The following is a 230,686-nucleotide window of genomic DNA, read 5'->3' as shown; positions in this document are numbered from 1 at the left end:
AGAGCAGCCGGAGTTGTTCGGGCAAGCGGTGAAGACAGGCTATCAGATCAAATACAACACGATTCGTGGGATTCGCAGCTGGATATGGGTAGCTCTGGGCAAAGAAGCGGCTCTGGAGCTTGAGGAAGGTAAGGAAGCCGCTGAGGTGGCTTTAACCTTGGCCGAGAAGGAACGTTTGGCCTCTGTGTTATCCTTCGGTTGGCAGATCGAGAGCGATACGAAGGCAGCGGTTGGAGATACAGCTGTCTACCGGATTGCACCGATTGGACGTTAAGCTGAATAGCTACAGTAAAAAATGATTGTTGCGGGGAAGGACTCCCTGTGCACAATCGTTTTTTTTGTTATATTTCTCGCTTAAATGCTTATCTTTAATATACGCTTACCGCTGGGTAAACTACCTCATAGTGTGTAGCCTCAATCCAGCTTCCTGCCTTAAAATCTCTACCCCGGACAAGCACTTTATCGCTATACACTTCTACATAGAAGCCTTGATGCTCCAGCCAATCAAGCTGTTCAGAAGAAAGATCACAGAATTTGGGCAATCCTTGTTCTGTCTCTAGAAAAATAAAATGATAGCCATTGATCCAGTGATCATCATAGGGTCCGGACATTCCGGTCTGTGACGTATATGCCTGAAGGATCTGGAGAAGCTGGAGCATGCCGTTCAATATTATCATTGGCTGCAGCAGTTCGTGGACGAGCTTGGGGAAGAGAGTTACTTCGCAGATAAGGGAAGGTCTTAGACCGTCTACAATCACATATAGATGTACATAATTGTATATAGATCTCCATTTTTGCGGGGTGTTCCTTAAGCCGGTTCGGCTTGAGGTTCGCCCTCTTTTTTATGATAAAGAAACAAAAATAAGAAGAAAATGTAACCAATAGCAGGTGGAACTTCCATAAAATATATAGTTACATAGGGACAAGAAATGTTGTTAAGGAGATTCTGAGATTGAAAACGAAAAAGTATATGCTGCTTGTTATCATAGTTCTACTGCTAAGCCTTGCTGCTATTTTGAATACACAACGTGAACCTTCAACAATTACTATTAACGTAAATGGTCAAATGATAAAGACGATAGCTTCCAACCCAGCCTCACCTGATGATCTTATGATCCCGAAGGCAGTAGCTGAACAGGCACTAAATACACAAATCGGCTGGCAGAAATCCGGACCTCTTCCAAAAGGCATTTACTACAGAGATCAGGTGGCTGTGCTGATGTATCATCATCTTTCCGAGAAGCCTATGCCACAGTTTCCTTGGGTGTTATCGGTTGATCGGTTTGACGATCAAATGAATCTGCTGAAGCAGGAAGGTTTTCATGTGATCACCATGGCGGAATACCGCGAATTTATGCTGAATAACGGCGCAGTTCCGGACAATGCAGTGCTGCTTACCTTTGATGATGGATATGAAAGTTTTTATGAATTGGCGTTCCCCGTTTTGCAAAAATACGGATATACAGCCGTCAATTTTGTTATCGTATCTACAATTGATCACCCAGATCCGAATAGCGTGCCGAAGCTCACTTGGGAGCAAATGCGGGAAATGAAGCATGCTGGGATGGGATTTTATAGTCATACCTATGATTTGCACCATTATGGGATTGTGGATGCCGAGGGCGGGCAGCGGCCAGCTGCAAGTGCCTTGTTATATGTTGATGATGAGAACAGGAATGAGATGAATGTTGAATACTACAGCAGAGTTACACGTGATCTGGCCAAGGCGGAACAAAGGCTGAAAGAAGAATTGGGCAATACGGATTCGGCAATTGCTTTTCCTTATGGGTCCTACAATGACAGATTGCTGGCTGTTTGTGATTCGCTGGGGATTTCACTGACCTTCAAAATTGAGGATGGGATTAACACCAGAGCGGATCGGAATGCCGCACGAATTAACGGGGGAAGTGAGACACTTACCGCTGCGTTGACGCTTGATCAGATGAAGCATATCGATTTGCCCATGGAATTGACCTTGAACAACCAAAAGGTGAATATGGTAAGGAATTCTCCTGAAATGAGGAAGGGGACCTTGATGGTTCCGTTTCATCAATTATGCAAAGATCTGCATATAGATATGAAATATGATCCGAAACGCCGAATCGTTGAATTGACTCATATGGATGCAGGAGCATGAAAAGTGTCACTTTTATTGAGGATGAGATTACAAAAAGTGAGTAATTTCGTCATTTTAGGCGAATCACTAGTTGCTATAAGTGAATTCCTTACTGTAGACTATAAACAGAGTACTAATTGGTAGGCGAATGGAGAGAACTGATGGAATTGTTTAAGCGTTATTACGCAAATTTAACGGTCCGGCGTTTTTTGATTTTAGGATTGGTTGCTCTGCTGCTATTCAGCATTAGAGATATGCTTAATTTGGTACTGTTGACGTTTTTGATTGCGTATGTAATGAATAGCTTTCAAGTGCTGCTCACGAAGCGCATTAACAAATATGTAGCAGTTAACAGCAAAGTGATTATTGTTATTCTATACCTTGCCTTAATCGCTGTAGTTGTCATAACCCTCGTTAATTATCTGCCTAAGGTTTTTATACAGATTAAACAGTTAACGAATTTTTTGACCAATTTGACCCCTGAGAACATCCCGCAGAATGATATAGTGCAGTATATATTCGCCCAGCTTAAGGATTTGAACTATCAGTCGTACATGAAAGACGGTATTGAATATGTCTTGAAAATAAGCAATTGGGGCACCAGCTTTGTTTTATCAACCATTTTGAGCTTTGTATTTATACTTGAGAAGAACAGGATCGTTAGTTTCACTTCCCGCCTTAAAGAGAGCAAAATCTCTTGGTTCTATGTAGAGCTTGAGTATTTTGGCAGAAAATTCATCTCTTCTTTCGGAAAAGTGATCGAAGCACAAATTCTGATCGCGTTGTTTAATACATGCTTTACGGTGATCGGACTCTGGATTTTAGGTTTTCCTTACCTTTTCGCATTATCCATTATGATCTTCTTGCTTAGTTTAATTCCGGTTGTAGGTTTTGTTATCTCGCTAATCCCACTTTGTATTATTGGTTACAATATTGGTGGCCTAGTCATGACGATATACGTACTGGCAATGATTGCCGTACTGCATTTTGTAGAAGGCTACTTCCTAAATCCTAAACTGATGTCATCCAAAATGAATTTGCCTATGTTCTATACATTTATTGTGTTGTTATTCTCTGAGCATTATCTCGGGGTATGGGGACTGATTCTGGGGATTCCGATCTTTGTATTCTTCCTTGATATTCTGGAGATTAACAGAGAGAACAAGATAGGGACTTAGCGATTCTGTTATAAAATAAGTATTAAATATACAAAAAACGGCTAAATGGAAGATCCATTTAGCCGTTTTTTTTGTGTATGTTACAGCGTCGCTGTATGTATTCCCTTAACCGAAGGAAGTATGGACACTATCTGAAACGATGTCCCTCAGCTCCGCTTTATATGCCGCATACTGCTCGGTTGTTATGCTTCCAGCGGCTAGCCGTGAATCCAATTGATCCGTTAGCTGGGCAACCTGTAGATCGATTACAGCTTCAATATCTTGGCCTTGTTCTGATGCAATATCTTGAAGTGACTTACCGTCATATATGGCCTCGTATAGATCCTCATCCGTTGGCTGGTTAAGTACCTCCAATAATTCGTCTTGATCCGCGACCTCTGCGGTGGACCATTTTACAGGCGAACTTGCATTAGCGGTAAGACTAGTCCAAGCATTTCCGAAAGACATCACTACGACTACGGTTCCGACTATGATCACTCTTTTTATATCCATTAGAGTCCTCTTTTCTTGTTCTGCAATAACTTATCCTGCTTAAGCATCCGTCTAAAGTATCGTTTAAAATGGGTTCTAACTAGTTATATTGTAACCCGCGAAGCTGAACTGAAGCTTAAGCAATATTAAAAATAACCTAAAGATTTAACACGGCTATGATATAGCGATAATACACCGCAGGTATACTTTCCAGATGAGCTTCATTGCATATTTATGCATTGAATCACAATCAAACAAATGGGGAGTGTTCGGAGTTTTGAGAATAACAGCAAAAGCTAAACGTTTATTTTCCAGCATAATTGCCAGCAGTCTGATGTTGGGAATCATGGCTCCAGCAGGATATGCCGAAGAGCAGCAGCTGGAGACGGAGCAGACATCTTCCGAATTAGAGGCGCATTTTGATGAACAGGTTGAGCTCGACACGCTTTTAAGTCAAACGACTGTAATGGCAGATGTGTACGCGGTACCTAATAATCCAGGAGCGCTACTGATTACAGAAGTTGTTCCGGATACTAAAAATGTAAAAGGGACAGATGGAACCTCTGTAGATGGTTACGAGTTTGTTGAGGTCTACAATAATACGGACAAGCCGGTTAATTTTAAGGATTATTATTTCTTTTATAATGACAAAGATACATGGGCACCTAATGGTGATGCTGTAATACCAGCGCATGGAAATATTGTTTTCTGGATTATGAACGGCAATAATCTGAATGTTCCTGCGGAGGATTTCATCAAAAACTTTACTCCTTCTGCAGCTTTGCAGGAAGGAGTGAATCTGTTCCGGATCAACGGTGGCGGGGGGATGGCTAACACTTCTGCGCGTAATTTACAAATTAAAAGCAAAGCAGGAGATACGCTAATTGTTTCTGCTTCCTATGGAAAAGAACAGGTGAAGGAGAATAACGGGATCTTCTATCAATATTTGCAAGCAGATAGCTCCGTTATGAACCTCATGGCGAATTCGGGAATGGTTGTGGCTACGCCTGGAACCGTAGAGGCAGAACAAGTGCCTGAGCTAGTTCCTGGGAACAAGCAGCCAGTGATTGAACATACTGCACAGAGTAGTGTCGATCCAGCCGATCTCCCTATCAGTGCGAAGATTACTAATTTGGAAAGCGGGGCAGATGGATCACTACCCGTAGTGAAGCTACAGTATGGTTCTCCTTCTCAGGCGAAAGATACGGTAATCACTATGACCTCAAAAGGTGGGGATGAATATGCGGCAATGATTCCTGCGGCTGCGCTGGAAGAGCCGGAGCTGCGTTACAGCATCCGCGTTAATAATGTGACAGAGAGTTATTCTGTTCATGTGAACCTGCCGGCGTTCGATTCGAACAATGTGCCGCCGTTGTTAATCACAGAGCTGCTGCCGAATTCGACGAATGTAAAGGGAACAAGCAGCGACGCTTTTGAATTCATCGAGGTCTATAACAATACTGATGCACCAATTAACTTCAAGGACTACAAGGTCTATTATCGTTATCCCGATAAAGGTAACGCTTCTGATGTGAAGTGGCCTTCGACACCAGAGAACTTTCTGATTCCTGCACAGCAGTCCGTGGTGTTCTGGGTTATTAATAGTGCCAATAGTACGTACACTGCTAATGATTTCAATACAGAATTCAACACAAACTTAATTGAAGGCACCAATCTCTTTTTGATCAAAAGCGATGGTATGGCGAACTCTGGCCGCCGGGCAGTCGTAATCAAAAGTAACACGGAAAAGGAAATTTCCTCCGCGTATTATGATGCTGACCTCACCTACGATGGTGGAGCTAAAGGCGATGACACCAAAGAGAATAAAGCCCTTCTATATAAGTATCCAGTGAATGGGCTGAGTAAAATGCTCAAGATCAGTACGGGATCTGCCGTTCCGTCACCAGGCCAGACGGATGTAACACAACTTCCAAACACACCGATCCATGTGGAGCCGGATACAGAGAAACCAACAGTAGAAGATCTGACGGGCGTAACGGAGATTGATCAGTCGCTGGGTCTCGATTTGAAGGCTTTTGCTGATGACAATAAAGCTGTTACTTCTGTGGAAGTTAGAGTGTCTTCGGACAAGCAGCCGGAGGCTGTTAGCCACAATCTATCCCAAGACTTCAACGATAGCTTGTATCACTATAAATTGACCTCTGCGGATTTGATTGGCAGAAATGAAATCCAGTATTACTTTGTCGTTTCTGATGGAACGAATGAAACACAATCTCCAGTAATGAAAGTAAAAGTTACAGGAGGACAGGATCAATCACCCCTTCGTTTGAATGTGAAGGAGGGGCAGTTGATCAATGGCTCCGTGACCGTAAAGGGAACCTCTGCTACTGCTAAGGCTGATGCCTTAGACTTGAGCATTGACAGTAAGTTACTGGGCAATAACGAGGCATATAATGCACTTGAGAATGATGCCTACTTTGTATTTGAAGCTAAAAATGTGGACTATTATTTTAAAAATGCCATCACAATGGGACCGGAAGAACTAGGAGATGCCAGTATTCTGTATACCTTTATGGACCCGATTACTACGTATACTACATTGACTTTTCCTATTTCTTCTGCCGCTTTACAAAAGGGTACGGATAATATGATTTACATTCGGGCGGGCTCTAAATCATCTCCATTTGATCCTCGTCCTGAGGAGAATAAGGATGATTTTGAAGTGAAAAATGTTCGTCTCCTGCTGGCAGATGGGACCGAAATTTGGGATCCGGCTTATGCAGAACGTGATAAGGAAATCAAGATGGGGGACAGCGCAGGTAAGCATGAATCCCTCGGCTTCCAGTTTGATCTAAAAGCGGATTTGTTCCGTTCAAAGGCGTACAACTGGAATACTAAAGAAGCAACTGACGGAGAACATAAAGTAACGCTTACCGAAGGTGGAACGAAAGTATCATCAAACGTAATTGTCGACAACACGCCGCCATCCATCAAAGCATCCATAGAAGAAGGACAAACTTACCGTGGCAATTTTGAAATTACTGCTGAAGTTAAGGATACTTATGCGGGTGTAGATAAGGTCAGCGTGAAGCTGGATGGTAATGTTATTGAACTGCCCTATGCTACTTCATCCGGGAAGTTATCGGCTGGGGATCATACGCTTTCTATCACAGCCTTAGATAAGATCGGCAATCAGGCAGAAAAGGTAATTACATTCCATGTGCCGAATGAGAATCCATTTGCGCCACTGCTTATTTCTCCTACAAACTGGGAGACCGCTGTAGGTACTAATCCGACTTTAAAGGTTAAGGTTGAAGATCCTAATCAGGATAAGATAAACGTTACCTTCTTTAGAGGATTTAAGTACGATGCTAACCATCCGGAGCATGGCTTTGCTGGGTTTATAAATGCATCCGATACAGAACCGCCGAAACAATCCGTACCTGCGGGCGAACAAGCGCTTAGCAGTGATGACTACAGTAAAATAAGTGCGGTGGACGGAAAATATTTAATTAATGATGCTGTCGATCAATTCCCTTATCAGCGTTATGAAATTAAGCTGGATGAGTCGGTTAAGGCATCAGATCGTGTAGATATTGAATGGAAAGGGAATTCGTTGCCGGGACGTAAAGTAAGTCTCTACGCATGGAGTCCAGCTCAACAAAAATGGGTACAGCTGGATCATTTAATCGCTGGAACAGAGGATTTTGAGCTGAAATCCACGGTTACAGCTGGAGAATATGCTAATGGAAATAGCATTGCCGTAATAGTTCAGGACGAAATTGCTTCTGTGGCTAAGACAGCACCAACAGTAACACAAGATACGTATGACTTTTCTTTTGTATGGATGTCTGATACACAATATTATTCACAGAGCTACCCTTACATTTACCGTAAAAATGTAGAATGGATAGCTGACAACAAAGAGAGCTTGAACCTGAAATATGTTATTCATACAGGTGATATCGTCGATAAATCCTATCAGGAGTATGAGTGGAAGGAAGCTGACCGGGACATGAAGGTTCTGGAGGAAGCTAACATTCCTTATGGTGTACTTGCAGGTAATCATGACGTAGGCCATCAAACCGGGGATTACACGAAATTCTGGGAGTATTTTGGAGAGTGGAGATTCAAAAATATGCCGACCTTCGGTGGCTCTTATGACAACAACAGGGGCCATTACGATTTAGTGTCTGCGAACGGAACTGATTTTGTTATTGTATACATGGGCTGGGGATTGGCTGAGGAAGAAATCGAATGGATGAATGAGATTGTTGCCCGTTATCCAGAGCGTAAAGCGATTCTTTGTCTCCATGAATATTTGCTGGTTTCTAATAACCGGGCACCTATTGCGGATAAGATTTTTGAGATGGTTGTGAAACCTAACAAAAACGTAATCGCAGCACTGTCCGGCCATTATCATGATGCTGAGCTTAAGGTAGACGAGCTGGATGATAACGGTGACGGTATTCCAGACCGCAGTGTCTATCAAATGCTGGCAGATTATCAAGGTGCTGAAGAAGGAGGCCTTGGCTATATCCGTCTGCTTCAGTTCGATGTTGCTAATAACAAACTTCGCGTGAAGACTTATTCGCCTTATTTGGATGATTATAACTACTATGATGAAGACGAATATCCAGGCAAAGATGAGTTCGTTCTGGATCTGGATTTACAGCCTGTGACTAAACGTGTGGCTACCGACTATATCGGAGTCAAGGTTTACAGCGATCAGGAAATTGCGGCCAATCCACAAGTAGAGAGTGGTGCGGAGACTCAGGTCTCTTGGAGTAAGCTGAATCCGGATAGCTACTACCAATGGTATACAAAGGTTGAGGATGATCACTCCGGTAGTGTGCTTTCAGATATCTGGGGCTTTTACACTGGAAAAGAGGATGTGACGCCGACGCCAGAGGTGACACCAACACCAACACCGACACCAGAGGTAACGCCGACACCAGAGGTATCGCCATCGCCAGAAGTGACGCCGACACCAGCACCGGAGGTGACAACGGCACCTCCAGTAGTTTCACCAGTGCCAACAGTGACTCCAACGCCTACAGCCACACCTGGAACGGGAAAAGGAAACATTGAACTGGCATTAGGAAGTAATGGGATGTATACAGCTGATCCGTCAGCCTTGAAGAAACTGATAGAGGAAGCTGCTACAGGGGGAAGCCTAAAGATTAGTGCAGGCGGAGCAACCTCGGCTCAAGATCAGATTAGAATTGCTCTTGATGCAGCCGCCGTTCAACAGGCTGTCGATAAGAAGCTGAATTTGAATATTGTTTCATCTAACGTTTCTTTGAGCGTACCATCAACCTCCTTACCGGCCATCCCGGCAGGCAGTGATATGCTGTTACTAAGCATTGATACGAGTATGATATCTATACAGGCCAATGACGCTGGAATGAGTTCATCCAGAGCTAACGTTACGTTGAACCTCACTACATCAGCAGGAGGCAAAGAAACGGCTATCCACCAGCTTAAAGGTGCTGTTACGATTACCTTGACGCTGACTAAGGAACAGCTTGCTAAGCTCGATACAGATTTTGCGGGTGTCTATTATGTAAATGGCAGCACGTTGGAATACTTGGGTGGAGTGTTTAAGGATAATACCGTTACCTTCACAACAAATCACTTTTCCTCCTTTGCGGTGCTGGAATACCATAAGCAATTTAGGGATACTGCTGGTCACTGGGCAGAGTCGTATATTTCCAAGCTGACGGCTAAGCATGTGATTAAAGGGATCGACGATACGCATTATGGACCGCTAGCGAATGTAACCCGTGCAGACTTTGTTACACTGGCCGTTCGTTCTCTCGGATTGGATGAAGCAAATGGGGCTATCGTACAGAGTGCTTTTGCAGATGTATCTAAAGATGCTTATTATGCACAGTCGATAGACAAAGCTGTCCAGCTTGGATTGATCCAAGGCAGTGATGGCAAGTTCCGACCTAAAGATGCGATTACCCGTGAGGAGGCGGCAGTTGTCCTGCAGAAACTGATGCAGTATAAAGCAGGATTGCAAGCTTCCGTTGCTGCTGCTGCAAGCTTTAAGGATATGAATAGTGTATCTGAGTGGGCGAAGCAAGCGGTAATTGATTTGCAAGCTAAGGGAATCCTTGACGGTAAGGGCGACAATAACTTTGACCCTCGTGGCAAAGTGACCCGTGCTGAAATCGCAAAACTGTTATATGGAATAATTAAATTATAAGATAGGTTGGCAAACGCAGGCAGAGGTGACTCTGACCTGCTTTTTGTCTTTTTTACGTGTGGTCTCCTTTTTCTTCTATGTAAAAAGGAAATTTCCACTATTCATATGATTTTTCATATATAATATTTTTGAATTAATTTTTAATTTTCAGAATCTTTCAAAATAAAAAGGTAGAGTGCAAGGAGTGCAAGTGAAACTAGATATCTCCAATCTGCCAATTCAGGAATCGGGTAAAATATATTTACGAGTTAGAGCGTTATTTACCGGCCGTATCATCTTTTATGCAGGTTTATGATGAAGACAGCCATGTGCTTGTGCTGGAAAGTGGTCTATAAGCTTGCAAGTTGGCGGGTACCTTTGAGGGTGCTCTTTTTTTTGAATATATAAAATACTTACTTGACAGGTAGGAATAAAGGGGTATATGATATCACCAATACTTAAACAGTAATTAAATGAACAGTGAAATAATTCAACTGAGCTGATTGGACCACCAAAGGCTCCCGTACTTTTCCCTTGTCAGGGGTAGGTGCTGGGAGTCTTTTTTATGGGCTGATTGGGAGAAAGCAGAGGTAAGTAAGCCATGAACGAACAATATTGGAGACAGCTGGAGGAGACGGATTGGGCATTTCGCAAGGCGGTTCGCAGATTCGTGAAAGAGCGGGATAAGGTCACCGTAGCAGGCATCTCCTTACCAGGCATGCTGATTCTGCACAAAATCATTCGCGATGGTGAACAAAGGCTAGGAGACTTAGCGGATGAACTAGACTTCACCTCAGGTGCGATTACCGCATTGAGCGATAAGCTTGAGGCGGGTGGATATACCGTACGCAGACGTAAAGAAGGTGACCGTAGAACGGTAATGCTGGATATTACGGATAAAGGCCGCAAGCTGGCGGAGCAGAACAGCAACATCGGAGAACGATGTATTTCGCTTTTGTTTGAGGGGTTTACGGAGGAGGAATTGGCGCAGCAAAATGACTTTTATCAGCGGATCATTAGCAATCTGGAAGGATTCTCGGATATCCTGCTGAAGCTCGCCAAGGAGAATGCAGAGACCTCTCCAACCCTTGAACAGAAGCCACGCACAACCACCAAAAAAAGTAATTATCTTAGCTACTAAAAATTGAAAATAGGAGAGATGAACGATGGGACATTCAACCATTTATCCAACTGGAGCAACCGTATATAACCCTAACAAAGCCTGGAGTGGCTATACCGTATTTCAAGCTGGTGAAGAAGGTGTTGTACTGATTGATATGAACGGTAAAGAGGTGCATTTGTGGAAGGGGCTGCTTGGATTTCCGGCTAAAATCTTTCCGGGTGGTTATGTGCTGGGCAGCACAGGAAGAAGAGATCCTAAATTCGGAATACAGGATAATGTAGATCTGGTACAGGTGGACTGGGATGGGAACATCATGTGGAAATATAACAGCTATGAACATATAGAAGATCCGGGTTATGAACCCCTCTGGTATGCCCGCCAGCATCATGACTATCAGCGCGAAGGCAATCCGGTCGGATATTTTGCACCGGGGCTTGAACCCAAGGTAGACAGTGGAAAAACGCTAATTCTTGCTCATAAAAACATCTACAATCCTCAAATCTCCGACAAACAATTGCTTGATGACACGATCCTTGAGGTGGACTGGGAGGGGAATATCGTCTGGGAGTGGGCTCCAAATGAACATTTTGATGAGCTGGGCTTTGATGAAGCGGCCAAAAATGTACTATTTCGTGATCCTAACTCACGCTCTTTCGGAAATCTAGGTGGTGGTGTTGGAGACTGGCTGCATATCAATTCGGCTTCTTATGTAGGACCCAATAAGTTTTACGATGCAGCGGATGAGCGTTTCCATCCGGATAACGTGATCTGGGATGCGCGTGAAGCAAATATTATTGCGATCACGGATAAGCGTACCGGAGCCATCGTTTGGAGAATCGGTCCGGATTACTCGCTGCCAGAAGTGAAGCATATCGACTGGATCATTGGCCAGCATCATGCGCACATCATTCCGAAAGGTTTGCCGGGAGAAGGTAACTTACTTGTATTCGATAACGGGGGCTGGGGCGGTTATGGTCTTCCAAATCCATCTTCTCCTTTTGGGCAAAAAAATGCACTCCGCGACCACTCGCGAATTCTGGAGATTAATCCCGTGACCCTTGAGATTGAGTGGCAATATACAGCGGCAGAAGCAGGTTTCTCTGTCCCAACCGATTCTTATAAATTCTACAGTCCATATATCAGCTCAGCTCAACGGCTTCCGAATGGCAACACCTTAATTACAGAAGGTTCTAACGGCAGACTCTTTGAGGTTACGCCAGAACATGAACTGGTATGGGAATATATTTCGCCATTTACGGACTCCAGAAATACCAACATGGTCTATCGTTCCTACCGTGTGCCTTATGCATGGGTACCACAGCTGGAAACGCCAGTTGAACAAGCGATTGAGCCAATAGACGTAACGCAGTTCAGAGTCCCGGGGTCTGCACCTAAAGGATCGGATTCTGTGGTAAGTGTGGCGACAACCCTGCCATTTGTTGAAGGAGCTGCTTGTGTGGCGACGACGGATGAAGGCAGCAGCCGCAAGGTAAATTAACAAATTTGAGGAGATGTGTCGGTTGAAAAAATCATGGATCAGCTCAAGCTTTCTGCTCTTATCTTTATCAGTGGTTATCCTTTTATCGGGCTGCAGCTCCAAGGGCGACGCGGCTGCCTCTAATGCCGCTAAAGAGGGAGCGGCGAACAGCAAAGATGAGACATTAAAGATAAAAATTGCTGACATCAATACGAATCCCACTTTTCGGGTGGCACTAGATAACGGCATCTTTGCCAAACACGGGATTGACGCTGAACTGGTCAACTTTGGTTCCCCTGCGGAAGGTGTAAATGCCCTTTTTATTAAACAGGTGGATGTGGCTTTCGGGGCAGACTTCCCCTTGCTGAACGCAGTGGCGAAGGGCGATTATGCTATTATCGCCTCGGCGGGATTAGCGACTGATGAAGCGTCTACTGAATGGAAATTGTTCGTACAGGACGATATTCAGAAGGCTGAAGACTTGAAAGGAAAGAAGCTGAGTTTCATACGCGGCACCTTCATTCCGTACCTTTGGGATGAATATTTGAAAGAGCATAATGCTGCTCTCAGTGATGTGGAGTTAATAGGACAGGGTGCATTTGATGAAGCTTATATCGCTTTGAAGCAAGGTGCTGTGGATGGAGCATGGTTTTATGGTTCGGTTCTGAATGATAAGCTCTATGCGCTTAAAGGTGTTCATGAACTGACAGATATGTCTAAAACCACGGTTCGCTTGGGGATGGGGATTGTAACGGGAAATGATTTTGCGACTAAGAATCCGCAAGGTATAGCGAATTTCCTAGCAGCGGTGGATGAAGCCGGAGCCTATGCTCAGGCTCACCCAGATGAGGTTGCTGATCTGATGTATAAGGAAGTGAAGCAGCCTAAGGAATCAACGATAAAGGATCTGCCGAATAATCCGTGGGCACTAGGATTTACTCAAGCAGCGTATGACAGTTTGACCAAGCAAAAGAAATATATGGTCGACAACGGAATCATTGAGAAGGATTTTGATCTGGATAGCAAACTGAATCTCGAGCCGCTGGCGAAGGCATTGCCAGAAGAGGTTACGTACAAGAAATAGGGGGAGTTCAGAATGTCATTACCTGCTAAGCAGCATACCATTCATATTGAGCAGCTCCGTAAAAGCTACAGTGAACCGACTGCTGGGGACGTTCACTACATTATAAAAGATGTAGATCTCGTAATTAAAGGTGGGGAATTCTTCGTTCTGCTCGGGCCGAGTGGTTGCGGGAAATCAACACTGCTGAATATGATCGCCGGGTTTGTCTCCAAATCCGGCGGGCATCTACGGGTGGATAATGTAGAGGTGAATAAGCCCGGCAGAGATCGGGCGGTTGTGTTCCAGCAGGCGGATTCCTCCTTATTCCCTTGGTTAACCGTCCGTCAGAATGTGGAGTTCGGATTGCGGATGAAGAAAATCGCAAAGGCGGAACGGCATACAATATCGGATAGGTTCATCGGGCTTGTTGGGCTGAACGGGCATGAGGAGAAGTTCCCGAAGGAGCTGTCTGGGGGTATGAAGCAGCGTGTTCAGCTGGCTCGGGTGCTGGCAAATGATCCAGCGATTCTGCTGATGGATGAGCCATTTGGCGCACTGGATGCGATGACGCGCCGAACGATGCAGAAGGAACTGGTCAATATTTGGCGCCAGACACATAAGACGGTGATTTTTGTAACTCATGATATTCAGGAGGCGTTATTGCTGGGAGAACGAATTGGCATTATGTCAGTAGGACCGTCCTCTAATATTACGGATATTTATGACAATACACTGCCGTATCCGCGGGACGTAACCTCACCGGAATTCTACTCGTTATACAATCAAATTCAAGGTCATTTCGAAGAATAGGATAGGGTGAGACAGATGAGGAAATGGGTGGAGAAGAAGTGGGTTTCCGTAACCCTTCTATGGATTACCGCGCTCTGCGTCTGGCAGCTTGGAGCTGTAATCTATGGCCCCGATGTGATTCCCGGACCATGGAGTACACTTAAGGGCGGACGGGAGCTGCTGGAAGACGGAACCTTGCTGCAATATATAGGGATTAGCTTTTACCGGGTGCTCATTGGTTGGGTACTCGGCAGTTTACTGGCGATTCCCGTAGGACTAATCATTGGGAAGGTGAACTTGATCCGTATTTTTGCGGAGCCTTTCCTGAACTTTATCCGCTTTATCCCGCCGATTGCATTCATTACTTTGTTCCTAGTATGGTTTGGTATTGGGGAGCAGTCGAAGATTGCGTTAATTATGTACGCCACCTTTTTTATCGTGGTGCTGAATACTTTAACCGGTGTGATGTCCGTGGAAGAGGACAAAATCCGCTCAGCCCGCAGTATGGGCGCCAGTGAGTGGCAAATTCTGATTCATGTGGTTGTTCCGGCGACGATCCCTTATATTTTTACGGGTATCCGGTTAGCGATGGGCACCTCATATATGGCGATTATTGGGGCGGAAATGATTGCTTCGAACGAAGGTGTAGGTTATCTGATCTGGAATTCCCGGTTGTTTTTCCGTACGGATTGGATCTTTGTCGGGTTGTTCTGCCTTGGCTTTATGGGCTTCTTTACAGATCGGCTTTTTGGCTGGTTCGGTAAGAAGGTGCTTTACAGATACGGTGTTGTCAGTGTGGCAGCGCGTAGACGGTAGTTATATTCATACATGTAAAACTGCCTGGAAATGTCGGGCAGTTTTTTACTTGGACTGAAGTTTATACGAATATTTTTTGTCATTGTAATTAAATTGGATGGAATCCGGTGATGAGGGATTAAGAGAATAATCATTTATTTTTTCTTTGTTGCCAGTCAGAAGATTATAAATATAAACTTCGTAACTATAGCTACCATCTGCATTTCCAGGAAGTATGGAAACCGATAGATAAAGTTCTTCTTTTTCATCAACTGCATAACTATAAAATTTACCTCCAGATGAATGGAATTGAGCAATTTCTTTATTAGATGTTGGATCGTCTACTTTCATCACCCAAGCTTGTTCTCGTATCGGCTGAGCGCCATCAGTGAAAATGGAAAAGGTATGATAGAGGATATAATCATCTAATCCAAAAACGCCGCTAACCACCAGAACAGCATCGCCATCATTTAAGGGTAACGTTAATAGCTTCTTGGACTTTTCTACAGCTAGTGATTTTTCATTAGGAGAACTTAAATAGAAAGTGAATGGCTCTGTTGGAAAATAAAATGGATTTTCTTCTGTTCCAGGGGCAATGTTCATTTTTGGGGCTGGCAACCATACGATACCGGCAGAGGTTTTGACAGCGTAGTTGTATTGTTCTGTGTTCTGATCACGTAATGGGAGGGTGTAAAGATCACTATTTATTTGAATGATTTTATTACTTGTATCTGGCGTGTTATTTTTAGGAGGAGTAGCTGCATTGTTGCAAGCTGAGATAAGCAAAGTACATAGAAATAAACCTGTTACCATCTGAATTTTTGTAAACGGCATTTTTCAAGCTCCTCTGAGGGTCATTTCTTATTATGAATAAATACTACTATACATCAGTAAAGTTCTATTTTAGTGTAATTAATGTAATTATTTTCATAAAAAGAATTCTGAGGGAAACGGCGGTCATCTAAAAAAGACGACAGGTCGTTTCTTTTTATTTACAAATATTCCTATTCTCCTTAATGCCGCGAAAATAGTACACGCCTATACTGCAATTGGGTGCCTAACAGTTGGAGCATAAAGAAGCCCGCAAATAAGAAATAGGAGTGAAGGGGAAATCATGAAAAAAGGGATCAAAAATCAATTATCGATGGGTCTAATGTTATCCTTGCTCGTCCTGTTGCTTGCTGCTTGTGGAAATTCGGCTAAGGCTGAAGAAACAACGAATGGAAAGGCTGGCACCAAAGAATTAAGTCTGACTGAGATCGAGAGTAAAGCTAAAGAAGAGGGCAGTATCGTCAGTGTGGGGATGCCGGATTCCTGGGCGAACTGGAAAGATACATGGAGTGATATGAACAGTAAGTATGGTCTTACACATTCGGATACCGATATGTCGAGCGCGGAGGAAATTGCCAAGTTTGATGCGGAAAAAGACAAACCAACGGCCGACATCGGAGATGTGGGGATTGCGTTTGGCTCGGTTGCCGTTGATAAAGGGGTAACCCAGCCTTATAAAACATCCTACTGGGATGAAATCCCCGATTGGGCTAAGGATAAGGACGGGAATTGGATCGTCGGCTATCAAGGCACCATTTCTTTTCTGACTAACACTAAGCTCGTGTCGAATCCGCCGAAGAGCTGGGAAGATCTGAAGAACGGTAACTACAAAATCATCGTTGGTGATGTAACCAAGGCTGCTCAAGCGCAGATGGCTGTATTGGCCGCAGCAATTGCCTTTGGTGGCGACGAGTCGAACATTGAACCGGGGATTGCTTTTTTCGAGGATTTAGCTAAAAAAGGACGTCTCTCCAATGCAGAAGCTTCCCTTGCCAACATCGAAAAAGGGGAAGTAGAAGTTACCCTGCTGTGGGATTTCAACGCTTTGAACTATAGAGACCAGATCAACAAAGATGGCTTCGCGGTAGCTATTCCACAGGAAGGCAGTGTCGTGAGCGGGTATGCCACGATCATCAACAAATATGCGCCGCATCCTAATGCGGCGAAGCTTACACGCCAATATATCCTTAGCGATGAAGGACAGATTAATCTTGCCAAAGGTTACGCTCGTCCGATCCGTGACAGTGTAACGTTGCCGGAAGATGTTGCAGCTAAGCTGCTGCCAAAAGAAGAATATGTCAACGCTAAGCCTGTTGGTGATTACAAGGTATGGGAAGAGACGGCAAAAACCATTCCTCAATTGTGGCAGGAACGTGTGCTTGTACATTTGAATTAGTATTCATTTCTCCCCAAAAAAGAAGCAGGGCGCCTTCGTCATGATGCCGTAAGGCGCCTTTGTTCTATTCCCGCGACAAGGAGCGAGTAAGATGAAACAAAGAAGCCGCGGTGTGATTCTGGCACTTATTCCATTTGCACTAATGGTGTTAGCCTTTCAACTGGTACCTATACTATCCATGCTGACGGGAAGCTTTCGCACAGCGGACGGAACGGGATTTACGTTAGGCAATTATCTGCATGCGTTGCAAAGTGCCTATTACATGCAGGCGATTAAGAACAGTCTGCTAATCTCCATAACCTCAAGTCTGATAGGGATCATTGTCGGACTTTTTTGTGCTTATTGCATTACCCGGTTTACCCCGAGAGTACGCGATAGACTTCTGATGCTGTCGAATATGACCTCTAACTTCGCAGGTGTTCCGCTGGCTTTTGCTTATATCATTTTGCTCGGAAATAATGGGGTGTTTACACTCTTATTTAAACAGTGGGGCTGGAGTGTTTTTGCCGATTTTGATCTATATAGCTGGTCAGGTCTAATCCTGGTGTATGTATACTTTCAGGTTCCGTTAGCCTTACTGCTTTTGTACCCGTCCTTTTACGGAATTCGTGAGCAGTGGAGAGAGGCAGCGTCCTTACTGGGGGCTGGGCCTTGGCAGTTCTGGAAGACGATTGGCCTGCCTATTTTAACTCCAGCGATTTTTGGCACACTTGGAATTCTTTTTGCTAATGCAATGGGGGCTTATGCCACGGCTTACGCATTGGTTGGCGGAAATTACAATCTGTTGGCGGTACGTATCGGTTCACTGGTTGCCGGAGATGTGGTTACACAGCCACAAATGGGGAGTACGCTTGCTGTTCTGCTTGGTCTGACTACGATTTTGGCGGTTTATCTGAACCATTTAATGGTGCGGCGTGCGGAGAGGTTCGGAACGAAAGCAGTCAGTAAACCGGATGTTAAAATCAAAGCTTCCCGGCGTTTATGGACAGCTCGTGAGGAGGTAGGGCAATGAATATACGTAAAGCAGGCTTCGCTCCACGCACCTTCATGCTGCTGCTCATGGTGTATTTGCTGCTTCCTCTTTTGGCAACGGGCATTTATGCTTTTGCACAAGATTGGCAGAATACCTTGCTGCCCCGAGCTTGGACCTTGAATTGGTTTGAGGAAATGTTTGAGGATATTCGCTTTCTGGAGGCGCTTTGGACCTCGCTTTATTTATGCCTGATCAGCGTGATGCTGAGTCTGGTCGTGATGCTGCCAGCTGTTTTTGTTATCACCCTCTATTTTCCGCGCTGGGAGAGCTTTATGAAAGGTATTGTTGTTTTGCCTTATGCGGTGCCTGGTGTTGTGGCTGCGGTAGGTCTTATTCGTACCTATTCCTCTGGTCCTTTTGATATCGCTGGAACAGCGTATTTATTGGTGGGCGCATATTTTGTGGTCATCCTTCCCTATATGTATCAGGGCATTCGCAATAGTCTGTTAACGGTTAATGCCGTAGAACTGCTGCATGCTGCGGAGCTGCTTGGTGCCCGCCGAAGAACGGCCTTTGTGAATGTGATTTTGCCTAATATATGGCCTGGGGTTATCGTCTCTACACTGTTATCATTTTCAGTTCTATTCGGCGAATTTGTCCTTACGAACATGTTAGTTGGCGGACATATTCAGACGATTCAGGTATATCTATATCAAAGGGTTGGTGAAAGTGGACATTTAGCCAGCGCGATTGCGATCTCTTATTTTATGTTTATTCTAATTCTTTCGATGGTACTAATGAAGCTCGGCAAAAAGATGGGAGGGGGCGTTAAGGGATGAATGATTATCTGAAGCTGCAGGGTGTGCTCAAAATGTTCGGTGATACCTGCGTGCTAGACAATGTCGATTTGGAGATCCGTGAAGGTGAGCTTGTGACACTGCTAGGCCCTTCCGGTTGTGGAAAAAGCACATTGCTACGCTGTATAGCTGGTCTTTCAGAGCTGGATGGCGGCAGAATTCTTTTGGAAAATAAAGATCTGGGAAGTTTGCCGCCCCGTAAACGCGAGGTGGGAATGGTGTTTCAGTCTTATGCGCTATTCCCTAATCTGACAGTGAGTCAAAATATCGAGTATGGTATGAAAATGCGGGGGTTATCCAAATCAGCCCGCCATAATCGTTGCGCGGAATTGCTGGCATTGGTCGATCTGGAGGATAAACGGGATGTATATCCGCAGTCCCTCTCCGGTGGACAGCAGCAGCGGGTAGCGCTGGCTCGTTCTTTAGCGGTGCAGCCCAAAGTATTATTACTGGATGAACCTCTAAGCGCACTTGATGCCAAGATACGCAAGAACCTGCGTGCTGAAATTCGTGATATCCAAAAAAGGTTTAACATGACGACACTATTCGTGACGCATGATCAGGAGGAAGCACTGATTCTTTCTGACCGCATCTGTATTATGAACGGTGGCCGGATTGTGCAGGGTGGCACACCTGAGGGGTTGTACTCCGCACCACGAACAGAGTTCGTTGCCCGGTTTATGGGCAGCTACAATGTATTGACCCGATCAGAAGTGATGACGTTGTTCCGGGGGATAGATAGCACGAAGGACCGCTTTGCTATTCGGCCTGAGGCGGTTACGCTGCTGCATGAGAGCGCGGGATTTCATGAGGTTGCTGCCGGAGTGCAACTGGTGAATGGCATCATTAAATCTCTCTCCGTGTTGGGCAATATTATTAGGTGTACGGTAGAGGTGGAAGACATTTGCTTAACGGTTGATCTTTTAAATGACGGACGCTGGCTGAGGCTGGTGGAAGGGGCTAATGTCACCTTGGCTCTGAACCCTTCTGAGCTGCTGCATCTGGAACGAGAGGGAGCGTAATAAGATGACTGAAATGAACAATAAACTTATTGTGGTAGTATTGGACGGACTTCGATATGAGGCCGCACGTGAATACATGGGGTATATGGAGCATCTGGTGGAGCAGGGGAAAATATTATGTCACCGAGTGAAATCGGAACTGCCTAGTCTGTCACGCCCGCTTTATGAAGTGCTCTTGACGGGGACACCTGTGTCCAAAAATGGAATTACGGCTAACCATATTGTGAGACCAAGCCATGAAGAGAGCGTATTCCATCTGGCAGTGGCCGCTAATTTGCGCACAGCTGCTGTCGCCTATCATTGGGTCAGTGAGCTTTATAATTCGGCCCCTTTTGATCCGCTGGCTGATCGCCATCAGCACAATGTGATGAAGCCCATTCAGCAGGGCAGCTTTTATTTCGAGGATCACTATCCCGACAGTCATGTGTTTGCCGACGCGGTGTATTTACGGAGTGCCTATGATCCGCATTTTTTATACATTCACTCCATGAATATAGATGACGCCGGGCATCGTTATGGCGGCGAGAGTAAAGAATATGAGCTTTCAGTGCGTAATGCCGACGGTCTGCTGGCCACTGTTTTGCCTATTTGGATGGAACAGGGCTATAAGATTATGATTACGGCAGATCATGGAATGAACGCAAATGGGTACCACGGCGGGATAACCCCTTCCGAGCGAGATGTGCCATTATATACGTTTGGGGTAGATGTATTATCTTCGGAAAAAGAGGAAGAAGTGCTGCCACAGCTGCGAATGGCTCCTTTAATGTGCCACTGCTTGGGGCTGAACCCTTCGGCAGCAATGAGTAAGGAGGGCTTGCCTCCACTTGTGCAGAAGCAATCCCATGACAAATTGGAAGAACCTTTGCCGTTGGTATGAAATAAAATAATTAGCACGAGAAAAATCATATACGTGAAAGCTGGGTTTTTGTATAATCATTTGTATATTTTACCCAATTAGGAGGTTGTCTATTGAGCGCTTCTAAAGCTATGAAATGGATTACGGGTTCCTGTGAAATTATTTTGGCAATTCCAATCCTGGGTGCTGCTATTGTTATTGGCACGGGGTATTCCGTTCTGGGGTTGATGTTTATTCTACATGTGATTACATTGATTTTATCTTCAAGAGACCGTGAGTCTATCTATGGTTCAGTGCTAGGAATTATAACCTCTTTATTGGCATGGATTCCTTTTGTGGGCTGGTTCTTGCACTTAATTACTGGGATTCTGTTGATGGTGAGTGGAGGACAGAAGTCCCGTTATCCCTCGAACCATATCTATCCACAATGATGTTAAATGACTTCAATACAGCCCAATTCGGACGTTTGTCCGGTTGGGCTGTATTCATGTTATAATGAGGGCACATTTTAGCAGTAAGCACAGAGAGGAGGCGCATCCATATGGAAATAACCGCACAAGAAGTAGCAGAATGGATGGTGAAGGAGATTCGTTTTACGGGTACCTTGCATCAGACGGCGGCGATTGAATATGTAAAAGAGAATTTTGGAGAACAATTTGTATTTGTGAATGAGAACGGCAATGCCTCACTCTCCAAAGAAGTGAAGAAAGCTTTCCGGAAACTCCACGGCGGGAGAATTGCTTGGGATCGAGACGGGTTCTTGTGGGCTTGGACCTAGGTTTGGCGCTTAAAAAACATTTATAAACTGTTCAACTTATATAATTAGATAAAAAACGGACCATGCATGTACTGCAATGGCCCGTCTTTTTGCATTCCTTTTAGTTAGATATATTCTGTCATTCCCTGTTCCTTTAGAAGCTCCACGATATCTTTGACTGACTGCGCTTTGTCCTTGGGACAGATTAATAGTGCATCCCCAGTATCGGCAATGATGAACCCGTCTACACCAATGGTCGTGATCAATCTGCCATTTCCATAGATGATTGAATTATGGGTATCTATCCCTACATGATTTGCTTTTATAATGTTGCCTGCATCATCCGGAGGGAAGATTGAACCCAGTGCATCCCAGCTGCCGATATCATTCCAGCCAAATTGCCCGGAAAGCACGACAACTTCATCAGAGCGTTCTAAAATGCCGTAATCAATCGAAATATTCTGAAGCGTTGGATAGATGGCATTAATAACTTCCTCTTCCTGATCTGTACCCAAACAATCACTGATGGGCAGCATGGTTTTGTAGAGTCGAGGTAGATAACGTTTGAAATTATCAATAATGACAGAGGTCTGCCAAATAAAAATCCCACTATTCCATAGATAATTACCGGATGCCAGATAACTCTGTGCCTTCTGAAAGTTTGGTTTCTCTACAAATTCATCTACATCATATACAGCCACTGGGCTAGTCGCAATCGGCGTCTTATCAAAGGCAATATAGCCGTAGCCAGTAGATGCGAAAGTAGGCTTGATTCCGATGGTTACTATTTTGTCTGACTCCATGGCAACAGTACAGGCTTCGTCTAGTGTAAGACGGAATTGTTCCTCATCGGTTATATAGTGATCGGAGGGAAGGACGACCATTAAAGAATTGCCATGAGATTTCTCTATAGATAATGCTGCAAAAAGAATGCTAGCGGCTGTATTTCGCGCCACAGGTTCAATTAGAATATTAGCTTTTAGAACGCTGCTGTGCATAATACTCTCCAACAATACTGCTTGGGTACGATTAGTAACGATAACTGTATTCTCCTGAGGAATAATCCCTTTGAAGCGTTCAATCGTATCGTTTAGCATAATGTCGTTGCCACTAATGTTCAGCAGCTGCTTTGGGATTTCTTGTCTGGACAGGGGCCAGAACCGTGTTCCGCCCCCGCCGGCTAGGATCGTAGCATATTTATTCATGATGCATCACCAACCGGGCAATTGTGAAGGATATAATGCTCTCCGAGCCTTGGTTCAGGTTGAGCCCCGCGGCATGGATGCCGTCATAACAAGCACCAGTCTGCGGATCGATCAGAGGGATTCCCAAGGAATTATGCCCTAGATACCAGTTGTAGCATAATTCTGCCTGCGCAAGATAGGCGGGGTCCTCAAGAACAACAGCTGCTTCCCGGCAGGCCAGCAGCATCTCGCAGGCTTCAATGGGCTGTTCATCATAGGGTGCAGCCAGCCCATCGCGCAGCAGCCAGCCATGGCTGCCGATCGGTTTATAGTAACCTTTGCTGGAGAAGGTGGTGGAAGCTAGGAAATCCAGGCTTTCCTTGGCGGTCTCCCGCAGGTCTTTATTCCCGGAGATCAGGAAGGCCCGAAGCAGAGCCCAGGGCAGCATGGAATTGCCATAAGTGATGCTGTCCTCGAACCAATTCCAGCCGTGCCCCTTATAGCGGGTATATTGATTGTGCAGCCGAACCGCAATATTTTCGATCAGACTCTCAATGGTTGCCCTTGGCAGAAAGGTGGCTTCTTCGGTCGTGTTTTCAGTATGCGGGTATGGAAAAGCATAACCTAATGAGCCCGGTGCTTCGGTAAGATAACTTAGGCCGATGATGGCATAGGCTCCGGCCCGAGGTGAGCCCAAGGCCTCCAGATGCGGCAGTGCCTGATTGATCAAATACCGGCAGGTATTCATCAGGTTATCGGGCAGGGAAGCAGCATGTGACAAGGCGAACCCGAGTGCCCACAAGGTACGTCCCTGGCAATCTTCAGAACCTTTATCCTCTATAAAGGAGCGGTTATAATCCATGAAATTGCGAAAATTGCCGTCCGCTGTCTGGGAATGATAGATAAAAGAGATATACGTATGAATGAGATCGAGTGCCACGGCATCCCGGGAATTCTCGTACATTAAGACCGCAGCAATCAAGGCGCGGGCGTTATCATCGGTAGTGTAGCCCTTGGAACGGTCCGGAACCCCAAACTTGGTATGCTGAAAGATTCCTGTATCGTCCGTGATTCTGCGCATATAGCCTGGTTTAGACTGTACTGTGGTGAAGGTTTCCATTAAATCACGCTCCGATCAGCTGAAGCCGAGCTCTGGATATGGCTGTGGAACAAGGCGGCATAGATTTTGGCGATTTCGTTCCAGCGCATAGTGAGCCCGAGCTTCAACGTGCGGTCTTCCATCGTTTGCACCAGAGCAGGGCTGTTCAGCAAGCGCAAAATGCAGGCTTCCAAGGAAGCAGAATCATGAAAATCAGCCAGTAGACCGCGGCCTTCTGCCAGCATTTCCTGGGCGTAGCGGTAAGGGGTCGACACGATGACCCGGCCATAACCGACTCCGTAGGCCAGGGTGCCGCTGACGGCCTGATCCTTACCCAGATAAGGAGTCACATAGATATCTGACATGACCAAGGACTCTATTACTTCTTCTTGGGTCAGCAACTTATCGACGAATTGGACATTGTCCTGCAGGTCAAACATTTCTACCAGGTCCGTTAGTTTCTGGCGGTAAACTTCCCCGGATTCCTGCTTGACGACCGGATGGGTCTTGCCCCAGACAATGTAAAGTGCTTCGGGATGGCGCTTGACCACGCCGCGCATGGCTTCGATGCTGTATTCAATCCCTTTGCCGGGACTGAGGAAGCCGAAGGTGGAGAGGATTTTGCGGTCTGGATAACCGTATTGTGCTTTGAGGCTGGAGCGTGAAGCTGTGCTCACTTGAGGGACACCGTGATGGATGAATGTGATTTTGGAAACTGGGATCTCATAAATAGTAGATAAATCGGTAAGGGTTGATTCCGCCATCGTCACGACCTGCACGCTACGCTCGGCCAGACATCGGATGATCTGATGCTGCTTAGGGGAGGGCTTGGTCAACACTGTGTGAAAAACAACAACATACGGAATGTTTAAACGTTCGACAAAGGGCAGCAGGTATTCACCGCTTTCTCCGCCGTAGATGCCAAATTCATGTTGGATGACCAACAAATCGGTATCAGAATTGTTGAGGAAATCGGCCGTATCTATATAATCTGCGTAATTATGCTGGTCGATCTGCCGTATTACCTGCTGATCGTAAGCGTAGGTTTCATTGTTGTTTATGGCAATAATCCGGGGCGGGTTGAAGCCGGGAAGGTGGATAAGTTCATCTAGCAGATCCTGTGTGAACGTGGCGATACCGCACTCTCGCGGCAGACTGGTTCCCAAGAACACGATGTTGTGATTACGGACTGTATTTTTCATTCAAAGAGCCTCCCTAATGGTCTTGCGATTGGTCTGGATACAAAAAAAGAAAATAAAGAAGACTCTATTTTCTGAATAGGGAAAGGTATTTGGTTTTCTGAAATTAGAAATGTTGCAAATTATTTCCTAATCCCACTGTAACATGACCGTTTTATCTTGTCAATTCGATTGACGCCTTGGGGTTAGTGCGGATATATTATTGGAGGAGGTGTAGGAATGCCAGTCATACGCAGTAAACTGAGTGAGGTCATGGAGAGGCATGATCCGAAATTATCGATCCGCAAGCTTGCTAAAGAGATCAATTACCATTTTGATTCGGTACGCCGAATGTATAAGAATGAGATGGTGCAGTATCCAAGGGATCTGTTGCTAAAATTATGTGTATACTTTAATGTCCAGCCCGGCGAGCTGATTGCCATGGATGCTGAAGACAACGATTGGGTGATCGATCGTTCAAATGATTACGAGGAGGACGGCGATGACAAGGAACCCGGCACGGACAGCCACCTGTAAGCAGCTTCTGGATACATATCATGCCGGACGCGGTACAACTACTGTAAATAAACTGACGTTCACCGGTGTTGGGCACCGGGATGTCTATAATATAACCGCCCCGTTTATGTATAACGGGGAAGAGGTACTAATGGGAAGAGTTGAGGAACGGGACAGTGAGTTCTCTCAAGTCTTCTTTTTTACATGCCATGATGGGGTTTGGAGACCTCGTGCGCATACGCATACGTACAATTTACAGGATCCGTGCTGGACCCGGATCAGGGGGGAACTGATCGTAGGCGGGGTGGAAGTGATTACGGCAGCGGATGATCCGCACCGGATTGTCTCCTGGGTGACTCAGTTCTACCGGGGGTATCACATCGATTCTTTGACCCACTTTTCTTCAGGACCCGGCACGATGAAGGATATCCGGCTTATCGAGCTTGATAATGGCAGTGTAGGCGTATTTACCCGGCCACAGGGCGAGCGGGGTGGGCGAGGACAGATTGGGTTCACAGTGATTCCTTCGCTGGACGAACTAAATGAGCAGACCTTCATTGAGGCCGAGGTGCTACAGGATCAATTCGTGCCCGAAGAGTGGGGTGGAGCCAATGAAGCTCATCTGTTGCGGGGTGGAATGGTGGGCGTATTGGGCCATATTGCTTGCTTCGATAGTGCCGGAAACAAACACTATTATGCCATGGCTTTTTCGCTGAATCCTGAGACTTATAAGGCAACTCCGGTCAAAATAATAGCAGTCCGCAGTGATTTTCCGGCGGGCCCGGGCAAGCGCAAGGAACTGGAGGATGTCATCTTCAGTGGTGGCTTGAAGCGTCTTGGAGGAGGCCGGGCGGTATTGTCAGTAGGGGTGAGTGACGCAGAAGCGTATCAGATTGAAATCGCAGACCCATTTGACGAATATGAATCCTAGCATTCTTTCAATTGGTTTGACTAGATTATATGGTCATGTTACACTTAGTGTGACAAGAATTTATGGTCAAAGAGAGCGGGAAACCCAATGAATAAGTTTATTCAATTCAACACACGTAAGACTGACACCAAGTCCAACATCAATCAGGCGCGTAAGCAAGGACGTATTCCGGCTGTATTATATGGTATTGGTAAAGAGACTCTGACGTTGGAAGTGAATGAAAAAGAACTTCTGGACATTCTCAAAAAGAATCCGCGCGCAATTCTGCAAGGTAAGGTATCGGAAGAGCTAGAGGTTCCGGTCGTGGTTCAGAATATTCAGAAGGATACCCTGTCGGGCAAAATTCTGCATATTGATTTTCAACATGTAAATATGAAAAAGAGCATGGACAGCAAGGTGACTATTCATTTTGCAGGTGAAGCCGTAGGTATTAAAGCAGGCGGTACGCTTCAGGTTGAAATTTATGAAGTGGAAGTTCGCTGTATGCCTGAAGATCTTCCTACCTCCATGGAAGTGGATATCAGCGGATTGGATATTGGCGACCAATTGCTTGTCTCTGACCTGATCTTTAAGGACGGGATTGAAGTGTTGACCGAACCGTCAACCGTAATGATCCAGATCAAGACCGTGCATGAAGAAGAGGAAGAAGAAGCGGTAGTAACTCCAGCCTAAACCTATATTTTTATTAAAAAAGCAAGTTTCCAGGGAAGAGGAAACTTGCTTTTTTTGCGTTGAATCATACAGGAACTTCTCGTTGGTCCTTTGCCATAGGGGAACTACATAACGGGCAGGGCTTTGAGGTTAAATGATCCTCAGCTCCGCCCGCTTTCATGCGCGTCCAGCCAGGACAGGTATTGCTGGTACAATTCCATACTGGAACGACATGGGTTCTTGTCGCAGTTGTGCGACTGGTAGGTAAGGATCTTGTTGTCACTGTTCTGCTCACCGTAGTCGTTGCTGTGGAAGAAACGGCAGAGCGGAAGGCTGATAACATGAAGCGGGAGACCTCTGCTTTTTTGCCCCGATGCCTCGCAGGTGAACTGATAAATAGCTCTTCCCGGGCTCTAGTAACAGCTACGTAAGCCAGTCTTCGCTCCTCTTCCAGGGCAGCCAAGCTTGAACTTCCACTATTTGCAGCGGCCAGCTTGCGGTCCTTGAGCCGGTCGCCCTCGAGGGCGGAGCTATGCGGGAGAATTCCTTCAGAGGCTCCAATCAAAAAGACCACAGGAAACTCTAATCCCTTGGATTTGTGAATGGTCATAAGCGCGATCCGATTCCCTTGTTCTTTGGTGCCCGGCTGACGATTATGTTCATTACGTTCCGTAACATTATCTATGAAATCCAGAAAGGCAGGGATACTATCAAATCGCTCTGCAGACGATTCTAGTTCATCTAGCATTTCTTTTAACGTCTCACGATGCAAGGTTGCTTGATGCCGCTCATTTGCTTCGATGAAATAATCATAGAATTGCGTGCGGATCTGGCGAATCGCTTGGACTGGGGTTAACTCGCGCATATTGCGAATTAGATCCAGCCGCTCTCTAAGCTTAGTGCCCTTGAAATCCTCCATGCCGGGCATGGACAACAGATGGATTAGTGGGCCTTGCTTTGGTTGTCTGGCTTCCATTTGCCGGATGTGATTCATACCTTTTTCACGGTTCATATATAGAGTAGGCAGGATGTTCTCCATAGCCGCAAAATTCCGCCGATTCACGGAGAGACGCATATGATCCACGACCGGGGAGATTAGCCAGTGTTCGTACAGTAATTGGCCTTCTCCATAATCAATATAGGGAATATCGCGTAAAAGAAGTAATTCCAGAACGGCCCGGTTGCTGCTGGACGCTCTATATAACATGGCGAAGTCGCTATATTCTCTTTTGCCGCTCGAAACCTCGTTTAAAATATGCTCAACCATCTGCTCAGCTTCCTCGTCTGCTGTCTGCGGACGCATATACCGGGGCTGACTCCCGCTGCCTTTGGCAGCTTGCAGGGTTTTGGAACGCCGGCGCGTATTGTGCCGGATAATACCGTTGCCGAGTCCGACTATAGCTGGACCAGAACGGTAATTAATATCAAGTGTAATAACCCTTGCTCCCGGGTACAGCTTCTCGAATTCCAGAATAAATTCACTGCGTGCCCCGTTGAAGGAATAAATCGTCTGGTCATCGTCGCCAACCACCATCAGATTATGCTGCGGGTGAGCAATCATTTTGACTAACTCGTACTGCAAGGCATTGGTATCCTGAAACTCATCCACCATCACGTATAGATATCTCATCTGCAATTCCTGCAAAAGCGTAGGACGCTCCTTCAGCATCCGATAGGCGATTAAGAGGACATCGTCGAAGTCGATTTTGAAATTGTCTAGTTTCCATTGTTCGTAGATTTCCAGAATGGATTTCATTTCTTTTTCAGCGGTGGTTCCTTCAGGCAAGCCTTCTACGGTACCCATGTTCATCTTACAGGAAGAGAGCAGGGAGAGTAGCGTTTCCGGTGGATAGGCATCCTTAGGTAGCCCGAGCTCACGCATGATTTGTTTTAGCAGGATGTGCTGGCGCCGCGTCTCACTGAAAATCTCTTGCTGCAATCCTTGTCTGCGCAAGAAAAATAAGAAAAAGGAATGAAACGTGCGGGCCTGCAGCCGCGCGACGTCCGCTGGGCCTACTCCCGGTAATAGGGCGATCCGTTCGCGCATTTCAGCCGCAGCTTTACTCGAAAAAGTCAGCAATAGCAGCTGACTTGGCGAGACACCGCGCACGGACAACAAATAACCGGTTCGGCAGATCAGAACCGAGGTTTTGCCGGAGCCTGCGCCGGCCAGTGTTAGAAGCGGCCCTTTATGATGCCGTACCGCGGAAATCTGCGGACGGTTGAGCAGGATGCCGCCTTCTTCCAGCCTGCGAAAATAAGCGGAGTCCTCTTCCTCCCGCTTCACCAGTTCTTGGCTTGTCTGCGCTGAGGCCACAGCCGCTTGCGGGATCCGCTCACCAGTAGCTCCCAGCGGGATATTATGAAATAAAAGCTTATTCAATAGATTCACCTTCATTATTTCTATATAGAGTGATCTCAACAAATCTAGTTCTATGATGTTTGAGTTCATCTTAAAATTTGCCGAAAATTTAGCCAATCTACAATATACCATCCCAGGCTTTTTACTGCACAGGAAAAGTGTTGGATATTGAGCCAGTAAAAATCTGGGGATTGGTGTGGGAGTGGGACACAACGGTGGTATAAATCCCGTAGATAGGCTGGAATGTGGCTGCGTGGGCGGAATGTACGGTAAAAATTCCGTAGATAGGCTGGAATGTGGCTGCGTGGGCGGAATATGAGGCATAAATCCCGTAGATTGGGTGGGATGTGGCTGCGTGGGCGGAATGTGAGGCATAAATCCCGTAGATAGGCTGGAATGTGACTGGGTGGGCGGAATGTGCGGTATAAATCCCGTAAATAGGCTGGAATGTGACTGCGTGGGCGGAATGTGAGGCAAAAATGCCCTAGACAAAGGCAAATCCGCCTCCGTAAGCGAAAAGAGAGACATATATGCCCTAAAAAGAAGCAGAAGAGGAGCAGCGACGTGGAAGAGAGGCAAAAATGCCCTGGAAAAGGGTGAATCCGCCCCCATAAGCGAAAAGAGAAGCATATATGCCCTAGAAATGAGCAGAAGAGGAGCAGCGACGTGGAAGAGAGGCAAAAATGCCCTAAATAAGGGCGAATCCGCCTCCGTAAGCGAAAAGAGAGGCATATATGCCCTAGAAATGAGCAGAAGAGGAGCTGCGACGTAGAAGAGAGGCAAAAATGCCCTGGAAAAGGGTGAATCCGCCCCCATAAGCGAAAAGAGAAGCATATATGCCCTAGAAATGAGCAGAAGAGGAGCTGCGACGTAGAAGAGAGGCAAAAATGCCCTAGACAAAGGCGAATCCGCCTCCATAAGCGAAAAGAGAGGCATATATGCCCTAGAAATGAGCAGAAGAGGAGCTGCGACGTAGAAGAGAGGCAAAAATGCCCTAAATAAGGGCAAATCTGCCTCCGTAAGCGAAAAGAGAGGCATATATGCCCTAGAAATGAGCAGAAGAGGAGATGCGACGTAGAAGAGGGGCAAAAATGCCCTAAATAAGGGCAAATCCGCCTCCATAAGCAAAAAGAGAAGCATATATGCCCTAGAAATGAGCAGAAGAGGAGCTGCGACGTAGAAGAGAGGCAAAAATGCCCTAAATAAGGGCGAATCCGCCTCCGTAAGCGAAAAAAGAGGCATATTTGCCCCAGTAAAGGGCGCTGGGTGCAGGGCTGTTTCTATTTTTATAATATAAAAATTTCTGCCCCGCGCATCGCAGAATTGTCCAGCGCACATTTGCCACTCCCCTGAACAATTCTGTGATGCCCATTCCCTTTTCCTATCATGCTCATATCCTAAAGCAAAAACATGATATGGAGATGACCCTATGCCCTCGCCCAGTAAGGCCCGCATCAGACATGCCGTTACTATAGATGTACTGATACCCGCGATTGAAAAAGATTTACAGACCCTTCCCCATGTGATTGACGCTGTTAGAAAGCAGGTTAAGCATCCCATCGGCCGGATAATAATTGTTGCTCCCAAAAAGAAACGGATGATTGAGTTCTGCCGCACAAAAGGCTGTACCTTTATTGACGAGAATACGGTGTTGCCGATTACGAAAAAAGACATTCATTACCGCTCACGCACCTGGGAACGTTCCGGCTGGCTATTCCAACAGCTGCTGAAGCTGAATGGCGACAAGCTCTGCACAGCGGATTATTTTTTGGTCATTGATGCCGATACCGTTCTGATCACCCCCCACCATTTTCGGGCGAATGGCAAGACACTCTTTTACAGCCGGAACTGGAGCCAACCACAGTATTTTGTAACCTATAGGAAACTCATGGGCCGCAAGGTGACCGCAAAATCATCATTTGTGACCCATTACATGCTGTTTGAACGCAGTCAATTGGCTCAAATGAAAAGAGAGATAGAAGCAAAACACCAAATGCCTTGGTATCGAGCTATTTTACACAGTATGAACCGCTCCAAGCAATTTGCCTTTTCCGAATTCGAAACCTATGCCAATTACCTGTATTCGAAAAATCGCGAGGGAATGAAGATTCAAAAAGCGCGTAATAAAGGTCTCCATATGAATGCAGGACAGCTATCCAAGCAGAAAGTGAATCAGCTGGCTGAGAAGTATAGATCATTGTCTTTTCATAAACGAAAGGGGTATGTGAGAACACCGGGGGCTAAATCTAACGCAGGGGGGCGATAGGGTTGCAGATCGTACTCCTTTCAGGGGGATCGGGGAAGCGGTTGTGGCCGCTATCAAATGAGATCAGGTCAAAAGCTTTTTTAAGGCTGCTTCCAACAGAAGCTGGCGGTGTGGAGTCGATGATCGAGCGGGTATGCAGAGGGCTGGAAGAAGTAGGTTTGTTGGATTCAAGCTGCATTGTGACTCATCGCAGTCAGGTGGAGATTACTCGCAAATCCGTTGGTGCTCAAGTCCCTTTATTAGCAGAGCCGCAGAAACGGGGGACTTTTACTGCAGTAGCTCTGGCGGCGAGTTATCTGCATTCTGTGAAGGGTATGGACTCAAATGAGATCGTAGTGGTCATTCCGGTGGATTCGTATGTGGAGGCTTCTTTTTTTAAGCAGCTTCATCAATTTCCGAGTGTGCTTGCCGAATCACACGCGGACATTGCTTTAATTGGTGTTTTACCTGAATTTCCTTCTACGCAGTTCGGTTATATTCTGCCGGGTGAAGGGTCTGGGGTAGGAGGGACGTCTTTTTTAAATGTTAAACAGTTTGCAGAGAAACCGAACGAATCGACAGCCGCCGAGTTCATTTCTCAGGGAGGACTGTGGAATTGCGGCGTGTTTTCCTGCTCATTAGGGTACTTGCTCTCAAGTATGGTGGAACGGGATCTTCCCGTAGATTACATGGAATTTATGGAGCATTATGATCAATTGCCAGAACGAAGCTTTGACTATGAGGTGCTAGAACACACGCGGCGAGCGGTAGTCATCCCCTATATTGGGGTGTGGGCGGATATTGGCAGCTGGGATGCACTTGTTCCCCATTTGCAAGGAAGAGTAATTGGCAGTGGGAGTATTTCTGAGGATTCAAAAGGTACCCATTTGATCAACGAACTCACTTGTCCTGTGCATATCATTGGCGCTCCTGGTTTAATCGTGGCGTCGGGGCCAGATGGCATTTTGGTTGCTGGGATAGAGCAGGCAAAACGAATTAAGCAGAAGCTGGAGGGCCATGCAGCGAAGCCGATGATTGAAGAAAAACGCTGGGGTACCTCACGCATTTTGGATTTCTCTCGCACGGCAGCCGGTATTGAGGTTACGACCTCAAAAATAACCATTTTGGCAGGTGAGCACACCAGCTACCATTTTCATCGGCATACTAAAGAAGTTTGGTCTTTTCTTTCTGGGAATGGAGAATACCGGATGAATGGCCATCTTCATGCGGTTGCCGCCGGGGACACGGTCACGATTCCTGCTGGTACGAAGCATGGGCTGCGGGCCATTACAGCGCTCGAATTGATTATCATTGAACTGTTGGAATTTCCTGAGGTGGATGACTACGTACGAGTGTCTGCCGAATGGGAGGGGGAGGACAGCTTCCTTGATGATTTGGGATGAATGGAAAGGTAGTTCGCTTTAACCCGGAGGCTGCTATAGATATGGATAGATTGCGTGGCTGAAGTGAAATAGATGTATTCAGTGCAACTATTTCGTGGAGTAGCGAATGTCTTGCGATTTAGATGTAGTTTGTACAGTTAAAAATCGCGAATTTTTGCGTTTTGAATAGATTTGCTGAATATAAGTGTACAGAGTGCAATTAAATCCGAATTAGCGCCTAAAAGAGGGCATTTAACTGTACGAAGTACAACTAATTCTTGAGAGGGACGGGGGATGCAATAGGCAAGCCACAGTAAGCTACAGGAAAGCGATAAGTAAGCTATAGGTAAGCCACAAGTAAGCTATAGGCGTGCCACAACCTAAACCTAAAGTGTGATGGAAGCCCTCTACCTAGCAAAAATAAACCCACAAATAGCACCGTGAGCAGAACTGCCCACGGTGCTATTTGTGCATTCACTGCTTTATACAGAAATTATTCTTTAGAAATTCTATTCAAAAGATGCTCAATTCCTGCCGCGACTCCGTCTTCCTCATTACTGGTGGTGATGAATTCCGCCATTTCCTTAAGAATTGGCGCAGCGTTAGCCATAGCAATCCGGTAGCCGGCCTTCTCGAACATCGGCTGATCGTTATAACTGTCACCCATGACAGCTACATCCGCTAGCGGGATACCATAATGGTCAGCAAGCATGGTTACCCCGGAGCCTTTGTGGGCCTCTTCATGGTTAATCTCGATATTATTTACATGGGAGGCGGTAATAATTAAGCCCGGAATAGCTGCGAAGCGGGTGGAAGCTTCCTTGAGCAGCTCTCGGTTTAGAGAAAAAGCCAATGTTTTATAAATAACATTTTCCTCCTTGCTCCAAACCTCTTCCATACTCTCCACATAGGTTACCGCTGCTTGTTGAAACTGTTGATCGATCATTGCTTTCAGCAGCCAGCTGACTTCTTCAGGAACTTCTTCATCACTTAGTGCAGATAATTTCTCTAACCGTACACGTTTGTTCAGCTCTACATAAACGTTATCCTCAGTGTATACCTCGTAATACAAGTCCGGAATTTCGTTCATCCAGCGTAGAGCAGGAATGATGTCTGCTTTATTCAGCGGCGTGCTTGCCGCGAGGGTGCGATCAGATAATGTGACGACTGCGCCATTTAGACTGACTACAGGACATTCCAGATCCGCCAGCCGAAGCTGACGTTCTGCATCCATAAAGGAGCGCCCTGTAGCAATGATAACAATGTGACCTAGTTTCTGAGCTTTTATAATAGCTTCGCGGTTTTTTGGACTGATGTTTCCTTCTTCGTTCAGTAATGTTCCATCCATATCTAAAGCAATCAGCATATTGTATGAGCTCCTTTTCCAGGTAAAGTAGTACTTTTTAAGGGGATTTGAAACGTTACTTGTATCTTATCATTAATATTCTGAAAACCAAAAACCATTTTCATGCAAATGCACAATAATGAACGTCTAACAAGAGATAAGAGTTTTTACAGTATATTTTTAGAAAATAGTTCAGTCGTGGTACAATAGTTGTCAAACTAACCGACTAGCCGAATCTATCGTCAGCTTATGTTCGAGGAACGTGACCGACGGTATTTTTCCTGCGTAAGGACATCGGCAGCTGCTTATGTAAAGGGGACTATTTATGAGATCCAAAAACTTAGCCACCATGTCACTCGCCTTTATGGCATGTGGGTTTCTGATTACACTGTTTCTACCTGAAAACCTAGCCGTGATTCTACTGAGAGGTGGTTTCGAGGCCGGTTTGGTGGGGGGGATTGCCGACTGGTTCGCGGTAACGGCGCTGTTCCGCCATCCGATGGGGCTGCGTATTCCACATACCTCACTACTGCTCAAGAATCGCGATAAGATCATCCAATCACTAATCACCGCGATGGAGACTGAGCTTCTTAACAAGGAAAGCATTGAGAACAAGCTGCGTAAGTTTGGCTTTATATCAATGGGCTCCAAGCTGCTGACAAAGTTTTTTAGTAAAAAGAAGGCAAGAGTACAAATATTGGAGCAGCTTGGCGAATTCGTGTCTCGTCTTCCGGTAGAGAAGGCCGTACCCTTTCTGCAAAAGGCAGCCTCCGAATATGTTCGTGAAGCTGAGCTTGGCGTTGCGGCTGATAAAATAGTTACTAAGTTAATGAATGACGGTAAAGATGTAGCTGCTCTGGACTATGCGCTGGAAGGGGTATCTAATTGGAGCGGACGTCCTGAAACGAAAGCTATGCTGGGCAAGATCGCCAGCGAGAAATTGGCTGAAGTGAAGCTTGGCGGACTTAAAGGTATGGCTTTTCAGGCTTTTGTCGGGTTTATGGATGCAGATATGCTTGGTGAAATGCTGCAAGGTATGTTGCAGTCCGGTATCCGCGATTTTCGGGAAGAGGATAGCCCATACCGTGAAGAGATTATCCGCGAGATTCGAGTGGCCCTGTTCCAGATTGTTAATGATGAGGCTAGACTGGCTTCATTAAAAGAATGGGCACTGAATGAGCTTGAAGGCGAAGCGGCAACCGCATTTCTGCATACGCAATTGGAGAACATTCGCAGCAAAGCAATTTCTCTATTGGAGGAAGATCGGGCGGCTGGGGGACGCAAGCTGTTCACGTTATATACCCTGCTTGTACGTCGTATTGGCAAGGAACAAGAATGGATCAGTAGCTGGGAAGAGCGGATTCGCGCTTCGCTAATTGCCTTTGTAGAGGCTAACCACTACAGAATAGGTCTTTTGGTAAAAGAGAATCTGGACAGCATGGATGACGCTAGTCTAGTGAATATGCTGGAAGATAAAGTGGGTAAAGATCTGCAATGGATTCGTGTGAACGGAGCTTTATGCGGGTTTGTCGTAGGGCTTGTGCTTACAGTTATTCAATTGATTTGAATGAAACTTACCTATGTAATGTAAAATTCACAAACAAAGCAAGCAGCGATTCTCCCGTGAGGGAGGATCGCTGCTTTTTGCTGTTGCTCATGAACTGTCTGCATCGCGGAGTAATAATCCTCCTCTGAGGCTTACGGACCCATATGACGTTATTTGTTAGTTTTGACCCTTGGAACATGTTTGCGGACTCCACTGACGTTATTCCTATGGATGACGTTCATATGGGGCATTTTTCATGCCAATAGTGGTTATAGGGTCCTTTAGCTTTGCAAATGTGGAATAAAGCTGCGTTTGGAGTCAGCTGTGTCCGATAGCTACCTTGTATGTGCATATGTTACCTAGTTCAGTCGGAGATTGGTGTTTAGCTCAAGCAAGCTCCAAAAGAAAAGGGACCCAGCAGCCAGTTGATGGCTTATGGAAACCCCTACTTGTGGTGAGTCTACAATTGCATTCCACCTGCAAGAGTTCTGTACCCTTGCTGTGGTGTTGCAGAAGCTTGATACAGCTGTTCTAAATGGTTTGCTGTACGCTGCCAATTGAAGGCTTCAAGAGCGTCGGCTCTCCCTTGTGATCCGATGGTAACTGCCAATTGTGGATGGCGGGCTATACGCAGCAAATACCGGGCAAAGGGTAAAGCCTCGCGATATCGTTCTACCAGATAACCGTTATGGCCAGAGGCGACAATCTCTCGGATACCTCCATTATTAGAAGCGATAACAGGTAGACCGGAGGCCATAGCTTCTACATTAACAAGGCCGAAGGATTCATGGTTCTGGGAAGGGCATACAAAGCAGTCTGCCGCCTGATAAAGGGTGTGAATATTCTCATGAGCCACATTTCCTAGAAAAGTAACAGACACTCTCAGCCGCCGTGCAAGAAGCTTCAACTGCCGTATGTACGACGGTTTGCCTTTGCCGGCGATAACCAGATGAGCGGGGAGGTGTTTGTTTAAATGCGACATAGCACGTATTAATATAGGCACTCCTTTGCGGGGTATAACCCGACCAACGAACAAAACTGTGAAGGTCTGCGGGAGTTTGTAGAAACTACGAAGCTGTTGTTTTTCAGATATCGGCACAGGGGTAAACCGGTCAAGATCAGCTCCCAATAAGACAATATGAATCCCTGTGGTCAGTTGAGGGAAGCGGCGATCCAATCTTCGCTGTAAGGAGTGGCTGTTAGCGATGATCAGATCTGCTTTTGCTAAGGCATTTGCCACTTTATCTGTACCCGGTGTGAAGGTAAGAGAGTGCAGGAACAGAAATACCGGGATATGAGGAAGCTGCTTCTTTACAGCAGACATAAGATGGGGGCGATTATCAACCTGAATGATGTCAAAGGATTCTTTCTGAATGTATTCTAATACCGAGGTAAGATAATGGGCTGGGGTGCTTGCAGGCAATCGGATAATTCTCACCTGCTCCAATATAGTGGCAGCAGGTAATCCAGGTACCTTCCGACTTACAATGGTTACCTTATGTCTCTCCGCCAGTCTTCTGGCAATGGCCCAAATGCAGATTTCTACAGAACCGTCTCCCGGAACTGGGAACTGCTCCGGTGCAATGATACAAATGTGCATGGTTCACGCCTCCTTTTATCCGCTAATGGATATCCTCTTCCACCATATGCAACACAGTAAACAGTAGATACATCCGAAAGCGGAGAGGGCGTTTCACTCATGCCATTTGTACATTTGCAGCATAAAATACTAAGGCTTACAAAGGCCGTGATTATTTTTGAGGGACAGGGGAGAGGACAGTTGGGAAAGAAGTTAAAGTCTGCATTGACCAGCAAATGGATTAAAACCAAAGTGCTCATGCGAAGCGCTGAAATTTCACCGTTGATTCCCGAAACGATAAAATTCAGTAAAGTCAATTTGAAAGCTATGCTGCTGAAGTATGGAATGGTTTATGTTAAACCGGAATACGGTACCTATGGCAATGGTGTGATGAAGGTTGAACAGAGTAGAGAGGCTCATGGAACAGAATATAAGTACCAAAGTGGAACAAGACTCAAAACCTTTAGAACCTTTGACGCCTTCCATTTATCTTTAAAGAAAGCGACGCGTGGGCGTAGTTACCTGATTCAAAGAGGAATAGTTTTGCTAAAGCACGGGAAACACCGCTTTGATATCCGTGTGATGGTCCAGCTCAGCCCGCAGGGCAAATGGGAAACTACCGGTCTGATCGGTCGGGTAGCTGAGAAAGGTAAGATTGTTACCAACTATCATAGCGGCGGCAAACTAACTGCTATGGAAAAGCTGCTGTCTCCTTATCTGAACGAAGCTCAGCAAGCGCAAATGCTTAAGATACTGAGAAAGCTAGGCGAAGATACCGGACGTTTCTACCATAAGAAATATCCTGGGTTTAGACAGATTGGTGTCGATGTAGGATTGGATAGATCCATGACGCCTTGGATTATTGAAGTGAATACTAGTCCGGACCCGTATATTTTTAAACACCTTTCTGATAAAAGCATGTACCGCAAAGTAATGGCTTACCGCAGAGCGAATGAGAAGAAAAAGTCCGTTAAATGATCTGTTTCCTCGTATCAGCAATGACAGCAGAAATCTTTTGTTCTAATTCTATGATTTTTTGCTTGTGCGTTGCGATTTGGCGGTACCCGGAGACGAGTGAGGACAGAGACTGAGTGGTTAATGTAAGGTTTTGCTTGCGAATGGCTGCTTTGAAGTCACTCCAATCTGCGGAAATCCGTTTATTCAATGAGGTGACTACGCTTTTGTTAGATTTAATTGAGACCTGTGGGCTATCAATGCCAGACAAGGTTTTGCGGGCATAGGTTATCTTTCGGGTACGTACCTGTTTCGCTGTATTCAACTGATTCTGTCTGTCGCTAATTTCTTTGCGTGCCAACTGAACCAAGACCTTCATAGCATCACCTTGGGCTTGTAATACGGTATTCAAAGTCTTGTTTTTAAGACCCTTGGCGATCTTGATACGCTTATTAAGCGCATTGTACTGGTCGAATAAGGGCTGATAGTGCTGTTTGCAGCTCTTAACGGTAGCCTCCAGCTGAGCTACGGTTGCTAAATCAATCTCTTTAATTTGCTTACGTACTGTAATCAGTGTTTGCTCATTATTATAGTGAAGGGTTCGGATCTGCTCCTCACGGTTATTGTATTGCATCTTTAAAGTAGATAAATCATTGTACAGATTAGTCATCTTTATCCTTGTAGGACCGTCGGCAGTGGCAGCTGTTAGATCAAACTCCGCTTGAATAGAGGGTGTTAATTCAGTCGTTGCTGTAGCAAAAGCTTCCGTTGATGTGCTTAACGATAACAGGATCACCAGTAGTAGTAAGGGGAATGACTTTAGTGCGTTCATTAATTCGCTCCTCCTTTTGTCCGTTTCCCTGAAGACAACAAAAAAGCACCCGTAGCAAAGGCAAAAGCCTTTATTACGGGTGCTTCCATCGTAATAGGTCACGAACGATATATTTATTGTTAAATATAAGTTGTTTATTTGTTTACGTCAATAATTTAAATTTAAATATTTCCAATTTAAAATAATGCGCTAGACATTTCTTTCCCCAGTTCTCTTATCGTATACTGACATAAGAAGGTATGAGAGCTTTAGCACTAGCAACAAAGGAGGTCTGGCTTAAATGGGCAGCTCGGTAGAATTTAACGCAATTCTGGATCATGCATTTATGAGGTCTCCAGAAGGAATGGCCGTACTGTTTTCGAATAACGGCGATTTCAACTGGATAAAAGTCAATCCGGCTTTTTGCAATCTACTTGGCTTTACGGAGGCCGAGTTTCTTGCCGGGGCTCTTTTTACAGAATCGGAAAATAGAGAGGCACATTCAAAAGAGCTCTCCTATAGATTAGTAATGGACGAGCTTCAGAAATCGCCAGCGGGCAGCTGGAAGAAGGAACATTGTTTTTTAAATAAAGAAGGTCAACCCGTGTGCCTGTCTCTCATGTTCTCTGGATTAGGAGCAGAAGAAGGACAAGCCCCTTTGTATATTATAGTATACGCCGAGGATATTACGGAACTAAAGATCGCAGCTCAGGAAACGGTGGATCATCGGGATCAGCAGCAGCAAATGGAAGAACAAATTCGTCAAAGTGAACGCAATTATAGATTGATGTCTGAGAATTCGCTGGATTTAATCTCGCGTCATGCGATCAAAGACAGTGTTTTCTTATATTGTTCTTCGGCTAGCCGTACCCTGCTTGGTTATGAACCTGAAGAGATGGTTGGGACAAGCGCATATAATTATCTTCACCCCGATGATCTAGTTATGATGCAAGGTTTAATGGAGCAGAGCCTCAGCTCTGGCGTTATTCCGGCTGTAGCTTACCGCTACCGCCATAAGAACGGCACCTATGTCTGGTTCGAGTCGAGCAGTCGTTATACCTATGATGATGAGGGAAATATCATGGAGATTATAGCGATTGGACGGGAAATTACGGAGCGTAAGCAGTTCGAGTTCAAGCTTAAGGAGAGCGAGCAACGGTATAAATCATTGTTCGAATACAATCCATCTGCTGTGTACTCTATGAATTTGCATGGAGATTATTTGACCGCCAATGCGAATTTGGAGAAGTTGACCGGGTATTCGCTGGAGGAACTGATCGGAATGTACTTTGGCCCCATTGTGCATGAGAAGGACATAGAGAAGACGTTGTATCATTTTAACTTAGCCGCCCAAGGTTATCCTCAAAGCTATGATCTAACGCTTATTCATAAAGACGGACACTTTGTAGAAATTAATACTACCAATATTCCGATCATTGTAGATGACCAAGTAGTGGGTGTGTATGGGATTTCCCGTGATATTACAGAGCGCATCCGTTATACAGAACAAATTGAGAAGCTTAGCAATGAGTATACCCTTATTTTAAATGCGGTTTCAGAAGGCATCTTTGGACTCGATATGGAGGAGAAGGTGACGTTCATTAACCCTGCTGGTTTGCAAATGCTGGACTATGAACATGATGAAATTATGGGCCATCCTTATTTGGATCATATTCAGCAAATAGCGCTTGATGGGAGCCATTATCGGCCGCAGGAATCTCCACTGATGAAGGCTATTAAGTCAGGTGTATCTTATCAGAGTAATGATGCGGTCTTGTGGCGTAAGGACGGTTCTAGCTTTCTTGCGGAATACCAGGTAACCCCTCTGTTTGATAAGGGGGAGCCGAAAGGTGTTGTTGTAGTGTTCCGGGACATCACGGATGAGAAGGAAATTATTCGTGCGAAGGAATCTGCGGAAAAAGCAGACCAGGCTAAGTCTGAGTTCTTAGCTATTATGAGCCATGAAATCCGTACACCGATGAACGGAATTGTAGGGATGACGGATCTCCTGGCGGAAACGGAGCTTGATGAAGAACAGCTTGGATATACAGACATTATTAAGGAGAGCAGCAGCTCGCTCCTATCTATTTTGAATGAAATACTGGATTACAGCAAAATTGAAGCCGGAAAAATGATGATTGTAAATGAGCCCGTGCAGCTTCAAGCCGTATTGGACAGCGTAATCGATCTATTTACAGCTAAGGCTTTGGAGAAAAATATTCAGTTATCATGCAGCATGGCACCTGGAGTGCCGCCACTGATTATGGGCGATGCCGGGCGGTTGCGTCAGGTATTGGTCAATCTGGTCAGCAATGCAATCAAGTTTACAGATCGGGGCAGCATCAGTATTTACGTAGAGCAGAAGCTGTCCGCAGATCAAAAGAAATTAACTTTGAAATTTAATGTTAGAGATACGGGGATCGGCATTCCTATTGAGAAGCAGCATCGGCTGTTTCAGTCCTTCTATCAGCTGCATTCCTCGTTTAATCGCAAATATGGAGGGACCGGATTGGGGCTGGCGATTTGTAAAAAGCTCGTTGAGCTGATGGGTGGAGCCATCGCTGTAGAGAGCAGTGAAGGAGAGGGCTCTAATTTCTATTTCACGCTGCAGATCCATCCTGATAGTAAAGCTGAGATAGATGTGGAAGATACAGTGCAGACAGAAGAACGGGAGACAACTATGTTAGGGGCAGCAGCTGCAGAAGGAGAATTGGATGCCGGTGCAAATGTAATTCTACTTCCGGAGGCGACTCCACATATTACTCCTAAGTCTAGCCCTTTAAGAGGGGATCTATCCGAATGAAGTATAGACAGCCTCGTATTAGTAAGAAACTGCCTGCGGAGCCATATACACAGTGGGAGGTTGGGGTCAAATCCCCGTCCTCTGCGTGTGGCCCAGCTACGATGGCAGCGTTAACGGAGTATTGGAACACCCATACAGGAGCGGACTTTATTCGGGGGAAAGGTCATTTTCCTTCCAAAGCCGCTCATATTAATTACATATACAGCCATCACGGCGGAAGACCTTGGGGGATGGGTGTGCGCCGTTTTACCAAAGGACTGAAGAACTATATCCATTCAGCGACTTTACCGAAGGATCAGCAAAAGTTACTTATTACTACGTTTAATGATTTTGAAGTATATAAAGCAGAGATTGATGCAGGCCGGCCTGTGGCTGTTAAATTTGATAAGTGGTTTCGTTTGCGGTGGAGAGGCAAGTTTACTTACGATTACCATTGGGTACTAGGTATAGGATATGAGGGATTTGATGATGGAGAGCGTCCTACCCTGATTGTTCACGATAATGGTGTGCGGTACAAGGACGGTAGAGTCACTCTAGGGAAAGAACGGCGTATTCCGTATTTTGCAAATAAAGACATTATTACGATGGTCGGGCTAGATATTGCAGATGCATCGAGGTAGAGGGATTGTCCTGACAAAATAGCTTGAAAAATTTGAGTCCAAACGTTTGCACTACTTAGACGATCATACTATAATCCAGTTAATAACTGGAAAAGGGGATAGGTGCTTTGTCCGTACAAAGGGAAATGAAGGAACCCATTTATTATGGGGATCCTGCGGCTACTAGAGGGGTTTCCGTGTTTGCTCAGGAGTTTGATCAGTTATTCAGCTATGATGGGGACGATCTCGGCCTGACATACTCTCCGGGGAGTTCAGCTTTTTGTTTGTGGGCGCCCACCGCTCAAGAAGCGGAGCTGGTACTCTATAATTCATGGCAGGGAGCAGCAGAGTGTAAGTATTCTATGATCCGTGATGTCCGGGGAACGTGGAGAATTACAGTTGACGGTGATTTAGATGGCAAGTTCTATACCTACCGAGTACGTCTTGGAGAACAGTGGAATGAGGCGGTTGATCCTTATGCACGTGCTGTAGGAGTGAACGGTGATAGGGGAGCTATTTTAGATTTACGCAAAACAGATCCTGAACGGTGGACGGAAGATAAGCCACCCTTGGATGATCCTGTGGATGCCATTATTTATGAGCTTCATTTGCGTGACTTATCCATTCATCCAGCAAGCGGTATGACCCATAAAGGACAATATCTTGCTTTGGCGGAAGAAGGAACCCGCGGACCGGAGGGTATTCTCACTGGACTCGATCATATCGCGAACCTCGGTGTAACCCATGTGCAGCTATTGCCTGTTTATGATTATTCTACAGAGAGTGTAGATGAGACGAGGCTGGATGAACCGCATTATAACTGGGGTTATGATCCGAAGAATTATAATGTGCCAGAAGGCTCCTATGCTACAGATCCTTATGTGCCAGGAGTGCGTATCCGCGAACTAAAAACATTGATTCAAGCACTACATGATCGGGGTCTCCGCGTCATTATGGATGTGGTTTACAACCATGTGTACGATGGCTACCGCGTGAATTTCACCAAGCTGGTTCCCGGCTATTATTTGCGTTACAAGCAAGACGGAAGCCTGTCGGATGGCTCTGGCTGCGGGAATGACGTGGCTTCAGAACGATTGATGATGTCCAGCTTCATCGTGGAATCCGTAGTTTATTGGGCCAAAGAATACCATATCGATGGTTTTCGTTTTGACCTGATGGGCTTGATTGACCTCGACACGATGGAGGAAATCCGGCGTCGTCTGGATGGGATTGACCCGTCTATCATGACGATTGGTGAAGGTTGGATGATGGGGACAGAGTTGCCGATGGAGCGGCTCGCTCATCAGAAGAATGCTGCGCTTCTGCCGGGAATCGGACATTTTAATGATGATTTCCGGGATGCAATTAAAGGGAATATTTTTCTGCAAGATCAACCGGGCTTCATCAGCGGAATGATGGGACTGGAGCTTGCGATAAAGGCAGGGGTCGCGGGAGGCATTGCTTTTGCCCCAGGCATTGGACAATTTGCCGTGGAGCCTCAGCAAACCGTCAATTATGTGGAATGTCATGATAATCATACGTTATGGGATAAGATATTACTGTCCACACAAGGGCAGACGGACAAACAGCGCCAATCTATGCATAGGTTAGCTTCTGCTATAGTATTCATGAGTCAGGGAATCCCCTTTGTCCATGCGGGTCAGGAATTTATGCGCACGAAAAACGGGGTAGAGAACAGCTATAAATCCTCGGTAAAGATCAACCAATTGGATTGGGAGCTGTGCGCCGCGCATCAGGACGATGTGGATTATCTGAAGCAGCTAATTGCCTTGCGTAAAGCGCATCCGGCTTTCCGTATGCGAACGGCAGATGACATTCGGAATCATCTAGTATTTGAAAAAGCACCGGTAAGTTCGGTAGCGTATACATTGCGTGGCCATGCTGGAGGCGATGCGGCGAAGCATATCTATGTGCTTTTTAATGCTAATGTAGAACAGACGGCTTTGGTTCTGCCACAGCTTGGTGCATGGAAAACAGTTTTTGGAGCCGATCTTGTGCAGAATCTGACGGGTAATAAGCTAACTGTAAGCGGGATTGGAATGGTAGTGTTGACGGTGGAGTAGATGTTTTTTTACAGATAATCCTTCAAAAGCATGCAGTGTATTGTGCTCAATGAGTGCAGTACACTGCGTGCTTTTTTGTGTGGAACTTTCTTTTGAATGGATGCTCTTATTTTACATAAAAAGGTGACATTACTCATTTTCGTTAAAGATCTAGGATGCTAATATTAAGGCATTTACTTTGGCGCTTTAGAGTGGCATAACAGCAGAAAGTGACAGAGAGTACTTTTCTTTGGTGAGAGGATGAAAGAGATGGGGAAAGCAACCGGATTTTTAGAGTTTGAACGACAGACACCCTCCCAGTGTGAGGCGTTGGAGCGAATTAAGAATTGGAATGAATTCTCGATACCTATGGATGAAGAAAAGCTGCGCGAGCAAGGGGCGCGTTGTATGGATTGCGGTACGCCATTTTGTCATGTAGGACGTCTGTTGTCTGGTATGGCTTCCGGCTGCCCTTTGCACAACTTGATTCCTGAATGGAACGATATGGTCTATCGTGGAAATTGGGAGATAGCGCTGAAACGTCTGCATAAGACTAACAACTTTCCTGAATTTACAGGCCGTGTCTGTCCCGCTCCTTGTGAAGGCTCTTGTACGGTAGGGATGAATGGCAAACCTGTCACCATTAAATCTATTGAGAAGTCGATTGTAGATAGAGGTTTTGCGGAAGGTTGGATTGTGCCTGAGCCGCCGCTTCATCGCACGGGTAAAAAGGTAGCTGTAGTGGGTTCGGGTCCGGCAGGGCTTGCCTGTGCGGCACAGCTTAATAAGGCTGGACATACGGTGACTGTGTATGAACGGGCGGACCGGATTGGTGGTCTGCTTACCTATGGTATTCCCAACATGAAGCTGGATAAAAAGACTGTGCAGCGCCGGGTGGATCTGCTTGCGGCTGAGGGCATTACCTTCGTAACTCGAACAGAGATTGGCCGAGATCTCCCAGCTTCACAGCTCAAGGCAGAGCACGATGCTGTAGTACTGTGTGGTGGATCTACACAGGCACGTGATCTGCCGATAGAAGGACGCGATCTGCGTGGGATTCATCAAGCTATGGAGTTTTTAACGCTGAATACAAAGAGCCTGCTGGATTCAGGGCTTGCCGATGGGGAATATTTATCAGCAGCAGGTAAGGATGTAGTTGTAATCGGCGGTGGGGATACTGGAACAGACTGTGTAGCCACTTCTATCCGTCACGGCTGCCGCAGTGTGACTCAGCTTGAGATTATGCCACAGGCGCCGCTGACCCGTCAGTCTAACAATCCTTGGCCGGAATGGCCAAAGGTGCTTAAAGTGGACTATGGCCAGCAGGAGGCCGCTTCATTGTATCAAGAAGATCCACGCCGTTATCTGGTTTCGACGAAACGGTTTGTCGGCGATGAGGGCGGGCAAGTGCAGGAGCTGCGTACAGTGCGCATTGAATGGACTCGTAATGAACAGGGACGAATGGTACCGGTCGAAGTGCCGGGCAGTGAGGAGACCCTGCAAGCGCAGCTGGTATTGCTGGCATTGGGATTCACAGGACCCGAAGAAACTGTACTGGGCGAGCTTGGGGTGGAACGCGATGAGCGGGGGAACGCCAAAGCAGAGTTCGGAGCACAAGCAACCAATGTAGAAGGTGTGTTCACAGCAGGCGATATGCGGCGCGGGCAAAGCCTTGTAGTCTGGGCTATTGACGAAGGGCGTCAGACTGCGCGCGAAGTAGACCGCTTTTTGATGGGATCCTCGAATTTGCCTTGAGTGTTAAGATATAGCGGGCAGGGCGTTCCTTTGGGAACGTCCGCTTTGCGTTGTGGTATGTTCAAGGTTAAGATTATTGTCTAAGCGCATATTTACTTAAGTTAAGTTGAAAAGGAGAATACATGATGAAGTTAATGTTTATTTCCGACATTCACGGATCTTTATTTTGGCTGGAACGGGCTTTGGAAAAGGCAGAAGAAGAGCAGCCGGACAGTCTTATTATTCTAGGAGACTTTTTATATCATGGTCCAAGAAATCCGCTGCCGAAGGAATATAACCCACAAGAGGTTGCTAATAAGCTTAATGCATATAACAAAAACAAGCCGATAACCGCAGTACGTGGGAACTGTGACGCCGAGGTAGACCAAATGCTGCTGGAATTCCCGATGATGGGCGATTATGTATTGCTTTTGCACGAAGGCAGACGGATTTACGCTACACATGGTCATGGCTTTAGCATTGAGCATTTGCCGGCGCTTTCCGAGAAGGATATTTTTATTCAGGGACATACCCATATACCAGTTGCCGATGTAAAAGAGGGAGTGTATGTGCTGAATCCCGGCTCCATATCGCTGCCTAAAGAGAATAATCCGAATTCCTATGCTGTTCTAGAGGGTGGGGAATTTATCGTTAAGGATTTTGAAGGCAATGTGGTAAAAAAGATTACCGTATAGTGAGAGGGATCGTTTAAAGAAACTCCTGAAGATTGAGAGATTGAATAAGGGAGACAATGCCAAAGGACAACATTACCAATCCGGACAGTCTGTTGAACATGAGTTGTTTCGAACGTCCTGACATTATGTTGTTTCTGAACAAGGCGGTGCTCCCTGTCAAACCCATCCACCATAATGCGGAACCCAGAAAGACGCCGCTAACTAGAAACGGCATATTGGAGCTGCTATGAGACAGAAGGACGCCAGATGCGCTGAATACGCCAAGGGAAAAAATAATCGTCATGGGATTGGACAGCGTCAGCAACAGCGTTACTATGTATGAATTCAGTGAGCTTTTTGGGGAATTGGGTGCTGTTAGCTTCGTTGTAACGGATGAAACTTAAATTTTTTAACTGTAAAATGGGGGCTACGAAAAAAATTCCTTCCAACATTATTAATGTCCCAGGGAATTGAGCACTAGAACATATTATTGTATGATGAGGAAGGAGTTTTAAGGGTAGGACTGGCTCCAAATATATTAGTAAAGGTAGTTAACACATGAATCCTAAAGATTTGAACTATACAATGCCACCGGAATGGGGCAAGCATGAACGTACTTTTATCTCCTGGCCGGTGCAGGAATCTATGTGTTTCCCGGACAACCACGAGTCAGTGTGCCAAGGTTATGCTGACATTATCACAGCCATCGCCGAGTTTGAGCCGATTACGGTCATTGTGAATCCGGAGGACGTGGAGCGGGTAGAACATTTGGTCGGCGGACCGAATGTAACGCTGCTGCCTATTGCGCATAGCGATGCTTGGCTGCGTGATAACGGACCTACCTTTATTGTTAATAAAGAAGGACAAATGGCAGGTGTGAACTGGAAGTTTAATGCTTGGGGCGGTAAATATTCACCTTGGGATTTGGATGACGAAGTGGCTCCGCAGATTCTGGAGCATGCGCAGATCACCCGTTTTGATGCACCGCTTGTGATGGAGGGTGGCTCGATTCATACGGACGGAGAAGGCACTTTGCTTACTACAGAAGAGTGTCTGCTTAACCTAAACCGCAACCCGGAGCTGAAGCGCGAAGAGATCGAAGAGTACGTGCGGAACTATACAGGTACAGAAGCTATTATCTGGCTGAGACGTGGCCTTAGTGGCGATGAAACCGATGGTCATGTCGATAATATTGCTTGTTTTGCTGCACCAGGCAAAGTTATTATCCAGGTCTGTGAGGACCCGCAGGATGAGAACTATGAGATTACGCAAGAGAATCTGCGTATTCTGGAGAACACTACAGATGCCAAAGGGCGTAAGCTGGAGATTATCAAGATTCAGCAGCCACCACGGGTCGATCATGACGGCAGTCGTCTGACGCTCAGTTATTTGAACTTTTATTTCGTGAACGGCGGAATTATATTGCCTGTGTTTGGCGGCACCGCGACAGAAACGGATACACTTGCTGAGAAAGTGCTGGCTGGTTTGTTCCCGGATCGCAAGATTCGTACAGTTAACGGAATGGCCGTTATCACCGAAGGCGGAAATGTCCACTGTACTACGCAGCAAATGCCTGCACAGCAATAATTTGAAGGAAACCAGACGTCCAAAGGGACATTTATATATAAGGAGGACAGATACTTGAGAAATGTAAAAGTAGCTGCGACACAAATGAGTTGTTCCAGCAATATTGAGGAGAATATCAGCAAAGCCGAGACATTGGTCAGAGAAGCGGCAGCACAGGGTGCACAAATTATTTTGCTGCAGGAGCTGTTTGAGACCCCGTATTTCTGTCAAAAAGAGAAAGCTGATTATTACGCATACGCAACAGAGCTTGAGCATAACAAGGCGATTAATCATTTCAAAGCAGTAGCCAAGGAGCTGCAAGTGGTACTGCCGATTAGTTTTTATGAGAAAAAGAATTACGCACGTTACAACTCACTTGCTGTAATCGATGCTGATGGAACGGTGCTGGGCAAATACCGCAAGAGTCATATTCCAGATGGCCCAGGTTATGAAGAGAAGTTCTACTTTAATCCGGGAGATACTGGCTTTAAGGTATGGAACACTCGTTATGCTAAGATTGGTGTAGGTATCTGTTGGGATCAATGGTATCCAGAAGCGGCTAGAGTAATGAGCCTGATGGGAGCAGAAATTCTGTTCTATCCAACGGCTATTGGGTCTGAACCGCAGGATGGATCGATCGATTCCAAGGATCATTGGCAGACCTGTATGCTTGGACATGCAGCTGCGAATCTTATTCCAGTCGTGGCATCCAACCGTATTGGTGAGGAAATTGATGAGGATTCGAGCATTAATTTCTACGGTTCATCGTTCATTGCAGGTCCTCAGGGCAATAAAATCGTTGAGGCTGGACGTGATGAGCAAACCGTGCTGGTAAGCGAATTCGATCTGGATGCTTTGGAAGTTGGACGGATCGAGTGGGGAATCTTCCGTGACCGCCGGCCGGATTTGTATAAATTGATCGGTTCTTATGATGGAGATATCACACTTTAATAGGTTTAAGGTTAAATCTAAAGGCATTGCTAGGGAGAATACAATCTCTGGCAGTGCCTTTTTGTGTTTGATGGTAATTTTTTGAGAGTGATGTACGCATAAAACTTATAAAATAATAATATTATGTTATATAACCTTACATAAAATAGAAAAGTTAATTGTCATGAATCCTTTAATCTGTTAAAATCTCTTTAAGTTATTTCCAAAAATAGGGGGTATGGAGATATGAAAATGAAAAGTCGCGCTTTAATGTCAGTTTTTATCGCATTGGTGGTGGTTGGATTGGTAGGTTGTGGAGCAAATAATAGTAAAGCTGGTAACGAATCCCCGGCAGAGAAAATTAAGTTTGCCAGTGATGCCAGCTACGCTCCTATGGAGTACATGGACACGGATAAAATCAAAGGATTCGACATCGATTTCATTAAGGCAGTTATGGAAGAAGCGGGAATAGACTATGACGTAACGAACACAGGCTGGGAAACGATGCTTCAAAGTGTGAAGCAGGGAACGGAGTATCAAGCAGGATTGTCTTCAGTATCCATTACGGATGAACGTAAAGAAACCTATGACTATTCCATCCCTTATTTCGAATCTACCAATATGATCATGGTTAAGGAAGGCAGCGACATCAAAAATGCACTTGATCTTAAGGATAAAGTAGTTGCAATACAAGGGGCCACAACTGCAGACGACCTGATGAGCGGAATAATGGGCGTCGACAACCCTAACTTGAAACGTTTTGACAGCAATGCGGTGGCATTGATGGAACTGAATGGCGGCGGAGCCGATGCGGTTGTAGCGGATATTGCCATTGTACGTGAGTACATGAAAAACAATCCTAAGCAGAAGCTGGTGGGGATTGTAGACACGGAGAACTTCGGAGCGGAATATTACGGCATTCTTTACCCTAAGGGCAGTGAGTTAAAAGCGAAACTGGATCCGGCTATTAAGAAGGTACTGGAAAACGGAAAGTACGCGGAAATCTACAAAACTTGGTTCGGCGAAGAACCTAACTTGGATAGCTTATTGAATGCAAAATAAGGAAAAAACCTAATAAGCATGCGTAATGATAGCTATTGCGCATGCTTATTTTTTTAAAGAGAGATGACATAAAGAAGAGAAGGGGAGAGTCCTATGGATTTTAGAATGGACATTATTATTCATTATTTGCCCGTCCTTTTAAAAGGGACACTGCTGACTATCGGTATTTCTGTAGTTTCTATTTTATTTGGCTCTATTTTGGGACTGGGGATCGGATTCGGCAAAATGGCCCCAAAATGGTATTTGCGCTGGCCTTTCCATTCATATATCAATTTTTTTCGAGGAACACCACTGTATGTGCAGATTTTGATTGTTCACTTTGGAGTGATTCCCCCGCTTTACGGCAAAACCAATGCTCTAATTACTGCGTTTGTTGCTCTGTCGCTTAATTCGGCTGCTTATTCGGCTGAGATTTTTCGGGCAGGCATTCAGTCGGTTGATCGTGGGCAACGGGAAGCGGCTATTTCACTGGGGATGACTAGTCGGCAAGCGATGAGATTTATTATTTTACCGCAAGCGATCAAACGGATGGTTCCGGCTTTTGGTAACGAGTTTATTGTGCTTGTGAAAGACTCCTCTCTTCTGGCTTTGGTGGCTGCACCGGAAATAATGTATTGGACCAACACGATGAAAGGGCAATATTTGCGGATATGGGAGCCTTATTTGACAGCGGCACTTATTTATTTCATTCTTACCTACTCTCTTAGCAAGCTGCTGAATTACGTTGAACGGAGGCTGAAATAGGATGGAGCCTATGATTTCAGTGCGTAACTTACATAAATCATTTGGGACAAATACGGTGCTGGCCGACATAAGTATCGATATTATCAGTCAGGAGGTAGTGGTGGTTATCGGGCCGTCCGGATCGGGTAAATCCACCTTTTTGCGTTGCCTTAATTTACTGGAGCAGCCGCAGCGGGGCGAGATTGTAATTGAAGGCACTTCTTTGATGGCGGCGAGTACGAAGATTAACGATATCCGTACAGAGCTTGGGATGGTATTTCAGCAGTTTAATCTATTTCCTCATATGAAGGTTATAGAGAACATTATGCTGGCGCCGGTTCAGGTGCGTAAATGGTCTCCGGATAAAGCACGGCAAAAAGCGCTGGAGCTGCTGCAAAAAGTAGGCCTAAGTGAAAAGGCAGAGATGTATCCAGCCTCATTGTCTGGGGGGCAGGCTCAGCGGGTAGCGATTGCAAGGGCGCTGGCTATGGAGCCCCAAATTATGCTCTTTGACGAGCCAACCTCAGCGCTTGACCCGGAGATGGTAGGGGAAGTGCTGGCGGTGATGAAGGAACTGGCCCGTGAGGGGATGACGATGGTCGTGGTGACGCATGAGATGGGATTTGCGCGTGAGGTGGGGGATCGTGTGCTGTTTATGGAACAAGGTGAGATTGTGGAAGAAGGAAGTCCGGAGCAGCTGTTCGAAAATCCTAAGCAAGAACGGACACGATCCTTTCTATCAAAGGTGCTGTAATTTAGTGGAAAGTAGAATCTTGTTATTTTATCAGGTATATTAGAAGAGTAACGGTTAATTCAGGGATTTATATGCAAAATCTGTCGGAACGTGGAGAGGAGGCTCTGGAGATATCTTTTGTTATCATAATCTTGCAGTGATAGAGGGAGAAATACGATGAGCACATTTAAAAACTGGTTAAACACAACCAAAAACGGACTAACAGATCAAGTGAAAAAATTCAAAAATAAAGACTTCATGAACGCGATAGTTGCAGGCTGCGCTTTGGTTGCTGCGGCTGACGGTAAAATAGAAGATGCAGAGAAAAATAAAATGGTCGGTTATATAAATCTAAGTAATGAATTGAAAGTGTTTGACATGAGAGATGTCATTGCTCAATTCAACCATTATGTTAGTAACTTCGAGTTCTCTCCGGAAATAGGGAAACAAGAGGCTTTGAAAGCCATTGCGAAGTTTAGCAGCAAACCAGAAGCGGGACGTCTTATCGTGGGTGTATGCTCGGCAATTGGTTCGGCTGATGGTGATTTTGATGATTATGAAAAAGCAGTTGTGCGGAATATTTGTGGCGTCTTAGGATTAAACCCTAGCGAATTCAGTTTATAAATTAGGTGAAGTCATAGATAAAAGTTCGTTGAAACGTAATTTATTCTTTATCGTATCACTGATATAACACCTAAAAGCTAGACTAACAGATAATAGTTTTATCGGAAACGGAGGTACGTTGATTTGGCTGGAATTAATCTGGTAAAAGGTCAAAAGATTGATTTGACTAAAGGTAATGCGGGCTTATCCAATGTAATAGTTGGCTTAGGCTGGGATCCGGTAGAGGCTAAAAAGGGATTTTTCGGTGTCAAAAAGCAGGCTAACATTGATTGTGATGCTTCAGCTTTGCTGCTGAATGAGGATGGTAAGCTAACTAAGAAGGGTAACCTGATCTGCTTCCACAACAAGCAAAGTCCTTGCAACTCGGTCATTCATTCCGGAGATAATCTGACGGGTGAAGGCGACGGAGATGACGAGCAAATCATGGTTAATTTGAAAGCTATTCCTGCCGATGTTCATAAGGTTCTGGTTGTCGTTAACATTTACGATGCGGTGAATCGCAAACAGGATTTTGGAATGATCAAATCAGCGTATATTCGGGTAATAAATGCTGCCGGGAATAGTGAGTTGATTAAATTCAACTTGTCAGACAACTACACAGGTTTTACGGCACTTATTTGTGGAGAGCTTTACCGCCAAGGTGGAGAATGGAAGTTCGCTGCAATTGGTGAAGGCAGCCACGCCGCTCATATCAATCAACTTGCAGAACGCTACGTATAATCCAAATATAAGAAAAGAGGTATGTAATCATGGCAATTAATCTATCCAAAGGTCAAAAGATCGATTTAACAAAAGGAAACCCAGGTCTATCCAAAATCACTGTAGGTCTTGGCTGGGATACTAATAAATATGATGGCGGAAAAGATTTCGATTTGGACGTATCCGTCTTTTTGACCAATGCTAGTGGTAAAGTTGATAAAGAAACCAACTTCATTTTCTTCAATAACAAGCAAAATGAGAATGCTTCTGTTGTTCATACCGGAGATAACCGTACAGGTGAAGGCGATGGTGATGATGAGCAGGTTCAAGTGGATCTTCAGAACATCCCTGCTGATGTGGACAAAGTAGCTTTTACTATTACAATTTATGATGCTGAAGCAAGAAGCCAAAACTTTGGACAAGTCTCCCGTTCATACGTACGTATCGTAAACGATCTGAACAATGAAGAATTGATTCGTTTCGACCTCGGCGAGGATTTCTCCATTGAAACTGGCGTAGTTGTTGGTGAATTGTATCGTAACGGTGCAGAATGGAAGTTCAATGCTATCGGCAGTGGCTACAAAGACGGCTTAAGCGGTTTGACTCGCGACTACGGCCTGCAATAAATTTTGTTCTGCATGCTAAAGTTGAATTGAATTAATAAATGAAAGAAGGTTTTGTCAGTGACGATCAGTCTCTCTAAAGGGCAACGGATTGATCTTACCAAGACTAATCCGGGTTTGACGAAGGTAGTGGTAGGATTGGGCTGGGATACTAATAAGTATAGCGGCGGCCAAGATTTTGACCTTGATGCTTCAGCCTTTCTACTGCATGAAGATGGCAAAGCCAAGGGCTCCGATGATTTTGTATTCTATAACAATCCATCGGGTGGCAATGGCTCCCTGACTCATACAGGTGATAACCGTACGGGTGAGGGTGATGGAGATGACGAGCAAATTATTGTGGATTTTAGCAAAATTCCTGCTCATATCCAGCGTATCGGAATTACGGTAACGATCTATGATTATGAAACTCGGGCACAAAACTTTGGACAAGTCTCCAATGCTTTTGTACGTGTAGTAGATGCTTCTAACGATCGTGAAGTGCTCCGCTTTGATCTAGGTGAAGACTTCTCAACTGAAACAGCTGTTGTATTCTGTGAGTTCTACCGCAATGGTGCGGATTGGAAGTTCCAGGCGATTGGTAGTGGCTTTGCCGGCGGTCTAAGCGCTTTATGCAAAAACTATGGACTGGACGCGCAATAACATCCAAGTGGGCGGGGTCATTACCGATCCTGCCCTTTTTCTAAATATTTAGAGCAGTACAGACTCCACTTTGTGGGGTTCTTTTTTACAAAATTATTAGTTGGTTTACTCCATTTATAAAGGTGGCGTAAGAATGAGTGTTAACGTAGTCAAAGGGCAAAAAGCTGATCTGACCAAAGGCAATGCTGGACTTCATTCTATAATCGTAGAGATCGGCTGGAATGCTCCGGCTGCTCTGGAGATTGACAGCTCTGCTTTCCTGCTTGGATCAGAGGGTAAAGTAAGTAAAGACGAGGATCTGATATTTTATAATAATCCAGCCACATCTTATATTAGGTATAAGGATGTGCCAGGATTCAATGACCGCAAGCAATTCGAAGTTCAATTGGATAAGATTCCTTCCGATGTGATGAAGATTGCCTTTACGCTTACCATCTATGATGGGGAGAAAAGGGGTCAAAGTTTTGGGCAAGTTAGTCAGGCCTATTTTCGGATTCTCAATCAAGTGACAGGTGCGGAACTGCTCCGATGTGATCTCGACAATCTTTTCTCCGTGGAAACGGCCATTGTGGTAGGGGAATTATATAGATATAACAGTGAATGGAAGTTCAGTGCCATTGCAGCGGGGTTTGCCGGAGGTTTGAAAGAGATATGCAGCAACTTCGGTATTGAAGCGAACGAGGAGCCTGCTCCTGCTGCTGCTCCACAGCCGGAGGTTAAGCCGCTGATTCCACCACAAATCTTCGCAACGCCGCCTGCGCAGCCAGTGAAACGTGAAGAGAGCTCTCCACCGACACCTCCGCCTTCGCCAATGAATCTCAACTTGAAGAAAATCGAGCTGAAGAAAAAAGGCGATTCCATCAATTTGAAAAAATCAGCTAGTGGTGATCTAGGGGAACTGTTGATTAATCTCAACTGGAACCAGAAGCAGGGCGGACTCTTTAGTCGTAAAAATGGTATAGACCTAGATCTTGCTTGTCTGTATGAACTGAAGAATGGCAGTAAAGGAGTGGTACAAGCGTTAGGTAATGCCTTTGGCTCACTAAATCAACCTCCTTATGTCATGCTTGATGGGGATGACCGGACAGGCTCCGTAACTACTGGTGAGAATTTGCGTATAAATGGTATCAAAATTTCCGAGATTGAACGCATTCTAGTGTTTTCCTTTATTTATAAAGGGGTAACTAACTGGTCAGAGGCCGATGGAGTTGTCACCATCAAACAAGGCGGAGGACCTGATATCATTGTAAATTTGGACGAGCATAACAACCGAAAAGGGATGTGTGCCATTGCGTTATTCCGGAATGTAAGCAATGAAACATTTAGTGTTGAACGGCTGGTGCAATATTACAGTGGTCATCGTGAGATGGATGAAGCCTATGGCTGGGGGCTGCGCTGGGTTGCGGGCAGCAAATAATCGATTTTACCGGAGGCGCAAAGTGTAATGGATTGGTTCGCAGATTTTTTTAGAAATATTAGTGAGAATTACGGGCATTTTTTCTCATGGAGTGATGTAGTAGGCACGCTCTCTGATTCTGTGAGCTGGGGGATTATCGGAAGCTTAATTCTACTAGAAGGTTTGCTCTCAGCAGATAATGCGCTTGTGCTTGCCGTTATGGTTAAGCATCTACCTAAGGAGCAGCAGAAAAAGGCTCTTTTCTACGGTATCTTAGGGGCTTATTTGTTCAGATTCCTGGCCATTGGACTAGGGACATTTCTTATTAAGTTTACTTTGGTTAAGGTTCTTGGTGCACTGTATCTCTTTTATATCGCATATAAAGGTTTATTTAAGGGCAGTGGCGAAGAGCATACGGAGAATAAAGGCACTTCTTTTTGGAAGACGGTTCTCCTTGTTGAATTAATGGATATTGCTTTCAGTATTGACAGTGTTATTGCAGCATTTGGACTTAGCGATCAGGTTTGGGTTCTCTTTATGGGTGGTATCTTAGGGGTTCTGATGATGCGCGGAGTGGCGCAGGTATTCTTGAAGCTTATTGATAAATTCCCTGAATTGGAACAGGCAGCGTTCCTGCTTATCGCCATTATTGCGGGTAAGATGCTAGCGGGTGCTTTTGGTTTTGAATTGCCGCATGTCGTATTCTTTACAATCCTTATAGCGGTATTCGTGGGTACGATCCTCTATAGTGCTAGACGTAAGAAAAAAGATGCCCATAAAAGTGCATGATTAAAAAAGTAATTGCACCATAGAGAAGTCGGAGCCGATCATGCAAGAATAGAAACGCCTGCTTCTTTCAGGTAATCGTATATGTTATAGCGTAGGCCTTCACTTATATTTGAGAGAGCCAAGATGCCATCCCCAAGGGAGAGTATTGCCGGTTCTGACACTCTCTATGAGGAGAGGTCTACGCTTGTTTTGCTTGGCTTCGCAAAACTATAAGGGGGAACCGATTTGAGATACTTCGATTACCTGACGAAAGAACAAGAAATCTCTTTGTTTTACACTCCGCCTATCTCATTTGATCATACCACGAACAAGGAACTGCTAGCCTACGCTGTCGGCGCTGCCCTCTATATGCCGGCTACCCGTGCAAGTGTTGCAGAAGACATCATTAAGCTCAAAAATGCAGGTCTGGTGACGGTTATTATAGATCTGGAGGACGCAATCGGAGATGACCAGGTTGACAATGCAGAGGAGTCTATTATCCAACATCTCATTTATCTAGCTGCTTACGCAGAAAATGAGCTGGATTCATCGAACAGCCTCCCGCTTCTTTTTATACGAGTACGTAACCCGGACCAACTCCGGCAAATGATTTTCCGCTTGGGATCCTTGGTAACGATGTTAACAGGGTTTGTATTTCCTAAGTTCTCTGTAGACAATGGAATTCAATATTTTGAAACGTTAGCTGAGTACAACAATACGCGTGGTTATAATGATCCTGTGCTTTACGGGATGCCAATCTTGGAAACTGCACCTATTATTTATCGGGAAAGTCGAGTGGACAGTCTGCTATCTATCCGTGATTTACTCCGTAATTACCGTGAACTTGTCCTAAACGTCAGAATTGGGGCAACGGATTTCTCCAGTCTGTTCGGACTGCGTCGCAGTCCTGATGTTAGTATTTATGATCTTACCCCTATCCGTGACTGTATCTCGGACATTATCAATGTGTTTGGGCGGGTTGAAGAGGGATATGTGATCTCAGGACCCGTCTGGGAGTATTTTGCGAATAAAGGTCATCGAGTTCTCCGGCCGCAGCTGCGGCAGACGCCATTTGAGGATACTTACGGCAAAAACGGCCGTGATATGCGGAATAGCTATATCTCGAGCAGTGTGGACGGGCTAATTCGTGAGGTTATTTTGGATAAAGAGAATGGAATTGTGGGTAAGACGATTATTCATCCTTCTCACCTTAGACCTGTTCAGGCGATGTATACGGTGATGCATGAGGAATACGTTGACGCTTTAAGCATTGTAGAAAGTAATGATGGCAGTCTGGGCGTGTTTAAGAGTCAATATTTTAATAAAATGAACGAAATTAAGCCCCATCTGAATTGGGCAAGACGAATTTTACTACGATCTCAAATATACGGGGTGTTACATGAACAACAGCATTTTGTCGGATTATTACCCGAAAACGAATTTACGCACGTATAACATAGTCGAGAACCTGCAAGTGAATGTAACCGAAACCTTTAACCCCTTTCATATGCCTCTGGATTCTTTATTTTCTATGGCGGCGCGAATTAATAAAAAACGAACTTTTCTGTTTGTCAGTAAGGTGCTTGGCAAGCATATTCCCGTCGATCCGTATACTTCACTTCTAAGCGGAGCAGCGTTGGCGCTGCTGTTATATCAGGAGATGAACGGCGATTCCGTGGATAGTGATCGTATGACAGAGTTATTGGATATGGCGGTTCATGGGCTGATTCATCCTGAATTTGCTAAGGAAGCCTATCAACAATTGCTAGCGGCCCGACTGGTTTTGCCCAAGCCTGTGGTTTTTATTGGATTCGCAGAAACGGCAACTGCATTGGGTCACAGTGTGTACAACATCTTTGCTGAGCAGGCATCCTATATTCATACTACGCGTGAGCATATTCCTGATTTGGAGTCTGTTGTAAGTTTTGTAGAAGAGCATTCCCATGCAGTTGATCATCTATGTTATGCCTTGGATACGGAACTCTTATCTGGGACAGAGCCCATTATATTGGTAGATGACGAGATTACGACCGGAAAAACCGCGATTAATACGATTCGAGATATTCAATCAAAGTTCCCGCGGGAGGAATATGTGGTAGTCTCTCTTCTGGACTGGAGAAGCGGCAGCAATCTTCAACACTATAGTGAGCTTGAACAGGAGCTGGGGATTCGCATTAAGTCGTTATGTCTGCTGCAAGGGAATATTGAAGTGATAGGTTCACCGGTGTTTAATAAGGATACAGAGCAGCTGGATAGAGAGGCTGCTTTAGAGTGTGAGGTTGTAACCACTTATGCTCAAGATGGAATGGAACGACTGGAGGTATCCTCTATGGATTCTTATGGTGAGATCAACACAGCGCCGTATATGAAATATAGTGGACGCTTCGGAATTGAGTCACGGGATAATCTGGAGCTTGATCAGGGTGTGAAACGAATAGCTGAGCAGCTGCGGCAATTGCGTAGAGGACCGAAAGCCTTGGTAATGGGTGTAGGAGAATTTATGTATCTTCCGATGAGAGTGGCGGCGGAAATAGGGGAAGGGATTGCTTACCAGTCTTCCACAAGAAGTCCAATCCACCCTGAGCGTCGGCCGGATTATGGGGTACATAGTGCTGCTGCGTATCCTTCAGCTGGTGACCCGGAAATCACAAACTTTATTTATAATATAGCTCCTGGTCAATACGATGATATATTTGTGCTGATTGAGCGTGATGTACCGCATGAGCGTATGAAACCTATGCTTGATATACTGAAGAAACTGGCCCGCCATAAAGTGCATCTTATTGTACTGACCTCGGAAAGAAGAAGTGGAGGCCCTACCTATGAAGGGAACAGTAACTGAAGAAATTCTAAATAGAAGTATAGCCGAACCGGTTCCGCTAGGCAGCTATTCTCCGTCAGATGTTATATTTTTGCTTAAGGATCTGAGCGATGTTTCACTGGAGCGGGCGACTGACGAAAGAGAGGCCGCCATTCAATCAGGTGTACACTACTCTGAGATGCTGCCCGTGGAATATCAGCCTACTGAGCAGTATATTGAGTTATTTCACGAGACGCTGGAGCAATCTGCGGAGAAGGTCGCTCTAGCAGTAGCGGTAGTCTCTGAGATGATTGTCGCTCAACGGGGACTTGATACGGTGTTAGTCTCTTTGGCAAGAGCGGGAACCCCAATTGGTGTACTGATTAAGCGATATATCCAAGAGCGATATGGTGCTGATCTGCCGCATTATAGTATCTCTATCATTCGGGGCAAGGGGATTGATGAGAACGCAATCCTCTATATTCTGCAAAAGCACGGGCTTGATGCTGATTTGCAGTTTGTCGACGGATGGACGGGGAAAGGGGCTATTCGCCAGGTATTGATTGAAGCGTGCAACAGCCTGTATGAGAAATATGGCATTCGGTTAAATGATGACCTGGCCGTATTGGCTGATCCTGGGAACTGTTCAGGCACGTTCGGTACTAGAGAGGATTACCTTATTCCTAGTGCATGCCTCAATTCTACGGTGTCAGGACTGATGAGCCGGACAGTGCTGCGCGATGATTTAATTGGTCCGGAAGAATTCCATGGGGCTAAATTTTACAAGGAATGGCTCGATACGGATGTATCCAATGTATTCATTGCGGCGATCTGCCCGTATTTCTCCTCCGTTGCAGAAGAAGCACAAGCGATTGCTGAACAGATGCAGCAATTCCCGCCAGAAATTACATGGCAGGGCCTGCGTGATATTCAGAGTATTCAAGAAGTGTTCGCCATAGATAACATCAATTTGGTCAAGCCCGGAGTCGGAGAAACTACCCGAGTGCTGCTGCGCAGAGTACCGTGGAAGATTCTTGTCGATACTATGGATAATCCAAATCTCCGTCATATTATTCTCTTAGCAGAGGATAGGGGGGTTCCAGTAGAAGTATTCCCTGGACTTACCTACTCCTGTTGCGGGATTATTAAGCCGCTGAGAGGTGAGACGGAATGATCTATGCCAGTGATTTGGACCGAACGTTAATCTATTCCCTAAATGCAATCGGTGTCCCGGAGAATACTCCGGGCTTGGTTCCTGCGGAGGTTGTGGATGGCAAGACGGTTTCATACATTTCCCAAAAAGCATTGGCTGATCTGATGGAGCTTACTTCCCGTATTATCTTTATGCCCGTTACAACACGTACCATAGCGCAGTATAAGCGTATTAATCTGTTTCAAGACACGATTATTCCAGACTACGCGATTACTAGTAATGGCGGGAATATTCTGATTGGTGGCGAAGTAGATAAAAGCTGGAGAGCTTCTGTGGGCAGGCTTGTTCAAAATGAATCGGCTGCGGCAGAAGAAGTTAGAATGCACGTTAGGTCTGTAGTGCACGAGGAATGGATCATTAGTGAGCGGTATTGTGATGATTTATTTTATACTTTTGTAGTAGTGCGTGATTTATTACCTATGGATGAGATCACGAATCTGGCAGAGCGATTATATGATTTGGGCTGGCGGGTATCCTTACAAGGGCGCAAGCTATATGTCGTTCCTGCCGCTGTGAATAAAAGTGATGCGATTGTTCATGTGCGCCGGACGGTTCGGTCAGAACCGATGGTAGCATCGGGAGATTCCTTGTTGGATAAGAGTTTACTAGAAAGTGCGGACTATGCGATTGCTCCTTGTCATGGAGAAATATTTGCAGAGCAGCAGAGTGGTCTTGTAAAATCAAGGTATCCCTTTACGAAGCAAGCGGGTGTTTTTGCTGGTGATGAAATTCTACAGTATGTAAACATGATCTATAATAACTTAACCGTATTGGGAGTTGGGCCACTATGAAAAAGGTAAACATTTATTTCAATCGCTGGTTTTCCGTCGCTTACCATTATATGAATCTCATCCGCAATAATGAGGATGGCGTTCCTGTACAAATCTTCGCCACGCATCCTGATATTCACCATATGTCACTTCAAGGGGCGGATGTTGCTGGGACTGAACCGGCACTGACTGGAATAGAGTATGTTCAATTCTGCGTGGATTTCTGTCGCCGCAATGAGATCGATATCTTCATTCCACGGTTACATATGCTGGATATAGCTTTGCATGCTGCTATGTTTGATGCGATTGGCACAAAGGTTCTGGTCTGTAGAGATTTGGACTTATTGGAGACCATCATGGATAAGGGTAAGTTCTACGAAAGTGTTAAGGAAACCGGGATTATGACAATTCCTGATTATCATGTGGTCAGTACAGCAGAGCAGTTCAAAGAGGCTTATCATGATCTTGTAGCCAAAGGACATCGCGTATGCTTTAAACCCACGGAGACAGAGGGAGGCCTCGGCTTCCGTATCATTGATAACACACGTAGTCCTTTACAGGAGCTGTTTGGTCATGTAACTCCGCTGATATCCTTCGAAGAGGCCTATCGTATTCTGGGAAGTGAACCTACATTCCCTGAACTTATGGTGATGGAACTGCTGGAAGGTTATGAATACAGTATAGATTGTTTGTCAGATGAGAATGGCAGGCTGTTAGCGGCTGTACCCCGTCGTAAAGCTGGCGGTCGTCTGCGGCTGATGGAGCATATTCCGGAGCTGGAGGAGATCGCTTCCCGGGTAGCAGAGGTATATAAAATACCTTTCAATTTCAATATTCAAATGAAGTATAGTGGTGGAATTCCTAAACTGCTGGAGATTAACCCCCGGATGTCTGGAGGTCTTCATATTTCTTGTCTGTCTGGAATTAACTTTCCATACCTGGCTGTCAAAAGTGCACTCGGCGGAGAGGTCCAGCCTGCGGAGTTCGGCGATAATGTGCTTGCCAGCCATGTAGAGCAGCCGCTAATTATGAAAATAAACGGCGAATCCGTAATCCCGGATCCCGTGAATTGAGCGTTCGCAATCTCGCTCACAAGAGGTGAGAAAAATTAAATTTAAATCGAAAGTGTTGCTGTATGCCGGTATTGGCTATGTTGTCGCTGTATTAACGAGTTCTTTTTTGCCTGAGTTACTCTCCTTGCTGTTGCCTGTAGCGGGTGCAGCGGTAGGGGTTCTTGCAACGAGAAGTCCGAGAACCAACCTTCCGGCTGAGGTGCTGCCAGCAGGTCCGGAGACGGTGCCTATTGCTCCAGCTCCCTCTGCAAATGCTCCGCATTTACCGAGTGCGGCCAATAATGCTGCACCAGGTAATCCGGACAATAGTGGTAGAACTGAGGCTGAACCGACGAAGATTGGACCGGAATTTGCTCCGGTAGTTGAGTACCTTAGCATTCTGGAAGATATGATTATCTCCGAGGGGCAGAAGGATACACTGGACAATGAAATTGTCGAGAAATCACTGGCGCTTTTTGCGAGACTTCAACGTGTAATTCCGCTGCTGCAGGAGCTCAATAATGGCGATATTAATCATACGGTCCGCAGATTGATTCTGAAGGATTTGAATGGTGTGATTAATCCATTTTTGCGCCTAAGTGGTGAAGCGAAGACGAAGAATCGGAGAACGCTGCTGAACGGTCTAAGAGATGTTGATTCCAAAATATCGGATATTGCTTCGACGATCGAACATAAAGACCTGATGGAACTTCAGACGAAGGCGGAACTGATTCATCAGCGGTATAGCAGTTCCGAATTATAGGAGGGAAACCCATGTCCACGCAGTTGATCCAATTAAAAAAAGAAGATGAACAAAAGGTAGTCGAAGAAGCCGCGCAATTGATCGAGAAGGTATCCCAGACAGATACAGTCACGCTGGATTCTTTAATGGATGATATTGGAAAGCTTGGGGTGAAGACGCAGGAAAAAGCAGGCCAAACCCTCAAGCTGCTGGATCGTCCGGTAAATGACCTGATGTCCGGTAAGCGTGTTGAAGTGCCTAACATGATTATGAAGCTGCGGAATGAGTGTGAAAATCTGCAACAGAGTAAGAATGTTAGCTTTTTCGGCAAAATGCTGCGGAAGAGTCCGATGAAGAACTATGTGTACAAATATCAGTCTGTCCGCACGAATATTGATGCGATTGTTACCGGACTACGCGACGGCAGAGATACCCTCGAAGAGAGTATTGTAAATATGCGCCAGCTGAAACGTACCTCTATGGAGGAGATCTATAACCTTCAGACCAAAATTGCCTTCGGCAATAAGCTAAAAGAGCTGTTCGAGGTGGAGATTGCAAAGCCTGAGAATGAGTTCCGTAAAGCTTATTTGGAGCGTGGTCTGCGTAAAGTGATGGTTCGTATTCAGTCCATGACAGAGATGATTCTGCTCTACAATCAAGCGATTGCTGCTACAGATATCATCAATGACAATAATGATAAACTGATTGATTCCGTGAATAATGCGATTGATAAAACCTCTAATCTGATCACAGTGTCGGCAATGATTGCGATGTCGCTGGCTGATCAGGAGAATGTTATCAACGCTGTAGAAGCAACAAATAAGACGATTGAAGATCAGTTTAAAGAAAATGCACGCTTGCTGCGTACGACTACAGAAAAAACGACTGAGCTTCTATCCAAACCTTCCATGTCTATGGAAGCCGTGAATCAAGCGATCGGCGATCTGCTTAGCGCATTGGATACTTCAGAACAGTCAAACCGTCGTATTATCGAGAGCTGCCAGGATTATACATCCAAAATGACGACGATCAATACTCAACTGGGCAATCGTCTAGGACTCAATGAAGCGGACAAGCCTGAGGCGCTGAAACAAGGTGAAGCAGAGAGCCAACTGAGCAGCTTCTTGAACTAATTGTTTTAAGAAAAGTCCGTAAAAATATAGCAGAGCAGTGAGCCTTCATTTCTGGAGGTTCGCTGCTCTGCTTTTTTTGGATATGAAGTAGCTTGCTTCAACTGCTGCATAGGCGTAAACGTGATCTAATCAAATGAAGTTTGCTGCAGCCAAACATAAAGCCCTATCCACATACATAAGTTGTCACAAGACTACATGTGGAGGAAGTGGGGATAGGCTATGGTTTTAGGCTGTTTGATACTCGTGCTTATCATCGTCGCCAGCAGTGAAAAAGCAGAAGCCATTGCTAAAATGAATGAAGACAATTAGCGAGAGGTAGCTTCGCTTCCCCGTAATTATTCAGGGATTTTTTGCCGCGAGTTGGTTCAAGTAATTTCCAGCGGGTTATTGGGTATAATAACGCAAGGCTGTCGATTAGCCCATAATCAGCTGGAAATACCAAAATCCCTAAGGAGGTCACATGGAGAACGAGGCACTGCTTCAGGTTGAACAATTAGCACTTAAGAAACAGAAGATATTCCGGCAAAGCGTAATGCGCTATATTGCCAGAGCCATGCTGGCCAGTATGTTTATCGGATTCGGTGTAATTGTAGCATTTAAGACAGGCAACTATTTCTTTATGGAGCAATCCCCCTTTGCTTATCCAATGGCTGCGATTACTTTCGGAGCGGCTATTATTCTAATTTCTTTTGGTGGCGGGGATTTATTCACCGGAGATACTTTTTATTACACATACACGGCACTAAGACGGAAAATGAAATGGTCTGAGGTTGTCCGGATGTGGATCATGAGTTATATCGGTAATATTCTTGGAGCTGCCGTTTTTGCCTTGCTGATTTTTTTGACAGGACTGTTCTATAGCTCAGATGTAAACGGATTTTTGCTATATGTAGTGGAGCATAAGATGGAAGCCCCGGCTGGTCAGCTTTTCTTTCGGGCTATTCTTTGTAACTGGCTCGTTTGTATGGCTTTTTTTATACCGATGAATATGAAAGGCGATGGGGCCAAAATGTTTGCCATGGTCTTATTCGTATTCTGTTTTTTCATCTCCGGCTATGAGCATAGTATTGCCAATATGTGTACCTTTGCGATTGCGCTTGTACTTGATCATCCCGGAACGGTATCGTGGTATGGCGTGGTGCATAACCTTGTCCCCGTTACGATCGGCAATTTAATTGGCGGTGGCGTACTGATGGGGGTAATGTATTATTATGTGAATAAACCTTTTTTGGATGACACTAAGCATTAATAGAAAAACAGAAAATAATAATCCTCCAAAACTTCGCTCTTTTATAGGGGTGGAGTTTTTTTGTGCAGAAAGTTATTTTTTAACATTGGGATTATTTGATTTTTAAGGATTGAAAAGGATTAGAGGGAGAGAGGTAGAATACATAATTATGCAATGCAAAATTGAAGATTCATACAGAATGGGGTAAGGGCTTTGGATGAGACAACAGGGATACTGACGGATGAGACCATTATTAAGGCTTCCAATCAGCATTGTATAGACCAAGGAATTGATCCTGAGCAACCGCCTGTCTTTGCAAAGGGATATTCTACTGATGAATTGGGGGCACAGCTTAGCGCATATAGTGAAGTGATTGAGGTTATCGAATTTTTTGTCAAAAAATTTCTTTCCTCAGTCAAAGGGAACCCGATCCTAGTCACGATTTCGGATGATGCAGGTTATCTATTGGCGTTCCAAGGAGATGCGACGATTATTGATCTCGTAGGACAGGTAGGCATCAAAGAAGGCGTGCAGATGAACAAAGAAGTGGGTACCAATTCAATCGCTTTAGCCCTTGAATATCAGAAGCCATTCCAGCTGACAGGACGAGACCATTTCCATTATATTTTGCATCATTTAGTGTGCTGTACAGCTCCATTTTATAAAGAAAATGGGCAAGAGATTTTAGGTACAATTTCATTTATGGCAGATATAGATGTAGCCCATCCCCATTTGTTGCCTCTGCTCTGTACGATGGCTGACTCGATTGAACGTGAGATTTTGTTGCGAAGAGGGAATTCTCAGCTGCAATTATTAAATCGGATTTTGCTAGAGACCAATTACTTAGGGGTAATCATAACAGATCAATTCGGAACAGTCGTGAATATAAATGAGAACAGTTTAGCCATGCTTCATTTGGGTGGTGAGCATCAAGAGTCTGTTGTTGGAACTAGTGTCTTTGAAATTAGGAATGTGGGCGCATACTTTCAACATGTCATCATACATCATGTCGCATGTGCCGGGTTAGAAGTGATCCAGGAGAAAAACGGGTTGTTCGAGCATTATATGTTAGATGTACTCCCCGTTTACGATGCAAATGGTTACTTAGCGCGTGTGATTGGAAGTCTGCGCAACATCACGGAGATGAAAAGAACAGAAGAAGTGCTGCGCAATACAGAAAAGCTAGTGGTCGCAGGACAACTGGCCATGAGCATTGCACATGAGATCCGCAATCCCCTGACTACGGTGAAAGGGATGCTTCAACTGGCTAATAAAGATTCACGTCTGCTGCATTATGATCTCATTATGTCAGAAGTGGAAAGAATGAATCTCATTGTGAGCGAGTTTCTTATTCTGGGTAAGCCGCAGGCTGCGCATTATATGACTGAACAATGTAGTACGATCCTGCTGGAAGTATTGAATATTTTCGCGATTCAGGTGGAGATGAATAATATAGCGTTAAATACAAAGATTCATTATGATGCTGAGATCGAATGTGACCGCAATCAGATTAAGCAGATTTTCCTGAATATCCTAAGAAATTCAATGGAAGCTTTGCCTTTTGGCGGGAGCATTACAGTGACTCTTGATGTGAAGGATGAATTCCAGGTGATTACCTTCACCGATAATGGAGAGGGGATGAATAAGGAAGTTCTGGATAAATTAGGAGAGCCTTTTCACACGACCAGAGGCGATGGAAATGGACTTGGCTTCATGATTGTCAAAAAAATCGTGACTGCCCACAGAGGATATGTGGCAATAGCTAGTGAAGAGGGAGTGGGCACGGCCGTTACAATTTATCTTCCGATGGCACATTTATACCAAAAATGAAACAGCAATAATTCATAATTAAAAAGACTCTTCCGCCCGTATAGGCGAAAGAGTCTTTTTGTATATCCATTTGCATCTAATGGTGAGGAATTACCACTTAGAGCCACCCGATGAATTTCCACCGGATTTGCCGCCGCCACCCCAAGAAGAGCCGCCGGAGGATTTGCCGCCACTGCCTCCTCCGCCCCAGGAAGAACCGCCGGAGGAACGTCCCCCACCGAATCCACCTGAAGAAGGAGGACCGGAGGACATTCGTTTACGGGCTTGCGCACGCCGCTGTTGCTCTCTCATCATGGCTAGCTGGGCAAGCCGTTCTTCCTCTTCCTTTTGGCGAACGATTCGGTTCGCTTCATTCACAAAGGAAGTGATCTGAGCGTCATAAGCGCGGCCAATCGATTCTAGTTCCTCCAGGTTGTAAGGCCGGGATGACAGCCGTTGCTCCAACTGGCTATATTCCGGCAGTAAGGATAACTCAAAGCGGATTCTGGAAGACAAGCCTCTGCTGTGCAGCATTCGCTGGGTCGTCTCTACCCGGCTTTGTCCTTCGGAGAAGAGACGTTGTACTTTATCCAGTCTTTCATTTAATGCATTTAGACTTTCAGAGACACCGTCATATTGCCGGCCAGCTTCATCCTGCAATGACAGCAAGCGCTCCAGCGCATCGTGGGCCTTGTCATATTCGCCCCGTTCATCACTGGTCCAGTTCTCAATTTGCGCCACTTCACCTGCGCCTTCCCGAAGACGTGTGCTCCACTCCATCAGAATGTTCTCTACGGTAGCTACATGCTGTTCTTCGAAATGTACACGTGCTTCTGTAATTCGGGCCTGCAGCTCGTCTCGCCGCTGCTTCAAATGGCTCCATGTGGTGCGGAATGTCTCTAGATCTCTGCGGTTATTCTGCCGCAGCAGTGCTTGCTGCTCTGTCATAGCAACAGCTTCATCCAGAAGCAGATCTAGACTGGCGCCGATTCTGCGCACCTCATCCATATCTCCTATACGCAGCGGCGCTTCAAGTGTCAACGATTCTACGCGGGCCTGCTCCAGGTGTTCATATGGCTTAACCTTCATATTGTGCAGTGAATTCTGTTCAATGATCCCGGTGATTTTGGCACGTGCCACAGCTAATACCGTAGGAAATTTATTTAGCTTATCATCGTAGAGATCAACATCCTTCAGATCCTGTTCGATTTTTCCCTGACGCTCCTGTGCATCCTCGGTAACCTCTTGTGCAGCAATCGGATCAAAAAGCTCCAATTGGTCTGCCTTAGCAGTTTCCTCCGCAAGCTCCTTAAGTTCCTCTACAATTTCTTGAAGCTCATACCCGGTTTCTTTAACTGCACCTTGCAGCTGTTCTTCAAGCTCTGGCGTATCCTCTTTCAGCTCTGTAATACGCTGTTTGACATTGCGGTCTGCTTCGCTGATGACAGCAATGTGTTTCTCTTCCTCTTCAAGCGCTGCGCGGAAGGAAGCTTCGGACAGCTGTAATTGTTTCACGGCTGTCTTGAGGGCAGCCAAGCGATAAAATGCTGGCTGAACGCCTTGACCTTCGCTTTGTAGTGCGGAGATTTCAACGAGCTTGGCGGACAGCCGCTTGGAAATACCTTCGACTAGCTCTCCCGTCTTCCCTTGAACGATCCCTTGAAAAGGGTTTAGCGATTCCAGTGCCCGATTTGCCTGGACCATTAAATTAGATAACTGTTTCTGTTGCTCGCTAAGCTGCTTGCGTCGACGCAGACCCGTAACCATTACAAAGAGTAGAAGGAGGATTAGAAAGGCTCCGATAAGAATCGCTGCAATCATAAACACGGAGCTGCTGGAGCGGTTTACACCATTCCCGACCCCGGCTGCGCTCCCGCTTCCTGCGGTTCCTCCGGTATTGCCGGCACGATCTCCGATGGAATGGATGGCATTAATCAAAGCCTTTGTCCCGCTAGTGAAGTCCCCTTTTTTGGCATAAGGAATGAAGTAGGTGTCGAGCAGTTTTTGGATGGCTGAACTTCCCGAGGACCCTCCTTGATTCTTAGACCAAGTATTTAACGAGCTTTGAAAGTCTGGATTTAAGAAATTTAGCTCAATGGACTGGTCACCAGCGGAGATCAGCAGTAGAAGATCCCGCGTGGACAGTTTCCACGAGTCATAAACCTTGTCTGCATACTTATCAGCTGGAGTACCGTCTGTGGAATCTACAGTGAGTACATGGATGGTCAGGAGTTCTCCAGTGGCGGTAGCAGAAATAGAAGCGGCTTCTGCGGAACTGAACATTTCAGCGTTATCGGTAACGAATCCCTGCTGGGCAGGAATTCCAGCGGCGTATGCACCAGGTACCCATAACAGGCTGAGCATTAAGAATAAAGCTATATACTTTTTCAAGCTGACACGCTCCGATCTGAAGGACTTTTTATTCTATATATTATGCTGATAATTATACTATATCATTAACCATCAGGTGACCTGGAGATACTCCTATTATTATATAGCTATGTCTGCATACCAACAAAAAAAGCCATGCCCCCAAATAAGGGAACACGGCGTATACTCGGAAGCATTATCTTGTCGGCAGACAGAGAATGTATTGCAATCTGGATTTAATTTCTTTTTGCCATTTCAAATCTCCAACTTTAACGGCAAGATTGAGCAGATCCAGATAATCGTCAACCTGTAATGTTGTTCGGGTAGAGGTAACGTTCATGGGTGATCAGTCTCCTTTTAACTTAAATATCGTAAATTGAAATTATTAACGCTTATAATAATGATAATCATTATCAACATTTATCGTTATTGCTATTATCCACATTTTCTATGTAAAAAGCAATATAAAAATCAAGACTTCGTAACTTTTATCATTTACAAATAAAAGAGTCCATCGAAAGATGGGGATTTGCGTATAATGTGTGGTTTTAGGAAAGAATTAGCAGGAATCTTACCATATTTTGTCGAATACTTTTTAGAATAATGCTTTAAATTCTAAATTTTAGCAAAAAGGGGAATTGGGCAATGAAGCGGTGCACAATGTTGCTTCTGATTATTTTTCTGCTTTTGCTCGTACCTCCTACAGCCGCTCACGCCGAAAGAGAGGATATAAGGTACCAAGTTGAACTGGAATATCCACCTTATAAATATGTAGAAAACGGGTATTTGACCGGGTTTGATATTAATTTGAGCACGATGATTTTTGAGAAGCAGGATTACCTTATTCACTACAGTACTGGGCAATGGGATGAAGTTTACAGTCGGCTGATTCAAGGAGATATTGAGATAGCAGGTCTTATGGCAATTACGGAGTCGCGTAACCAAGAGGTGTTATTTTCAGATCCAGTTATTAAAAACTATATTTCCATCTATGCAAGGCGAGAGCTTGAGGATGAGATCGATTTAAAGGCGTTGGGAAGTTATAAGATTGGGTTAGGGAATGGACAGTATTCTGCAACCGTGCTGAACAGCAAGGTGGGGATTACAAATTACATAGAGTATGCAACGACTCCTGAAGCTTTAAAGGCTCTTGAAAAAGGGGAAATCGACCTTCTATTTGAGAATCAGGAAGTGATCGATTATCTGATTGCTGAACAGAAATTGAAGGGGAGTATTATCAAAAAAATGAGCAATCTCTACCCTAGGGATGTTGCTTTTGCAATAAGTAAATCCGCTCCGGAGCTAGTAACTTATGTTAACGAGAGATTGGATCGCCTGCATCGTTCCGGTGCTTTTGAAGAGCTGTATCAGCACTATTTCTTCGTTCATTCAGATTATTATAAAGTTATGATGCGCAATAGATTTATTGTGGGAGCCATTATTCTGCTTGGTCTTCTAATCATTAGTGCGGTTTTGCTAAAAATGTATATTAATCACTTACGGCGTGCGGTTTATTCGGAACAGCAATTTTTTGAGGATGTAATAGAGCATAGCGGTATGGTGGTTTGGGCTGTGCAGGCGGATAAAAAGGTAGTTCGGTTTAACAATTACGCTGAGCGAATGACGGGCCTATGCGAGAATGAAGTAGTGGGCAAAAACATTGCGGATATGGAGGGTCTGACAGGCAGTACGGCGGCTATTCGGAATCTGCTGGAAAGGGCCGTACAGCTTGACTATGTTGATAATATCGAGCATAAACTTCCGGACAATTCGCCAGCGGCGCGGTATTTTTCATTTCGGACCACCTTGTTAAAAGGATTGGATAAGCAGGCAGCTGATATTTTTGTGCTTGTAGGAGTGGATATCGATGAGCGCAAACAAAATGAGCTAAGGCTTCAGCAAAGTTATGAGGAACTGGAAGCTACTTACGAAGAGCTGTCAGCGACAGAGGTCGAGCTACAGGAGCAATTTGCTAAGCTGCAAGTAGGTGAACGACGGTTCAGTCTCGCGACAGAGGGTTCTGGTGCATACATGTGGGAGCTTGACTGGGAGACTGGACTGTATAATCTATCGGATCGCTGGTACAAGCTTATGGGCTATACGGAGGATGAAATCAATTCATTCGAAAATGGGGTACTTAGTATTATTCATCCCGATGACCAGCCATCATCCCAAAAGGCAAGACATGATCATCTGGCAGGTTTAACCCCTATCTACGAGACAGAATACCGCATGCGGACCAAAGATAATCAGTTCGTCTGGTTTGAGGTAAGTGGTAAAGCTATCGTTGATCCAAAGGATGAAGTTGTGTTATTTATCGGTTCGCTGATTGATATTAGTAAGCGGAAGCAGGTAGAGCTAAAGCTGAGCAACAGTTATCAGGAGCTTGAGGCAACCTATGAACAGCTTACAGCCACACAGCAGGAGCTTGTAGAGCAATACGATATGCTGGTTGAGAATCAAAAACACATGCATCGTCTGGCTTATGTGGATGAGCTTAGTAATTTACCCAACCGTGTATGTCTACTGGAATCTATGGAGAAATATCTGCAATGTTCAGGAGGCAAGGCGGCGCTGTTGTTCGTAGATACCGATAATTTTAAATACATCAATGATACCTTAGGGCATAAATCCGGTGATGTTCTCATTCAAAAGGCTAGCGAAAGACTGCAGTCGGTGGTGCGTGAAGGGGATATGCTCTCTCGGCTCGGCGGGGATGAATTCGTGATTTTTATTAAGGATATAGAAAACCACGAGGATGTGCTAGACCTGGCGGAGCGGATCCTGAGAGCATTCAGGCAGTCCTTTTTAATCGGAGAGAGTTATTTGTACGTTTCCGTAAGCATCGGAATTTCCTTTTATCCGGAAGATGGGGAGACCACCGAGCAAATCTTGAAAAATGCGGACGTCGCTATGTACCGGGCGAAAGAGGATGGTAAAGGGACTTATGTGGTCTATGACAAATCCATGCATACTGCGTTTAATGAACGGATGAATATAGAGAAGCATTTGCGCAGTGCCATGAATAATAATGAGTTTGAGTTATATTATCAACCGCAGGTGGATATCCAGTCTGGATTAATTTCTGGTTTTGAGGCTTTAATTCGCTGGAATAGTCCAACGCTGGGCTTTGTATCTCCACTTTCCTTTATCAAAATCGCCGAGGATTCCAGGCTGATTATTTATATTGGAGAATGGGTGCTTAGGGAATCGTGCATCTTTATGAAAGGCATTCAAGATCGTATGGGCATTCCTTACAAGATATCAGTTAACATTTCCATTATTCAACTATTGCAGGATGATTTCGTCGAGATGGTGCAGGAAAGTCTGACTGAAAGTGGGCTCAAGCCTAGTTGTCTTGAACTGGAAATTACCGAGTCTATTTTTATGGAATCGTTTGAGAGTATCGTGAATAAGCTTCAATTCCTCAAATCCCAAGGCATTCGTATTGCGCTGGATGATTTCGGAACGGGATACTCATCTCTTAGTTATTTGCAGCAATTGCCGATTTCTACGCTTAAAATGGATAAGACCTTTATCGATTCGCTTTCGGAAAAAGCTTACAGCCAGTCTTTTGTGCAGACCATTATACAGCTGGGCCACAATATGGGGCTGGAGGTCGTTGCGGAGGGAGTGGAAGAGATCAGCCAGCTGGATTTCCTCAGAAAATCGGGCTGCGATAAGGTACAGGGATATCTGGTTAGCAGACCTGTTCCGAAGCAGGAAGTGGTAGAGCTTTTGGAACCGCAGAAGCGTTACGGAATTTAGCAGTTGATACACAGCCCTCATCTACAGGTGGGGGTTTTTGGTGTGAAATGCTTCTGAAATTAAGGCTTTGCAAAAAAACAAGCTCCGACAGATAAACAGTGTCTGTGGAGCTTGCCATTAGCTGATAACAATTTTATTCTTCCCGGTGTTTTTAGCTTCGTAAAGTGCATCATCAGCCTGCTGAAAAGTGGTATTTTTGGAGTCTTCGCCTGTGTAATCATGCATCCCGATACTGACGGTTATGCTTTTCCCTTCCATTTCGGCAAAAGGGGTATCGGCGACTTTAGATAGAATTTGTTGCATGATTTCATAGGATTGCTCAAAGGTTTTGGTAGTCAGAATGACAATGAACTCCTCGCCCCCGTACCGTGCGGCGAAATCATCAGGACCGATATACTCGAGTAGGATCGCTGCGACTTTTTGTAATACGATATCTCCAACGGAGTGTCCATAGCAATCATTTACTTTTTTGAAATTATCGATATCCATAACGGCAAGCTGCATGGAGAATGGATTACTCTGCTGATGCTCGATTAGCCAACCCAAATATTCGTGAAAAGTCTTGTGATTATACAGATCAGTCAGGGGATCTATCTTAGATAGACGATCCATGATTATATTCTGAATGCGTAATTCCTGTTCTGACTTGACGGAGTTCTGCAGGGATTGCATCAAATCACGTCCGCGAACGATTACTGCAAAACCTGCCAAAGCAGTACCTGCAAAAATAAGAGCGATAATGATTGTTTGGGTGATCGGGAAGTACTCGTGAATGGATGTCTTGGTGAATAAAATGATCGTGTACAGTAGAGAAATAGCAGAAGTGGCTATCATATAACTGCTCTTCAGATAGATCATCGAGACTAGTAGCGGGAACAGCATAATTAATGATTTAACATGCAACTCATCGCTGAGATTGACGATAATCAAAACCGCAAATAGATGGCTTGCAACCGTAATGGAGAGTTGGGCCCACAGAGGCCTCCATCTATAGATTACTTCTAGAATAATGATCAAACTCACTATGATGGAATCAGAAATCAACGAGTGCTCAATATAACCGTTCCTGGTTGGGGTTTCCGGACGCTGGCTCCATAAGGATAGAGTCACAATGAACTGAATACTTAAATACACAATCAGGATAATCCAGAATGAATTGAGAAGCACACGATTCCAATAGGTCTGACGAGGAGTTTGAGGTGTGGCGCGCATAATGTGATCCTCTTTTCCAGTGGCAATATGCTTATATATTCGACAATAAGCTCAGGTTTCCTCTTGATGGCTTTCTTGGAAGCGGGAGTTCAACAAGCATCTTTATAAGGGGAGATTGCCTGGCCCGGGGAATGATTGATCGAAAAGGAATACTATAGAAAGTATTTCCTTTAATTAACTCTGCTGATATAATGTTAGAATACATAACATCAATCGAGTGGAGTGGGAATAAAGATGCAGATCCGTCGAAACCAGATTTTCGTAGTCGTCCTGTTGCTTCTTGTCAGTGTGTACAGCTTATTGATTGATATGCTCTGGATGCATAAGCTGGTGATTATTCTGCTTATGGGTTCTCTAGGATGGTTCTCGCTGAATACATCCCGCTACGGTTATCGCAAAGAAGCGCTGCTGAAGGAGTCACAGGACAAAGTGGAGCTTCTTGGCAATGAGATTGTAGTTACCTCGGATCGGCTGCATGGTGCACTTGAAGAAATCAGCCGCCATACAGAGCAGCTGCAGCAGACAGCAGATTATTCACACGCGTATGAAACGGATTTAAGGATTCGCAGCAACGAGGCTAAAGCCAATATTGAAGGGGCCTATCAGACGATGGGCGGTGTAGCCTCAGTTACAGCACATATCGAAGAATTGACGGAAAAACTAGGCTCGAATATGCATTATGCTCGGCAAGGAATGACAGCAATGGTAGATTCCCTGAGCATTGCAGATGTGGTGATGAAGGATCTGCAAACACAGAGTGGGGACATGTTAGCTAAGTTTACTACCCTGAGTAATCATATTGCGATGGTAGAGGAGATCAATACATTGATTAACTCCATTGTGAATGAGACCTCATTGCTCGCGCTGAATGCTTCTATTGAAGCGGCCCGGGCCGGTGAACAGGGCCGCGGATTTGCAGTAGTGGCCAGCCGGATTCGGCAGCTGGCTGATCAAAGCAAGAGCTCGGTAGACCGCTCCTCAGGCATCTTGCTTGACATTAATAATGGAGTACAGCAGGTGCTGGAATCCGTTACGAAAGAGCAAGTCTCAGTGGAGCGTGGGGTGAACGAGGTCGGCACGGTGAAGCTTCGACTCGATGATATCGCGTCGAGAGTAGATGAAGTAGGCAGCGCCGTAACGGAAACAATCGATGCTGCCGCGAAGCAGGGCAAGCTGATTGTAGAAGTGACGACGGAGCTGAGCGGTGCTGTAGCGATCGTGAATGAGACGATTGCCAATGTAGACCTTACGCTGGAGCAGGTGACACGGCAGCGGGATCAAATTGGGCAGCTGAACGAAGTCAGCGCCAATCTGTTGGCGGAGTCACAATCGTTGCAGCAATCGGTTACTAGCATTGCGGGCAGAGCGGAAATTGAGATGAGCCAATATGCAGCCCGGCTTCAGGAAATGCAGAGTCTCTTGGAGACGATTTCCGCCAAGGAAGAACTTTACGCTCCAGATACTGAAGTTCATCAAGGTGTTTTGAATGCTTACATTAAGAGAATTCCAGATGTACAAGCCATTTGGTCCAATCGGACGGATGGAACCTTTATCTACTCCGAGCCAGCGGCTGGCCTGTTGAATGCTAAGCGGCGTGATTGGTGGAATGGGGCCATGAATGAAGGTGAATATGTCTCTAAACCTTATGTATCTGCGATTACGAAACGTTCTTGTATTACATTATCTAGAGCAATCCGGAATCGTCAGGGAGATGTAGTAGGCGTGGTTGGTATTGATTTAGCGGTGTGATAAAGCTACAACAGCAAGCCCTTCTGTAGCAGAGGCTTGCTGTTGTTTTATTCTGATGCTAACACAACTTTGCTTTAGGAAGCGCTGACCTGCAATTGCTTCCACGTTGCCTGCCAGTTTTTTTGTGATATTCGTTTTTCATAAATAGGGAGTAAGTTCGGATTATTGTTGAAATGAGGGGTAGCCCGCAACACTACATTAATAACATCCGCAATCCCATGCGGAGCGGTGAGGATAACCTTGCCGTATTCATCTAAGGAAAGCCCAAGCGCTGTAGCTGTTTCCGGAAACTTGGAGATGGCATCTACAGATGACGTATAGGGTGCAAGGTTGTTAATGGTATGCATTCTTGCTTCATTCTTAACAGACCATGGCACATAGGGATTTAATTCCCTCAGTTTTGCCTCCCATTGCTTTTCCACTTCCTCATGAAGATTGCTGCCGTCATAATAAATAACATCAATATCTGGCAAAGGGGTCCGTTCTTCAAAGCCATGTAGGGTGTCCCAGATTTTTGAACGTACAAACCCAGCACAAACCCACCAGTCAGGTAACTGTAGCGATCTGGCATTTTCTAAAATATCCATCATCCAGGGATCATTATGTACAAGCTGAATGATATCTGCCTCGTGTTCTATTTTGTGCAAACTGCCACCTCCGAATATTCATGCTTCCAATCTGTTAATATCATACAACAAGAGTTTCAATAGAGGTATAAAGGGACAGGCTGAATGGACAGAGGCATGAACTATCTTTATAATGAATCGACATCGAGACCTTTGGAGGCGGTGACCGTGCAATATACGTTTACTATATTACTGCAATTGTTGGAAAGAGCTGCGTTATTGCTGATGTGTCTGTTTGTATTGACTCGTCTGCCGCGGTTTAAAGAGGTTTTTCAAAAAGAGAGTTACGCTCCGCAAGAGTTTGCTATTGCGACGATGATCTTCAGCTTATTTGCCATTTTTGGCACTTATAGCGGGATTAATGTGGAAGGTTCGCTTGTGAATGTACGAATTATCGCCATCGTATCTGGCGGGATTTTGTTCGGGCCATGGGTTGGACTTATAACAGGCATCATCTCAGGGGTTCACCGTTTTCTGATTGATATCGGAGGGGTAACCTCTCTTCCTTGTCTGATTACGAGTATCACCGCAGGCATAGTGTCTGGGATAATCTATCGCCGCACCTCTGGTGAGCGTCGCTGGATAGCAGGGATTTTGGCGGGAATGGCCTGTGAGGCACTGACGATGCTGCTTATTCTAGCGATGGCTCAACCGATGGCGCTGGGTGTAGATATCGTGTCCAAGATCGCTTTTCCGATGATTATGAGCCAGATTAGTGTCGGCCTGATTGTTGTGTTAGTGCAGAGCGTGGAAGGTGAGAAGGAACGGATTGCGGCTAAGCAGTCCAAGCTGGCGCTTGATATTGCCAATAAGACCTTGCCGTATTTTCGCAATATTAATCAGGAGTCGCTGCGCACCATCTGCCAGATCATCAAAGAGGATATCGGTGCAGACGCTGTAGCCATTACCGATACTCGGTTTATTCGTGCCTATGTTGGCGTGGGTGAGGAGGATTATGAGACAACTAACGATATTATCAGTGAGGAAACTAAAGTAACGTTGTCCAGTGGTGAAATTACCATCCGTAACGATGATAGTGATTACGTGAATCCGCAGATCAAGTCGCTGATCATCATACCTTTGAAGGAAAAGGGTGAGGTGACGGGAGCACTCAAAATCTATTACACCAAAGCCCACAAGATTACCTACTCGCTCCAAGCTATGGCCGTGGGTCTGTCGCAAATGATCTCTACCTTGATGGAAGTGTCGCGGGTGGAAGGCATTAAGGAAATGGCGAACAAAGCGGAGCTGAAGGCACTGCAGACCAGCATTAACCCGCATTTTTTATTCAATGCACTGAATGCGATTGCGTCCTCGATTCGAATTAACCCGGATAAGGCGCGCGAGCTGATTGTGAATCTGTCCGGTTATATGAGATACAATCTGGAGCTTACCGATGAATTCATTGATATCAAACGAGAGCTACAGCAGGTCCAGCAATACGTAGAGATCGAAAAGGCGCGTTTTGGAAGCCGGCTTAACGTGCTTTATGATATTGATGAGGTTCAGGTTCGGATTCCGAGTCTGATCATTCAGCCGCTTGTAGAAAATGCGATTATACATGGCATACTGAAGGTAAGAGGGACAGGAACAGTAACGATTTCTGTAAAAGACCACGGGGATACCGTACGGGTGGGCATTCGCGATACCGGAGCTGGCATCAGCAAGGAAACGATAGAGAAGGTCTATACTGGCGATATGCCGGAGAATAAAATCGGGCTGTTTAATGTACACCAGCGGGTAAAGCTGATCTATGGGACTGGACTTACCATTCAGAGATTGGATAAAGGGACGAACATTTTTTTTGATGTTAAAAAGGAGGACCAATGAGAGCGATCATCGTAGAAGATGAAGAGCTGGCAAGACAGGAGCTGGCTTATTTAATAGAGACGCACAGCGGGATCGACATAACGGCACAGTTTGAAGATGGGTTGGACGCGCTTAAATTTTTGCAGAGTGATACGATAGATGTGATTTTTCTGGATATTAATATTCCCTCCATCGACGGAGTGCTGTTGGCACAAAATATCAGTAGATTCTCGGTAAAACCCTACATAGTGTTCATCACTGCGTATAAGGAGCATGCCGCTGAGGCGTTTGAGATTGAAGCTTTTGACTATATTCTTAAGCCTTATAGCGAGGTACGCATCAAAGCCATGCTGCACAAGCTGGAAAATGCGTTTGCCAGCCGTGGACGACAGGGGGAAGAAGAACGTAATCCGGTCAGTGACAAGGTCAATCTGTGGAAAAATGAAAAGATTATCGTAGTGAATGCCGACGATATTTATTACGCCTCCGCGCAGGAAAAAAGCACAAGTGTGATGACTAAAGGTGAGGAATACAGCATGGCACTTAGTATCAGCGATTTCTTTCAGCGGCTGCCGCAGGATCGTTTTTTTCGCTGCCATCGTTCCTATATTGTTAACCTGTCCAAGATCAAGGAAATCATCCCGTGGTTCAACAATACGTATTTGCTGCGCCTGCATGATTTAGGTTTTGAAGTGCCGGTAAGTCGTAGTAAGGTAAAGGAATTCAGGCAGATTATGCGCTTATAAATGCAATTCATTCTTCATTTCCGTCATCTCATGCCGGATTTCTCTCAACATCGGCTGGTTTAGCTACAATAAAGAGGCGATAGAAGCTCTTGTAGCAGACAACGAGAGAGAAAGAAGGAAAAGACCATGACTACGACAATGGACAGCAAAAGCACCAAACGGTGGCTAATCGTATTAGGTACAGTAATTATGCAAATGGGTCTAGGTACCATCTATACATGGAGCTTATTTAATGCGCATCTGGTAACAAAATTTGGCTGGGAGCTTAACTCCGTTTCGATTACTTTTTCTATAACGAGCTTTGCACTCGCTTTCGCGACCTTGTTCGCAGGGAAGCTGCAGGATCGTTTCGGGCTTCGCCGTTTGACTGCTACTGCTGGGATTGTGCTCGGACTAGGATTGATTCTTAGCTCGCAGGCCAATTCACTCTTCATGTTCTATTTATTGGTTGGGGTGATCGTTGGTTTTGCGGATGGGACAGCTTATATCACTTCATTATCTAATTTAATTAAATGGTTTCCGAATAATAAAGGTTTAATCTCCGGCGTGTCCGTTGGTGCTTATGGAACAGGGAGTTTGATCTTTAAATATATTAACGGCGGGTTGATTGACTCAGTGGGTGTGTCTAATACATTTATGTATTGGGGTTTGATTGTAATGGGCATGATTGTAATCGGTTCCTTGCTCGTAAGAGAAGCTCCGGTTCAAGCGGCCCCAGCACCAGCGGGTTCAACGACAGCTACAGTAATGAGTTCACCGAAAGACTATACGGTCAAAGAAATGCTGCGGACAAAAGAAGCTTATCTGCTATTTATCATCTTTTTCACCGCTTGTATGTGTGGTCTGTATCTGATCGGTATTGTAAAAGATATCGGCGTGCAGCTGGCTGGACTTGATGTACAGACAGCAGCTAGTGCGGTGGCTATGATTGCGATCTTTAATACAGCGGGACGTTTAATTCTGGGTGCTTTATCTGACAAAATGAGTCGCTTGAAGCTGGTAGGCGCATCACTTGCTGTAACTGCGGCGGCTATGCTGACCCTCAGCTACGCGACCCTGAATTTCGGACTTTTCTTCACTTGTGTAGCAGCCATTGCGTTCTGCTTTGGCGGGAATATTACGGTGTTCCCCGCCATTGTCAGCGACTTCTTCGGACTGAAAAATCACAGTAAGAATTACGGAATTGTCTACCAAGGTTTTGGTATTGGTGCCCTTTCCGGTTCGTTTATCGCCGTCTTCCTAGGCGGGTTCAAACCAACCTTTGTTATCTTTGGCCTCTTGTGTCTGCTGGCCTGTATCATCGCGATTTCTCTGAAACCGCCAGTGGCGAAGTCGAAAGAGAAAAAAGCGCTGCGTCTCAAAGCAACGGAACGTACGGCTTAAGATGTAATTGAAGTTAGAACCAGGCAGCGATTCTCCGGTTAGTGGAGAATCGCTGCCTGGTTTTTTTGATTTGCGGTGGCTTGCTGAGCTGAGACTTGTTTGGGCGGATTATCTTCAATTGGAAGAAGGAGTTTTGCTGGGATCTGAGAAATAACTGCATTCTGTGCAACTATTCCGTATGAAATAGTGAATCTTCGGATTTTAGCTGTATTCTGTACAACTAAAACCTCGAGATGTTGCTTTGAGGCGAAAAAACCAAGGAAATAGTTGCACCAAATACATCTATATCTAATGGTGGTGTGATGCGTGAAAAAATAGTTGTATGAAATACAGTTAAACGTGACTACCCTTGCACCAGCATGGTAAGCAGTGCATCAATAGGACAGTGTGGTCGAAGCAGTGTTGGATGTGATCTGATTCTTGCGGAACTCGGATGGAGAGACCCCGCTAAGCTTATTGAATATGCGGTTGAACTGGGAGAAGCTGTTGAATCCGCATTGCCCGGCGATCTCGGAAATCTTCAGGCGGGTGTAAATCAGCAATTGCTGGGCATTACGGACCCGGGTCATCTGAATATATTCTGTCAGCGTGGAGCCGGTGATTAACTTAAATTGGTGTGATAAATAATAGGAGCTGATAAAGAACTCTTTAGCGAGGAAATCAAGGGACAACTCGCTGTTGTAATGGCTATGGATGTATGCGGTGATCGAGTAGATTTTTTGCATAATGGCATTTCCGATCTCCTCTGGGACATAGCTGTTCTGGTCTCTACGCTGGTATAAAGCACATAGAAACTGTTGGAAAAGGCTGTGAATCAGTACTGGATTTAATGGTGAAGTGCTATGTGATAAGGTGAAGATAGCGTTAAGAGGATCAAACACGGCTTTGCGTAACTCTTTTGGCAAACGGTAGATCGGTATTTCTTCCCGAAATGAGAGGAACATACTTTTGTAAGCGTTCTCTAAACCGGGTATATCCTTGGGCATGGCGAAGTTTATGATCAGCCGCTTAAATGGCGGCCCTTCCGGATATTGTGTCTTATGCATCCGATAAGGACGCAGGAGTACGATGTCATACTGCTGGAGGGCGCAGACATTCCCATCGATAATATGAGTGGCTCGGGAATCCATTAAGATATGAATCTCGTAAAAATCATGAAAATGCTGAACCTCCATATTGATATCATGAGAACGCTGGTCATAATCAAAATAATAAAAAAGGGGATCAACGGGCGTGTTGATACGTACGCTATACCCTTGTTCGTACAGTAAGTCGCTTTCAAGCAAATGCTCTCACCGCCTTATTCTGTAATATGCACTTATTATATGTTCAGAAAAGCAAGATTTGCAATATATGAGGGTTATTACAGCAAATATAAAGTAGTTTTTGTATGGAATGGTTTGATATATTACGGGTGAATGGAACTACCCAACATGAGGGAAGACCCAAAATAGCAGGCGAAGGGGCGGGAAACAGATGAACAACATCCGGATTAGTAAAGTTGAGATCATTGAAAAGCTGAACCGCGTGACGGATAAGCTGCTGAAGCTGGAGCGGCCGGAAAACGAAGCCGAACTGCAAAATTTAGGGGAGGATGCGGGACGACGGGGGTATTTTGCTCGTGATTTTGGCATGGAGGAATGGGATTGGCCGCAGGGAGTGGGGCTTTACGGACTTCAAAAGCTTGAACAGCATTTCAAGGATGAGCGTTATCAAGAATATGCCAAGCTTTGGATGAGCAAGCAGCTGGGCAAGGGACTGCCGAGCCGGAATATCAATACAACAGCGCCGTTGCTGTCATTAATGGAACTGAAGGAAGCGGAGGAATTAAGCCTGGAATGGGTGCAGTGGTTGATGCATGGCTTGCCGCGGACGGAGGAGTCTGGTTATCAGCATGTCACAACAGGAGCGAGCAAGGATGAAGTTACGCTCAATGATAATGAAATCTGGATTGATACGTTATTTATGGCTATTTTGTTCACGGCAAAAATGGGTGTGAAATACGATAATTCCGCATGGCGGCAAGCGTCGCTTTACCAACTGTTGCTGCATATCAAATACCTTTATGATAAAAAGAAGGGGCTTTTTTTTCATGGCTGGCATTTTGGCGGCCGGCATAATTTCAGTGAAGCCTTCTGGTGCCGGGGCAATAGCTGGTTTACACTCGGTCTGCCTGAATACCTGGAGTTGATGGGGCCGTATCTGGACAGTGGAGTGTTTGAATATCTTCAACAGATCCTGAACGCACAGGCAACAGCTTTATTAGCCTGCCAGAGCGGAGACGGATTATGGCATACGCTGCTGGACGACTCTAGCAGTTATACTGAAACGTCAGGCTCAGCAGCTATCGCAGCGGGTATTTTGCATAGCGTACGCAGGGGGGGGTTGCCGGAATCGTATGCAGATCCTGCCCTAAAAGCGATCCGGGCGGTGCTGGACAGAATTGACGATGAAGGCACGGTGCTTGGTGTATCCGGCGGTACTCCGATTGGTGCTGCAAAAGAAGATTATAAGCAAATCATTATTGCCCCTATGGCCTACGGGCAGGCCATGGTTTTAGTCGCACTAGGTGAAGCGTTACATTACTGTTGAGGTTGAGTAAATAGCTAAGGAGAGAGTCAATAAAGCTGGAGAAATATTTGCTTGTAACTTCGCTGGTGCTTGGAGTATACTATTTTCGGGATGGTTAAGCGCTTACCTTGAAGGAGGATAAGCAAACATGGTAAATTCGATCGTAGTTGGCATTATTGGGGCAGGCAGAATTGGCCGGCTTCATGCAGATAATCTGCGTGTGATGCCGTCATTTAAGTTGAAATCCATTGCGGAGGCTGTGGTAAGTGAGGAATTGCTGGTCTGGGCAGAGAGCCGGAATCTTGGCTCTGCATTTGTGAATGGGCAAGACCTTCTGAATGACCCTGAGATCGAGGCTGTGTTTATCTGCACACCTACGGATACCCACGCCTCTTGGATTGAGCTAGCAGCCCGGGCTGGAAAACATATTTTCTGTGAAAAGCCGATCAGCCTGTCGTCAGAGTTTACCCACCAGGCACTGAAGATAGTGGAGGATGAGGGTGTATTGCTACAGGTCGGCTTCAACCGGCGAATGGACCCTAGCTTCCGCAAACTTAAGCAACTGGTTCAGTCAGGAGAACTAGGCAGTCCACATATTGTGAAGATCACATCACGTGATCCGCAGCCTCCGGGTGAGGCTTATGTGCGGTCTTCCGGCGGGATGTTTATGGATATGACGATTCACGATTTTGATATGGCCCGTTATCTGATGGGTGAGGAAGTAACAGAAGTTTATACCCGAGGTGCCAATCTTGTTGATCCGATGTTTGGGCGCTGCGATGATGTGGATACAGCTGTCATCACGCTGACCTTTGCCAGTGGCGCAATCTGCATCATTGATAACAGCCGTAAGGCTGTATATGGTTATGATCAACGCGTGGAGGTGTTCGGTTCCTGCGGCTCAGCCACCGCCGACAACTGCCGTCCAACAACTGTGGAGGTTTCAACTGCTGCTTCGGTCACACGCGATCAGCCGCTTCATTTCTTTCTCGAGCGGTATAACCAGGCTTTCGTGGAAGAGGTTGCCGCATTTGCTCGGGCAATCCGCTTGCAGGAGCCTATCGTTTGCAGCGGGCTTGATGGGCAACAGGCGGAACGGATTGCTGAAGCCGCTAAAGAATCCTATCTTACCGGGTTTCCGGTCAAGTTGTCTTCTTGTGCTGGAGAGGGAATATCGGCGATACAATATTTGTAAGCGAATGCAGATGCTGAAGATGGGGGAGGTCTGTGAAGATGTCCAATCTAATCATTAAAGCCGGAGCACCCGGCAAAGATGGACTTGTAGCGGCAGTGAGCAAGGAGAGCGCTGGATGGGAGTATGTAGGGTTTGAAGTGTACCAGCTGCAAGTTGGGGATACGCTGAGCCGCAGCGCGGAAGGGAATGAAATCTGTCTGGTGCTGCTGGCGGGCAAGGCGGATGTGAGAGCAGGCGCCCAGTTGTTCGCTGGGATCGGTGAACGTATGTCTGTATTTGAGGATTTGCCGCCGTATGCGGTGTATATTCCGGCGGGAGGGCATTATGAAGTTACAGCCTTGACGGAGCTGGAACTTGCGGTTTGCCTTGCACCAGGAACGGGCAAATATGCGCCACGTTTGATCGCTCCGTGCGATACTGTAGCCGAAGCCCGCGGTTCTGGCAGCATGTCACGGCGAGTGGTCAACATTTTGCCTGAGCAGAGTGAAGCCGAGAGCCTGCTGGTCGTGGAAGTGCGTACGGGTGGCGGCAACTGGTCCAGCTATCCTCCGCACAAACATGACTGTGACAATCTACCTGCTGAGTCTTATCTGGAAGAGACATACTACCACCGGGTTAACCCGGCTCATGGTTTTGTAGTGCAGCGGGTGTATAATGATGACCGCAGTCTCGATGAGACGATGGCGGTGTCTGACCGCAGTATTGTATTGGTTCCGGAGGGCTATCATCCTGTATCGGCACCGCCGGGCTATGATTCTTATTATCTCAATGTGATGGCAGGTCCGGTCCGCACATGGGTTTTTCATAATGATCCGGAACATGAATGGCTGTTCGAGATGCAGCAACACCAGAAGGATAAGAAGGAATAGTGTAGCAGCACGCACGAAAAGGGGGCTTCCGCAAGGCGGAGGCTCCTTCTTTGTGTCGATGTATTGACCAAATGATCGCCACAGTAACAGAGTCCCTTGCACCGCTTAATAGACACTGTCAGAAGAGTTCCTTATAATCTAGGTATAGGATTGATTGTACGAACGTAAAGGCGGGCTCACTAACGATGAAACCTACGATATATGATGTGGCACGGGAAGCGGGAGTCTCCATCGCTACGGTGTCCAAGGTGTTGAACAAGAACGGGAGAATTAGCGATAAGACACGGGAGAAGGTTCATCGGATCATGGAGGAGCTGAATTACCAGCCGAGTCTGGTGGCTTCTGCGCTGACGAGTCGCCGAACGGGAACAATCGGGCTGATGATTCCCGATATTTCTAATCCCTTTTTTGCTGAGGCGGCCCGAGGTATTGAGGATTATGCTCAGGAGCAGGGAAGCGACTTAATTGTATGCAGTACAGACCGGGATGATGAGAAGGCGGCCAGGTATATCTCACTGCTCCTGCGCAAACGGGTGGACGGTATAATCATTGCTTCTCATACAGGGAATCCGGATATGGTCCGCCGTCTGCTGGCTGATCACGTGCCGCTTGTGTTATTTTCGGCTGATATCCGGATGATGGAGAGCAACAGCGTCACGGTGGATGACTATAAGGGAGGCTATCAGGCGACAGAATATCTGTTGTCCTTGGGCCATCGCAGGCTCGGCGTTATCTCTGACAATTTACCGGGGAGTATGCTGCGCGTGGAAGGCTTTATGGATGCGCTCAAGGCAGCAGGTGTTGGCTTTGACAATCCGGCTAATCTCACGCATACCTCAGCCACGCTGGAGAATGGCCGCAAAGCGGCTGCCGTGATGCTGGCTCAGGCGCAGGAAGACCGGCCGACCGCCATATTCGCCTGCAACGATCTGCTCGCGATTGGGATATTGAAGGAGGCGCGCAGCGCAGGCTTGTCAATACCCCGTGATCTGTCCGTAGTGGGTTTTGACAATACAATGCTGGCTGAAATTTGCCATCCTACCTTGACCAGCATTGCTCAGCCTCTGCGTGAGATGACGGAACAGGCGATGATTCTGCTGAACGAATCTATCGACAATCCCGATAGTTCTAAGCGCAAGATCATGCTGATGCCGGAACTGATAGTCCGCCATTCCACTGGACCGGCACCGCATTAGGAAGAAACAACCTCTACAAACGGAGTAAGAACGCCGACTCCTATCTGAAGACCTGTACCTCGCTTAGCAGCGAGGTACAGGTCTTTTCTTTGTTTTTTTCTGGTACATGAGTTCAGTTCCCAACTTCGTTTAAGTTCAGGATTGCCAAACTCCAATTTCTAAACTATACTAATGGAAATTAGGTTAAGCGCTTAACCCATCCCCCGATGATTGTTGTATCTCATTAATCCATTTTACTGAAGTTTTCTCAAGGAGGCGTCATAATGAACGGTTTACAGTTCGATCCTGCACGACCGCTGGATTTAATCGCTGTCGGTCGGCTCTGTATTGACTTGAACGCTAATGAAACCGGAAGACCCATGGAAGAGACATTGACGTTTACCAAATATGTCGGCGGTTCTCCCGCTAATATCGTAATTGGAGCAGCGCGGCTAGGGATGCGCACTGGCTTTATCGGTAAGATATCCGATGATCAGATGGGCCGTTTTATCCGAACTTATCTGCAAAGGAATGGCATTGACGATAGCCAGGTGAGCGTTGACCAGACTGGTGCAGTGACTGGGCTTGCTTTTACTGAAATAAAGAGTCCTCAGGAGTGCAGCATTCTGATGTACCGGGATCATGTGGCTGATTTGCTGCTGAGTACGGAGGAGATCTCGGAAGAGTATATTCGGAAGTCCAAGGCACTGCTGATCTCAGGTACTGCACTGGCACAAAGTCCGTCTCGTGAGGCTGTGTTTGTCGCTTTGGAGTTCGCCCGCAAGCATGATGTCACTGTATTTTTTGATCTCGATTATCGCCCCTATACTTGGAAGTCAGCTGCAGAAACAGCGGTCTATTATAATCTGGCAGCTGAGAAATGCGATTGTATCATCGGTACCCGTGAGGAATTTAATATGATGGAGAGCCTGTACAATGTGACAGATGCAGATGACGAAGCAACAGTTAACCGCTGGTTCTCGCACCAAGCTAAGCTGGTCGTTATCAAGCATGGCGGGAGTGGTTCAATCTCTTACACTGCGGATGGGCAGAAGCATCGGAGTGGTATTTTTCCCGCTAAAGTATTGAAGACATTTGGAGCCGGGGATTCCTACGCCTCAGCCTTTATTCACAGTCTAATGCGGGGTGAAAGCGTCGGTGAGGCCATGCGCCGCGGCAGCGCGTCGGCATCCATTGTCATCTCCCGCCACAGCTGTTCGGATGCCATGCCAACCTTGGATGAATTGGAAGCGTTTTTATTGTCTAACGAGGAAATCACTTCAGGTGCAGAGTAAGTAGCCGGAGGTTGGAGAGGACACAACTCAAACAACCCCAGATCGAATAGCTATGCAAGATTAGATTACATTCGCAGGATCGCATTAATGAGATGAAGGAGTGAGTAGAATGGCACAGCAAACCGTGCAAGTGCTAAACAACTATATTGACGGGCAGTGGGTAGAGGCGGCTACGGAGCACTCAGAAACGGTATACAATCCAGCGTCTGGTGAGGAGATGGCAAGGGTTCCGCTGTCCAGCAGAGTCGATGTTGATCGGGCAGTGGCGGCGGCAAAGGCGGCTTTTGCAGGCTGGTCCAAGACACCGGTGCCGCGCAGAGCACGGATCTTGTTCAAATATCAGCAGCTGCTGGTGGAGCATTGGGATGAACTGGCGAAGACGATCACGCTGGAGAATGGAAAAAGCTTCAAAGAGGCCTACGGAGAGGTGCAGCGCGGCATTGAGTGTGTGGAATTTGCGGCAGGTGCGCCGACGCTGATGATGGGCCGGCAGCTGCCCGACATCGCGACAGGCATCGAGTCTGGGATGTATCGCTATCCCATCGGTGTAGTCGCCGGGATCACACCGTTTAATTTTCCGATGATGGTGCCTTGCTGGATGTTCCCGTTGGCTATCGCCTGTGGGAATACCTTTGTGCTGAAGCCCTCCGAACGCACCCCGCTGCTGGCAGCGCGTTTGGTTGAATTGCTAGAGGAAGCCGGGCTTCCGAAAGGTGTGCTCAATCTGGTTAACGGTGCGCATGAGGTGGTAAACAGCCTGCTGGAGCATCCTGATGTGAAGGCGATTTCCTTCGTTGGCTCACAGCCAGTGGCCGAATATGTCTACAAGAAGGGTACGGCGTGTTTGAAGCGGGTTCAGGCGTTGGCAGGGGCGAAAAATCACTCTATTGTGTTGGCCGACGCGAATCTTGAGGCTTCAGCAACACAGATTGTCAACGCAGCCTTCGGCTCGGCGGGAGAGCGCTGTATGGCTTGCTCCGTGGTAACAGTGCAGGAAGAGGTTGCTGATGAGCTGATCTCCATCCTCCTGCGTGAATGTGAGCAGATGAACATCGGCGATGGCTTGGACGACGACACGTTTCTTGGGCCAGTTATCCGCCAAAGTCATAAAGACAAAACGGTCGCTTATATTGAACAAGGCGTGGCTGAGGGTGCTAAGCTGCTAAGAGACGGCCGGGCGGATGCTGCGGTGCAGGGACAGGGTTATTTTATCGGCCCAACGTTGTTTGATGGAGTGACTCGGGAAATGAAAATCTGGCAGGAGGAAATTTTCGCGCCTGTCCTGGCAGTGATCCACGTCAAGGATGTAGAAGAGGCGATTGAAATTGCCAATGCCTCTCGTTTTGCCAACGGGGCTTGTATTTTTACGAATGACGGCGGGAAAGTGCGTTATTTCCGGGAAAATATCGAGTCAGGCATGTTGGGTGTCAATGTCGGAGTGCCAGCACCGATGGCCTTTTTCCCTTTCTCCGGCTGGAAGGATTCCTTCTATGGCGATCTGCATGCGAATGGAAGCGACGGGGTTGAATTTTATACACGCAAAAAAGTCGTCACTGCCCGCTGGCAGTAACAAAAACGGCGAAAGGGAGGCTTCACGTGGATACGATTAGATTAACGACGGCGCAGGCGCTGGTGAAATTTCTGAACCAGCAATATGTGGAATTTGGCAATGGACCGGAGCGTTTTGTACACGGTATATTCACCGTTTTCGGCCATGGCAATGTACTTGGACTGGGGCAGGCACTTCAGGAAGCGCCGGGTGAGATGACGGTCTATCAGGGGAGGAATGAGCAAGGAATGGTGCATGCGGCGACTGCCTTTGCCAAGCAGAGCCGCAGACGGCGAATCATGGCCTGCACCGCTTCGGTAGGGCCGGGTTCAGCCAATATGCTGACAGCCGCTGCCACTGCGACGGCGAATCAGATTCCCGTGCTGCTACTCCCCGGCGATACCTTTGCCACCCGTCAACCGGACCCGGTACTTCAGCAAATGGAGCACACCTACAATCTGTCGATAACGGTCAACGATGCCTTCAAAGCGGTGAGCAAATACTGGGACCGGATTTATCGGCCAGAGCAGCTGATGACAGCATTGCTGAACGCGATGCGTGTGCTGACTGATCAGGCAGACACCGGGGCAGTCACGATTGCGCTGCCGCAGGATGTGCAAGGGGAGGCCTGGGACTATCCACTTGAGTTCTTCCGCAAGCGCATCCATCGGATCGTTTCCCGTACTCCGCATCCGGATGAGCTTGCTGCGGCTGCTGATCTTATTGCCAGCAAACAGCGACCTCTGCTGGTCTGTGGGGGTGGAGTCCGGTATGCAGATGCAGGGATGGAATTACGTGCATTTGCAGAGAAATTCGCCATCCCATTCGGTGAGACGCAAGCCGGAAAAAGTGCCGTGGCAAGCGACTGTGCCTACAATCTCGGTGGCATAGGAGTTACCGGGAATGGCTGTGCTAATACGTTGGCCGCAGAAGCGGATCTGGTGATCGGTGTGGGTACCCGGTTTACGGACTTCACGACAGGTTCGAAGAGTTTGTTCGCCCATCCCGAGGTGGAGTTCCTGACAATTAACGCTTCCCTCTACCATGCCTCCAAGCTGGATGCGCTGGCTGTGGTCTGCGATGCTGCCGAAGGTCTTAGAGCGCTGTCTGCCACGTTGGAGGAGCGTGGTTACCGCACCGCTTATACAGATGAAATTGTAGTGGCAAAAAAGGCATGGCAAGTGGAAAGAAAGCGTCTATCTGACGTGGAGTATACGGTGAATCAGGAGGCAGATCGTTCTTCAGTTTCCTTCGTGCCGGAGGTTGCCGGACATCTTGACGAGAAGCTATCTGAATATGCGGCGAAGTTGAACACTTCGCTGGCGCAAACACAGGTACTCGGGATCCTCAATGAATATCTTCCGAAAGACGCCATTGTGATAGGAGCCGCAGGCAGCTTACCGGGCGACATGCAGCGGATGTGGAATTCCACTGTGCCGGATACTTACCATATGGAATATGGCTTTTCGTGTATGGGGTATGAAATCTCCGGTGCACTCGGTGTGAAATTGGCGGAACCGGACCGGGAGGTATATGCATTGGTGGGCGATGGCAGCTATCAAATGCTGCATTCGGAACTAGTGACGAGCCTTCAGGAGAACAAGAAGATCAACGTTATTTTGCTTGATAACATGGGGTTCGGCTGCATCAACAACCTGCAGATGGAGCAAGGACTGGATAGCATGGCGACTGAATTCCGCTACCGGGGCCCGGAAGGTCAGCTGAGCGGCGAACTGATAGGCATAGATTATGCAGCAAGTGCCGCGGGATATGGAGTGAAGACCTTCCGTGCGTCAACGGCTGAGCAGCTGCGTGATGCTTTGAGGGAGGCTCAGCTGCAGGATCGTTCCACCCTAATTGACATTAAGGTGCTGCCCAAGACAATGACACATGGTTACGGAGCCTGGTGGAATGTTGGTGTTCCAGAAGTGTCCGGCAGTGAAGCCGTTCGGGCTGCCCACAAGCAGAAGCTTGAACAGCTTGGAAAGGCCCGCAGTTATTAGTATTAGTAATACTGTGAAACGGAAGGGGTAGAATCGATGATGTTCAAAGAACATACGGTCAAGCTGGCGATTGCTCCTATCGCCTGGACTAATGATGATATGCCTGAACTGGGAAAAGACAATACCTTTGAACAGTGCATTAGCGAAATGGCGCTTGCAGGGTTTCAGGGAAGCGAGGTGGGCAACAAGTATCCACGCTCTCCGGAACGGCTGCACCGGGCACTGGAGCTTCGTGGACTTGAGATTGCCAGCGCTTGGTTCAGCGCATATCTGACTGTGCGGCCATATGAGGAGACAGCGGAGGCTTTTTGCGCGCATCGTGATTTTTTATATGAGATGGGTGCGAAGGTGATTGTCGTCTCAGAGCAAGGGCGGAGTATTCAGGGACAAATGGATACGCCGCTATTTGCTAATAAACCTGTATTCACAGAAGCGGAGTGGGACGCACTTGCCGATGGACTGGGTGGGCTTGGCCGGCTGGCTGCTGAAAAAGGTATGGCGCTTGTATACCATCATCATATGGGGACAGGGGTGCAGACTGGCGCCGAAATTGCTAAGCTAATGGAGCTCACGGAACCGGAAGAGGTGTCTCTGCTGTTCGATACCGGGCATCTAGCCTTTGCGGGTGAGAATCCCTTAGAGGTGTTGCGCATCCATTTACCTCGGATTAAACATGTCCATTTGAAGGATATACGTCCGGAGGTTGTTCAGCGTGTGCTGCGGGATCAGCTCAGTTTTCTACAGGCTGTAAAAGCGGGCGCATTCACCGTACCTGGCGATGGATGTATATCCTTTGCAGAGATTTTCACCGAATTAGCAGGTTACTCTTATACGGGATGGTTTGTAGTGGAAGCGGAGCAGGATCCGGCACTTGCCGATCCGTTGGAATATGCGATCAAGGCGCGCCGTTATATCAGAGATCTGAGTGGTTTATAGGCCGAGGAGGCTACCACTTGGTGCTTGGCGGCTGCTCGGACAGATTTATATGCGGGGGTTCACGGCTATGGCTGTGCGCACCTCGCCTTTTTAATGAACAGGTGTAAAAAACGAATCGCTTCGTTGGTCGGGTTCATGTTGTATGTGTTATAATGGCAGCAAATTAGGCGGAAGAGTGTCCATTTCCATGATAGTGCAGCCAAATATCTATGAACTACTCGTGCATTAGCGGCTGAACCGTGGCCGGGTATCCTAACGGTTGTACAGAGGGGGTTATCTATTGTTCCGTTCCTGGTATCGCCGATTGCTGCTGTCCTACTTTCCTATTTTTTTGCTTACTGTGACGATACTGATTTTTGCCTCTTTTGTATTTATTAATGATATTTCACGAATGGAAACCAAAAAAGCGGACCGTATCACCGCCAGCTATCTTATGGATAATGTGGACCGAACGATCAAGGAAGCTGAATTGTCAGTGCTGGAGGCTGCTGAACGCAGCGATGCTTATAAACGTTATTTTAACAATCAAGGCCAGATGGATATGGCGACCGTCTACGCTGTTGCCCAGAATCTACGTAACTTGACGCGTGAATCGCCCTATATTCAGTCCATCTATCTTTATGACAAGAGAAATGAAAGCGTTTTAACAGAAACTGGATTAAAGGACCTTTCAGGATTTGTAGACGAGGATTGGATTGGCCGCATCACCTCCGGCTCTTTATCGGAAGGCTGGCAGCCTGTTAGGGAATACAAAGATGAATTTCAGCGTACGTCTATACGTGTGCTTACCATAAATAAAGGTATGCCGCTGCCCTTCGGTTCGGAGGGAGTGCTCGTAATCAATCTGAAAATGAGCGGAATGGAACAGATCGTCGACGGTATGGTCAACGAACAGTTGTCCTTTCTGACTATCTTTGGCGCAGATGGACAGGTGGTCTATCAGGCCCATTCGGACAGTGAAGGTGCCAAGAATGGGAAGCAGTTGAACACTTTATATATGGAAAGGCTTGGCTGGACGTTTTCCAGCGGAATCAAAACGGGCAGTCTATTCAGCTGGGTGTCAGTGATTTCTTACCTTTGGGTAGCTATTGCCTTAGGTACGGTTGTGTGCGCGATTTTTTACCTGATCTATGTTACGCGGCGCAACTATAAGCCAATTCAGGTGATTATGAACCGGATTGAAGGCCATCAAATTCGCAAGCTGGACCAATCCAGCGACAGACCGGACGAAATGATGCTCATTGACGGGGTGCTGGAAGATCTAATCAACCATATGACGGATTATGATAAGAAAAGCAGAGAGAATTTGCTGTTACAGCGCAGCAAGCTTTTCAACGATCTCTTGCAAAGCGAGCGGTTGGACAATGTCGTCCAGCGGATGGAAGAGCTGTCGCCGCTCTCCGGAGCTCATTCCACATCCCGCTTTATGGTTGTGCTAAGCGAAATCAACCGCTACGACAAGGTTTTTCAAGATCGGTATACAAGGGGCGATCAGAACACGCTTAAATTTGCCCTGATGAATGTCTTTCAAGAATTGGCGCGGAGTGCGGAATTGCAAGCTTGGGCGGAGTGGATTGGGACTGACCGGGCGGCAATTCTCTTCCTGACCACAGGAAGTGATGAAGAGATGGCAGAGAAAATCCGTGTATTCGCTGAGGACTGCCGCATCTGGGTGGAGCAGAATTTGCGCCTCTCCCTAAGCTTCGCTATTGGGCCAGTGGCGGCTGGGCCAGGGGAGATCCGGGATTCCTATGCGGCAGCGGAGAATGTGATGCAGCACAAGCTTTTAATGCACGAAGACATCGCTTTAACGGAATTTGGAGAAACGCGCCAGCCGCTTCTTGAGACATTCAAGTATTTACAAATGATTGCCGAGTTTGTTAAGCAGTTCAGGATGTCGAGCGGCCAATGGCGGGAACTGCTGGAAGGTGTTTTTGATGGTTTTAAACAGGATTATTTACAAGATGATGATATTCGCTCTCTAATTCAGGCCATGCTACAGATGCTGAGCCGGGAAGTGGCTGTCATGTCTGAGCAGCTGCAGGATGAGTTGTCAGCAGAAAATGCGGAGAAGCAGCTGAAGCGGCTGGAAGAGGCAGAATCCATAGATGAAATGAAGGGGATTTTGTTTGAGTATTTGACTGATTTATTCCGCACTTATGTTTCTGTCAGTGAAACTAAAAGCTACCGGGCGATGGTAACCGAGATGAAGAATTATATTGAAGAGAATTTTACAAATCCTGATCTTTCCCTAAAGCATTTGAGCGACCGGTTTCAGGTATCCGGCAAATATGCCAGCTATCTATTTAAAACAGAATTTAAAATGAAATTTGTTGATTTTTTAACAGAGCTACGCATGAAGGAAGCCGAAAAGCTTTTAGTAGAAACGGAATGTTCGCTGCAGGATATCGCACTCCAGGTGGGATATGCGAATGCAATTACATTCGGCAGGGTATTCAAACGAGTATTAGGAATCACACCGGGTGATTACCGTTCTATAAAGCGCGGGCGCGGGACCTCCAGATTATAGGCTGCCGACTTTGTTAATCCAATAGCACGTGAACAATAGTTTTTATAACCGCATCTGTGCACGCCAACCTCTATAATGAGGGCGCGAACACCGATGCGGTCTTTATTTTCACACTTTTGAAAGCGGTTTATTCTACGAAAATAGTTGTATGGATAAACCGGAAGTCCGAATTTGCTGGGATAAGAGCATCCGAAAGAGGTTTATTGTCAGACTGCCGAAATTCATGAAATACTGTGGGCATCCAGAACAACAAGCGACCCAGTAGCACGGCAGTAAAAAAGCATCACGTGATATGGATTCCGCTGGGGATGGATAGAGTTAAGGCTAGGGGATCATAAATACACCATTAAAGCCTGCAAGGGCGAAGGGGATGGAAAGATGACAGTGAACGTACATCAAGGAGTTCTGAAGAAAGCAATCGGGATCGGATTAACCGCAATAATGGGCGTTTCTCTGCTAGCAGGCTGTTCCAATGATTCTAAAAACAACACAGCATCCGAGGGTGCCGCAGCCGGCGAAAGTGCTAAGCGGGTTACATTAAAGGTGGAAGTGTTTGACCGCGGCAACAGCCCAGCCCCACATACCATTACCAATAACTACTTAACTAAACTAGTGCAGGAAAAGTTCGGAGATCCGAATAACATTGATGTGGAATTTGTACCTATCCAGCGTTCTGAGGAAGTTACCAAGCTGAATGTTTTGATGGCGAGCAATACGGATGTGCCCGATATCGTATTTACGTATGATTCCAGTGTGTTTTATCGGTATGCCCAGCAAGGTGGCTTGACTGATGTCGGAGAAATTCTCGATGAATATGGCCCGAATCTGAAAAAGTTTATTGGCGAGGATACGCTGGCGTTCGGCCAGCTTGAAGGCCAGCAGTATGCGATCCCTGGCAAACGGGCGATCACAGGCCGTTATAGCTCCTACATCCGTCAGGATTGGTTAGATAAATTAGGATTGCCTGTGCCAACGACGACCGATGAGCTGTACACTACTTTGAAAGCGTTTAAAGAAAAGGATCCGGGCAATCTCGGCAGCAAAAACATTCCGATGGGCATGGCACTGGCACCAGCCCAATTCGAGACGTTGATTTTCTCTTTCATGAAGCCGATCAGCGGCGATCTGACCTACAGCCAACGTTATGAGCTGCCGCTGCATGAGGGCTTTAAGGATGCCCTGCAATTTCTCAATAAGCTCTACAATGAAGGGATGATCAGTAAGGACTTCAGTCTGGACGAGGATAAAACACAGTTGGCCAAGGATATCCAGAACGGCAATGTAGGCTACTGGTCGGAGGATGTGGATGTCTTGTTCTATGCCGATGGTACCCTGGATAATCTCTACAAAAATGTAGAGGGAAGCAAGGTGTTGCCGGTAGACGTCTTAACCAACGCCAACGTTGATAACAAGCACATTAAATCCCGCTATGCCTCCAACGGCATGTACATCATGATTCCGAAGAGTAGTAAACGCGCCGTGGAAGCCGTTAAGTATCTCGATTGGATGGCTTCGGATAATAATCTGATTGATATCCAAAATGGCGTTGAAGGTGAAAACTACGACCTGGTAGACGGTATTCCAGTGGCCAAAACAGATGTTTCCCAGGAGTTCGCCGATCGTCTGTTTAATGCTGGCGACATGGCCATTATCTCCAACGGCAAAAACATCGGTGATCAGGCCACTAATGAAAAAGCATGGGCGCTGGGCTTCCCGGAACGTAACCGGGAGATGCTGACTCAATCTATCGCAATCGCTAACGCTGACACGGTGGGTCCGCTCGTCTTCGGCAAGCCGATAGAAGCGGAATCGCAATATGGCACAACGCTCAAAGATAAGCTCAACGTAATTATTGTAAAGACGGCAATGGCCAAACCAGAGCAGTTTGAAGCAGTTTACGAGCAGGAAATGAAAGATTATATGACTTTGGGCGGAACCAAACTGAAAGAGGAACTGGAGAAGTCGTTTAAGGAACTTTCGGCTCAATAAACAAATATATAGTGAAAACCGGGGGGAGATGGTGCTGCGCTCCACCCGGTTTTTCTCCTTAGGAGGAAAACGACTTGAGCAAAGCGACATACTTTAGACGGTATTGGCAATTGTACGCGCTGCTTTCGCTGCCTATTATTTATTTTCTGATCTTCCGCTATGGTCCGATGTATGGTGTGCAGATTGCTTTTAAGGATTTCAATTTGTTTCAAGGGATTGGAGGCAGCGAGTGGATCGGCTTTGATGCGTTCCGCGAGGTTTTTGGAATGAGAGAGTTCTACAGCACCTTGCGCAATACCTTTATGCTGAATTTTCTGGATTTGCTGGTCTCTTTTCCGGCTCCGATTATCCTGGCGATTATGCTGTTCGAAATTCGTTCGGTGTGGTTCAAGAAAATATCGCAGACGATTTTGTATATCCCCCACTTTATTTCCTGGGTGATCATCGGGGGGATCGTATATCAATTGTTCGGCAACCAGTCCGGTATGGTGAACGGTGTGCTGGAGAGCTTAGGCCTTACTCCCATCCCGTTTCTGACTGAAAAAAATCCGTGGCTGATCACTTATTTATTCACAGGCGTCTGGCAAAGTGCCGGTTGGGGGACTATCCTTTATCTGGCGGCGTTAACCGGTGTCAACCGAGAGCTGTTTGAAGCTGCTGAAGTGGATGGAGCGACAAGGCTGAAGAAAATCCGCTACATTACGCTTCCTAGCATAAAACCAACCATCGTGACGCTGCTTATCCTCAATCTGGGAAAGATGGTCAGCATCGGCTTTGACCGTCCTTACATTATCGGTAACACTGCTGTGCGTGAGTATTCTGATGTGCTCAGTACCTTTGTGTACCGGGTGGGTCTGGAATCCGGACAATATACGTTGGCTACTGTAGTCGGATTGTTCCAGGCCGTGGTGGGACTGGTGTTTATTTTTGGCTCTAACTATATTTCGAAAAAAGTGACCGGAGACGGTATTTTATGATAAAGAAAGAAGGAGGCGGAGTGCTATGAGTGAACGTACCTCAAACCGGATATTCGATATCGTCAATATAACGTTTGTTGCCTTGTTCGTTTTGTTCTGCTTGGCTCCGTTTTTGCATGTGATTGCCGTGTCGCTTAGTTCCAACCGGGCAATTACTTCTGGAGAAGTAACGATTTTCCCCATTGAATTGAACTGGAATGCATACATTAACGTTTTTTCCAATAATGCGATGATCCGCTCTCTTGTCTTTACGGTTATTCTGACGTTTGCCACAACGGTGCTGTGTATGCTTTTCACTGTCGCAGCAGCCTATCCGCTGACCAAAAGAAAATTGAAGGGCCGTAAATTTTTTATGTATCTGATCGTTATCACCATGTTTTTCAGCGGCGGTATTATTCCTGAATATTTGTTGATCCGTGATTTGCATTTGATTAATTCGGTCTGGTCGCTTATTCTGCCAGGTCTGGTCAGCCCCTTTAACCTGATTATCCTGATCTCCTTTTTCAATAACATTCCTGCCAGCCTGGAGGAATCCGCCGAGATCGATGGCAGTTCCCATCTTCGTACACTGATGAGTATTATATTGCCGCTATCCATGCCGGTTATGGCCACGTTGGCTCTTTTCTACGCAGTGGGAAGGTGGAACGGCTTTCAGGATTCTCTGATGTATATCAATAATCCGGATTTGTATCCGCTCCAGCTTAAGCTATTCCAGATGGTGCAGAACAACATGGTATCCGAACTGACACAAATGGAAGGTGCCAACCGGACCCCACTGACACCTGAGAGCCTAAAAGCGGCCACCGTTATCTTTGCAACAGTACCGATCCTTGCCGTATATCCATGGCTGCAGAAATATTTTGTCAGCGGTGTAATGCTTGGTGCCGTAAAAGGTTGAACCGTAAGCTGTAACAAGGGAGGAAAACATAATTATGGGGAACAAAGGCATATTTTCGTTCTCAACTTGCTGGAACATTAAACGCCACACTGCCGGTGACGCTATGCTGCGGGAAATCCGCGATCTCGGCTTTCAGCGGGTGGAGCTGAACTATAATGTAACTAAGGAAATGCTGGAAACGATCGAGCCGATGCTTGAGCGGGGGGAGATGGGGATCTCCAGTGTCCACAACACATTTCCCCACGTCTCAGACCCTGATTATGGCACAGATTCCGTGCTGCTAGGTTTTGAGGATGAGGAGAAGCGGCAGCGGGCGATTGAGCTGCTGATTGGCTCGGCTAAGTACGCTCAGCGTTACGGAGGAGAAGCCGTTGTTGTGCATCCCGGTGAGGTACCCTTTCCAAATGATATCAGCAAAGAGCTGGAGCAGATTTATAACGGTGAGGGTAGAGATTCTAACGCTTATCGCAGCAAATGGGCGGAACTGATGGAGCGGCGGGAAGCTTATAGCGCCGGCTATGTGCAGAAAATTATTGAAAGCCTAGATGAAGTATGTAACCGGGCAGTTTCTGAGGGGCTAAACGTCCGCTTTGGTATCGAAACACGTTCCAAACCGCAGCAGATTCCGACGCTTGCGGAAGCCAAAACGATTATTAAGGCGCTAAAGGGAGCGCCTGTGGGCATATGGTATGACACCGGGCATGCCATTATGATGGACCGTTTGGGTTTGTACGACAGTGTGGGGGAAATGGAAGGTCTGATGGATGATATTGTAGGTGTTCACATTCATGAGACCATCGGTCTGTCTGACCACTGGTGCCCTTATGTAAATAGCGGGAATATGAAATTCTATGATGCTTATCTGCCGATGATTGAACGGGCGCCGGTCAAGGTGTATGAGCTGAAAGCAGCTTGCCAGCCGGAAGAAATTGATGAAAGTCATCGGCTGCTTATGGCCAAGTTGGCGCGTAGAGGGCAGGTCTGATGTTGAACGATGAAGACCGTAGGTTAGCTATGAAGTATGCTCCGCGCTTATTATTCGATCAGAACGAGCCATTTTTTCCGGTACGTCTCGGTATAACAGTGATGCGGCAGGAGGAGGAGTCTCCTTCCTTCCGGCGCCGTCTAGCTGTGAACCATCCGGATGTGCTGGCCGTTGTGGAATACGCGATTTATTACGATTATGATATTCAGCATTTATATGATCTGGAGCATGTGTGGGTTTACATCGGTAGAGACGGGGAAGTGGTGGATGCCGAAGCGAGCTTTCACGGGAAATTCCTTAAAGCGCTGCTGCGCGGGGGCAGCAATCTAAGCGGGACATGGGTGGACCTCTATGTCCAACCCGGCAAGCATGCCCTCGCCCCGTTCCCTGAAGTCTTTGAGCTGTTACCAGGATTCGCATCCAGTACACAGGATGGGGCAGGTGCGGAGGGTCTGATTTATGGCGACTTTTTTCGCGGCATTCTGGCGTCCGATGGAGAAACTGACCGTCTTGTCCACCGTTATCTGCAAACCTGCCGGTTCACGCCTTCCCTGTCCTATTCGTGCTGGGAATATGCGGACCGGGAGGAATTGTTCGTTTCTTGGAATCAACTGTTCACGGAAATTCCTGAACGTATCCGACAAGAGCTGGCGCGGCTTCAGCTCCTGTTACCACCCAGACATTGAGCAGTTTATTAACATGGAGGGAAGTATAATGTACAAGCAACTGGTAGCCAGTAATGATAGAGCGTCAGTGGAAGGATTATCCCGGCAGGTGCTTGATCCGACGAGCCGCTATTACGGAGGGACAATAGATCCGGGTACTGGCGTTGCCTGGGTGAATCATACGACCGGCACACCAACCGATATGTGTTATTGGGGAGCGGCTCTGGTTAACCCGGATTCCGCATTCTACCGTGATGAGCTGCTGCTGGCCCGCCTGCTGCTGGCGACGGAATTCGTGCTGCGTGCACAACATGAGGATGGCTCGATCTCTCCGGGCTGGACGAACTATCATTCTCCCCCGGATACAGCCTTTGTCATCGTCGGCTACGCTCAGCTATACCATCTGTTGGCATCGCAGGATTGGGCGCCGCTGCAACAGGTGCTTGATAATATGCTCCTGTTTCTTAAGCGAACTATTCCCGTCATGCTTACAGGGGGTTGTCACACGCCGAATCATCGTTGGGTATTGTGTGCAGCACTGGGATTTTTGTATGAACTGTTCGGACTGGAGGAGGCTGTCCAGCGGGCAGATCAGTGGTTGGCGGAAGGGATGGATATTACACCTGATGGAGAATGGACCGAGCGCAGCAACGGTATTTATAGTGCGGTCAGCGACATCATGCTGATTCATGCCGCTCGTCTGCTGGATCGGCCGCAGTTGCTGGAGCCAGTTCGTCTGAATTTACACATGATGGTCTATTTGGTGCATCCTAAGGGGGAAGTTGTGACCGATTACTCTGGGCGCCAGGATCTGGGGAGCTTTCACGACCTGTCTCCATATTATTTACCGTACGCTATTCTGGCCCGTTTCGATAAGGAGCCATTGTTTGCGGGGATGGCCGAATGGGCAGGCAGTGCACTGGAAAATCCGGGGGGCTGCTCTGTCAACGTACTCGTACGTATGCTGCTGGAGCCGGAGCTTCAACAACCTTTTGAGGATTCGGCAGCCCTACCTGTGAAATATGAGAAAATACTGAACGGCGATTTTCCGCGACACGGCTATCTGCAGGATATGGAGAAGTCCGGCCATCAAGGGCGAATTTACCACAGCCGGCTGCATACTGATTTCGGAGCACCGGTTGCGCGCTATAGGGACGGAAACACTAGCGTGACCTTAATCACGGAGACACCGTCTTTTTTTGCACTCCGTCACGGTGCCGTCAGGCTGCTTGCAGTACAGCTGGCTTCTTACTTTTATCCGGGATATGTACCGATGCAGAAAATGATCAAATTGCCTGAAGGATACCACCTGTCAGGAGAACAAAAGAAGGGGTATTACGGTCCTGTCCAAGACGAACTGCTTCCGCAAACATCTGCGGAGCCGGTAAGCCCTTGGTATCTGCTCCCGCACCAGAGCCGCGCACTTACGCATGAACAGACATTCCGTGTGGAGACGGAGGTTCAGCGTACGGACAGAGGGTGGACCCTCCGGTTGCATGCTGAGGAACCTAGAGAGGTTATGACACAGTTGTCTTTCGTTTTTGGACGGGAAGGATGTTTCACTTCGGGCGAATTGCAGGCTGTCGGAGAGGACTATTATCTCTGGAACGGCGGTAACCTCCGCTATAGTTGTGAAGAGGACTGGATTGAACTGACAGGGGGCGAGCTAGGCCATCTGGCGGCTACGGTACGTGAGGCGAAGCTGCAGGATAACTGCAAGGTGGTATTGGTTAATTTTATGACCCCGTTCGATAAGATGATTACGATCACTCTATCTCCTTCCATGATAAGAGAGTGACCTTTGCAACAATTTATAATCTAGTAGACGTTGAACTTACACCTCAGTTTTATAATAATGAAGCCTTATTAAAAAACCTTCCATTAGAAGCAAACCTGGAGTTGAGTTATCAGGTCTAATGGGAGGTTTTGTTATGGCGGCAAGGTTTTTGTGGAACAAACGCCTGAGAATCAAGCTAATAAGCTCACAGTCGCAGGCACAGAAGTTATCTATAACAAGGTAGTAAGGGAAGAAGTCAGCTATGATTATCTGAATTGGTATAACGAGAGACAGGATGCGTATTATACACTCACCAGCTATGGAGATAAGATTTTGAACAAGGAGCAATTTTTACAGCTGGCTGAGGAGCTATTGAAGTAGAGTTTTGAAGTTAGAAGTTAGAAGTTAGAAGTTGGTAGTTGGTAGTTGGTAGTTGGTAGTTAGTAGTTAGTAGCTCGTAGTGTGTAGGTGCATGCGCTAAGTTAGTTGTATTATGTGCAATTAAAGTTCACCAATAGCTGTATATAGGCCCTTTAGTTGTATTTGATGCAGCTATTACTGGTTAGATTAGTGGATATAGACGTTTTTACGGATTTTAGTTGTAGATAATACAATTAGAGATGAGGATATGAGCGGACCAGAAATAAATAAGTGTATAAAATACAGTTAAATCGTATGCAGGGAAGGCAGCAATTGGATCCAGATATAAAAGAAGGTATCCCCAAAGCGAGAGCTCTAGGGATACCTTCTTTATATTCTTAAGTCGAAAAGTTGACCAGCGTTAGCCTTCTAGCAGTAGTGCTTCTGGATCTTCCAGCAATTCCTTCACTTTGACCAGGAAGCTTACCGCTTCAGAGCCGTCAACGATCCGGTGATCATAGGAAAGGGCGATGTACATCATTGGACGGTTTACGGTTCTTTCTTCGTCCAGCGCGATTGGACGCAGTTGGATCTTATGCATCCCTAGAATACCCACCTGTGGTGTATTCAGAATCGGTGTGGATAACAAGGAGCCGAATACGCCACCGTTGGTGATGGTGAATGTTCCGCCTTGCAGCTCGGAGAGGCTGAGCGTATTGGCACGTGCTTTGGAAGCGAGCTCGCCAATCTGGCGCTCGATTTCCGGGAAGCTGAGCCGATCCGCATCACGGACTACGGGAACTACAAGTCCTTCTTTCGCTGCAACAGCAATACCGATGTCGTAGAATTTCTTAACGACCAGATCTTCACCGTCGATTTCGGCGTTCAGCAGTGGATAGGTTTTAAGCGCACCGATCACAGCTTTGGTGAAGAAGGACATGAAGCCTAGTCCAACTTCATGTTTCTCTTTAAAAGCATCCTTGCGGCGCTTGCGGATGTCGAGGATCGCTGTCATGTCCACCTCGTTGAAGGTGGTAAGCATGGCCGCGGTCTGCTGCGCTTCGACCAAGCGGCTGGCAATCGTGAGCCGTCTGCGCGACATGCGCTTGCGCTCCACGTTTTTGCCCTCGTCCGGCGTGGCTTTGCCCGCTGCCGGCTTCGCTGGCTCCGGCTTGCCTTGCGGCGCCGGAGCTACCGGTGCAGCGGCCTGCGGCGCTGCTGCACCATGACCGGACACATCGGCCTGGCCAATCCGGCCGATAGGATCACGGGCGCTAACCTCTCCGAGGTCGATGCCGCGCTCCCGTGCCAGCTTGCGTGCGCCCGGCGATGCCAAGGCAGCGTGGCTGTCGCCACCTGCTGCAGGCACTTCGGGCGCAGCTACAGGCGCGGCGGCTGCTACTGCGTTGCCGCCTGCCGGTGCCGCTTTAGGCGCTTCGGCTTCGCTTTCAGCGGTCCGCGGCGTACTGCCGCTTGCGGCTCCAATGATGCCGATGGCTTCGCCAACGGCTACGTTCTCGCCCGCTTGACGCAGGATGGTGGAGATGACACCCTCCACCTCTGCACTAATTTCCAGATTGACTTTATCCGTTTCCAGCTCAGCGAGCACATCGCCTTGACCTACCGTGTCGCCTTCTTTAACCAGCCATTTGTAGATGGTTCCTTCGGATATGGATTCTCCCAGATCGGGTACTAAGATTTCTGACACAGGCCGTTTCCTCCCCAAACATAATGGTTTACGCTATTGTGATACCGTCCTCTTAAGAGGACGGTACAGCCGCTTGTACGTTCGAATTTGATTTTAGGGCTTCTGTTACAATTCTACGTTGTTCGAAGCTATGCACATCTGCATAACCACTGGCCGGGCTGGAACGTTCCGGACGGCCGATATATCTTACGCCGGCATTCTTTGGTGCGATGGCGCGTAACCGAGGCTCACTATAGCTCCAGCCGCCCATATTTTTCGGCTCTTCTTGCACCCAGACAATTTCCTGAAGGGAGCTGAAGGAGTTTAAATGTTCGCTTAACTCTTGTTCCGGGAACGGATAAAGCTGCTCTAGGCGAAGAACATGCAGCCATGACCAATCCTTATCCTGTGCTGCTTCCAGTTCTGTTTGGATGTCGATAGCCACTTTACCGCTGCAGACTACGAGCCGTTTAACTTCACTTGGTTTCTGGCCAAGCAAAGATTCAGCTAATACAGGCTTGAATTGTCCTGAAGCCAGCTCGGTTCCGGCAGAAGTGCTGCGCGTATTCCGAATGAGACTTTTCGGCGTCATAATGACTAGCGGTCTAGCATCTTCCTGCCCGCATAACGCTGCTTGGCGCCGCAGCAGATGGAAATATTGCGAAGCGGTAGTCAGGTTAGCGACCGTCCAGTTCTCTTCAGCGGATAGCTGCAAGAACCGTTCCAGCCTACCGCTGGAGTGCTCAGGTCCCTGTCCTTCGTAGCCATGCGGCAGCATGATGACGAGATTGCTGCGCTGTGTCCATTTGGCGCGTCCAGCGGCAATGAACTGGTCAAAAATAACCTGACCCGCGTTGGCGAAATCACCATACTGTGCTTCCCAGATTACGAAGGTTTCCGGTGCAAACACATTATAACCATATTCAAAGCCTAATACTGATGCCTCTGACAATGGACTGTTGTATACGCCAAAGGAGGCACGGGAATCGCTTAGCTGATGTAGTGGGGAGAACAAATCTCCTGTTTTACTGTCGTGCAGCACCAGATGGCGATGTGCGAAGGTTCCGCGTTGGGCATCTTGACCGCTCAGTCGGATGGGCGTTCCATTTTTCAGAATGGTAGCGAAGGCTAACGTTTCAGCCAGTGCCCAGTCGACCTTTTCACCTTCATTCAGTGCATCTTTACGACGTTGTAAAATGCGCTCCAGCTTCGGATAAACCTGGAATCCAGCAGGAACCGTCAACAGTTCACGGTTGATCTCCTGCAGGCTGGAGATGGATACCGCTGTAGTGTTTGCCGCTGCGCGGTCCGTTTGTAGAGGAATGAAGGCTTTGGGTTCTTTTTTCTTATGATTGCCTTCCTTCATATTATCGTACGCACGCTGCAATACACTTTCTGCTTCAGCATTCATCTTTTGTACGTCTTCGGCGGTAAGAACCTTTTCGTTTTTCAGTCTCTCTGCATAAACCTTGTAGACGGTTGGATGATTGCGAACCTTGCCGTAGACAATAGGTTGTGTGGTTTCAGGATCATCCATTTCGTTGTGACCATGACGGCGGTAGCCGATGAGATCAATTACGAAATCTTTTTTGAATTGATGGCGGTATGCGCTAGCTAAACGTACGGCTGCTACGCAGGCCTCTGGGTCATCAGCGTTGACATGGACTATCGGGATTTCATACCCTTTGGCGATGTCACTCGCATAATGCGTAGAACGGGAATCTTCACTTTCAGTCGTAAAACCAATTCGGTTATTAACAATGATATGGATCGTCCCACCATTTTGATAACCTTGAAGTTTGCCGATATTAAGCGTTTCTGCAACAATTCCTTCACCTGGAAAAGCAGCATCGCCATGCATCAGCACCGCCATAGCTTTACTGGTATCAATCTTCGGCAGTCCTGCAGTGCTCCGATCTTCTTGTGCGGCACGAGTGAAACCTTCCACGACAGGATTGACGAATTCCAAGTGACTTGGGTTATTCGCTAGTGTTATTCTTGTGCGTACGGTTTCTCCTTCACGGACAGCACGGTCTGCACCGAGATGGTATTTCACATCACCTGTCCAGCCATAGTTAATGCCTGTAGAGCCTTCGGAAGGGAAAAGCTCCTTGTTCGGAGAATGATGAAACTCTGAAAATATGATATCATAAGGTTTGCCCAAAATATGTGCAAGAACGTTGAGGCGGCCGCGATGCGCCATGCCCATCAAAATATGCTCCGCACCGTCATGTGCAGCAGCACGTACGATTTCATCTAACATCGGTACAAGAGCATCATTGCCTTCAAGACTGAAACGCTTCTGACCTACAAAAGTCTTGTGGAGGAAGGTTTCAAATTGCTCTACCTGAATCAGGCGGTTCAGGAGCTCTTTGCGTTCTGTATTATTTAGGGGTGCTGGTGAGCTGGTGGATTCTGCCTGTCTATTTAGCCATTGCAGTTCTTTTTCTTCATGCACATGCCCGAACTCATAGGCGATGGTCTTGGTGTATGCCTGACGCATACGTTGCACGGCATCCCATCCGGTATGCACATCATTCGGCGCATTTTCCCATATAAGCGTTGCAGGCAGTGCGATCAGGTCTTCGCGGGTCAGCCCATAGGTTTCAAGCTCAAGATATTTTGCCATGGGATTCTGATCGCGTACCAGCGGATCAATTTCAGCGGCCATATGGCCATATATACGAATATTGGCGATTAGCTTGGAAGCTCTTACTGCTTTTCTAAGCCATTCGGTGTCTCCCGAGATGCGCGGCTGAGGAGCCGGTTCGCTATCTGGAGTTAGGGGAGGAGGTCCCGAATTTGTAAAAAGCTCGCGATAATTATTTTCTACGGTGGAGGGATCTTTCACAAACTGTTCATATCTTTCTTGAATGTAGCCTAAATTGGGTCCGTAATACTTACTCCAAATGGATTCGTTATAGGGCTCTTTGGCTGCCATGAATACATCCTCCTTAACGGATGAACTCCATACGTGACATTTTGTGTCAACGCTTACTGGAGCTGTGATGATTGCGGTTTCATTTCTCATCTTATTGTGCTACTTTCAGCCACTGTAATCAATTCATTCTTTCGTCCAATACGTTCGCAAAATGGTATGGGTTAGCTTGTTCTAATGAAAAGAAGGGTGTTTCTTCTCATTACCCATTCTAAAGGCCTATTAAAATGATTCTATTATCCTTATTTTTAACTATTAGGTCAGTAAATATTTATTTTGCTAGTACAATTTATTTTATGTAACGGACGAGTATCGTGATAATCGGACAAGATCTTTGAAAAAAAATCTTTTATTTTTCGTTTTAAAAATAAAAAGTAACCAGGAATCGACACACTTTTCCGCTTTCTTTTTGTATAATGTTATTGCAGATAGTAATTTTATAGTTTTTTAAGTAGATCCTTTCGTGAAAAGGGTCCAGTAAAAGGTAAACTTGCCGAAAGGCAGGGGCACAAAGTCGCGGGTCTAAGGTAGAGATACTATGACAGCCGGATTGCCTGGGGACGTAAAATCTTAGGGGGAGATTTTTTGGAAAAGTCCAACCAGGGTAGCAACAGAGAACAGCAGTTTATTGATCTGGATCAAGAGTGGGTACATTTATTATTAGCAGCTAAGAAGGCTGGCATTAAGGCAGATGAAATCCGCCAGTTCTTTCATGAGAAAACTGTGCAGATCGTGCAGTAATACATTAGAGGGGTTACATATCGAAAAAGGGCACAGCGGTTCTTCGCTGTGTCCTTTTTCGATATGATTTAGTAGAAGAGAGGATCGTACCAGATTGGTAGGAAGTATTAATCCTTTTGATCGAGCTTCCATTTCTGATAGTCCAGAAATTCTTTGAATTCGCGTTTGCTAATGCCTGAGTCCATAGCTTCCTGCACCAATCGGAACCATTCCGAATCTAAATGTGATTCCTCTGCATCATTGGGTTCTCCATAGAGTAGGGCATGAATGGATACCTGAAGCGCATCAGCGATCTTTTGGATAAACTGGATGGATGGATTGGATTGGATGTTTCTCTCCACGTTGCTAAGATACGACTTAGCCACATCTGCTCTGTCCGCAAGCTCAGATAGGGAGAAACCCTTGTCTAGGCGGAGCTGCTGGATACGTTGGCCCATATTCTGTGGCACTATGCTGACGCCCCTCCGTAATTTTTGTTATTAGTATAGCAAATATCAATAAATCGGACAAAGTTTATTGTAAAGAGAAGAGCAGCAATCTGCTTATCCGTGGCCGGATTCAGGATCTGCTGCTCTTCGAGTATTTTATTAAATTACTTTATTGATCTTAGTAGTCTTTTTTCGCGCCTTGTTTAGCTACGAAATCCCAAGTCAGTGTCAAGCTATCGCCTTGGAAAATATTTTGATCTTGGTTATTTTCAACAAATTCGAATTGGACGGAGAAGCTGTCATTAGTACCGGCTTTAATACCGGATGCTTCGGTAAAGAGTTGATCCCAACCTGTATTTTTTACGAGATCGGGATGCTGACTTTTTAAAGCAGCAAGTGTAGTCTCATAAACTACATTTTCAGGAGAGACGATAGGTACTCCTTTATCATTATTTCTAAGGAATTTAACTTTAATGAACTCGGCTAAATCAAGGTAGTTATCTCCTTTAGCATCCGTGATTTGAGTCGATGTATTCAGAATGATAGATCCGATATCGAGCGAACCATCGTTTTTCAATTTGAAGGATTTAGTTACAGTATCACCTGGTTTCAGGTTAGGAATATTAACGATGACAGAAGGGTCAGAGTTCAGATCGAGTGTACCCGCTGCGAATGTAGCTGTGCTTTGCGCAGTGTCGCTAAAGTATGCGAAGGTTCCTCCGCCGATTAATGATAAACCCAGTGCTGCAGATGCTACGCCAAGACCCAATGTTTTCTTGATACCCATAATAAAATTCCTCCTCAAATTTGTGTTGAATTTTTATAAAATTTATATATTGTATCTTCCGGTTCGTAAGCGGAAGTGGACAATCAACTTAGGGCTGTGTTTCTGTTGGGGACGGTGAGGCTGGCAGTAGGGCAGCATTTTTCTTTTCTAATGCAGCTACAGCCTTCCAAGAGGTATATAGAGCATAGAGCAGAAGCATCAAGCCAGGCACGATCATGAGGACTACACTTCCAGCTTTGGAAACCGCGAAATTCATAGCGTAACCGACATAGGGTACAGTAACCCCGGTATACTGAGCTACAACATTCGCAGAACTGGTAGGGTTCATGTCGGGTGCGTCGTTGTTATCGCCTTTAGTGCGATAAACAGCTTCACCCGTAGCGTTATTGACGGTCGCTTCTACAATCCGGTGAGTAATGAGCAGATTATCTTCATTCCTAAAGGTGATGACATCGCCTGGTTTGAAACGATTCATATCCCCTCCGGGTTTTAATGCGACAATTGAGCCAGTCTGAATTCCAGGTTCCATCGATCCTGAGAGTACGGTTTTGATCTCATATCCGAAGAAAGCAGGTTCACCGCCGGAGGCCTTGGATAACACTACGGCTGCCACCAGCAGAATAAAGATCATAAGCATTAAGCTCGATAGGGTATTATTGATAAATTTTTTAATCCGCATCTTATTCTCCACCTTTCTCAGGTTGAGGGTCCGAAGGAGCTTGGGTTGCTACCGGCGGGGAAGTCGTACTGTCTTCCGCCTTTGCCGTCTCTTGTGGAACCTCTTGCTGAGGGACATCTTTTGGAATTGTGAGCTCTTCGCCAATTTCCGGGTTAACCGGGTCAGTGGGTGGGGCTTCAGGTTGTTCTTTATTTGGGGCTTCCGGAGCAGCTTCACCTGACGTTGGAGGGGTTGCCTCAGCTTTCGCTTTATCCTCGGCTTCTTGTTGCTTTTTCTCCTCAGCCAAACGTACTTCTTCTTTCTTCGCTTCTTCTTCTTTCTTTGCTTGCTCCTCTAGCCGAGCTTTTTCAAGCTCTTCTAGTTTTTGCTCGCGAGTCTGACTGATCATTTGGAGTTTATCTTGAAGGGTAGTGATACCTGAGGTTGCCGATTCTTTAAGGTTAGTCAATTCGGTATTTAGAGCTTCATAAGTGGAGGTGAGGTCGCTAGAGATCACGCCGTCTGGTTGAGTGAAGGTAATCAGGAATGGCAGTGGCTGTGGAAACTCTCCTTCGCGTAATTCAAGTTGTCCATAAACATCACTGGTAACTACCGAAGCGAATGGAAGACCGACATCGTGTATGGAGGTTAGGTAACTAATAACTCCATTTAAGGAAGCATTCAAGGATTCCGAGATCACACCGCTTTGATTCAGGCTGCTTTGTAAATCTCTGAAAAATTGCTCATCCTTGATTTCTAGACAATTGGAATCTAGAGAAGTCATATATCCTCCTATCTGGAAGAGTAAGGCTGCTGCTGCACTTAGCTCATTGTGGATTTGATTCCAAATTTGGCTGTTAGCCGCCAGTTGCTCGTTAACGCTATCTATTTGAGATTGAAGCGCCGCTATTTGCGAAGAAATCTCTTGTGCAGCGACATCAAGCTCTTCCAGCGACATCCCTTCTATTCCTGAAACGTCCGAGTGGTTAGCTGATGAGGGAAAGGGTTGTAGTGATTCTTTTAAAGTGAGCGCTCGATTAACATGCTCTTTGAACTCTGTAAGCAGTGCCTTGATCGAATTCGGAAATACTTCGCAAAAGCTAATCGTGCTAGTGGTTTGCGTAGCAGCTCCAAAGCCTCCATAGGTACCACCAACTTGCTGCGAGGTGTATAGAAATAAGACGGAGACAGCCATTCCTGATTGCAGTATACGTAATCCGATTTTCCTGTTTCTTCTAGGTCTTCTCCTAGCTGATCTGGGTCTCAGAGGAATACCTCCCCTCAATGTCTGTTTCTTTGGTTCGTTATTATCGTTCTTTATTAAGAACAACTTCTGTAATGAATCATACATGGAATAAATCAAAAAGAAAACTGCCAATAACACGCATTTGTACTCTATAAAGAACAATAATGTTTATTTATCTCTAAATAACTCCTTATATCGCTCGATTACTAAATATATTCGCAATAAAGAACGACTTGTATTAGGGGATTGGCAAAAATACCCGGCTCGCAGTAAAAGCGCGAGCCGGGTATAAGCGGAGTAATGAAGTTGAGAATATAAATGTATATGTTACGGAAGTTTTGAACCACGTGAACTAACATACAAGTCGTACCATTCCTTACGGCTAAGCTCCAGCTTGTCCGCATCGGCACAGGCAGTAATACGCTTCGGATTCACAGTTCCAATAACAGGCTGAATGGCAGCTGGATGTGTCATTAGCCAAGCCAGTACAATGGCTTCGGGTGTTGTTCCTTTTTCATCTGCGAGCTGTTGGACCATAGCTGCTGTTTGGACGATATTCTCCGGTTGATCCTCTAATGAACGCCCGCTAAATAGACCTTGGGCGAGTGGCCCCCAAGCTTGAAGCTGAATGTTCTCCATTCGACAATGTTCAAGGGTTCCCTCAGGGAAGATAATATCCTTCCAGGGTTCACGATTTACACTGATTCCAGCATCCACCCAACTGATCTTAGCCAAGCTCATATGCAGCTGGTTTACGATAAAAGGTTCATCGCAATAAGTCTGCAGCAGCTTGATCTGAGCGGCGCTCATATTGGAAACCCCGAAATGACGAACCTTACCAGCGGCCTTCAGTTGATGTAATGCGGAGGCTACTTCCTCGGGATCCATTAAGGGATCAGGTCTATGCAGTAGAAGAATATCAATGTATTCGGTCCCAAGTCGTGACAATATTCCATCTACACTGTTCAGAATATGTTGGCCAGAGAAATCAAACGTATTAGTGCTGTCTCCAGGCTCCATTAGCTTAATTCCACATTTAGATTGAATTATGATTTCTTCACGTAGTCCTGGACAATCCTTAAAAATCTGACCAAATACCTTCTCCGCCTTCCCACGAGTGTAGATATCTGCATGATCAAACATGTTGATGCCTATGGAAAGGGCGGCATCAACCGCTTCATGTCCCTGTTTAACATTCTCCGCAGTAATCGGCTCATGGTCCCAGTCACCGCCTAGCCCCATGCAGCCTAAAGCAATGCGGCTTGCGGGAATCCCGCGCTTGTTTAAAGGTAACGCTTTCAACAATGTGATTCCTCCTTGGAAATTATGATTGCGTACTTGTAGATATTGTACACTCTCAGAAGCCCGTATGGTATTTTTTGTCGCTGGAAGAGCGGTGTTTGGTCTCCTCTTTATTCTTTTCCTCTTGCTTTTCCAGCATCAAATCTTCCATCGGAATCGGGTCTACATTCTGCTCACTTTCATGAAGGTCAAATAGACTTTCTTTCTCTGTTGGATATTGTTCCGGGTGATCCCGTTTGCCACTATCCAGCTGATGTTTTTCTTGGGTCATTTTTACCGCCTCGCCTTCCTTTGAGATTTAATGGATATTGTGCTCGTTAATAAACGTATTTGGACTCCCTTAAACAGAAAAAAGAGGCCATTAGGCCTCTAAATTCAACGGTGTCCCTACGTCTTTTAGCTTGCGTGCTACAACATCATCGTATAGGCGCTGCAGCCATTTCAGCTCAGTCAGGGTGTGCTCATATGTACCGTACATTAGATGCAGGGCAGAACGAGGCACGATGGAGATATGCTCCTCGTATACCTGATAAGCCAGATTAACCTGATGTTCTGTTTCCCGGAGGCGTTCCTCGAGCAGCTTCTCAACCTTGCTCTGATCGATATGACGGGACATAGCCAGGGCCATATACATCGGATGATAGAAGGGTTCGTTTTTCTTAATCTGTTGCAGGATAAGCTGTTCGAATAAAGCTTTACCTTGCTCCGTTATGGCATAGATTGTTTTGTCCGGCCGATCACTGCTGCGGATGACCTCTAAAGCTTCTATATAACCATCTTGTGCAAGCTTATCCACAGCATAATAGAGTGATCCCATCTGCAGCTTCGTGATCCGGTCCATGGAACGTTCCTTCATCACTAATGTGATTTCATAGGGATGCATGTTCCGCTCCAGCAGTAAACCTAAAATGGCTAATTTCATGGACATAAGGGTTACCTTTTACCCTCTGACGCCTGAACAGCTTTAGCAGGAATGGTAAGACGGTCTTTTGGCATGAGCAGTACAAAGACTAGACCGAGCACTGCAGGAATCAAAGCCCACATAAAGGTGTGCGCGATAGAGGTGGATAACGCACTTGATATTTTCTCTAATATTTCAGCAGGGATCTTCGCTCTTGCTTCAGGTGTTAACGCAGCGCGTGGATCTCCGAAAGCTGCTGACTGTTCACTACCGCCAAAAGCTTCGCTTAGGCTGTTAGTAAAGCTATTCCGCTGAATAATCCCGAAGATCGTAATTCCCAGCGTCATCCCAAGGGAGCGCATGAAGGTACTGGTCGAAGTTGCCGAACCCCGTTGGCGCATATCGAAATTATGGATAGCTGCCATGCTCAGAACGGAGAAGGAAAAGCCTACGCCGAACCCAGTCAGAGCCATAAATACATTAAGCATAAGGCGGGAGGTATCAGGTGATAAAGTGCTTAGGCTGTAGACCCCTGCGACAAAGCAGACTGCGGATAGGATCATAATGTTGCGGAAGCTGGTCTTTGTTGTAAGCAGCCCCCCGGTCTGACTGCCAACGACCGTACCGATCATCATCGGCATAAGGATCAGCCCTGAATTCGTAGCTGAGCCGCCAAATACACCCTGCACAAAGATAGGGATATAAATAGTAGCTACGATAAAAGCAGAACCATAAAATAAGCTGGTCACGCTGCTTGTTGCAAACAACCGTTTGCGGAACATAGCGAACGAGATCACAGGTTCAGCAGCTACTCTCTCAATAAGGATAAACGCCAGCAAGAGAACAGCAAAACCTACGAATAAGCCAAGGATGGCACTGGAATCCCAAGCATATTGATTACCACCAAGCTCCAGAGCGAACATTAGGCAGATAATCGCGCCAACCAGAGTGAAGGCTCCGCCCCAGTCAATGCGCTGTTTAGCGTGGGAGATCGACTCCTTATAAGAAGTTGCAATCAGGAACAGTGCAATAATTCCTAGCGGCAGGTTAATGTAGAATACCCACTGCCAACCAACGTAGTCGGTAATATAGGCACCGAGTAAAGGCCCAAGTACACTGGAGATTCCGAAGACGGCTCCAAAGAGACCGGTCAATTTTCCTCTTTTTTCAGGTGGGTAAATGTCGAAAACGATGGTGAAGGCGATTGGCATTAGTGCACCGCCGCCGATCCCTTGAATGGCACGGTAAATGCTGAGCTGTGTGATACTGGTGGCAGTACCGCACAGTGCCGAGCCAATCAGGAATACAATCAATCCGAAAATGAAGAAACGTTTACGTCCGTACATATCAGAGAGCTTGCCGAAGATAGGGGTTCCGGCCATTACCATTACCATGTAAGCGGAGGTGACCCATACGATTTTATCCAGACCGCCAAGATCTGAGACTATCGTTCCCATAGCTGAAGCTACAATGGTATTGTCCATAGCGGACATAAGAATACCAAGCAGCAGGCCAACCACTACGAGTTTAAGATTACTTTCTTTAGTATGCATGCTTCGCAGCTCCTTTTTCTTAATAGTGATACTTCTGTTCGAAAAATGTTCATAATTAGAAGCAAAATTTATTATATTCAAATTTGAATAGGGAGGCAATAGTTTTTTTGAAAAATAGAGATGTATAGCCAACCGTAGAAGAATACGGCGGTAATAAAGGGACAAACTATCCGTGGAGATCATCTGTGGATGAATTAGGAATGCCTCTTGACATACCCTACGGGGGTATATTATATTATTACCAAGGAGGCTGATTCTTATGTCTACTGCCAAGAAAGAGCAGGCTGCAGAATCCTGCGACATAAATTGTCATTCTTCATCATCAGGAGAACGAAAAAGTCATCATTCGGCAGAATTCAAGAATAACTTGAATACGCGCCTCAACCGGATTGAAGGCCAGATCCGCGGGGTAAAGGGTATGATTGAGCGGGATACCTATTGTGATGATGTGCTCAACCAGCTCGCAGCGGTACAGGCAGCGTTAAATGGTGTCGGTAAGATGCTGTTAGAAGGACATATGAAAAGTTGCATTGTTGAGCGAATCGAAGCTGGCGAACATGAGGTTATCGACGAGCTCCTAATTACGGTTAACAAATTAATGAAATAATAAGCTAATGCTTCTAGAGCATAGCTTCACAACATTTATTGGAGGTTATATTTATGTCAAACGCTACATTAAACGTTGAAGGAATGTCTTGTGGTCACTGTGTTAACTCCGTAGAGAAAGCCGTAGGCAATCTTGGAGCCACAGCTAAAGTTGATCTTGCTGCTAAGAAAGTTTCCGTCGAGTATGATGAGAACAAAGTAAGCCTTGGTGCGATTAAAGAAGCAATTGTAGATCAAGGGTATGACGTAGTTTAATTTGAAGCACAGTAATAAGGCTTGGAGTGATATGGGGAAGCTACCCAAAGCTCCAATGCCTTTTCTTTTAGAAATTTTCATACCCTATAGGGGTATGTGGAGGCGTGGAAATCATGGATAAAACCAAAACAACAGCTTCACCAAACGAACAGCAGGCAACTGTACAGATTACAGGCATGACCTGTTCCGCTTGTGCAACCCGAATTGAGAAGGGTTTGTCCCGGATGGACGGCGTATCTCGTGCGAATGTGAATCTAGCCTTGGAACAGGCTACTGTTGGATTTGATCCGACAGTATCAGGGTTGCCACAAATTGAAGATAAAATCCGCTCTCTTGGATATGACACTATTAAAGAATCTGCGGATTTTGATATATCGGGGATGACCTGTGCTGCTTGTTCCTCACGGATTGAAAAAGTGTTGAGCCGTACACCGGGCATAGCAGCAGTTAATGTGAATTTGGCGCTGGAAACAGCTCATGTAGAATATACACCCGGTAATATCAGTCCAAGGGAGATCATGGAGAAGGTAAGCAGTATCGGCTATAAAGCTTCTCTTAAAGAAGACCGCAAGGATCATGTGGATCGTCGTGGAAAAGAAATTCAGCATAAAAAGTGGAAATGGATCATTTCTGCAATTCTTTCGTTCCCCTTATTATGGGCGATGGCTGGTCATTTCTCCTTCACCGGCTGGATTCCAACACCGGATATATTTATGAATCCTTGGTTCCAGCTTGTTCTGGCTACCCCTGTGCAATTTATCATCGGTTGGCAGTTCTACGTAGGTGCTTATAAAGCCCTTCGTAACCGGAGTGCCAATATGGATGTGTTGGTCGTATTAGGGACGTCGGCAGCTTATTTCTACAGTCTTTATCTGACCATTGATTCCTTAAGTATGAAGGGAATGAATCATACTGTAGAAATGTATTATGAGACGAGTGCTGTACTCATTACCCTTATCCTTGTCGGTAAATGGTTTGAGGCGTTGGCGAAAGGCCGTTCCTCTGACGCAATCAAAAGCTTAATGGGGCTTCAGGCAAAAACCGCCCTCGTGATTCGGGATGGGCAAGAAATGAATATCCCGACAGATGAAGTCATTCCTGGCGATATTGTACTGGTGAAGCCCGGCACAAAGGTGCCTGTGGATGGCGAAGTAGTCGAGGGATTTTCTTCTGTGGATGAGTCTATGTTGACCGGAGAAAGTATTCCTGTGGAGAAAAAACCAGGGGATACCGTGATCGGTGCCACTATGAATAAGAATGGTATCTTGAGAATCAAAGCAAATAAAGTGGGGCGAGACACTGCGCTGGCTCAAATTATCCGAGTAGTGGAGGAAGCTCAAGGCTCCAAAGCTCCGATTCAGCGGATTGCCGATGTAATCTCAGGGATTTTTGTGCCGATTGTTGTGGGTATTGCTGTGATAACGTTTCTGATCTGGTATTTCTGGGCAGCCCCTGGCCAGTTCGCTGATGCCCTCGAAAAAGCCATTGCAGTGCTCGTAATCGCTTGTCCATGTGCGCTAGGTCTGGCAACGCCAACCTCCATTATGGCAGGATCGGGCCGGGCAGCAGAGCTTGGAATCCTCTTTAAGGGCGGGGAGCATTTAGAGGGAGCGCAAGGGATCCAGACCGTTGTGTTAGATAAAACAGGTACAGTGACGAATGGTAAACCCGTACTTACCGATGTTGTGACTACTACTGGAATTGCAGCTTATGGAAAAGAAAACGCGGAAAACCGTTTGTTAGCTTTAACTGCAGCCGCCGAAAAGCTATCAGAGCATCCACTTGCGGAGGCTATTGTTGCTGGCGCTGCTGATAGAGGCTTGGCTTTGCCTACTGCTGAGCAGTTTGATAATGTGCCCGGACGTGGAATTATGGCCGTTGTCTCCGATCAGCAGGTTATGGTAGGCACGCGGCGGATGATGGAAGATCATCAGCTCGATATCACAGAATGGACTCCAATTATGAAGAAGCTGGAGGAGTCGGGAAAGACCGCTATGCTAGTAGCGGTAGAGGGAGAAATTGCTGGGATTGTGGCCGTTGCTGATACGATAAAACCGACCTCAAAAGCGGCTGTAGCTGCGCTTCATGATATGGGTATTGAAGTCGTTATGATCACTGGTGACAATAAAATTACAGCTGAGGCTATTGCGAAGCAGGCAGGGATCGAAAAAGTGTTAGCAGAGGTTCTGCCAGAGGGTAAAGCTGAAGAGGTTCGCAAGCTCCAACAGAATGGGACTAAGGTTGCCATGGTTGGGGATGGGATCAACGATGCTCCGGCACTGGCTACTGCCGATACGGGTATGGCGATTGGGACAGGAACGGATATAGCTATGGAAGCAGCTGATATTACGCTGATGCGCGGGGATCTGAAGAGTATTCCTGATGCGATCATGATGAGCCGCAAAACGATGAGAAATATTAAACAAAATTTGTTCTGGGCGCTTGCTTACAATACAATAGGAATACCGATTGCTGCACTTGGGTTTCTAGCCCCATGGCTGGCAGGAGCTGCGATGGCATTTAGCTCCGTGTCTGTTGTCTTGAATGCACTTCGGCTACAGCGGGTAAAGCTGTAATATCACCATCACTATTTAGGGAGTGGCCACAGTGCAAGTAAATAACGATACAATTTCTCTGTTAATGAAACATGCCTCTGTCCGCAAGTTTCAGGATAAGCCAGTAAGTGAAGATCAGCTTAGCGCTATTATTGGAGCAGCTCAGATGGCTTCAACCTCAAGTAATGTTCAGGCCTATAGTGTTATTGCAGTTACTGACCCGGCACTAAAGACGGAGCTTGCGGGACTAGCGGGCAATCAGGCTTATATAGAACAATGCCCAGTGTTTTTGGTCTGGTGCGCTGATCTGTATCGGCTGCGCGAGGTGACGAAACCTCATTTGCAGGGAGAGACTTCTTATGAAGATTCTGCTGAGAACCTGATTGTAGCTACCGTTGATGTTGCACTTGCTGCACAGAATGCTGCAGTGGCTGCGGAGTCACTAGGCCTTGGAATTGTATATATCGGTGGAATCCGTAACCGGATCGCGGAGGTATCGGAATTGCTGGGACTGCCTGAATTGGTCTATCCGATATTCGGGATGTGTGTAGGTTATCCTGACGGAGCTTCGGGCCTGCGTCCGCGGCTTCCACTAGAGGCTGTTCTGCATCGTAATCGCTACAATGCGGAAACCACTGTGGAGCAGGTCAAAACTTACGATAAAGTCTCCTCAGACTATATGCGTGAGCGGACCCACGGCGTCAAAGACACCCCTTGGTCGGCCATTATGGCGGAGCGATTGGCACAGCCAGCACGGCTGCATATGAAGGAGTTCCTGCTGGAAAAAGGATTCCTCCGGAGATAACTAAACTTTCTTCATCTAAAGAGGCTGCCTTATTAGTAGTTTATTCTACTGATAGGGCAGCCTCTTTTTTTTATTCGGAGCCAGGAAGGTGACAGTTGTCATCTTAAAGAAATGACAGTCCATACTAATGTCATGTCTTCTTTTTCCATATGATTGAAATAGATCAAACGCATTCGGAAGCGGAGGGATTACGTTATGGATAATATTATAGAAATGCACGGGGTCAGCAAAATATATAAGGATAAAAAGGCCGTAGATAATATCAGCTTTAACATTGCTAAAGGTTCGATTACAGCTATTTTGGGACCGAACGGAGCGGGTAAAACAACGGCATTAGGCATGCTGCTGGGGCTAATAGAGCCTACCGAGGGTACAGTGGAGTTATTCGGGCAACATCCGAAGGATAAAGCAGTACGTGAAAAGACTGGAGCGATGCTGCAGGAAGTAAGTGTAATGGATCGGCTAAAGGTGCGGGAGATCATTGATCTGATTCGCAGTTATTATCCAAAGCCTATGGATATGGATTTTCTAATTAAGGCTACTGGACTTGCGCCAGCCGATTTGAATAGATACGCCGAGAAGCTCTCGGGCGGTCAAAAGCGTAGTTTGGGCTTTGCGCTAGCCCTCGCGGGTAATCCGGAACTGATCTTTTTTGATGAACCTACAGTGGGACTTGATATTACTTCCCGGCGGCGGTTCTGGGAAACGGTTCGTGGACTTGCGGAGCAAGGAAAAACGATTGTGTTCACGACCCATTATTTGCAGGAAGCAGAAGATATCGCGGATCGTATTCTGTTATTCAGTAAAGGCCACTTAGTTGCGGACGGAAGTCCAGATGAGATTAAATCACGGATTGTGAAGCGTTCCGTGTCCTTCCTGCCTGTGGGTGATCGCTCGCAATTGCGCAGAAACCTGCTAGACCTAGCTGCTATAGAGGATTGTTATGAAAAAGATGGCCGCATTCATGTGACCACAGAGGATACAGATGAGGCGCTTAAAGCGATTTTTGTGGCTGGACTTCCCGTGAAGGATGTTCGAATTGATCAGGGACGTTTGGATGAGGCTTTTGAACAATTGACCATGAACCAAGAGGAGGCTGTCTAACCATGAGACTAATTACTGTACAGTGTAAAGCGGAAATGCTGCGGATCATCCGTAATCCCTATTATGTGTTCTGGTCTTTGCTCATGCCCATCATGTTCTATTTCATCTTCACCCGGGTGGTCAATACAGGCAGCGATGACCTCACGTGGCGTGCTCATTATTTAATGTCTATGGCGACCTTCAGTGTAATGGGCTCAGCCATTATGACGCTTGGCATCCGGTTGGTGCAAGAGCGAACACAGGGCTGGACCACCTTTATTCGGATTACACCGCTGCCGGGATCGATCTATTTTTTCGGAAAAATGTTCGGACAGACGATGATGCATCTGTTTTCGGTCATTTGTATTTTTATCGCAGGCTATTTAATCAATGGCGTCTCTTTGTCCGCAGGTCAATGGGTGCTTAGCGGGCTGTGGATCCTGATCGGTTCTCTACCATTTTTAGCGATTGGTACGCTTGTAGGTGCTATGAAACGGGTGGATACAGCCAGTGGAGTCAGCAACGTGATTTATATGGCTCTTGCTGTAGCAGGGGGCATGTGGATGCCGATTGAGATACTGCCACGATTAATGCAGCGGATTGGTCATTGGTTGCCTTCCTATAACTATGGGAATGGAGCCTGGGAGATCGTTCGTGGATCAGCTCCGACGTGGAGTAATGTCTTGATTTTGCTCGGATATTTGATAGTTTTTATGTTACTATCGGTCTATATTCGAAAAAAACAGGAAGCGGTGTGAATGAATGGCTGAGCGTGCGAAGTTCCGGTTATTTCCACAAAAACAGGGGTTTTTCCCTTTTGTATGGGCTGTTTATCTGGTTTTGCCCATCCTGAATTTGCGCGGGGAGACTGGAATGAAGCTCTTTCTGGGCGGGATTATGATAGCGGTATTTGCCCTCAGCTATCGCCAGCTGTATTGGGTGCGGGGTGGAGTGTTTAATGTTTGGTTAATTATTCAAATGTTGATCATCGTGGTGCTTAGTGTGTTCTATACCCCCTATAATCTGTACATGGGCTTTTTCACCGCAAATTTTATCGCATATTATACGGAGAATAGAGGGTTCAAAATTGCATTTGCTTCTTTTGTGATCATGATCCTTTCGGTGCTGGTCTTAGTGGGTCGTGGGATGGAGTGGGGAAGTGTGATATTTTTAGCTCCGTTTATTATTATTATGTTGATTAGTCCGTTCGGAGTGAGGTCCATGAATCGGAATCAGAAGCTGGAGAAAGAGCTGGATCAAGCCAATGAGGTGATTAAAGAGCTGGTGAAGCGTGAGGAACGAATGCGAATCGCCCGTGACTTGCATGATACTCTTGGCCATACCTTGTCCTTGATTACGTTAAAAAGCCAACTCGTAGAGAAGCTGGTGACGAAAAATACGGAGCGAGCCCAAGAGGAAGCGCGGGAAATTCAGCGCACTTCACGGGCTGCGCTCCGTCAAGTGCGTGAGCTAGTGTCGGAAATGCGTGCGGTCTCAGTAGCAGAGGAACTGGCTGAAGCTGGAGAGATGCTGCGGACCGCAGAGATCGCCTTAGAAGTGGAAGGGGATATCTCTCTGGAGGGGGTATCCGATCTGTCGCAAAATATCCTCAGCCTTTGTATCAAAGAAGCAGTGACTAATATCGTGAAGCATAGCAGAGCGGATAAATGCTTCATAGGAGTGGCAAAGCTGGCTGGAGAAGTGCGAATTACCGTTAAGGATAACGGCATTGGTCTACAGCACGGGGAGATAGGGAACGGCGGGCTTAACGATGGAAATGGCATGAAGGGGATGGCGGAGCGCCTATCCCTGATTGACGGCTCCCTGTCGCTAAGCTCAGCTGAGGGTCAGGGAGCTACGCTGATCGTTACCATCCCGCTAATCGTAAAAGATGCACAAGGGGGTGAGACTGCATGATAAGCATTGTTATAGCGGAGGACCAACGTCTGCTTCGGGGAGCGATGGCTTCTTTGCTGGATCTTGAAGACGATATCGAAGTAGTCGGAGAAGCTTGTGATGGGGCGGAGGCGTTAGCTTTAATCGACAAGCTTCAGCCGGATGTTTGTCTCATGGACATTGAAATGCCGTTCAAGAGCGGGCTGGAGGTTGCAGAAATATTGCGGAGTAAGGATTGTCCGACCCGTATTATTATTTTGACTACCTTTGCCCGTCCGGGGTATTTTGAGCGTGGAGTAAAGGCTGGTATTCAAGGGTATTTGTTGAAGGACGAGCCTGTAGATAAGCTAGCTGAATCTATTCGTCGTGTCATGGCTGGACATCGGGAGGTATCTCCTGAGTTAGTCTTTGGCAGTTTGCGGGAGGAGAATCCATTAACAGCACGGGAGCGCGAGATTTTAAAACTGGCTGGAGAAGGGCAAACCGCGAGCGAGATAGCCTTTTCGCTGCATCTGTCTTACGGCACTGTCCGCAACTACATCTCTGAAATACTCAATAAGCTGGAAGTGAAAAGCCGGATTGAGGCGGTACGGCTGGCTGAAGAAAAAGGCTGGATTTGAGGGGAGAAGGGTATGGTTATGCAAATATTTCCGATTCGTCATGGTGATCCGGACTATTCCATAGATGATCTAACGGAATTAGGGCATCAGGAAGCAGCGGCATTGGGAAAACGCATGGCATCTAGCGGTCTGGATGAATTATATGCTTCACCATTGGGGTATGAACTATCGCCCAAGGGGATTAATGGGTAATCATGTTTAAGGTGACTGATTAAGAGCGAGCAAGGACATTGTCTATGAAGTGAAAGGCCATCCCGCAGAGGATGGCCTTTTTTAATAATACAAGAAAGTATAAGTTCGGTACGATACATTATCCTTCTATTTCTCGCATAAACGCTTACCGTCCTTTAGGGACACCGAGGGCGCTTTTGCTTGCATATAAGAATCATGCCCCTTGCCCAGTTCCTGATTTCCACTTGCTATTGTGCTAACGGACTTAGATGCAGCTATTTGTACATTTTAAGTCTTTTGGAGGAAGTTGCGGACTCGAGAGAGCTTATTTTCCATAAATGGAGGGAATATCGTGCTATTTTAGTGATATAAAGTCTCTGAAGTCCGTTAGCATCCCAGAACAGCGAAATAGTTACGAATAAGGGCTGTGGTGTCCGAACGCAATTCTGAATTCTGCTCGCAATAAAGCTACATTTGCAGATAGCAGCAGCTTTTTCATGAAATGGTCTACTAATTTTGGTTTTGAGCCTAAATTATCTGAAATTCCACTCTTCACCGTGGATTTAATTTCACCTGTGAACCTTTGCCGCCTGTCTGTATGCCAGTTTCCTTCGTTCCAACTTCCTTCAAGTCAGTCACTAGTCGCTCCAATACGGCCTTGGAGGCAGCAGCTTCCTTCGCACCGGATGCTTTGACAACTAATTGCACCGGCTTGCCGGAGCGGAGATGCTTCTCAGCCTGACGGAGCTTCGTATCGTAGTCGTGCTCTTCAATATGAGCAGTGAAGCGGAGCTCTTTGACCTTCTCCTTGCTGCCGCCCTTTGCAGCTGAACCCCCACTGGCCTTGCGTGCTGAGGCTGCCTCCTTCTGCGCGGCCGCTTTTGCTTTGCCCTTTGCAGTTAGGCTGCAGGGCGGTGGGCTGCTCATTAGCGAGGTGCATACCAGATCAGCACCTGCTGATCTGGCCATGGCCAGCGCCTCTTCCCGGGAGACGATACCCAGCTTCTCACCCCTAAGTCCTGTAAGGACTACTTCGGATGCTCTGATTTGTTCATTGATTAATACTGCCACTTCTATGAATCCTCCCCTGATAACGATGATAAAGCTATCATATATGGAACTAGCTTGAGGTTCAAATGTGGAGCGTAGGATTGGCGTTACTAATCCTCTCAATTTCTTCTTTTATGATTTGTAGGATTAGTTTTTTAGATGATGTTGTTAGATATTCTCGGTTGCGCCGCTGCAATATACCCACTTGAATGAACGGCTCGCTTAGTTCAACATCTATTTTTACGATATCTGTCATTAAAGCTGTCGAATCAAGCACTACCCCCACCCCAGGGTTCTTTCTTACAAAATGAGGAATAGCAGAAATTTGGCTTATGGTGGATAAAGTGGGCTTTGATTCGAATCTCGAAAATTGCTTAGCTAACCGAAGGTAATATAAGCAAGTGCGCCCTCCAGCTATAATTGGATATTCAAGAATTTCTCGAAATGAAATATCGTCTCGTCCGCTTAAAGGATGATTTTCATCTACTATAAAAGCGATTTTCTCGTGATAGAGCGGTTCGAAATAAAAGAAGGACAGGTCGGGCGGCTCACCGCAGATGGCGAAATCCAGTTCACTTTGTAGAACAAGTTGTGAGAGGGAATCAGTGTTACCCTGAATGAAGTTACATGCCATTTTTGGTTTTTGCTCCTGAAACTTTCGCAAGGCGTTCGGTAGGACGGATTCCATCATGGATTCAATGCCTCCGATATGAAGTGTGCCAATTTCGTCATGCTGTAAAGCTTTGGTGAGTTCTGATACATAGTTCCAATGTTGAATAAGGTTGTCGATTTCCGCTGCAAAAACTTGCCCAGCACTTGTCAGTTCTACTTCCCAGCCTCTGTGAAAGAGTTGTATGCCCAGTTCCTTTTCAAGTCGTTGAATTTGGTTGGTAATGGTAGACTGCGCATAATTCAACTTCTCTGCAGCGCGTGAGAAAGTGCCTTCTTGAAGAATGGTCTTAAAAGCCATCAGTTCTTTTAGATCCATCGATTGTCACCTCTATCGGTGTAATTGATTAAGATTATTATCTTATTCAATTATATAAATCAAAATACTGAGAGTACAATAAAAGAATTCCAAAGAAGGAGTGAATTAAAATGCCATTCATTAGAGTCAGTTATCTGGAGCAACAATACGACAATCATCAGCTAGAAGGAATATGCAGAGCGATTATGAGCGCGTTAATTCAGCATTTCCATGTACCGGAGGATGATATGTTTCAGGTTTTTCATGCGCATAAAGCGGGGGAGTTTTTTTATAGTAAAGATTATTTAAATATTGAACGAAGCGACGGACTGATATATATCCAAGTTACGCTAAAATCCGGAAGATCAACGGAACAGAAGAAAAGCTTTTACGCGAGGCTAGCCGAGGAATTATCGATGACGCTAAACATCAGAAAAGAAGATATATTCATTGTGCTCGTCGATACGGAATTCGAAGATTGGTCGTTTGGTAACGGTGTTGCTCAAATGCTACAACCTCCGGTTAGGGAGGTGTAATATGGCGCATCAGAAAATAGCGACAAATGTACGGGAATCGTTAGGGGAGTTCGCTCCGGCATTCGTCGACTACTCGGAAAATGTGTTATTTGGGGACTTATGGAGACGTGAGCAATTATCACTTCGGGATCGTAGCATGATTACGATTTCTGCCTTGGTGATGGGGGGCATGACGGAACAACTCCCCTATCATCTGCGCTTGGCTTTAGAGAACGGCTTACAACTTGAAGAAATCGTGGAGGCCATCACCCACCTTTCTTTTTATGTAGGTTGGCCGCGAGCCTCTTCAGCTCTAGAGGTTGCAAAGGATGTACTAGGAAAAAATAAATAACGTCTGACTTTTCAAACCCATCCGTAACCTTTAGGAACTTCATTGGCACTTGTATATAATACGGAAGAAGGGAGCGGGGGAGAAAATGCTTCAGTATATCGAAGAGGCTAAACAAGGAGACCGACAAGCTTTTGAACAGATTGTTAGGCACTTTACACCGATGGCCAATGCAGTTGCGTTCGAAAAGCTGCGTGACTATCAATTAGCGGAAGATGCTGTGCAGGAAGCTTTCACAGAAGCCTTTTTGCATTTGAATAAATTACGAGCAGTAGAGGCATTCCCGGGCTGGTTTAAAGCTATTGTGGTACGGCAATGTTATCGTATCTTGCGAAGAAAGCAGCATCCTGCATTACCCTACGATGAAGCTGCGCAAGCGACAGAATCTTCATTTTCTATAGCAGATATTATTGAGAAAAAGGAAACCCAGCGGCTGGTTCACGAGTCTATAGCTGCATTAACGTCCAATATGCGGATTGCTGTTCAATTATATTATTTTCAAGGCTACTCACTACAAGAGATTGCTGACTTTCTGGGGACTTCGGTTTCGGTATTGAAGAAGCGACTTTTTGATGCCCGCCGCAAACTGAAAGGTGCATTGCCTGTGGCAGATGTTCTTTCCGTATTCAACCATTTGTACGAAGGGGGAAAAGATGTGCTTCACATTGTAAATGGAGATGTAGTGGGAGAGAAGCTGCGGCAAGGAATCGTGAAAGGTGATGTACTAGTGTGGAGAGAGGTATATTCGCATGGACCGGTATTTTTGGATCCTACCTATGGAGATAACCGTGCTGTTCGAGCGCAATATTTGGAACAAACGATGGGAATTCCGCAGAGGGAGTTTATTGAGAATAGTGAGAGGCAAGAGAAGATTTTAGCTGATTTTCATAAATATGAAGAAGTGGTGTTATGGTTCGAGCATGATTTATTCGATCAGACGATGCTCAGTTATTTACTCCATTGGTTCTCGAAGCAGAAAATGTTAACCACCAAGCTAAGCTTACTATGCATTGGAGAGTATCCGGGAATAAAGTTATTTCGAGGACTTGGACAACTTTCTATAGAGCAGATGGAAACATTATCAGGCACATGGAAGCTAATCGGAGCCAAAGAATTAGAAGCAGGTCAAGCACTCTGGGAAGCCTATGTATCACCGAATCCAGAATTGCTGTCACAACGATTAACTACAGATACGTCGGCTTTACCCTTTGCACATGACGCCTTCCGGGCGCATTTATTACGCTTTCCTTCTACTACAAACGGACTTGGCATCGTAGAACAAATCACGCTGGAGATGATCCATGAGGGAATAAAATCACCCTATGAGCTGTTCAAAAATGTGGGTGATCAGCTTCATATCTTAGGAATGGGCGACTTGCAATATTGGCATATCCTAAGAAAGCTGGTACAAGGCCCGTACCCTTTGCTACAAACCCATGGATGCAATGAGTTCCCTGTTTATAATGATTCAGTAATACAATTTAAAGTCTGTGAGCTTGTATTAACAGAGCTAGGTAAGAGTGTAATAGCTGGAAACGAAGACTGGGTGCAGAAGAATGGCAGCGATGAGTGGTTTGGAGGTGTACATCTGCAAGGATTGACTCCGCGCTGGCGGTGGAATCCGTTGGTAGGTGTGCTTCAGGAGAGAAGTACCGAGGCGTAATTTATTAATCTAAATGCTTGCTACACAAGGCATATTGAGCATAAAAAGACTTCCACTAACTTGGAGATACTCAAACGCTCCAGAGGGGGAAGTCTTTTTTTGTTGTATCCATATATTATATGAATAGTAAATATAGTATATATCATCTATTTAAAGGGTGATTGATCTTTGTTGGAGAATATTATCTATAGAATAAATAGTGAAAGTATTCACTTAAAGATGCAAAGGGAGGAATATTCGTTATACGATAGGAGGATGATGTATCAATGTTCATACAGAATAAAACAGTAATGATAAGAATTGCAAAAGCGAATTTAAAAGCGGAAAAAACCAAAAATTACTTTGTAGGCAGTGTGATAGCCTTAGCTGCGTTTTTATTAACTGTTGTAATGACTTTTGGTTATAATTCTTTTACTAACCTACAACATGAGTCGAATTTCCAAGCTTTATTCTATAATCTCAATAACAATGAAATCTTACGATTGAAAGAAATAGAGGAAATTAATAAAATCGGACTCTATAAGGAAATAGGCAGAGAGAAAAAAGAAGAACGTTTATTGTCCATTCTCTACACGGATCAAGCCATGATGGATTTATCAAATGCTAATATCGTTCTGGGAAAATTCCCCACAAAAGAAAATGAAATTGCAATAGAAAAAGACTTTCAGTTATCCGATGATCGAAGCCTGGGGCTTGGCGATTCTATTTCTTTGCAATTTAGAAACAATGCCAGCAAAGAATTTCAAACCAGCCAATTTGTGATTTCTGGAATTCTGCAAACAACCGCATCAGGAAACGAGAATCGAATGGGTTACAATGCTCTGGTATCAAGCGCGTTCGTTGAGGCGGATCCGTTTCTTTCCAAAGAGGATTACTCCGCGGCAATTAGCATCAACAATAGCAGCAGTTATTCCAACGAGGAACTGAAGTCGAAAATCAAAGAAATAGGGCAGCGAATGGGTATCTCTGAGAGAAATGTTCAGATCAATAATGTGAATGTGGACAGTAATAATCTGTCAGGAAGCACTGTGATATCCATCTTGTCTATCATGCTGATTATCGCACTGGCTTGTTGGCTTGTCATCTACAATATCTTTTATATTTCAATTACTAAGCGAATTAAACAATACGGACAACTTAGAGCAATCGGTGCAACAAAAAGGCAGATAAAACAGCTAGTTCTATATGAAGGGGAAAATCTTTCAAGAAAATATATCCCTATTGGAGTTATCTTTGGATGTTTAATGAGCTGGATTTTAAGTGGCTTTCACTGGAATGCAGTTCCAAGTTTTTCACTTGCTTTTTTAGCAGGTTTGCTCACCAAAGTAACAGTTAGAGCCTCATTAAACGCACCATCTAAATTCGCATCAAGAATCTCCCCTATAACAGCGATTAGACATGTAGATGCCGATGTTAATACAAAAAAGGAGAAAAGAAACTCTAAAAGACTAACACCATTTTCTTTAGCTGCATTGAACTTATCAAGAAGCAGGAAAAAGACGGTGTTAACTTTGCTGTCTCTTTTTTTAAGCGGAACACTATTTGTTTCCTTGGGGACATTGTTAAACTCGGTCGATCCAATCTCAAAAGCAGAGAAATATTTTCCGAATCATGGTCGGTTTGATATTCAAATTAATAATGAGTTGTATTCTGAAACAACCTCATTAAGTGATCTTCAGACGGAAGGGCAACTATCTACTTCTTTAAAAAATAAAATCCTAGCTATAAATGAAGTTGAGGACGTAATCGAACATCAGTATATTGAAGCTGCTATCGAAGGAATAAAAACGGATGACGGGGCCGCGATAGTCAGTATTGAGAATATCCCTACGTTAAACAACGAAAGATGGAGTAGTCATTTGGCTGAGGGGAAGATCCCGGATGTTGATTCATCGGATGCATCCTACATTCTCTTGAACAGTGCCAGTAGTGACTTAGATTATTACGGGGCTCATTACGCTGTCGGTGATCATATTTCATTCATAATTGCTAATGATCAGGAGAAGACCAAACATGATTTTGAGATCATTGGAGATATTCCGGATAAGAATTCAGGAACTTCATTTTATCTTCCACCCAAAGTAATGCAAACTGCAGCCCCTTTTAATAGCAATAAGAGCTACGAAGTTATTACTATGGATAAATCGAATGAAGAGTTAATAAAGAGTGAGTAAGAGGGTGTGATTCTCAATGAGGATACACTCAAATTATTGTCTTTTTCCGAAGTTGTGGAATCCAATAGAATTGCTTTTAGAACTATCACTATTTCAGTGTATAGTTTTATGGTTTTTATAGCAGTATTCAGTATTATCAATCTCTTGAACACCATAATCACCACTATTTCTGCAAGAAAAGGGGAGCTAGGCCTTATGCAAGCCATAGGAATGAGCCGAAAACAATTAATGGCTATGTTAACCTATGAAACAGGATTTTTAGTGGTTGGAAGCTTTACGATGGCTCTTTTTACGGGCGATCTAATGGGATACATGATAAGTAAGAGTGCAGGGAATATGGGGGGGGCTTTCCTACATTCAATACCAATTCCCTTGGGGTGCTATTTTCCTGTATTTCTTGGTTATTTTACTTGTCCAGACTGGTATGGTTCAGTTTGTTAGACGATCAATATCGTCGCAGAGCATTATAGAGCAATTAAATTAACGATGCGGAAAGTTTAGCTATATTTAATAAATCCCTCGCCTTTATACGGGCTAAACGTGAAAATAAATAGTGAGTAGCAATTAACGTTGAAGGGTGATTTATATGCTGAAACTACCGGTGTATCATTCCGTAATTTCTTCCCATGCCATAGTACCCGTAATTAATGATCTTTATGAAATCGGGGATGTTCTGGAGTGTAGTTTTTATGAGAACGGACTTAATGATACCTATTTACTAAAGACCTCTATTGATAAATACATTCTTAGGATCTATAAAGCTCATTGGCGAAATAAACATGAGATTGATTTTGAAGTGGAGTTATTGAATCACTTAAATAAGAAGAATATCCCTGTATCGGCTCCGATAATCAGCAAGGATGGTGGTTACCTAATTGAGCTGGAGGCTCCTGAAGGAACACGTTACGCAGTTCTGTTTACTTTTGCAAAAGGCAATTATTCCGATGAAAAAGCTAGCTGTGAATTATACGGTGAACAAGTGGCTAAGATGCATCTGGCTATGGATGATTTCGAATGTGGGCAGCAAAGATTTACGCTTAATTTGGATCATCTGCTTAAAGAATCGCTTCAATCGATTCGCAAGCCTTTATCCCACAGGCAAGAGGATATCGATTATCTAGAATCTTTGTCGGAAGTATTGGCAAATAGCATAGCTGAAATCTCATCAGAGCTGGATTGGGGGGCATGTCATGGTGATCTTCATGGAGCGAACGTACATTTCTACGAGGATACCCTGACTCATTTCGACTTTGATTGCGGAGGTTTTGGCTGGAGGGCCTATGATGTTTCCGTGTTTTTGTGGTCAAGGGTTAGAGGGAAAGAACGAGAGCATTTTGACAATGAACAATGGACTGTTTTCCTGGAGTCATACCAAAAGCATAAAGTATTATCTGAGAACGATTTAAAGGCTATCCCTATATTTGTTGCTATCCGGGAGATATGGTTGATGGGTCTGCACACAGGGAACGCACAGGTTTGGAGTTGTGGGTGGCAAAACGATCATTACTTCAATACTAATCTGCAATTCCTACGTAATTGGTGTGAAGTTCATTCTATCCGATAGACAATATCCAAACAAGAAGCCACTCCATATTTAGGGGTGGCTTTACTTCAGTCATTATTCATAAACGTCTTATGATAAGCGTTACGATATTGGGTGGGCGTCATGTTTTCGTATTTTCGGAAGAGGCGCATGAAATATTTATCGTCGGTGAACCCCGTCTCTGTCGCGATGTCCCTCACGCTTAATGCGGTTCTGGTTAGTAGCTCCTTCGCTTTAGTCACACGTACTGAATGGATATATTCCAATGGCCCCATGGAGGTATGCTGTTTAAATAGCCGAGCTAAATAGTCCTTGTTGTAATTGAATTTATCCGCGATGATGGCCACGGTAAGCGGTTCGCTTGCATGTATCCTTGTCCACTCAGCTATTTTGACGAAGGTGACATCTTGCTGTGCGCGGATCAGCTTACTGGCGAACGGCTGAAGTGCATGCTCAGACAGCTCAATTAAAAGCGAGGTCAGCAAATAATTAACGCTGGAATAGGTTAAATACCCCGAGTTGGCCACATGAAGGATTTGATTCGCCAGAATATGAATCCGGTCACTATGTTCGATTTTTATGATTTGGGGCAGATATAGATCATGTACGGACCATAAGCGCTGTGTGCGCGAAAAGATTTCTTCTGCCTCAGGCTTCATTTCCTCCTCACTCAGTAATAACCCTCCGTTTGTCAGTTCGAAATGAAACCAATAAAACTTAACCCCGGGTCGTGACTCTCTATAGCCGACATGTGTGCGATTAGGCATGAGCAGAAGAGCTTCGTCAGGGCCTACTTCAAATTGTTTGTTTTCCTCACTCAAATATACCGTTTCGTTCACGCCAATGATTAGTTCGTAGTTCCCCATAACACGCTCCACATGCTTCCATGGTGTTTCTGAGATAAATTCACCTGCCGCTGTAAAATGAACAGGTACATCTGCATTTATTTTTAAATAGCTCATGCGGTCCTCCTAGCAATCAATAAGTCGGGTTTGTCCACTATTTGTACGACTGATCTACCGACAAATCAACGTTCCGGTGTTATCTTATGGATACAAATATACACTTGTCATCTAACCCTGACAAGATTGCGAGGGAGCGATTTCATTGAAGACGCAAGCTTTTGATCTACAGAACGTACGAATTGATTCAGGTCCACTTCTCCATGCGATGGAGTTAAATACTGATTATTTACTCAAGCTTGAGGCAGATCGGCTTCTGTCGCGTTTTCGCGAATATGCTGGCTTAGAGCCTAAGGCTGCTCACTACGAGGGCTGGGAATCTCAGGGGATTAGCGGCCATACGTTAGGCCATTATATTTCTGGATGTGCGTTAATGTATGCCTCTACGGGAAATGAAGAGCTGCTACAACGCGTGAATTATGTAGTAGATGAATTAGAGCAATGTCAGGATGCGCATGGCAATGGCTTTATTTCCGGCATTCCTCGTGGCAAGGAGTTATTTGAGGAAGTGAAGGCAGGCGACATTCGCTCACAGGGCTTTGACCTCAACGGAGGTTGGGTGCCACTTTACACGATGCATAAGCTGTTTGCAGGTCTTCGCGATGCTTATCGACTGGCGGGCAATCAGAAGGCGCTCGTTATTGAAACGAAGCTAGGGCTGTGGCTTGAGAATATTTTTGCAGGGCTGAGTAAAGATCAGATCCAAGAGGTGCTGCGTTGTGAGTTTGGCGGCATGAATGAAGCGCTGACGGATTTGGCAGAGGATTCCGGGGATGATCGTTTCCTCGCGTTAGCGGAAAGCTTTTACCATGGGGAAGTGCTTAATGATCTTGCTATAGAAAAAGATACCCTAGCTGGAAGACATGCTAATACACAGATTCCAAAAATCATCGGAGCTGCTAGACAATATGAGGTAACAGGGCAGGAGCATTATGCAGGTATTTCCCGCTTCTTCTGGGATCGGGTCGTGAATCATCATTCTTATGTGATCGGCGGCAACAGCTATAATGAGCATTTTGGTGAACCGGATAAGTTAAATGATCGATTGGGTGAAGGTTCATGTGAGACATGCAACACGTACAACATGCTGAAGCTGACCAAGCATATGTTCCAATGGGATGCGTATGCAGCGTATGCGGATTACTACGAACGTGCGATGTATAACCACATCTTAGCCTCTCAGGAGCCGGTAGATGGCCGGGTATGTTACTTCGTATCTCTCGAGATGGGTGGACATAAATCGTTTAATTCGCAGTTCGAAAGCTTTACGTGTTGTGTAGGCTCGGGAATGGAAAGCCATTCTATGTATGGCTCGGCGATATACTTCCATAGTGCAGATGAGCTTTATGTCAATCAGTACGTACCTTCTACAGTGGCTTGGAAAGAGCAAGGCATTAGCTTGCAGCAAGAGACCAAGTTCCCGGCAGAGGGACAAGGTGTACTGCGGATCAGTGCAGCACAGCCAACGAAATTCACATTAAAGCTAAGGTATCCTTACTGGGCTGAGCAAGGGATGAGTGTTAGCGTAAATGGTGAAGACGTTCAAGTAAATGTAGGCAAATCTAACTACTTTGCTTTGGATAGAGAATGGCAGGATGGTGACGTTGTCGAATACGATATTCCGATGTCGGTGAGAATCGAGACGATGCCGGATAATCCGAACCGAGTTGCCTTCCTTTACGGTCCACTTGTGCTCGCAGGTGATTTTGGGCCTATAAATGCAGAGACCAATAGCGATCGCGCCCTTGCTTCCGTATTAATCGGAGATCGGGACACACTGACGGACAACCTCATCCAATCTAATGTGAGCAAAAATGTGTTCCGGATGAAAGGTTTAGGGTATACAGGGGATCATGAGCTTCGTCCGTTCTACCCTATGCATGATCATCGTTATTCCGTGTATTGGGATTTATTCACACCGGAAGAGTGGAAGCTGGCAGAGGCTGAGTATCGCGAAGCCGTGGAGAATAACTTGCTGCTTGAGCAGTTAACTGTCGATTCGGTACAACCTGCTGAAATGCAGCCTGAACGCGATCATAATTTCACAGGTGAATTTGTAGGCTTAGGTAAAATCCACAATCGTAAGTATCGGGACAGCTGGATCAATGGCTGGTTCTCCTTCACGCTGGAAGTTTTGCCGGATGAGCAAGTGGATCTGGTGGTCACGTATCTGAAGTCGAACGATACTTCGCTGGCATTCGATATTTTGGCGGATGGGGAGCAACTTGGTGTAGGCACTCTTGAGTCTGAGGAGATGAATAAGCTGGAGACGATTCGCTATGAACTCCCGCAGACCATTACTAGCGGCAAATCAGCGGTTAAGATTAAGTTTGCTTCTCATGAAGGACATAAGGTTGGCCAAGTGGCTGGACTACGTATCGTTAAACGTAATTCTTGAATAAAAAGGCTTACAGAATTATAATAGGGTCAATTCTTTTAATTGAGGTGAAATGGATGTCTTTCCGTACCGTTACAAGGAACTAGTTATCGGGCTGGGTGAAACGCGTACCAGCTATCAAGGGGGGAGTCTACCCTTTTGATTACAACTAACTAGAGCTTTGAACGGTGCCATAGGCAGCTGTTTTTGTAGAGCCAGGCACTTAACCTATTTAACTTAGAGAACCGTTTATTTGTGGATGGTTTTTTACAGTGGGATAGGGGCGCCTGGCTTTTTTGCATTCAATTAAAAGAGGGGATAAACGATATGTTAAAGAAGAGTCTAGCTCACCTAAAATGGTGGGTAGGTAGTTATATTTTATTGGGTTTTGCCATTCAGCTGTTAAGTAGTTTAGGTGTTGTTGTCTTTCAAAAAATATTAGATAAGGCCACGGTAATCAACAGTTTTGATGAAATAGCAACATTAATTATGGTGTATGGGGCTCTGCTGGCTGGGGTGGCGATCCTGAATTATATAGACGAATACCCGAGTGTGTTTTTATCGAACAGCATCACGGAGAGGTTAAAGATTATTGCACTGTCCAAAATATCAAAAATGGATTATCAAGCGTATCAGGATATGGGAACAGGGCAAATGATTAAGGTGATCGAGAACGGGGCAGCGGCTGGAAACAGTATTATTTTTTCTTTTTTTCTCAAAACACTACATGAGCTATTACCTACTCTTCTATTCAGTTTAGTCTTTATCAGCTTCTATGATCTGAGGATCATGTTAGTGATTGCAGCTGGCTATGTGGTCGTCTTTCTGATAACAAATCTGTTGTTGAAATTTATGTATGCGATGAAGGCTGCCATTCTCCAAGAGCAAGAAAAGATGTCCAGATTCTCTATCCGCGGGTTTATGGAATTGGTCGTCTTTAGAACCAACAAGAGGTATGAGAAAGAGATCGATAAATTAAGCCAGACCGCACGCACTATCATTCATAAAAATGCTCAGCTAAAAATGATTCATGAAGCTTTTTTCGCTATATTCGAGTTATTTGTCACGATCATTAAAGTTGTTGTCCTGATTTATGGTGTGAAAAGCATTGTCGCAGGCGAGACCTCCCTTGGTATTGTGGTCGCATTGTTCATGTTCATCGATAAAATTTATACCCCCATTGCCATTTTTAATGTTTTATTTGTAGATTGCAGACTGAACAAAGTGACCTACAGAAGATTCGAGGAATTTATTGCTGCCCCAGAAGATAAGAACTTGGAATCCGGAGAAGCCATCACTGAGCTCCAAGGCAATATTGAGTTTAGGGAGGTGTCCTTTACTTATGGGAATGTGCAGATTCTGAATAACCTGTCATTTTCGCTTACGCGAGGAACTTCTGTTGCTATTGTCGGATTAAGTGGAGGCGGGAAATCTACGCTGATTAAATTGATTGTGGGGTTATTAAAAAAGGGCGAAGGTGAACTCTTACTGGACGGTAAGGATATCGATGAGATTCGTTTGAATAGCTACTATGATCATATTTCCTATCTGTCCCAAGACACGCCGATTTTTGATGCTACGATAAGGGATAATATTGTATTCGATGAGGATACTCTGTCCGATGAAGAGCTATATGAGATTCTGGAAAAAGTTCATTTGCAGGAAAAAGTAAGCCATTTGCCGGATCGCTTAGATACTTTGGTGGGCGAAAAAGGTCTCAAATTATCAGGAGGCGAAAGACAGCGATTAGCTTTTGCCAGAATCATTGCCCAAAAAAGAAATATACTAATTCTGGATGAGCCCGTGTCAGCGCTTGATAATATCACTGAGCAAAGTCTTATGGAGACGATTTTGAATGAATTTAAGGACAAAACTATCATCATTGTGGCCCATAGGCTTAATTTTATAAAAGACGTGGATAAGATATTGGTAGTGGATCAAGGGTCCATTGTTGGGGAAGGGAAATTTGATGATTTAATAGAACAGTGTGAAGCTTTTAAAGCGTTATGGAATAGAAAAATATCGTTTACAGATTATCGATAAATTGCTAGACTCTTCTAAAAAAAGAGGTGCTATCTATGGCTTGGCCAACACATATTGTAGCGGTGGGTGGAATTGCAATAAATGAAGAGGGAGATATTCTTTTAGTAAAAACACATCATGGTGGGTGGGTATTTCCTGGAGGACAAGTGGAAGTTGGAGAAAACCTAATAGATGCACTAATTCGCGAGATTAAAGAGGAAAGTGGAATCGATGTCGTTGTTTCTCAATTGATTGGCGTGTATTCGAATACAGGTATGCATAAATGGTATGACGGTGAGACGGATGTTCCTACCAAGGTGATGTTAGACTTTATCTGCAAGCCTGTGGGTGGAGAATTAAGTACTTCGGAGGAAACATCTGAAGTGATGTGGGTAGCCAAGGAGAAGGTGCTGGATCTGATTTCTGCAGCGGCTATTCGTACCCGCTATCAAGCTTATTTGGATTTCGATGGAAATACTAGGTATATGGATTATGTAACTGGAGGTGCGTTTGAAGTTAAATTGGATCGGATGGTGTAAAAAAGAAACTTTGAGGCTTTCCCGAAAGGGAAGGCCTCTTTTGTTGGGAATGAGCGATCATTCCGCTATATCGTATAAGGATTGTGACGAATCATCTCAATTAAATTCACTGCGGCTGCTGATAAGGGCTCATTTTTACGTGTACAGATCGCAATGGTGTTCTTCAGATGGATTCCTTCTACATATACTCGGCACAATTCTCCACGCTCTACATATTTGCGTACGACTAATGAAGAAACGAAGTTTGCGCCATATCCGGCGATAACGGCTTTGATGGCTTCATGTAGTCCATTAAATTGCAAAGAGATGATAGGAGCGGGTGTGTTGTATGTGCGGCATAAAGATAATAATCGCTCCCGCGTTGAACTCCCTTCTTCACGCATAACGAAGGGTTCCTTCATCATTTCGAATAGAGAAACTTGCTGATTGGCATAACGATGATCGGGTGCGACTACAAACCATAACTCGTCCTGGAATAACTCCTCTGTCTGGATTGTATCTGGATAAGCCTCGGCGATTCCTCCATAAATAGCTATGTCCACGTCTACATTTAACAGCTGCTTGAGGGCATCACTTGAGTTAGTAGTGGTGATCATCATCTCCACTTGTTCATATTGCTGCTTAAACTTTGCAATCCAGGTAGGAATGAGAAAGTGAGCAGGTAAATACGTGGCGGCTAGACGGATACTCCCGTTAGTGCCGTTAACATAATCTTGAGCGAATTGCTCAATTTGTTGTTCTACGGCGAACAGTCGCTTGGCGAGTAGAGTAAGCTCTTCCCCTGCATCCGTTAAAGCAATTCCTCTGCCTTGAGGTTTAAATAGGGCAAAGGACAGTTCTTTTTCGAATTTCTTAATCTGCGCAGTGATGGCAGGCTGACTTATATTTAAAATTTCTGAAGCGCGTGTCACACTGCCTGTCGATGCGATTACATGGAATAAGCGTAAGGCATGTAGGTTCATGGTTAAACTCCCATTCTTCAATTCATATATTAAATATATAAATTATACTTAAAGATATATTATATTTATGATTATAACTGATTTACAATACAGATATAAAGAAGAACTTGGAAAGATGAGATTAGGGAAAGGAGTAATGGAGAGGAGGTTTGGAACTGTAGGAACGTAGCCATCGCCTTTGTCTCCGGATTTGAACCATGAACAAATACTAAAGGAGAAGTGATAAATATGAATCAAACGACTACTTGGGATAAAGTCGATCAGTATATTACAGAGCGCCTGATTCCACAGGACTCTGTGTTAGAAGAAGTGTTGGTCACCAATCAACAGGCAGGGTTGCCGCCCTTTGATGTTTCGCCTAGTCAGGGGAAATTCCTGAATCTACTGGTGCAAATGAAAGGTGCACGCCGGATTTTGGAGATTGGCACCTTGGGCGGGTACAGTACGATTTGGATGGCAAGAGCCCTGCCGTCTGACGGACAGATAGTTACCTTGGAGCTGGATCCCATTCATGCGCAGGTAGCTAAAGCTAATCTATCGCTTGCCGAGGTGGATCATCTGGTAGAGCTTCGTGTAGGGGATGCATTAGAGCAACTGTCTCAGATGAAACAAGAGGGCGGTGAACCCTTCGACTTTATTTTTATAGATGCCGATAAACCGAATAATCCTAACTATTTAAAGTGGGCGCTGCAATTCTCCCAGCCCGGAACGGTGATCCTTGGAGATAATGTGATTCGTGAAGGTGAGGTCATTAACGAAAATAGCGAAGACGCTCGTGTAGTAGGCGTACGGAAATTCTATGATCTGTTGGCTGAAGAGCCTAGAATTTCGGCTACTGCCATTCAGACGGTGGGAAGCAAAGGTTATGATGGATTTGTATTGGGAATTGTGAATAGCTGAGGGATTCCACAGGTCCTCTGAGCGTTACGGATCCCGTTGGCGTTAAATCAAACAAAGGTGTCCCTAAGCCATGATGGCTTTTGGAACACCTTCGTTATTTTAAAGCGCCTCTTTAATTACCTTTTTGTAATAGAAGACGGACAATATCGCAAAGATCGAATACAAAGCAGTGTATAACAGCATCACCAGAATCATCGGTGTCCAAAGCTCTGTGCCGAATAAGAACCAGCCGGATTTAACGGCGAAGTAGCTGTGAAGCAAACCTATGACTAATGGAATACCGAAATTGAACAATTGCTTCATCTGTATACCTCTGAGCAGATCACCTTGCGTGAACCCAAGCTTTCTCAGAATGGTGTAGTTAGGTTTTTCATTTTCACTTTCATCCATTTGTTTAAAGTATAGAATACATCCGGAGGTAATCAAGAAGGTTAACCCCAGAAAAGCAACGATAAACATAATGAGTCCCATATTTTGTTTTTGACCTTTTATCGACTCTAATTGAGAGTCTTGTTTGTTTTTCTCATCAAATTTCAAGGTCTTGAAAAGTTCATTTGCCTGTTCAACGCTGGCCCGGACTTTCATATCAATCCCGATATTAAGGGAGGATCCTCTTTGAAGGGCAGGATCTAAATCCTTTTTTAAGCGCTTGAAGATCGATTCGTCTACAACTGCAACCGGTAAGCCACCCCCTGTGTAATACCCTGAAATGGGACTTTCGATATCTAATCTTTTATAATCCTGTGGAAAAACCTCATGTAACCCTTTGAGTTCAATCGCTCCTTTGTCTTTCATAGTCATAAAATTATCCAGTGCACTGCTTGATTTCGTAAAATAAGCTTTATCTGGAGTTAGATCAACGTCTTCAAGTGCATTTTCACTTATGACAGCCAAGGTCATAATATTTGAAAACATATTGTCTCCGTCCGGTTTTTTATCAAGAATCTCTTCAACATCTACATCGACCTGAAGGACTTGGGTCCTTCTTTCTGTAAATACTAAATCATTTGCCGTTAGAATCTTTGTAAATTGTTCAGCCTCTTGGGCATTCGTGAATACAAAATCCGTTGGGACATATTGCTTGGAAGTTTTCTCAGCAGAGTAAAAGGAAATGTAGCTAAGGGATAATAAACCCAGGGCTAGTGCCGATACCGTTGTAATGATGGTCAATAATACGGCATTGGATTTCATGCGAAACATAATGGAGGAAAGAGATAGAACCTCTCTAATGTTCAGATAGCCGTTTTTCCGCTTACGAATGATATGAAAAATAAAACTTACCGAGCCTTTATAAAATAGATAGGTCCCAATAATGACGGATCCCAAAATAGTAATCATGGATATAGCCAATTGATTCATTGAGGTTACGTCTTCGGTAAGTAATTTAGAGGAGAGCACATAGCCCAGTAGGATTAGGCCAATTCCGATAATCCCTATGATCATTTCAAAGAAGGATAACTTTTTCACTGTACCTTCTGTTGTTGAGGTCACCCGGAACAAGGATAAGATGCTTTGTCTTTTAATAAATCCATAATTCATCAGCATGATCAAAAGATAAATCACACAGAATACGATCAATGTCTGAATCAAAGCTTCAATAGAGAAATGAAGGGAGGCTATAGCATCGACCCCCATTATTTTAAATAAGATCATGAGGATTAATTTTGAGATAGAAAAGCCAACCAATATCCCTAGGATCAAGGAACCGAAATATAGGATAAAGTTCTCTGCCGAAAGAATGCGGAAAATTTTATTTTTGGTCATTCCGATTAACTGGAATAAGCCAATTTCTTTACCGCGTCGTTTGATAAAGATCGTATTAGCATACAACAGGAAAATAGAGACAATTACGACTAGTAAAACCGAGGCAGCCGTGATGGCTGCGCCCCCTTTGATAGAGCTTTCCAGCTCATCCATCGAGGGATCGTATTGCAAGGTGACAAAGGCGAAATATAAGGCCACACTAAAAACTAGCGCAAACACGTATAGGTAGTAATTTCGAATGTTTTTTCGCAGATTTCGAATCATTAATACATTAATGCTCATTCTGCACACCGCCTAATACACCCTGTGTTTTTATAATGTCGTTGAAGAAAACTTGTCTTGATTGTTCTCCTTTATTTAATTGTGTATAGATCTTGCCATCTTTTATGAAAATAACTCTACTGCAATAACTGGCAGCTACTGGATCATGTGTAACCATAACGATGGTTGCTTTTCGTTTTTGATTGAGTTCACTTAGTTTATTTAATAAATCAGAAGCGGATTTAGAATCCAGTGCCCCGGTAGGCTCATCAGCAAAAATAATACTTGGATCATGAATGAAGGCACGAGCTGCTGAGGTACGTTGTTTTTGACCGCCAGAGATTTCATTGGGGTACTTATTTTTTAATTCCAAAATCCCCAATTCCTTTGCGAGACTTTCGAATTTCTGATTGGCGGCTTTCTTGGGTGTATTGGTAATGGATAGTGGCAGCAGGATGTTCTCCTTTACCGTCAGCGTGTCCAAGAGATTATATTCTTGAAAAATAAAACCTAAATGATTCTTGCGAAATTCAGCAAGCTGCTTCTCTTTCATATTGGAGATTTCATTGCCTTCGATGGTAATAGATCCGTTACTGATTTTGTCGATCGACGAGAGTACGTTGAGTAGGGTTGTTTTACCTGAACCGGAAGGCCCCATGATACCAACGAATTCGCCTTCTTCTATACGAATATCGAGTCCGCTTAACACGGATTGTTTGTTTAATTTATTGCCATAGCTTTTATGAATTTTAGTAGCTTCTAGAATTGCCATAATGATTCACTCCTTCGTTTCTTCTTTTATAGCTTTATTATAAAAAAGTTTATAGTTCTTATCCTGCGATTGCCCGAACAAAATATAAAAGCATGTGACATTGTTGTCACATGCTTGAGATTTTAACGAATTCATTTTTGAGTGGGAAGGTTAGAGTAAATGTTGATCCCGCTCCGAGCTTGGATTGAACTCCGATAATGATGAGTAAGGATTGAGCTGCTTTCTGAGCTAAATATAAGCCCATGCCTGTGGCGGCATTGTCGCGATGTACAGTAGTGGAAGTAAACCCTCTATCGAAGATGCGCGGCAGGTCCTTCGGATCTATCCCGCGCCCGCAATCCTTCACCTCAAGAACGATATGTTCAGCTTGCTGGTAGCTATTCACTGTAATATCAGAAGCTTCACTATATTTTACGGCGTTGGTTAGGAGTTGTCTGAGGATAAAAGCCAGCCATTTAGCATCACTAAGCACTTCGGCAGCTTCCAAGTTCAACTCAAAGCCGATTCCCTTTTGAATACACCAAGACTGTAACGTCTTAATCTCACTAAAAATAAGCGTTTCTATATCAATTTGCTCCATATACAGGTCGTTTTCAATAAATGGTATCCGTCTTTGATGGAGCTGTTGATCCAGCAGCAGATGAATACGCAGCCACTCATAGGTCAAGTGCCTCTTCATAACATCATCTTCTATACGTTCAATCATTAGATGCATTGCGGTCAGTGGAGTCTTCACTTCATGAATCCAGGATAACAGCTCATCCTTCTCTTGCTCCAAATTCATTAAATTGTCTGAAGCAGTCCGCTTTAACAATTTCACTTGATTGGTGATGCTCTCTTCGATGATTTTCTCAAAAGGACTTTCGGCAAGAGCGATGCTTGTCAGATCGAGATCATCGTCGCGCTCATTTAAGCTTTTATAAAATCTGGTTTCCTTAGGATAGCGAATGACTAGGAAAATCACGAAAAAAATTATCGATAAAGAGACCAGATAGAGTACTGAAGAAAGGGGGATGGTCGGGTCCATAAAGGTGATAAAGAGCATAAATAGATGTACAAAAAGAAAGAGCAGAATCCAACTGAGTCTTTCGAGCAGGTACTTTTTAATCATAGACAATCCTCTTCAATGGCTACGTACCCTTGTCCAACCTTCGTCTCAATAAACGCCCCTAATTCAAGCTCGTCGAGCTTTTTGCGCAGCCGATTTACGTTGACGGTAAGGGTGTTATCGCTAATAAAGCGCTTATCGTCCCATAAGCTATTAATTAATTCCTCTCGGGTGACGATTTTATTCTTTTTCTCAATGAGCAATTTCAATATGAAAATCTCATTTTTGGTAAGCTCAATCGTTCCCGTGTCGTTGGTCACTGAATTCCGTTCATAATCGACAGTGGCTCCGCACCACGTTTTGAGTTCAATGTTATCCGTATTGTAATTGTACACCCGCCGGAGAATGGCTTGCACCTTGGCAATGAGTACATCGAAATGGAAGGGCTTTTGGATATAATCATCGGCTCCCAGCTGCATGGACATCACCATATCTGTCGGATGATCCCGGGAGGATAAGAAGATAATCGGCAGATTAGAGTGAGAGCGAATCATTCTGCACCAATGAAATCCATCGAATTTGGGTAATTGGATATCAATTATCACTAAATCAGGTTTGATTTCCGTGAATTCCTGCGTAACATTGTTGAAATCTTGAATGCCATATACATCATAAGACCACTGCGTAAGCCGTTCTTTGATCTCATTAAACAGCGTTGTATCATCTTCGATTAATAAAAGCTTGAACAAATCGGTCACCACACTTTTAGTTTCGTGCCTTGCGTTTAGAATACGCTTAAATGATTGAAGCCATACTTTGATTGTGCTTAGAGCATTGCAGATAACACTGTCTGATAATGCGCAAATTCCTTCGTTTCATTAAACTGAGGGCACATTTTTAAGGAGAGCAGGGCGCTTTCGATTAAGAACTCTCTTGGTTCCTTGTTGTTCATGATCTCTTCTTGGATAAAATATAACAGCTTTAGTGCATTGGACAGGCTAGGATCATCAGCGGCGAATGATTTATCTATGATTTTTTTTAAGCTTACGGTCGCAAACGATAAATCATTATTAAAAAAATCAGTGTATTCAGCAACAGGCAATAGTTTCCCTACATGATCGGGGGAGATAAGCTGGATTCCTTTTTTGCTTACATCCTCAACAATCGTCTGGATAAGAGTAGTGCAATAATTAATGATTTGTTGAGAGGTAATGACTTCATTCATGGCACTGTTAATTTGCAGCATATGTTGCAAGATGCCCGTAAAAATGATGGCTCCATCCAGTAGATAGGGCTTCTTATCTTCAGAAAATATATGCAGGAAACGTTCATGCACCCAGGTTAATAAGGTGAATTTAGTTTTTTTGATGAATGTAATTAAGTCCGGATCATTGGAGACCAGGGCATCTTCAACCAGCTGCAGCAATTTATTTTTTTTATTGATTTTCATAACCAGTTGAACTTGTTTAGCAAATATATCAATGTCAGAGGGGTCCTGGCCAATGAGCAGTCCATTTCTGCCTTCTTCCAGCTGGTCATGAATAGAGGTGAATACAGCTTTAAAGAGATCCCCCTTGGAAGGAAAATAATTATAAAAAGATCCTTTGGAGATCCGGCTGTGATTCAGAATGTCCTGTATGGATGTAGCATGGTAGCCTTTTTCAATAAATAATTCATGTGCTTTTTGAATTACTTGCTCTTTTCGTTTATTTATCATCTTAGGTGCCCCTTTAAGCTGGACTCTTTTGTGCAAAAAAACTCTTCACGTAGAATAGACTAGCTTATATTTCCACTTAATACAATTTAGTTTTTAAATGAATTCTGACTTGCCAAGCAGTAAATATAAGAGTAATATATTCTTCATTGTAACATAAGTTCAAATTTGAACCGACGGTATTATTATAGAATGGAGGATTCCAAAATGAAAACGAAAGAAAGTAAAGCGTCCTATGGGATTTTGGCAATCCTTATGATTGGTGCATTTGTTGCTTTACTGAGTAACACCTTACTCAATATAGCTTTACCATCGATTATGAAGGATTTTGATGTCAGTGCCTCAACGGTACAGTGGTTATCGACGGGTTATATGCTAGTGAACGGGATCATGATTCCTTCAACGGCCTTTTTAATTCAAAAGTATACAGCGAGACGGTTATTCCTAATCGCCATTGGATTATTTGCAATAGGGACCTTTATTGGAGGTTTTGCTCCAAGTTTCCCTGTATTATTGATTGCGAGAATGGTCCAAGCCTCAGGGGCCGCAATTATGATGCCATTGTTAATGAATGTATTGTTCACTACATTTCCACCTGAAAAACGCGGCTCGGCCATGGGGATGTTTGGTTTGGTTATGATTTTTGCACCAGCCATTGGTCCTACCCTGTCAGGATGGATTATTCAGCATTATGAATGGCCTGTGCTGTTCTTTATGATTGCACCGATCGCCGTATTGGTGTTCATTCTTGCTTTCTTCAAACTGCATGATCCTAAAAAAGATGTGGCTATTAAAATCGATATTCTTTCTGTAGTTCTATCAGCGATTGGGTTCGGGGGTCTTCTATACGGCTTCAGTTCCGCTGGGAATAAAGGATGGGATGATCCAATGGTCTACTCCACCCTTATTATCGGGGTTATTGGTTTAGTGATATTCATTATGCGCCAGATGAGAATGAAGGAGCCTATGCTTAACTTCAGAGTGTACAAATATCCGATGTTCGCTTTATCCTCAGCGATTTCGATTACACTGAATATGGCGATGTTCTCAGCAATGATGTTAATGCCGATTTACCTGCAAAATATTAGAGGTATTTCACCTCTGGATTCGGGACTCCTAATGTTGCCTGGTGCGTTGATTATGGGGGTTATGTCGCCAATCACAGGTAAATTGTTCGATAAATTCGGCGGCAAAGTCTTGGCGTTAATCGGTCTGGCTATCGTAGTGATCAGTACGTATTTCTTTAGTGATCTAACTGAAACAACGAAATATTCGACACTTATGATTTTGTATTCTGTGAGAATGTTCGGGATTTCAATGGTTATGATGCCTGTGATGACCAATGGTCTGAACTCCATCCCGGCTAAATATACACCGCATGGTACAGCCATGAACAGTACGATTCAGCAAGTCTCCGGGGCGATTGGCGGGGCGCTGCTTGTAACGATTATGTCTAACAGTACCACTTCACATGTCAAAGATATGGTAGCAGAAGCTGTGAGTAAATTAACGGCTAAACCTTCTGCAGAGCAATTGCTTGGTATTCAAAACCAAGTCATCGCAAAAGCAACGATCGAAGGAATTAATGATGCGTTCTTAGTGTCAGTAGGCGTTGCCATCATTGCCTTTATCCTAGCTTTCTTCATAAAAAGAGGAATACAGCCTAAGGACACAGAAACAGTCGAGGAAAAAGTGGCTGTTAAACAAGTTTCATCCGCTAGATCGATGTAATTTGCTATGCAGAAAGACGCTCACCTATGGTGGGCGTCTTTTTTGTCTTAATTAAAAATAGAACTCTGAGTGAGTCTTGGTCCATCCTGAATGACTGTTATGGAGTCGTTTCCACCTACATAAATTCTATTTGTGAGCGGGTTTAGCACAGTGCTGCCTGATACAGAGGGGAATCTTGCCAGCCGTTTAAACGTGGTGGCGTTATAAACGGATACATGATTTTTATCGAAATTACCCACAAATAAATGATTTGTATTCGGATTAATGGTGATGTTGGAGGAAGTAGGAAGAACCTTTGTTGTAATGATTTTGTTGTTACTTCCATTGATGACGAATAGCTTTCCTTTACCTTCAACTTGTGCACTCGAAACAAAAATACGGTTCGTCAGCGGATTTATAACGACCTCGCTTTGCAAACGTCCCAGCTGTACATTACGCAACAATTTGTTGGTTCGGCCATTGATCACAGAAAGAAACCGGCTTAAGTTATTAGCGACATAAATACGATTGGTAATTTTATTAAGTGCTGGCGCTATCACGGGGTTATTTCCGACTTTTATTGTCGCAATGATAGCCTGTGTAGTTCCGTTAATGACGGTGACGCTATCATTTACAGTATTGGTCACATAGACACGGTTGGTAAGCTCATTGATAACGATTCTGGAAGGGCGCCCACCGATTTCAATCTTTTTACGGACCTGATTTGTTTTCCCGTCTATGACGAATAGGGTTCCGAATGCGCTAGTTACATAAATTAAATTGGTTCGAACATTTACTCCGATATTGTCTGGGAATCGGCCTACTTTGACAGTTTTGATTACCTGGTTTGTCCGCCCGTTTATGACAGATACGTTTTCGTCACGGAAGTTAGGTACATAAATCCGGTTGGTTTGGGGGTTGATTCCGAGCTGAGACGGCAGTCTTCCTACAGGGATGCGAGCGATAATGCGATTAGTTCTGCCCTCCAATACCCCGATAGTTCCAGCCTCGGTGTCTGGGTTTACAAAGTATACTCGATTCGTGACGACATTTACTTTTATATCTCCGATCGGTCCGGCAGAGCGGACTGTAGCAATCACTTTTGGCTGCGCCATGCTTTTACCCCTTTCCAAGTTAATAGATACTTCATTATATTTAGGCTTAGGCAAAAGGGTACTTCATTTATCCTTGCAAGATATATATTAGGAGTGTAGAATGGTACTCCATTATCCAAATATTAGGTTATGTGTAAGCGTTTTATTTTTCTGGAGAATTGAGATTGATTGGAGGTTGGGGTTGAGATGGTGAAATCAGTGTTGTCGGATATTTTATTAACACCTGATAAGACGCAGCTTCATAGCAAATTGTTAGAGGAAATTGGGCAGTATATCACGCAAGAAATTCTAAATCATCCGTTAATGAAAGAGGAGAGTCAGCGGATAAGTATTCTCCTTGATGGATCGACCGCACTTGGGGTGGTGGATGAGCAGTCGGATGTGGATGTAATCATTATTTGTCAGGACGAGTATTATAGCAGCGTTAATCATCGGTTCGAGCAAGCAGGTCTGATCCCGAAGCAAAGTAGTTTTTTTATGGATTTACGACTCCCCAGTGGCAAGTCCGGACATTACACACTGCATAAAATTTCAGAAATCAAAGCGGCATTAATGAGCGGAAATATGGAATGGCTGTGGAATGCTTCTATTTCTTATATCTACTATGACCGATTGGATGTAAAGTCACTTTTTGATGCCTATGTGCCCCTCCAACCTGAAGTCCTAATGAGATTTCGTAAGAATTCATACATACAGTTAAGAAGTTATGCCAAAAGCTTAGATAATCCGTTAGTGCGTGGCGACGCCTTTCCTATTTTATTTTTAGCGGTTTCTCTTTATAAAGAAGCATTACGCTGTGCCGTTACTATTGAAGGTTACCCCTACCCCTATGACAAATGGCTGGTACCTGTAGCCAAACAAACGACTGTCGGCCGAAAGATTATGGAGTGTGCGGGCGATTTTTGGAGTTTTATTAGAGATGATGAATCCTTTGCCCCTATGTACCAAGAGGATAATAACTTTGTCAAAATGGAAAAGCGATTCCGGAAGATACTTGTAGAGGAATTCCGCATGCGTGGGATCGATGAACCTTGGTTAGTAGAGTGGTGGAAGTTTATGGAGGAGTGAATGGAGCTATAGGGTGAGTGTAGTGGTTGAGTGGTTGGGGTGGTTGGAGAGGTGGCGGAGGGAGTGAAGTGGCTATTGTGAGGTGAAGTGGCTATGGGGGATTGTAGTGGCTGTAGTGCTGTAGTAACTGGGGTGGCTGGAGAGGTGGCGGAGGGAGTGAAGTGGTTATTATGAGGTGAAGCTATGGTGGACTGTAGTGGCTGTAGTAGCGTAGTAGCTGTGGTGGCTAGGGTGGTGGAATGGTCGGGTGGTTGAAGTGGCTATAGTGTTCGGGTGAGTGGCTGTAGTGATTAAGTAACTTAAATGCCCCCCCTTCCTCCTCTTGATTATGGTAAGGTATATTGAAGTGAAATTTTAGTGAGAGGTGATTATATGGACGGGACAGTTTCAATATTAGGAGTTCCCTTTTCAAAACTAACACTACATGAGACAACACTTCATCTAACAAAACATATTCAATCTGGAGAACCTAAACTTTTCCATTTGATCACGGCTAACCCGGAAATTACGATAACAAGTCAATCGGACGAGCTGCTACGAACCATACTTCAAGAAGCGGATTTAATCACTCCTGACGGGATTGGCATTGTGATGGCATCAAAAAGAAAAGGCGATCCTATTGCTGAGAGGGTAACTGGATATGAGCTGCTTCTTGAGCTTTTGGAGCAAGGAAATAGCTTGGGATGGAGTTTTTATTTCTTGGGGATAGATGAGCTTACCAGCTGTAAAGCGGTCGAAAAGATCACGGAGTTATATCCGAATGTGAAGATTGCAGGAAGACATAATGGTTTTCTTACCAAGGATGAGGAGCCTGCCATTATATCAGAGATTCAGCGTGCACAGCCGGATTTCCTGATCGTTGCGATGGGTGCGCCATACTCTGACAAATGGGTATAAGCACAAACAGGAGCTTACGCAGGTAAAAGTTGTTTTTGGCGTGGGGGGCAGCTTGGATGTAATAGCGGGAAAAGTTACTCCTGCACCAGCGCTATGGAAAAAACTCAATCTGGAGTGGTTGCATCGACTTTTGTTCGCTCCAGTTGCGAAGGGACAAAAGTCGCGATGGCGCAGACAGGCAGTGCTGCCCAAATTCGTGTTCCGAGCTATGATTAGGAAATGAAGAAAAGGCCTCGTTTATGGGGGCCTTTTTTAGGTTCGGTTGGTGGGAGAGGAGGAGGGGGCAGGTGTGAGAGTAGGAAGTAAGGAGTAGGGTGAAGAGTAAGAGAGAGATTAGTAGGAGTGAGGTGAGGAGTAGGAGCAAGAGTGAGTAGTGAGATTGAGGTAAGGAATAGGAGTAGGAGTGGAGTAGAGGAAGAGGAAGAGGAAGAGGAAGAGTAAGAGTAAGAGTAAGAGTAAGTAGTGGGATTGAGGTAAGGAATAGGAGCAAAAGTGATTAGTGGGAGTATGTGTAAGAGTGGTGATTAGAATGTAAGTGCGACTATAGCTGTGACCTTTAAACAAATTAATAATGATAAACAACACCGATTCTGGTTGATGCCATAGCCTCGTATTTAATTCAAACTAAAAGCTAAAGGGGAACAATAAGGGCAAAAATGCCCTAGATCGGGTGCAATTCAGCCCGAAGAGGCAAAAGAAAGGCAAAAATGCCCTAGATCGGGTGCAATTCCGCCCGAAGAGGCAAATAGAAGGCAAAAATGCCCTAGATCGGGTGCAATTCCGCCCGAAGAGGCAAATAGAAGGCAAAAATGCCCTAGAATCGGTGTGATTCAGCCGAAGTGCCAAAACAAGGGCAAAAATGCCCTAGATCGGGTGCAATTCAGCCCGACGAAGCAAATCAACGGTATAAATCCCGCAGACTGAGCCGAGTCCGGCCCGACGAAGCAAATCAACGGTATAAATCCCGCAGACTGAGCCGAGTCCGGCCCGACGAAGCAAATCAACGGTATAAATCCCGTAGACTGAGCCGAATCCGGCCTGAAGCAGCAAATCAACGGTATAAATCCCGTAGAATGAGCCGAATCCGGCCCGAAGCAGCAAATCAACGGTATAAATCCCGTAGAATGTCCCCAGCCCAACCTGGTTTCTACCCATTACCAACAGGGAGGCCGTTTTCGCCACACATTTAATGTGATCCCTACTATGATGAGTGAAATTTGTTTAATTGAGCAGATACATCCGCACCAATTGTAAATATGTTAGGGAGTTTATCGCTGCAAATAAAAAACTGACACCGCTATACCAGCGATATCAGTTTACAGTGCTTAGCGATTAAGCTAGCGGCTGCCTATTTTTAACTTGTTCCTCTCGCATCCACTGTGACAACTGGCGTTTGAGCTTAAGGAACTCGGGAGAGTCCGTAATCTCATCACGGCGTGGCCGCGGAAACGGCACATCGACTGTATGCAGAATGGAGCCGGGGCGGCCGGAAAATACATAGATACGATTAGAGAGCAGCAACGCTTCTTCGATGTTGTGAGTAATAAACAGCACAGAGCGGCGATTCTCTTCCCACAGCTCTAGCAGCCAGCGCTGCATTTCACTGCGAGTTAGTGCATCGAGTGCGCTGAAAGGTTCATCCAGCAACATTAGCTCCTGCGGAGCGAGCAATGCTCTGAGAAAAGCTGCACGCTGCTGCATTCCGCCAGACAACATATGCGGATAAGCATGTTCGAACCCGCTTAATCCAACCTTGGCAAGCCACTGGCGTGCTTCCTCGCGGGCTCCATCCCGCAGTGTGCCCTTGATCTCCCCAGCAAGCAGCACATTATCCTCAATCGTACGCCAAGGAAAAAGAGCAGGCTGCTGCGGCATATAACTAATTTCACCGCGTTGACCTGTAACGACCTTACCGTTCATGCGGATCGTGCCTGCATCGGGTTTCACAAGGCCGCCAATCATGTGGAATAAGGTGCTTTTTCCGCAGCCGGAAGGACCAACGATCGAAACGAATTCTTGTTGCTCTACCTTGAGAGAGACATTATTCAGAACATTTGTCTCACGGCGACGATGGGAAAAAGATTTGGAGATGCCGCTCACTTCAAGGGCGGGTGCCACGGTATGAGCTTCAGGAGAGCTTATGACTTCTGTTGTTCTGTGTTGCGTTTGCGTCGCTTGAGACATACAGGCATCTTCCTTTCTATGAGTTACGGCGCGGCTTCCAGCGAACCAGCCATTTTTCCAGCAATGCAATAATAGCAAAGAGTACAAGACTTAAAAGTACAATAATAACAATAGCGACAAACATCCGATCCGTACGATATGCGGATTTCTGCAGAAGCATATAATAGCCAATACCTTTATCCGCGCCAATCCATTCAGCGACCACGGCGCCCATAACTGCATAAGTAGCAGATATTTTTACACCGGAAAATAGTGCCGGGATAGAAGAGGGCAGCTCCAGCTTGGTGAAGATTTGCCACTTGCTTGCGCCAGCCATTTTCATATAATTCATCATGACCTGATCACTTTGGGCCAGGCCGCCCATCGCAGCGACAGCTACCGGGAAGAAACATACTAGTGTAATCAGCACGATTTTGGGCAAAAGACCAAAGCCGAACCAGATAATGAGCAGGGGTCCGAGCGCGATGGAGGGAACATTTTGACTCAGAATAATAAGTGGATAAAAAGCCCGTCTAGCCCAAGGTAAAAGATGCAAAAGCAAAGCAACGATTAGGCCTACACCTGTTCCAATGGGAAAACCAATTAAAGTTAGCCGCAGCGTAGCCATCGTATGAGCCCAAAGACCAGAAGCGTTACTGGTGGATTCACGGGCAATATCAGCAGGACTCGGCAGAATCCAGGCTTCAATATGAAATACAGATACAGATAGCTGCCATACGGTTAAAAAGAAGACGACCGCCACAAGGGGCGGCCATATTAGCTTCCAGGTCGATCTCACGGCCGATATTTCTCCGTCAATTTATCCATGCTGATTCCGTTAGGATTATGAGCGATTTTGATCTGCGAAATTACGCTTGGACTACCTGCTTCGATCAACGCCTCCTGCATCTGACGCACAACCTCCAGCAGTTCGCTAAGCTCACCTTCCATTGTGGTTTCCAGCGGATTCACCTGATGTTTAACACCGGATTTCTGAATGACCTCAATCGCTTTATCTACGTATGGGATGGAATCCTCATTGTTCGGAGTTTTTGGAATTACTTGAATGCTTAGTAAGGTGTTAGCCACAATAATCAATCCTCTCATTTTATAAGGTAAGTTCAAAAAGCCAACTTTGATAACGAAGTAACTCAGGAAGCAAATTCGACATCGAATCTTGAACGAACTTGGGAAGTCCGGTACTCACGTAGCACATCACTACGCTCCGTTCCTCCTTCCTCAAGTAACGTCCAACCTTCTTGGTTCTGAAAGCCGACTTTTTGAGCTCTTAAATTATAAGGTAAGTTCAAAAAGCCAACTTTGATAACGAAGTAACTCAGGAAGCAAACTCGACATCGAATCTTGAACGAACTTGGGAAGTCCGGTACTCACGTAGCACATCACTACACTCCGTTCCTCCTTCCTCAAGTAACGTCCAACCTTCTTGGTTCTGAAGTCCGCTATCTACTCCGCCGGTAAAAAATCATTACTGAATGCACTAGCGGCATCCAGCGGTTTATCCAGCAACTTCAGATCATACATCCAGTCACCGTAATTTTGCCAGACCTCGGTTTTTTGCTCGCCCCAGCGGGCAGCATCGTCCTTGTATTTTGGGCTAAGCCATTTTTGGCTAGCTAGGACAAGGTCGGCGTCCAGGTCAGGAACTGCCTTCGATAACATACCGGCAGCCTCTTCCGGATGATCAATAGCATATTGATAACCTTTTGATGTGGCTTTCATGAAGGCCTTCACCAGCTCAGGATGATCTGCAATTTGCTTCTCACTCGTCGTCAGCACAGGCGTGTAATAATCGAGCTGTGGCGCATAATCCTTTAAGTACAGCATATCCAATGGCTCGCCACGCAACTCAGCCTCAACGCCAGTCCAAGCGTAGAAAATCCAGGCGAAATCAATGTCACGTTTGACGGCGGTAAAATAATCAGCTTCACCGATACTGATCAGCTTCACCTTTTTCACATCGCCACCTTCAGGATCCATGATAGCTTTCATGGCTGCTTCTTCGACCGGTGAGCCCCAGCCTCCGTAGGTTTTACCTTCGAAATCCTTTGGTGATTTAATATTGCGATCTACTGGAGCGGCGAATCCCGACGTATTATGCTGAATAATAGCTGCTATCGAGACAAGGGGCACGCCTTGTAGACGGGCTAGCGTTAATCCTTCTTGGGCGCTGATGCCAAAAGCGGCTTCGCCAGAGGTAACCATAGTATCAGAACCCGCTGCGCCTGGCTGAACGATCTCGACGTCCAGACCTTCTTCAGCGTAGTAACCAAGATCCTTAGCTACGTATAGACCAGTATGATTCGTGTTCGGTGTCCAGTCGAGTGCAACTTTAACTTTGGTGAGCTCTTTTGGAGCATCCGTCCCAGCCGTTGCAGTTGGATCAGTAGCATTTGCTTTGTTTCCGGCTGTATTCCCATTGTTGCCGCCGCATCCGGCAATGGCAAGAATGAGTACACAGGTGAGGCACAACGTAAGTGCTTTTTTGAGGTGCATGTCTTCTTCTCTCCTTTAAGGTTACAAGAATCCCGTCTTCCCAACATGAACCGTAAAGTGTAGTATGTACGTTTTTCTACATCTTTTAGTGATCTTACAAAAAAAGCGCCCCGAGTGATCGGGACGCTGGCTTGGCGCAAGGTTAGTCAAGGTCACAGGGACCAGAACCAATTGGCGATTCCTACGCTGGCATTATCCAGATCAGGTATAAGGGTCAGTATCTTGTGGGATACAATCTCAGCCGGCCAATTCCAGCACCCCTGGTTCTATGAAGTTAACGGGTATTTCTATGTGCAATATAAGTAAGCATAAGTTCTGTACCCATACTTTATATCTTATATTTCTCGCATACGGTGTATTATAGACGGCTGTACTCGGAATGTCTAGTAGTGCACTCCTGAATTTTTCCAATCCAGTAGTTTCTTTTTTGCTAGTCTAGATCTTTATATTTTTTGCGGTGACGCCGTTTAAGCTCACTAACCAGCGCCCCTAGCGTGAGGACAACGCTGATCAGAATCCCGCTCATGATCACGAAGAGGGCAAGAAATTCAAAGGGGGAATATCCAATCATTTTACTCCATTGAATCTTTCCATCCAGATCGTCAATGACCTGATTCATGCCGTAAATCCCGCTTACTACCGTAAATACAGTGAGAATCATCAGCAGATTATCCCGTCGCTTGGATTGAAACTTATCCTGATACTGAAACAGGTCATTTAAGGTTTCTTTCACTTCCTCGAACAAAGCGTCGTTTCCGTATACTTTACGCAGCTGAAGAAATATCTCCCGGCCCTGCGACTGGGAAATCAACTCCAAGAAGTAGAACTTTGCCGAGAACTTATTAATGGAGTAGATTAGATTGTCTATTTCCTCATAATCATGATTAATCCGAAGTCGGGAGTGCATATTGGCAAGCTTTAGCAGAACGATTTTGTGGAAAATATTGAGTAAAAATCCGTAATAATATTGCCCGTACATCTGGTTGGCTAGACTAACAGCAATTTCCTGTTCAGCGCGGGTCATGCAGCAAAAAGTCTGCTCATTCATCATATAATACGTGTCTGGACCCCAGCGATTATAGGAGTGTTCATGACAATAGTTCGCAATATATGCTGGATCGCTGGCACTGGCATAGGGCTTTCCGTTCAGATCAATTCCATCAAGCTGTGAGGCACGATAGCGCAGATTTACACTAATCTCATCAGAGCTTTCTTTATTCTGAAAGCCGTAAAAAGCTTGCACCTGCATTCTTTCATCTACGAAAAAAGGAAGGGTCTCGAAATAAGCCCCATTGATATCCGATTGATCCAGATATGGCTCCAGTCCATCCACCAAATTTCGGAAGACAAAATCCTCTACCATCTCATAGGTCTGTTCCCCACAATGAATATAAGTGTAGTCATCCTGTATGAAGGTATTCTCTAGCGCACGGAAACGATCCGCGAATTCTAGGGCAATACTAAAGGGAATTGAATCCCCCTCCAGCTGGACACGTATCGTCACGAATCCAAGCTGAAAAGGACATATGAATATATCTGTCGAGAGAATTTTGAAAAATATAGATTGCTGCGGAATCTCCAGAATGCAGTCGAGATTATTTACTCTGGAAAAACGGCGAAACGAGTCGGCATCCTTCCTGCGTGGAAAAAGGACGTGTGCAGCAAACGGTAAATAGGTGCGTTCCATTCGTTCATGGGAAACACAGTAGCCATCTCCGTAATAGGCAGCTTCAAGCTCTTTATTATCCAGAAAAAAACGTGTGAAGCCGTCGTCCTGTAATTGCTGGATAAGCTGCTTAGAATCGCCCTTTTTTATAGAAAAGGGAAATATAAACTGCATGAGCGCAGTATGTAACAAAGGCTCAGTTGAAGACTCATTTAAAGACTCATTTAAAGACTCATTCATTCATTGTCCATCCTTGTGCTCAGAATATGCTTATAGATCACATTACCCTAAAAGGATAACGTTGATACTGTTCTAAATACGGGAACTCTTTCCTTTCACCGCTTGCATGGATTGGAACCTCCATGCGGCAATGCTTAGCAGAAACAAGAAGGCGGCAAAAGCGGCGAGTAATCCGGCTGTTTGTGCCACTTCTAAATGGTCCATAGACCAGCCCATAAACAGAGGTAGCAAAGCACCGCCAACACCTCCGGAAGCAATCATAATGCTGGGTGTTGACTCTTCAGTGCCAGGCAGCATTTTGCTGGAGAAGACTAAAGCAATGGAGAAAATACCGGACATAAACAGCCCCAGCAGCAGAATTACAATGAAAGCAGCCATTCGATTGTCAGTGAACGGAAAGAGTGTCAGCAGTAACAAGGTTAGTAAACAGCTGCTGAGAATGTACACGCGATAAGATATTTTTTCGGCAATTACACCCGCAAACAATCTTCCTGTAGACATCGCCAGCCAAAAGAAAGTGACTGTCAGTGCTGCGGCAGACTCCGTCATCCCTAGCTTGGCAATAAAGATAGCCGGCATAAAGTTGACTAAACTCATCTCTGTGCCTACATAAAGAAAAAAGAAAACGATGAAGATCCCTAGCAGAATCCATTGCTTACCTTTATACGGAAATTTTTTGTTAGAACGTGAGCTTGAGGATTGCGAATTGTCTGCTCCTTGGACAGAGGCGCGTTCATCCAGCGTACGTTGTAGATTACCGAAGTGCCCTCTTGTCCAGAGGATAAGAGAAATTAAGGAGAAGGCAGCGACGATTAGAAAGGCCAATCTCCACGCTCCGGCAGCAATGAGCGGACTGGCGATAAGCGGCATCACGAGTGCGCCTATCCCGAATAGCACTTCAAGCCGGCTCATCGCAATAGCAGTTCCTTCGGTTATTGCACCAATAATGATGGTGCCGATAACCGCTTCGATCATCCCGAAACCAAAACCTGCGGCAACGGCGATAACATACATCCAGCCCCAAGGCGGTAGAAAGGCGTAGGCAATTTCTGCAACTAGTAGAAGACTGGTGGCAATGAGGATGCCTCCACGTTTACCGAAGCGGCGATTAAGCAGGGGAGAGACCAACACGCCTGCTAAAAACCCAGCGAATTGACTAAAGATTAATTCACCGCCAGCACTATAATTTTGATCATAATGTTGCAGTAGAACGGGCAGAATAGATCCCAGTACAACATGTGCCAGACCGATAACGAAGTAGGAAAGACAGCCGATCCAAATCAGTTTTTTCACGAAGTAAGCTCCTTATCTTAAAGTAGTTTATGAAGTAAGGTCGGATTCAATGTGAACCTGAAGGGTACATTATAATAAGCACCATTGTTATGATAAATCCAAACGGTGAGCTTGGATATATAAACTTTTGTTTACATGCTTGAAGGGAGAGATTTACGTAATGGATAACAAACAACTGGAGCAACTCATTATTAAAGCATTGGATGACAACAAGTTCGGTTCCTTTGGTACGATCGAAGAAGGAAATAAGCCGAAAGTACGTTATATGGCCATTTTCCATGAGGGTTTGAAGATTTATTTGGCTACAAATCGCAAAACTCATAAAGTGGAGGAGTTATCCGATAATCCGAATGCTTTTGTACTGCTTGGCTATGAGGCAGGCGGAAGCAAAGATGTGCTGGAGATTGAAGCAACTGCTACCGTCTCTAAGGATGAAGGCTTGCGCTCCAAGGTATGGAATAAAGAGCTTGAGCCATGGTTTACAGGACCTGATGATCCTAATTATGTAATTCTGGAGCTTACTCCAACACGTATTGAGTATGTAGGCAGCAATAAAGAGCATGGAGTATGGCAGCCGTAAGCTATAGCGTTGAATTGATCAAACAGCCCTCCTATCCCCTATGGGGTAGGAGGGCTGTTTGATGTGTTATAATGACTTCAACTTTTTAGGTATTCATATCGGGGAGGAGCTAAAGCTACATGAGCGTTACTCTGTTATATATTGAAGATGATCGTGAAATTGGCAGTGTAGTGTCTGCTGATTTAAGCGAAAGAGGTTACAGTGTTCGCTGGCTACGGAGCGGAGAAGGAGCGATGGAAGAATCCAGCGCCTGCCAACTGGCTATTCTCGATGTTATGCTTCCAGGTCTGGATGGGTTTACGATCGGGCAACGTTTGAAACGTTCTTACCCTAAGCTGCCCATTTTGATGCTCTCCGCCCGGACCTCGATTGATGATAAGCTGCAAGGTTTGGAGTTCGCAGATGATTATTTGACTAAGCCTTTTCATCCGGATGAATTGGCCGCTCGAATCGAGGTGCTGCTCCGAAGGAATGGGGCATCTGTTCAGGATTCGCTCACACTTAAACATCTAGTCGTATATGAAGGAGATAACCGCGTGATGAATGATCAGACTCAGGAAGAAATCATGCTTACAGGTAAGCAATTTCAGATTTTTTCCTATTTGCTGCGTCATCTTAACCAAATCATGACGAAGGAGCAGATCTACGAGGCCGTGTGGGGTGAGGCTTATATCGAAGGGGATAAAACTCTGATGGTACATATTCGTTATTTGCGCGAAAAACTGGAGCTTGATCCGGGTAATCCGGAAATTATCGAAACGGTCCGTGGGATTGGCTACCGGGTAAGAGCATGAGAGGATTAGAGCGCATTCGCAAGAAACGCAATTCCTCTTTGTTATCAGGGTATTTGCTAATTATCGTATCTGCACTGCTATTTATCCCTGTGGTCCTTCCGTTGTCTTTTGTTGGCTACAATATTCTTAACGAAGTGACCAAAGGTGCCCCGCCTGTAGATACATCCCTGTATTCGAATATTGCACCGCTGGAGACTATGTGGCATAAAGAAGCACTTCACTTAGAAAATGCTTCTTCCGAAGCTATAAATCAGCGGCTGCTTGAATTAAGTCGAAAATACACTGAGGCTACTATGTTTTGGGTAGACGGGCAGGGAAAAACCCAGTTGATTCTCACGCCTGAAGAAGGGGAGAAGGATAAGATTTACCCTGAAGTTCCTGATCAGTGGACTGCGGCTGAGGCTATTTCATTTATGAAAGAAAGTACGAATCGTGATCCTTTAGCCATCGTTGCTTTCGTGGGGGACAAAGTGGAGGCAGACAAGGGATTTATAGTGATGCAGATTCCAAGCAAGCTGCTGAACAAAGGGGCTTATGGGGGATTAGGGGCTTGGGCTTGGTATAACTTTGTGTTATTTACCCTTTTTGGAGGGTTCGCTCTGGTTTCGTGGATGTTCTTTAGAAAAATTCGCAAACGGCTGCTGCAACTGCAAACCGCGATGATGATTACAGGCCCTGATAGAATGCCTAAGTCTATAGTGACAGGCAAACTGGATGAGATCGGTCGCCTCGAGGAAGCTTTTAATACGATGGTAACCAAACTGGATGAAAGCCGACGCAGGGAAATAGAAGAGGAAGAGTTACGTAAGCGACTCGTCTCGAATTTATCTCACGATTTACGCACACCCCTAACCGTCATTCGCAGCCATATCCATGTTATGACCAAAGAGGATCTGACCTCAAAAGGTAAGCAGTCCTTACAGCTTATGGATGAGCGTATTGCGGATCTTAGCGTCCTGATCGAGAATCTTTTATCTTACAATCTGCTCAATAGTGGACGGGTAACCTTAAAGCTGGAACGTAAAGATGTTTTACGCTTGGTGCGGGAAAGTGCGGCTGCTTGGTACCCCGTATGGGAAAAAGAGGGCTTCGACATTGATATTAACCTGGAAGCCGAACCACTATTCTGGAGGGTGGATGAGGTCTGGTTCCGCCGTATTCTCGATAATTTGTATCAAAACATTGTACGACATGCCAGCAGCGGGCATTATGTCGGGATCTCAACGGAGCAACGTAATGAACAACGTGCCATAATTATTGCGGATCATGGTCGAGGCATTCAGAGTCCATCCGATTACAAGGGGGCAGGTTTGGGATTGTCTATCGTCGATCTTTTGATGAAGCATATGGAGCTGGAATGGGTTGTGGAGAGCACAGGCGAAGGCACTTCTATTGTAATCTTTGATCCGCGTCGTGAAATTTAAACAAAACTTAAACTTGGCACTTCCTTGTTCTTAACCTTGGGACGTTATGCTGTATACCGAGGTGAAGAACATGGAAGAAACAGTGATTAAAACTAAGGATTTATTGAAAAAATATCGTGGCCGGGCTGCGGTAGAGAATTTGAATTTAAATATCCGCAAGGGTGAGATTTATGGTTTTCTGGGTCCCAACGGAGCTGGGAAAACTACAACAATCCGTATGCTGCTTGGCCTAATTACACCGACATCTGGAAAAATTGAAGTGTTCGGACAGGATCTTCGGAAGAATAAGCTGCAAATTTTACGGAAGGTAGGGTCGCTTGTTGAATCCCCCTCGTATTATGGGCATCTGAGCGCTGTGGACAATCTCGAAGCGATCCGCCGCATTCTGGATGTTCCGAAGTCACGAATTGCTGAGGTGCTAGATATTGTTTCTCTAACCGGGGAAGAGAGACGTCCGGTCAAAGGGTTCTCCCTCGGGATGAAGCAGAGACTTGGTATCGCAGCTGCCTTGCTAGGGAATCCAGAGCTGCTTATTCTGGACGAGCCAACGAACGGACTCGACCCGTCAGGGATTCAGGAAATTCGTGGGCTTATCAAACGTTTGCCACAGGAGCAAGGAATTACGGTTGTAGTATCCAGTCACCTGCTTAGTGAAATTGAACAAATGGCAGACACCGTGGGTATTATTCGCCAAGGGCAAATGGTGTACCAAGATACAATAGCTAATCTGCAACAACAGGCTGCTGGCGAGATACGCCTTGCGGTTTCGGAACCAGAGTCTGCGTTACGTCTCGCTGGAGGCCGGGGGTATGAGGGGACACTACAAGAGCAAAAACTGATTTTTTCAAGAATGAACGATGCAAGAGTAGCGCTGCTAGTCAAGGCTTTGGTAGAGAATGGGCACGCTGTCTATCGTGTAGAGGAGCGGAGACAATCGCTTGAGGACTTCTTCCTACAGGTTGTAGGAGGCGGGGAATCATGATGTGGCGGGCGTTGTCAGCGGATTGGCTTAAAATCCGCGGCAAAGGAATTTGGTTTCTAGTGTTTCTAGGACCGATTGGTCTAGTAGCCATGCAGGGCCTTAACTTTGGCCTTCGTTATGATTATCTGCGTCAGCAGTATAGCGCGGATTTATGGGGAGGACTTCTGGATAACGTGTCCGGGTTTGTGCCCACAGCTCTTTTTCTGGGCGGCACTTTAGTATGCTCATTGATTGCGAATGTCGAACATCAGATGAGTTCCTGGAAGCAGCTCTTGGCACTGCCTATCTCTCGTACCTCAGTGTTTATGGCTAAGCTAACGCTCTGTTTGCTGCTTGTGGCAGTTTCCTGCTTGTTGCTCTCAGTGGGGATAGTTATTTTAGGGCTTATTTTGGGCTTCAAAGCTGATCTTATCCCTTATATGGATGTAGTCCGGATTGGCTTTATGTCCTATATTGCGGCTTTGCCGGTCATCGCACTACAGCTGTGGCTTTCCCTGGCTAATCGTAATCAGACACTGCCGGTTGCCCTGGGGATCACATTATCTTTGACGTCATTTTTCTCCATGTTCCTTTCGGAGTGGGTGCCTTTAACATGGCCATATTTGGCGTGGGACTCCTCTAATCGCCTTTTGTTCAGCGGTGCAGGTCTGCTGCTGGGAATGCTGGTGTTTTTGCCGGGTGCAGTGCATTTCGCTCGAAAGGATGTGGATTAAGATGAAGTCATTTTGGAGAGTATTATCCTCAGAGCGATTAAAAATGTCTAAATCATATGTTTGGCTTTTAGTCATAGGAAGTCCGGTTTTATCACTGGTTCCCGGATTGTTATCGGATAATCAAGGCGAGAAGATGAGTTGGGAGCTGCTGTTAAGTGTGATGTCAATGATGCATGCTTTGCTGTTTCTGCCTGTGCTTTCAGGTATTTTTGCGGCCCTGATCTGTCGTTATGAGCATCATGACGGTGGCTGGAAGCTATTGTTGTCTCTGCCTGTAACCCGGTTGTCGGTGTATCTCTCAAAATATGTGATGATCATCGGATTGCTGGCTGCTGTGCAAGTAACGTTCCTCGTTATGGTGCTGGGAATGGGCTTGTTCCGTGGGGCTCCAGATCCAATCCCTTGGGCGCTGCTGCTAAAATCAGTATTTGGCGGCTTTGTAGCCTGCCTACCTCTCGCCGCATTGCAGCTGGCGATCTCGCAAAGCTGGAGCAGCTTCGGCGCACCGCTGGCGCTGAATGTGAGTCTGACCATTCCCAATATATTGATCGCTAATTCTTCAACCTACGGCCCCTACTATCCTTGGGTACAGCCGATGTTGGCCATGAGTCCTTATGGTGATGACGGATTTGGTGCCTTTAATCTGCCTTTAGAGACACTGATGATGATAGTGGGAGGGAGCTTGATTGTCTTTTTTGCCGCAGGACTAATCTCCTTTTATCGTAAAGCAGTCTGATTCACAATCAGAGGCTATAAACTCCTCCTCAATGGACATCCCGTGCTGTTTTTCTTATAATTAAAGAATATAATTAGCTAAGATGGAGGAGGGCGAGAGCATGGAGCCAACGGCATTAGAGGACTGCGACAATACATGCAAGGGTTCAGAGCTTGAACCGGAATCCATTGCATTGATCCTGCCAGACCGTGGGATTACTGATAAAATGGCAGAAATGTTCAAAGCGTTGGGTGATCCAACACGAGTGCGGCTCATTTACGCTTTGTCACAGCAAGAATTATGTGTACATGATTTGTCCGTGATCCTTGATATGGGCCAATCTGCGATATCCCATCAGCTCCGTTATTTACGGAATCTACGGATCGTGAAGCGCCGTAAAGAGGGGAAAACGGTATTCTATTCGCTGAACGATGCGCATGTGGAGCAGATCTTTTTGCAGACTCACGAGCATGTCCGACACGAATAGCTAGTTGCAAAAAAAGAGGGACTCCCAGCAGCCATTGGATGGTTTGTTGGGAGTCCCTCTTTTTATTATGCCGACGAGTCTAACCATCCACTACGGCTTACGGACCCAGCTGACGTTATTTGCACAATAATCGCTTTTTGAGCAGAGTTGCGGACCTCAGTGCAGTTATTCTTTAGAAAGAGGTCTTATTTTGCTCTTTTTCATGCCAATAGCGCCTATGGGGTCCGATAATATGCTAAACCGGGGATAATACTGCTTTTAGTGTCAATTGGGTCCGTTAGCTGTGTGGTTTGCGACAAATATTGCTCTAATGAAGCTAGGTGGCATCTCAGCTTAACTAAGTAACATCTCAACTAAACTAAGTAACATCCCAACTAAACTAAGTAACATCCCAATTAAACCAGCCTACGTCGGGGTTAACCAATGCGTTAAAATCCACTGAAGCCTTGTATTTCGAAGTAAGGATTTAGCTTATTAACTGGCTTGATTTAGCTTATTAGCTTATTAGCTGGCTTGATTTAGGTTCTTCGTTAGGTTTGGTTTTCTAAAGGACAACACTAGCCAGACACATTGCACAGCAAGCACTAGCAGGATAAACAGATCGATTCCCATGTATTCACTCGTATTATCGTTGCCCACAAACTGAATTAAATTATGTATAAAGTGAAAGGATATCAGCGGAAGAATATTATTATTTTTTAGCATTAGCAAGGCTAGCGCAAAACCGATCAGAAGCGCATATACGAGTTGTAGAAGAATTTGTGTGACATCTGTGCTGGATAATGCATTAAGTAAGTGGGTAATAGAGAAGAGAATACTTGAAGTGATCACTGCTGTTTTAGCCCCTTTAGGAAGCAAGGTCTTAAAAATCAAACCGCGATAGATGCTTTCCTCCACAAAAGCGACCAGCAGGGTGAAGAAGATAAAAAATAGTACCTCAGATGCACTGATCTCACGAAACCCCTTAAAGGATATGGTAATCAGGACCACTACTAGCGGGGCATAATAGATCCAGTTGCCCGAGGATATGGTGTTTAGAGGTCGGAAGCCGAGCGTGCTCCATTTGCGCTTAACTGTAAAGTAGATGATGAGTACAAGCGCGATTGGGATGAAGGAGATAAGTACAGGGGCGGTGTACGCAAGTTCCTTAATTGTTGCGTAAGCCCCGGCGGCAGTTACGGCTACAAGTAATAACACCTCGATAATAACTACGCTCCAAATAGGGTGTTTCTGTGAAAAAGTAGACGTTTTGGCTAGCTTTGACATGTTCTAAATTCATCCCTTCTGTGCAAATCATTTGCCCATTGAGCTTCATTGATAATGGGGTCATTCGTATGTAAGAAACTTACTTCGGGTCATATATGATTTTACATATTTTCACGTAAAGGTCAATTGATTTAATTTTTAAGATAATGTAGAAAAATGGTGTATATCGCGTATTGACCTTGAAATATAAAGGGAATATAATAGGGCTAAGATAACATATGAACAAGTGCTCATATATGGTTTTTATTTGAGGAGATGTGCCGTATGGATACAATGCAAGGAAAATTAAAACGTCAGTGGGAATTAGAAGGCTTGGATTGCGCCAATTGCGCGATGAAAATTGAAGATAAGGTGAAGAAGATTGAAGGTGTATCATCTTGTTCCGTTAATTTTGTAACAAAAACAATGACATTGGAAACTGCCGCAGGGTATGAGGAGTCAGCGATTGTAGAAGCGAAGAAAACGGTGAAGGCACTAGAGCCCCACGTAAATGTGAAAGAAAAGGTTGGGGGGAATCACAAGGCGCGTAATAGGGATGCTCATGAACATACGCATGATCACGAGCACGGCCATCAAGCTGCTGGACATCATCATGATCATGAGGATGCTGAAGGTCATGGTCATACTCATGAGCATGGGGAAGGCGATACACGCAAAATATTGCTGCGGTTAGGCGCTGGTGGAATTCTTGCTCTAGCTGGGATATTCCTGCCCGTGGATGGAGTAGTTGAATTGCTGATCTTTTTGGCAGCCTATCTTATCGTGGGTGGTGAAGTTGTCTGGCAGGCGGTTAAGAACATCATCCGTGGCCAAGTGTTTGATGAGAATTTCCTGATGGCTCTGGCAACTATCGGTGCATTTGCGATTGGTGAGTATCCAGAGGGCGTGGCAGTAATGCTGTTTTACCAGATTGGAGAACTGTTCCAAGGACTGGCTGTGAATCGTTCGCGCCGATCTATTACGGCACTTATGGATATTCGCCCCGAGTTTGCCTATCTCAAGCTTGGAAATGATCTGAAGAAGGTCTCACCTGAGGAAGTAGCCATCGGAGATTTGATTGTTGTTAAACCCGGTGAGAAGGTACCCCTTGACGGAACTATACTTGAAGGTAACGCCATGATGGACACATCTGCACTTACTGGAGAGTCGGTACCACGATCAGCTGGTCCAGGAAGTGCGGTGTTAAGTGGTTTTATTAACCGGAACGGCGTAATTACTGTGCAAGTTACTCAGACCTTTGGAGAATCGGCCGTATCCAAAATACTGGAGCTAGTGCAGAATGCATCAAGCAACAAAGCTAAAACCGAGAACTTTATTACTAAATTTGCACGTGCCTACACGCCTGTAGTAGTGATCACAGCAGTTCTGCTGGCCGTCGTTCCTCCACTGCTGATCAGTGGTGCGACTTTTTCGGATTGGATTTACCGTGCACTTGTATTCCTCGTAATCTCTTGTCCTTGTGCGCTTGTGGTCTCGATTCCACTGGGATTCTTCGGAGGGATTGGTGCAGCTTCACGCAGCGGTATTCTGATTAAGGGAAGTAACTACCTGGAAGCCCTAAATGATGTGAAGGTAGTTGTCTTTGATAAAACGGGAACGTTGACCAAGGGACAGTTTAAGGTGACGGGGATTTATCCGTCGGGTGGCAAATCTAAGGATGAATTACTGCGGACAGCCGCTTATGCGGAGAGCCATTCCAATCACCCGATCGCTGAGTCGATTCGGACGGCTTATGGTGAACAGATTTCTAAGGAAGCTATCTCCAATTACAATGAAATCTCTGGTCATGGTATCGAAGTAACTATCGAAGGCAAGACCGTATTTGCAGGTAACGCACGTCTGATGGAGCGTGAGGGAATTGCTTATGAGGTCCCAGAGCAGAGCGGTACCGTTGTTCACATTGCGGTAGATCATCAATATGAAGGTTATCTGGTGATCGCGGATGAAGTGAAGGAGGACTCACTGCAGGCCATTCAGCGCCTCAAAAAGCTGGGTATACGCAAGACGGTGATGCTGACAGGTGATGCTTCCGCCGTAGCTGAAGATGTAGGGAAGCAGTTAGGGGTAGATGAGGTACACGCAGAGCTTTTACCACAGCATAAGGTAGAGGCCATCGAGAAGCTGGATCGTGATAAGTCTCCACGCGAGAAGATTATTTTTGTCGGAGACGGAATTAATGACACTCCTGTACTGGCTAGAGCCGATGTCGGCATCGCTATGGGAGGACTTGGTTCCGACGCTGCCATTGAAGCAGCAGATATTGTAATTATGACCGATGAGCCTTCCAAAATTGCTGTAGCTATCGGAATTGCCAAGCGTACTCGAGCCATCGTATGGCAAAATATTATTTTTGCTTTAGGTGTAAAAGCTATATTCCTTCTGCTCGGTGCATTTGGGATTGCCACGATGTGGGAGGCTGTATTCTCAGATGTAGGGGTGACCGTACTTGCCGTACTGAACAGTATCCGAGCTTTAAAAGTGCAAGACGAGGGTTAAGAATCTTTGGTGTTTAAATAAATGATTTCAACAAAAGTAAGCTTTAGGATTCCAGTTTTAGGGGTCTTAGGGCTTATTTTTTTTATTCTCCAGCAAAGAATTTGTCTATTTTTGCCGATATAGAAGATATATCCACATCAGGAGATATTATAACAAATGGAGTGAGGAGGCTATTTCATCGTGAATGAAAATGAAATGAAAGGAAACAAGATGAAAAAAATGAGAAAAAATGTAACGAAGAGAAAAGCAACGTCAATTCAACTTAAGTGGTCATCTGTTATATTAGCTATTGCAATCGTGCCGCTCATGGTAGCGACCATATTTTTACTTGATTATTTCGGCAATGTCACACGCACAGACAGTGAGCAAATGGCGCAGGACACCATTAATACGAATACATTCCGGATGGATGAGTGGCTATCCAACAAAACCTCGTCCGTAAAGGATCTGGTGTCCCAGCACCCTGAGTTCGATTTTACAAATCCGGCAAGTATCTTTCCTGTGATAGAAGTGCTGGAGGAAAGTGACAGTGAGACAGAAGGTTACAGTGTCATCAGTAAAGACGGCCAGTTAACTAATATGATGAACATGACCGCAAGTGTAGCAGATGCGAGCTATTTCTTGAAAGCGAAAGAAACACATGCGCCTGTGTTGGGGGAAATGTCCTATCTGGAGCAGCTGGATAAATATATCATTCCGATCGTAGTTCCTGTCATGGATAAGGATAAGCAATTTATGGGAGGTATTGTCTTCTCGATTACTCCTGAAGTTCTTGCCCAAATGAGTAATGAAATTACTATGGCGGATACCGGATTTGGATACGTAATCTCAAATGATGGCATGTATTATACTTATCCAGACGTCAGTCGTATGGGCAAAAAAATTACCGATTACGCTAAAGAGCCGGCTCTTCAGAAGGTCGTTGACAAGATTTTGAGCAACAAAGAGGGGTCCGAAACTTATAAGGGCGAAGATGGTAAGAAAGTCATTACATACTTTAAGACAATTCCAGATACCGATCTGAAGCTTCTTGTAACAGTGCCGGAGAAAGAGGTATTTGCCAAAGTGACCTCTGCACAAAGAACAGCAATGTTCATCTTACTGGCAGTTATACTTGTCATAATTTTTGTTTCACTGTACCTTACTCGTCTTATCGTTAGACCCATTAAAGCTATTTCCTCGACTATGAAAAAGGTGGCAGAGGGTCATCTGAATGAGAGGGTTAAAGTGCAGTCCGGAGATGAAATCGGCGAGATGAGTCAAAATATCAATGATATGATTGAGACACTCTCCGGTATTGTCAACAAGATTGATACAACGGTAGTGGAGGTTGCTTATTCCTCAGAAGGAATGCTGAAATCGGCTCAACGTTCGTCCTATACTTCAGCAGAGGTTGCCACAGTTATCCAAGAAGTAGCTCAAGGAATGGAAGAGCAATTTAGAGGCTCCGAGCAATCCGCAAGAGCAACGGAAGAGATGGCTGTAGGTTTGCAACGTATTGCTGAGTCCTCTGCAGCGGTATCAGATCAGGCTGAGACGGTCAACTCAGAAGTAGAGAGTGGCTATTTGGAAATCCAATCTACACTGCAACAGATGGCTGTTATCAGTTCCACAGCTAATCAGACAGCCGAGATGATTGGCAAATTAAGTGAGCAATCGGAACAAATCGGACAAATTGTGGATGTAATTTCTGAGATATCCAATCAGACAAGCTTATTATCTTTGAATGCTTCTATTGAGGCTGCCAGAGCTGGAGAACATGGCCGTGGCTTCGGTGTAGTTGCGAATGAGGTGAAAAAGTTAGCAGAGCGGACGAACAGTTCCATCATTAGTATAGTGGAGCTAATCGGCGGCATTCAGTCTTCAACAACAAGTGCAGCGGATTCCATGAAGAAGAGTATTGAGGAAATTGGCGATGGAATGGGAAAAATGCAAAACGTCGGTGTTTCCTTTGATCATATCCGTTCTTCGATCCGTGAAGTATCGTCGCAAATACAGGATGTGTCAGCAATTAATGAAGAGATGTCAGCCGGCACGGAAGAAATAACGGCTTCTATATCCGACATGCTCGGAATAGCTAAAGAATCTGCTGAGAATGCTCAGGCGGTCTCCTTAGCTTCAGCGGAGCAGACAGAGATTATGAAGGATGTCGTGTCCTCAGCGGAATCCCTTAATGAAGTGATGTCTGTGCTGAAAGAAGAAATCGAAAAGTTTAAAAAGTAGGAGATAACCGAGATTCATCTCCTTATAATACAAAAAAAATCGCTCTCTGGGAGCTGGCGGGTGATCTCACCAATTCCCAAAGTAGCGGTTTTTTTTATGAATTAAATGCTGTCTTCCAGCTGTAGGCTCTCGATGCCTGCACGTACAATGTTGCAGGAGTGGTTCAATTTCTGGGATTCCTCTGTATTTAAATTAAGCTCCAGCAGCTCTTGAATCCCAGTGTTGCCTATGATGGCGGGCACGCCCGTGCATACACCACTATGTCCGTACTCTCCATCCAGAATGGCGGATACGGCGATAATTTTGTGCTCATCATTCAGGATCGAACGGGTAATGTAGGCAAGTGCGCTGCCAATCCCAAAATGTGTGGAGCCTTTGCGGGTGAAAATTTCCCAGCCGGCATCTTTTGTCTTGCGGGAGATATCCTCCAGATCCAAATGCGGAAACCGCTCGCGATGCTGATCTAAAATTTGCAGAATAGGCTTGCCGCCAATTGTTACATGGGACCAAGCTACAAATTGAGATTCGCCATGTTCACCTAAGGCGTAGCCATTAACACTACGCGGGTCAATGGAGAACACATCGGAGAGCAGGGTTTTTAGGCGCGACGAGTCAATGGAGGTCCCGGTACCAATAATTCTGTGGCGAGGCAGACCTGATATTTTCCAGACCATATAAGTGACAATATCGACCGGATTAGCGGCGACTACGAATATTCCATCAAATCCCCCAGCCATGATGTTGGTGATAATTTCTCGAGTAATAACCGCAGAGGCTTCCAGTACGTCAAGTCGGGTCTGCCCGGCTGTTGGATTAGCACCCGCGGTTAAGATAACTACATCCATTTTTGCACAATCGCTATAGGTTCCGGCATACACCTTTGTGCGTGTGCTTGTGAAATCCATACAGTGCGAGAGATCAAGTGCTTGTGCCATAGCCCGATCATAGGTGCGGTCGATCATCATAATTTCGTCGCAAATGGCCTGATTTACCATGGAGTAAGCACAGCTTGAACCCACCATTCCGGCCCCGACGATGGCTACTTTTCTCGATTTACTTTTCAATTGCCTTGTCCTCACTCTCTAAAAGTTATACGCAGTAGAGGCTTCCAAATGATATTTATTTCAGCATTAAGGTCTTTTGGAAGCTTATCGTTAGGTATGCTTATAGTTTAACGTATCCCTTCGCAAGTTACCTGACATCGGACTTACAAAGATTATATTTTTTCTGTTTAATGCTGAATAGGTGACATCGTGAGTTAGATATTTCAGGAGATCTATCCCTATAGTGTATGTAAAGTACTTAAAGAGGATGTAATAAGAGGATGGCTAATTGATGTCAGAAAAGGGTGAAAAGTAGAAAAATCAGAGGATAGAACATAAGCTTGAGTTACAAGAGGTAAGAAGTCATCTCAAGGATATCGGGTAAGAACCCTGAGATGGCTTCTTAGGATTATTATTGATAATCATGGCTGCGGCAGCAGACTCCCCGAGGAGGTCATAGCCTTATAACGCTTGAACATAAAAAATCTCCAATGAACAATCATGCCGAAGGCTAAAATAAAGAACAAACCACCGGACTGTGGGATAGACACATAACGGTTAATAAATTCATGGAGTAATGTGCGGACTAGAAGAAGTCCGAGCAGGATAAACGCAAAGCTCTTGGAGCGTTGAGCGTAAATTTGTCCATCACGTTGTTCAAAGTGGGTGCTGCGTATAAGAGGATACGCGAAGATGAACCAGCCAATCAAAAAGGCGACTGCCGCCCACCATAATGGGAATCTGACCGCAGGTGCCACAAACATGGCAAAACCCGTCGACATACCGAGAGGTGGAATCCATATTTTTCGAATGGTAACCGGACGTGCGCTTGCTTTTAGACGAATGAAAATAACCATCAGCGCCATGAACAAAGCCCCTAATGTGGAGCCAATATGTAGAAGCGACGGGTTTATGTTACCCATGATACACGACCTCTCTATGATTTCAGTCACTTGTATCTTCATTATAGCAGAAAAACGATGGCAAAACATTGAAGTGTATTGGCTCCATAACCGCAACAATTCCAGCAGAGGGATTTTTTCTTAAAGGAACGATACATACAAAAATCCCCGCCAGAGCATACTCTGACGAGGATTTATTGATGTGAATATTATGATCTCAGCCCAGACTTACGAACGGCTGCGTCCACTTGTCGAGCGGAGAATAAGGCTCACGATAAAGATCAGCACAACGGCACCGATCAAAGAAGGGAAGAAGTAGAAATCACTTACTTTAGGTCCCCAGCTTCCCAGAAGCACGCCACCGAGCCATGAACCGATAATACCAGCGATGATATTACCGATAACACCACCAGGAATATCTCTGCCCATAATCAGACCAGCCAACCAACCAATAACCCCACCAACGATTAACATCCATAGAAAACTCATGTTACTTCAACTCCTTCGTTTTGTTGTTTGCGATGTCTACTATTAACCTTTGTGACGGTCTTTAAACCACATGGAAAAACTTACTTCTTCCGGAATAGTTAGGGAGTAGGCTCTAAATGCAGTTTCGATAATGTATTACAACTATAAACATGCTATAGTGAAAAAATATTATAAAATTATGAGTAAACCCCTATTAGTAAAGGGTAAGTAAGAAGTAATACAATACATAAAGATAAAGGAGCCACTATTATGGAACGGGCTAATGAGGCATTGTTTTATGTAGGAACGTATAACTCTGAGAATGAGAAGGCGATTCAGTTATGTGCGCTTAGTCTTTTATCGGGGGAAATGAGAATTCTTGAGGGGACCGAGGGAATTGAGAACCCATCGTTTTTAGCTGTGAATAGTGCAGGCAGCGTGTTGTATGCAGTTAGTGAGAAGGACCAAGGTGAGGTTTACGCATATGCAATTGATCCCGCAACTAAAGCGTTGCAATCACTTGGAAGTCGTCCTACGGAAGGTGGCGCTCCTTGTTATGTCTCCATTAGTCCTAAGGAAGATTACATATTCGTCTCCAATTACTCGGGAGGCAATGTTAATGTTTTTCCTGTAAATGAAGATGGTTCGCTTCAAGAGATGTCCGATCAAGTAAAACATGTGGGTTCAGGCATTCGTGAAGACCGTCAGGAGGCTCCGCATCCGCACTCTGTCATCCCGGACGCAAGCGGTAGACATGTGCTGGTGTGCGATTTGGGACTGGATCAAATTGTGATCTATCGCTCTGAAGAGGGCAAACTGGTAAAACATCGTGAGCTTAATCTGCCACCCGGTTCAGGTCCACGTCATTTGGCGGTGCATCCCTCAGGACAATGGATCTACCTGGCGAATGAACTGAACTGTACAGTAACAGCATTTGCTAATGATGAACAGGATGCAAATCTAAATATTTTACAGCATCTTAGCACGCTTCCTGATAATTATACTGCCGGTAGTGACGATACAGCTTCCGATATTCATGTCTCCCCTTGTGGCAGATTCCTGTATGTCTCCAATCGTGGACAAGACAGTATCGCCCTGTTCCATATCGATGAATTAACGGGTCTGCTTGAAGCGGTAGATTGGCAGGTTACTGGCGGGCGTACTCCGCGTAACTTTGCAATTATTGGGGATAAGCTGCTTGCTGCTAATCAGAATAGTGATAATATTACCTCGTTTTCCATCGATAGTGAGAGTGGCAGATTAATCCCTACAGGAAATGAATTGGAAATGAAGTCACCTGTTTGTGTGCAAGCGTTGTAGGCGGAGACTAGGTTATTGTATGTCGTAAAAATAAGGGCTATTCCCGTAATCCATTCATTTTTTCGTGAGTGGAGGTTGGGAATAGCCCTATTCTGCAAATGAAGACCTAAGGATAATAGCAAGTGATTGTTAAAATGTATTTCTGATACCTAAATCGTAAAAACCGATGTCATCCAGCATGATCCGGTCGCCCTCTTCTTCAAGATAGAAGGTGATTTCCGTCAGGTTGTCAGGATCCAGATCTGGTTCTTCCTCCTGAAATTGTTCGAACGGCATCTCGTAGGTTTGGAATACAGCTTCGGAAAGGTCACCGTATTTGCCATCGTTTATCCGCTCTTCAAGCCATGGGAATAACGTGAACTGAGTTTGTGGAAGTGGCAGTATGTCCAATACCTCATCCAGCGTCAAGCGTGCTGAGGTATCGTTATGGTCAGTTAACTCCACCTCGACCTTTGGAGGTTGTGGAGCATCCATTTCTTCATTCATATCACCATTCAGATTTGCCATAGAGAACGTAAGGCCATCTGCCCCTAAAAGAGCAGTTTCAGTACGGACACTGTCGTTAAGCTTAATGTTGTAATAAGCTTCTTCGTTTTTGCTGGCTGTGCGTTCAAGGACAACACCATAGGTAGCTTTGCTTTTCGACTCCCGGTCTTTAGCTAACTCTTCTGACCAAGAAACACCCGAAGCTTCTGCTGTTCCCAGTTCTACAGTGTTTTTGTTACGGTCATCGTCGAATGTGGCTACAGGACGATATCCCCCGCTTTGGAATCGATTGTAGTAGGCGGTATCTGGTAACCACTTCAGCCCGCTGCGATAATCCCGGAACAAGCTTTGGTATTCCTCTTTTTCGTGCAAGGTAGTCTCTAAGAAAGCTGATACATAGACCTTAGCGATTTGCCGTTGTTTGTCTGCATCCATGATTTGTGCCCGATTTAAAAAGAGTCCAGCTGGCAAGGTCTGATCATATCCGCCCCAATCGCTGTTGAATTGACTGTGATTGGCATCCGCAATATACAGCGAGCTTTTGAAAGCAGATGATCCTTGGGAATAGGAAGTGCGTATATACTGCCGATCACCATAGAAATCATGTACATCTCCATCGCGGGCTCCCTGCAGGGTCAAATAATTGATGTCTTTGAGACGGGCTTGCTGGTCATCTATCGTTTTGTCCGTCGGAGCAAGTGCGACTACAGAAGTTATATTAAAGCGATTAACTGCTGCCATCACCGGGTCATCCTTGAACCAACGATCGGCATCCGCAGCCATAGCTACGGCTTGTCCTCCGCGGCTATGGCCGAGCAGGGCGGTTTTTGTGAAATCTATTTTCTGATAAAAAGGACTGCCCGGATCATCTGAAAAATCTGCTAGCTGCTCTAAATGTTTCAGTAGGATCCAAGTACGTACTTTAAAATCATTGTCCGGAATGCCGGACCAAGCGGAATAATTCAGGAAGTTCTCATCGAGCGAGATCGCGATAAATCCCCGGCTTGCCAATAGTTCGCCGAGATAAGCGTAACCGCCATCAGAGTAATCTTCCATCATATGATTGCCGTGCACCATCAGCACTACTGGATATGGACCTTCGCCTTCTGGCATCCATACGCGACCATTCAGGGGAAGTGCCTTATAATCGAAACCCCAGAATAAAGTACGCAGCTTTGACCAATCTTTAATATAAGCAGAAGCATCGGCCGTAGAGGATATCAAACTTGTATCCTTACCGTATTCGGCACGATGTAGATCGGTACCACTGGCATAGGTGAAGGTCTGATAAGCTAGATTACCTGGTTTTCCCGGATCGGAGGCTGTCAGTGGAACAACTTCCGTATCGTTGAGATCGACCGACTCTGAAATAGGCAGTTCTTGCACTCCGCTTGCCAGCGCAAGTGGGGAAAAAGTCACTGCCACTGTTAGCAGAAGTCCTAGTGTTATTCTTTTGCTGCGGAGCAGGCCGATGGCTAATCCGCCTAATGCTCCTAGCAGTGCAAGCACGACCGCAATGACAACCGCAGCCTCAATCTCAAAATCCGCATAATATAAGATTAGTAGAATGGCTCCAAAATCACTCAATACACAGCCTGCGAATAATCTTGGGATACGCAGTCCGGTCAACGCTAGCAGAACAGCCAAAATATTGCCGGAAATCGCCAGCAGGACAGTGCCTGCACCTGCAGCAAGAGCGATATCGGTAGGTTTACCTAATCCAGTAGGAATGCCTAACACGGCAGTACTAAAGGCTAAAAAGCATACTATCCAAAGACCGGCTATAGCTGTTCTCCAAACTGCTGTATCGTAACGGTAGGTTCCCCTAATTCTTCGTCTAATTCCTTGAGCCATACGCCTGTGGAGCCGTGGTTTCGACGGCGCAGGGACGTACTCTAAATCCATACCCATGACTCTCTCCCCTGACATAAAGCGGTAATTTCTCTTAACCCATAAGCTGTAGCAATAATATTACTTTATAGCATCAATAACAAGTGGATCTTACAGGAACCGACCCCATAGCTTGTATGGTGTGGTGTGTGGGAGTTTTCTTTGACATAGGCTGGAAAAAAAGGTTTGACACAGTTAAAGGGTTTCAGTATTATATCCATATAAACCAACTAAGTAGATAGGAATAATTGAAGAAAGTTCTTACCGTACGAACGGAGGAACGCCTGCATTAGGCTCGCAGACACGGTCTTAGGACCGGTTTGACCTGCCATACGTAGGCTTTCCTCCGTTCTTTTTGTGTTACCCAAGGGTTTGTCTGGTACGAAAAAACATGGGGGAGTGGAAAAGATGAAGAAAAAGATGAATAAAGGGCTTCTTGTAGGGTTTAGCTTGTTGCTTACGGCAGGGCTTACTGCTGCTTGCGGCAGCAATAACAATAACGGCAATAGTGCTAGTCCGGCAACAGACGCACCAGCAACAACCAACTCAGCGGATGCCACAAATGCGGCTGAAGCCACCAAAACTCCATCTAAAGATCCAGTAGAACTACTGAACGTATCTTATGACCCTACTCGCGAATTGTACGAGAATTATAATAAAGCTTTTGCTGCCTATTGGGAGAAAGAAACAGGACAGAAGGTCACCATTAAACAATCCCACGGTGGATCGGGGAAACAAAGCCGTGCTGTGCTTGATGGCCTGGAAGCGGATGTTGTGACATTAGCACTTGGTTATGATATTGATGCCTTGCAGGAAAAGGGACTAATCAACGAGGGCTGGCAAAGTAAATTCGATCATAACAGTTCACCTTACACCTCGACTATCGTGTTCCTTGTACGCAAAGGGAATCCGAAAGGAATCAAGGATTGGCCAGATCTGCTCAAAGAGGGCGTAGAGGTTATTACACCAAACCCGAAAACATCAGGTGGAGCACGCTGGAACTATTTGGCGGCTTGGGGTTATGCACTAGACCAGAACAATAACGATGAGGCTAAGGCTGAGGAATTTGTAAAAGAACTGTTCAAGCATGTGCCAGTGCTGGATACCGGCGCGCGTGGATCTACGACAACGTTTGTGGAGCGTGGAATTGGTGATGTGCTGATCGCATGGGAGAATGAAGCCTATTTATCCGTGGAAGAGCTGGGACCGGACAAATTTGATATCGTGAATCCTTCGGAGAGCATTCTGGCTGAACCGCCAGTAGCTATAGTAGATAAGGTTGTGGATAAAAGAGACACGCGTGAGGTATCCGAGGCGTATCTGAAGTATCTCTATAGTGAAGAGGGGCAAAAAATCGCGGCTGAGAATTACTACCGTCCTACATTAGATAGTGTGAAGGAAGAATACAAAGATAAGTTCCCGGAAATCAAGCTGTTCACATTGGCTGACAAATTCGGAACCTGGAAAGAAACGCAAGAGAAGCATTTTAATGATGGCGGGATTTTTGACAAGATTTATGTGCCGGGTGCCAAATAACAGATAAATGAAATGCAGGATATGATCATTGAGATTTGTCCCGGTAGGGGCTGATCGGCTAAAAGGCCGAAGGCGAGAAAGGATGAATAGGGGATGAATGTCACCACTACGGCTGCACCAGCAGCAACGCGGCGCAAAATACTGCCCGGCTTCGGGCTGACGATGGGCTACAGTGTATTATACCTGAGTCTAGTGGTTCTACTGCCACTTTCGGCGCTGTTGTTCAATTCTACAGGTCTGAGCTGGGCGAAATTCTGGGATGTAGCTACGGACCCGCGGGTATTAGCTTCGTATCGTGTGAGCCTGTCGACAGCTGCTGCGGCTGCTTTTGTAGATGCAATTCTAGGTCTTTTGCTGGCGTGGGTACTGGTACGTTATGAATTTCCGGGCAAAAGAATATTTGATGCGCTGATCGATCTCCCGTTTGCCTTGCCGACAGCGGTAGCCGGTGTCTCTTTGACGGCGCTCTATGCAGGAAATGGCTGGATTGGGTCTTGGCTTGAGCCGCTGGGATTAAAGGTGGCATTCACTCCGCTCGGGATTACCCTGGCTTTGATGTTCATCGGCATACCGTTCGTTGTCCGGACGGTGCAGCCGGTGCTGGAGGATTTGGACAGAGATATGGAGGAGGCTTCGGCAACCCTTGGCGCAGGCCGCTGGAGAACCTTTCGCTCAGTAGTTCTGCCTGAGCTGTTCCCGCCACTGCTAACAGGTTTTGCTCTAGCTTTTGCTCGGGGCATCGGTGAATTCGGCTCCGTTGTGTTCATCTCCGGTAACATGCCGATGAGGACGGAGATTGCTCCGCTGCTTATTATGTCTAAACTGGAGCAATATGATTATGCCGGAGCTACCGCCGTAGCCCTGCTATTGCTCCTCATCTCTTTCTTAATGTTACTTGTTATTAACACGCTTCAGCGCTGGGTTCGTAAGACTTCACGTTGAGGGTAATCGCCGTGACAGCAGACGTCTGAACATGTTCAAACTTAATCGGAGACACTCGATATCTGCCGTTGATACTGAATATTACAAGCTATTTTGTCTTCGTAAAACCCTTTAAAGGAGGAATAATTTTGGCCGGTACCGTCCCTCTCCATACCCCCCGGCTACAAAAGAATGCGTCCTCGTCCGCGACAACGGAAACCCCAATTGTAAAATGGGTGTTGATCGGAGCGGCTGGGCTAGTCCTTTTTTGGCTGATTGCTCTGCCATTAGTTGTTGTGCTAACCGAGGCGCTGAAGAAGGGCTGGGACGTATATATTGCTGCCCTGACTGATCCGGATGCCCGCTCAGCGCTGCGATTGACGCTGCTTGTTGCGGCGATAACTGTGCCTCTAAATACCTTTTTTGGTGTAACAGCGGCATGGGCTGTAACCAAGTTCCGTTTCCGCGGCAAAGGGTTTCTGATCACCTTGATTGATCTCCCTTTTGCAGTTTCGCCTGTCATCGGCGGGCTAATTTTTGTGCTCGTCTTCGGAGCAAACGGATGGTTTGGCCCTTGGCTGAGCGCTCATGATATCAAGATTGTATTTGCGCTTCCGGGTATCGTTCTAGCCACGTTGTTTGTGACGTTTCCTTTTGTAGCGCGTGAATTAATCCCGCTGATGGAGGATCAGGGTACACAGGAGGAAGAAGCGGCAATTACACTCGGAGCACATGGGTGGCAAATCTTTTTCAGAGTCACGCTGCCTAATATTAAATGGGGATTACTATACGGTATTATTTTGTGTAATGCGCGGGCCATGGGTGAGTTTGGTGCGGTTTCTGTGGTGTCCGGGCACATACGTGGGGAGACGAATACGCTGCCGCTGCATGTTGAGATTTTGTACAATGAATATCAATTTTCAGCATCTTTTGCAGTAGCTTCGTTGCTCCTGTTATTGGCTTTGGTAACGATGATTATTAAAAGCTGGTTGTCGCGAAAAAATGCCCATTGACATGACTTTTAGTTCCATGCTAAGTTAATTCATAGTATACTGGTTGGTAATAACGGAATTGAGAAAAAAAGAAATTTAGGCGGATATAATCCTTTGGTGAGAAAGGGAGGCTAGAGAATGGCTAAACCGCTGAAAGTGGACGATTTATGGCTTACGCGGATTGCAGGACTTCTGGATGATATGGAATTTGGCTCATTGCATATTGTGGTGCATGAAGGTCAGATTGTTCAGATGGAGCGTACGGAGCGCAAACGGTTTGAGAATAGCAGTGGCAACGCAAATGGACGTTATATTGGTGAAAGCGGCAGCCGGCGGGCCGATTCTCAATCGGCGGGACGTTGATTCAATCTCTGGGCAATCATAAAGGTATATATCATCTTTTTGGATAAAAGATTATGGAGTTGTCACATGAGCCACGAAATGGCTGCTGGGGCAACTCCTTTTCTTCGTATGCTGGGATATTTGGCACGTATGACGCACCATATGACGCACCCCATCGGACTCAGTTGACGCTAAACGCAGTATTATGCCACATTTGCCACGCTAACGGACCGCATAGCCGCTAGTGGCATAAAAAACACCACATATGGGCCTGATTCTAAGCAATAACGTCCCTGGAGTCCGAAACCACGCTCCAAAAGCTGAAAAGGTGCAAATAACGTCATCTGGGTCCGCAGGTCGCCGGGAATGATGAGTGTTGAAGCAAACCGCTCATGAGTAAAAACACAGCAATATGTCATCCGGGTCCATAGGTCGCAGAGGATGATCTGTCTTTTTACGACGTTTACAAATGATTCGGCCCGTGGGGCAGCTACTTATTTTGATGTTGCAGGTACGTTTGTTAATAACGAGGGGCTTGGCGTGAGGCGGATACGCCCTCCATCAACAGGATGAACGCAGTAATGGCGTGCATAATCCAACCAACGATCGGAACAAAAGCTAAAATCGAGGTGATAATGCCCAGAACGTTACCCATGAACGGTTTATGTTCTCTTTGCAGCACAACAACGGCTACAGCATGAAGCAAAAAGGCAATGGCCAAAGGGACCCAACCATTAGCAATGATAAAGAGTCCGCCAATCAACGGTAGAGCCAGAAAAGCTTCATAAAGGCATGTTCCCCATTTGAACAGCTTGGCTACAGGAGACATAATGCTTCACCCACCCTTTTATAAATATTGTTACAGATACTATTCCACACAGTCAGTAAAGGAATTCAAGAATATAATGCTTATCCCTCAGTTTCAAAAACATCCCTAGCAGTGAGCCTTGCCTGTGAACCATGCAGTCGTATATAGTGGGAACAGCAATGCTGAACGGAGGAATGCGGGTGGAAACAACAAGAAAGCTTGATATAAGCCATGAACAGCCTTCAATGGAACAGTATTTGGCGCTGAGAAAAGAAGCTGGGCTGAGTGAAATGAGTGTGGAAGGTGCAGCGATCGGTTTGCCTCGTTCTATTTTTGCGGTAACTTTGTATGAGGAGAATAACCTAATCGGGATGGGGCGGGTGATTGGCGATGGGGGATGCTTTTTTCAGGTCACGGATATCGCGGTCAAGCCTTCACATCAAGGACAAGGTTTGGGAAAGCTGATCATGCGGGAAATTAGAGAGTTCCTTAATACTGTACCTGACAAGGCTTATGTAAGTCTGATTGCAGATGGAGAAGCCTCGAAGCTCTATGCACAATATGGTTTTGAATCGGTTATGCCACGTTCTCAGGGAATGTTTTTGCGTCGCTAAGCTAAGGCGAATTCATGCTGCTTTTTTAGTAGAGAGTGCCCCTTGTATTGGTTAAGGGGTTTTTGGTCTGGAAGTGGAGTAGTAGGCGCGATCTGGTTTCGATTGGATCTCAGGGGATAAATAATGTTTAAAGGCTGTAAGGGAAAAGCTATTCAGATGAGCATCAAAAAATAATAGAGCAGAAGGCTACACGATAATGGCCTTGCTCGTAGAATGTGAGGAACAACAAGATGGATGTTGTAATATTGGGCGCTTCAGGAACGATTGGAAAGGCAATTGTACAGGAGGCATTAAAAAGAAAACACGAAGTAACAGCTGCGGTACGCAATCCAGAGACAATAACTCTCGAACACGAGCGTTTACATGTGACAACGGTGGATATTCTTGATCCGGCTTCAGTAGCGGCTGCAGTCCGTGGCCATGAAGAGGTAATAAGTGCTTATGGACCAGGAGCGGGCCACGAGCAGGATCTGATTACGGCGGCAAAAGCGTTGGTGGAGGGTATGCAGACGGCAGGGTTAAATCGGCTGTTGGTTGTTGGAGGTGCAGGTAGCTTAAAGACTGAAACTGGAGAGCTGCTGATGAATACACCTGATTTTCCGGAAGAGTTTAAACCGGTTGCAGAGGCGCATGCGCAGGCTTATGAGATTTACAAAAATACAGAATTGGATTATACGTATCTCAGTCCTGCTGCGGTAGTTCATCCAGGTCGTCGTACAGGTCATTTCCGTATCGGATTGGACCGTCTTGTTCTAGATGAGAATGGTGAAAGCAAGATCAGTGTGGAGGATTTGGCTGTAGCTATGGTGGATGAGCTGGAGGAAGGGAATTTTAGTCGGGCCAGATTTACTGTCGCTTACTGATATCTGACTTGCGCTCGGACTTGTACTTGGAATTGCGTGTGAAGCTTTGGAACGGTAGATAGCGGAAAGGGGCTAAATCATGTATCTGGTAACTGCTGAGCAAATGAGGCAGCTGGACAGCGAAACGATCCAGCAACTGGGGATTCCAGCGATTGCGCTGATGGAGAATGCGGGAAGAGTTATCGCAGAGGAGATCATCGATCTTTGCCGGGAGAGAGGCGGGGCAGGCAGCAGGAATGCAGCCGAAGGGAACGATTCTGGGCTAAAGGAGGCCGCGCTGGGTGACCCAGGCAAGGCATTTAAGGTCAGCGCAGATCATGCGCTGACGCTTGCCTCTGCCGCATCCGAGCGATGGTTCATCCTCGTCGGCAAAGGCAACAACGGCGGCGATGGCCTCGCCGCCGCACGGTACCTTCGCGAGACCGGCATCGCCGTCACGCTCGTCTATGCGGTGCCGCCGGAGTCGCTCTCCGGCGAGGCCGCCCTGCAGCGCGATGCGGCTGCAGCCATGGGCCTGCCTGCCGTAGTATACGGCAGGGATCGGCTGGACCTTGCCGAGTGCAGCGGCATCCTGGATGCGCTGCTCGGCACCGGCGGCGCGGGAGCCCCGCGCGGCGCCTATGCGGAGCTGATTGCCGCAGCGAACAGCAGCGGCAAGGTCATTGTGTCCGCGGACATCCCGAGTGGTCTGAACGCGGACACAGGAGAGACGCATGAGCCTTGCATTCATGCGTCAGTGACGGTATGCCTCGCGTTTCTCAAGCGAGGCATACTGCAATACCCCGGTGCAGGCGCAGCGGGGCATGTGAAGGTACGGGCCATCGGCATTCCGACTGCTCTGGCTCTTAACAGCGGTGTGCAGGTTCATCTGCTGACACCGGAAGTGCTGCATGCCCATTTGGGTGTCGATCTGGCCCGGTGGCGGTCGCCTGAAGGCCATAAGGGGACTTATGGGCATGTACTCCTTGCTGCCGGCACCTTACGGATGAGCGGCGCGGGACTACTGGCAGCCCGTGCTGCGCTGCGCACGGGCTGCGGATTGGTGACGTGGGCGCTTCCTAAGAAGCTGTTACCTTCCGTCATCGGTGTTGTTCCTGAACTCATGCTGGCCGATGTAGGTGGCAGTGAAGAGGGAAGCTGGGAGGCTGAGACCGCGTCCAAGCTATTGAAGTTAAGCGAAGAGCAAGATGTAATCGCTGTGGGACCAGGTCTTGGACGGTTCCCGGGTGATACAGATTGGCTTCGCAGTCTTTGGGAAGGCAGTGATTGCCCGCTGGTTATCGATGCCGATGCTTTAAATATTCTGGCTGACTCCGATTATAAGAGTTGGGCGCAGCGGCATCATTCTGTAATTCTGACACCTCACCCAGGGGAGATGGCTCGCCTGGCTAACCTAACTACGGCTGAGGTCCAGCGTGACCGAATCGGTCTGGCTATGGACTATGCCAAGGAGTATGGGGTTACGCTTGTGTTAAAAGGAGCGCATACCGTGATAGCAACTCCTGAAGGGCAAGCTTATGTAAATACCACAGGCCATCCCGGCATGGGCACTGGTGGAGCTGGTGATGTGCTAACGGGCATGATTTCCAGCCTGCTGGCTCAGGGACTTCATGCTACGCAGGCAGCAGCTTTTGGGGTATACCTGCACGGATTAGCAGGAGAGGGAGCAGCCCGTCAGCGGAATAATCCGGCGGCTATTATTGCCGGAGATATCATTGAAGCGCTTTGAGTATCCCTAATAAGGCTTATGACAGCAGTAAGCAGAGCAGTGGCAGAAACAGGGCGAATACTGGCAGCAACAGAGGAAACCTTTCTACACCAAGCTGGGTCACTCTGAGAAGGAGTAGTCCCAGGACTCCACCTAGACCCCATAGCAGATATTCTGCACCTTGTTCCGCTGCCAGCCATAGACCTGCACCAAAACCCGTGATGACATATACAGCAAGGGGCAGGATAGGGGATTTGGAGCGCAGAATACGCAGCAGTACATCTGCTACTAACGCCGCAGGCAATCCATAAGCATAAATGGCATAAGGAATCGATAGTGGCCAGCCTTCAGGAATTCCATCGGATTGTGGAAATCCAAGCATAAGTAAGGTAATAAGGACGTAAGTTAGCCCTGCGCAGGCTAATTTGGTTAATGCGTACATGCCACTGCTTAGGCGGACAGAAGAGATATCATAATCATTTATCTTATTCATTTGATATACATTCCTCTCGTGGTGTGATGCATCAGCTGGTGACCATGTCTCCACCATTGACATGAATACATGTCCCGGTAACATACGAAGAATCCGGTCCCGCTAAATAAAGATAGGCTCCTGCTAACTCATATGGCTGTGCGGCACGTTTAAAGGGTGTATCCGTCCCAAATACACTAACCTCATCTGCGGAGTAGCTGGAGGGGATTAGTGGTGTCCATACGGGTCCGGGAGCTACGCTATTGACACGAATGCCAGAGTCTACGAGTGATAAGGCTAAAGAGCGGGTAAAGGAGACGATCGCGCCTTTAGTTGAGGAATAATCTATAAGCTCTTTATTTCCTTGATAGGCAGTAATGGAAGCAGTGTTGATGATGGCTGCGCCTTTTTTTAGATGTGGAAGTGCGGCTTGTGTCAGGTAAAAGAACGGAAATATATTCGTCTGAAACGTTTGGTAGAGCTGTGCTTCCGTGATATCCAGAATACTTTTTTGTGGATACTGGACGCCATGATTGTTGACGAGGATGTCCAGCTTGCCAAAAGTGCGAAGGGTATGCTCCACAGCCTTGAAGCAGTTTTCCTTATGGCGTAAATCAACTTCGATCCGCAAACAACATTGCCCTAATTCTTCAATTCGCCGCTGAGTGACCTCTGCATCTGAAGCTTCGTATAAATAAGCTATAGCGACATCTGCACCTTCCTTTGCAAAAGCAATGGCCGCCGCTTTACCAATTCCGCTGTCGCCTCCGGTGATGAGCGCAATTTTTCCTTTTAGCTTTCCACTGCCGGTGATCTCCGGATTTTCACTGATGGGGCGAGGATTCATTAGACTCTCTAGACCAGGCTGACGGTCTTGATGCTGTGGGGGAAAAGCAATAGGCTGTTTCTTACATATCGTTTGTTCCCCATAATAGGGGTAGGTGGGGTTCATTTTTACATACACTCCTCCTTGCCTTCTATCTTCCGTATATTTCTATGCATGCGCCTAGAAAAGCGTGCGCTGTTATCCGGTCCTGCCTGTGTTTATAACCTAGTCGAGGGAGCGTTTGTCAGAGATGAATGATTGGCGAAACATAGATTATCTAAATCGTGGAACTCCAGTGCAAAAAGAGGTCTATACCCTGTTAAGAGAATTAAATATTATAAGTTTGCTGGCCGACTATAACCCGGTGCTGGTTGGCACAGTGCCGCTTGGAATTCAGGTGAAGGGCAGCGACCTGGATATTATTTGTGAGGTGCATGATTCCGTAAAATTTAGGGATATTGTTAGTCGATATTTCGGAACCATGGATGAGTTTACTAGTGTATCGCGTGTGGTGGACGGGGTCCCTCGAACGAAAATTAACTTTATGGCCGGTGGCTGGCCTATAGAACTGTTTGGGCAGCCGCAACCCACAGCTTTGCAGAATGGTTACTTACATATGATCATTGAAGCGGAAATTCTAGCTCAGCTGGATAATGATTTTCGCCAGCAGATCATTACAATGAAAACAAACGGGTGGAAGACCGAACCTGCCTTCGCGCAAGTGCTGGGCTTGGAAGGTGACCCTTATGAAGCGCTGTTGATGCTGGAAAAGCTTCCGCGGAGTGCTCTTTATGCTTTTTTGTCATTCTATACAAGCGAGGGGATAGACATGAATTATCGAGAGATGATTGCGGATGATTATGAAGCTGCCTACCAGCTATGGGAAAATACAGAGGGAATGGGACTTAGTGAAGCGGATTCGAGACTGGAGATTGCACGTTATCTGGAGCGTAATGCTGGCTTCAGCCAGATCTGCGAGAATGAAGGCGGCCGGATTGTAGGAACTGCATTGTGTGGACATGATGGGCGAAGAGGTTATATGTATCATGTTGCAGTTAGTAATGACTGCCGAGGCATGGGCATCGGGCGTGAGCTTGTAAAGCGTTGTCTTGGTAATTTACATGCAGCTGGTATCGCAAAATGTCATCTGATGGTGATTGGAACCAATGAACAAGGAAGGGGATTCTGGGAAGGGATAGGCTGGCAGTATAGAGGTGGAATTGTGTTATACTCCCAGGATGTCTTGTGATACATAAGATGCGAAATGAAAATACTATCTAAGTGAAATATCATTAGATTAGAAGTGGATATATCACAGCAAATGTAACGGTGAACTCCGACTGCCAGTGCAGTATACTATATATGAGTTTGATAATTGCCTATTTTGCAGGCAGGAGGTCTTTTATGCGTTTTAAAGATGTGTTTTCAATTATTGGCCCGGCCATGGTCGGGCCTTCAAGTTCGCATACAGCCGGTGCGGCACGGATCGGAAGGGCTGCAAGGCAGGTGCTGGGTGAAGTGCCGCGTGTGGCAGAAGTGACGTTTTTTGGTTCTTTTGCAGCTACTTATCAGGGCCATGGCACAGACCGGGCTATTGTCGGAGGGCTTTTGGATTACGCTACCGATGATCATCGGTTACCCGACTCTCTGGAGTTAGCGGCTGAAGCTGGAATGGACGTATCTTTTGAGCAAGGAACGGGATTGTTTCCTCATCCTAACACAGTTAAACTGCATCTTATCGGACAAGAGACAGGAAGTGAGCTGACTTTAACGGGGACATCCATCGGTGGTGGAAACATTGAGATCGTCGATGTGGATGGTTTTGGAGTAAAGCTTACGGGAATGTATCCGACGGTATTGATTCATCATATGGATTATTTAGGTGTTCTGGCGAGTGTTACAGAAGTGATGCGTAACGGACAATTTAATATAGGGCATATGTCTCTGGATCGGAAGAATCGCAGCGGTGCAGCCTTAACGGTACTGGAGCTGGATGAAGCTGCTACTCCAGAGCTTATTGAAGCGCTTAAAGCGCTCACTGCGGTGAAATCGGTGAAATTGGTTAATTTAAACGAAGGTAAGCAAGATGAGAAGGGGAAGGAAAGCTTAACATGAATTTTCAAACACTTAGCCAACTGGCTGTATTATGTGAGGAGCGTGGCCTCACCATTGGATCCCTTATGCTCGAAGAGCAAAGCGCGGAATCTGGACGTTCCAGTGAACAGGAATTTGCCACAATGCGTGAGTATTACGGGGTGATGAAAGAGGCTGTTCATCGTGGGATGCATGAAGATACCACTTCGCGCAGCGGCCTTACGGGAATGGATGCCCAGCGTGTAGGAGCCTATAACGCAGCAGATGAACCATGCCTAGGTGGACCCGCTGGTCAAGCAATGGCCTATGCCTTGGCTGTATCCGAGGTTAATGCCTCAATGGGCCGCATAATTGCTACACCTACGGCAGGTTCATGCGGAATTATTCCGGGTGTATTTCTCAGCTGCCAGGAACGGTTTGGCTGGGATGATGACTATATGGTTTCCGGTTTGTTCGCTGCAGGAGCGATCGGTTATGTCATTGCCAACAATTCGTTTGTATCTGGTGCAGAGGGTGGCTGTCAGGCGGAGGTCGGGTCGGCCATCGGGATGGCGGCAGGAGCTTTAACCGAACTGCGTGGAGGAACGCCTGCACAAGCAGTACATGCTGTTGGGTTGGCGCTTAAGAACACCTTAGGACTGATTTGTGATCCGGTGGGAGGACTCGTAGAGATTCCTTGTATCGTTAGAAACGGATTCGGTGCAGTGACCGCGCTCGCCGCCGCCGATATGGCGCTGGCTGGTGTTCGGAGCGTGATTCCTTCTGATGAAGTAATCAAGGTCATGCTTGAGGTAGGCTCAGCTATGCCAGAAAAACACCGCGAGACCGCAGGTGGCGGATTAGCACAGACACCTACCGGCCGCAAGATCATGCAAGATTTACGTAAAAAGAAGTGATTTTAGAGCATTTTGAAACGTTCCAACTGTTCCCATAATCCTTCCTTCCGAAGGATTTCTGCTTGTTTGGGTCCCAAAAGGTCAAAGTGGGGGAACGGCGAACGATTATGAATATATTTAGCCGGCAGTCCATTTTCCTCACACCAATATGTTAGTCTGGTTAGGTCACTACAGCCGACCTTGGTGACAGTAGTCATGCCGGGAAAACGCGGGTCTAGCCAGTAATGGGTTAAGAAAGCGATCTCTCCTGCGGAGACTGCCTTTTTCCAGCGGGTTAATTCTTCTCTGTTGATGCCGAAGGCCATTACGTCTCCTCCTTATCTAGTATAGTTGACAACATTATAACTCATTGAAAGGGGATTACATCATGAACGGACAGGTAAGAGCCGATATTCGTCCTGGGCTTGAAGTGGATATTGTGCTTAAGCAGGATCAGCCGACGGGTAAGCTAACACATGGAACGGTAAAGGATATTCTCACGAACTCACCTCGACATCCGCATGGCATCAAGGTGCGTTTAACCAGTGGACAGGTAGGACGAGTTAAGAATATTGTTGCTAACTAACAATAAACTTTACCTTTGATTTTTATAAAAAAGCGCCCTTAATCCACTGAGATTGGGGCGTTTTTCTATTTTATCTGCTCATAAAATCCTCAACAGACTTATCGGCTTTGGTCTGATTACATAACGTACAAGCGCAAACACAATTATCCGGAGTAGTATGGCCGCCTTTAGCACGGGGGAGCAAATGATCTATAGTGTCTCCATAGGAGCCACAGAAGTAGCAAGTATAGTTGTCTCTAGTCAATATATAAGCACGGAAATCCTTATTGCTGTAAATCCGGCGGATGGTTCGGCGATTCACTACGATAGCGGCATGTTCTCTGACTAGAGTAACCGCAAGCTCGTAGTCAATTTCCTGATGCCAGCGATGTCCTTTATCACTGTGGCCACGCATTAGAATTTTCCCATTGGCGGAGGGAATCAATTGCGTTGGATCTTCCGGACTCAGTTTCACGCCTTGAGAATGAGATTGTTTCCTACGTTGTTCCAAGCCCCGTATGCGCTGATTTGGGTTGGATTGCGGTGAAGAAGCAACCATGGAAGAAGGCTTTCCTTGCTTGGAGCGTTCCTTGACAGCTGAAGAAGGGGGTTGAGTGGTATCAGGTTGTAATGGAATGGGACCTGCTGCAAGAGTGAGATCTATGTTTTGTCGTTGTTTGCGGCACTCCCGACAAGCGCCACGGCGAGACTGGCCTTTGGAACGTTTGCCGGTACGTTTACGAAATTCAGAGAGCGGCTTCTGTTGCTGGCAATAGGTACATTGTTTGGTGGATAAAAGATGGGTATCGTTCATAGATATGTTAGGTTCAGCGCGTCTTTGCGCCCGTCCTGTCTCCTTGTTTTTAGGATCCAATGTATTTTATTTATTAGATTCAGTCGGCAGGGGTAACATTTCTTTCTAATCTTAGTATAGCGTAAAATACAATCGTTCACATCGCACTCAAAAAAAGCTTAAATACGGCTTTTTGTGTGATATCTGTCTTGGTGACATTCAGGAAAAACATGTAAAATCAAAAAGAGCTGTTAGGAATGCTCTACTTTTTAAACATGGGAAGGGGTACTGAAATGAAGCCAACCAAAAAAAGGCCATTTACGGTAACATTGCTTTATATTCTTCATATATTTTTGGGGGTTGGAGCGTTAGCAGGAGGCGGGTCAATGGTCATAGATCCTAGTGGTGATCTGATACACATACCCACATCTATGTTGGAAAGATCGCCATTTTCAGATTTTTTAATTCCGGGTACTTTGCTATTCATCGTATTTGGTATCCTGCCCATGTTCGTGTTGTATGGGTTGATCAAGAGACCGGAATGGCATTGGGTGAATATTTTGAATCCCTTTAAAAAATTATATAGCTTCTGGGCATTGTCCCTATATATCGGATTTGGTCTAATTATTTGGATTATGGTGCAGACGTATATGCTTGACAGTGTGGTAATTATACATCTGGTCTATATGAGTCTAGGGCTTTTGATCCAAGCTGTGACGCTGCTTCCTTCCGTACAAAGTTACTTTTTGCTGGACGGCGGTACCGAAAGACGTTAAAATTGCAGTGAACTGAAGGTATTTCATTAGTCTGGGCAAGGAGTGAACCGGATTGACAACTATATACGATATTGCCAAAAGAACCGGTTACTCTCCTACAACGGTATCCAAGGCGTTTAATAATTATTCCGATGTACGGGAGAAGACTCGCCAGGAAATTTTCCGGGTTGCCCAAGAAATGGGATATTTGCCGAATTCCCATGCCCGTACACTGACCACTAAGAAATCATGGACCATCGGTGTATTGTTTGTAGAGAATACGGGATTTGGTATTCGCCATCCCTTTTTTAGCGCTGTGATTGAGAGCTTTAAGAAGGTTGCTGTGGATAAGGGGTATGCCCTCATGTTTATTTCCAAGGATGTTGGGGGGAAGCAAAGTGGGTATTTGGAGAATTGCCGAATCCGTGGTGTAGATGGTGTTGTTGTTTTCTTGTCTGATTATGAGGACCCCTATTTCCGTGAGCTGCTAGAGAGTGATATTCCTACTGTGATTCTGGATTTTGAGACTACGCAGTCGCATACGGTATGTTCGGATAATACGGCTGGAGCTCAGCTTGCGATAGAGTATTTAGTTTCTTTGGGTCATCGCAAGATTGCTCATATTTCCGGGGGGATGAACACTTTTCCCGGTAAAACTCGGGAGTTAGGGTATAAGTACGCTATGAAGCAGCAGGGGCTTGAAGTGCCGGAGTCCTATGTTGTGAATGGAGCTTTTTATTCTCGTGAAAGTGGTTATCAAGCGATGCTGGAGCTTCTTAAGCTGCCTGATCGGCCAACCGCTGTTTTTGCTTCGGGTGACATGTTAGCTTTAGGGGCTATTATGGCGGTAAAAGATAGTGGACTTTCCGTACCGCTGGACATTTCAGTTGTAGGGTACGATGATATTGATTTAGCTGAGTATGTTACACCTGCATTGACAACCATTCGTCAGGATACGGCACTTTTAGGAAGCCGGGCAGCGGACATTCTTTTAGCATCGATTGAAGGGAAGCAGTTGGATAAGGAAGCGGTTTTAGTTCCGGTAGAAGTGATCGAACGGGAATCCTGTGCGCCTCCGGCTAGCGGGAATTAGGGCCGTATCAAATTCCATAACTACAGTGAGCGGCTGCTATCCACAGGATAAATCTTGACGTAGAGAAAAGAGTCCTGATAAAGTAGAGGACATCATAGCTTGAATTGTTCCTATGTGGTATTTGCTACAGCGTATTCAGAGGAATAGGGCTATAATGGGGCATATTGTTATGCCGCTTTTTTCCTGCTCTCGTTAGATCATTTTTTTTCGTAATAATCGAAACCGGTTTCGATTATAGGTTTCGAATTGATATGAAATCAAAGTTTACCGAGGGTTTCCTTGAATTTACTCAAACGTTTCAGGGGTCCATCGCTCCGAACCCTAACATCGGATGGTGATCCAGTAAAGACAGTGCTTGTTGTTAGTAACAAAACAATTAGAGGAGATGGATGAAATGGCAAAAGTCCAAACTGTAGTAACTGCAAAAGATACAGGCGAACGCTTAACTCCGAAAGAGGCAATTGTTTTTAGCACAAGAGTAGATTCTGGATCTGCTGATGTAGAGCTTAAGCCAGAGCAGGAGTTCCAAAAGATGATCGGATTTGGCGGCGCTTTCACGGAAGCTGCGGCCTATACGTTGTCACGGCTCAGTCCTGAGAAACGGGCAGAGGTTATTCACCGCTATTTTCATCCGGTAGAGGGGCTAGGCTATAACATGGGTCGTGTTCATATCCATAGCTGTGACTTTGCTCTTGGAAATTATACTTATGTCGCTGATCATGATACGGAGCTGGCTACCTTTGATATCTCTCATGATCATAAGTGGGTGCTTCCGCTGATTAAGGATGCAATGCAGGTAAAAGGCGGAGCGTTCACGATGTTGGCTTCTCCTTGGAGCCCTCCGGCATGGATGAAAACAAATGGTGAAATGAATAATGGAGGATCACTCAAGCCAGAATACGCTGAAGTTTGGGCACGCTATTATACCAAATTTATCGAAGCTTATGGGAAGGAAGGCGTACCTATTTGGGCGGTTTCCGTGCAAAATGAGCCGGCTGCTGTTCAAGTCTGGGATTCTTGTATTTATAGTGCGGAAGAGGAACGCGATTTTGTTAAAAATCATCTCGGTCCAGTGATGCAGCAGGCAGGCCATTCCGATGTGAACATTGTCATCTGGGATCATAACCGCGATATTATGGTCGAACGTGCTTCGGTTGTGTTGTCTGATCCTGAAGCTGCACAATATGTGTGGGGTACAGGCATCCACTGGTATGGTGGTGAGGAGTTCGACAAGGTAGAGAAGGTACATGATCTATTTCCTGACAAACATCTATTGTTCACTGAGGGCTGTCAAGAGGGCGGCGTCAAGCTTGGCGAATGGTTTACAGGTGAACGTTACGGCAGAAATATGATTGGGGATCTCAATGCATGGACAGAAGGATACCTGGACTGGAACCTCGTACTGGATGAGACCGGCGGGCCCAATCATGTAGGGAATCTCTGTGATGCCCCAATTATAGCAGATACAACAACAGACGAATTGCACTATAACAGCTCATATTATTATATCGGGCATTTCAGTAAATTTATCGCGCCAGGTGCGGTACGGATTGGCTTTACTTCTGAAGCGGAAGGAATCCTATCCACAGCATTCCGTAATCCGGACGGCAGCATTGCTGTCATATTGATGAATGAGAGCGAAGAAGTTCGCACGGTAACCCTGGGGCTTGGCGAAGAAATTGCCAACTGCGAGCTATCCCCTCATTCTATCGTAACGCATCTGATTTCATAAATAAGTAACAGTTTAGGAGGACATTAACGTGAGTAATTATTATTTCGAATCAGGTAACTTTGTAATGGAGCAGTTTGATACAGGAAAGCCTTTCTCCAGTTTCCTGCCAGGTCTTGCAGGTCTTAAGGGAATTCCAATGTGGACTTTTTATGTGAACCGGGGGCAAGCGATTTGCAGCTTTGGGGTACGCGACAAGAACTCGCCAATCATGGAATTCTCTCCAGCAAATATCTCTTATAAAGACGTAGGAACCACCGGATTCCGAACCTTTATTAAAATAAAAAGCGAGCAAGAGATTTATGAGCCATTTCAATCGGCACGTCCAGATCCTGCCGCCAAGCGGATCATGACCATTTTGCCTAACGGACTGACCCTTGAAGAAAGCCATGCCGGGCATGGGCTGAAGACGACTGTACACTATTTCAATCTGCCTAATGACGATTATGCCGCGTTGGTACGTCGGGTGGAGATTGAGAATATCGGTGGCAAAGAGATTGAGCTGGAGCTGATGGATGGTCTGCCTGAGATTTTGCCTTACGGAGTAGAAAACAGCGGATACAAGGAGATTGGTAACCTGCTGCGCAGCTGGATGGACGTATACAATCTGGAGAACGGTATTCCGTTCTATAAGCTGCGTTCCAGCACCAATGATAGTGCGCAGGTTAGCGAAATCACAAATGGACATTTCTATCTGTCGTTTACTGGAGAAGGAGAAAAAGTCGCGCCAATCGTTGATTTCGAACTTATTTTCGGCGGCAATACCTCTCTTACTTACCCAGACCGCTTTGCGGGATTAACGCTTTCGGAGCTGAGTGAGCTTCCACAATATCCAGTCAATAAGGTTCCTTGCGGCTTCAGTGGTGTGGGTAGACGTTTGGCACCCGGCAGCAGCTTGACCCTGAATACTTTGGTTGGGCATGTAAATGACATCGACAAAATCAATAAAAAGGCGGAGCAGTTATGCCGGGATGAATATATCCTGTCCAAATCCCAGGAAGCCGCAGGTCTGACAGAGAAATTAACGGAAGACATTGCCACGCACACTTCATCGGCTGTGTTTGATGCTTATTGCCGTCAGTCCTATCTCGATAACTTCCTGCGCGGAGGCTATCCTTTTATTTTTGACAATGGCGGAGATGGCTTTGTAGTTCATTTATATTCCCGCAAGCATGGGGATTTGGAGCGCGACTATAACTTCTTCTCACTTGCCCCAGAATACTATTCACAGGGGAACGGTAACTTCCGCGATATGAATCAGAACCGCCGGAATGATGTGTTTTTTAATCCGAAGGTGGGCAGCTTCAACATCAAAATGTTCTATAGCTTGATTCAAGCAGATGGCTACAACCCACTAAGTGTTCAAGGAACAACCTTTGAAGTGAAGCCAGACAGCAAAGCGAAGGCTGCGGAATGGATCGGAGAAGCGGCTGCGGATCATCAAGCTGAGCTTGTTAAGCTATGCAACAGCCGGTTCACCCCGGGCAGCCTGATCAATTACATTGCGGATCATAACGTTACGTTGAAGGTTAGTGAGCAGGAGTTTCTGTCGGGTCTGCTGGCCCTGTCACAGCAAAACATTGAGGCTGCTTTTGGCGAAGGCTTCTGGTCTGATCACTGGACGTACAATTTGGATCTCGTAGTAGGTTATTTGGACATCTTCCCCGACAAGAAGCAGGAGCTTTTATTTGGGGATAGTACTTATGCGTTCTATGACAGCCCAGCATATGTGCTGCCACGTAGTGAGAAGTATGTAATTAGTGACGGAAAAGCCCGGCAATATGGCGCCCTCCTTGAAGATGAGGAGAAGCTGCATAAGCTGAAATGGAAAGCTGTAGATACCCATTGGCTGTGTACCAAAGGTGGGCAAGGTGCTATTTACCACACCAATCTGTTCGTGAAGATGTTGTCTCTTGCTTTGAATAAATTTGCTACGCTTGACCCTTACGGCATGGGTGTGGAGATGGAAGGCAACAAGCCGGGCTGGAACGATGCCATGAACGGTCTGCCGGGATTGTTTGGCTCCGGAATGAGTGAGACTTTTGAGCTGAAGCGTACTGTAGTCTTTTTGCTGGATGTGCTGAACGGTGCTGAGAATGTACAGGGAGCTGTAAAGCTGCCAGAAGAAATCGCGAAGCTGCTTGAAGCGGTATATCACGCGGTAACTGCTGTCCTAGCAGGAGAAGTTGAACAATTCAACTATTGGGATACAGTAGCTTCAGCCCGAGAAGCTTATAGAGCAAGTATCCGGTTTGGCATTACGGGTTCTGAAACTGAAGTAACCTTGGAACACATCCGCGAAGCTCTTTCCAAGTTCCTGGTTAAAATTGATGAGGGAATCAACAAGGCGGTAGAAATGGGCAATGGACTTACCCCAACCTATTTCCGCTTTGAAGCGGAGAAATTCCATCAGGTAACAGATGCTGAGGGTCAGCCAGTAATTAGCGGATACGGGTTGCCAAAGGTTGTGGTAGAGGAGTTTAAGGCTTATGCCTTGCCTTATTTCCTAGAAGGACCTACCCGCTGGTTGAAGACGATGAAGAATCCGGTGCAGGCAAAAGAAATCTATAATCTGATTAAGCAAACAGAGCTGTATGATCAGGCAACATCTATGTATCAGACCTCTGTTAGTCTAGAAGGTGAATCGCATGAAATCGGACGGATGAGAGCCTTCACACCAGGCTGGCTAGAACGGGAGTCTAACTTCCTGCACATGTCCTATAAGTATTTGCTTGAGCTGCTGAAGGGCGGGCTGTATGAGGAATTCTACGGCGAGCTGAAGACGTCGCTGGTGCCATTCCTTGATCCTTCTGTTTATGGACGTAGTACACTGGAGAATTCATCATTTATCGCAACTGGAGGCAATCCTGATCCAAATAACCATGGTAGAGGGTTCGTAGCGAGACTTAGTGGATCGACCGCGGAATTCTTAAGCATGTGGAGAACAATGATGGCTGGAAGCCATGTTTTCAGTATGGAGGATGGAGCGCTTACGCTGTCTCTCGATCCGGTATTGCCAGGATGGCTGTTTGATGAAGAGGGTAAACTGTCTTTCACTTTCCTAGGGAATACGGAGGTAATCTATTCTAATCCAAAACGTGAAAATACCTTTGGCGAGAAGAAGGTTAGCATTCAATCTTTGATGCTTGTATACCGCAATGGAACTGTGACTAAAATATCTGGAGCGTTCGTGCGCGGTGAAGAGGCAGAGGCTCTGCGGCGTGGAGAAATCGCGCAAATTCAAGCAGTATTAGCATAAAAATAGAGGGGCGAGCTGCGGCTCGCCCTTAAATTTTCACTCCATCCGAAAAATGGTACCTATAATCCGAAATTCAAAGCCTTACGGAGACAGGCAAAAGCAAATACAATGGATACATAAACATTGTAAGCGCTTTAGATTAAATACAGATATAGAGCCTGGAGGTCCAAAGGATGGAGAACAAAAAAAGCATGGAAGTAAGCTCAGCGATGAAGCCGTTAAGTCCTGGCAATTTCGAAACCGGTAAAGTAAATCGAAGCCCGCTTTGGAAGAGGTTCATTGCCCAGCGTCATTTGCAGACAATGGCTCTACTCGGCATTGCGTGGATGATAATCTTTAACTACATTCCCATGTATGGAATTATCATTGCTTTTAAAGATTACAACATCGTTAAAACGATTGCAGAAGCCCCATGGGTGGGACTTACACATTTCAAAGAGTTCATGGATGATGACAATCTCTCGAATGTAATTAAAAATACGCTCGGCATCAGCTTGTTTAAGCTAATTATCGGATTTCCCTTGCCAATAATATTTGCTCTATTTCTGAATGAAGTTCGTTCAATGAAATTCAAGAAGACCATACAGACGATTTCGTATTTGCCCCACTTTCTCTCATGGGTGGTACTCGGAGGGATTTTGGCTACATGGCTTGCTGATGTAGGAATTATCAACAACATTTTGCTAGCGCTTCATCTGATTGATCAGCCAATTACATACTTGGCTGAGCCTGGTTACTTCTGGACAATTATTATCTCCTCTGATATCTGGAAAGAACTTGGATGGTCAGCGATTATCTATTTAGCAGCAATTTCCGGTGTATCTCCTGAAATGTACGAGGCGGCGACAATCGACGGCGCGGGCAGATTTCAGAAGATGTGGTATGTTACCTTGCCGGCGATTAAATCGACAATCAGCATTCTCTTCATTCTCGCGGTCAGCGGAGTGCTGAACTCCAACTTTGATCAGATTCTGGTCCTGCGCAACTCACTGAATGATAGTGCAAGTAATGTAATTGATTACTATGTGTACTATACAGGGATTCTCTCAGGCCGCTTCTCTTACTCAACAGCAGTTGGATTGTTAAAATCGGTTATCGCTCTAATATTGCTGCTGATTGCCAACCAAGTATCTAAAAAAATCAACGATACATCGTTGTTCTAGGATAAGGAGGACCATATATGTTTGCACTTAAGCGTAAAACGAAGGGCGAGGCCCTGTTCGATATCATCAATAATCTCATTATGTTATGTATCTGCTTCATAACGCTTTACCCGATCTGGTACGTATTGGTTAACGCCTTCAATAACGGTAATGACGCCATGCGGGGAGGAATCTACTGGTGGCCGCGGATGTTCAGCTTTGAGAATTTCGAGGCCGTATTTGCCAGCCCCGGCATCATGCAGGCGATGTGGGTTACTGTCGCCAAAACACTTTTGGGTACTGTACTGCATGTATTTTTCACAGCGATGGTAGCTTATGCATTCTCCAGAAAAAACCTCATTGGCGGTAAGTTCTACATGCTTATGGGTACAGTGACTCTCTTTTTTGGCGGGGGACTCATTCCTACCTTCCTGCTGATGAAGGACCTTCACCTATTGGAGAATTTCCTAGTCTATATTATTCCGGTTATGTTTAGCTTCTTTGATCTTATTATCTTCATGACCTTTTTCCGGGAGATTCCCGATGGGCTGGAAGAAGCGGCACGGATTGACGGTGCTAATGATTGGTCCATCTTTCTAAGAATCGTACTTCCAGTATCCATGCCTGTAATTGCTACCATTGCGCTGTTCCATGGCGTGTATCAGTGGAATGATTACTTCACGGGTATGATCTATATCAATAATACTGATCTGCAGCCGATTCAGACGTATTTGTTCCGGGTCGTCGCACAATCGAGCTCTAGTCAAATGATGGTCGCTGTACAAGGCAGCAGCGTTACGAGAAGCGTAACGTCACAGTCCATTAAGCTGGCGACGATGGTAGTGACCACATTGCCGATAGTATTCGTGTATCCGTTCCTGCAGCGTTATTTCGTTAAAGGGATGATGATCGGCTCCATTAAGGGCTGATGTCTAGCAGTGATAACTCCTCCGGTTGCCTACAGCTGTAGGCACTGGGGTTGAGCTTATAATTAACATTCATAGAAAAGGGGTAAACAAGCATGGGCATGAAACGTAAGCCAAAAGCAATGGGAGTTCTGCTTCTCGCAATAATGATGTCATTGTCAGCCGCAGGCTGCTCCAGCGGGAATAATGCTGGCAAGAATGCCGAAGGTAATGCTAACAGCGCTAAAGCTACTAATACGGAGGCAAGTGCTGAACCGACTGCTGCTGCATTATCAGCAGATGAACCGGGATGGAAGATTGATACTTCACCTATTACATTTGACTGGTACCTGAACTTCTCATGGTTCCCTAATAAATGGGGCGTGGACCCAACCTCTCAATATGTAACTAAGAAGACCGGAGTTGATATTAATTTCATCGTTCCGGCTGGTAACGAGAATGAGAAGCTTAACACGCTGATTGCATCCGGTAAATTGCCTGATTTCATCACTTTGGGTTTCTGGGAAGATGCGATTAAGAAAATGGTCGAAGGTGAACTTGTTCTTCCATTGAACAAACTTGCTGATGAATATGATCCGTACTTCTTTAAAGTATCCGATGCTGATAAGCTGGGCTGGTATACACAAGAAGACGGCAATGTGTATGGCTATCCTAACTCTTCTTCCTCTCCTGCCGACTATGAGAAATATGGGGAAAATTACGTATCCAACCAAGTATTCGCTGTCCGCAAGGATATGTATGAAGCTATTGGAAGTCCAGATATGCGCACACCAGAAGGTTTCTTGAATGCGCTTAAATTAGCGAAAGAGAAATTCCCTGACGTAAATGGACAGCCGCTTATTCCACTTGGTTTGCATGAATTTACCGAGAACGGTAACGATTCTTTGGAAGGTTATCTGCAGAACTTCTTGGCAATCCCAAGAGAAAAAGATGGCAAGGTATATGCTCGTGAAACCGATCCTGAATATATCCGCTGGATGAAGGCACTTCGTCAAGCGAATCAAGACGGTCTGCTGGCTAAAGATATCTTTATCGACAAACGCCCACAAATGGAAGAAAAAATTGCCCAAGGCCGTTATTTCGCAATGCTGTATCAACGTACAGACTTTGCAGCACAGCTAGGAACGATTTACCAACAGGATCCAACCAAAACGTATATCGCTGTTGACGGACCTTCCAATACGAATTTGGATAAACCAACCCTTGATGGCCCTGGTATCTCCGGTTGGACGGTAACACTGATCTCCAAAGATGTTAAGGATAAAGCACGTGCTATCCGCTTCCTCAGCTACTTGAACAGTGAAGAAGGCAACAAAGACTTGTTCTTAGGCGAAAAAGGTGTCAGCTACGATACGATTGATGGAAAAGATCAATTTAAACCAGAAGTGTTTGATTTGATGAATAAAGACCGTTCGACGTTTGATAAGCAAATCGGATCTTCCTTTACATTCTGGATGCTGCAAAATACGAACATCACGGACCAATGGGCTCCTAAATCGGTAGAACCATTTAAGCAATTGGAAGATTGGACTAGAGGTAAATCCATAGGCTCCTCCGAGTTCCAACAAATTGAACCAACAGGAAACTCTCCTGAAGGCATCATCGCTTCGAAGCTGAAACAGCTGCGCGGTAAAACTATGCCGAAGTTGCTCATGGCTTCCTCCGATGCGGAGTTCGATAAGATTTGGAATGAGTATTTAGAGAAGAGAAAGAAGGAAGGCGAAGATGTATTTGATGCCTACCAACAAAAGAAATATGAAGAGAATAAAGTGAAGCTGTCCATAAAATAAAAAGCATGACCCAAAATGCCCGCTAACTGCGGGCTTTTGGGTTATTTTCGAATTATAATAAGGAATAGATATCAAGTATTTGAATATTCACTATTTTAGCGAGGTGGACAGGACAGAAGTGTATAAAGTGAATAGGCGAGATCGAACCAGAGCATTATGGCATTCTTTTAGTTATTGGTGGGGGCGAAGATCACTTCAGAGCCGTTTAATTGCAGCGTATGTTTTTATTGTTTTAGGCCCGTGTATGCTGGTTTCTGTCTATTCCTATAAAGCCATTAATAATACCTATCTCCGCGATGCCGTCGAGAAAAATGATTATTTGTCGCAAATGGAGAAGCTGCATATTCATAATCAGATTGAAGCGATGGAACGGGCGGCGCAAATGGCTTATTCTGATGCCGAAGTAGAAAAATTCTTAGCGAATGAAACCGAACCGCAGCTAGTAGATTTGGTTGATTTTAATACAAATGCTTATGTGAATATGACTCGTATTCAATTTAATAATCCGAATATTGAGCATTTACGGCTGTATTCGAGAAGTAATAAGGTGCACGAAATTTGGCCGATTATCTTTCGCGAAGAGCGGGTTTCTTCCACCCCATGGTTTCAGAAAGCGCTTCAATTGAAGGGGCAGGAATACTGGTCTTTTCAGAAAAATGATCCGGATTTGATGCAGAGATACTTGGGAGCACCGACGGAGAGTCTGCCAAAGGTTTCTTTGCTGCGTGAGAAGAGTCGGCCAGCAGACAATCATATTGGCATGGTGCAGGTGGATATGCTGCTGAGTCGGTTTACACCCAAGACGTATACAGATGTACGGGATAATCAGACCCAGATGTTCCTTGTGGATAGTGAGCTGCAGCTTTTCACCAGGCCGGACAACTCTTTTTTGCAGGATAATCTAGAGATGGCTGATATGATTGCAGAACGGTATAAGCAGTTCCGGGAAGCTGGCGAATGGGACAGTAATTACTCGGAGAATGGTAAATCGTTTTTGTTAATTAACACTCCGCTAGAACGAATTGATGCTTATTTGCTAAATGTAGTGTCAATGGAGGGGGTGATGAAGGATATCTCCCGCACGCGCAACTTAATCATTGGAGCCAATGTTGGCTTTATTACTTTACTAACGCTGATCGCTTATGTGACAAATGCCTTTATTCTAAAAAATCTACGTAGATTGACCGATACGATGAAAAAAGTGCGCAGAGGTGAAGCGTACACTGGAATAATGATTCGTGGTGGAGGGGAAGTCGGGGAGCTTGCCCATCATTTCTCCAAGCTGATGAACACCATCAATACGTTGGTGGCTCAGGCAGTGAGCAAGCAGGCGTTGTCTAAAGAGGCAGAGCTGCGTACGCTGCATAACCAGATTGACGCACATTTTTTATATAATACGCTGGAAAATATAAAAATGCTGGCTGAAATTGAGAACCAGCGAACGATCTCGGATGCACTGACTTCGCTGGGTGGGATGATGCGCTATAATTTTAAATGGTCCGGAGAGTATGTGAAGCTGCGGGATGAAGTCCGCCATATCGAAAATTACATTGAAGTGATGAATATTCGTTTTGAATATCCGGTTAAGTTAGTGCTTCATATTGAAACTCGATATTTGGAGCTGGAGGTGCTGAAAATGTCACTGCAGCCTATTGTAGAGAACAGTGTTAAGCATGCTTGGTGCGACGGGAAAGAGAATTTACAGGACCCGAACATTCATATTCATGTTTCGGAAACGGAAGGTGATATTTGCATAGAGCTTCGTGATAATGGCATCGGCTTAACTCCAGAGCGTTTGGTTGCTTTGAACGAGGCGATTTATGCGAAAGATGAGCGCTGTGAGAGTGCCTCAGAACAGAGGGATGTTGACCGCCGAACAGGTGGTATTGGACTGAGAAATGTACATCAGCGACTGCAAATCTTTTATGGTGATGAATATGGGCTTGTAGTACAGAGTGAAGCAGGGAGTTGGACGATGGTACGTCTGACCTTGCCGAAAGTTCTTTTGACAGGAGAAAAACAACTATGAAGAAGCTACTGATCATTGATGATGAAAAGAATATCCGTTACGGTCTCAAGACTATGATAGAAAGAGAATTTCCGTCCGTGTATACCATCACAATGGCGAGTAATGGCGCAGAGGGTTTCGAGATCTTTAAGACCGAAGGTGCAGATATTATTATTACAGATATACGTATGCCAGTGATGGATGGAATTACGCTGTTGGAGCAGATATCTAAGGTAACAAGTGGTGAGAAAAGCCCGGCAGTGCTGATCTTAAGCGGGTATGATGATTTCGAATATGCCAAAAGCGCGATTCGTTATCGCGTGAAGGATTACTTGCTGAAGCCGATCCGCCGAGATGAGTTGTTCGAAATTTTGAAGAATATCGATAAGGAACAGGAAGAACAGGATCTCAGCGCAAGGCAGCTGGAACAGGAAACGGAACACTTCCGGAGGGAACTGCGGTCCAGTCGTTTACGGGGACTGCTAATGCAGCAGGAGGTTCCGCTGGAGCGTGAGCAGCAAGAGTGGCTAAGTGATCTGCAAGCACCTTTTACAGTTGGTGTGTTGAATTACTATTACAATGACGGAACAAGAATGAAGTCGGGGGATGTTCAGGGACTGGCGGAACGATTGATCGGTCCGCTTGAAAAGTTTTTCTCGGAAATCACAACGGATTGGGATGGCAAATTAGTCTTGATCGGGAGCAGAAAACAGGATTTTATGGAGCTGTCCAGACAAGCTGAAGCTAAGGAAATAAAGGGATTATCGATTGGGATTAGCAGCGAAGGAGGAAGTCTTGAGGACCTCCGTTCCTGTTATAAGGAAGCCTGCCGGGCACTGCAATATACTTTTTTATATCCGCAAGTGAGTTTATTGGATTATGGGGATGTTGGCCAGGGACGGTCTAACTTTCCGTTACCGAAGGAGGAGCTTCGCAAGCTGCTCAATATGCTGGGAACAGAACGCGAGAAGGAGATGAAGCATCTTCTATCTGTGATTTTTCAAACTGAGCATTTGAAGGAACTGGACCTAGCTTATCTGGAGTCCGTGGGACAGAATGTAAACGAGCTGGTGTTGGATGAAGTGTTTCGGGTGCATGGCGAAGCCTCGGTAGAGGTATTGAAGCTGTATCGTACGGTAGGCAATATGTACAACTATCGTCATTTCCACGAATATTATCGTGCGCTGGAGAACTTACTCTTGAGTGTGAATGAATACATTGTAGGCGTAAGGTCTGCGCATACCGAGCATGCGGATATGGAAGAGGCACTGAGCTATATTGAAGCCAACTACGCCCGTCCACTGAATATGGCTATGGTCAGCAATCATGTATCCCTGAATTATTCTTATTTCAGCGAAGCTTTTAAGGCATATACCGGTGAGAATTTTGTTATCTATTTAAAAAAGGTCCGCATCCGTCACGCTAAAGAGCTATTGGCAAAAGGCTGCAGTAAGCTCGCAACAGTCTCAGAAGAGGTAGGCTTCGAGAACAGTAAACAATTTGCCCGTGTTTTTAAAGAGCTGGAGGGGATTTCCCCAGGTGATTATAGAGCGAAAATAGTATCCGAAGAGTGTTGAGGCTATTGAAGATGCATTTAGAAGCGGCCCTCCTATATAATGGATTTGAGAAGATTCATTGGAGGAATGAAGGGTGGAAGAAATACAAGGCAATTTGATTACGGTTCAGACATTAGCAGCGGATTTTCGTCGACTGGGCGTTAAGGCGGGCATGACGATTTTATTGCATTCTTCTTTTAAATCGTTAGGCAAATGGGTAGCCGGGGGCCCGGTCGCTGTTATTTTGGCATTGGAGGAGGTCCTCGGAGAATCTGGCACACTGGTAATGCCTACTCATTCAAGTGACCTAACTGATCCCGCAGGCTGGAGCAACCCACCGGTGCCGGAGGCGTGGTGGCAGAGTATCCGCGAGCAGATGCCGCCTTATGATCCAGACCTGACCCAACTTAGAGGAATGGGGGTTATTCCGGACTGCTTCCGTAAACAAAAAGGAGTAAAACGCAGTGACCATCCGATACATTCGTTTGCCGCTTGGGGCAAGCATAGAGACGAAATTATGTATGGTCATTCACTTGAAATGGGTCTGGGGGAAGATTCTCCGCTGGCTCGTATTTACGATTTAGGCGGACATGTACTGTTGCTGGGAGTAGGCAATCTTAATAATACTTCCCTACATCTTGCCGAATGCCGCGCATCTTATGCTGGCAAGAAGGAAACCCTTGGCGGGGCGCCCATTATGGTGGATGGAGTTAGACAGTGGGTGGAATTTAAGGAGCTAGATTGGGATTCTGACGATTTCGTTCAGCTGGCAGATCAGTTTGGACAAGAGACGGGGCTTATTACATATGGACAGGTTGCTTCCGCAACCGCTCAATTGATTCCGCAACGGGAAATCGTAGATTATGCAGTGAACTGGATGGAACAGAACAGGAAGTAGAACCTCATTGGATAGGGGAAACGGAAGGAGAAGCTGGCATGAGTACAACAACGATATTTTTAACCCGGCATGGTCAAACGGAATGGAACGTGCAGCATCGGATGCAGGGACATATGGATTCTGAACTGACGGCTCTTGGTGTGCAACAGGCAGAATGGCTAAGCCGGGGAATGCGCACTCAACAGTTGGATGTCATCTATGCAAGCCCCAGCCCAAGGGCGCTGCGCACAGCTGAGATTATTCGTGGAGAGCGGAGTACTCCGCTTAAGACCTCTGAGGCGTTCAAAGAGATTGGCATGGGTGTGTGGGAAGGCCGTGATTCTACTGAGCTGGAGAGCGAGTATTCGGAGCAGCATCGCAATTTCTGGCAAGACCCTGAGCAGTTTAAAGTGGAGGGTAGTGAGACCTTCGCAGAGGTGCAGGCACGGGCGCTGGGCAAGCTTCAGGAAATTCTCGTTGACCATCAAGGTGAGACCATTCTTATTGTCACACATACAGTAGTGATTAAGCTGTTAATGGCCTATTTTGAGGGCAGAGCGCTGCCTAAGCTCTGGGATCTGCCTTACATTTATCCGACCTGCTTATGCAGGGTTGATTTTACGGATGGTGTGCCGGAAATCCTGCTGCACGGGGATACGAGCCATTACGAAGAGAGTGAAGCTGGGATGGAATCATAACACTTCCTACAGATCAGGTTGGTTTATTAAAAAAGGCGGTTCCTCGGGTGCATTACGCACTCGGGAAACCGCCTTTTATCTTCAGAGCTGGAGATCAGCTTTTGCTAGTTGATAAATTGGAGAGATTTCAATGTCTTCTCCAGCATCGTAACCGCTTCGGCACGAGTTGCCAGCTTCTGTGGAGCAAAGGAACCGTCGGTAGCTCCTTGGATAATTCCCTCAGCAGCGATTTCTGCTACTGCTGCTTGGGACCAAGCAGGAATGCTTGCTGCGTCACTGAATTTAGCCAGTGCCGCAGGATCGGCATTTAAGGTTTTCCCTGTGTACTTAATAGCTTTTGCTAATACCGAGGCCATTTCCTGGCGAGTGATTGGGCTACCCGGCTTAAAGCTGCCATCGGTATAACCGGAAATCAATCCGGCTTCTGCTGCGGTGCGTATAGCATCAGCATACCAAGCACTTGAGTTTACATCTTTAAATGTGATCTCACCATTACCTGTCGCAAGTCCCAGAGAACGCGTAATTAATGCGGCGAACTCAGCACGTGTGATCGACTGTGAAGGAGAGAACGTATCGTTGCTTGTTCCGCTGACAATTAGTTTGGTAGCTAATAGATCAATGGATGATTTAGCCCAGTGTCCGTTAATATCTGCGAACGTTTTGGAAGACTTAACAACGGTGTAGTAGCTGTTGCTGTTCCGTTTAATCGTAACGTCCGTTGTTCCATCTGTTTTAGGAACAAAGATAGCAGGCACGAAGGAGATCTTACCTGAAGCAGGATCGAAGACCACTGCCGTTGCGTTATTTGAATTTAAGACGGCAGATACATTGATCGTGCGCTTCACGTAAGTGCTGCCGAAATTGTTCAGCGGCACACTCTTAGTTCCGGCTTGCGCTGAAACGCTGAATTCGATTACTGGAGCAGCTAAAGTAGCATTACCTAGCTGTGAGGCGATAGCTTGGTTTGTGCTGCTTAGTGTTCCCGAATTCGCTACTAGAATGGAGACCGTAATTGTAAAGTCGCTGGTGCCTAATTGAGCGGCAAGTGCTGCGCTGTTTACAACACGGAGTGGCAAGGAATAAGAAGCGCCATCCGTAGTAAAGGTAAGAACTGTGTTAGGCTGTGCTGCTGCTTGTTTTACAAGCACACTGCCTGGAAGCACTACTTGAGCGCCACCTGTAGTAGCTTTAACCGGAATAACCAGCTCTTGGCTACCCGCTGGCAGTTCAGCAAGTAGTTTGGTTAGATCAGCAGCATTAATTGTTGTTACTTGTGCTGAAGCAATTGGTGCCGCAGTTGGAGCAACAGTTGGTGTAGCTGTAGCTGTAGCTGTTGGTACTGTTGGAGCAGATGTTGGTACTGTTGGAGCAGATGTTGGTACTGATGTTGGTACTGATGTAGGCACTGAAGTTGGATCTGGTGTTGGTACTGGTGTCGGAGTTGGAGTTGTCTCCGGCAGTGGTGCACCTTTTAGATCAACAATCCGGCCCTCAACGGCGGAAGTGTGCGCAGTGACCGTTCCAACTTTCTGCAGATACTTCGTAAATACATCAAAGTCCGGTAGGTACAGCAGGTTCACGCGGCCTTCTTTATAGGCCTTTTCAAGTGAAGTATAGAAATCTCCACCCTTCGCTGTGAAAGCATTCGTAGCTACTTCATAGGATGCGTTCAGATCCAGAGGAACGTATTTATCCCCGTTTTTCACTTCAATACGCAATACCCGTTCGTTCACAGGTTTCGTAGAGTCGTAATAGAATTTCAACCCTGCAACGTGTGGGAAACGCCCGTCTGCTGCTGGCGTTTTAGAAACCCCGTTCTCCATAGCATCCTTAATTTCTTGTCCGGTCAGAGTGATCGTAACCAGATCGTTGTTGAATGGAAGTACGCCGAGTACTTCGCCTTGTGTGATCGGTCCTTCGTTAATGGATTCGCGAATACCGCCGCCGTTTTGCAGGGCGATTACGGCATTAGTGCCCGCTTTTTGAGCTGCATAAAGCATGCCATCGGCAATCAGGTTACCAAGATTAGTTTCCTTTGTGCGCACATTATCGCGAACGCCGTTTAGAACAACCTCTGAATTTCCTACTACTTCATTGGTTAGTTCTTGAATCCCCGGTTTATAATCGGTATCCAGGATCTGTTTAGCTTCAGGATCCTCTGCGATAACGTAGCTAGTGCCGTTTTTAGCATCGATGGAGATTAATTGATCTTTCCAATCGGTCAGTACGCCATCTTTGTTAAATTTAACTTCAAGTTGGCCAAGGAAAAGACCTTTTTCACCAGTTTGTACAATTAGCTTCGGTGCTGTTGGATCGGTGTTATCTACAACGGCTTGATTCAGTTGCGTGTGGCTGTGACCCCCAACGATAATATCAATGCCGTTAACGGCTTTGGCTAGCTTGAGATCTTCTTCATAGCCAAGGTGAGAGAGAACAATGATCTTGTTAACTTTCTCTTTTTCAAGCATAGCGACCGTTGCTTCCGCTTTAGCGAAGGCATTCTCAAAGGTCACTTTACCTGGTGAAGCAATGTTCGCCGTATCTTCTGTCGTCAGACCCATGATACCGACCTGTTGGCCGTCTACTTCTTTGATCAGCGCAGGGTAGATGGTTCCAGCATTACCTGACCGGCCGATTTCATTGGCGAACATTTTGCTAAGAATATCATCCGCTGAGAAGTTCACATTGGAGGAGACAAATGGGAACTTAGCGTTGCCAATGAATTTGGACAGTATATCAGAATCTTTATCAAACTCATGATTACCGAAAGTCATAGCATCATATTTGACCAGATTCATAAAGGCCAGGTCTGCTTGACCCAGATACTTATTGAAGTAAAGTGTTCCGGAGAACACATCACCTGCGTCTACAAGAATAGGATTTTCTGTAGTCGCCTTGGCCTCTTTGATTGCTGTTACACGGCGCAAGATGTTGTTTGGCGAGCTGACAGTATCTAATCCTGCATGTGTATCGTTGGTGTGCAGAATGGTTAGTGGGAAGTCTTCAGCAGTATTAAAATCAATCTGTGCCAAAACCGCATCGTGATCGGATACCCGACCGTTCGATGGTGAGAAGTCGGCATTTAAATGAACGACATCTACTTTAGAAGAAGCCGTTAGATTTTTACTGACAAGAATATGATCTAGCACTTGAGAGTTTCCGTCATAGGTGTACGTATACTGCTCATTTAAAGGCAATGTATCGATCAAATTGTCTAGTTCTGTTCCTTTTAAGAGGGTTGCAGTTTTAGTAAATTGGAAATCATTCAAATCGCCAAGAGCTACGATGTTGGCTTTAGGATTTGCAGTCAGAACCTCTTTGACAAATCCGTTGACGACCGCCGCTATTTTATGGCGTTGTGTTTCACTGGACAATACAGGGGGCTGAACGTTTCCGAAAGGAGCGGTATCGCCGCCTTTTGAATTGAAATGGTTAGCGATCACAATTACTGTTTCGCCACCGAATACGAACTGTGCAGCAAGGGGTTTACGTGAACTTGTAAAGGCAGAGTTTGTTGGATCAATTCGTCCTGGATTGTAGGTCAATTGATCTGCCGCTGCATTATATCCAACGGATTGTGTAGCTGTACCTTTTTGTCTGCTCACACTGTCTGCAAGCTGCACTCTTGCTGGATTGTACAGGAATCCTACGCGAATGTTTCCGCCTGGGGCACCGCCATCCATATTGTTCTCCGGAGCGATGTCTGTGTATTTATATACAGGACCTCCAGCGGTTTCAATGGCTTTAATCAGTTCGGCTGCACTTGCTTCAGTGATACCATTATTGGCTTCACCATTGCTGTCCTGCATTTCGACAACGCCGATAATGTCAGGTTTTTTCATATTGTTTGTGATGGAGTCGGCTAGTTTCTGGATTTTTGTTGCTCCGACACCCGGGAAGAAGTTTTCAATGTTGTACGATGCGATCAACAACTTACTATCATTGACTTCAAGAGTAGTTGTTTCTTGCTTAAAGGTACTTGGAGTGATGGCTGGAAGCTTACCGTTTTCCGGAATCACTTTGAAGTTACCGTTGTTGTATCCGATGACGCCAGTTACATCTCCCGCGAACTTATCTCCGGTGATGACTTCTTGACCCGGATTTCCGTAAGCAATGATGAGGCGCTGAGGATTGTATTGGTTGTATTCTTTGAGAACTAGTCCACCAGCTGGTGTGATGACATCAGGTGTATCATTTTCTACTCTTGTAGGGATGTTATACAGCATGGAATTTCCGCTACCACTTGTCCAGTAAGGACTGATAATCGTAGGGGTAGGGAGCTTGACGAGCATACCTTCTAACGATTCGTAGAAATCAATTGCATCTTCATTAGGCTCAAAATCAGCCATGCCGTCATTGTCAATTATGGAAGACGGAATGGCTCTCCCGCCTTTACCAAGTACGACAGGCTCCGGCACAGTATAGCTTGAAGAGGAGTCTGCTTTTATTGAAGTCATAGTAATTTGAGTAGAGGTTAAATTACTTGCGTTACCTTCGTTGTATTCGGAAACAGCTCCACTAACTTGGACTAAATCTCCAATTTGAGGCTTAAGGGATGAATTAGTGCTGTATACAAAAATACCTTCCGAAGTGTTGACATTATCGTCTGGCTGAGGGTCTTGCATAAAGAAACCTCTATAAGCGCCAGTGGCGAAGGTGTACCCATATTGGGTAACGATGCCTTCTACATCGGAAACGTTCTGACCTGCATACTCAGAGGTATGAGATTCTCCTTGAATATCATGTATACGAGGGAGCTCAGATGCTTTATACGCAAAGGTATAAACCTTACTTGTCTTGCCATCTGCTACGACAATTGCATGGATGGTAAGATCTTGATGAACTGTAATCGGATCTGAATAAAGCTTGCTTGCTGTTGTTGGTTCAGTTCCGTTGGTCGTGTAGTAGATCTGTGCTCCAAGAGTAGGGCTGGATAGGGTCACAGAACTTCCTTTGATGATGCGACCTGCGCCAGGACTGGCCATAACGGAAAAAGTTTCTTCCACCAAAGCATTTTCATTAAGTGGAATGAATTGATAAGTTGTACTATATTGCTCGATAACCCCGGTGATATTGTCAAAGGTTTTACCCTTAACTAGTTTAGGCAGGGTTGAGAAAATTGTGAATGGTTGTCCACCTTGGCTAGCAGTCACCGTGCTGCCATTTACATTGTCTATGGTCACATTATTCATAGTTACCAGCTGAGCTTCGTGGCTTTCGCCGTTCGCGGCAGACAAGTCGGTTGCTGTAATCAATGTTGGGGCAGGCACCCCAACATTTTGTGCAGCTACATTGTATTGAAGTCCACTTTGGAATTTGATTTCTTGCAGATTGCTGTAAATATCCATTGTTCCGCTTACTTCAACACGATCTCCAACGTTTGCGAACTCTGGGAAACCATAAAGTACGATCCCGCCGGATTCATCCTGAATATACATTTTTGCTGCATTAATGTGAGTTACGATACCTTCTGTTAAAATATTCTGACCTTTACTAGCAAGGCGTGCTGTTGCAACATCTGTTTTGGCCAGAATGGTGTAATCAAAAGTCGATACAGGGCTGTCTGGCATATTTGGTTCTGAAGCATACGCTTTAATCGTAGTGTCCTCAGTTAAGGTAATAGGTCCTGTGTAAGGTTGGAAATTAGTTGAACCACCTGATCCATAAACAGCTGCATAGACGGATGCTCCAACCGTTGGAGAATTCAAAGATATTTCTGTACCAGCCGGCCAGGCATTAGGGGCTGGTAAAGCTACTGCAGAACTAGCAGTTTCCGGTAATTCAGGTAACGTACCGTAGGTGCTGTTCCGTGGACTTGGTGCTTGGACAACAAAATCCTTAGAGTTGTTATCCGTATCTAGACCGCGGCTGTCAGCCGGTGCACCAGCCGCAGCTTTACGTATAGCGGCTGTAGTATTGGAGAGAGCAGCGGTCGCATTTCCCTCGACATTTGTGGCTGTTCCGTAGCCAACTAAATCAACCGTTGTACCTGATTTATCAACGAGGTCGACTTTTCCGTTTGTACCACTCATAGCAAGGATTCCCTTGCTAACATCAGGAGTAGGCAAGTCGGTAGTTCCCCCAGCTCCAGCGGCCTCCTCAATAAGGAAATATCCATTTGCCGGGATGGTTCCATTTAAGTCTGTTCCACTACTAAAGGTTCCGGCCGCTGAGGTATAGCGAACTTTCCATCCAGTCAAATCTACTGGATGATTCGTAGGATTGTATAATTCAATAAAATCACTTTTAAACTCTGCTCCGCCGTTTCCGCCACCACCATAGACCTGCGAGATAACAATATTGCTATTATCCGGTGCTGCCTCGGCAGTCTGGACAGCTGGTAACACACTGCCGGCAACCATTAACATTGCAAGTCCAGTAGCGAACCATTTCCTTACTCTTGAAGAAATAATCATTTGGATAAGTCATTCTCCCCTCGAATCTTTTATTTACAACCTATTAAATCTTAGCATTCAAATGTAAAATGAAAGGTTGTCTTACATGAATATATATTAAAGTTTGTATCAATTAAATCTAAAAATTGAAATGTTGTGATTTTAGTATAAAAACAGTGCATAAATACAATATTAATTATAAATTTAGTATTTTTATGGTTAATAAATCCCCAATATGTTAATTGCATGTTATATATATTGTTGAATTTATTATGGATTACGATAAATTTATTCTAGAGTTTTGTTAATTTTTACATAGGGAAAACAATAGAGATTAGAATTATATAGAATGTATCGGAACAAAAATAATGCCCCTCCAGCTTCTTATCGAGAAGTGGAAGGGCATTATTAATTTTAAATCTATTTGGACAACACAGTATTACTGGTGCGGAAGCTCAAGCCGTTCAATTCCATCCATATATTTACGCAGTGCCTGTGGAATGTAAATGGATCCATCCTCCAGTTGATGGTTCTCCAGCAGCGGAATTAGGATCCTTGGTGTAGCCACTGCGGTGTTATTTAAGGTGTGGCAGTATTGCAGCTTACCGTCAACATCCCGGTAACGAATGCCCGAACGACGAGCTTGGAAATCGAGCAGGTTGGAAGCCGAGTGTGTCTCTCCATAGGCATCTCTGCTTGGCATCCAAGTCTCGATGTCATACTGCTTATGTGTCTTCAGGGACATATCTCCTGTGCAGACAGACATGATCCGATAGGGGAGTTCCAAGAGCTGTAGAATATGCTCTGCATTCGCAAGAATTTCCTGCAGCATGCCTTCCGATACGCCCTCATCATTCCGGCATAAGATGACTTGTTCAATTTTTGAGAATTGATGAACACGGTACAGGCCACGCACGTCCCGTCCCGCCGATCCTACCTCACGGCGGAAGCAGGCCGACATTCCGGCGAGTCGCATTGGCGAATCCAGTTCGACAATCTCATCGCTATACAGCGAAACAAGCGACACCTCCGATGTGCCTACCAGCCAGCGATTGTCTCCGTTTAGCTCATAGGTCTGATCCATCCCGCCGGGGAAGAAGCCCGTACGTTCCAGCGCTTCCGGACGGACAATCACGGGAACATCCATCACCGTGAACCCGCGGGCCGTTAGTACATCAATGGCCAGCCGCTGTACAGCCAGATGTAACAACAACCCTGCACCCTTCAGCACATAGCTGCGTGGGCCGCCTGCTTTGACGCCACGGGGGATATCGATGATATCGTGGAGCTCGCCTAGCTCTACATGATCACGCGGTTTAAAGCTGAATTCCGGCAACGTTCCGGTTCGTCGCAGTTCTACATTATCTTTATCATCATGGCCGATCGGTGTATCCTGCGATACAGGGTTTGGTGCGAGCAGCATGAGTTCTCCACAGCGCCGGTCTGCCTCAGTTAGTTCTGCCTCATAGAGATTCAGGCGGTTGTTCAGCTCTCTTACTTGTTCTTTAACTGCTTCTCCTGCCACGCTGTCACCCTGGCGTAAAAGTCGTTCAACCTCTTTGGTCAGCCCGTTACGCTGGGCTCTCAACTGTTCCGTATCTTGGCGCAATTCGCGCCGTTTCTCATCCCATTCCAGCAGTTCAGCCAGTGGGAAGTCGACTCTTTTCCAAGCCGTAATGTTTCTTACAAGTTCCTGATTGTCTTTGATCCAGTTCATATCCAGCATACCGTTTCGCTCCTTTTTGGTTAAAAAAACGCAAAAAACGCCCTCATCCATGGGACGAGGAGCGTCAGCTCGCGGTGCCACCCAGGTTGATCGAATCTCCTTAACTGCAGGAACAATCCGATCCTCTTTGGTCTTCGCGGTAACGGGCGAAACCCGGTGAACTTAGGGAGTTGTTGTAGACTCCGGTCGCAGACGCCTCACGGTTGGATGCCGATCATTGGCCTGATTGTTGGATTTAATATTGTTGCTTAGTATAACGTAAGAGTGGGAGGAGCGCAAGTGGTTATGGTTTGACAAAAATATCAATTCTACGTTAGGATTAGTATTAATTTAAAGTAATTTTGTCGGGATAATAAATAAAGCAGTGTGAGCTGCTTAAGTGGGATGGAAGAGGTGGAAAAGTGGCTAAAATTGTTGTGATTAACGGAACGCCTTCCCTGGTATCGCGTATCAATGCAGCTATAGAATATGCGGAGGCCAGCTTAACCAATCAGGGCTTCGAGGTTGAGCGTATTAACGTAGCAGAACTACCAGCGGAGGATTTGATTCACACTAAGTTTGAAAGTGAGTCTATCGTCAAAGCCAATGGCCTTGTAGCGGAAGCTGATGCGGTAATCGTGGTTAGCCCGGTTTACAAAGCTTCTTATACAGGCGTGCTGAAGACCTTTTTAGATCTGGTTCCACAAAAGGGATTGGCCGGAAAGGTTGTACTCCCGCTGTTCATGGGCGGCAGTCTTGCACATCTGCTCACAATTGATTACGCATTGAAACCTGTGTTGTCCGTACTGGGCGCACGTTACATTCTTGGCGGCGTTTATGCCGTGGATTCTCAAGTGGTTCGTAATGATCACGGAGTGGTAGAGCTTGCTGAGGAGCTGAAGCTGCGCCTGAACGATGCATTAGATGAGCTTGCAGAAGAAACTACACATCGTGTGGAACGCAAGGCATAAGACTGAGTAGCAAGCCTTATGTGCTTAGTGCTAATAACAAATGTATAAGCGTCTCTTTCATCCCTGATACCAGGGGAGAGGGGCGCTTTTTGCATTATATAGGCTATAGCAAAAAGGCCATCTCACTATGAAAGTAGAGAATGGCCTCTTTTTTATATAGGGCTCGTTATAATCCGGTCTTACAAATCGTCGAATCCGTTATCGTCGCCAACCTTACCATAGTTGCGGGATTTGGCTTCGAAGAAGTCAGTTTTGGTAGCATTAAGCGCATCATCGGAGAAAGGTTTGATCCAAGGCATACAGTTAACGTCAACACCTTGGTAAGCTTTTTCCATACCCATCAAAGTCAGACGTTTGTTCGCTGTATATTTGATGTAGTCGCTAAGCTCATTAAGATCAATGCCACGCACGTTAGTAAGTGTGTAGTAAGCCCAGTTGGTTTCGAGCTCTACCGCGCGGTCGATGGTACGGTATACGTAATCCATGTTTTCTTTGGTGTTAAGCTCAGGGAAGTCTACGAGCAGCTGCTTAAATACTTCTGCGAAGAAGTAGCAGTGCTGATTCTCGTCACGTTGAATATAAGAGATCATTTGGCTGGTTGCCATCATCTTCTGGTCACGGGCCAGATTGTAGAAGAAGGCGAAAGTGCTGTAGAAGAAAATTCCTTCCAAGATGAGATCTGCTACCAGCGCATGGAAAAAGGTTTGTCTCGTAGGGTTATCACGGAACTCTTGATAAATATCAGAGATAAACTGATTGCGTTCCAGCAGGACAGGATCTTTTTTCCAATATTCAAAAATTTCCTTCTGCTCACTCTCCGACACGATAGAGGATAGAACATAGGAATAGGATTGGTTATGCACCACTTCTTGCTGCCCGATAATTGCGGAGATAGCTTCCAAAGAGGAATCGGTGAAATAACGCTTCACGTCGCTCACGAACATCGTCTGCATCGAATCCAGCACAGCGAGTAGGGAGATATTAATCTTAAATACGCGTTGTTCCTCGGCATCCAGCATCGGGAATTGTTGCGCATCCTTGGACATTGGAATTTCATCCGCGATCCAGTGATTAAGCAGCAGCACCTTATACAGCTTGTACATATGAGGCATGCGAATATCGTTCCAGTTCAGAATACCTGAGCATTCACCGTCGATAATGCGTGTGGATTGGTTAGGTGCTTCAGTATTAAAAATCTTTTGTAATTGCATTTCTTATCCCTCCATTTTTTGCGCGGGTAATCTTTCTTTGGTGTCTTGTTCATAGAAAGACGGTGATAGAGTAACGCAGAGGAAGTTTGGAGCTGTAGGAGCGTCAGCGTTCGCCCGAAAGCTTTCCGTAGGAAAGCTCGCATCGAAAGCATATGCTGTCATCGGATGTCATCCGCTAATAGCGGTAAAGATCAAGACATCTGATGACAACAGCGGCCGGAAGCCCAAACATTCCTCGCAGTTACGAAATTCATCATCGTTTTTCTATTTAGGGCACTAAGATAATTAGCTAGCGCAAGATTCACACTCTTCTATAGTCAAAGCACGGCTACGCACATAATAAGTTGATTTCAAGCCGCCCTTCCAGGCATTCAGATGCAGTTCCAGGAACTCAGTAGCCTTGATGTCAGGACGGACATACAGGTTGAAGCTTTGGCCTTGATCGACGTGACGCTGGCGAGCAGAAGCCATGCGGATCGACCAGTTTTGGTCAATCGTAAATGCTGTCTTATAGTACCAGATCGTTTTGTCGGACAGATCCGGTGCTGGGTTAGCGATCTTATAAGTTGTTTTCTCTTCATAGGATAGCAGTTCATACAGCGGATCAATGCTGGCGGTGGAGCCGGCAATAATCGATGTAGATCCATTCGGCGCAATGGCGAACATCCAAGCATTACGCACGCCGTCCTTAGCTACTTCTTCTTGCAGCTCGCGCCATTGCTCGGTCGTTACATATTTACCTTCTTGCTCACCGCTAACATACCCGCGGGAAGTGAAGTATGCGCCAGTCTCCCAATCGGAGCCAGCAAACTTCGGATAACGGCCTTTTTCACGGGCAAGCTCCATGCTCGAACGAACCAACAGGTAGTTGATATGTTCATATAAATGATTGTTATATTCTACGGCTTCATCGGATTCCCAACGAATGCCCTTGAGTGCCAATAGGTGATGCAGGCCGAATGTGCCGAGACCTACTGCGCGGTACTGGCTGTTCGTGTATTGTGCCTGCAGAACTTCAATATTATTAATATCGATTACGTTATCAAGCATACGAACTTGGATCGGAACAAGTCTTTCTAATACGCCAGCTGGAATCGCCCGTGCCAAGTGAATCGAATTCAGGTTGCAGACTACGAAGTCGCCAGGGATTTTGGAAATAACGATCCGGGTCTGGCCATCTTTAGTTACTAATTCTTCTTGCTCAATAACTGTTGCAGACTGATTCTGCATAATTTCTGTACACAGGTTCGAGGAGAAAACCATACCTTGATGACGGTTTGGGTTGGTCCGGTTCACGGTATCGCGGTAGAACATGTATGGTGTACCTGTTTCTAGCTGTGATTTCATAATCCGTTTCATGATGTCGATCGCAGGAACAGTGATCCGGGATAATTCCAGGTTCGCTGTAGCTTCAGCATATTTTTCACGGAAAGTACCTTTGCCAAGCTCTTCATCGTAGAAGTCTTCCAATCCTAGTGGACGGCCATTTTTATCTGTCCAGCCCATGACCTTTTTCACTTCATGAGGGCAGAAGAGGTTCCAATGGCTGCGCGATTCTACAGCTTCCATGAACAGGTCAGGCAGGGAGACGCCATGGAACACGTCATGTGCACGCATACGCTCGTCACCGTTGTTCAGCTTAAGATCGAGGAAAGCGAGAATATCTTTATGGAATACATCAAGATAAACAGCTACAGCACCTTTACGTGTGCCCAGCTGGTCTACGCTGACTGCTGTATTATTCAACTGGCGAATCCAAGGGATTACGCCGGAGCTTGTGTTCTTGTGGCCACGGATATCCGAACCACGTGCCCGTACTTTTCCAAGGTAAACGCCGATGCCGCCGCCCATTTTGCTTAGACGTGCTACGTCTGTATTGGAGTCAAAGATACCCTCTAGGGAATCGTCTACAGTATCAATAAAGCAGCTGGATAGCTGTCCAGCGACCTTTTTGCCGGCATTGGACATTGTAGGTGTAGCAGCAGTCATGTAGATGTTGCTCATAGCCCAATAAGCTTCTTTTACAAGCTCAAGACGTTTCTCAGCTGGTTCACGATGCATCAGGTACATAGCAATAATCATATAACGTTCTTGTGGAAGCTCCATCACACGGCCGTCAAAATCATGCGCCAAATAACGATCGGATAGCGTAAGCAGACCGATATAGTCAAACAAAAGGTCGCGTGTATAATCGATACACCCACCTAGTTCGATAATTTGTTCTTTGGTGTAATGGCTTAGAAGTTCTTCGCGATAGATTCCTTTTTTCACGAGATCCGTAATTAGTGGATACAATTCACCGTAAGGCTCTTCTGGATAAGCTTTGTAGCGGCGATGAACGGCAGCTTTTTTATAAAGGGTTGTCAGAAGGGCGCGGGCAGCTGCGAACTTCCAGGTAGGCTCTTCTTTTGTTACAAGCTCTAGAGCGCTCATGGTGAAGGCGTTGCTGATTTCTTCTCCGCTTACCGAGTCACGACGCAGTTTTGAATTCACTCCACGCAGCAAAGTTTCTTTATTTAGTTGATCGAGACCTTCCAGAATACGGTCAGCGTAGACGGAAAGACGGTTCTCATCAAAAGCCAGTTGGCGATTATCCGGTTTTACTACGAATTGCGGCATGGTTAGTTCATCCCTTCTTATTTCAAGTTAATTTTCAATATCAAAAATTGATATATTATAGCGCAGCAGGCTGCCACAGAAAGACCTCCGAGCCGTTCATGCTGGCCGGAATGTCGATAATGCGTTGGTTGGAGCTTCCCCGGTAGAGAAGCGTAGTATCTTTCAGTTCTTCTACAAATCTTCCATCTATTAACACCTGACACTGCTTAAGTAGATTCCACTCCGGCGTACCGGGAAGGGCTGTAAGTTCTTCGTACGTATAACCACTGTAAATCCAGATTGAGAAACCTGGCAGTGCAGCGCGAAGCTCATGAATGAACCCCAACAACTCTTCTGCTGAGAAAAAAGGATCGCCGCCTGCCAGTGTCAGACCATCCAGCAAAGGGTTAGCGGCGATTTCTGCAATGATTTCATGTTGTCGTTCTAAGGTGAAGACTTCCCCATATTTAAAGTTCCATGTCTCGGGATTAAAACATCCCGGGCAACGATGACGGCAGCCGCTGAGAAAGAGGACGGCCCGCATGCCCTCTCCCTCGTTAATCGACTCCGGATAGTAACCGCAAATATTCATAGATGCTTAACGCGATCCCGTACTTCAGCTTGTTTGGCGGCATTAAAGCGGGTCTGATAGTCGCCAGTTAAATAACCTGTAACTCTGCGCAAACGGCGGATGTGCACGTCATTCTCATGTGCGTTGCAGGAAGGACAGTTTGTCCCAATTACGCCTTCGTATCCACAGCTGGAGCAGCGGTCAATCGGATGGTTAATGCTGAAATAGCTAACCTGTTGTTCGAGCGCGTATTTAATGATTTTGATAAAAGCCGATGGGTTGTTGCGGGCATTGCCGTTTAATTCGACATAAGAAATAGCCCCGGCATTGCAATATTCATGGAAAGGAGCTTCCAAGCTGATCTTCTGAGCAGCACCCAGATCGAAGTATACAGGGATGTGAAAAGAGTTCGTATAGTATTCACGGTCGGTTACGCCCGGAATGGAACCCAGTACCTTGCGATCAACTTTTGTGAATTTACCGGACAAACCTTCTGCTGGCGTTGCGAACAGAGTGATGTTGAGATCCAGTTCCTCACTTTTCCGATCGCAATAGTCCCGCATATGACGCACAATAGCCAGCCCCTTGGCATGAACTTCCATATCCTCGCCATGGTGTTTGCCGTACATAGCTTTCATACATTCCGCCATACCGATAAAGCCAAGAGACAGACTGCCATGCTTCAGCAGATCGCCTACAGTGTCATCAGGTGCAAGATGTTCGCCGCCTTCCCAGACGCCTTCTCGCATCATGAAATCGGAAGCTTTAGCTTTTTGTGCGGTTTGGATGTGGAAGCGATGAAGAAGTCCTTCCAGCGCAATATCCATATAATGATTTAGATCTTCATAGAAGCCAGCTTCGTCTGCGACGGTACGTCTGCCTGTTACTGTGCCGTGTGCCAGACCTAGCCGAACCAGATTCAGTGTATTAAAGGAAAGGTTGCCCTTTCCAGAGCAATGATTACGCCCAAAACGGTCACCGAGCACTCGGGTTCGGCAGCCCATTGTAGCGAACTCCGTATCAGGATCACTTGGATCATAATACTGCAAGTTGAGCGGAGCGTCCAGATTAGCGAAGTTTGGATATAGTCTGCGCGCAGAACATTCAGCTGCTTTTAGGAACAGTTCATAGTTAGGATCGCCTTGCTGTTGATTGATTCCTTGCTTGCATTTGAAGATTTGAATCGGGAACACTGGTGTTTCTCCGCTGCCAAGTCCGTTCATAGTTGCGGTTAGCAGAGAACTGATCACAAGCTGACCTTCTGGTGTAGTACAAGTACCGTAGTTGATGCTGGTAAACGGTATTTGTCCACCGGATCGGCTGGACATGGTATTCAGATTATGTACCATACTTTCAGCCGCTTGCAGGGTTTCGATTTCGGTTTCCTTTAGTGCAAAACGGAACGCTCTTGGATATAACTCCGCCAGATCGGTCCGGCTCATCGTAATCTCGCCCAAAGATTCATCAGCTTGTCCCTCTTCAAAATAATCCAGACCCTTGCGGAACAGCTTGGCGAAGGATTTGGTTACATAAGGTGCCAGATCGTAGTCGAGTTTATTGGCGGATACACCACCATATTGAGCATTTTGCTGGGATTGGAAAATAATCGCTACCAGAGACATAGCTGTCATTATTGAGTTCGGAGGACGAACGCTGCCGTTGCCGGTATTGAAACCTTCACGGAGAAGTTTATCAAACGGGATAAAAATACAGTTCGTCGTTCCAATCGCGTATTGATCCAGATCATGCACATAGACGACATTGTCGTCAATAGCCTGCACTAGCTGTGGCGGCATCGTAAAATTGCGGGCGTACCATTTTGAATATTCACTGCCGAACTTGCTCATTTTACCGGAGAAACTCTCTCCATTCAAATTGGCATTCTCGCGCAATAGGTCCATATCCCGACTGTCGATAATATCCCGGCCTAAATCAATGAGCTCTTCTAAAAGAACTTCCCGTGCATTTTCTACTCCATTAAATTGTCTCTCCAACAACGTCATTGTACAGCTCTCCTCTCAGTATAAAAGAAAAACATTTATCATCAAATCCATATATCCATAAGAAGTTGGACCGCCATAAGCAGCCGTATATTTGTTCTGATTACATAAAAAAAGCATCCCCTACCCGAGGATGGCAGAAAATGCCCGATGCGTTATGTAAATATCCACACGGATATTTGCAGTGGTCTCTACGTAGATGACCGCATGCGGACACCATCCCTGTTCCTCGCAGGCATCAATAGTTGGTGTCGTCGAAACAGGTAGGTCTCCTGGCTTCCGTGGGATCTCTCGGCGCCTTCCCAAGGGTGTTCCTAACCCTCAGTGGCATCTGCCGGGAGATGTGGATTCTCAAGCTTCCCAGAAGCTTAAGAAGGCCATCCGGTTACAGTGGCGGGACCGCAGCGGATTCTCACCGCGCTTCCCTATTAAGCTCTAAATCCGGTTAAGGATCAAAGCGCCTGTCTCCACTATATTTTGTTGTCGTTAGATAAAAATAACCCAAGATGTTGTGTTTGTAAACAGTTTTTTAGAAAACCCGCGCGGGGAGCGGGTTCTTTAAAAGTACTCCACAAATGATCCACAGGCTGTCCATAAGTAATCCACAATTGATCCACAGGGAGATGCGAAATGATTCATAAATTGTCCGAAAAGATGCCACAAAGAGTCCATAAATATAGTGCAGATGACCCTAGAATTTGCGCATGAGAAAATACCTTAGCTCAAAGTCATATTTTGGAGTAATCAGAAGAAATAGAAGAGATAAGGGAGGATAATCTTGCTTAGTTTGTGACAGAGCGGTGGAATTGTTACAATGGAAGGAGACAGGTACTATAAAATTTCGAGGAGGTATTCTCATGCCTATTGCTGAAGTTACAGTTATTCCGATTGGAACAGGCAGTACCAGTCTTAGCAGTTATGTTGCGGATATGCAGCGGGTGCTGAAGACAGTAGAAGGGATTACATATGAACTTACGTCCATGGGGACGATCATCGAAGGGCCTCTGCAACGTATTTTTGCCGCGGTAGAAGCTTTGCATGAGTCTCCTTTTGCCGCAGGTGCAGAACGTGTCTCTACCTCACTTAAAATAGACGACCGCCGCGATAAACCCTCCACTAGCCGTGGAAAGTTAGAGTCTGTGGAGCGTAAGCTACAGGTGGATTAGCAGTTTAGGAGGGCGGAAAACAGGGAGAAATAGGCTTGCGTTTCTGGCTAAAAGTTGTATAATATTTTTTGTTTGACAGAAAAACAGCATTAAGCTGGTGTAGCTCAGGGGTAGAGCAACGCACTCGTAATGCGTAGGCCGGGGGTTCAATTCCCTTCACCAGCATCCTCAAGAATTCGACAACGGCGCGGGTTCCCGGTTATTTGGGACCGCGCTGTTTTTTATTAAAGACCCTGACTTCTAACATTCTTCTAACCTTTAGTCGAGTAAAGTGGGTGTTACGTCAATTTTCTCTACTTCTTTTCGGGTTCCAAGGATGGAATCGCCGATCCCCCGGAGTACTGCTTCCTGCAGATTGGGGAGAACATGTGAATAAGTATCCAGGGTGATATTTATTGATGAATGGCCTAATCTTTCCTGGACTATTTTCGGATGTACCCCCGCTTTAAGGAGTAAGGTGGCATGAGTGTGACGGAGATCATGGAAGCGGATTTTAGGGAATGTAGGGTGTTCCTTTCGTATCTGATTGAGTATCCGGTAAAAGTGTCTCATCAGTAGACGAGGACCGACTGGAGTTCCGACGCTTGTCTGAACGACGAGACCAGAATCCTTGTAAAACTCGTTAGTTGCAATTTCTTTGACACGAATTTCTTTTTGGCTTGTCAGTAGGCGCACCGTATCCTCGAATAAGGCAATAGGACGGTCACTACCGTCACTCTTAGTGTCGTCCAGCGAATAACCATCCTCATCCAGCGTGTATGCAGTGCGAACGGATATAGTTTTAGTTTTCAAGTCAGTATCTTTCCAACCTACACCGAGGATTTCGCTCTGACGCATGCCAGTTGATGTTGCAAGCTCAAAGGCAACGTAATACTGATCATCCAGGGCAGCGTCCAAAAATATTTTTAGCTGGTGCTCATCCAATACCTCGAATTTCATCTTTTTTCCTTGCGGCAGCGTTACGGTTGATGCCGCATTCATGTTTATTTCCCCCCAGGTAACCGCTCGATTAAGTGCATCCATGATAATGACATGCGCCTTTCTGATCGAGCCAACCGCAAGTGTTTTTAAAAGCGTTTTGTGGTAAAAATCATGAAAATCTTGGGGTTTGAGTTTTGCTAACTTTTTCTTCCCTAAATTCGGAATGATGTGTCTACGAATTAACCAGTTATAGGACGCCCAGGTGCCATATTTCACAGAAGTCTTCTTATCTTCTAACCAAGACTCCATTAATTCCCCGAACGTTTTTTTCGATGGTTCAACAAGTGTTCCATTCTGCAGTTTAGAGAGGATTTCAGGCATTGCATTCTCTGCGTCTCTTTTCTTATCCCAGCCAGAAATCCATTTCTGATTACGTTTCCCTCCGTTGTCTTCTTTGTCAAAATCCACAACGATATAGTATCTTTTTCCTTTTTTTGCAACATGTCCTCTCAAATAAACCCTCCTTCCTAGAAATTTATAGCGTCATCGATAGCTTCCAGCGGTAGTATCAGCCGTGTCACATCTTGGCCATGTCGCCAAGCAACACGGGATAAATTAATCGTCACATATTCAGATTGATTTGGTGGCACAGAGAGATCTCCAGGCTGTACAGTGGCATCATATCGAGTTCGATAAAAGGACTGACTAAGAAGTTTATAATTTCGCTCAACGTTGAGATGAAGCGGCTTATTCCAATCGAATCCTAGCCGTTGCTCAATGACTAAGGCATGAGGTCGGGAGAAGTCGTCTAGTCCGTACAATGAATGTATACGGGGCTGTTGGAGGTATATCAGGTCTAAATCAGAGGCTTCATTAACCGTTAATTCGTAGTTTGATTTAGTGGTCCCGCCATATGTAAAAGTAGATATAAATTCTGAATTGGATATTCGATCTTCAACTTGTTTAAAGCGAAGTTCAACGAAATCCGGAAAACATTGATAATCGCTAACCAGTAAACTAATTAATTCACTTCTGTTCACGGGTAATTTAATCTGCTCAAGCATAAAAAACGGAATCGCTGCGTATAGAGCAAATCGATTTGCATCATTCTCTTGTGCTTCGCGAAACAAATCTGGCATCCAACGTTGATCACCAGAGTGGCGGATAACATGGCATAGTTCATGAAAGAATGCCTTCCTCTGTTCTGTTTGTTCATAACGTCTGTCTATAAAAATTACTTTGTCATCGTTATCGCTAAAGGAGTTGTTGTCGTAATAAACGATGTCTACACCGAAGATCATTGCGATTCTGTCTATATCAAGATCTTGTGGTATGAGTACACCATTAGTCCGGTATTGTTCCTCGATCCATTGTTCAAGAGGAGTTTTAATGTAGTTGGAAAAATTCATGTGATAACCTCCGATTTACGCACATATGTTCTGTTTTTTTGTGAAAAGAAAAGCCATTGCTGGCTTGAAATAATTAGTTTTGCTAAGAAATTAATTGTCTTCCATCCATTGATTAGCCCAGATATGATAGCCTCCAGATATCAATAAACTAATAATCGTAAGGACAACAGAAGTACCTAAATTATCAAACCATGACCCTATTATCCAACCAACAGCCCCACATCCAACTGTTAATATGATTAACAAAACGAATCTAGCTTTTTTATTAACAGCAAGCAGAATTGAACCGAGTAAAATCCCTCCAAAAACCCACCATGAAGAAAAATAGAAACCAGCTACCACAGAAATGATTAAAATTTCTGCAAAGAACCAATTTGCTCCTTGCTCACTTTGCTTAGCTTGATTAACTCCTTTTCTAATTTCATTTTGCACGCAATCACCTGTACTTTTCTCCATCGGCTGGAGTATTTGCTTATAATTTCTGATTTGATTGCTCAGACGCACGCTTTTTCATCTCTCGGTAACGCAAGAGTGCTGCTTCCATTTCTTCAATCTCATCAGGTGTGTAATTATCTGGTCCGCCATAAAATGACATGTTAGTTTCTTTGCGAACAGGTGACGGAGCGTTTGTTCTTCCAAGAAGATAGTCTACTGATGTATCAAGAGCATCGGCAATATTTTTCAAAGCATCTGGATCAGGCTTTCTATCATCAGTTTCATAACGAGACAACTGGACGATCGTGAGTCCACAGAGTTTTGCCATGTCTTTTTGCTTGATGTTTTTCTTTTCTCTAAGATTTTTTATTCTTCCGCCAAGAGTAAGCATAGAAACTCCTTTCTAAAAAAGATAGTGTGACATGTCAATAATATCATTACCATATTGGTAAATAAATAGATTTGCCATAATGGTAAAAATACTGTTGACATTACCGAAATGGTAATTTATAATCAAATCAATAATTACCGAATCGGTAACTTTTGGGGGTGGTGAAGTGAAGAAAGTAGATTTAGAAAAAATAAAAGTTCTGAGGAAAAATGCAGGGTTATCGTTAGAAGAAATGGCTGTCCAATTAGGTTATGAAAGTGCAAATGGCTACTATTATTTAGAAATTGGTCGTGGAAAATTTCCTGCAGAAACACTTGCTAAAGTTGCCCAGATTTTTGGAGTCACAATAGAGGAACTTTTTTTTGAGGAAAAAATTACCGATTCGGTAATTTTGGGTGAAGAGAGGGAGGTGATCTAATTGGAAAAAAATTATGCCAAGGAGGTTAAGGAAACTGAAGATTTTTTTGAGGTACTGAAACTGCTGAAAGAAGGCTGGCTACTGAACCAGACAGCCAGCCAAGGAGATAGGTACAAGTTCCTTATGATCAGGGTTTAAATGGAACGATCTTGTTATCTTTTTCTTCTTGATACTTAACAATTTGATCATCAAGATCCTCAGTGAAAGAGGTGATCTTACTGAAAAAATATACCAAGGAGGTGATGGGATGGACGAACAACAATATCTCGCGCAAGTAAAGGAGATCAAGGAAGTAACCAGTCTCCGTGAAGTCGATTATTACAAGGAAAGAGGCTGGATGCTTCTGCATCAAACATCCAGCAGGTATGTCATAGGTCAAATTCCGAACGATGTTGGTCTGCAACATAACTGAATCCACTGTGAGGGAAGCCTAGGACATAGCTCAAGGTTTCTCCTGTGACACGAACATTGTTTTCATCTACTGGGTGACTAGTGACAGTAGTGTAAATTTTGAGAAGCACCCATCCCTTAGATAGCATGTCGTTCAGTTCTTTAATTATAGAGTCCCTACTATCGCTTATTTGAAAATGAGATGTTCGCAATTCTTTAATTTTACACAGAGATTGGAGTTCAAAAGGTGGCACTACATTCACCTCCTTTCCTGAAAAATTTGGTCAGTCTGGACAACAACCATTTTAGCAGAAAGAGGAAATTTATTCAGCGAAGGAGGCAACTCACATGGAAGCTCAGGATATCAGCGAAATTAAAGAAACGCGTAAAGCGGAGGAAGCAACAAGATTGATTAATGATGGCTGGATACTCGATTACCGTGAACATGGTCAAGGATATTCGCGTTATGTACTTATCAAAGTTAAGTAAGGAGAGATATGGATGAATCAAACTGGAGCTCCATTCTCTGAAACAGATATACTCACGATTCCAGAACTGGCAAGACGCCTGAAAATGGACAAGAACAGAACTTACGACATTGTCTCCGTTAAGGGTTGCCCGCTTTATGATATCGGCGGAGAACGAGGTAAACGGATCATCTGGGGAGATTTTCTCTATTGGTTCAGGAAAAACTTCAAGGATTCCGGAGAATGAGGAAACCCGCCGAGCTGTACCGGCAACGGCGGGTGGGGGAATCGGCAAGGGGATTTGCTTAACAACATCATACATCAGGCCTCTGTCCGATAGCATCCTACTAAATTGGACAAATGAGGTGAAACCAGATTGGCAATTGGACATTTTCCTGATGCGCTCAAGGATGTCATACAGCGTAAGGGAGACACTTTAGCAAATGCTGGACGAGCTGCTCACGTTGATGGCTCTCAGATAGGAAAAATCGTTAAAGGAACACGTAAAGCTTCCGAGCCGGTCATGAGAGCGGCGGTTGAACATTACGATGATAGTCAGCTTTTCCTGGCTGCGGCGGCGGAAGTCACCGGTGGTGCTTCTGCCCCTTGGCTGGATAATGTGGACTTACATCGAGCCAGCGTGTTATTCAAAACGCTCGAGGAGATGAGGGAAGTGCTAGATGCTTCTGGACATGCTCCAATAAGCAAAACGAATGATCAGATCAATGATATCGAACGTCTGCAGATCAAGCGACTGCTTATGGAGACGGTAGAGGCAATCACAGCGCTGACCCATCTGGCTGCCGTGCTATGTAAAGAGTATTCCTTTAGCTGGCTAGGCACTTGGAAAGAGCATCGAGCTGAGCTGAAAGCTAAAAAATATTTGAAATGAGGTTTTGTTATGGAAAGAGAACGATTGGTTGCTGAGGCAAGGGAAGCAGGACATCATGCAGCTCATAATCTGCAGATGATCCAGAGAAATCCAGATATTATGTTGCCGGAAAAGATCGAGGATGCAGAGGGATATCTGAACAGCATGATTCGTTTTGCGGAAATGGAAATGAAAAATGACCGCCGGTCAGGGCAGTCACTTGGTTTGAAATCTCGGTTAGAGAATCTCTTGTTGTCTATTTTAATCCCGAAGCGCGAAAAGCGCAAGGAGGGGGCAGCTTGACGGAGCAGCAGATTAGAAGTTTCGGCCAGGCCCTGGCTGAACGCTTTAAACAGGTGAGCGATGAAAGGGCAGCTGCTGAAAGGCGGTTCCGCAAAACGTTTTACTCTCCAGCATCAACCCGCTTTGAAGTTCTGGAGTTAGAGCGTAAACGGGATATTGCCCAAGCTACTTATGATACATGGGACGAGATTACCACTAATCTTCCCTCTGAAATTCAAACCGCTTTTAAAGAACACTACCAAAAAATAAATCCTATGGAGGCTAAATAATATGAAATCTACTGGAATTGTACGCAAAATTGACGAGCTTGGACGGATCGTTATACCGATTGAACTGCGCAGAACTATGAATCTGGAAATCAAAGACCCTGTGGAGATCTTCGTGGACGACGAGAAAATCATCTTCCGAAAATATGCACCGGGATGTGCGATTACAGGCAGTCAGGAAGATTTGGTCCCATTCGAGGGGAAGCTGTACAGCCGCGCAATTATTCAGCAAATGGCAGCAGCAGTAGGAATTAAATAGGACAAGCAAGGGCTTCGGCCCCTGTCTTGGAGTATCGGAGCTTAGAAGTAACCTTCCTCCCTCCGGTATTCCAAGATGCGGCTGACGCATCCAAGGTGGTGGCGGATCACATAGGTCAAGGGAGCTGAAAAGGCCGTCTTTATTGGTGCAGTTATTCCCTCGCCCACCTTGCAAATACATAGAAAGGAGAAAGCTCATGCAAATCATTCAAAAGTTAACAGTGGTTAGTAATCCTACACGAGTATTTGAAGTTGGAACCGAGATTGATAGCAGTGAAGTAATTGAGATTAAGCAGGTTGGTTCTGAGTATGAGGACCATGTCCATTCTGAGTATGTCGTTCTGGACGAAGATGGCCACATGATAGCCAGTGTCGAGAACGCTCCTGTAATCGTGGAATATCGTCAGATCGTTGAGCATGAAGAAAACGAAAAATAGCCCACAGGCATGGGCTATCACTGTTCTTTGATAACTAAATTATTCACTTGCCCTCATCTTAGCAGGTGAGGGCGCATTACACAAGAGGGAGTGGTTGGCATGGGTATGGCAACATCTTTTGACCCAAACGGGAAACCAGTCGAAATCAGTATCGTACCTAGAAACCCTTCATGCCCTGCAGTAATTAGCTTACGGACTGAAGGGTATTCTGTTCAGCTCCATTTGCCAGATGAAATTATTGCGGAGCTGGCTTATATGGTCAATACACACATCGACAATATCAAATACCCTCAGTTGGTACCGCAGGCTGAGAAGGAGGAAATCGCTTGAAGCGTATTGTTCTGGAGCGCTTGACGCTACGTAATTTTAAAGGGATTAAGGAATTCAATGTTCCGGCTGATGGCCGGGACATTGACATTTTTGGTGATAATGCCACAGGAAAGACCACGATATTCGATGGTTTCCTTTGGCTGCTGTTCGGCAAAGACAGTGAGAATCGCACAGAACAGAAATTCGAAATCAAAGAGCTGAACATTGTCGGTATGGTTCAACAGCACAAGCTGGAGCATGAAATTGAAGGCTCTCTCCTGGTAGATGGCCACCGCCGGATTTTTCGTCGGGTATTCGCCGAGAAGTGGACAAAGAAGCGTGGCGCACCGGTTGAGAGCTTCGAGGGCCACACTACTACTTATTATGTTGACGGCGTCCCACTCAGCATGCGGAAGTTCCAGACTGAGGTCGATTCCATCATCAAGGAAGATTTGTTCAGGCTGCTAACCAGCCCTTCATATTTCAATGAAGTGTTGAAGAAAGAGGATCGACGCAAGGTGCTGTTGGAGGTTTCTGGTGATCTGACGGATGCCGAGGTCATTCATAGTAATGAGGAGCTGGCTGAGCTTCCTACAATCTTGGCTGGTCGTGAAATGGAGGATCATAAGAAAGTCATCATCGCTCGAAGCACCGCTATTAACAAGGAAATTAAGGAGCTGCCAGTCCGTATCAACGAGGTTAAGCGGCAGATGCCGGATGTGGCCGAACTGGAAGAAGAGTTTATAAAGGAAGATGTTGCCCTTTTGCGTAGTCGAATCGAGTCCCGAGAGGCAGAGGTGTCTCGCATTCTCTCCGGCGGCGAGGTTTCTGTGAAGGAGAAGCGGCTGCGCGAGCTTGAGGCAGAGCAGATCGGAATCAAATCCCGGCTGGAATCATCAGTGCTGAATATGGTGACCGAGAAGCGGAATGCAGTCAACTTGAAACATTCGAAGCTCGACCAGTACCACCGGAGCATCGAAGACAAGCAGCAGCGGATTAGACAGAATGAACGTCTGGCTGCTGGGCGCCGTCAGGAAGCCGACAGGCTCAGAGCGGATTTTGCTGCTCTGAAAGAAGAGGTCTTCGAGCATCATCATGATGCAAATTGCCCGACTTGCGGACAGGCTCTTCCGGAGGAGCAGATCAAGGCGACGCATGAAAAGGCGGAAGCAGATTTCAATCTACGCCTGGCAGAGCGGAAAGCCCGCATTAATACAGATGGGAAGGCTGCTGTTGCAGAAGCTGAAAAATTTGATCAGGAAGTCAAACGGCTTCAGGTCGATATTGACGAGCTGAATAACACTTTGGCCACCTTGCAGGCGGAGATCAGCGGAGCAGAAGCTGAATTGGCTGAGCTGCGAGCGGGCGTCAAGGACCCAGCAGCAGATCCGGAGTATGCCGGCAAGATTGCCGAAGCAACCCAGCTTCAGCAGGAAATCGTAACTTTGCGGCAATCTAGCCAATCGGCGGCTGCAAGTGTCCGGGAAGAGATTAGCCAACTGCGGAGGGAAGTCGAGGATATGGAACGGGACCTGGCTAAATTCGACGGTGTTAAGCGCGGGCAGCAACGTGTCGCCGAGTTGGAGCAGCAGGAGAGAAGTTTGGCCGGTGAATATGAGCGGCTGCAGCACGAACTGTTCCTTTGTGAAGAGTTCACCCGTACCAAAGTCAACCTGCTCGATGCCAAGATCAACAGCAAGTTCAAGCTGGCGCGGTTCAGACTCTTCGAAGAGCAGGTCAACGGCGGGCTGAAGGAAGTCTGCGACACTCTATACAAGGGCGTTCCGTATGAAGGCGGGCTGAATAACGCCGCACGAATCAATGTCGGCTTGGACATTATTAATACACTCAGCAAGCATTACAGAGTTTCAGCTCCGATCTTTGTCGATAACGCTGAGGCGGTCACTAAGTTAATCAGTACTGATGCTCAGGTGATCCGACTGGTTGTAAGTGAAGCAGATAAGAAGCTGCGCATTGAAACGGCAGCTGTGCAGGAGGCGATGTGAATGCATGACATTCAGGCAAGTATTAAAGCACAGGCGAAGTATTGTGAGGAGCATGAAGCTCCTCATTTCGCGCCAAAGACTGGCCGCTGCTGGTCTTGTAATCAAAATATTTATGCACCTGGTCACCATGTATGGAAAGGGAAATTCGATGGACGTGAGTCCGCTGGGATTTCTGTTGAAAAAGCAGGTCAGGAGCTTGTTACTGGATGC

General features: G+C 45.6%; 203 protein-coding genes, 1 tRNA gene, 1 pseudogene and 3 riboswitches (1 of these 208 cut by a window edge). Of the genes and pseudogenes, 141 read left to right on the top strand and 64 right to left on the bottom strand.

The features are described from left to right. Positions 1-274: the 3' portion of a hypothetical protein gene (locus MHH60_RS12270; RefSeq protein ID WP_076134772.1), read on the top strand. It extends 176 nt beyond the left edge of the window; the window shows 274 of its 450 coding nt (coding positions 177-450); its start codon lies beyond the left edge, outside the window; the stop codon is at positions 272-274. 94 nt (positions 275-368) lie between these two features. Here MHH60_RS12270 and MHH60_RS12265 read toward each other — a convergent pair whose 3' ends face one another. Continuing rightward, the gene (locus MHH60_RS12265; RefSeq protein WP_445667983.1) at positions 369-677 is read right to left on the bottom strand and encodes a hypothetical protein; all 309 of its coding nucleotides are present in this window, start codon (positions 675-677) and stop codon (positions 369-371) included. A 275-nt stretch (positions 678-952) separates the two neighbouring features. On the opposite strand from MHH60_RS12265, the gene MHH60_RS12260 reads away from it, so the two are divergent. Further along, positions 953-2,137, top strand: coding sequence for a polysaccharide deacetylase family protein (locus MHH60_RS12260; protein WP_081388956.1), 1,185 nt, complete (start codon positions 953-955; stop codon positions 2,135-2,137). Between the two features lie 140 nt (positions 2,138-2,277). Next, complete coding sequence (locus MHH60_RS12255; protein WP_076101160.1) at positions 2,278-3,294, top strand: AI-2E family transporter; 1,017 nt, start codon at positions 2,278-2,280, stop codon at positions 3,292-3,294. Positions 3,295-3,399: 105 nt separating this feature from the next. Here MHH60_RS12255 and MHH60_RS12250 read toward each other — a convergent pair whose 3' ends face one another. Then, a complete protein-coding gene (locus MHH60_RS12250) occupies positions 3,400-3,786 on the bottom strand; it encodes a hypothetical protein (RefSeq protein ID WP_038568262.1) in 387 nt (128 codons plus the stop codon). Between the two features lie 256 nt (positions 3,787-4,042). On the opposite strand from MHH60_RS12250, the gene MHH60_RS12245 reads away from it, so the two are divergent. From MHH60_RS12245 to MHH60_RS12220, 6 genes are all read left to right on the top strand, one after another. Further along, complete coding sequence (locus MHH60_RS12245) at positions 4,043-9,940, top strand: S-layer homology domain-containing protein (RefSeq protein WP_179088893.1); 5,898 nt, start codon at positions 4,043-4,045, stop codon at positions 9,938-9,940. A gap of 580 nt (positions 9,941-10,520) precedes the next feature. Continuing rightward, complete coding sequence (locus MHH60_RS12240) at positions 10,521-11,060, top strand: MarR family winged helix-turn-helix transcriptional regulator (protein ID WP_076134774.1); 540 nt, start codon at positions 10,521-10,523, stop codon at positions 11,058-11,060. 25 nt (positions 11,061-11,085) lie between these two features. Continuing rightward, positions 11,086-12,540 (top strand): aryl-sulfate sulfotransferase, encoded by a 1,455-nt coding sequence (locus MHH60_RS12235; RefSeq protein ID WP_076134775.1) that lies wholly within the window; start codon positions 11,086-11,088, stop codon positions 12,538-12,540. Between the two features lie 22 nt (positions 12,541-12,562). Beyond that, positions 12,563-13,603 carry an ABC transporter substrate-binding protein gene (locus MHH60_RS12230; RefSeq protein ID WP_076134776.1) on the top strand — a complete coding sequence of 347 codons (1,041 nt, stop codon included), beginning with the start codon at positions 12,563-12,565 and terminating at the stop codon, positions 13,601-13,603. A 12-nt stretch (positions 13,604-13,615) separates the two neighbouring features. Then, the gene (locus MHH60_RS12225; RefSeq protein ID WP_076134777.1) at positions 13,616-14,392 is read left to right on the top strand and encodes an ABC transporter ATP-binding protein; all 777 of its coding nucleotides are present in this window, start codon (positions 13,616-13,618) and stop codon (positions 14,390-14,392) included. A 15-nt stretch (positions 14,393-14,407) separates the two neighbouring features. Further along, the gene (locus MHH60_RS12220; protein WP_036687327.1) at positions 14,408-15,187 is read left to right on the top strand and encodes an ABC transporter permease; all 780 of its coding nucleotides are present in this window, start codon (positions 14,408-14,410) and stop codon (positions 15,185-15,187) included. Positions 15,188-15,232: 45 nt separating this feature from the next. Here the strand turns inward: MHH60_RS12220 and MHH60_RS12215 are convergent, their stop codons facing one another. Further along, positions 15,233-16,000: a hypothetical protein gene (locus MHH60_RS12215; protein ID WP_076134778.1), complete on the bottom strand. Its 768-nt coding sequence runs from the start codon at positions 15,998-16,000 to the stop codon at positions 15,233-15,235. A gap of 280 nt (positions 16,001-16,280) precedes the next feature. Here MHH60_RS12215 and MHH60_RS12210 point away from each other — a divergent pair, with 280 nt between their 5' ends. The 7 genes from MHH60_RS12210 to MHH60_RS12180 all read left to right on the top strand — a co-directional run bounded on the left by MHH60_RS12210 (position 16,281) and on the right by MHH60_RS12180 (position 21,882). After that, positions 16,281-17,393 carry an ABC transporter substrate-binding protein gene (locus MHH60_RS12210; protein ID WP_076134779.1) on the top strand — a complete coding sequence of 371 codons (1,113 nt, stop codon included), beginning with the start codon at positions 16,281-16,283 and terminating at the stop codon, positions 17,391-17,393. A gap of 91 nt (positions 17,394-17,484) precedes the next feature. After that, positions 17,485-18,405: an ABC transporter permease gene (locus MHH60_RS12205; protein ID WP_076134780.1), complete on the top strand. Its 921-nt coding sequence runs from the start codon at positions 17,485-17,487 to the stop codon at positions 18,403-18,405. Next, positions 18,402-19,205: an ABC transporter permease gene (locus MHH60_RS12200; RefSeq protein ID WP_076134781.1), complete on the top strand. Its 804-nt coding sequence runs from the start codon at positions 18,402-18,404 to the stop codon at positions 19,203-19,205. Before MHH60_RS12205 ends, MHH60_RS12200 begins: the two co-directional genes overlap by 4 nt. Continuing rightward, entirely contained in the window at positions 19,202-20,245 is a 1,044-nt protein-coding gene (locus MHH60_RS12195; RefSeq protein ID WP_076134782.1) for an ABC transporter ATP-binding protein, read from the top strand. The genes MHH60_RS12200 and MHH60_RS12195 overlap by 4 nt, the downstream gene beginning before the upstream one ends. 4 nt (positions 20,246-20,249) lie before the next feature. Further along, entirely contained in the window at positions 20,250-21,125 is an 876-nt protein-coding gene (locus MHH60_RS12190; protein WP_081388959.1) for an alkaline phosphatase family protein, read from the top strand. Between the two features lie 92 nt (positions 21,126-21,217). Next, the gene (locus MHH60_RS12185) at positions 21,218-21,535 is read left to right on the top strand and encodes a hypothetical protein (protein ID WP_036687337.1); all 318 of its coding nucleotides are present in this window, start codon (positions 21,218-21,220) and stop codon (positions 21,533-21,535) included. 110 nt (positions 21,536-21,645) lie between these two features. Then, positions 21,646-21,882, top strand: a complete 237-nt coding sequence (locus MHH60_RS12180; protein ID WP_036687339.1) for a DUF6953 family protein — start codon at positions 21,646-21,648, stop codon at positions 21,880-21,882. A 104-nt stretch (positions 21,883-21,986) separates the two neighbouring features. Here MHH60_RS12180 and MHH60_RS12175 read toward each other — a convergent pair whose 3' ends face one another. From MHH60_RS12175 to MHH60_RS12165, 3 genes are read right to left on the bottom strand one after another with little or no spacing between them, the layout of a single operon-like run. Next, on the bottom strand, positions 21,987-23,066 hold the full coding sequence (locus tag MHH60_RS12175) for a mannose-1-phosphate guanylyltransferase (protein ID WP_076134783.1): 1,080 nt from the start codon (positions 23,064-23,066) through the stop codon (positions 21,987-21,989). Next, positions 23,059-24,165, bottom strand: a complete 1,107-nt coding sequence (locus MHH60_RS12170; protein ID WP_076134784.1) for a glycosyltransferase — start codon at positions 24,163-24,165, stop codon at positions 23,059-23,061. The genes MHH60_RS12175 and MHH60_RS12170 overlap by 8 nt, the downstream gene beginning before the upstream one ends. Then, a complete protein-coding gene (locus tag MHH60_RS12165) occupies positions 24,165-25,346 on the bottom strand; it encodes a glycosyltransferase family 4 protein (RefSeq protein WP_076134785.1) in 1,182 nt (393 codons plus the stop codon). Before MHH60_RS12165 ends, MHH60_RS12170 begins: the two co-directional genes overlap by 1 nt. A 216-nt stretch (positions 25,347-25,562) precedes the next feature. On the opposite strand from MHH60_RS12165, the gene MHH60_RS12160 reads away from it, so the two are divergent. The 3 genes from MHH60_RS12160 to MHH60_RS12150 all read left to right on the top strand — a co-directional run bounded on the left by MHH60_RS12160 (position 25,563) and on the right by MHH60_RS12150 (position 27,441). Next, positions 25,563-25,859 (top strand): helix-turn-helix domain-containing protein, encoded by a 297-nt coding sequence (locus tag MHH60_RS12160; RefSeq protein WP_051491502.1) that lies wholly within the window; start codon positions 25,563-25,565, stop codon positions 25,857-25,859. Then, entirely contained in the window at positions 25,825-26,769 is a 945-nt protein-coding gene (locus tag MHH60_RS12155; RefSeq protein ID WP_076134786.1) for a DUF1861 family protein, read from the top strand. Before MHH60_RS12160 ends, MHH60_RS12155 begins: the two co-directional genes overlap by 35 nt. 87 nt (positions 26,770-26,856) lie before the next feature. Beyond that, the gene (locus MHH60_RS12150; protein ID WP_076101172.1) at positions 26,857-27,441 is read left to right on the top strand and encodes a 50S ribosomal protein L25; all 585 of its coding nucleotides are present in this window, start codon (positions 26,857-26,859) and stop codon (positions 27,439-27,441) included. A gap of 64 nt (positions 27,442-27,505) precedes the next feature. Here the strand turns inward: MHH60_RS12150 and MHH60_RS12145 are convergent, their stop codons facing one another. Continuing rightward, on the bottom strand, positions 27,506-29,803 hold the full coding sequence (locus tag MHH60_RS12145) for a UvrD-helicase domain-containing protein (RefSeq protein WP_076134787.1): 2,298 nt from the start codon (positions 29,801-29,803) through the stop codon (positions 27,506-27,508). A gap of 1,408 nt (positions 29,804-31,211) precedes the next feature. Between MHH60_RS12145 and MHH60_RS12140 the strand changes: the two genes are divergently transcribed. Further along, positions 31,212-32,048: a DUF6492 family protein gene (locus MHH60_RS12140; protein WP_076134788.1), complete on the top strand. Its 837-nt coding sequence runs from the start codon at positions 31,212-31,214 to the stop codon at positions 32,046-32,048. Positions 32,049-32,050: 2 nt separating this feature from the next. Further along, positions 32,051-33,430, top strand: a complete 1,380-nt coding sequence (locus MHH60_RS12135; RefSeq protein ID WP_076134789.1) for a sugar phosphate nucleotidyltransferase — start codon at positions 32,051-32,053, stop codon at positions 33,428-33,430. 472 nt (positions 33,431-33,902) lie between these two features. On the opposite strand, the gene MHH60_RS12130 is transcribed toward MHH60_RS12135, so the two are convergent. Beyond that, positions 33,903-34,775, bottom strand: a complete 873-nt coding sequence (locus MHH60_RS12130) for a Cof-type HAD-IIB family hydrolase (protein ID WP_076134790.1) — start codon at positions 34,773-34,775, stop codon at positions 33,903-33,905. A gap of 304 nt (positions 34,776-35,079) precedes the next feature. On the opposite strand from MHH60_RS12130, the gene MHH60_RS12125 reads away from it, so the two are divergent. After that, a complete protein-coding gene (locus tag MHH60_RS12125) occupies positions 35,080-36,321 on the top strand; it encodes a DUF445 domain-containing protein (RefSeq protein ID WP_076134791.1) in 1,242 nt (413 codons plus the stop codon). Between the two features lie 439 nt (positions 36,322-36,760). On the opposite strand, the gene MHH60_RS12120 is transcribed toward MHH60_RS12125, so the two are convergent. Further along, a complete protein-coding gene (locus MHH60_RS12120) occupies positions 36,761-37,900 on the bottom strand; it encodes a glycosyltransferase family 4 protein (RefSeq protein ID WP_076134792.1) in 1,140 nt (379 codons plus the stop codon). Between the two features lie 180 nt (positions 37,901-38,080). Here MHH60_RS12120 and MHH60_RS12115 point away from each other — a divergent pair, with 180 nt between their 5' ends. Further along, complete coding sequence (locus MHH60_RS12115) at positions 38,081-38,857, top strand: YheC/YheD family protein (RefSeq protein ID WP_232061115.1); 777 nt, start codon at positions 38,081-38,083, stop codon at positions 38,855-38,857. Here the strand turns inward: MHH60_RS12115 and MHH60_RS12110 are convergent. Next, on the bottom strand, positions 38,850-39,665 hold the full coding sequence (locus MHH60_RS12110) for a hypothetical protein (protein ID WP_076134793.1): 816 nt from the start codon (positions 39,663-39,665) through the stop codon (positions 38,850-38,852). The two genes, MHH60_RS12115 and MHH60_RS12110, sit on opposite strands and share 8 nt — an antisense overlap. A gap of 280 nt (positions 39,666-39,945) precedes the next feature. Here MHH60_RS12110 and MHH60_RS12105 point away from each other — a divergent pair, with 280 nt between their 5' ends. The 5 genes from MHH60_RS12105 (at position 39,946) to yfcE (ending at position 47,538) form a co-directional block, all read left to right on the top strand. Then, positions 39,946-42,447, top strand: a complete 2,502-nt coding sequence (locus MHH60_RS12105) for a PAS domain-containing hybrid sensor histidine kinase/response regulator (protein ID WP_076134794.1) — start codon at positions 39,946-39,948, stop codon at positions 42,445-42,447. Continuing rightward, positions 42,444-43,067 (top strand): C39 family peptidase, encoded by a 624-nt coding sequence (locus MHH60_RS12100; RefSeq protein ID WP_076134795.1) that lies wholly within the window; start codon positions 42,444-42,446, stop codon positions 43,065-43,067. Before MHH60_RS12105 ends, MHH60_RS12100 begins: the two co-directional genes overlap by 4 nt. Before the next feature lie 107 nt (positions 43,068-43,174). Continuing rightward, positions 43,175-45,130, top strand: a complete 1,956-nt coding sequence (pulA, locus tag MHH60_RS12095; protein WP_076134796.1) for a type I pullulanase — start codon at positions 43,175-43,177, stop codon at positions 45,128-45,130. Between the two features lie 249 nt (positions 45,131-45,379). Beyond that, positions 45,380-46,864 carry a glutamate synthase subunit beta gene (locus tag MHH60_RS12090; RefSeq protein ID WP_076134797.1) on the top strand — a complete coding sequence of 495 codons (1,485 nt, stop codon included), beginning with the start codon at positions 45,380-45,382 and terminating at the stop codon, positions 46,862-46,864. Between the two features lie 125 nt (positions 46,865-46,989). Next, positions 46,990-47,538: a phosphodiesterase gene (gene yfcE / locus MHH60_RS12085; RefSeq protein ID WP_076134798.1), complete on the top strand. Its 549-nt coding sequence runs from the start codon at positions 46,990-46,992 to the stop codon at positions 47,536-47,538. 13 nt (positions 47,539-47,551) lie between these two features. Here yfcE and MHH60_RS12080 read toward each other — a convergent pair whose 3' ends face one another. Further along, positions 47,552-47,845 carry a LysE family transporter gene (locus tag MHH60_RS12080; protein WP_341161136.1) on the bottom strand — a complete coding sequence of 98 codons (294 nt, stop codon included), beginning with the start codon at positions 47,843-47,845 and terminating at the stop codon, positions 47,552-47,554. 230 nt (positions 47,846-48,075) lie between these two features. On the opposite strand from MHH60_RS12080, the gene MHH60_RS12075 reads away from it, so the two are divergent. The 20 genes from MHH60_RS12075 to MHH60_RS11980 all read left to right on the top strand — a co-directional run bounded on the left by MHH60_RS12075 (position 48,076) and on the right by MHH60_RS11980 (position 68,051). Then, positions 48,076-49,104 carry an agmatine deiminase family protein gene (locus MHH60_RS12075; RefSeq protein ID WP_076134800.1) on the top strand — a complete coding sequence of 343 codons (1,029 nt, stop codon included), beginning with the start codon at positions 48,076-48,078 and terminating at the stop codon, positions 49,102-49,104. 54 nt (positions 49,105-49,158) lie between these two features. Further along, on the top strand, positions 49,159-50,034 hold the full coding sequence (gene aguB / locus MHH60_RS12070) for an N-carbamoylputrescine amidase (protein ID WP_076107380.1): 876 nt from the start codon (positions 49,159-49,161) through the stop codon (positions 50,032-50,034). A 231-nt stretch (positions 50,035-50,265) separates the two neighbouring features. Next, the gene (locus MHH60_RS12065) at positions 50,266-51,075 is read left to right on the top strand and encodes a transporter substrate-binding domain-containing protein (protein WP_076134895.1); all 810 of its coding nucleotides are present in this window, start codon (positions 50,266-50,268) and stop codon (positions 51,073-51,075) included. Between the two features lie 93 nt (positions 51,076-51,168). Beyond that, entirely contained in the window at positions 51,169-51,819 is a 651-nt protein-coding gene (locus MHH60_RS12060; protein WP_076124698.1) for an amino acid ABC transporter permease, read from the top strand. Positions 51,820-51,829: 10 nt separating this feature from the next. Next, a complete protein-coding gene (locus MHH60_RS12055; RefSeq protein WP_076134896.1) occupies positions 51,830-52,552 on the top strand; it encodes an amino acid ABC transporter ATP-binding protein in 723 nt (240 codons plus the stop codon). Between the two features lie 156 nt (positions 52,553-52,708). After that, on the top strand, positions 52,709-53,155 hold the full coding sequence (locus MHH60_RS12050; protein WP_076134801.1) for a tellurite resistance TerB family protein: 447 nt from the start codon (positions 52,709-52,711) through the stop codon (positions 53,153-53,155). 123 nt (positions 53,156-53,278) lie between these two features. Beyond that, positions 53,279-53,875, top strand: coding sequence for a TerD family protein (locus MHH60_RS12045; RefSeq protein ID WP_076134802.1), 597 nt, complete (start codon positions 53,279-53,281; stop codon positions 53,873-53,875). 29 nt (positions 53,876-53,904) lie between these two features. Then, positions 53,905-54,480: a TerD family protein gene (locus tag MHH60_RS12040; protein WP_076134803.1), complete on the top strand. Its 576-nt coding sequence runs from the start codon at positions 53,905-53,907 to the stop codon at positions 54,478-54,480. A gap of 57 nt (positions 54,481-54,537) precedes the next feature. Then, positions 54,538-55,119 carry a TerD family protein gene (locus MHH60_RS12035; protein WP_076134804.1) on the top strand — a complete coding sequence of 194 codons (582 nt, stop codon included), beginning with the start codon at positions 54,538-54,540 and terminating at the stop codon, positions 55,117-55,119. A 133-nt stretch (positions 55,120-55,252) separates the two neighbouring features. Continuing rightward, a complete protein-coding gene (locus MHH60_RS12030; protein WP_076134805.1) occupies positions 55,253-56,536 on the top strand; it encodes a TerD family protein in 1,284 nt (427 codons plus the stop codon). A gap of 27 nt (positions 56,537-56,563) precedes the next feature. Next, on the top strand, positions 56,564-57,304 hold the full coding sequence (locus MHH60_RS12025; RefSeq protein ID WP_076134806.1) for a TerC family protein: 741 nt from the start codon (positions 56,564-56,566) through the stop codon (positions 57,302-57,304). 225 nt (positions 57,305-57,529) lie between these two features. Continuing rightward, positions 57,530-58,738 (top strand): HpcH/HpaI aldolase/citrate lyase family protein, encoded by a 1,209-nt coding sequence (locus tag MHH60_RS12020; RefSeq protein ID WP_232061116.1) that lies wholly within the window; start codon positions 57,530-57,532, stop codon positions 58,736-58,738. Beyond that, positions 58,683-60,125: a phosphoribosyltransferase family protein gene (locus MHH60_RS12015; protein ID WP_081386804.1), complete on the top strand. Its 1,443-nt coding sequence runs from the start codon at positions 58,683-58,685 to the stop codon at positions 60,123-60,125. The genes MHH60_RS12020 and MHH60_RS12015 overlap by 56 nt, the downstream gene beginning before the upstream one ends. Further along, complete coding sequence (locus tag MHH60_RS12010) at positions 60,106-61,257, top strand: cysteine protease StiP family protein (RefSeq protein ID WP_076134807.1); 1,152 nt, start codon at positions 60,106-60,108, stop codon at positions 61,255-61,257. Before MHH60_RS12015 ends, MHH60_RS12010 begins: the two co-directional genes overlap by 20 nt. Further along, on the top strand, positions 61,254-62,087 hold the full coding sequence (locus MHH60_RS12005) for an HAD family hydrolase (RefSeq protein ID WP_036687429.1): 834 nt from the start codon (positions 61,254-61,256) through the stop codon (positions 62,085-62,087). The genes MHH60_RS12010 and MHH60_RS12005 overlap by 4 nt, the downstream gene beginning before the upstream one ends. Further along, the gene (locus MHH60_RS12000; protein WP_076134808.1) at positions 62,084-63,139 is read left to right on the top strand and encodes an ATP-grasp domain-containing protein; all 1,056 of its coding nucleotides are present in this window, start codon (positions 62,084-62,086) and stop codon (positions 63,137-63,139) included. The genes MHH60_RS12005 and MHH60_RS12000 overlap by 4 nt, the downstream gene beginning before the upstream one ends. Before the next feature lie 34 nt (positions 63,140-63,173). After that, a complete protein-coding gene (locus MHH60_RS11995; protein WP_076134898.1) occupies positions 63,174-63,881 on the top strand; it encodes a hypothetical protein in 708 nt (235 codons plus the stop codon). 11 nt (positions 63,882-63,892) lie between these two features. Then, a complete protein-coding gene (locus MHH60_RS11990; RefSeq protein ID WP_036687432.1) occupies positions 63,893-64,993 on the top strand; it encodes a toxic anion resistance protein in 1,101 nt (366 codons plus the stop codon). 460 nt (positions 64,994-65,453) lie between these two features. Beyond that, positions 65,454-66,242 carry a formate/nitrite transporter family protein gene (locus tag MHH60_RS11985; RefSeq protein ID WP_076124688.1) on the top strand — a complete coding sequence of 263 codons (789 nt, stop codon included), beginning with the start codon at positions 65,454-65,456 and terminating at the stop codon, positions 66,240-66,242. 192 nt (positions 66,243-66,434) lie between these two features. Further along, positions 66,435-68,051, top strand: coding sequence for an ATP-binding protein (locus MHH60_RS11980; RefSeq protein ID WP_076134809.1), 1,617 nt, complete (start codon positions 66,435-66,437; stop codon positions 68,049-68,051). 90 nt (positions 68,052-68,141) lie between these two features. Here MHH60_RS11980 and MHH60_RS11975 read toward each other — a convergent pair whose 3' ends face one another. Beyond that, on the bottom strand, positions 68,142-70,421 hold the full coding sequence (locus tag MHH60_RS11975) for a TPM domain-containing protein (RefSeq protein WP_076134810.1): 2,280 nt from the start codon (positions 70,419-70,421) through the stop codon (positions 68,142-68,144). Between the two features lie 175 nt (positions 70,422-70,596). Then, positions 70,597-70,740: a hypothetical protein gene (locus tag MHH60_RS11970; protein WP_167348483.1), complete on the bottom strand. Its 144-nt coding sequence runs from the start codon at positions 70,738-70,740 to the stop codon at positions 70,597-70,599. A gap of 305 nt (positions 70,741-71,045) precedes the next feature. On the opposite strand from MHH60_RS11970, the gene MHH60_RS11965 reads away from it, so the two are divergent. Beyond that, positions 71,046-74,168 (top strand): EAL domain-containing protein, encoded by a 3,123-nt coding sequence (locus tag MHH60_RS11965; protein ID WP_076134811.1) that lies wholly within the window; start codon positions 71,046-71,048, stop codon positions 74,166-74,168. Between the two features lie 117 nt (positions 74,169-74,285). Here MHH60_RS11965 and MHH60_RS11960 read toward each other — a convergent pair whose 3' ends face one another. Continuing rightward, positions 74,286-75,380 carry a GGDEF domain-containing protein gene (locus MHH60_RS11960; RefSeq protein ID WP_076134812.1) on the bottom strand — a complete coding sequence of 365 codons (1,095 nt, stop codon included), beginning with the start codon at positions 75,378-75,380 and terminating at the stop codon, positions 74,286-74,288. Positions 75,381-75,614: 234 nt separating this feature from the next. On the opposite strand from MHH60_RS11960, the gene MHH60_RS11955 reads away from it, so the two are divergent. After that, complete coding sequence (locus MHH60_RS11955; protein ID WP_076134813.1) at positions 75,615-77,129, top strand: methyl-accepting chemotaxis protein; 1,515 nt, start codon at positions 75,615-75,617, stop codon at positions 77,127-77,129. A gap of 74 nt (positions 77,130-77,203) precedes the next feature. On the opposite strand, the gene MHH60_RS11950 is transcribed toward MHH60_RS11955, so the two are convergent. After that, the gene (locus MHH60_RS11950) at positions 77,204-77,719 is read right to left on the bottom strand and encodes a nucleotidyltransferase family protein (protein WP_076134899.1); all 516 of its coding nucleotides are present in this window, start codon (positions 77,717-77,719) and stop codon (positions 77,204-77,206) included. A gap of 261 nt (positions 77,720-77,980) precedes the next feature. Between MHH60_RS11950 and MHH60_RS11945 the strand changes: the two genes are divergently transcribed. The 4 genes from MHH60_RS11945 to MHH60_RS11930 all read left to right on the top strand — a co-directional run bounded on the left by MHH60_RS11945 (position 77,981) and on the right by MHH60_RS11930 (position 81,847). After that, positions 77,981-79,585 carry a sensor histidine kinase gene (locus tag MHH60_RS11945; protein WP_306081993.1) on the top strand — a complete coding sequence of 535 codons (1,605 nt, stop codon included), beginning with the start codon at positions 77,981-77,983 and terminating at the stop codon, positions 79,583-79,585. Continuing rightward, entirely contained in the window at positions 79,582-80,310 is a 729-nt protein-coding gene (locus tag MHH60_RS11940; RefSeq protein ID WP_076134814.1) for a LytR/AlgR family response regulator transcription factor, read from the top strand. Before MHH60_RS11945 ends, MHH60_RS11940 begins: the two co-directional genes overlap by 4 nt. Before the next feature lie 138 nt (positions 80,311-80,448). Beyond that, on the top strand, positions 80,449-81,693 hold the full coding sequence (locus MHH60_RS11935) for an L-lactate MFS transporter (RefSeq protein WP_076124755.1): 1,245 nt from the start codon (positions 80,449-80,451) through the stop codon (positions 81,691-81,693). 7 nt (positions 81,694-81,700) lie between these two features. Next, positions 81,701-81,847 carry a hypothetical protein gene (locus MHH60_RS11930; RefSeq protein ID WP_162636629.1) on the top strand — a complete coding sequence of 49 codons (147 nt, stop codon included), beginning with the start codon at positions 81,701-81,703 and terminating at the stop codon, positions 81,845-81,847. Positions 81,848-82,067: 220 nt separating this feature from the next. Here the strand turns inward: MHH60_RS11930 and MHH60_RS11925 are convergent, their stop codons facing one another. Next, the gene (locus tag MHH60_RS11925; protein ID WP_076134815.1) at positions 82,068-82,979 is read right to left on the bottom strand and encodes a helix-turn-helix transcriptional regulator; all 912 of its coding nucleotides are present in this window, start codon (positions 82,977-82,979) and stop codon (positions 82,068-82,070) included. Between the two features lie 190 nt (positions 82,980-83,169). Here MHH60_RS11925 and MHH60_RS11920 point away from each other — a divergent pair, with 190 nt between their 5' ends. The 16 genes from MHH60_RS11920 to MHH60_RS11845 all read left to right on the top strand — a co-directional run bounded on the left by MHH60_RS11920 (position 83,170) and on the right by MHH60_RS11845 (position 103,488). Next, the gene (locus MHH60_RS11920) at positions 83,170-84,285 is read left to right on the top strand and encodes a glycoside hydrolase family 88/105 protein (RefSeq protein ID WP_076134816.1); all 1,116 of its coding nucleotides are present in this window, start codon (positions 83,170-83,172) and stop codon (positions 84,283-84,285) included. A gap of 127 nt (positions 84,286-84,412) precedes the next feature. Next, entirely contained in the window at positions 84,413-85,459 is a 1,047-nt protein-coding gene (gene iolG, locus MHH60_RS11915; protein WP_076134817.1) for an inositol 2-dehydrogenase, read from the top strand. A 38-nt stretch (positions 85,460-85,497) separates the two neighbouring features. Next, the gene (iolB, locus tag MHH60_RS11910) at positions 85,498-86,328 is read left to right on the top strand and encodes a 5-deoxy-glucuronate isomerase (protein ID WP_076134818.1); all 831 of its coding nucleotides are present in this window, start codon (positions 85,498-85,500) and stop codon (positions 86,326-86,328) included. Positions 86,329-86,513: 185 nt separating this feature from the next. Next, positions 86,514-87,524 (top strand): LacI family DNA-binding transcriptional regulator, encoded by a 1,011-nt coding sequence (locus tag MHH60_RS11905; RefSeq protein ID WP_076134819.1) that lies wholly within the window; start codon positions 86,514-86,516, stop codon positions 87,522-87,524. A 263-nt stretch (positions 87,525-87,787) separates the two neighbouring features. Further along, a complete protein-coding gene (gene iolC / locus MHH60_RS11900) occupies positions 87,788-88,798 on the top strand; it encodes a 5-dehydro-2-deoxygluconokinase (RefSeq protein WP_076134820.1) in 1,011 nt (336 codons plus the stop codon). A gap of 109 nt (positions 88,799-88,907) precedes the next feature. After that, a complete protein-coding gene (locus tag MHH60_RS11895) occupies positions 88,908-90,368 on the top strand; it encodes a CoA-acylating methylmalonate-semialdehyde dehydrogenase (RefSeq protein ID WP_076134821.1) in 1,461 nt (486 codons plus the stop codon). 26 nt (positions 90,369-90,394) lie between these two features. Then, positions 90,395-92,350 (top strand): 3D-(3,5/4)-trihydroxycyclohexane-1,2-dione acylhydrolase (decyclizing), encoded by a 1,956-nt coding sequence (iolD, locus tag MHH60_RS11890; protein ID WP_076134822.1) that lies wholly within the window; start codon positions 90,395-90,397, stop codon positions 92,348-92,350. 39 nt (positions 92,351-92,389) lie between these two features. Next, the gene (gene iolE, locus MHH60_RS11885) at positions 92,390-93,286 is read left to right on the top strand and encodes a myo-inosose-2 dehydratase (protein WP_076134901.1); all 897 of its coding nucleotides are present in this window, start codon (positions 92,390-92,392) and stop codon (positions 93,284-93,286) included. A gap of 280 nt (positions 93,287-93,566) precedes the next feature. After that, on the top strand, positions 93,567-95,816 hold the full coding sequence (locus MHH60_RS11880) for a helix-turn-helix domain-containing protein (protein WP_076134823.1): 2,250 nt from the start codon (positions 93,567-93,569) through the stop codon (positions 95,814-95,816). Between the two features lie 378 nt (positions 95,817-96,194). Then, positions 96,195-97,805 (top strand): extracellular solute-binding protein, encoded by a 1,611-nt coding sequence (locus MHH60_RS11875; RefSeq protein WP_038574040.1) that lies wholly within the window; start codon positions 96,195-96,197, stop codon positions 97,803-97,805. Positions 97,806-97,879: 74 nt separating this feature from the next. After that, positions 97,880-98,782: an ABC transporter permease gene (locus MHH60_RS11870; protein ID WP_076134824.1), complete on the top strand. Its 903-nt coding sequence runs from the start codon at positions 97,880-97,882 to the stop codon at positions 98,780-98,782. A 25-nt stretch (positions 98,783-98,807) separates the two neighbouring features. Next, positions 98,808-99,680, top strand: a complete 873-nt coding sequence (locus MHH60_RS11865; RefSeq protein ID WP_038568356.1) for a carbohydrate ABC transporter permease — start codon at positions 98,808-98,810, stop codon at positions 99,678-99,680. 34 nt (positions 99,681-99,714) lie between these two features. After that, positions 99,715-100,665 (top strand): sugar phosphate isomerase/epimerase family protein, encoded by a 951-nt coding sequence (locus tag MHH60_RS11860; protein WP_076134825.1) that lies wholly within the window; start codon positions 99,715-99,717, stop codon positions 100,663-100,665. After that, positions 100,665-101,351 (top strand): hypothetical protein, encoded by a 687-nt coding sequence (locus tag MHH60_RS11855; RefSeq protein ID WP_076134826.1) that lies wholly within the window; start codon positions 100,665-100,667, stop codon positions 101,349-101,351. The genes MHH60_RS11860 and MHH60_RS11855 overlap by 1 nt, the downstream gene beginning before the upstream one ends. A gap of 28 nt (positions 101,352-101,379) precedes the next feature. Continuing rightward, positions 101,380-103,128 (top strand): hypothetical protein, encoded by a 1,749-nt coding sequence (locus MHH60_RS11850; RefSeq protein ID WP_076134827.1) that lies wholly within the window; start codon positions 101,380-101,382, stop codon positions 103,126-103,128. Between the two features lie 150 nt (positions 103,129-103,278). Beyond that, positions 103,279-103,488, top strand: a complete 210-nt coding sequence (locus MHH60_RS11845; RefSeq protein WP_076134828.1) for a hypothetical protein — start codon at positions 103,279-103,281, stop codon at positions 103,486-103,488. 400 nt (positions 103,489-103,888) lie between these two features. Here the strand turns inward: MHH60_RS11845 and odhB are convergent, their stop codons facing one another. Both odhB and MHH60_RS11835 read right to left on the bottom strand, forming a co-directional pair. Beyond that, positions 103,889-105,175 (bottom strand): 2-oxoglutarate dehydrogenase complex dihydrolipoyllysine-residue succinyltransferase, encoded by a 1,287-nt coding sequence (gene odhB / locus MHH60_RS11840; RefSeq protein ID WP_076134829.1) that lies wholly within the window; start codon positions 105,173-105,175, stop codon positions 103,889-103,891. A gap of 52 nt (positions 105,176-105,227) precedes the next feature. Further along, complete coding sequence (locus MHH60_RS11835; protein ID WP_076107402.1) at positions 105,228-108,095, bottom strand: 2-oxoglutarate dehydrogenase E1 component; 2,868 nt, start codon at positions 108,093-108,095, stop codon at positions 105,228-105,230. Between the two features lie 470 nt (positions 108,096-108,565). Beyond that, positions 108,566-108,650, top strand: a riboswitch (cyclic di-GMP riboswitch). A gap of 27 nt (positions 108,651-108,677) precedes the next feature. Here MHH60_RS11835 and MHH60_RS11830 point away from each other — a divergent pair. After that, on the top strand, positions 108,678-108,833 hold the full coding sequence (locus tag MHH60_RS11830; protein WP_232061118.1) for an anti-repressor SinI family protein: 156 nt from the start codon (positions 108,678-108,680) through the stop codon (positions 108,831-108,833). 107 nt (positions 108,834-108,940) lie between these two features. Here MHH60_RS11830 and MHH60_RS11825 read toward each other — a convergent pair whose 3' ends face one another. The 8 genes from MHH60_RS11825 to MHH60_RS11790 form a co-directional block, all read right to left on the bottom strand. After that, positions 108,941-109,270 (bottom strand): helix-turn-helix domain-containing protein, encoded by a 330-nt coding sequence (locus tag MHH60_RS11825; RefSeq protein ID WP_076134902.1) that lies wholly within the window; start codon positions 109,268-109,270, stop codon positions 108,941-108,943. 169 nt (positions 109,271-109,439) lie between these two features. Beyond that, a complete protein-coding gene (locus MHH60_RS11820) occupies positions 109,440-110,048 on the bottom strand; it encodes a TasA family protein (protein WP_036682781.1) in 609 nt (202 codons plus the stop codon). Between the two features lie 88 nt (positions 110,049-110,136). After that, positions 110,137-110,727: a signal peptidase I SipW gene (gene sipW, locus MHH60_RS11815; RefSeq protein ID WP_076107404.1), complete on the bottom strand. Its 591-nt coding sequence runs from the start codon at positions 110,725-110,727 to the stop codon at positions 110,137-110,139. A gap of 1 nt (position 110,728) precedes the next feature. Further along, on the bottom strand, positions 110,729-111,901 hold the full coding sequence (locus MHH60_RS11810; protein ID WP_076134830.1) for a hypothetical protein: 1,173 nt from the start codon (positions 111,899-111,901) through the stop codon (positions 110,729-110,731). Positions 111,902-112,279: 378 nt separating this feature from the next. After that, positions 112,280-113,257 (bottom strand): aldo/keto reductase, encoded by a 978-nt coding sequence (locus MHH60_RS11805; RefSeq protein WP_076134831.1) that lies wholly within the window; start codon positions 113,255-113,257, stop codon positions 112,280-112,282. 52 nt (positions 113,258-113,309) lie between these two features. Then, entirely contained in the window at positions 113,310-113,525 is a 216-nt protein-coding gene (locus MHH60_RS11800; protein ID WP_076134832.1) for a hypothetical protein, read from the bottom strand. A 90-nt stretch (positions 113,526-113,615) separates the two neighbouring features. Next, positions 113,616-114,182, bottom strand: coding sequence for a PadR family transcriptional regulator (locus MHH60_RS11795; protein ID WP_076134833.1), 567 nt, complete (start codon positions 114,180-114,182; stop codon positions 113,616-113,618). A gap of 5 nt (positions 114,183-114,187) precedes the next feature. After that, entirely contained in the window at positions 114,188-115,708 is a 1,521-nt protein-coding gene (locus MHH60_RS11790) for an MDR family MFS transporter (RefSeq protein ID WP_076134834.1), read from the bottom strand. A 259-nt stretch (positions 115,709-115,967) separates the two neighbouring features. Between MHH60_RS11790 and MHH60_RS11785 the strand changes: the two genes are divergently transcribed. The 9 genes from MHH60_RS11785 (at position 115,968) to MHH60_RS11745 (ending at position 123,720) form a co-directional block, all read left to right on the top strand. Further along, complete coding sequence (locus tag MHH60_RS11785) at positions 115,968-116,315, top strand: metal-sensitive transcriptional regulator (RefSeq protein WP_076124636.1); 348 nt, start codon at positions 115,968-115,970, stop codon at positions 116,313-116,315. 53 nt (positions 116,316-116,368) lie between these two features. Continuing rightward, entirely contained in the window at positions 116,369-116,569 is a 201-nt protein-coding gene (locus tag MHH60_RS11780; RefSeq protein ID WP_076124634.1) for a copper ion binding protein, read from the top strand. Positions 116,570-116,682: 113 nt separating this feature from the next. Further along, a complete protein-coding gene (locus MHH60_RS11775) occupies positions 116,683-119,145 on the top strand; it encodes a heavy metal translocating P-type ATPase (protein WP_076134835.1) in 2,463 nt (820 codons plus the stop codon). 31 nt (positions 119,146-119,176) lie between these two features. After that, on the top strand, positions 119,177-119,929 hold the full coding sequence (nfsA, locus tag MHH60_RS11770) for an oxygen-insensitive NADPH nitroreductase (protein WP_076134836.1): 753 nt from the start codon (positions 119,177-119,179) through the stop codon (positions 119,927-119,929). Positions 119,930-120,124: 195 nt separating this feature from the next. Further along, positions 120,125-121,033, top strand: coding sequence for an ABC transporter ATP-binding protein (locus tag MHH60_RS11765; protein WP_076134837.1), 909 nt, complete (start codon positions 120,125-120,127; stop codon positions 121,031-121,033). Positions 121,034-121,035: 2 nt separating this feature from the next. Beyond that, positions 121,036-121,770, top strand: a complete 735-nt coding sequence (locus MHH60_RS11760; RefSeq protein ID WP_076134838.1) for an ABC transporter permease — start codon at positions 121,036-121,038, stop codon at positions 121,768-121,770. Between the two features lie 4 nt (positions 121,771-121,774). Then, positions 121,775-122,929, top strand: coding sequence for a sensor histidine kinase (locus MHH60_RS11755; protein ID WP_076134839.1), 1,155 nt, complete (start codon positions 121,775-121,777; stop codon positions 122,927-122,929). Further along, positions 122,926-123,528, top strand: coding sequence for a response regulator transcription factor (locus tag MHH60_RS11750; protein ID WP_076134840.1), 603 nt, complete (start codon positions 122,926-122,928; stop codon positions 123,526-123,528). The genes MHH60_RS11755 and MHH60_RS11750 overlap by 4 nt, the downstream gene beginning before the upstream one ends. A 12-nt stretch (positions 123,529-123,540) precedes the next feature. Further along, the gene (locus MHH60_RS11745; RefSeq protein ID WP_076134841.1) at positions 123,541-123,720 is read left to right on the top strand and encodes a histidine phosphatase family protein; all 180 of its coding nucleotides are present in this window, start codon (positions 123,541-123,543) and stop codon (positions 123,718-123,720) included. A gap of 531 nt (positions 123,721-124,251) precedes the next feature. On the opposite strand, the gene infC is transcribed toward MHH60_RS11745, so the two are convergent. Both infC and MHH60_RS11735 read right to left on the bottom strand, forming a co-directional pair. Continuing rightward, on the bottom strand, positions 124,252-124,770 hold the full coding sequence (infC, locus tag MHH60_RS11740; RefSeq protein ID WP_076124627.1) for a translation initiation factor IF-3: 519 nt from the start codon (positions 124,768-124,770) through the stop codon (positions 124,252-124,254). 61 nt (positions 124,771-124,831) lie between these two features. Further along, complete coding sequence (locus tag MHH60_RS11735) at positions 124,832-125,737, bottom strand: LysR family transcriptional regulator (protein WP_076134842.1); 906 nt, start codon at positions 125,735-125,737, stop codon at positions 124,832-124,834. Positions 125,738-125,847: 110 nt separating this feature from the next. Between MHH60_RS11735 and MHH60_RS11730 the strand changes: the two genes are divergently transcribed. The 6 genes from MHH60_RS11730 to MHH60_RS11705 all read left to right on the top strand — a co-directional run bounded on the left by MHH60_RS11730 (position 125,848) and on the right by MHH60_RS11705 (position 131,981). Continuing rightward, a complete protein-coding gene (locus tag MHH60_RS11730; RefSeq protein ID WP_076134843.1) occupies positions 125,848-126,252 on the top strand; it encodes a tautomerase family protein in 405 nt (134 codons plus the stop codon). A gap of 1 nt (position 126,253) precedes the next feature. After that, positions 126,254-126,583, top strand: a complete 330-nt coding sequence (locus tag MHH60_RS11725) for a carboxymuconolactone decarboxylase family protein (RefSeq protein ID WP_076134844.1) — start codon at positions 126,254-126,256, stop codon at positions 126,581-126,583. 85 nt (positions 126,584-126,668) lie between these two features. Continuing rightward, entirely contained in the window at positions 126,669-128,243 is a 1,575-nt protein-coding gene (locus tag MHH60_RS11720; RefSeq protein WP_076134845.1) for a sigma-70 family RNA polymerase sigma factor, read from the top strand. 290 nt (positions 128,244-128,533) lie between these two features. Then, positions 128,534-130,417, top strand: coding sequence for an ABC transporter permease (locus MHH60_RS11715; RefSeq protein WP_341161133.1), 1,884 nt, complete (start codon positions 128,534-128,536; stop codon positions 130,415-130,417). Between the two features lie 6 nt (positions 130,418-130,423). Beyond that, entirely contained in the window at positions 130,424-130,858 is a 435-nt protein-coding gene (locus MHH60_RS11710) for an FtsX-like permease family protein (RefSeq protein ID WP_256715102.1), read from the top strand. A gap of 145 nt (positions 130,859-131,003) precedes the next feature. After that, positions 131,004-131,981, top strand: a complete 978-nt coding sequence (locus MHH60_RS11705; protein WP_076134846.1) for a phosphotransferase — start codon at positions 131,004-131,006, stop codon at positions 131,979-131,981. Positions 131,982-132,028: 47 nt separating this feature from the next. On the opposite strand, the gene MHH60_RS11700 is transcribed toward MHH60_RS11705, so the two are convergent. Further along, complete coding sequence (locus MHH60_RS11700; RefSeq protein WP_076134847.1) at positions 132,029-132,922, bottom strand: helix-turn-helix transcriptional regulator; 894 nt, start codon at positions 132,920-132,922, stop codon at positions 132,029-132,031. Between the two features lie 145 nt (positions 132,923-133,067). Here MHH60_RS11700 and MHH60_RS11695 point away from each other — a divergent pair, with 145 nt between their 5' ends. The 3 genes from MHH60_RS11695 (at position 133,068) to MHH60_RS11685 (ending at position 137,860) form a co-directional block, all read left to right on the top strand. Continuing rightward, positions 133,068-135,320, top strand: coding sequence for a glycoside hydrolase family 127 protein (locus MHH60_RS11695; RefSeq protein ID WP_076134848.1), 2,253 nt, complete (start codon positions 133,068-133,070; stop codon positions 135,318-135,320). 306 nt (positions 135,321-135,626) lie between these two features. Then, positions 135,627-137,342: an ABC transporter ATP-binding protein gene (locus MHH60_RS11690; RefSeq protein WP_076134849.1), complete on the top strand. Its 1,716-nt coding sequence runs from the start codon at positions 135,627-135,629 to the stop codon at positions 137,340-137,342. Between the two features lie 35 nt (positions 137,343-137,377). Continuing rightward, entirely contained in the window at positions 137,378-137,860 is a 483-nt protein-coding gene (locus MHH60_RS11685) for an NUDIX hydrolase (RefSeq protein WP_076134850.1), read from the top strand. A gap of 65 nt (positions 137,861-137,925) precedes the next feature. On the opposite strand, the gene MHH60_RS11680 is transcribed toward MHH60_RS11685, so the two are convergent. Beyond that, positions 137,926-138,822 carry a LysR family transcriptional regulator gene (locus MHH60_RS11680; RefSeq protein WP_076134851.1) on the bottom strand — a complete coding sequence of 299 codons (897 nt, stop codon included), beginning with the start codon at positions 138,820-138,822 and terminating at the stop codon, positions 137,926-137,928. 228 nt (positions 138,823-139,050) lie between these two features. On the opposite strand from MHH60_RS11680, the gene MHH60_RS11675 reads away from it, so the two are divergent. Next, positions 139,051-139,722, top strand: coding sequence for an O-methyltransferase (locus tag MHH60_RS11675; protein WP_076134852.1), 672 nt, complete (start codon positions 139,051-139,053; stop codon positions 139,720-139,722). Between the two features lie 99 nt (positions 139,723-139,821). On the opposite strand, the gene MHH60_RS11670 is transcribed toward MHH60_RS11675, so the two are convergent. From MHH60_RS11670 to MHH60_RS11650, 5 genes are all read right to left on the bottom strand, one after another. Then, entirely contained in the window at positions 139,822-141,768 is a 1,947-nt protein-coding gene (locus tag MHH60_RS11670; protein WP_076134853.1) for an FtsX-like permease family protein, read from the bottom strand. Next, positions 141,758-142,519, bottom strand: coding sequence for an ABC transporter ATP-binding protein (locus tag MHH60_RS11665; RefSeq protein ID WP_038568421.1), 762 nt, complete (start codon positions 142,517-142,519; stop codon positions 141,758-141,760). Before MHH60_RS11665 ends, MHH60_RS11670 begins: the two co-directional genes overlap by 11 nt. Before the next feature lie 106 nt (positions 142,520-142,625). Further along, positions 142,626-143,630 carry a sensor histidine kinase gene (locus MHH60_RS11660; protein ID WP_076134854.1) on the bottom strand — a complete coding sequence of 335 codons (1,005 nt, stop codon included), beginning with the start codon at positions 143,628-143,630 and terminating at the stop codon, positions 142,626-142,628. Beyond that, positions 143,627-144,316, bottom strand: a complete 690-nt coding sequence (locus MHH60_RS11655; protein WP_076134855.1) for a response regulator transcription factor — start codon at positions 144,314-144,316, stop codon at positions 143,627-143,629. Before MHH60_RS11655 ends, MHH60_RS11660 begins: the two co-directional genes overlap by 4 nt. A 77-nt stretch (positions 144,317-144,393) precedes the next feature. Continuing rightward, the gene (locus tag MHH60_RS11650) at positions 144,394-145,284 is read right to left on the bottom strand and encodes a TetR/AcrR family transcriptional regulator (protein WP_256715103.1); all 891 of its coding nucleotides are present in this window, start codon (positions 145,282-145,284) and stop codon (positions 144,394-144,396) included. 204 nt (positions 145,285-145,488) lie between these two features. Here MHH60_RS11650 and MHH60_RS11645 point away from each other — a divergent pair, with 204 nt between their 5' ends. Beyond that, the gene (locus MHH60_RS11645) at positions 145,489-147,012 is read left to right on the top strand and encodes a DHA2 family efflux MFS transporter permease subunit (protein WP_076107430.1); all 1,524 of its coding nucleotides are present in this window, start codon (positions 145,489-145,491) and stop codon (positions 147,010-147,012) included. Between the two features lie 47 nt (positions 147,013-147,059). Here the strand turns inward: MHH60_RS11645 and MHH60_RS11640 are convergent, their stop codons facing one another. After that, the gene (locus MHH60_RS11640; protein WP_076134856.1) at positions 147,060-148,106 is read right to left on the bottom strand and encodes a YncE family protein; all 1,047 of its coding nucleotides are present in this window, start codon (positions 148,104-148,106) and stop codon (positions 147,060-147,062) included. 186 nt (positions 148,107-148,292) lie between these two features. Between MHH60_RS11640 and MHH60_RS11635 the strand changes: the two genes are divergently transcribed. Together MHH60_RS11635 and MHH60_RS11630 are read left to right on the top strand one after the other, a co-directional pair. Next, positions 148,293-149,174 (top strand): nucleotidyltransferase domain-containing protein, encoded by an 882-nt coding sequence (locus tag MHH60_RS11635; protein ID WP_076134857.1) that lies wholly within the window; start codon positions 148,293-148,295, stop codon positions 149,172-149,174. A gap of 372 nt (positions 149,175-149,546) precedes the next feature. Next, positions 149,547-150,294: pseudogene (locus tag MHH60_RS11630) on the top strand (WecB/TagA/CpsF family glycosyltransferase). A 641-nt stretch (positions 150,295-150,935) separates the two neighbouring features. Here the strand turns inward: MHH60_RS11630 and MHH60_RS11625 are convergent. From MHH60_RS11625 to MHH60_RS11595, 7 genes are all read right to left on the bottom strand, one after another. Beyond that, complete coding sequence (locus tag MHH60_RS11625) at positions 150,936-151,226, bottom strand: hypothetical protein (RefSeq protein ID WP_341161132.1); 291 nt, start codon at positions 151,224-151,226, stop codon at positions 150,936-150,938. Positions 151,227-151,403: 177 nt separating this feature from the next. Continuing rightward, entirely contained in the window at positions 151,404-152,255 is an 852-nt protein-coding gene (locus MHH60_RS11620; protein WP_076134859.1) for an ABC transporter ATP-binding protein, read from the bottom strand. Positions 152,256-152,271: 16 nt separating this feature from the next. Continuing rightward, the gene (locus tag MHH60_RS11615; protein ID WP_076134860.1) at positions 152,272-153,033 is read right to left on the bottom strand and encodes an ABC transporter permease; all 762 of its coding nucleotides are present in this window, start codon (positions 153,031-153,033) and stop codon (positions 152,272-152,274) included. After that, positions 153,030-153,323, bottom strand: coding sequence for a thiamine-binding protein (locus MHH60_RS11610; protein ID WP_036682688.1), 294 nt, complete (start codon positions 153,321-153,323; stop codon positions 153,030-153,032). The genes MHH60_RS11615 and MHH60_RS11610 overlap by 4 nt, the downstream gene beginning before the upstream one ends. 375 nt (positions 153,324-153,698) lie before the next feature. Next, positions 153,699-154,748: an ABC transporter substrate-binding protein gene (locus tag MHH60_RS11605; RefSeq protein WP_076134861.1), complete on the bottom strand. Its 1,050-nt coding sequence runs from the start codon at positions 154,746-154,748 to the stop codon at positions 153,699-153,701. Between the two features lie 161 nt (positions 154,749-154,909). Next, positions 154,910-155,020: riboswitch (TPP riboswitch) on the bottom strand. A 158-nt stretch (positions 155,021-155,178) separates the two neighbouring features. Further along, the gene (locus tag MHH60_RS11600) at positions 155,179-156,654 is read right to left on the bottom strand and encodes a hypothetical protein (RefSeq protein ID WP_081388963.1); all 1,476 of its coding nucleotides are present in this window, start codon (positions 156,652-156,654) and stop codon (positions 155,179-155,181) included. A 72-nt stretch (positions 156,655-156,726) separates the two neighbouring features. Next, entirely contained in the window at positions 156,727-157,947 is a 1,221-nt protein-coding gene (locus MHH60_RS11595) for an MFS transporter (protein ID WP_076134862.1), read from the bottom strand. Between the two features lie 160 nt (positions 157,948-158,107). Here MHH60_RS11595 and MHH60_RS11590 point away from each other — a divergent pair, with 160 nt between their 5' ends. From MHH60_RS11590 to MHH60_RS11560, 7 genes are all read left to right on the top strand, one after another. Continuing rightward, positions 158,108-158,527 (top strand): pyridoxamine 5'-phosphate oxidase family protein, encoded by a 420-nt coding sequence (locus tag MHH60_RS11590; RefSeq protein ID WP_036682665.1) that lies wholly within the window; start codon positions 158,108-158,110, stop codon positions 158,525-158,527. 119 nt (positions 158,528-158,646) lie between these two features. Continuing rightward, positions 158,647-159,321, top strand: coding sequence for a response regulator transcription factor (locus MHH60_RS11585; protein ID WP_076134863.1), 675 nt, complete (start codon positions 158,647-158,649; stop codon positions 159,319-159,321). Next, positions 159,318-160,745: a HAMP domain-containing sensor histidine kinase gene (locus MHH60_RS11580; protein ID WP_076134864.1), complete on the top strand. Its 1,428-nt coding sequence runs from the start codon at positions 159,318-159,320 to the stop codon at positions 160,743-160,745. Before MHH60_RS11585 ends, MHH60_RS11580 begins: the two co-directional genes overlap by 4 nt. Positions 160,746-160,815: 70 nt before the next feature. Beyond that, positions 160,816-161,727: an ABC transporter ATP-binding protein gene (locus tag MHH60_RS11575; RefSeq protein ID WP_038568451.1), complete on the top strand. Its 912-nt coding sequence runs from the start codon at positions 160,816-160,818 to the stop codon at positions 161,725-161,727. Continuing rightward, entirely contained in the window at positions 161,724-162,440 is a 717-nt protein-coding gene (locus MHH60_RS11570; protein WP_076134865.1) for an ABC transporter permease, read from the top strand. The genes MHH60_RS11575 and MHH60_RS11570 overlap by 4 nt, the downstream gene beginning before the upstream one ends. Before the next feature lies 1 nt (position 162,441). Next, on the top strand, positions 162,442-163,176 hold the full coding sequence (locus MHH60_RS11565) for an ABC transporter permease (RefSeq protein ID WP_076134866.1): 735 nt from the start codon (positions 162,442-162,444) through the stop codon (positions 163,174-163,176). A 100-nt stretch (positions 163,177-163,276) separates the two neighbouring features. Then, positions 163,277-163,642, top strand: a complete 366-nt coding sequence (locus tag MHH60_RS11560; RefSeq protein ID WP_036682656.1) for an ArsR/SmtB family transcription factor — start codon at positions 163,277-163,279, stop codon at positions 163,640-163,642. A 504-nt stretch (positions 163,643-164,146) separates the two neighbouring features. On the opposite strand, the gene MHH60_RS11555 is transcribed toward MHH60_RS11560, so the two are convergent. Then, on the bottom strand, positions 164,147-164,908 hold the full coding sequence (locus MHH60_RS11555; RefSeq protein ID WP_076134867.1) for a CPBP family intramembrane glutamic endopeptidase: 762 nt from the start codon (positions 164,906-164,908) through the stop codon (positions 164,147-164,149). A 264-nt stretch (positions 164,909-165,172) separates the two neighbouring features. On the opposite strand from MHH60_RS11555, the gene MHH60_RS11550 reads away from it, so the two are divergent. Both MHH60_RS11550 and MHH60_RS11545 read left to right on the top strand, forming a co-directional pair. Continuing rightward, the gene (locus MHH60_RS11550; protein ID WP_076134868.1) at positions 165,173-167,404 is read left to right on the top strand and encodes a heavy metal translocating P-type ATPase; all 2,232 of its coding nucleotides are present in this window, start codon (positions 165,173-165,175) and stop codon (positions 167,402-167,404) included. A 180-nt stretch (positions 167,405-167,584) separates the two neighbouring features. Beyond that, complete coding sequence (locus MHH60_RS11545; RefSeq protein WP_232061122.1) at positions 167,585-169,627, top strand: methyl-accepting chemotaxis protein; 2,043 nt, start codon at positions 167,585-167,587, stop codon at positions 169,625-169,627. 101 nt (positions 169,628-169,728) lie between these two features. Here MHH60_RS11545 and MHH60_RS11540 read toward each other — a convergent pair whose 3' ends face one another. The 3 genes from MHH60_RS11540 to MHH60_RS11530 all read right to left on the bottom strand — a co-directional run bounded on the left by MHH60_RS11540 (position 169,729) and on the right by MHH60_RS11530 (position 172,061). Then, positions 169,729-170,691: an L-lactate dehydrogenase gene (locus MHH60_RS11540; RefSeq protein ID WP_076134869.1), complete on the bottom strand. Its 963-nt coding sequence runs from the start codon at positions 170,689-170,691 to the stop codon at positions 169,729-169,731. A 401-nt stretch (positions 170,692-171,092) separates the two neighbouring features. Continuing rightward, positions 171,093-171,593 carry a CcdC family protein gene (locus MHH60_RS11535; RefSeq protein WP_036682651.1) on the bottom strand — a complete coding sequence of 167 codons (501 nt, stop codon included), beginning with the start codon at positions 171,591-171,593 and terminating at the stop codon, positions 171,093-171,095. A gap of 207 nt (positions 171,594-171,800) precedes the next feature. Further along, on the bottom strand, positions 171,801-172,061 hold the full coding sequence (locus tag MHH60_RS11530) for a GlsB/YeaQ/YmgE family stress response membrane protein (RefSeq protein WP_036682650.1): 261 nt from the start codon (positions 172,059-172,061) through the stop codon (positions 171,801-171,803). 249 nt (positions 172,062-172,310) lie between these two features. Here MHH60_RS11530 and MHH60_RS11525 point away from each other — a divergent pair, with 249 nt between their 5' ends. Further along, the gene (locus MHH60_RS11525; RefSeq protein ID WP_076134870.1) at positions 172,311-173,360 is read left to right on the top strand and encodes a lactonase family protein; all 1,050 of its coding nucleotides are present in this window, start codon (positions 172,311-172,313) and stop codon (positions 173,358-173,360) included. A 129-nt stretch (positions 173,361-173,489) separates the two neighbouring features. Here the strand turns inward: MHH60_RS11525 and MHH60_RS11520 are convergent, their stop codons facing one another. Then, positions 173,490-175,757 carry an alpha/beta hydrolase family protein gene (locus MHH60_RS11520; RefSeq protein ID WP_076134871.1) on the bottom strand — a complete coding sequence of 756 codons (2,268 nt, stop codon included), beginning with the start codon at positions 175,755-175,757 and terminating at the stop codon, positions 173,490-173,492. 387 nt (positions 175,758-176,144) lie between these two features. Here MHH60_RS11520 and MHH60_RS11515 point away from each other — a divergent pair, with 387 nt between their 5' ends. The 4 genes from MHH60_RS11515 (at position 176,145) to MHH60_RS11500 (ending at position 179,548) form a co-directional block, all read left to right on the top strand. Further along, positions 176,145-177,272 (top strand): sulfate ABC transporter substrate-binding protein, encoded by a 1,128-nt coding sequence (locus tag MHH60_RS11515; protein ID WP_076134872.1) that lies wholly within the window; start codon positions 176,145-176,147, stop codon positions 177,270-177,272. 93 nt (positions 177,273-177,365) lie between these two features. Further along, on the top strand, positions 177,366-178,214 hold the full coding sequence (cysT, locus tag MHH60_RS11510) for a sulfate ABC transporter permease subunit CysT (protein ID WP_076124574.1): 849 nt from the start codon (positions 177,366-177,368) through the stop codon (positions 178,212-178,214). Positions 178,215-178,342: 128 nt separating this feature from the next. Continuing rightward, a complete protein-coding gene (gene cysW, locus MHH60_RS11505) occupies positions 178,343-179,206 on the top strand; it encodes a sulfate ABC transporter permease subunit CysW (RefSeq protein ID WP_076101318.1) in 864 nt (287 codons plus the stop codon). 117 nt (positions 179,207-179,323) lie between these two features. Then, positions 179,324-179,548: a YezD family protein gene (locus MHH60_RS11500; RefSeq protein WP_076101319.1), complete on the top strand. Its 225-nt coding sequence runs from the start codon at positions 179,324-179,326 to the stop codon at positions 179,546-179,548. A gap of 182 nt (positions 179,549-179,730) precedes the next feature. Here MHH60_RS11500 and MHH60_RS11495 read toward each other — a convergent pair whose 3' ends face one another. Together MHH60_RS11495 and MHH60_RS11490 are read right to left on the bottom strand one after the other, a co-directional pair. Then, a complete protein-coding gene (locus MHH60_RS11495) occupies positions 179,731-179,946 on the bottom strand; it encodes a hypothetical protein (protein ID WP_143766685.1) in 216 nt (71 codons plus the stop codon). Positions 179,947-180,047: 101 nt separating this feature from the next. Then, positions 180,048-180,356, bottom strand: coding sequence for a hypothetical protein (locus MHH60_RS11490; protein ID WP_076134873.1), 309 nt, complete (start codon positions 180,354-180,356; stop codon positions 180,048-180,050). A gap of 179 nt (positions 180,357-180,535) precedes the next feature. On the opposite strand from MHH60_RS11490, the gene MHH60_RS11485 reads away from it, so the two are divergent. From MHH60_RS11485 to MHH60_RS11475, 3 genes are all read left to right on the top strand, one after another. Beyond that, positions 180,536-180,949, top strand: a complete 414-nt coding sequence (locus MHH60_RS11485; protein WP_370511168.1) for a GNAT family N-acetyltransferase — start codon at positions 180,536-180,538, stop codon at positions 180,947-180,949. A gap of 230 nt (positions 180,950-181,179) precedes the next feature. Beyond that, positions 181,180-181,812, top strand: a complete 633-nt coding sequence (locus MHH60_RS11480; protein WP_076134874.1) for an NAD(P)-dependent oxidoreductase — start codon at positions 181,180-181,182, stop codon at positions 181,810-181,812. A gap of 79 nt (positions 181,813-181,891) precedes the next feature. After that, positions 181,892-183,541, top strand: coding sequence for a bifunctional ADP-dependent NAD(P)H-hydrate dehydratase/NAD(P)H-hydrate epimerase (locus MHH60_RS11475; protein ID WP_076134875.1), 1,650 nt, complete (start codon positions 181,892-181,894; stop codon positions 183,539-183,541). A 16-nt stretch (positions 183,542-183,557) separates the two neighbouring features. Here the strand turns inward: MHH60_RS11475 and MHH60_RS11470 are convergent, their stop codons facing one another. Together MHH60_RS11470 and MHH60_RS11465 are read right to left on the bottom strand one after the other, a co-directional pair. Next, a complete protein-coding gene (locus MHH60_RS11470; RefSeq protein WP_076134876.1) occupies positions 183,558-184,013 on the bottom strand; it encodes a hypothetical protein in 456 nt (151 codons plus the stop codon). A 31-nt stretch (positions 184,014-184,044) separates the two neighbouring features. Beyond that, on the bottom strand, positions 184,045-184,944 hold the full coding sequence (locus tag MHH60_RS11465; protein WP_076134877.1) for an SDR family oxidoreductase: 900 nt from the start codon (positions 184,942-184,944) through the stop codon (positions 184,045-184,047). A 124-nt stretch (positions 184,945-185,068) separates the two neighbouring features. Here MHH60_RS11465 and MHH60_RS11460 point away from each other — a divergent pair, with 124 nt between their 5' ends. The 3 genes from MHH60_RS11460 to sdaAA all read left to right on the top strand — a co-directional run bounded on the left by MHH60_RS11460 (position 185,069) and on the right by sdaAA (position 187,808). Then, entirely contained in the window at positions 185,069-186,067 is a 999-nt protein-coding gene (locus MHH60_RS11460; RefSeq protein ID WP_232061124.1) for a GNAT family N-acetyltransferase, read from the top strand. Positions 186,068-186,222: 155 nt separating this feature from the next. Next, on the top strand, positions 186,223-186,933 hold the full coding sequence (gene sdaAB / locus MHH60_RS11455) for an L-serine ammonia-lyase, iron-sulfur-dependent subunit beta (protein ID WP_076124558.1): 711 nt from the start codon (positions 186,223-186,225) through the stop codon (positions 186,931-186,933). Further along, positions 186,930-187,808, top strand: coding sequence for an L-serine ammonia-lyase, iron-sulfur-dependent, subunit alpha (gene sdaAA / locus MHH60_RS11450; RefSeq protein WP_076134878.1), 879 nt, complete (start codon positions 186,930-186,932; stop codon positions 187,806-187,808). Before sdaAB ends, sdaAA begins: the two co-directional genes overlap by 4 nt. Before the next feature lie 2 nt (positions 187,809-187,810). On the opposite strand, the gene MHH60_RS11445 is transcribed toward sdaAA, so the two are convergent. Next, positions 187,811-188,113, bottom strand: coding sequence for a hypothetical protein (locus tag MHH60_RS11445; protein WP_076124555.1), 303 nt, complete (start codon positions 188,111-188,113; stop codon positions 187,811-187,813). 62 nt (positions 188,114-188,175) lie between these two features. On the opposite strand from MHH60_RS11445, the gene MHH60_RS11440 reads away from it, so the two are divergent. Next, positions 188,176-188,373 (top strand): YwbE family protein, encoded by a 198-nt coding sequence (locus tag MHH60_RS11440; RefSeq protein ID WP_036682616.1) that lies wholly within the window; start codon positions 188,176-188,178, stop codon positions 188,371-188,373. Positions 188,374-188,443: 70 nt separating this feature from the next. Here MHH60_RS11440 and MHH60_RS11435 read toward each other — a convergent pair whose 3' ends face one another. Next, positions 188,444-189,226 carry an HNH endonuclease gene (locus tag MHH60_RS11435; protein ID WP_341040592.1) on the bottom strand — a complete coding sequence of 261 codons (783 nt, stop codon included), beginning with the start codon at positions 189,224-189,226 and terminating at the stop codon, positions 188,444-188,446. A 305-nt stretch (positions 189,227-189,531) separates the two neighbouring features. Between MHH60_RS11435 and MHH60_RS11430 the strand changes: the two genes are divergently transcribed. From MHH60_RS11430 to MHH60_RS11380, 11 genes are all read left to right on the top strand, one after another. Continuing rightward, positions 189,532-189,921 carry a hypothetical protein gene (locus MHH60_RS11430; protein WP_232061125.1) on the top strand — a complete coding sequence of 130 codons (390 nt, stop codon included), beginning with the start codon at positions 189,532-189,534 and terminating at the stop codon, positions 189,919-189,921. A 52-nt stretch (positions 189,922-189,973) separates the two neighbouring features. Further along, a complete protein-coding gene (locus tag MHH60_RS11425) occupies positions 189,974-190,993 on the top strand; it encodes a LacI family DNA-binding transcriptional regulator (protein WP_076134881.1) in 1,020 nt (339 codons plus the stop codon). Positions 190,994-191,387: 394 nt separating this feature from the next. Then, positions 191,388-192,725: a glycoside hydrolase family 30 protein gene (locus MHH60_RS11420; RefSeq protein ID WP_076134882.1), complete on the top strand. Its 1,338-nt coding sequence runs from the start codon at positions 191,388-191,390 to the stop codon at positions 192,723-192,725. Positions 192,726-192,753: 28 nt separating this feature from the next. Next, positions 192,754-195,981 (top strand): cellobiose phosphorylase, encoded by a 3,228-nt coding sequence (locus MHH60_RS11415; RefSeq protein WP_076134883.1) that lies wholly within the window; start codon positions 192,754-192,756, stop codon positions 195,979-195,981. A gap of 173 nt (positions 195,982-196,154) precedes the next feature. Next, positions 196,155-197,144, top strand: coding sequence for an ABC transporter permease (locus MHH60_RS11410; protein ID WP_076134884.1), 990 nt, complete (start codon positions 196,155-196,157; stop codon positions 197,142-197,144). A gap of 17 nt (positions 197,145-197,161) precedes the next feature. Next, positions 197,162-198,052, top strand: coding sequence for a carbohydrate ABC transporter permease (locus tag MHH60_RS11405; protein ID WP_036682603.1), 891 nt, complete (start codon positions 197,162-197,164; stop codon positions 198,050-198,052). Between the two features lie 92 nt (positions 198,053-198,144). Then, a complete protein-coding gene (locus MHH60_RS11400) occupies positions 198,145-199,839 on the top strand; it encodes an extracellular solute-binding protein (RefSeq protein WP_036682600.1) in 1,695 nt (564 codons plus the stop codon). Between the two features lie 118 nt (positions 199,840-199,957). Then, the gene (locus MHH60_RS11395) at positions 199,958-201,868 is read left to right on the top strand and encodes a cache domain-containing sensor histidine kinase (protein WP_081388965.1); all 1,911 of its coding nucleotides are present in this window, start codon (positions 199,958-199,960) and stop codon (positions 201,866-201,868) included. After that, the gene (locus tag MHH60_RS11390; RefSeq protein WP_076134885.1) at positions 201,865-203,424 is read left to right on the top strand and encodes a response regulator; all 1,560 of its coding nucleotides are present in this window, start codon (positions 201,865-201,867) and stop codon (positions 203,422-203,424) included. Before MHH60_RS11395 ends, MHH60_RS11390 begins: the two co-directional genes overlap by 4 nt. 73 nt (positions 203,425-203,497) lie before the next feature. After that, positions 203,498-204,301 carry an aminoglycoside N(3)-acetyltransferase gene (locus MHH60_RS11385; RefSeq protein WP_076134886.1) on the top strand — a complete coding sequence of 268 codons (804 nt, stop codon included), beginning with the start codon at positions 203,498-203,500 and terminating at the stop codon, positions 204,299-204,301. 38 nt (positions 204,302-204,339) lie between these two features. Further along, a complete protein-coding gene (locus tag MHH60_RS11380) occupies positions 204,340-204,978 on the top strand; it encodes a histidine phosphatase family protein (RefSeq protein ID WP_076134887.1) in 639 nt (212 codons plus the stop codon). Positions 204,979-205,082: 104 nt separating this feature from the next. Here the strand turns inward: MHH60_RS11380 and MHH60_RS11375 are convergent, their stop codons facing one another. Continuing rightward, positions 205,083-211,394, bottom strand: coding sequence for a 5'-nucleotidase C-terminal domain-containing protein (locus MHH60_RS11375; protein ID WP_076134888.1), 6,312 nt, complete (start codon positions 211,392-211,394; stop codon positions 205,083-205,085). Between the two features lie 418 nt (positions 211,395-211,812). Continuing rightward, positions 211,813-213,099: a serine--tRNA ligase gene (gene serS / locus MHH60_RS11370; protein ID WP_076134889.1), complete on the bottom strand. Its 1,287-nt coding sequence runs from the start codon at positions 213,097-213,099 to the stop codon at positions 211,813-211,815. A gap of 401 nt (positions 213,100-213,500) precedes the next feature. Here serS and ssuE point away from each other — a divergent pair, with 401 nt between their 5' ends. Continuing rightward, entirely contained in the window at positions 213,501-214,049 is a 549-nt protein-coding gene (ssuE, locus tag MHH60_RS11365; RefSeq protein ID WP_036682586.1) for an NADPH-dependent FMN reductase, read from the top strand. Positions 214,050-214,228: 179 nt separating this feature from the next. Here the strand turns inward: ssuE and MHH60_RS11360 are convergent, their stop codons facing one another. The 4 genes from MHH60_RS11360 to MHH60_RS11345 form a co-directional block, all read right to left on the bottom strand. Beyond that, positions 214,229-215,260, bottom strand: coding sequence for a ribonucleotide-diphosphate reductase subunit beta (locus MHH60_RS11360; protein WP_036682584.1), 1,032 nt, complete (start codon positions 215,258-215,260; stop codon positions 214,229-214,231). A 285-nt stretch (positions 215,261-215,545) separates the two neighbouring features. After that, positions 215,546-217,879 (bottom strand): ribonucleoside-diphosphate reductase subunit alpha, encoded by a 2,334-nt coding sequence (locus MHH60_RS11355; RefSeq protein WP_036682582.1) that lies wholly within the window; start codon positions 217,877-217,879, stop codon positions 215,546-215,548. Between the two features lie 55 nt (positions 217,880-217,934). Next, the gene (gene nrdG, locus MHH60_RS11350; protein WP_076134890.1) at positions 217,935-218,450 is read right to left on the bottom strand and encodes an anaerobic ribonucleoside-triphosphate reductase activating protein; all 516 of its coding nucleotides are present in this window, start codon (positions 218,448-218,450) and stop codon (positions 217,935-217,937) included. Then, a complete protein-coding gene (locus MHH60_RS11345) occupies positions 218,447-220,432 on the bottom strand; it encodes an anaerobic ribonucleoside triphosphate reductase (RefSeq protein ID WP_076134891.1) in 1,986 nt (661 codons plus the stop codon). The genes nrdG and MHH60_RS11345 overlap by 4 nt, the downstream gene beginning before the upstream one ends. A gap of 242 nt (positions 220,433-220,674) precedes the next feature. Next, positions 220,675-220,909: riboswitch (cobalamin riboswitch) on the bottom strand. Between the two features lie 377 nt (positions 220,910-221,286). Here MHH60_RS11345 and MHH60_RS11340 point away from each other — a divergent pair. Beyond that, positions 221,287-221,595, top strand: a complete 309-nt coding sequence (locus tag MHH60_RS11340) for an MTH1187 family thiamine-binding protein (RefSeq protein WP_036682575.1) — start codon at positions 221,287-221,289, stop codon at positions 221,593-221,595. Between the two features lie 93 nt (positions 221,596-221,688). After that, a tRNA-Thr gene (locus MHH60_RS11335) sits at positions 221,689-221,760 on the top strand. 93 nt (positions 221,761-221,853) lie between these two features. Here MHH60_RS11335 and MHH60_RS11330 read toward each other — a convergent pair. From MHH60_RS11330 to MHH60_RS11315, 4 genes are all read right to left on the bottom strand, one after another. Then, the gene (locus tag MHH60_RS11330) at positions 221,854-223,029 is read right to left on the bottom strand and encodes a site-specific integrase (RefSeq protein WP_076139083.1); all 1,176 of its coding nucleotides are present in this window, start codon (positions 223,027-223,029) and stop codon (positions 221,854-221,856) included. 14 nt (positions 223,030-223,043) lie between these two features. Beyond that, entirely contained in the window at positions 223,044-223,925 is an 882-nt protein-coding gene (locus tag MHH60_RS11325) for an ImmA/IrrE family metallo-endopeptidase (RefSeq protein WP_076139082.1), read from the bottom strand. Between the two features lie 90 nt (positions 223,926-224,015). After that, on the bottom strand, positions 224,016-224,381 hold the full coding sequence (locus tag MHH60_RS11320; RefSeq protein ID WP_076139084.1) for a hypothetical protein: 366 nt from the start codon (positions 224,379-224,381) through the stop codon (positions 224,016-224,018). A 16-nt stretch (positions 224,382-224,397) separates the two neighbouring features. Further along, the gene (locus MHH60_RS11315) at positions 224,398-224,751 is read right to left on the bottom strand and encodes a helix-turn-helix domain-containing protein (RefSeq protein WP_076139081.1); all 354 of its coding nucleotides are present in this window, start codon (positions 224,749-224,751) and stop codon (positions 224,398-224,400) included. A 166-nt stretch (positions 224,752-224,917) separates the two neighbouring features. Between MHH60_RS11315 and MHH60_RS11310 the strand changes: the two genes are divergently transcribed. The 13 genes from MHH60_RS11310 to MHH60_RS11250 form a co-directional block, all read left to right on the top strand. Continuing rightward, positions 224,918-225,169 (top strand): helix-turn-helix transcriptional regulator, encoded by a 252-nt coding sequence (locus MHH60_RS11310; RefSeq protein WP_076139080.1) that lies wholly within the window; start codon positions 224,918-224,920, stop codon positions 225,167-225,169. After that, a complete protein-coding gene (locus tag MHH60_RS11305) occupies positions 225,170-225,307 on the top strand; it encodes a hypothetical protein (protein WP_179088993.1) in 138 nt (45 codons plus the stop codon). Positions 225,308-225,416: 109 nt separating this feature from the next. Then, on the top strand, positions 225,417-225,581 hold the full coding sequence (locus tag MHH60_RS11300) for a hypothetical protein (RefSeq protein ID WP_179088992.1): 165 nt from the start codon (positions 225,417-225,419) through the stop codon (positions 225,579-225,581). 326 nt (positions 225,582-225,907) lie between these two features. Further along, on the top strand, positions 225,908-226,048 hold the full coding sequence (locus tag MHH60_RS11295) for a hypothetical protein (RefSeq protein WP_179088991.1): 141 nt from the start codon (positions 225,908-225,910) through the stop codon (positions 226,046-226,048). 12 nt (positions 226,049-226,060) lie between these two features. Next, positions 226,061-226,273 (top strand): hypothetical protein, encoded by a 213-nt coding sequence (locus tag MHH60_RS11290; RefSeq protein WP_076139079.1) that lies wholly within the window; start codon positions 226,061-226,063, stop codon positions 226,271-226,273. Positions 226,274-226,402: 129 nt separating this feature from the next. After that, positions 226,403-226,918, top strand: coding sequence for a transcriptional regulator (locus tag MHH60_RS11285; protein WP_076139078.1), 516 nt, complete (start codon positions 226,403-226,405; stop codon positions 226,916-226,918). Between the two features lie 9 nt (positions 226,919-226,927). Next, positions 226,928-227,200, top strand: a complete 273-nt coding sequence (locus tag MHH60_RS11280; RefSeq protein ID WP_076139077.1) for a hypothetical protein — start codon at positions 226,928-226,930, stop codon at positions 227,198-227,200. After that, positions 227,197-227,469, top strand: coding sequence for a hypothetical protein (locus MHH60_RS11275; RefSeq protein ID WP_076139076.1), 273 nt, complete (start codon positions 227,197-227,199; stop codon positions 227,467-227,469). Before MHH60_RS11280 ends, MHH60_RS11275 begins: the two co-directional genes overlap by 4 nt. Position 227,470: 1 nt before the next feature. Continuing rightward, positions 227,471-227,725, top strand: coding sequence for an AbrB/MazE/SpoVT family DNA-binding domain-containing protein (locus MHH60_RS11270; RefSeq protein ID WP_076139119.1), 255 nt, complete (start codon positions 227,471-227,473; stop codon positions 227,723-227,725). Between the two features lie 196 nt (positions 227,726-227,921). Next, complete coding sequence (locus MHH60_RS11265) at positions 227,922-228,161, top strand: hypothetical protein (RefSeq protein WP_340888022.1); 240 nt, start codon at positions 227,922-227,924, stop codon at positions 228,159-228,161. Positions 228,162-228,260: 99 nt separating this feature from the next. Beyond that, positions 228,261-228,491 (top strand): hypothetical protein, encoded by a 231-nt coding sequence (locus tag MHH60_RS11260; protein ID WP_076138548.1) that lies wholly within the window; start codon positions 228,261-228,263, stop codon positions 228,489-228,491. Then, entirely contained in the window at positions 228,488-230,476 is a 1,989-nt protein-coding gene (locus tag MHH60_RS11255) for an AAA family ATPase (RefSeq protein WP_076138549.1), read from the top strand. Before MHH60_RS11260 ends, MHH60_RS11255 begins: the two co-directional genes overlap by 4 nt. Then, positions 230,477-230,686: hypothetical protein (locus MHH60_RS11250; RefSeq protein WP_341161131.1), on the top strand; the 210-nt coding region annotated here is incomplete at its 3' end.

Source organism: Paenibacillus sp. FSL H7-0716, assembly GCF_038002705.1.
GTDB classification, from domain to species: Bacteria; Bacillota; Bacilli; order Paenibacillales; family Paenibacillaceae; genus Paenibacillus_AQ; species Paenibacillus_AQ odorifer.
The sequence above is the reverse complement of the archived record's forward strand: the minus strand, read 5'-3'. Positions and strand labels throughout refer to the sequence as shown.

What these genes read in the sequence shown, in the direction of transcription:
- MHH60_RS11320 (WP_076139084.1), bottom strand. Translation starts at nt 224,381, where the DNA reads ATGGAGAAAAGTACAGGTGATTGCGTGCAAAATGAAATTAGAAAAGGA.
- MHH60_RS11765 (WP_076134837.1), top strand. Translation starts at nt 120,125, where the DNA reads ATGGATAATATTATAGAAATGCACGGGGTCAGCAAAATATATAAGGAT.
- MHH60_RS11580 (WP_076134864.1), top strand. Translation starts at nt 159,318, where the DNA reads ATGAGAGGATTAGAGCGCATTCGCAAGAAACGCAATTCCTCTTTGTTA.
- MHH60_RS11700 (WP_076134847.1), bottom strand. Translation starts at nt 132,922, where the DNA reads ATGAGCTATTTAAAAATAAATGCAGATGTACCTGTTCATTTTACAGCG.
- MHH60_RS12090 (WP_076134797.1), top strand. Translation starts at nt 45,380, where the DNA reads ATGGGGAAAGCAACCGGATTTTTAGAGTTTGAACGACAGACACCCTCC.
- MHH60_RS11345 (WP_076134891.1), bottom strand. Translation starts at nt 220,432, where the DNA reads ATGACGTTGTTGGAGAGACAATTTAATGGAGTAGAAAATGCACGGGAA.
- MHH60_RS12040 (WP_076134803.1), top strand. Translation starts at nt 53,905, where the DNA reads ATGGCAATTAATCTATCCAAAGGTCAAAAGATCGATTTAACAAAAGGA.
- MHH60_RS11730 (WP_076134843.1), top strand. Translation starts at nt 125,848, where the DNA reads ATGCCATTCATTAGAGTCAGTTATCTGGAGCAACAATACGACAATCAT.
- MHH60_RS11855 (WP_076134826.1), top strand. Translation starts at nt 100,665, where the DNA reads ATGTTGAACGATGAAGACCGTAGGTTAGCTATGAAGTATGCTCCGCGC.
- MHH60_RS12075 (WP_076134800.1), top strand. Translation starts at nt 48,076, where the DNA reads ATGAATCCTAAAGATTTGAACTATACAATGCCACCGGAATGGGGCAAG.
- yfcE (WP_076134798.1), top strand. Translation starts at nt 46,990, where the DNA reads ATGAAGTTAATGTTTATTTCCGACATTCACGGATCTTTATTTTGGCTG.
- MHH60_RS11470 (WP_076134876.1), bottom strand. Translation starts at nt 184,013, where the DNA reads ATGAATAAGATAAATGATTATGATATCTCTTCTGTCCGCCTAAGCAGT.
- MHH60_RS11300 (WP_179088992.1), top strand. Translation starts at nt 225,417, where the DNA reads ATGGACGAACAACAATATCTCGCGCAAGTAAAGGAGATCAAGGAAGTA.
- MHH60_RS11410 (WP_076134884.1), top strand. Translation starts at nt 196,155, where the DNA reads ATGGAGAACAAAAAAAGCATGGAAGTAAGCTCAGCGATGAAGCCGTTA.
- MHH60_RS12120 (WP_076134792.1), bottom strand. Translation starts at nt 37,900, where the DNA reads ATGCACATTTGTATCATTGCACCGGAGCAGTTCCCAGTTCCGGGAGAC.
- MHH60_RS11825 (WP_076134902.1), bottom strand. Translation starts at nt 109,270, where the DNA reads ATGGGCCAACGTATCCAGCAGCTCCGCCTAGACAAGGGTTTCTCCCTA.
- MHH60_RS12155 (WP_076134786.1), top strand. Translation starts at nt 25,825, where the DNA reads ATGACAAGGAACCCGGCACGGACAGCCACCTGTAAGCAGCTTCTGGAT.
- MHH60_RS12140 (WP_076134788.1), top strand. Translation starts at nt 31,212, where the DNA reads ATGCCCTCGCCCAGTAAGGCCCGCATCAGACATGCCGTTACTATAGAT.
- MHH60_RS11905 (WP_076134819.1), top strand. Translation starts at nt 86,514, where the DNA reads ATGAAACCTACGATATATGATGTGGCACGGGAAGCGGGAGTCTCCATC.
- MHH60_RS11970 (WP_167348483.1), bottom strand. Translation starts at nt 70,740, where the DNA reads ATGAACGTTACCTCTACCCGAACAACATTACAGGTTGACGATTATCTG.
- MHH60_RS12130 (WP_076134790.1), bottom strand. Translation starts at nt 34,775, where the DNA reads ATGCTGATTGCTTTAGATATGGATGGAACATTACTGAACGAAGAAGGA.
- MHH60_RS11755 (WP_076134839.1), top strand. Translation starts at nt 121,775, where the DNA reads ATGGCTGAGCGTGCGAAGTTCCGGTTATTTCCACAAAAACAGGGGTTT.
- MHH60_RS11380 (WP_076134887.1), top strand. Translation starts at nt 204,340, where the DNA reads ATGAGTACAACAACGATATTTTTAACCCGGCATGGTCAAACGGAATGG.
- MHH60_RS12125 (WP_076134791.1), top strand. Translation starts at nt 35,080, where the DNA reads ATGAGATCCAAAAACTTAGCCACCATGTCACTCGCCTTTATGGCATGT.
- MHH60_RS11575 (WP_038568451.1), top strand. Translation starts at nt 160,816, where the DNA reads ATGGAAGAAACAGTGATTAAAACTAAGGATTTATTGAAAAAATATCGT.
- MHH60_RS11865 (WP_038568356.1), top strand. Translation starts at nt 98,808, where the DNA reads ATGAGTGAACGTACCTCAAACCGGATATTCGATATCGTCAATATAACG.
- MHH60_RS12160 (WP_051491502.1), top strand. Translation starts at nt 25,563, where the DNA reads ATGCCAGTCATACGCAGTAAACTGAGTGAGGTCATGGAGAGGCATGAT.
- MHH60_RS12050 (WP_076134801.1), top strand. Translation starts at nt 52,709, where the DNA reads ATGAGCACATTTAAAAACTGGTTAAACACAACCAAAAACGGACTAACA.
- MHH60_RS11445 (WP_076124555.1), bottom strand. Translation starts at nt 188,113, where the DNA reads ATGGCCTTCGGCATCAACAGAGAAGAATTAACCCGCTGGAAAAAGGCA.
- MHH60_RS11810 (WP_076134830.1), bottom strand. Translation starts at nt 111,901, where the DNA reads ATGGCTGTCTCCGTCTTATTTCTATACACCTCGCAGCAAGTTGGTGGT.
- MHH60_RS11945 (WP_306081993.1), top strand. Translation starts at nt 77,981, where the DNA reads ATGTGTCTGTTTGTATTGACTCGTCTGCCGCGGTTTAAAGAGGTTTTT.
- MHH60_RS11290 (WP_076139079.1), top strand. Translation starts at nt 226,061, where the DNA reads ATGAATCAAACTGGAGCTCCATTCTCTGAAACAGATATACTCACGATT.
- MHH60_RS12150 (WP_076101172.1), top strand. Translation starts at nt 26,857, where the DNA reads ATGAATAAGTTTATTCAATTCAACACACGTAAGACTGACACCAAGTCC.
- MHH60_RS11720 (WP_076134845.1), top strand. Translation starts at nt 126,669, where the DNA reads ATGCTTCAGTATATCGAAGAGGCTAAACAAGGAGACCGACAAGCTTTT.
- MHH60_RS12225 (WP_076134777.1), top strand. Translation starts at nt 13,616, where the DNA reads ATGTCATTACCTGCTAAGCAGCATACCATTCATATTGAGCAGCTCCGT.
- MHH60_RS11685 (WP_076134850.1), top strand. Translation starts at nt 137,378, where the DNA reads ATGGCTTGGCCAACACATATTGTAGCGGTGGGTGGAATTGCAATAAAT.
- MHH60_RS12055 (WP_076134896.1), top strand. Translation starts at nt 51,830, where the DNA reads ATGATTTCAGTGCGTAACTTACATAAATCATTTGGGACAAATACGGTG.
- MHH60_RS11315 (WP_076139081.1), bottom strand. Translation starts at nt 224,751, where the DNA reads ATGCTTACTCTTGGCGGAAGAATAAAAAATCTTAGAGAAAAGAAAAAC.
- MHH60_RS11490 (WP_076134873.1), bottom strand. Translation starts at nt 180,356, where the DNA reads ATGTCTCCTGTAGCCAAGCTGTTCAAATGGGGAACATGCCTTTATGAA.
- MHH60_RS11990 (WP_036687432.1), top strand. Translation starts at nt 63,893, where the DNA reads ATGTCCACGCAGTTGATCCAATTAAAAAAAGAAGATGAACAAAAGGTA.
- MHH60_RS12180 (WP_036687339.1), top strand. Translation starts at nt 21,646, where the DNA reads ATGGAAATAACCGCACAAGAAGTAGCAGAATGGATGGTGAAGGAGATT.
- iolE (WP_076134901.1), top strand. Translation starts at nt 92,390, where the DNA reads ATGTTCAAAGAACATACGGTCAAGCTGGCGATTGCTCCTATCGCCTGG.
- MHH60_RS11760 (WP_076134838.1), top strand. Translation starts at nt 121,036, where the DNA reads ATGAGACTAATTACTGTACAGTGTAAAGCGGAAATGCTGCGGATCATC.
- MHH60_RS11570 (WP_076134865.1), top strand. Translation starts at nt 161,724, where the DNA reads ATGATGTGGCGGGCGTTGTCAGCGGATTGGCTTAAAATCCGCGGCAAA.
- MHH60_RS12190 (WP_081388959.1), top strand. Translation starts at nt 20,250, where the DNA reads ATGACTGAAATGAACAATAAACTTATTGTGGTAGTATTGGACGGACTT.
- MHH60_RS12250 (WP_038568262.1), bottom strand. Translation starts at nt 3,786, where the DNA reads ATGGATATAAAAAGAGTGATCATAGTCGGAACCGTAGTCGTAGTGATG.
- MHH60_RS11550 (WP_076134868.1), top strand. Translation starts at nt 165,173, where the DNA reads ATGGATACAATGCAAGGAAAATTAAAACGTCAGTGGGAATTAGAAGGC.
- MHH60_RS11520 (WP_076134871.1), bottom strand. Translation starts at nt 175,757, where the DNA reads ATGGGTATGGATTTAGAGTACGTCCCTGCGCCGTCGAAACCACGGCTC.
- MHH60_RS12110 (WP_076134793.1), bottom strand. Translation starts at nt 39,665, where the DNA reads ATGAACGCACTAAAGTCATTCCCCTTACTACTACTGGTGATCCTGTTA.
- MHH60_RS11605 (WP_076134861.1), bottom strand. Translation starts at nt 154,748, where the DNA reads ATGCACCTCAAAAAAGCACTTACGTTGTGCCTCACCTGTGTACTCATT.
- MHH60_RS11965 (WP_076134811.1), top strand. Translation starts at nt 71,046, where the DNA reads ATGAAGCGGTGCACAATGTTGCTTCTGATTATTTTTCTGCTTTTGCTC.
- MHH60_RS12205 (WP_076134780.1), top strand. Translation starts at nt 17,485, where the DNA reads ATGAAACAAAGAAGCCGCGGTGTGATTCTGGCACTTATTCCATTTGCA.
- MHH60_RS11585 (WP_076134863.1), top strand. Translation starts at nt 158,647, where the DNA reads ATGAGCGTTACTCTGTTATATATTGAAGATGATCGTGAAATTGGCAGT.
- MHH60_RS11600 (WP_081388963.1), bottom strand. Translation starts at nt 156,654, where the DNA reads ATGAATGAGTCTTTAAATGAGTCTTTAAATGAGTCTTCAACTGAGCCT.
- MHH60_RS12015 (WP_081386804.1), top strand. Translation starts at nt 58,683, where the DNA reads ATGAACAACAGCATTTTGTCGGATTATTACCCGAAAACGAATTTACGC.
- MHH60_RS11355 (WP_036682582.1), bottom strand. Translation starts at nt 217,879, where the DNA reads ATGCCGCAATTCGTAGTAAAACCGGATAATCGCCAACTGGCTTTTGAT.
- MHH60_RS11260 (WP_076138548.1), top strand. Translation starts at nt 228,261, where the DNA reads ATGGGTATGGCAACATCTTTTGACCCAAACGGGAAACCAGTCGAAATC.
- MHH60_RS11960 (WP_076134812.1), bottom strand. Translation starts at nt 75,380, where the DNA reads ATGCGCGCCACACCTCAAACTCCTCGTCAGACCTATTGGAATCGTGTG.
- MHH60_RS11640 (WP_076134856.1), bottom strand. Translation starts at nt 148,106, where the DNA reads ATGGCGCAGCCAAAAGTGATTGCTACAGTCCGCTCTGCCGGACCGATC.
- MHH60_RS11860 (WP_076134825.1), top strand. Translation starts at nt 99,715, where the DNA reads ATGGGGAACAAAGGCATATTTTCGTTCTCAACTTGCTGGAACATTAAA.
- sipW (WP_076107404.1), bottom strand. Translation starts at nt 110,727, where the DNA reads ATGCGGATTAAAAAATTTATCAATAATACCCTATCGAGCTTAATGCTT.
- MHH60_RS11535 (WP_036682651.1), bottom strand. Translation starts at nt 171,593, where the DNA reads ATGGGTAACATAAACCCGTCGCTTCTACATATTGGCTCCACATTAGGG.
- MHH60_RS11375 (WP_076134888.1), bottom strand. Translation starts at nt 211,394, where the DNA reads ATGATTATTTCTTCAAGAGTAAGGAAATGGTTCGCTACTGGACTTGCA.
- MHH60_RS11280 (WP_076139077.1), top strand. Translation starts at nt 226,928, where the DNA reads ATGGAAAGAGAACGATTGGTTGCTGAGGCAAGGGAAGCAGGACATCAT.
- MHH60_RS11675 (WP_076134852.1), top strand. Translation starts at nt 139,051, where the DNA reads ATGAATCAAACGACTACTTGGGATAAAGTCGATCAGTATATTACAGAG.
- MHH60_RS11735 (WP_076134842.1), bottom strand. Translation starts at nt 125,737, where the DNA reads ATGGATCTAAAAGAACTGATGGCTTTTAAGACCATTCTTCAAGAAGGC.
- MHH60_RS12065 (WP_076134895.1), top strand. Translation starts at nt 50,266, where the DNA reads ATGAAAAGTCGCGCTTTAATGTCAGTTTTTATCGCATTGGTGGTGGTT.
- MHH60_RS12010 (WP_076134807.1), top strand. Translation starts at nt 60,106, where the DNA reads ATGAAGGGAACAGTAACTGAAGAAATTCTAAATAGAAGTATAGCCGAA.
- nrdG (WP_076134890.1), bottom strand. Translation starts at nt 218,450, where the DNA reads ATGAATATTTGCGGTTACTATCCGGAGTCGATTAACGAGGGAGAGGGC.
- MHH60_RS11295 (WP_179088991.1), top strand. Translation starts at nt 225,908, where the DNA reads ATGGAAGCTCAGGATATCAGCGAAATTAAAGAAACGCGTAAAGCGGAG.
- MHH60_RS11705 (WP_076134846.1), top strand. Translation starts at nt 131,004, where the DNA reads ATGCTGAAACTACCGGTGTATCATTCCGTAATTTCTTCCCATGCCATA.
- MHH60_RS11690 (WP_076134849.1), top strand. Translation starts at nt 135,627, where the DNA reads ATGTTAAAGAAGAGTCTAGCTCACCTAAAATGGTGGGTAGGTAGTTAT.
- MHH60_RS11635 (WP_076134857.1), top strand. Translation starts at nt 148,293, where the DNA reads ATGGTGAAATCAGTGTTGTCGGATATTTTATTAACACCTGATAAGACG.
- iolG (WP_076134817.1), top strand. Translation starts at nt 84,413, where the DNA reads ATGGTAAATTCGATCGTAGTTGGCATTATTGGGGCAGGCAGAATTGGC.
- MHH60_RS11795 (WP_076134833.1), bottom strand. Translation starts at nt 114,182, where the DNA reads ATGTCCATGAAATTAGCCATTTTAGGTTTACTGCTGGAGCGGAACATG.
- MHH60_RS11405 (WP_036682603.1), top strand. Translation starts at nt 197,162, where the DNA reads ATGTTTGCACTTAAGCGTAAAACGAAGGGCGAGGCCCTGTTCGATATC.
- MHH60_RS11780 (WP_076124634.1), top strand. Translation starts at nt 116,369, where the DNA reads ATGTCAAACGCTACATTAAACGTTGAAGGAATGTCTTGTGGTCACTGT.
- MHH60_RS11560 (WP_036682656.1), top strand. Translation starts at nt 163,277, where the DNA reads ATGGAGCCAACGGCATTAGAGGACTGCGACAATACATGCAAGGGTTCA.
- MHH60_RS11715 (WP_341161133.1), top strand. Translation starts at nt 128,534, where the DNA reads ATGATAAGAATTGCAAAAGCGAATTTAAAAGCGGAAAAAACCAAAAAT.
- MHH60_RS11270 (WP_076139119.1), top strand. Translation starts at nt 227,471, where the DNA reads ATGAAATCTACTGGAATTGTACGCAAAATTGACGAGCTTGGACGGATC.
- MHH60_RS11475 (WP_076134875.1), top strand. Translation starts at nt 181,892, where the DNA reads ATGTATCTGGTAACTGCTGAGCAAATGAGGCAGCTGGACAGCGAAACG.
- MHH60_RS11325 (WP_076139082.1), bottom strand. Translation starts at nt 223,925, where the DNA reads ATGAATTTTTCCAACTACATTAAAACTCCTCTTGAACAATGGATCGAG.
- MHH60_RS11590 (WP_036682665.1), top strand. Translation starts at nt 158,108, where the DNA reads ATGGATAACAAACAACTGGAGCAACTCATTATTAAAGCATTGGATGAC.
- MHH60_RS12255 (WP_076101160.1), top strand. Translation starts at nt 2,278, where the DNA reads ATGGAATTGTTTAAGCGTTATTACGCAAATTTAACGGTCCGGCGTTTT.
- MHH60_RS11480 (WP_076134874.1), top strand. Translation starts at nt 181,180, where the DNA reads ATGGATGTTGTAATATTGGGCGCTTCAGGAACGATTGGAAAGGCAATT.
- MHH60_RS11500 (WP_076101319.1), top strand. Translation starts at nt 179,324, where the DNA reads ATGGCTAAACCGCTGAAAGTGGACGATTTATGGCTTACGCGGATTGCA.
- MHH60_RS11390 (WP_076134885.1), top strand. Translation starts at nt 201,865, where the DNA reads ATGAAGAAGCTACTGATCATTGATGATGAAAAGAATATCCGTTACGGT.
- MHH60_RS11800 (WP_076134832.1), bottom strand. Translation starts at nt 113,525, where the DNA reads ATGACCCAAGAAAAACATCAGCTGGATAGTGGCAAACGGGATCACCCG.
- MHH60_RS12170 (WP_076134784.1), bottom strand. Translation starts at nt 24,165, where the DNA reads ATGGAAACCTTCACCACAGTACAGTCTAAACCAGGCTATATGCGCAGA.
- MHH60_RS11875 (WP_038574040.1), top strand. Translation starts at nt 96,195, where the DNA reads ATGACAGTGAACGTACATCAAGGAGTTCTGAAGAAAGCAATCGGGATC.
- MHH60_RS12030 (WP_076134805.1), top strand. Translation starts at nt 55,253, where the DNA reads ATGAGTGTTAACGTAGTCAAAGGGCAAAAAGCTGATCTGACCAAAGGC.
- MHH60_RS11340 (WP_036682575.1), top strand. Translation starts at nt 221,287, where the DNA reads ATGCCTATTGCTGAAGTTACAGTTATTCCGATTGGAACAGGCAGTACC.
- MHH60_RS12210 (WP_076134779.1), top strand. Translation starts at nt 16,281, where the DNA reads ATGAAAAAAGGGATCAAAAATCAATTATCGATGGGTCTAATGTTATCC.
- MHH60_RS11920 (WP_076134816.1), top strand. Translation starts at nt 83,170, where the DNA reads ATGAACAACATCCGGATTAGTAAAGTTGAGATCATTGAAAAGCTGAAC.
- MHH60_RS11495 (WP_143766685.1), bottom strand. Translation starts at nt 179,946, where the DNA reads ATGACATATTGCTGTGTTTTTACTCATGAGCGGTTTGCTTCAACACTC.
- MHH60_RS12175 (WP_076134783.1), bottom strand. Translation starts at nt 23,066, where the DNA reads ATGAATAAATATGCTACGATCCTAGCCGGCGGGGGCGGAACACGGTTC.
- MHH60_RS11835 (WP_076107402.1), bottom strand. Translation starts at nt 108,095, where the DNA reads ATGGCAGCCAAAGAGCCCTATAACGAATCCATTTGGAGTAAGTATTAC.
- sdaAA (WP_076134878.1), top strand. Translation starts at nt 186,930, where the DNA reads ATGAATTTTCAAACACTTAGCCAACTGGCTGTATTATGTGAGGAGCGT.
- MHH60_RS12005 (WP_036687429.1), top strand. Translation starts at nt 61,254, where the DNA reads ATGATCTATGCCAGTGATTTGGACCGAACGTTAATCTATTCCCTAAAT.
- MHH60_RS11650 (WP_256715103.1), bottom strand. Translation starts at nt 145,284, where the DNA reads ATGATAAATAAACGAAAAGAGCAAGTAATTCAAAAAGCACATGAATTA.
- MHH60_RS12200 (WP_076134781.1), top strand. Translation starts at nt 18,402, where the DNA reads ATGAATATACGTAAAGCAGGCTTCGCTCCACGCACCTTCATGCTGCTG.
- MHH60_RS11645 (WP_076107430.1), top strand. Translation starts at nt 145,489, where the DNA reads ATGAAAACGAAAGAAAGTAAAGCGTCCTATGGGATTTTGGCAATCCTT.
- MHH60_RS11950 (WP_076134899.1), bottom strand. Translation starts at nt 77,719, where the DNA reads ATGATGGATATTTTAGAAAATGCCAGATCGCTACAGTTACCTGACTGG.
- MHH60_RS11725 (WP_076134844.1), top strand. Translation starts at nt 126,254, where the DNA reads ATGGCGCATCAGAAAATAGCGACAAATGTACGGGAATCGTTAGGGGAG.
- MHH60_RS11555 (WP_076134867.1), bottom strand. Translation starts at nt 164,908, where the DNA reads ATGTCAAAGCTAGCCAAAACGTCTACTTTTTCACAGAAACACCCTATT.
- MHH60_RS11790 (WP_076134834.1), bottom strand. Translation starts at nt 115,708, where the DNA reads ATGCATACTAAAGAAAGTAATCTTAAACTCGTAGTGGTTGGCCTGCTG.
- MHH60_RS11565 (WP_076134866.1), top strand. Translation starts at nt 162,442, where the DNA reads ATGAAGTCATTTTGGAGAGTATTATCCTCAGAGCGATTAAAAATGTCT.
- MHH60_RS11265 (WP_340888022.1), top strand. Translation starts at nt 227,922, where the DNA reads ATGCAAATCATTCAAAAGTTAACAGTGGTTAGTAATCCTACACGAGTA.
- MHH60_RS12100 (WP_076134795.1), top strand. Translation starts at nt 42,444, where the DNA reads ATGAAGTATAGACAGCCTCGTATTAGTAAGAAACTGCCTGCGGAGCCA.
- iolC (WP_076134820.1), top strand. Translation starts at nt 87,788, where the DNA reads ATGAACGGTTTACAGTTCGATCCTGCACGACCGCTGGATTTAATCGCT.
- MHH60_RS11785 (WP_076124636.1), top strand. Translation starts at nt 115,968, where the DNA reads ATGTCTACTGCCAAGAAAGAGCAGGCTGCAGAATCCTGCGACATAAAT.
- MHH60_RS12105 (WP_076134794.1), top strand. Translation starts at nt 39,946, where the DNA reads ATGGGCAGCTCGGTAGAATTTAACGCAATTCTGGATCATGCATTTATG.
- MHH60_RS11775 (WP_076134835.1), top strand. Translation starts at nt 116,683, where the DNA reads ATGGATAAAACCAAAACAACAGCTTCACCAAACGAACAGCAGGCAACT.
- MHH60_RS11360 (WP_036682584.1), bottom strand. Translation starts at nt 215,260, where the DNA reads ATGCAATTACAAAAGATTTTTAATACTGAAGCACCTAACCAATCCACA.
- MHH60_RS11850 (WP_076134827.1), top strand. Translation starts at nt 101,380, where the DNA reads ATGTACAAGCAACTGGTAGCCAGTAATGATAGAGCGTCAGTGGAAGGA.
- MHH60_RS11530 (WP_036682650.1), bottom strand. Translation starts at nt 172,061, where the DNA reads ATGAGTTTTCTATGGATGTTAATCGTTGGTGGGGTTATTGGTTGGTTG.
- MHH60_RS12240 (WP_076134774.1), top strand. Translation starts at nt 10,521, where the DNA reads ATGAACGAACAATATTGGAGACAGCTGGAGGAGACGGATTGGGCATTT.
- MHH60_RS11400 (WP_036682600.1), top strand. Translation starts at nt 198,145, where the DNA reads ATGGGCATGAAACGTAAGCCAAAAGCAATGGGAGTTCTGCTTCTCGCA.
- MHH60_RS12025 (WP_076134806.1), top strand. Translation starts at nt 56,564, where the DNA reads ATGGATTGGTTCGCAGATTTTTTTAGAAATATTAGTGAGAATTACGGG.
- MHH60_RS12165 (WP_076134785.1), bottom strand. Translation starts at nt 25,346, where the DNA reads ATGAAAAATACAGTCCGTAATCACAACATCGTGTTCTTGGGAACCAGT.
- MHH60_RS11985 (WP_076124688.1), top strand. Translation starts at nt 65,454, where the DNA reads ATGGAGAACGAGGCACTGCTTCAGGTTGAACAATTAGCACTTAAGAAA.
- MHH60_RS11895 (WP_076134821.1), top strand. Translation starts at nt 88,908, where the DNA reads ATGGCACAGCAAACCGTGCAAGTGCTAAACAACTATATTGACGGGCAG.
- MHH60_RS12215 (WP_076134778.1), bottom strand. Translation starts at nt 16,000, where the DNA reads ATGCCGTTTACAAAAATTCAGATGGTAACAGGTTTATTTCTATGTACT.
- MHH60_RS11625 (WP_341161132.1), bottom strand. Translation starts at nt 151,226, where the DNA reads ATGGGTAGAAACCAGGTTGGGCTGGGGACATTCTACGGGATTTATACC.
- MHH60_RS11465 (WP_076134877.1), bottom strand. Translation starts at nt 184,944, where the DNA reads ATGAACCCCACCTACCCCTATTATGGGGAACAAACGATATGTAAGAAA.
- MHH60_RS11935 (WP_076124755.1), top strand. Translation starts at nt 80,449, where the DNA reads ATGGACAGCAAAAGCACCAAACGGTGGCTAATCGTATTAGGTACAGTA.
- MHH60_RS11955 (WP_076134813.1), top strand. Translation starts at nt 75,615, where the DNA reads ATGCAGATCCGTCGAAACCAGATTTTCGTAGTCGTCCTGTTGCTTCTT.
- MHH60_RS12060 (WP_076124698.1), top strand. Translation starts at nt 51,169, where the DNA reads ATGGATTTTAGAATGGACATTATTATTCATTATTTGCCCGTCCTTTTA.
- MHH60_RS11670 (WP_076134853.1), bottom strand. Translation starts at nt 141,768, where the DNA reads ATGAGCATTAATGTATTAATGATTCGAAATCTGCGAAAAAACATTCGA.
- MHH60_RS12220 (WP_036687327.1), top strand. Translation starts at nt 14,408, where the DNA reads ATGAGGAAATGGGTGGAGAAGAAGTGGGTTTCCGTAACCCTTCTATGG.
- MHH60_RS12000 (WP_076134808.1), top strand. Translation starts at nt 62,084, where the DNA reads ATGAAAAAGGTAAACATTTATTTCAATCGCTGGTTTTCCGTCGCTTAC.
- sdaAB (WP_076124558.1), top strand. Translation starts at nt 186,223, where the DNA reads ATGCGTTTTAAAGATGTGTTTTCAATTATTGGCCCGGCCATGGTCGGG.
- MHH60_RS11460 (WP_232061124.1), top strand. Translation starts at nt 185,069, where the DNA reads ATGAATGATTGGCGAAACATAGATTATCTAAATCGTGGAACTCCAGTG.
- MHH60_RS11750 (WP_076134840.1), top strand. Translation starts at nt 122,926, where the DNA reads ATGATAAGCATTGTTATAGCGGAGGACCAACGTCTGCTTCGGGGAGCG.
- MHH60_RS12195 (WP_076134782.1), top strand. Translation starts at nt 19,202, where the DNA reads ATGAATGATTATCTGAAGCTGCAGGGTGTGCTCAAAATGTTCGGTGAT.
- MHH60_RS12235 (WP_076134775.1), top strand. Translation starts at nt 11,086, where the DNA reads ATGGGACATTCAACCATTTATCCAACTGGAGCAACCGTATATAACCCT.
- MHH60_RS11745 (WP_076134841.1), top strand. Translation starts at nt 123,541, where the DNA reads ATGGTTATGCAAATATTTCCGATTCGTCATGGTGATCCGGACTATTCC.
- MHH60_RS11525 (WP_076134870.1), top strand. Translation starts at nt 172,311, where the DNA reads ATGGAACGGGCTAATGAGGCATTGTTTTATGTAGGAACGTATAACTCT.
- cysT (WP_076124574.1), top strand. Translation starts at nt 177,366, where the DNA reads ATGAATGTCACCACTACGGCTGCACCAGCAGCAACGCGGCGCAAAATA.
- serS (WP_076134889.1), bottom strand. Translation starts at nt 213,099, where the DNA reads ATGCTGGATATGAACTGGATCAAAGACAATCAGGAACTTGTAAGAAAC.
- iolB (WP_076134818.1), top strand. Translation starts at nt 85,498, where the DNA reads ATGTCCAATCTAATCATTAAAGCCGGAGCACCCGGCAAAGATGGACTT.
- MHH60_RS11440 (WP_036682616.1), top strand. Translation starts at nt 188,176, where the DNA reads ATGAACGGACAGGTAAGAGCCGATATTCGTCCTGGGCTTGAAGTGGAT.
- MHH60_RS12265 (WP_445667983.1), bottom strand. Translation starts at nt 677, where the DNA reads ATGATAATATTGAACGGCATGCTCCAGCTTCTCCAGATCCTTCAGGCA.
- MHH60_RS11620 (WP_076134859.1), bottom strand. Translation starts at nt 152,255, where the DNA reads ATGTCTCAAGCGACGCAAACGCAACACAGAACAACAGAAGTCATAAGC.
- MHH60_RS11940 (WP_076134814.1), top strand. Translation starts at nt 79,582, where the DNA reads ATGAGAGCGATCATCGTAGAAGATGAAGAGCTGGCAAGACAGGAGCTG.
- MHH60_RS11515 (WP_076134872.1), top strand. Translation starts at nt 176,145, where the DNA reads ATGAAGAAAAAGATGAATAAAGGGCTTCTTGTAGGGTTTAGCTTGTTG.
- MHH60_RS11430 (WP_232061125.1), top strand. Translation starts at nt 189,532, where the DNA reads ATGGTCATAGATCCTAGTGGTGATCTGATACACATACCCACATCTATG.
- MHH60_RS11420 (WP_076134882.1), top strand. Translation starts at nt 191,388, where the DNA reads ATGGCAAAAGTCCAAACTGTAGTAACTGCAAAAGATACAGGCGAACGC.
- MHH60_RS11665 (WP_038568421.1), bottom strand. Translation starts at nt 142,519, where the DNA reads ATGGCAATTCTAGAAGCTACTAAAATTCATAAAAGCTATGGCAATAAA.
- MHH60_RS11660 (WP_076134854.1), bottom strand. Translation starts at nt 143,630, where the DNA reads ATGATTAAAAAGTACCTGCTCGAAAGACTCAGTTGGATTCTGCTCTTT.
- MHH60_RS11680 (WP_076134851.1), bottom strand. Translation starts at nt 138,822, where the DNA reads ATGAACCTACATGCCTTACGCTTATTCCATGTAATCGCATCGACAGGC.
- MHH60_RS11820 (WP_036682781.1), bottom strand. Translation starts at nt 110,048, where the DNA reads ATGGGTATCAAGAAAACATTGGGTCTTGGCGTAGCATCTGCAGCACTG.